The 192,941-nt window shown below is 71.2% G+C and carries 185 protein-coding genes, 2 tRNA genes and 1 riboswitch; of the genes, 147 read left to right on the top strand and 40 right to left on the bottom strand.

Annotated features, from left to right (window positions below):
• Positions 1–368: 368 nt before the first annotated feature.
• On the top strand, positions 369–1,604 hold the full coding sequence (locus tag AC4D2O_RS15995) for a serpin family protein (RefSeq protein WP_490908326.1): 1,236 nt from the start codon (positions 369–371) through the stop codon (positions 1,602–1,604).
• A gap of 36 nt (positions 1,605–1,640) precedes the next feature.
• On the opposite strand, the gene AC4D2O_RS15990 is transcribed toward AC4D2O_RS15995, so the two are convergent.
• Both AC4D2O_RS15990 and AC4D2O_RS15985 read right to left on the bottom strand, forming a co-directional pair.
• Entirely contained in the window at positions 1,641–1,910 is a 270-nt protein-coding gene (locus tag AC4D2O_RS15990; protein WP_490908325.1) for an acyl-CoA carboxylase subunit epsilon, read from the bottom strand.
• The gene (locus AC4D2O_RS15985) at positions 1,907–3,490 is read right to left on the bottom strand and encodes an acyl-CoA carboxylase subunit beta (RefSeq protein ID WP_490908340.1); all 1,584 of its coding nucleotides are present in this window, start codon (positions 3,488–3,490) and stop codon (positions 1,907–1,909) included. The genes AC4D2O_RS15990 and AC4D2O_RS15985 overlap by 4 nt, the downstream gene beginning before the upstream one ends.
• A gap of 247 nt (positions 3,491–3,737) precedes the next feature.
• Between AC4D2O_RS15985 and AC4D2O_RS15980 the strand changes: the two genes are divergently transcribed.
• From AC4D2O_RS15980 to AC4D2O_RS15935, 10 genes are all read left to right on the top strand, one after another.
• Positions 3,738–4,619 (top strand): SDR family oxidoreductase, encoded by an 882-nt coding sequence (locus AC4D2O_RS15980; protein WP_490908324.1) that lies wholly within the window; start codon positions 3,738–3,740, stop codon positions 4,617–4,619.
• A 79-nt stretch (positions 4,620–4,698) separates the two neighbouring features.
• Positions 4,699–5,580, top strand: coding sequence for a biotin--[acetyl-CoA-carboxylase] ligase (locus AC4D2O_RS15975; RefSeq protein WP_490908323.1), 882 nt, complete (start codon positions 4,699–4,701; stop codon positions 5,578–5,580).
• 3 nt (positions 5,581–5,583) lie between these two features.
• A complete protein-coding gene (locus AC4D2O_RS15970; protein ID WP_490908322.1) occupies positions 5,584–6,204 on the top strand; it encodes a PH domain-containing protein in 621 nt (206 codons plus the stop codon).
• A 146-nt stretch (positions 6,205–6,350) separates the two neighbouring features.
• Positions 6,351–7,433: an adenylate/guanylate cyclase domain-containing protein gene (locus tag AC4D2O_RS15965; protein ID WP_490908339.1), complete on the top strand. Its 1,083-nt coding sequence runs from the start codon at positions 6,351–6,353 to the stop codon at positions 7,431–7,433.
• A 138-nt stretch (positions 7,434–7,571) separates the two neighbouring features.
• Entirely contained in the window at positions 7,572–7,697 is a 126-nt protein-coding gene (locus AC4D2O_RS15960; protein ID WP_490908321.1) for a hypothetical protein, read from the top strand.
• Positions 7,694–8,692 carry a PP2C family protein-serine/threonine phosphatase gene (locus AC4D2O_RS15955; protein WP_490908320.1) on the top strand — a complete coding sequence of 333 codons (999 nt, stop codon included), beginning with the start codon at positions 7,694–7,696 and terminating at the stop codon, positions 8,690–8,692. Before AC4D2O_RS15960 ends, AC4D2O_RS15955 begins: the two co-directional genes overlap by 4 nt.
• Positions 8,685–9,572, top strand: a complete 888-nt coding sequence (locus AC4D2O_RS15950) for a hypothetical protein (protein ID WP_490908319.1) — start codon at positions 8,685–8,687, stop codon at positions 9,570–9,572. Before AC4D2O_RS15955 ends, AC4D2O_RS15950 begins: the two co-directional genes overlap by 8 nt.
• Before the next feature lie 210 nt (positions 9,573–9,782).
• Entirely contained in the window at positions 9,783–12,110 is a 2,328-nt protein-coding gene (ligA, locus tag AC4D2O_RS15945; RefSeq protein WP_490908318.1) for an NAD-dependent DNA ligase LigA, read from the top strand.
• A complete protein-coding gene (locus AC4D2O_RS15940; protein WP_490908317.1) occupies positions 12,107–12,955 on the top strand; it encodes an inositol monophosphatase family protein in 849 nt (282 codons plus the stop codon). The genes ligA and AC4D2O_RS15940 overlap by 4 nt, the downstream gene beginning before the upstream one ends.
• The gene (locus tag AC4D2O_RS15935; RefSeq protein WP_490908316.1) at positions 12,952–13,416 is read left to right on the top strand and encodes a DUF2087 domain-containing protein; all 465 of its coding nucleotides are present in this window, start codon (positions 12,952–12,954) and stop codon (positions 13,414–13,416) included. The genes AC4D2O_RS15940 and AC4D2O_RS15935 overlap by 4 nt, the downstream gene beginning before the upstream one ends.
• A gap of 19 nt (positions 13,417–13,435) precedes the next feature.
• On the opposite strand, the gene AC4D2O_RS15930 is transcribed toward AC4D2O_RS15935, so the two are convergent.
• Positions 13,436–14,944 (bottom strand): AAA-type ATPase lid domain-containing protein, encoded by a 1,509-nt coding sequence (locus AC4D2O_RS15930; RefSeq protein WP_490908315.1) that lies wholly within the window; start codon positions 14,942–14,944, stop codon positions 13,436–13,438.
• 143 nt (positions 14,945–15,087) lie between these two features.
• On the opposite strand from AC4D2O_RS15930, the gene AC4D2O_RS15925 reads away from it, so the two are divergent.
• From AC4D2O_RS15925 to AC4D2O_RS15850, 16 genes are all read left to right on the top strand, one after another.
• On the top strand, positions 15,088–16,134 hold the full coding sequence (locus tag AC4D2O_RS15925) for an amidohydrolase family protein (RefSeq protein ID WP_490908314.1): 1,047 nt from the start codon (positions 15,088–15,090) through the stop codon (positions 16,132–16,134).
• Complete coding sequence (locus AC4D2O_RS15920; protein WP_490908313.1) at positions 16,131–17,000, top strand: metal-sulfur cluster biosynthetic enzyme; 870 nt, start codon at positions 16,131–16,133, stop codon at positions 16,998–17,000. The genes AC4D2O_RS15925 and AC4D2O_RS15920 overlap by 4 nt, the downstream gene beginning before the upstream one ends.
• A complete protein-coding gene (locus AC4D2O_RS15915; protein WP_490908312.1) occupies positions 16,997–18,031 on the top strand; it encodes an NAD(P)-dependent alcohol dehydrogenase in 1,035 nt (344 codons plus the stop codon). The genes AC4D2O_RS15920 and AC4D2O_RS15915 overlap by 4 nt, the downstream gene beginning before the upstream one ends.
• 63 nt (positions 18,032–18,094) lie before the next feature.
• Positions 18,095–19,246, top strand: a complete 1,152-nt coding sequence (locus AC4D2O_RS15910) for a glycerol dehydrogenase (RefSeq protein WP_490908311.1) — start codon at positions 18,095–18,097, stop codon at positions 19,244–19,246.
• Positions 19,247–19,388: 142 nt separating this feature from the next.
• Positions 19,389–19,646 (top strand): hypothetical protein, encoded by a 258-nt coding sequence (locus tag AC4D2O_RS15905; RefSeq protein ID WP_490908310.1) that lies wholly within the window; start codon positions 19,389–19,391, stop codon positions 19,644–19,646.
• Positions 19,647–19,677: 31 nt separating this feature from the next.
• The gene (locus AC4D2O_RS15900) at positions 19,678–20,199 is read left to right on the top strand and encodes a GNAT family N-acetyltransferase (RefSeq protein WP_490908309.1); all 522 of its coding nucleotides are present in this window, start codon (positions 19,678–19,680) and stop codon (positions 20,197–20,199) included.
• Between the two features lie 112 nt (positions 20,200–20,311).
• Entirely contained in the window at positions 20,312–20,608 is a 297-nt protein-coding gene (gene gatC / locus AC4D2O_RS15895) for an Asp-tRNA(Asn)/Glu-tRNA(Gln) amidotransferase subunit GatC (protein WP_490908308.1), read from the top strand.
• 3 nt (positions 20,609–20,611) lie between these two features.
• A complete protein-coding gene (gatA, locus tag AC4D2O_RS15890) occupies positions 20,612–22,126 on the top strand; it encodes an Asp-tRNA(Asn)/Glu-tRNA(Gln) amidotransferase subunit GatA (RefSeq protein WP_490908307.1) in 1,515 nt (504 codons plus the stop codon).
• Positions 22,126–23,640 carry an Asp-tRNA(Asn)/Glu-tRNA(Gln) amidotransferase subunit GatB gene (gene gatB / locus AC4D2O_RS15885; RefSeq protein WP_490908306.1) on the top strand — a complete coding sequence of 505 codons (1,515 nt, stop codon included), beginning with the start codon at positions 22,126–22,128 and terminating at the stop codon, positions 23,638–23,640. Before gatA ends, gatB begins: the two co-directional genes overlap by 1 nt.
• Positions 23,641–23,660: 20 nt before the next feature.
• Positions 23,661–24,560 (top strand): aminoglycoside phosphotransferase family protein, encoded by a 900-nt coding sequence (locus AC4D2O_RS15880; RefSeq protein ID WP_490908305.1) that lies wholly within the window; start codon positions 23,661–23,663, stop codon positions 24,558–24,560.
• A gap of 206 nt (positions 24,561–24,766) precedes the next feature.
• On the top strand, positions 24,767–25,810 hold the full coding sequence (tdh, locus tag AC4D2O_RS15875) for an L-threonine 3-dehydrogenase (protein ID WP_490908304.1): 1,044 nt from the start codon (positions 24,767–24,769) through the stop codon (positions 25,808–25,810).
• Positions 25,811–25,824: 14 nt separating this feature from the next.
• The gene (locus AC4D2O_RS15870; RefSeq protein ID WP_490908303.1) at positions 25,825–27,063 is read left to right on the top strand and encodes a glycine C-acetyltransferase; all 1,239 of its coding nucleotides are present in this window, start codon (positions 25,825–25,827) and stop codon (positions 27,061–27,063) included.
• 42 nt (positions 27,064–27,105) lie between these two features.
• Positions 27,106–28,203 (top strand): NAD(P)/FAD-dependent oxidoreductase, encoded by a 1,098-nt coding sequence (locus AC4D2O_RS15865; RefSeq protein WP_490908302.1) that lies wholly within the window; start codon positions 27,106–27,108, stop codon positions 28,201–28,203.
• Positions 28,204–28,468: 265 nt separating this feature from the next.
• Positions 28,469–29,449, top strand: a complete 981-nt coding sequence (locus AC4D2O_RS15860) for a hypothetical protein (protein ID WP_490908301.1) — start codon at positions 28,469–28,471, stop codon at positions 29,447–29,449.
• A 122-nt stretch (positions 29,450–29,571) separates the two neighbouring features.
• Positions 29,572–30,054, top strand: coding sequence for a cation:proton antiporter regulatory subunit (locus tag AC4D2O_RS15855; RefSeq protein ID WP_490908300.1), 483 nt, complete (start codon positions 29,572–29,574; stop codon positions 30,052–30,054).
• Positions 30,055–30,061: 7 nt separating this feature from the next.
• Positions 30,062–31,264, top strand: a complete 1,203-nt coding sequence (locus tag AC4D2O_RS15850; protein ID WP_490908299.1) for a cation:proton antiporter — start codon at positions 30,062–30,064, stop codon at positions 31,262–31,264.
• A 20-nt stretch (positions 31,265–31,284) separates the two neighbouring features.
• Here AC4D2O_RS15850 and AC4D2O_RS15845 read toward each other — a convergent pair whose 3' ends face one another.
• Both AC4D2O_RS15845 and hutH read right to left on the bottom strand, forming a co-directional pair.
• Entirely contained in the window at positions 31,285–32,142 is an 858-nt protein-coding gene (locus tag AC4D2O_RS15845) for a siderophore-interacting protein (protein WP_490908338.1), read from the bottom strand.
• A gap of 54 nt (positions 32,143–32,196) precedes the next feature.
• Complete coding sequence (gene hutH, locus AC4D2O_RS15840; protein ID WP_490908298.1) at positions 32,197–33,774, bottom strand: histidine ammonia-lyase; 1,578 nt, start codon at positions 33,772–33,774, stop codon at positions 32,197–32,199.
• A 102-nt stretch (positions 33,775–33,876) separates the two neighbouring features.
• On the opposite strand from hutH, the gene AC4D2O_RS15835 reads away from it, so the two are divergent.
• The 7 genes from AC4D2O_RS15835 to AC4D2O_RS15805 all read left to right on the top strand — a co-directional run bounded on the left by AC4D2O_RS15835 (position 33,877) and on the right by AC4D2O_RS15805 (position 41,408).
• A complete protein-coding gene (locus tag AC4D2O_RS15835; protein WP_490908297.1) occupies positions 33,877–34,557 on the top strand; it encodes an IclR family transcriptional regulator in 681 nt (226 codons plus the stop codon).
• Positions 34,554–36,230 carry a urocanate hydratase gene (gene hutU, locus AC4D2O_RS15830; protein ID WP_490908296.1) on the top strand — a complete coding sequence of 559 codons (1,677 nt, stop codon included), beginning with the start codon at positions 34,554–34,556 and terminating at the stop codon, positions 36,228–36,230. The genes AC4D2O_RS15835 and hutU overlap by 4 nt, the downstream gene beginning before the upstream one ends.
• A gap of 26 nt (positions 36,231–36,256) precedes the next feature.
• A complete protein-coding gene (locus AC4D2O_RS15825; protein WP_490908295.1) occupies positions 36,257–37,474 on the top strand; it encodes an allantoate amidohydrolase in 1,218 nt (405 codons plus the stop codon).
• A complete protein-coding gene (locus tag AC4D2O_RS15820) occupies positions 37,471–38,916 on the top strand; it encodes a formimidoylglutamate deiminase (protein WP_490908294.1) in 1,446 nt (481 codons plus the stop codon). Before AC4D2O_RS15825 ends, AC4D2O_RS15820 begins: the two co-directional genes overlap by 4 nt.
• Positions 38,916–40,118: an amidohydrolase family protein gene (locus AC4D2O_RS15815; RefSeq protein ID WP_490908293.1), complete on the top strand. Its 1,203-nt coding sequence runs from the start codon at positions 38,916–38,918 to the stop codon at positions 40,116–40,118. Before AC4D2O_RS15820 ends, AC4D2O_RS15815 begins: the two co-directional genes overlap by 1 nt.
• 59 nt (positions 40,119–40,177) lie before the next feature.
• Complete coding sequence (locus AC4D2O_RS15810; RefSeq protein WP_490908292.1) at positions 40,178–40,981, top strand: CPBP family intramembrane glutamic endopeptidase; 804 nt, start codon at positions 40,178–40,180, stop codon at positions 40,979–40,981.
• 139 nt (positions 40,982–41,120) lie between these two features.
• Entirely contained in the window at positions 41,121–41,408 is a 288-nt protein-coding gene (locus tag AC4D2O_RS15805; RefSeq protein WP_490908291.1) for a DUF1540 domain-containing protein, read from the top strand.
• A 94-nt stretch (positions 41,409–41,502) separates the two neighbouring features.
• On the opposite strand, the gene AC4D2O_RS15800 is transcribed toward AC4D2O_RS15805, so the two are convergent.
• A complete protein-coding gene (locus tag AC4D2O_RS15800; protein WP_490908290.1) occupies positions 41,503–42,144 on the bottom strand; it encodes a VOC family protein in 642 nt (213 codons plus the stop codon).
• 148 nt (positions 42,145–42,292) lie between these two features.
• A riboswitch (SAM riboswitch) is annotated at positions 42,293–42,409 on the top strand.
• Between the two features lie 82 nt (positions 42,410–42,491).
• Between AC4D2O_RS15800 and AC4D2O_RS15795 the strand changes: the two genes are divergently transcribed.
• The 3 genes from AC4D2O_RS15795 (at position 42,492) to AC4D2O_RS15785 (ending at position 45,325) form a co-directional block, all read left to right on the top strand.
• The gene (locus AC4D2O_RS15795; protein ID WP_490908289.1) at positions 42,492–43,808 is read left to right on the top strand and encodes a bifunctional o-acetylhomoserine/o-acetylserine sulfhydrylase; all 1,317 of its coding nucleotides are present in this window, start codon (positions 42,492–42,494) and stop codon (positions 43,806–43,808) included.
• 54 nt (positions 43,809–43,862) lie between these two features.
• Positions 43,863–44,999, top strand: coding sequence for a homoserine O-acetyltransferase MetX (gene metX, locus AC4D2O_RS15790; protein ID WP_490908337.1), 1,137 nt, complete (start codon positions 43,863–43,865; stop codon positions 44,997–44,999).
• 83 nt (positions 45,000–45,082) lie between these two features.
• On the top strand, positions 45,083–45,325 hold the full coding sequence (locus AC4D2O_RS15785; RefSeq protein WP_334209295.1) for a hypothetical protein: 243 nt from the start codon (positions 45,083–45,085) through the stop codon (positions 45,323–45,325).
• A gap of 26 nt (positions 45,326–45,351) precedes the next feature.
• On the opposite strand, the gene AC4D2O_RS15780 is transcribed toward AC4D2O_RS15785, so the two are convergent.
• Positions 45,352–46,170, bottom strand: a complete 819-nt coding sequence (locus tag AC4D2O_RS15780; RefSeq protein WP_490908336.1) for an SGNH/GDSL hydrolase family protein — start codon at positions 46,168–46,170, stop codon at positions 45,352–45,354.
• A gap of 171 nt (positions 46,171–46,341) precedes the next feature.
• Between AC4D2O_RS15780 and AC4D2O_RS15775 the strand changes: the two genes are divergently transcribed.
• Positions 46,342–47,022 carry an alpha/beta hydrolase gene (locus AC4D2O_RS15775; RefSeq protein WP_490908288.1) on the top strand — a complete coding sequence of 227 codons (681 nt, stop codon included), beginning with the start codon at positions 46,342–46,344 and terminating at the stop codon, positions 47,020–47,022.
• 42 nt (positions 47,023–47,064) lie between these two features.
• Here AC4D2O_RS15775 and AC4D2O_RS15770 read toward each other — a convergent pair whose 3' ends face one another.
• Positions 47,065–47,295, bottom strand: a complete 231-nt coding sequence (locus tag AC4D2O_RS15770; RefSeq protein WP_490908287.1) for an RNA-binding S4 domain-containing protein — start codon at positions 47,293–47,295, stop codon at positions 47,065–47,067.
• A 40-nt stretch (positions 47,296–47,335) separates the two neighbouring features.
• Here AC4D2O_RS15770 and AC4D2O_RS15765 point away from each other — a divergent pair, with 40 nt between their 5' ends.
• From AC4D2O_RS15765 to AC4D2O_RS15755, 3 genes are all read left to right on the top strand, one after another.
• Positions 47,336–48,307 (top strand): DMT family transporter, encoded by a 972-nt coding sequence (locus tag AC4D2O_RS15765; protein ID WP_490908286.1) that lies wholly within the window; start codon positions 47,336–47,338, stop codon positions 48,305–48,307.
• 205 nt (positions 48,308–48,512) lie between these two features.
• Positions 48,513–49,901 (top strand): glycine--tRNA ligase, encoded by a 1,389-nt coding sequence (locus AC4D2O_RS15760; protein WP_490908285.1) that lies wholly within the window; start codon positions 48,513–48,515, stop codon positions 49,899–49,901.
• On the top strand, positions 49,901–50,812 hold the full coding sequence (locus AC4D2O_RS15755; RefSeq protein ID WP_490908284.1) for a GNAT family N-acetyltransferase: 912 nt from the start codon (positions 49,901–49,903) through the stop codon (positions 50,810–50,812). The genes AC4D2O_RS15760 and AC4D2O_RS15755 overlap by 1 nt, the downstream gene beginning before the upstream one ends.
• Positions 50,813–50,854: 42 nt before the next feature.
• Here AC4D2O_RS15755 and AC4D2O_RS15750 read toward each other — a convergent pair whose 3' ends face one another.
• Entirely contained in the window at positions 50,855–51,670 is an 816-nt protein-coding gene (locus tag AC4D2O_RS15750; protein ID WP_490908283.1) for a lysophospholipid acyltransferase family protein, read from the bottom strand.
• Between the two features lie 165 nt (positions 51,671–51,835).
• Complete coding sequence (locus AC4D2O_RS15745) at positions 51,836–52,567, bottom strand: alpha/beta hydrolase (RefSeq protein ID WP_490908282.1); 732 nt, start codon at positions 52,565–52,567, stop codon at positions 51,836–51,838.
• A gap of 171 nt (positions 52,568–52,738) precedes the next feature.
• On the opposite strand from AC4D2O_RS15745, the gene AC4D2O_RS15740 reads away from it, so the two are divergent.
• From AC4D2O_RS15740 to AC4D2O_RS15720, 5 genes are all read left to right on the top strand, one after another.
• Positions 52,739–54,100, top strand: coding sequence for a YibE/F family protein (locus tag AC4D2O_RS15740; protein WP_490908281.1), 1,362 nt, complete (start codon positions 52,739–52,741; stop codon positions 54,098–54,100).
• Between the two features lie 200 nt (positions 54,101–54,300).
• Complete coding sequence (gene dusB / locus AC4D2O_RS15735; RefSeq protein WP_490908335.1) at positions 54,301–55,425, top strand: tRNA dihydrouridine synthase DusB; 1,125 nt, start codon at positions 54,301–54,303, stop codon at positions 55,423–55,425.
• A gap of 109 nt (positions 55,426–55,534) precedes the next feature.
• Complete coding sequence (locus tag AC4D2O_RS15730; RefSeq protein ID WP_490908280.1) at positions 55,535–56,818, top strand: deoxyguanosinetriphosphate triphosphohydrolase; 1,284 nt, start codon at positions 55,535–55,537, stop codon at positions 56,816–56,818.
• Positions 56,819–56,943: 125 nt separating this feature from the next.
• Complete coding sequence (gene dnaG, locus AC4D2O_RS15725; RefSeq protein ID WP_490908279.1) at positions 56,944–58,929, top strand: DNA primase; 1,986 nt, start codon at positions 56,944–56,946, stop codon at positions 58,927–58,929.
• A 54-nt stretch (positions 58,930–58,983) separates the two neighbouring features.
• Positions 58,984–59,059 (top strand) — tRNA-Asn (locus AC4D2O_RS15720).
• 119 nt (positions 59,060–59,178) lie between these two features.
• On the opposite strand, the gene AC4D2O_RS15715 is transcribed toward AC4D2O_RS15720, so the two are convergent.
• Positions 59,179–59,817, bottom strand: a complete 639-nt coding sequence (locus AC4D2O_RS15715; RefSeq protein ID WP_490908278.1) for an HIRAN domain-containing protein — start codon at positions 59,815–59,817, stop codon at positions 59,179–59,181.
• A gap of 161 nt (positions 59,818–59,978) precedes the next feature.
• Here AC4D2O_RS15715 and AC4D2O_RS15710 point away from each other — a divergent pair, with 161 nt between their 5' ends.
• A complete protein-coding gene (locus tag AC4D2O_RS15710) occupies positions 59,979–61,490 on the top strand; it encodes an SDR family oxidoreductase (protein ID WP_490908277.1) in 1,512 nt (503 codons plus the stop codon).
• Between the two features lie 104 nt (positions 61,491–61,594).
• On the opposite strand, the gene AC4D2O_RS15705 is transcribed toward AC4D2O_RS15710, so the two are convergent.
• Entirely contained in the window at positions 61,595–62,824 is a 1,230-nt protein-coding gene (locus AC4D2O_RS15705; protein ID WP_490908276.1) for a multidrug effflux MFS transporter, read from the bottom strand.
• A gap of 270 nt (positions 62,825–63,094) precedes the next feature.
• Between AC4D2O_RS15705 and AC4D2O_RS15700 the strand changes: the two genes are divergently transcribed.
• The 7 genes from AC4D2O_RS15700 (at position 63,095) to AC4D2O_RS15670 (ending at position 69,906) form a co-directional block, all read left to right on the top strand.
• Complete coding sequence (locus AC4D2O_RS15700) at positions 63,095–64,528, top strand: sugar porter family MFS transporter (RefSeq protein ID WP_490908275.1); 1,434 nt, start codon at positions 63,095–63,097, stop codon at positions 64,526–64,528.
• 146 nt (positions 64,529–64,674) lie between these two features.
• Positions 64,675–65,484, top strand: coding sequence for a phage holin family protein (locus AC4D2O_RS15695; RefSeq protein WP_490908274.1), 810 nt, complete (start codon positions 64,675–64,677; stop codon positions 65,482–65,484).
• Positions 65,485–65,604: 120 nt separating this feature from the next.
• Positions 65,605–66,228, top strand: a complete 624-nt coding sequence (locus tag AC4D2O_RS15690) for a CDP-alcohol phosphatidyltransferase family protein (protein ID WP_490908273.1) — start codon at positions 65,605–65,607, stop codon at positions 66,226–66,228.
• Positions 66,216–67,091, top strand: coding sequence for a DMT family transporter (locus tag AC4D2O_RS15685; RefSeq protein WP_490908272.1), 876 nt, complete (start codon positions 66,216–66,218; stop codon positions 67,089–67,091). The genes AC4D2O_RS15690 and AC4D2O_RS15685 overlap by 13 nt, the downstream gene beginning before the upstream one ends.
• Positions 67,092–67,138: 47 nt before the next feature.
• Positions 67,139–68,374: a glycosyltransferase gene (locus AC4D2O_RS15680; protein WP_490908271.1), complete on the top strand. Its 1,236-nt coding sequence runs from the start codon at positions 67,139–67,141 to the stop codon at positions 68,372–68,374.
• Between the two features lie 70 nt (positions 68,375–68,444).
• A tRNA-Ile gene (locus AC4D2O_RS15675) sits at positions 68,445–68,518 on the top strand.
• Between the two features lie 197 nt (positions 68,519–68,715).
• Positions 68,716–69,906, top strand: coding sequence for an acyl-CoA dehydrogenase family protein (locus AC4D2O_RS15670; RefSeq protein WP_490908270.1), 1,191 nt, complete (start codon positions 68,716–68,718; stop codon positions 69,904–69,906).
• Between the two features lie 16 nt (positions 69,907–69,922).
• Here AC4D2O_RS15670 and AC4D2O_RS15665 read toward each other — a convergent pair whose 3' ends face one another.
• Positions 69,923–70,537, bottom strand: coding sequence for a murein hydrolase activator EnvC family protein (locus tag AC4D2O_RS15665; protein ID WP_490908269.1), 615 nt, complete (start codon positions 70,535–70,537; stop codon positions 69,923–69,925).
• Positions 70,538–70,921: 384 nt separating this feature from the next.
• On the opposite strand from AC4D2O_RS15665, the gene rpsB reads away from it, so the two are divergent.
• The 6 genes from rpsB to AC4D2O_RS15635 all read left to right on the top strand — a co-directional run bounded on the left by rpsB (position 70,922) and on the right by AC4D2O_RS15635 (position 76,129).
• Positions 70,922–71,866, top strand: coding sequence for a 30S ribosomal protein S2 (gene rpsB, locus AC4D2O_RS15660; RefSeq protein WP_490908268.1), 945 nt, complete (start codon positions 70,922–70,924; stop codon positions 71,864–71,866).
• 134 nt (positions 71,867–72,000) lie between these two features.
• Positions 72,001–72,837: a translation elongation factor Ts gene (gene tsf, locus AC4D2O_RS15655; RefSeq protein WP_104050824.1), complete on the top strand. Its 837-nt coding sequence runs from the start codon at positions 72,001–72,003 to the stop codon at positions 72,835–72,837.
• Between the two features lie 176 nt (positions 72,838–73,013).
• On the top strand, positions 73,014–73,754 hold the full coding sequence (pyrH, locus tag AC4D2O_RS15650) for a UMP kinase (RefSeq protein ID WP_490908267.1): 741 nt from the start codon (positions 73,014–73,016) through the stop codon (positions 73,752–73,754).
• A gap of 132 nt (positions 73,755–73,886) precedes the next feature.
• Positions 73,887–74,444: a ribosome recycling factor gene (gene frr / locus AC4D2O_RS15645; protein ID WP_490908266.1), complete on the top strand. Its 558-nt coding sequence runs from the start codon at positions 73,887–73,889 to the stop codon at positions 74,442–74,444.
• Positions 74,444–75,478 (top strand): phosphatidate cytidylyltransferase, encoded by a 1,035-nt coding sequence (locus AC4D2O_RS15640; protein ID WP_490908265.1) that lies wholly within the window; start codon positions 74,444–74,446, stop codon positions 75,476–75,478. Before frr ends, AC4D2O_RS15640 begins: the two co-directional genes overlap by 1 nt.
• Positions 75,479–75,553: 75 nt before the next feature.
• Positions 75,554–76,129, top strand: coding sequence for a DivIVA domain-containing protein (locus AC4D2O_RS15635; RefSeq protein WP_490908264.1), 576 nt, complete (start codon positions 75,554–75,556; stop codon positions 76,127–76,129).
• A 14-nt stretch (positions 76,130–76,143) separates the two neighbouring features.
• On the opposite strand, the gene AC4D2O_RS15630 is transcribed toward AC4D2O_RS15635, so the two are convergent.
• Genes AC4D2O_RS15630 through AC4D2O_RS15615 form a run of 4 tightly spaced genes read right to left on the bottom strand, consistent with a single transcriptional unit; the run spans position 76,144 to position 79,975 of the window.
• Positions 76,144–77,604, bottom strand: a complete 1,461-nt coding sequence (locus tag AC4D2O_RS15630; protein ID WP_490908334.1) for a sodium/solute symporter — start codon at positions 77,602–77,604, stop codon at positions 76,144–76,146.
• Positions 77,605–77,641: 37 nt separating this feature from the next.
• Positions 77,642–78,028, bottom strand: a complete 387-nt coding sequence (locus AC4D2O_RS15625; RefSeq protein ID WP_490908263.1) for a DUF485 domain-containing protein — start codon at positions 78,026–78,028, stop codon at positions 77,642–77,644.
• A gap of 23 nt (positions 78,029–78,051) precedes the next feature.
• Positions 78,052–78,771, bottom strand: coding sequence for a LytR/AlgR family response regulator transcription factor (locus tag AC4D2O_RS15620; RefSeq protein WP_490908262.1), 720 nt, complete (start codon positions 78,769–78,771; stop codon positions 78,052–78,054).
• 19 nt (positions 78,772–78,790) lie between these two features.
• Positions 78,791–79,975 carry a histidine kinase gene (locus tag AC4D2O_RS15615; protein WP_490908261.1) on the bottom strand — a complete coding sequence of 395 codons (1,185 nt, stop codon included), beginning with the start codon at positions 79,973–79,975 and terminating at the stop codon, positions 78,791–78,793.
• A gap of 213 nt (positions 79,976–80,188) precedes the next feature.
• On the opposite strand from AC4D2O_RS15615, the gene AC4D2O_RS15610 reads away from it, so the two are divergent.
• Both AC4D2O_RS15610 and AC4D2O_RS15605 read left to right on the top strand, forming a co-directional pair.
• Entirely contained in the window at positions 80,189–80,572 is a 384-nt protein-coding gene (locus tag AC4D2O_RS15610; protein ID WP_490908260.1) for a DUF485 domain-containing protein, read from the top strand.
• Positions 80,573–80,637: 65 nt separating this feature from the next.
• Positions 80,638–82,203 carry a solute symporter family protein gene (locus AC4D2O_RS15605; protein WP_490908333.1) on the top strand — a complete coding sequence of 522 codons (1,566 nt, stop codon included), beginning with the start codon at positions 80,638–80,640 and terminating at the stop codon, positions 82,201–82,203.
• Between the two features lie 79 nt (positions 82,204–82,282).
• Here the strand turns inward: AC4D2O_RS15605 and AC4D2O_RS15600 are convergent, their stop codons facing one another.
• Positions 82,283–82,858 (bottom strand): TetR family transcriptional regulator, encoded by a 576-nt coding sequence (locus AC4D2O_RS15600; RefSeq protein ID WP_490908259.1) that lies wholly within the window; start codon positions 82,856–82,858, stop codon positions 82,283–82,285.
• A 43-nt stretch (positions 82,859–82,901) separates the two neighbouring features.
• A complete protein-coding gene (locus tag AC4D2O_RS15595; RefSeq protein ID WP_490908258.1) occupies positions 82,902–83,378 on the bottom strand; it encodes an Lrp/AsnC family transcriptional regulator in 477 nt (158 codons plus the stop codon).
• Positions 83,379–83,568: 190 nt separating this feature from the next.
• Between AC4D2O_RS15595 and pdhA the strand changes: the two genes are divergently transcribed.
• From pdhA to AC4D2O_RS15580, 3 genes are read left to right on the top strand one after another with little or no spacing between them, the layout of a single operon-like run.
• On the top strand, positions 83,569–84,726 hold the full coding sequence (pdhA, locus tag AC4D2O_RS15590) for a pyruvate dehydrogenase (acetyl-transferring) E1 component subunit alpha (protein WP_490908257.1): 1,158 nt from the start codon (positions 83,569–83,571) through the stop codon (positions 84,724–84,726).
• Complete coding sequence (locus AC4D2O_RS15585; RefSeq protein ID WP_490908256.1) at positions 84,726–85,760, top strand: alpha-ketoacid dehydrogenase subunit beta; 1,035 nt, start codon at positions 84,726–84,728, stop codon at positions 85,758–85,760. The genes pdhA and AC4D2O_RS15585 overlap by 1 nt, the downstream gene beginning before the upstream one ends.
• Positions 85,761–85,777: 17 nt before the next feature.
• Positions 85,778–87,109: a dihydrolipoamide acetyltransferase family protein gene (locus AC4D2O_RS15580; protein ID WP_490908332.1), complete on the top strand. Its 1,332-nt coding sequence runs from the start codon at positions 85,778–85,780 to the stop codon at positions 87,107–87,109.
• Positions 87,110–87,121: 12 nt separating this feature from the next.
• Here the strand turns inward: AC4D2O_RS15580 and AC4D2O_RS15575 are convergent, their stop codons facing one another.
• The 3 genes from AC4D2O_RS15575 to AC4D2O_RS15565 all read right to left on the bottom strand — a co-directional run bounded on the left by AC4D2O_RS15575 (position 87,122) and on the right by AC4D2O_RS15565 (position 88,910).
• Entirely contained in the window at positions 87,122–87,667 is a 546-nt protein-coding gene (locus tag AC4D2O_RS15575) for an SRPBCC domain-containing protein (protein WP_490908255.1), read from the bottom strand.
• Positions 87,668–87,733: 66 nt separating this feature from the next.
• Complete coding sequence (locus AC4D2O_RS15570) at positions 87,734–88,201, bottom strand: GNAT family N-acetyltransferase (protein ID WP_490908254.1); 468 nt, start codon at positions 88,199–88,201, stop codon at positions 87,734–87,736.
• A gap of 97 nt (positions 88,202–88,298) precedes the next feature.
• Positions 88,299–88,910: a TetR/AcrR family transcriptional regulator gene (locus AC4D2O_RS15565; RefSeq protein WP_490908253.1), complete on the bottom strand. Its 612-nt coding sequence runs from the start codon at positions 88,908–88,910 to the stop codon at positions 88,299–88,301.
• 121 nt (positions 88,911–89,031) lie between these two features.
• On the opposite strand from AC4D2O_RS15565, the gene AC4D2O_RS15560 reads away from it, so the two are divergent.
• The 8 genes from AC4D2O_RS15560 to AC4D2O_RS15525 are packed head-to-tail and all read left to right on the top strand — an operon-like array spanning position 89,032 to position 97,318.
• Positions 89,032–90,642, top strand: a complete 1,611-nt coding sequence (locus AC4D2O_RS15560; RefSeq protein ID WP_490908252.1) for a carboxyl transferase domain-containing protein — start codon at positions 89,032–89,034, stop codon at positions 90,640–90,642.
• 4 nt (positions 90,643–90,646) lie between these two features.
• On the top strand, positions 90,647–92,734 hold the full coding sequence (locus AC4D2O_RS15555; protein ID WP_490908251.1) for an acetyl/propionyl/methylcrotonyl-CoA carboxylase subunit alpha: 2,088 nt from the start codon (positions 90,647–90,649) through the stop codon (positions 92,732–92,734).
• Positions 92,731–93,903, top strand: a complete 1,173-nt coding sequence (locus AC4D2O_RS15550; protein ID WP_490908250.1) for an acyl-CoA dehydrogenase family protein — start codon at positions 92,731–92,733, stop codon at positions 93,901–93,903. Before AC4D2O_RS15555 ends, AC4D2O_RS15550 begins: the two co-directional genes overlap by 4 nt.
• A gap of 41 nt (positions 93,904–93,944) precedes the next feature.
• Positions 93,945–94,721 carry a CoA transferase subunit A gene (locus tag AC4D2O_RS15545; RefSeq protein ID WP_490908249.1) on the top strand — a complete coding sequence of 259 codons (777 nt, stop codon included), beginning with the start codon at positions 93,945–93,947 and terminating at the stop codon, positions 94,719–94,721.
• Between the two features lie 2 nt (positions 94,722–94,723).
• Positions 94,724–95,374, top strand: a complete 651-nt coding sequence (locus AC4D2O_RS15540) for a CoA transferase subunit B (protein ID WP_490908248.1) — start codon at positions 94,724–94,726, stop codon at positions 95,372–95,374.
• Positions 95,371–95,910 (top strand): MaoC family dehydratase, encoded by a 540-nt coding sequence (locus AC4D2O_RS15535; RefSeq protein WP_490908247.1) that lies wholly within the window; start codon positions 95,371–95,373, stop codon positions 95,908–95,910. The genes AC4D2O_RS15540 and AC4D2O_RS15535 overlap by 4 nt, the downstream gene beginning before the upstream one ends.
• Entirely contained in the window at positions 95,907–96,731 is an 825-nt protein-coding gene (locus AC4D2O_RS15530; protein ID WP_490908246.1) for an HpcH/HpaI aldolase/citrate lyase family protein, read from the top strand. Before AC4D2O_RS15535 ends, AC4D2O_RS15530 begins: the two co-directional genes overlap by 4 nt.
• 38 nt (positions 96,732–96,769) lie before the next feature.
• Complete coding sequence (locus AC4D2O_RS15525) at positions 96,770–97,318, top strand: dihydrofolate reductase family protein (protein ID WP_490908245.1); 549 nt, start codon at positions 96,770–96,772, stop codon at positions 97,316–97,318.
• A gap of 41 nt (positions 97,319–97,359) precedes the next feature.
• Here the strand turns inward: AC4D2O_RS15525 and AC4D2O_RS15520 are convergent, their stop codons facing one another.
• Entirely contained in the window at positions 97,360–98,916 is a 1,557-nt protein-coding gene (locus AC4D2O_RS15520; RefSeq protein WP_490908244.1) for an HNH endonuclease signature motif containing protein, read from the bottom strand.
• Between the two features lie 102 nt (positions 98,917–99,018).
• On the opposite strand from AC4D2O_RS15520, the gene dxr reads away from it, so the two are divergent.
• From dxr to AC4D2O_RS15475, 9 genes are all read left to right on the top strand, one after another.
• A complete protein-coding gene (gene dxr / locus AC4D2O_RS15515) occupies positions 99,019–100,287 on the top strand; it encodes a 1-deoxy-D-xylulose-5-phosphate reductoisomerase (protein ID WP_490908243.1) in 1,269 nt (422 codons plus the stop codon).
• Complete coding sequence (locus tag AC4D2O_RS15510; protein ID WP_490908242.1) at positions 100,284–101,627, top strand: M50 family metallopeptidase; 1,344 nt, start codon at positions 100,284–100,286, stop codon at positions 101,625–101,627. Before dxr ends, AC4D2O_RS15510 begins: the two co-directional genes overlap by 4 nt.
• A gap of 39 nt (positions 101,628–101,666) precedes the next feature.
• Positions 101,667–102,275 (top strand): MarR family transcriptional regulator, encoded by a 609-nt coding sequence (locus tag AC4D2O_RS15505; RefSeq protein ID WP_490908241.1) that lies wholly within the window; start codon positions 101,667–101,669, stop codon positions 102,273–102,275.
• A gap of 72 nt (positions 102,276–102,347) precedes the next feature.
• On the top strand, positions 102,348–102,788 hold the full coding sequence (locus AC4D2O_RS15500; RefSeq protein WP_490908240.1) for a hypothetical protein: 441 nt from the start codon (positions 102,348–102,350) through the stop codon (positions 102,786–102,788).
• 18 nt (positions 102,789–102,806) lie between these two features.
• Entirely contained in the window at positions 102,807–103,097 is a 291-nt protein-coding gene (locus tag AC4D2O_RS15495) for a YciI family protein (protein WP_490908239.1), read from the top strand.
• 99 nt (positions 103,098–103,196) lie between these two features.
• On the top strand, positions 103,197–104,363 hold the full coding sequence (gene ispG, locus AC4D2O_RS15490; RefSeq protein ID WP_104179949.1) for a flavodoxin-dependent (E)-4-hydroxy-3-methylbut-2-enyl-diphosphate synthase: 1,167 nt from the start codon (positions 103,197–103,199) through the stop codon (positions 104,361–104,363).
• On the top strand, positions 104,317–105,219 hold the full coding sequence (locus tag AC4D2O_RS15485; protein WP_490908238.1) for a GNAT family N-acetyltransferase: 903 nt from the start codon (positions 104,317–104,319) through the stop codon (positions 105,217–105,219). The genes ispG and AC4D2O_RS15485 overlap by 47 nt, the downstream gene beginning before the upstream one ends.
• 127 nt (positions 105,220–105,346) lie before the next feature.
• Positions 105,347–107,146: a proline--tRNA ligase gene (locus AC4D2O_RS15480; RefSeq protein ID WP_490908237.1), complete on the top strand. Its 1,800-nt coding sequence runs from the start codon at positions 105,347–105,349 to the stop codon at positions 107,144–107,146.
• 6 nt (positions 107,147–107,152) lie between these two features.
• Positions 107,153–107,971 (top strand): sulfite exporter TauE/SafE family protein, encoded by an 819-nt coding sequence (locus AC4D2O_RS15475; RefSeq protein ID WP_490908236.1) that lies wholly within the window; start codon positions 107,153–107,155, stop codon positions 107,969–107,971.
• Here AC4D2O_RS15475 and AC4D2O_RS15470 read toward each other — a convergent pair.
• From AC4D2O_RS15470 to AC4D2O_RS15460, 3 genes are all read right to left on the bottom strand, one after another.
• A complete protein-coding gene (locus AC4D2O_RS15470; protein WP_490908235.1) occupies positions 107,957–108,583 on the bottom strand; it encodes an aminoglycoside phosphotransferase family protein in 627 nt (208 codons plus the stop codon). The genes AC4D2O_RS15475 and AC4D2O_RS15470 overlap by 15 nt on opposite strands.
• 126 nt (positions 108,584–108,709) lie before the next feature.
• Positions 108,710–109,081: a hypothetical protein gene (locus AC4D2O_RS15465; protein ID WP_490908234.1), complete on the bottom strand. Its 372-nt coding sequence runs from the start codon at positions 109,079–109,081 to the stop codon at positions 108,710–108,712.
• Positions 109,074–110,417, bottom strand: coding sequence for a DUF4439 domain-containing protein (locus AC4D2O_RS15460; RefSeq protein WP_490908233.1), 1,344 nt, complete (start codon positions 110,415–110,417; stop codon positions 109,074–109,076). Before AC4D2O_RS15460 ends, AC4D2O_RS15465 begins: the two co-directional genes overlap by 8 nt.
• Before the next feature lie 105 nt (positions 110,418–110,522).
• On the opposite strand from AC4D2O_RS15460, the gene rimP reads away from it, so the two are divergent.
• From rimP to rbfA, 5 genes are all read left to right on the top strand, one after another.
• Positions 110,523–111,152 (top strand): ribosome maturation factor RimP, encoded by a 630-nt coding sequence (rimP, locus tag AC4D2O_RS15455; protein WP_490908331.1) that lies wholly within the window; start codon positions 110,523–110,525, stop codon positions 111,150–111,152.
• A 10-nt stretch (positions 111,153–111,162) separates the two neighbouring features.
• On the top strand, positions 111,163–112,152 hold the full coding sequence (nusA, locus tag AC4D2O_RS15450) for a transcription termination factor NusA (protein WP_490908232.1): 990 nt from the start codon (positions 111,163–111,165) through the stop codon (positions 112,150–112,152).
• Between the two features lie 35 nt (positions 112,153–112,187).
• Positions 112,188–112,622 carry a YlxR family protein gene (locus AC4D2O_RS15445; protein WP_490908231.1) on the top strand — a complete coding sequence of 145 codons (435 nt, stop codon included), beginning with the start codon at positions 112,188–112,190 and terminating at the stop codon, positions 112,620–112,622.
• Positions 112,623–112,746: 124 nt separating this feature from the next.
• Complete coding sequence (gene infB / locus AC4D2O_RS15440) at positions 112,747–115,689, top strand: translation initiation factor IF-2 (protein WP_490908230.1); 2,943 nt, start codon at positions 112,747–112,749, stop codon at positions 115,687–115,689.
• 96 nt (positions 115,690–115,785) lie between these two features.
• The gene (gene rbfA, locus AC4D2O_RS15435) at positions 115,786–116,223 is read left to right on the top strand and encodes a 30S ribosome-binding factor RbfA (protein WP_490908229.1); all 438 of its coding nucleotides are present in this window, start codon (positions 115,786–115,788) and stop codon (positions 116,221–116,223) included.
• 81 nt (positions 116,224–116,304) lie between these two features.
• On the opposite strand, the gene AC4D2O_RS15430 is transcribed toward rbfA, so the two are convergent.
• Positions 116,305–117,477: a pyridoxal phosphate-dependent aminotransferase gene (locus AC4D2O_RS15430; RefSeq protein WP_490908228.1), complete on the bottom strand. Its 1,173-nt coding sequence runs from the start codon at positions 117,475–117,477 to the stop codon at positions 116,305–116,307.
• 90 nt (positions 117,478–117,567) lie between these two features.
• Here AC4D2O_RS15430 and truB point away from each other — a divergent pair, with 90 nt between their 5' ends.
• From truB to AC4D2O_RS15390, 8 genes are all read left to right on the top strand, one after another.
• Positions 117,568–118,470: a tRNA pseudouridine(55) synthase TruB gene (truB, locus tag AC4D2O_RS15425; protein WP_490908227.1), complete on the top strand. Its 903-nt coding sequence runs from the start codon at positions 117,568–117,570 to the stop codon at positions 118,468–118,470.
• Between the two features lie 2 nt (positions 118,471–118,472).
• Positions 118,473–118,841 carry a hypothetical protein gene (locus AC4D2O_RS15420; protein WP_490908226.1) on the top strand — a complete coding sequence of 123 codons (369 nt, stop codon included), beginning with the start codon at positions 118,473–118,475 and terminating at the stop codon, positions 118,839–118,841.
• The gene (locus tag AC4D2O_RS15415) at positions 118,838–119,296 is read left to right on the top strand and encodes a hypothetical protein (protein WP_490908225.1); all 459 of its coding nucleotides are present in this window, start codon (positions 118,838–118,840) and stop codon (positions 119,294–119,296) included. The genes AC4D2O_RS15420 and AC4D2O_RS15415 overlap by 4 nt, the downstream gene beginning before the upstream one ends.
• 111 nt (positions 119,297–119,407) lie before the next feature.
• On the top strand, positions 119,408–120,070 hold the full coding sequence (locus AC4D2O_RS15410; protein ID WP_490908224.1) for a DUF4345 domain-containing protein: 663 nt from the start codon (positions 119,408–119,410) through the stop codon (positions 120,068–120,070).
• 154 nt (positions 120,071–120,224) lie between these two features.
• On the top strand, positions 120,225–121,220 hold the full coding sequence (locus tag AC4D2O_RS15405; RefSeq protein WP_490908223.1) for a bifunctional riboflavin kinase/FAD synthetase: 996 nt from the start codon (positions 120,225–120,227) through the stop codon (positions 121,218–121,220).
• 103 nt (positions 121,221–121,323) lie between these two features.
• Entirely contained in the window at positions 121,324–121,593 is a 270-nt protein-coding gene (rpsO, locus tag AC4D2O_RS15400; protein WP_087072138.1) for a 30S ribosomal protein S15, read from the top strand.
• Positions 121,594–121,915: 322 nt separating this feature from the next.
• Positions 121,916–124,171, top strand: a complete 2,256-nt coding sequence (locus AC4D2O_RS15395) for a polyribonucleotide nucleotidyltransferase (RefSeq protein WP_490908222.1) — start codon at positions 121,916–121,918, stop codon at positions 124,169–124,171.
• A 102-nt stretch (positions 124,172–124,273) separates the two neighbouring features.
• Positions 124,274–125,644, top strand: a complete 1,371-nt coding sequence (locus tag AC4D2O_RS15390) for a M16 family metallopeptidase (RefSeq protein ID WP_490908221.1) — start codon at positions 124,274–124,276, stop codon at positions 125,642–125,644.
• Here the strand turns inward: AC4D2O_RS15390 and AC4D2O_RS15385 are convergent.
• The gene (locus AC4D2O_RS15385) at positions 125,641–125,892 is read right to left on the bottom strand and encodes a MoaD/ThiS family protein (RefSeq protein ID WP_490908330.1); all 252 of its coding nucleotides are present in this window, start codon (positions 125,890–125,892) and stop codon (positions 125,641–125,643) included. The genes AC4D2O_RS15390 and AC4D2O_RS15385 overlap by 4 nt on opposite strands.
• Before the next feature lies 1 nt (position 125,893).
• Complete coding sequence (gene moaA / locus AC4D2O_RS15380; protein ID WP_490908220.1) at positions 125,894–126,961, bottom strand: GTP 3',8-cyclase MoaA; 1,068 nt, start codon at positions 126,959–126,961, stop codon at positions 125,894–125,896.
• Between the two features lie 126 nt (positions 126,962–127,087).
• On the opposite strand from moaA, the gene AC4D2O_RS15375 reads away from it, so the two are divergent.
• The 7 genes from AC4D2O_RS15375 to AC4D2O_RS15345 are packed head-to-tail and all read left to right on the top strand — an operon-like array spanning position 127,088 to position 132,652.
• Positions 127,088–128,641 (top strand): molybdopterin-dependent oxidoreductase, encoded by a 1,554-nt coding sequence (locus AC4D2O_RS15375; protein WP_490908219.1) that lies wholly within the window; start codon positions 127,088–127,090, stop codon positions 128,639–128,641.
• Between the two features lie 22 nt (positions 128,642–128,663).
• Complete coding sequence (locus tag AC4D2O_RS15370; RefSeq protein ID WP_490908218.1) at positions 128,664–129,968, top strand: molybdopterin molybdotransferase MoeA; 1,305 nt, start codon at positions 128,664–128,666, stop codon at positions 129,966–129,968.
• A gap of 26 nt (positions 129,969–129,994) precedes the next feature.
• Entirely contained in the window at positions 129,995–130,492 is a 498-nt protein-coding gene (gene moaC, locus AC4D2O_RS15365) for a cyclic pyranopterin monophosphate synthase MoaC (RefSeq protein WP_490908217.1), read from the top strand.
• Positions 130,489–130,974, top strand: a complete 486-nt coding sequence (locus AC4D2O_RS15360; RefSeq protein WP_490908216.1) for a MogA/MoaB family molybdenum cofactor biosynthesis protein — start codon at positions 130,489–130,491, stop codon at positions 130,972–130,974. The genes moaC and AC4D2O_RS15360 overlap by 4 nt, the downstream gene beginning before the upstream one ends.
• The gene (locus tag AC4D2O_RS15355; RefSeq protein WP_490908215.1) at positions 130,961–131,398 is read left to right on the top strand and encodes a molybdenum cofactor biosynthesis protein MoaE; all 438 of its coding nucleotides are present in this window, start codon (positions 130,961–130,963) and stop codon (positions 131,396–131,398) included. The genes AC4D2O_RS15360 and AC4D2O_RS15355 overlap by 14 nt, the downstream gene beginning before the upstream one ends.
• A gap of 10 nt (positions 131,399–131,408) precedes the next feature.
• The gene (gene dapB, locus AC4D2O_RS15350) at positions 131,409–132,179 is read left to right on the top strand and encodes a 4-hydroxy-tetrahydrodipicolinate reductase (RefSeq protein ID WP_490908214.1); all 771 of its coding nucleotides are present in this window, start codon (positions 131,409–131,411) and stop codon (positions 132,177–132,179) included.
• A complete protein-coding gene (locus AC4D2O_RS15345; RefSeq protein WP_490908213.1) occupies positions 132,176–132,652 on the top strand; it encodes a hypothetical protein in 477 nt (158 codons plus the stop codon). Before dapB ends, AC4D2O_RS15345 begins: the two co-directional genes overlap by 4 nt.
• A 56-nt stretch (positions 132,653–132,708) precedes the next feature.
• On the opposite strand, the gene AC4D2O_RS15340 is transcribed toward AC4D2O_RS15345, so the two are convergent.
• Positions 132,709–133,890 carry a heparan-alpha-glucosaminide N-acetyltransferase domain-containing protein gene (locus AC4D2O_RS15340; RefSeq protein WP_490908212.1) on the bottom strand — a complete coding sequence of 394 codons (1,182 nt, stop codon included), beginning with the start codon at positions 133,888–133,890 and terminating at the stop codon, positions 132,709–132,711.
• A gap of 101 nt (positions 133,891–133,991) precedes the next feature.
• On the opposite strand from AC4D2O_RS15340, the gene dapA reads away from it, so the two are divergent.
• The 6 genes from dapA to AC4D2O_RS15310 all read left to right on the top strand — a co-directional run bounded on the left by dapA (position 133,992) and on the right by AC4D2O_RS15310 (position 141,262).
• Positions 133,992–134,927 carry a 4-hydroxy-tetrahydrodipicolinate synthase gene (gene dapA, locus AC4D2O_RS15335; protein WP_490908211.1) on the top strand — a complete coding sequence of 312 codons (936 nt, stop codon included), beginning with the start codon at positions 133,992–133,994 and terminating at the stop codon, positions 134,925–134,927.
• On the top strand, positions 134,924–136,618 hold the full coding sequence (locus AC4D2O_RS15330) for a ribonuclease J (protein ID WP_490908210.1): 1,695 nt from the start codon (positions 134,924–134,926) through the stop codon (positions 136,616–136,618). The genes dapA and AC4D2O_RS15330 overlap by 4 nt, the downstream gene beginning before the upstream one ends.
• Positions 136,619–136,726: 108 nt before the next feature.
• Positions 136,727–139,606, top strand: a complete 2,880-nt coding sequence (locus AC4D2O_RS15325; protein WP_490908209.1) for an FtsK/SpoIIIE family DNA translocase — start codon at positions 136,727–136,729, stop codon at positions 139,604–139,606.
• Positions 139,607–139,612: 6 nt separating this feature from the next.
• Positions 139,613–140,203 carry a CDP-diacylglycerol--glycerol-3-phosphate 3-phosphatidyltransferase gene (pgsA, locus tag AC4D2O_RS15320; RefSeq protein ID WP_490908208.1) on the top strand — a complete coding sequence of 197 codons (591 nt, stop codon included), beginning with the start codon at positions 139,613–139,615 and terminating at the stop codon, positions 140,201–140,203.
• Entirely contained in the window at positions 140,200–140,697 is a 498-nt protein-coding gene (locus AC4D2O_RS15315; protein ID WP_490908207.1) for a CinA family protein, read from the top strand. Before pgsA ends, AC4D2O_RS15315 begins: the two co-directional genes overlap by 4 nt.
• A 124-nt stretch (positions 140,698–140,821) precedes the next feature.
• A complete protein-coding gene (locus AC4D2O_RS15310) occupies positions 140,822–141,262 on the top strand; it encodes a helix-turn-helix domain-containing protein (RefSeq protein ID WP_490908206.1) in 441 nt (146 codons plus the stop codon).
• A gap of 80 nt (positions 141,263–141,342) precedes the next feature.
• Here AC4D2O_RS15310 and AC4D2O_RS15305 read toward each other — a convergent pair whose 3' ends face one another.
• Entirely contained in the window at positions 141,343–141,852 is a 510-nt protein-coding gene (locus AC4D2O_RS15305) for a MarR family winged helix-turn-helix transcriptional regulator (protein ID WP_490908205.1), read from the bottom strand.
• Positions 141,853–142,058: 206 nt separating this feature from the next.
• On the opposite strand from AC4D2O_RS15305, the gene AC4D2O_RS15300 reads away from it, so the two are divergent.
• The 6 genes from AC4D2O_RS15300 to dapF all read left to right on the top strand — a co-directional run bounded on the left by AC4D2O_RS15300 (position 142,059) and on the right by dapF (position 147,975).
• Positions 142,059–142,277, top strand: a complete 219-nt coding sequence (locus AC4D2O_RS15300) for a DUF3046 domain-containing protein (RefSeq protein ID WP_490908204.1) — start codon at positions 142,059–142,061, stop codon at positions 142,275–142,277.
• Positions 142,278–142,488: 211 nt separating this feature from the next.
• On the top strand, positions 142,489–143,538 hold the full coding sequence (recA, locus tag AC4D2O_RS15295) for a recombinase RecA (RefSeq protein ID WP_490908203.1): 1,050 nt from the start codon (positions 142,489–142,491) through the stop codon (positions 143,536–143,538).
• A gap of 5 nt (positions 143,539–143,543) precedes the next feature.
• The gene (locus AC4D2O_RS15290; protein ID WP_490908202.1) at positions 143,544–144,485 is read left to right on the top strand and encodes a regulatory protein RecX; all 942 of its coding nucleotides are present in this window, start codon (positions 143,544–143,546) and stop codon (positions 144,483–144,485) included.
• Between the two features lie 45 nt (positions 144,486–144,530).
• Complete coding sequence (miaB, locus tag AC4D2O_RS15285) at positions 144,531–146,081, top strand: tRNA (N6-isopentenyl adenosine(37)-C2)-methylthiotransferase MiaB (RefSeq protein WP_490908201.1); 1,551 nt, start codon at positions 144,531–144,533, stop codon at positions 146,079–146,081.
• Positions 146,078–147,022 (top strand): tRNA (adenosine(37)-N6)-dimethylallyltransferase MiaA, encoded by a 945-nt coding sequence (gene miaA / locus AC4D2O_RS15280; protein ID WP_490908200.1) that lies wholly within the window; start codon positions 146,078–146,080, stop codon positions 147,020–147,022. Before miaB ends, miaA begins: the two co-directional genes overlap by 4 nt.
• Positions 147,019–147,975, top strand: a complete 957-nt coding sequence (dapF, locus tag AC4D2O_RS15275; protein WP_490908199.1) for a diaminopimelate epimerase — start codon at positions 147,019–147,021, stop codon at positions 147,973–147,975. The genes miaA and dapF overlap by 4 nt, the downstream gene beginning before the upstream one ends.
• Before the next feature lie 30 nt (positions 147,976–148,005).
• On the opposite strand, the gene AC4D2O_RS15270 is transcribed toward dapF, so the two are convergent.
• On the bottom strand, positions 148,006–148,626 hold the full coding sequence (locus tag AC4D2O_RS15270; RefSeq protein ID WP_490908198.1) for a class I SAM-dependent methyltransferase: 621 nt from the start codon (positions 148,624–148,626) through the stop codon (positions 148,006–148,008).
• A 182-nt stretch (positions 148,627–148,808) separates the two neighbouring features.
• Between AC4D2O_RS15270 and hflX the strand changes: the two genes are divergently transcribed.
• Positions 148,809–150,389, top strand: a complete 1,581-nt coding sequence (gene hflX / locus AC4D2O_RS15265; RefSeq protein WP_490908197.1) for a GTPase HflX — start codon at positions 148,809–148,811, stop codon at positions 150,387–150,389.
• Entirely contained in the window at positions 150,382–152,463 is a 2,082-nt protein-coding gene (locus tag AC4D2O_RS15260) for an ATP-dependent DNA helicase (RefSeq protein ID WP_490908196.1), read from the top strand. The genes hflX and AC4D2O_RS15260 overlap by 8 nt, the downstream gene beginning before the upstream one ends.
• 70 nt (positions 152,464–152,533) lie before the next feature.
• Here the strand turns inward: AC4D2O_RS15260 and lexA are convergent, their stop codons facing one another.
• The gene (gene lexA / locus AC4D2O_RS15255) at positions 152,534–153,241 is read right to left on the bottom strand and encodes a transcriptional repressor LexA (RefSeq protein ID WP_490908329.1); all 708 of its coding nucleotides are present in this window, start codon (positions 153,239–153,241) and stop codon (positions 152,534–152,536) included.
• Positions 153,242–153,630: 389 nt separating this feature from the next.
• Between lexA and AC4D2O_RS15250 the strand changes: the two genes are divergently transcribed.
• The 8 genes from AC4D2O_RS15250 to AC4D2O_RS15215 all read left to right on the top strand — a co-directional run bounded on the left by AC4D2O_RS15250 (position 153,631) and on the right by AC4D2O_RS15215 (position 159,962).
• Positions 153,631–154,209, top strand: coding sequence for a LysM peptidoglycan-binding domain-containing protein (locus AC4D2O_RS15250; protein ID WP_490908195.1), 579 nt, complete (start codon positions 153,631–153,633; stop codon positions 154,207–154,209).
• Between the two features lie 83 nt (positions 154,210–154,292).
• Positions 154,293–155,387: a histidinol-phosphate transaminase gene (locus tag AC4D2O_RS15245; RefSeq protein WP_490908194.1), complete on the top strand. Its 1,095-nt coding sequence runs from the start codon at positions 154,293–154,295 to the stop codon at positions 155,385–155,387.
• A 143-nt stretch (positions 155,388–155,530) separates the two neighbouring features.
• On the top strand, positions 155,531–156,148 hold the full coding sequence (gene hisB / locus AC4D2O_RS15240) for an imidazoleglycerol-phosphate dehydratase HisB (protein WP_490908193.1): 618 nt from the start codon (positions 155,531–155,533) through the stop codon (positions 156,146–156,148).
• Entirely contained in the window at positions 156,145–156,783 is a 639-nt protein-coding gene (gene hisH / locus AC4D2O_RS15235) for an imidazole glycerol phosphate synthase subunit HisH (RefSeq protein ID WP_104050753.1), read from the top strand. The genes hisB and hisH overlap by 4 nt, the downstream gene beginning before the upstream one ends.
• A gap of 4 nt (positions 156,784–156,787) precedes the next feature.
• Positions 156,788–156,946, top strand: a complete 159-nt coding sequence (locus tag AC4D2O_RS15230; RefSeq protein WP_490908192.1) for a hypothetical protein — start codon at positions 156,788–156,790, stop codon at positions 156,944–156,946.
• A gap of 64 nt (positions 156,947–157,010) precedes the next feature.
• Entirely contained in the window at positions 157,011–157,763 is a 753-nt protein-coding gene (priA, locus tag AC4D2O_RS15225) for a bifunctional 1-(5-phosphoribosyl)-5-((5-phosphoribosylamino)methylideneamino)imidazole-4-carboxamide isomerase/phosphoribosylanthranilate isomerase PriA (protein ID WP_490908191.1), read from the top strand.
• Positions 157,760–158,626 (top strand): SseB family protein, encoded by an 867-nt coding sequence (locus tag AC4D2O_RS15220; protein ID WP_490908190.1) that lies wholly within the window; start codon positions 157,760–157,762, stop codon positions 158,624–158,626. The genes priA and AC4D2O_RS15220 overlap by 4 nt, the downstream gene beginning before the upstream one ends.
• Positions 158,627–158,657: 31 nt before the next feature.
• On the top strand, positions 158,658–159,962 hold the full coding sequence (locus AC4D2O_RS15215) for an MFS transporter (RefSeq protein ID WP_490908189.1): 1,305 nt from the start codon (positions 158,658–158,660) through the stop codon (positions 159,960–159,962).
• A 17-nt stretch (positions 159,963–159,979) separates the two neighbouring features.
• Here the strand turns inward: AC4D2O_RS15215 and AC4D2O_RS15210 are convergent, their stop codons facing one another.
• Positions 159,980–160,432: a DUF1844 domain-containing protein gene (locus tag AC4D2O_RS15210; RefSeq protein WP_490908188.1), complete on the bottom strand. Its 453-nt coding sequence runs from the start codon at positions 160,430–160,432 to the stop codon at positions 159,980–159,982.
• 335 nt (positions 160,433–160,767) lie between these two features.
• Between AC4D2O_RS15210 and infC the strand changes: the two genes are divergently transcribed.
• From infC to AC4D2O_RS15190, 4 genes are all read left to right on the top strand, one after another.
• Entirely contained in the window at positions 160,768–161,919 is a 1,152-nt protein-coding gene (gene infC, locus AC4D2O_RS15205; RefSeq protein ID WP_490908187.1) for a translation initiation factor IF-3, read from the top strand.
• Positions 161,920–162,024: 105 nt separating this feature from the next.
• On the top strand, positions 162,025–162,219 hold the full coding sequence (gene rpmI, locus AC4D2O_RS15200) for a 50S ribosomal protein L35 (protein ID WP_104050748.1): 195 nt from the start codon (positions 162,025–162,027) through the stop codon (positions 162,217–162,219).
• 87 nt (positions 162,220–162,306) lie between these two features.
• Entirely contained in the window at positions 162,307–162,696 is a 390-nt protein-coding gene (gene rplT / locus AC4D2O_RS15195; RefSeq protein WP_055772447.1) for a 50S ribosomal protein L20, read from the top strand.
• Positions 162,697–162,741: 45 nt separating this feature from the next.
• Positions 162,742–163,686 carry a TrmH family RNA methyltransferase gene (locus AC4D2O_RS15190; protein ID WP_490908186.1) on the top strand — a complete coding sequence of 315 codons (945 nt, stop codon included), beginning with the start codon at positions 162,742–162,744 and terminating at the stop codon, positions 163,684–163,686.
• Between the two features lie 33 nt (positions 163,687–163,719).
• Here the strand turns inward: AC4D2O_RS15190 and AC4D2O_RS15185 are convergent, their stop codons facing one another.
• Entirely contained in the window at positions 163,720–164,955 is a 1,236-nt protein-coding gene (locus tag AC4D2O_RS15185; RefSeq protein WP_490908185.1) for an MFS transporter, read from the bottom strand.
• A gap of 319 nt (positions 164,956–165,274) precedes the next feature.
• Between AC4D2O_RS15185 and AC4D2O_RS15180 the strand changes: the two genes are divergently transcribed.
• The 3 genes from AC4D2O_RS15180 to AC4D2O_RS15170 all read left to right on the top strand — a co-directional run bounded on the left by AC4D2O_RS15180 (position 165,275) and on the right by AC4D2O_RS15170 (position 167,349).
• Positions 165,275–166,444, top strand: coding sequence for a glutamate--cysteine ligase (locus tag AC4D2O_RS15180; protein WP_490908184.1), 1,170 nt, complete (start codon positions 165,275–165,277; stop codon positions 166,442–166,444).
• A gap of 103 nt (positions 166,445–166,547) precedes the next feature.
• Entirely contained in the window at positions 166,548–166,796 is a 249-nt protein-coding gene (locus AC4D2O_RS15175) for a hypothetical protein (protein WP_490908183.1), read from the top strand.
• A 70-nt stretch (positions 166,797–166,866) separates the two neighbouring features.
• Complete coding sequence (locus AC4D2O_RS15170; RefSeq protein ID WP_490908182.1) at positions 166,867–167,349, top strand: NUDIX domain-containing protein; 483 nt, start codon at positions 166,867–166,869, stop codon at positions 167,347–167,349.
• Here the strand turns inward: AC4D2O_RS15170 and AC4D2O_RS15165 are convergent.
• The gene (locus tag AC4D2O_RS15165; RefSeq protein ID WP_490908181.1) at positions 167,321–168,367 is read right to left on the bottom strand and encodes an Rv2578c family radical SAM protein; all 1,047 of its coding nucleotides are present in this window, start codon (positions 168,365–168,367) and stop codon (positions 167,321–167,323) included. The genes AC4D2O_RS15170 and AC4D2O_RS15165 overlap by 29 nt on opposite strands.
• A gap of 64 nt (positions 168,368–168,431) precedes the next feature.
• On the opposite strand from AC4D2O_RS15165, the gene pcp reads away from it, so the two are divergent.
• Entirely contained in the window at positions 168,432–169,070 is a 639-nt protein-coding gene (gene pcp, locus AC4D2O_RS15160; protein WP_490908180.1) for a pyroglutamyl-peptidase I, read from the top strand.
• Between the two features lie 21 nt (positions 169,071–169,091).
• On the opposite strand, the gene AC4D2O_RS15155 is transcribed toward pcp, so the two are convergent.
• On the bottom strand, positions 169,092–169,562 hold the full coding sequence (locus AC4D2O_RS15155) for an eCIS core domain-containing protein (RefSeq protein WP_490908179.1): 471 nt from the start codon (positions 169,560–169,562) through the stop codon (positions 169,092–169,094).
• Between the two features lie 204 nt (positions 169,563–169,766).
• Here AC4D2O_RS15155 and pheS point away from each other — a divergent pair, with 204 nt between their 5' ends.
• Positions 169,767–170,858: a phenylalanine--tRNA ligase subunit alpha gene (gene pheS, locus AC4D2O_RS15150; protein ID WP_490908178.1), complete on the top strand. Its 1,092-nt coding sequence runs from the start codon at positions 169,767–169,769 to the stop codon at positions 170,856–170,858.
• Complete coding sequence (gene pheT, locus AC4D2O_RS15145; RefSeq protein ID WP_490908177.1) at positions 170,859–173,402, top strand: phenylalanine--tRNA ligase subunit beta; 2,544 nt, start codon at positions 170,859–170,861, stop codon at positions 173,400–173,402.
• Positions 173,403–173,500: 98 nt separating this feature from the next.
• Here pheT and AC4D2O_RS15140 read toward each other — a convergent pair whose 3' ends face one another.
• Positions 173,501–174,466: a quinone oxidoreductase family protein gene (locus AC4D2O_RS15140; RefSeq protein WP_490908176.1), complete on the bottom strand. Its 966-nt coding sequence runs from the start codon at positions 174,464–174,466 to the stop codon at positions 173,501–173,503.
• A 129-nt stretch (positions 174,467–174,595) separates the two neighbouring features.
• Between AC4D2O_RS15140 and argC the strand changes: the two genes are divergently transcribed.
• From argC to AC4D2O_RS15095, 9 genes are all read left to right on the top strand, one after another.
• Positions 174,596–175,627 (top strand): N-acetyl-gamma-glutamyl-phosphate reductase, encoded by a 1,032-nt coding sequence (gene argC, locus AC4D2O_RS15135; protein ID WP_490908175.1) that lies wholly within the window; start codon positions 174,596–174,598, stop codon positions 175,625–175,627.
• Positions 175,624–176,793 carry a bifunctional glutamate N-acetyltransferase/amino-acid acetyltransferase ArgJ gene (gene argJ / locus AC4D2O_RS15130; protein WP_490908174.1) on the top strand — a complete coding sequence of 390 codons (1,170 nt, stop codon included), beginning with the start codon at positions 175,624–175,626 and terminating at the stop codon, positions 176,791–176,793. Before argC ends, argJ begins: the two co-directional genes overlap by 4 nt.
• 11 nt (positions 176,794–176,804) lie before the next feature.
• Positions 176,805–177,752 (top strand): acetylglutamate kinase, encoded by a 948-nt coding sequence (gene argB, locus AC4D2O_RS15125; RefSeq protein ID WP_490908173.1) that lies wholly within the window; start codon positions 176,805–176,807, stop codon positions 177,750–177,752.
• Positions 177,749–179,029: an acetylornithine transaminase gene (locus AC4D2O_RS15120; RefSeq protein WP_490908172.1), complete on the top strand. Its 1,281-nt coding sequence runs from the start codon at positions 177,749–177,751 to the stop codon at positions 179,027–179,029. Before argB ends, AC4D2O_RS15120 begins: the two co-directional genes overlap by 4 nt.
• Positions 179,026–179,991, top strand: coding sequence for an ornithine carbamoyltransferase (gene argF / locus AC4D2O_RS15115; protein ID WP_490908171.1), 966 nt, complete (start codon positions 179,026–179,028; stop codon positions 179,989–179,991). The genes AC4D2O_RS15120 and argF overlap by 4 nt, the downstream gene beginning before the upstream one ends.
• Positions 179,992–179,993: 2 nt before the next feature.
• On the top strand, positions 179,994–180,527 hold the full coding sequence (locus AC4D2O_RS15110; RefSeq protein WP_490908328.1) for an arginine repressor: 534 nt from the start codon (positions 179,994–179,996) through the stop codon (positions 180,525–180,527).
• A 113-nt stretch (positions 180,528–180,640) separates the two neighbouring features.
• Positions 180,641–181,843, top strand: a complete 1,203-nt coding sequence (locus tag AC4D2O_RS15105) for an argininosuccinate synthase (protein WP_490908170.1) — start codon at positions 180,641–180,643, stop codon at positions 181,841–181,843.
• A gap of 86 nt (positions 181,844–181,929) precedes the next feature.
• Positions 181,930–183,396 carry an argininosuccinate lyase gene (gene argH / locus AC4D2O_RS15100; RefSeq protein WP_490908169.1) on the top strand — a complete coding sequence of 489 codons (1,467 nt, stop codon included), beginning with the start codon at positions 181,930–181,932 and terminating at the stop codon, positions 183,394–183,396.
• A 114-nt stretch (positions 183,397–183,510) separates the two neighbouring features.
• Positions 183,511–185,460, top strand: coding sequence for an ABC transporter ATP-binding protein (locus tag AC4D2O_RS15095; RefSeq protein ID WP_490908168.1), 1,950 nt, complete (start codon positions 183,511–183,513; stop codon positions 185,458–185,460).
• 4 nt (positions 185,461–185,464) lie between these two features.
• On the opposite strand, the gene AC4D2O_RS15090 is transcribed toward AC4D2O_RS15095, so the two are convergent.
• Entirely contained in the window at positions 185,465–186,010 is a 546-nt protein-coding gene (locus tag AC4D2O_RS15090) for a methylated-DNA--[protein]-cysteine S-methyltransferase (RefSeq protein WP_490908167.1), read from the bottom strand.
• Positions 186,011–186,052: 42 nt separating this feature from the next.
• A complete protein-coding gene (locus AC4D2O_RS15085) occupies positions 186,053–187,594 on the bottom strand; it encodes a DNA-3-methyladenine glycosylase 2 family protein (protein WP_490908166.1) in 1,542 nt (513 codons plus the stop codon).
• A 91-nt stretch (positions 187,595–187,685) separates the two neighbouring features.
• Between AC4D2O_RS15085 and AC4D2O_RS15080 the strand changes: the two genes are divergently transcribed.
• From AC4D2O_RS15080 to tyrS, 4 genes are all read left to right on the top strand, one after another.
• Positions 187,686–188,324, top strand: coding sequence for a DNA-3-methyladenine glycosylase (locus AC4D2O_RS15080; protein WP_490908165.1), 639 nt, complete (start codon positions 187,686–187,688; stop codon positions 188,322–188,324).
• Positions 188,325–188,404: 80 nt separating this feature from the next.
• Positions 188,405–188,908 carry an adenine phosphoribosyltransferase gene (locus tag AC4D2O_RS15075; protein ID WP_490908327.1) on the top strand — a complete coding sequence of 168 codons (504 nt, stop codon included), beginning with the start codon at positions 188,405–188,407 and terminating at the stop codon, positions 188,906–188,908.
• A 47-nt stretch (positions 188,909–188,955) separates the two neighbouring features.
• Positions 188,956–191,208, top strand: coding sequence for a HelD family protein (locus AC4D2O_RS15070; protein WP_490908164.1), 2,253 nt, complete (start codon positions 188,956–188,958; stop codon positions 191,206–191,208).
• Between the two features lie 12 nt (positions 191,209–191,220).
• Complete coding sequence (gene tyrS / locus AC4D2O_RS15065) at positions 191,221–192,543, top strand: tyrosine--tRNA ligase (RefSeq protein WP_490908163.1); 1,323 nt, start codon at positions 191,221–191,223, stop codon at positions 192,541–192,543.
• Positions 192,544–192,941 lie beyond the last annotated feature (398 nt).

Here is a 192,941-nt window from a genome sequence, read left to right as displayed (position 1 = left end):
CCGCAGCTCCTCGGTGGCCACCGCCAGGTCCGCGTCGATGCGGGCTTTCTGCGCGGCGAGGGACAGGATACGGGCGTCGATCCGCTCGCATTCTTCCCGGTACTGCGCATTCGTCCTCATACCCGTTATTCTCCCGCCCGCCACGGACACGATAAGGGCCCCCCATATTGCCGCGAGACTATGTGGATAAACCGGTATTACGCCGATCCGATAAACGCGATCGACATGTTCTCCACCATCGGGAAGACGATCGATCCGTCATTGAGTTGTTCCCTTCATTTCATGGCTCTCCGGCGTCGACGGGTCTACCGTGGGGCGCAGCGAACAGTCGGGCCGACACCGGACCCGTCGGAGTCCCAGGGGAGACCATGGATCAGCCACGCACACAGAAGATACGACGAACCGGGACGACGGCCGCCGCACCGAACCGGCAGAAGTCCCCCGTGGAGCGCGTGGTCGTGCAGCAGGATCAGCATGCCGAGGCGCAGGCAGCCCTGCTGCGGACCTCCTATCGGCTCGGGGCAGCACTCACCGCGACGCCGTACATCAACCAGGTCACCAGCCCGCTCGGCGCGCTCCATGCCCTCTCGATGCTGCGCGCCGGCGCCGGGACCACGACGGCGGACGAACTGGACACCGTGCTGGGACTCACCGACCACCACCACGAAGCCATGAACGCATTGCTCGCGAGCGTGCAGCAGTTCGACGGTGATCCCGGGGACGTCGACGAGGAGAACCCGCCCGCCAGACCGCTGCTGCACCTGGCCGACGCCGTCTTCGTCCCGGAGGACGGCGAGACCGGCGAAACCTTCCTCGACGTCCTGGCACAGCAGTACGGCGCAGGTGTCTACCCGGTGGACTTCGCCGACCCCTCGGCGGCGGCCCGCATCGACGACTGGATCTCCCAGGAGACCGGCGGCCGCATCGTGAAGGCCCCACTGGAGCCCGACCCCGACGCCACACTGTCGCTGCTCACCACGGTCTATTTCGCCGCAGCCTGGAAGAAGCCCTTCGACGCCACCTCCACGAGCGACGTCCCCTTCACCCTGGCGAGTGGGGAGACGGTCGACGTCCCGACGATGCACGCCTCGCCCACGGTGCGGCACGCCCACGGCGCGGGGTGGAGCGGCATCGATCTGCCGTACGGGGACGGGTTCTTCCTGCGGCTCGTCCTGCCCGACGAAGGCGCCGCACCCGTCTGGGACGACCACGAACTCGCCGACATCGCGGACGCCCTGGATACAGCCGGGCCCGTTCCCGTGATGGTCGCGCTACCCACCTGGGACCACGAGTACACCCAGGACCTGATCGGCCTCCTTCGAACCATGGGACTCGAGGAGACTCTCGGCTCCGATCCCGATTTCAGCGCCATCCGGCCCGGGACCGAGGTCTCCGGCGGCGCGCAGACCGCCAACATCACGGTGGCGGAGAAAGGGACCATCGCCGCAGCGGTGACGCAGTTCGCGATGCGGATGACAAGCATGCCGATGCTGCCGGATCTCAGCATCTCCCTCGACCGGCCCTTCGGCTACCAGCTCGTCCACGAGGCGACCGGACTCCCGGTCGTCATGGGAACCGTGGCGGATCCGCGCGGCGATCGGTAGCAGCGCCGACACATGGCGGCACGGGGACGACGGGACCTAGCGGACGCTCCGCCGCCAGGACCCGGGTCCGGGCGTCGGTCCCAGCCGCAGCAGGGCCCGCCGCACCCAGGACCGACCGTGGTCCGGGGCGTCGTCGGCCACGCCTGCACCCTGGAGGGTGACGACGACGGCGGTGAGGGCTGCGAGCTCCTCGTCGGTCGGACGGCCGGACACCACCGAAAGGCCGGCGGGATTGTCGGTGGGATTGCCGGCGGGGCTGTCGGTGGAGTTGGCTGCCGGGTCGCCGGCGGGGTTCGCGCCGCTCACAGCGGGATGTTCCCGTGCTTCTTGGCGGGGTTCGACGCCCGCTTGTCCCGCAGGGCGCGCAGCCCGCGGACGATCTGCAGACGCGTCTCGGACGGGGCGATGACGGCGTCGACGTAGCCGAGCTGGGCCGCCTGGTACGGGTTCAGCAGTTCCTCCTCGTACTGCTGCACGACGTCGGCCCGCGCGGCCTCGACGTCCCCGCCGGCCTCGGCGACGGCCTTGAGCTGCCCGCGGTAGAGGATGTTGACCGCGCCCTGGGCACCCATGACCCCGATCTGCGCGGTGGGCCAGGCGAGGTTGAGGTCCGCGCCGAGCTTCTTGGAACCCATGACGATGTACGCGCCGCCGTACGCCTTGCGCGTGATGACGGTCAGCTTCGGCACGGTGGCCTCCGCGTAGGCGTAAAGCAGCTTGGCGCCGCGCCGGATGATGCCCTGGAACTCCTGGTCCTTGCCGGGCAGGAACCCGGGCACGTCCACGAGGGTCAGGATGGGGATGTTGAACGCGTCGCAGTGCCGCACGAAGCGCGCAGCCTTCTCGGACGCGTTGATGTCCAGCGTCCCCGCGAACTGCAGGGGCTGGTTGGCCACGATCCCGACGGTGTGCCCCTCCACCCGGGCGTATCCGGTGACCACGTTCGGCGCATACAGGGACTGCAGCTCGAGGAAGTGCCCGTCGTCCACGACGGCCGCGATGACGGCGTGCATGTCGTACGGCTGGTTCGCCGCGTCGGGGATCAGCTCGTCGAGGGCGAGGTCGTCGTCCGTCACCTCGGGCTCCTCCAGGAACGCCGTGAGCGGGGCCTCCGCGAGGTTGTTCGACGGCAGGAAATCGAGGAGTTCGCGCACGAAACCGATGGCGTCGGCCTCGTCGGAGGCGAGATAGGCGGAGGTGCCCGTCGTCGTGTTGTGCTGCCGGGCCCCGCCGAGAGTCTCCATGTCCACGTCCTCACCGGTGACCGTCTTGATGACGTCCGGGCCCGTGATGAACATGTGGGAGGTCTTGTCCACCATGACCACGAAGTCGGTCAGGGCGGGGGAATAGGCCGCGCCTCCCGCGCACGGACCCATGATGAGGGAGATCTGCGGGACCACACCCGAGGCGTGGACGTTGTTCCGGAAGATGTCCGCGAACATCGCCAGCGATGCGACGCCCTCCTGGATGCGGGCGCCGCCGCCGTCGTTGATACCGATCACGGGACAGCCGTTGCGCAGCGCGAACTCCTGCACCTTCACGATCTTCTCGCCGTTGACCTGGCTGAGAGACCCGCCGTAGACCGTGAAGTCCTGGCTGTAGATCGCGATGAGCCGGCCGTCCACGGTGGCGTAGCCGGAAACCACGCCGTCGCCCAGCGGTTTCTTCCGCTCCATGCCGAACGCGGTGGAACGGTGCACCGCGAGGGCGTCGAACTCGACGAAGGAGCCCTCGTCCACGAGCAGGTCGATGCGCTCGCGGGCGGTGTTCTTGCCGCGCGCGTGCTGCCTCTCGACCGCCTCGGGACCGGAGGGCTGCTCGGAGAGCGCCTTGCGCCTCCGGAAGTCAGCGAGCTTCCCGGCCGTCGTGGTGAGGTCGGGCTGCAGGTCCTGATGCATGAATACTCCGGTCGGCGGTCGATGGTCGGCGCGTGGAAGGGCGTGCCCCGACGGCTGGAGGTTTCCTCCAACCCGCGGCGCAATTCTTTCAGTCTAGTGAGGATCAAAGGACCCGCCGTTGTAGGACGTCTACAGTTTCGGCCCCCATCGCTTAGCCGGGCAGGTGATGTTACCCGCGGGTAACATCGGTGCGTCGCGGCGCCGTGGCATCCCGTCCCCTGCTTATGGTGGAGCCATGACTGCACGCAACGAAGCCCAGCTCTCCGACGTGGCGAGGACCGGCCGCGTCACAGGTGCCACGCTGGCCGGACGCACCATCATCATGTCCGGTGGGAGCCGCGGCATCGGACTGGCGATCGCGCTCCGGGCCGCCCGCGACGGCGCGAACGTGGCCCTCATGGCCAAGACCGGCGAGCCGCACCCGAAGCTCGAGGGCACCGTGTACACGGCCGCCGAGCAGATCGAGGCGGCCGGCGGGCGCGCCCTGCCGATCGTCGGCGACGTGCGGAACGACGGCGACGTCCGCGCCGCGGTGGACGCCGCGGTGAGCACCTTCGGCGGCATCGACATCGTGGTCAACAACGCCTCCGCGATCGATCTGTCGAAGACGCCCGACGTCGACATGAAGCGCTACGACCTCATGGCGGACATCAATGTCCGCGGCACCTTCATGCTGAGCAAGTTCTCCCTCGACGCGCTGAGCAGGTCCGCGAACCCCCACATCCTCACGCTCTCGCCGCCCCTGAACCTCGCGCCGCGGTGGGCCGGGATGCACCTGGCGTACACCATGGCGAAGTACGGGATGAGCCTGACCACGCTGGGGCTCGCGGAGGAGCTGAAGGACGAGGGCGTGGCCGTGAACTCGCTCTGGCCCGCCACCCTGATCGACACCGCGGCCATCCGCAACATGCCGGGCGGTGGCCGCATGGTCCAGGCGGCCCGCAGCCCCGGGATCGTCGCCGACGCCGCCCACGCCATCCTGGTCCGCGAGGCCGGCAGCTGCACCGGGCACTTCTACACCGACGAGCAGGTATTGCGCGAGGAAGGCATCACCGACCTCACCGGGTACAGCCTCGGAGCGGCCGAGGACCAGCTCGTCCCGGACATCTTCCTCTGACGCCCGGCTCCTGTACCGGGGCCGGCCGTCAGGGGAGGATGTCGGTCCGGGGGGAGGTGCTCCGGATAAGATCGATGCCATGTCCTCCCGCTACTCCAATCTCGAGCGCCCGGGCCTGAACCTCGGCGCGCTGAGGACAGCGCTGTGCATGCCGTCGGGTCCGTTCTCGCGCCTGGACATCGTGCCCCGGACGGGGTCCACGAACACGGACCTCGTGGAGCACGCGCAGCGCGAGGCGGCGGGCTGGCCGGATCTCAGCGTCCTCGGAGCCGAGGTGCAGACCGCGGGCCGGGGGCGGCTGGGCCGCAGCTGGGTGGCCCCCGAGCGGTCCTCGCTCTTCGTGAGCGTGCTCCTGCGGCCCTTCAACCGCCACGGCAGGCCCGTGCCCACCGTTGCCTACTCCTGGTTCTCGCTGCTGGCTGCCCTTGCGCTCGCGGAGAGCATCGAGGAGCGCACCGAGATCGCCCCGCAGCTGAAGTGGCCCAACGACGTCACCGTCGACGGCCGGAAGCTCGCCGGGGTACTCGCGCAGTTCGTACCCGGCGCCGGTGCCGAGCCGCCCGCCGTCGTCGTCGGGGTGGGACTCAACGTCAGCCTCACCGACGACGAGCTCCCCGTCCCCACGGCCACCAGTCTGTTGCTCGAGTACGCGGGTACCACCGACCGGAACATCCTCCTGAAGTCCTTCCTGCGCTCGTTCGCCGACGCGTACCGCGCCTTCTGCGACGTGGACGGCGACGCCGAGGCCGCATGGGACGGCGGTCCGTCCCTCCACGCGCGGGTGGGCGGCCGCATGGCGACCCTCGGCCAGGACGTCCGGGCCGAACTGCCCGGCGGCGGCCTGCTCAGCGGGCGCGCCCTGGCCCTCGACGCGCAGGGTGCGCTGATCGTGCGCGACGACGACGGCGAACGCCACACCGTCTCGGCGGGCGAGGTCGTGCACCTCCGCCCGCAGGCGTAGCCCGTGCGGATCAAGCTGCTGCCGGGGGAACGGGTCCTCGTCCGCACCCGGCCCAACCCGTTGCCGCTCGTCGGCCCGGTCCTCGCGGGCTTCGTGCTCCTCGGCGTCGGCGGCTTCGGCCTCGGGTACCTGACCGGCAGATCCATCCCGGGCCTCGCCGAGTGGCAGCCGGTGATCGCACTCGCGGCGCTCGCCGCCGTCGCGCTCCTGCTGTTCCGGTTCACGGTCCGGCCCCTCGTCCGCTGGTCCGGCAACCGGTACGTGCTCACGAGCATGCGGCTCATCCACCGGCGCGGCGCCACCCGACGCACCGAGCACCAGATCAACCTGTCCGCGATCTCCCAGCTCCAGACCGAGCAGGGCCTCGTGCAGCGCATGGTGCGCAGCGGGACGCTGGTGGTGGATCTCGGCTTCGACCGCGCGCACGCCTACCCGAACGTGCCGCAGGTCGCCACGTTCAAGGAGTACGTGGTGCAGGCGATCGGCGAGCTCCCGCTGACACGCATGTTCGATGGTGTAGACATGGAGATCGACCCGCAGTACGCCCACGGCGGGCCACCCGTGGCGCAGGAGCGGGCGCAGCGGGGATGGGCGCAGCAGCAACGGAGAGGCGAGCAGTCGTGACAGGCGAGGACCGCCACGAGTCCGGTCAGCCGGCCGCGACCTCCCCGCACCCCGAGGAGATCATCCCGGACGCGGACAGGATCGACGATGCCGCCGACGCTCCCGCCACCACCTCCCCGAAGGCCGTCTGGCAGCTGCAGTCCGACATGGCAACGGGCGCCGCCGGCCAGGCGTCGTCCGGTCCCTCCGAGCTGGACCGCGAGACCATCCGCCGCCTCGAACGGGAACTCCTCGGCGCCGAACGCACCCTCAAGCGCCGCGACATCGCCGCCGGCGCGGGCGTATCCCTTTTGTCCGCGCGGAAGCTGTGGCGTGCCATGGGCTTCCCGAACATCAGCGACGACGACATCGCGTTCACCGAGAAGGACCTCCAGGCGCTCACCACGATCATCGACCTGGTGCGCCAGGAGCAACTTACCGAGGACGCCGCCATCTCGATCACCCGGGCCGTGGGCCAGATGACGGACCGCATGGTGGTCTGGCAGATCGAGGCCATCGTGGAGGAGATGGTGGCGCAGCGCGGACTGACGGACGCGGATGCGCGGAAGACCCTCGTCTCCGAGCTGCCGGACCTCATCGAGCCCCTCGAGAAGACCCTCGTGTACGCGTGGCGCAGGCAGATGAACGCGGCCGTCCAGCGGCTCGCGCTGCGCGCCGAATCGGGCCTGCGCTCCAGCGAGGCGGGACGCGACGGCGACGAGCAGGACGCGCCGCTGCCGCTCGCCCGCGCCGTCGGCTTCGCGGACCTCGTCTCCTACACGAGCCTCTCCCGGCAGATGAACGAGCGCACCCTCGCGCAGCTCGTGCAGCGGTTCGAGAACAAGAGCGCGGAGATCATCTCGGTGGGCGGCGGGCGGCTCGTGAAGACCATCGGCGACGAGGTGCTCTACATCGCGGAATCCCCGGAGGCCGGGGCGGAGATCTCCCTCGCGCTGTCCAAGGCGTTCTCCGAGGACGAGTTCCTCCCCTCGGCCCGCTGCTCGCTCGTGTGGGGCCGCGTGCTGTCCCGGCTCGGCGACATCTACGGGCCCACCGTGAACCTCGCCGCCCGCCTCACGGCGCTCGCCGAACCCGGTGAGGTGCTCGTGGACTCCGGCACGGCCGCGACGCTCACGCAGAACGAGAAGTTCGTCCTCACGCCCCACGAGCCGCGCCAGGTGCGCGGCTTCGGCGAGGTGCGCCCCGTGACCCTGGCCCAGGGGACGGGCACGGGGATCGTCCTCGACTGACCGCGGGGCCTCCCCGCGACGGGAACGCCGGCGTGGGGGCAGCCTCCGCGGCCCGGCAGTCTCCGCCGCCCGGCAGGCATCGACCCGCGGGGCGGTGCCTGCCGGGGGTGGAGGAACCCCGCAGGGCAGAATGGGGAGATGATCGACGAGCTCACCGCATCCTGTGACCAAGGGCGCCCGGCGTCCGGGACCCATCTGCACGTCCGCGTCGAGGGCGGGGGACTGCGGGCCTCCGACCGCAGCGTCCTGGTGGTGCGGCCGTGATCGGTCGACCCGTGCCCTCCACCGCGCCCCGCGACGTCCGCGTCACCTATGGCTTCGCGACCGACCGGGGACTGCGCAGGGAACTCAACGAGGACTCCCTGGTCGCGTCCGAGCCCATCTTCGCGGTGGCCGACGGCATGGGCGGCCATGAGGCGGGGGAGATCGCCAGCGGCATCTGCGTCCGCACGCTGGGGGGCAGCCCAATCATCGGCCGCCACCTGCCCGAGTTCTCGGCGGCGGACCTCGAGGAACTCATCGAGGACGCCGACCGCGAGATCCGTCGGCAGGCCGGCGGCCAGGCCGGGACGACGCTCAGCGGCGTGGTCCTCGTACAGGAGGCCGGGGTCCCCTCCTGGCTGTTCTTCAACGTGGGGGACTCCCGGACCTATCGCCTCAGCCAGGGGCAGTTCGGGCAGATCTCGGTGGACCACTCCGAGGTTCAGGAACTCGTGGACATCGGCACCATCTCGCAGGAGGAGGCCCGCACGCACCCGCGCCGGCACGTGGTCACGCGCGCGCTCGGCACGGGCGACGACGCCGAGGCCGATTTCTGGCTCCTGCCCGTCGAGGAGGGCGACCGCATCCTCATCTGCTCGGACGGCCTCAGCGGCGAGGTCACCGACGATGACATCTACACCGTCCTGAGCACGGTGCGGGACCCGCAGCAGGCCTGTGAGGAACTCGTCGAGGCGACCCTCCGCTCCGGCGCGCGTGACAACGTGACCCTGATCATCGTCGACGCCGCCGGAGTGGCCGACGACGCAGTGCGGCAGACTACGGCACCGCGCGGCGGCACCTTCGCGGCGGATACCGGCCACGCCGTCGAGACCGGCACCCACCCGGCACCGCCCGGTGGTGCCTCCTCCGGTGGTGCCTCCTCCGACCGCCCGACGTCCGACGGCGGACCGATGCCCGCGGGAGCCCACGCGGTCCGGCTGACGGACCCCGCGGACGGACCGTCGGGACGGCAGCCCGCGGGGGTCAGCCATGACTGAGGACCGGCGCGTAGCGCTGACCTACGCCTACACCTCCGGCGACTGGACGGTGCTCGCGCGCGGGGGGATCCTCGCCGCGTTTCCCGCCCGATCCGCACGAACCACCGTCGGCGCGGTCTGGGACGCGATGGTCGACGACGCCGGGATCATCCCGCTCCTCCCCCTCGTGAGCGGCGGAGCCGGAGTGGACCCGGCAGCCATGGCGCCGTTCGCCCTCGCCTCGACCGCAGGGGGCCTGCACGTGATCCTGCGGGGTCCGGTGACCCTCACGGTCACCGGCGCCACCGGGTCGGCCACCTACTCGGGGGAGCGGGCCCCCACGTGGGCCGAACACCTCCTCGATGACGACTTCTCCTCCTTCACGCTGACCTGCGGACCGGCAGCGGGCTCGGGACCGTCGCTGCCCCTGGTCGGAGGCGCCGTCCTCGCATGCTCGATCACGGCGACCCCGGCCGGTTCCGACCCCGGTGCCGGGAGGCCGACGCATGCTGCCGTTGATGCCGATGCGCCGGCCGGTGCTGCCGCTGACGGCGGCGCGCAGCAGGCGGGCACGGCGGGCCCCGACCGGCCGCACACCGCATCCCTGCCCGCGGTGCCCCTCGCGGAGCCCGGAACCCTCGGCGCCATGGATCCCGAGCTCGAAGCCGAGCCTTCACCTGCAGTCGGCGAGCACCCCGACCTGCCGCCGGCACACGCTGCAGCCGATCCCGCGGACGATGACGCCGCCACCGGTCCGGCCCTCGTCCTGACGAGTGTCCCGGCCGATGTCGCCGATCCCTCCGTGGCGTCGGCCGTGGAGCCGCTCGCCCCGGAGACGTCGCCCGCAGATACCGAACCGCAGGAGGACGGCGGAGCCGCTCACGGCCGAAGCACTCGATGATCCGATCATGGCGAGCCTCCGCAGGGCGCTGGAGACGAACCCGGGCGACGTCGTCCTGAGGCGGCACCGGCGGCTGCGGCGGCTGCGCAGGATGCCCCGGGGACGTCGCGCGGCGGCAAGAACCGTGGGTCACCGGTGCCGCGCTGCGTCGCCCCTGGCACCCCGGTATGCCGGTGGCCGGTGTCAGGGCCTTAGGGCAAGATAAGGAAAGTGACCACAGGAACCGAAGACGCAGCCCAGACCGCCGGATCCGCCGAGCGTCAGCCGCCGGGGGACGAACTCCGGACGGAGTACGCGCAGCTCGCCGAGGAGATCCGGGCGCACCGCACCGCGTACTACCAGGACGCCGCCCCCACTATCTCCGACGCGGAGTTCGACGCGCTCTTCCGGAGGCTCGAGGAGCTGGAGGCGCTGCACCCGGAGATCGTCGCGAACGACTCGCCCACGCAGGAGGTGGGCGGGGAGGTGTCCGCCGCCTTCGCCCCCGTAAACCACCTCGCCCGCATGTACAGCCTCGAGGACGTCTTCTCCCTCGACGAGCTGAAGGCCTGGCTGGACCGGGCGTCCGCCGGTGTCGAGCAGCGCAGCCCCGGCGCGGCGATCGCCTGGCTGACGGAACTCAAGATCGATGGCCTCGCCGTGAACCTGCTGTACCGCGACGGCGAACTGGTCCGCGCCGCCACGCGGGGTGATGGCGTGACGGGGGAGGACATCACGCACAACGTCCTCACCATCGCCTCCATCCCGCGGCACCTCGCGGGCAGCGACCATCCCGAGGAGGTGGAGATCCGCGGTGAGGTCTTCTTCCCCACAAGGGAGTTCGCGCAGCTCAACGAGCGGATGGTCGCCGCCGGCAAGGCACCGTTCGCCAACCCGAGGAACGCCGCCGCCGGTTCGCTGCGGCAGAAGGACCCGGCCATGACGGCCGAGCGTCCCCTCGACATGTACGTGCACGGCATCGGCGCGCGCACCGGGCTGGCCGCCGAGACGCAGTCCGAGACCTACGAGCTCCTCAAGGCCTGGGGGCTCCCCACCTCGCCCTACTACAAAGTGCTCGCCACGCAGGACGAGGTCATCGACTTCATCGGGCACTACGGCGAACACCGCCACGACCTGCTGCACGAGATCGACGGCATCGTGGTGAAGGTGGACAGCTTCGCGCTGCAGCGGGCGCTCGGCCACACGTCCCGCGTGCCGCGCTGGTCCGTGGCGTACAAGTACCCGCCCGAGGAAGTGAACACGAGGCTGCTCGACATCCTCGTGAACGTGGGCCGCACCGGCCGTGTCACGCCGTACGGCCTGATGGAACCCGTGAAGGTCGCCGGGTCGACCGTCGGTATGGCCACGCTCCACAACCAGGAGGTCGTGAAGGCCAAGGGCGTCATGATCGGCGACATCGTGGTGCTGCGGAAGGCCGGCGACGTCATCCCCGAGATCGTGGGACCGGTCATGGCCCTGCGCGACCCCGCGGAGGTCCGCGAGTTCGTCATGCCCACCGAGTGCCCGTCCTGCGGCACCCCGCTGCAGCCGGCGAAGGAGGGCGACGTCGACATCCGCTGCCCCAACGCCCGCTCCTGCCCCTCGCAGCTGCGCGAGCGCGTGTTCCACCTCGCCGGCCGGGGCGCGTTCGACATCGAGGCGCTCGGCTGGGAGGCGGCGATCGCCCTGACCCAGCCCGCCGAACCCGCGGTGCCGCCGATCACCACCGAGGCCGAGATCTTCGACCTCACGCCGGAGAAGCTGGCCGACGTCCGGATCGAGCGGGACAAGAAGGTCAAGGGCGTGGTGACGGGACGCGAGCTGGTGCCCTACTTCTACTCGAAGGGCACCGCCAAGAAGCCGTCCGAGCCGAGCGCCACCACCCGCAAGCTCTTCACCGAGCTGGAGAAGGCGAAGAAGCAGCCGCTGTGGCGCGTCCTCGTCGCCCTGTCCATCCGGCACGTCGGCCCCACCGCGTCGCGTGCCCTCGCCACCGCGTTCGGCTCCATGGACCGCATCCGTGCCGCGAGCGAGGAGGAGCTCGCGCACGTCGACGGCGTGGGCCCCACCATCGCCGTCGCGCTCAGGGAGTGGTTCGCGGAGGACTGGCACCGGGAGATCGTGGACCGGTGGGCGGCGGCGGGCGTGCGCATGGAGGACGAGGCGGACGAGAGCACCCCGCGCACCCTCGAGGGCCTCACCATCGTGGTCACCGGATCCCTCGAGCGCTACAACCGCGACGAGGCGAAGGAAGCCATCATCACGCGCGGCGGCAAGGCCGCGGGATCGGTGTCGAAGAACACGAGCTACCTGGTGGCCGGCGAGAACGCGGGCACCAAGCTCGAGAAGGCCGAGGCGCTCGGCATCCCCGTGCTGGACGAGGACGGCTTCACGGCCCTGCTCGCGAACGGACCGGCCGCGGCGGGCGGCGGACCGGACGGCGAGGGACCGGACGGCGAACCGGACGGAGTCCCAGCCGGGGACCCAAGCGAGGACGCCGAGGTCGCCGAGGAGCTGGAGGCCGGAGCCGGCGGATCGGCCGCCGGGACCACCGCATGAGTCCCGCGGCCTCGCCGGGCGCACTCCTGCACGTGGCCCGGCACGCCGCGGCTGCCGGAGCCGAGGTGCTCTCACGCAGGGACCCGTCGGCGCTCGAGGCGACCAGCAAGAGCTCGGACAGCGACTGGGTGACGGCGTACGACCTCGCCGCCGAGCGGGCGGTGCGCTCCGTGATCGGGGACTCCCGCCCGCACGACATCATCACCGGCGAGGAGCTCGGCACCACGGTGCCCTCCGGCAGGCACGACGGCGTCCGCATCCGCTGGTCGATCGACCCCCTCGACGGCACCACCAACTTCATCCGCGGCATCGTCTACTACGGCACGTCGGTCGCCGCTGCCGACGAGAACGACACCTGGCTCGCCGGCGCCGTGCATGCCCCCGCCCTCGGCCGCATCTACTGGGCGTCCCGCGGCGGCGGCGCCTGGCTCAGCGACCGGACCAGGGTGCGCCGCCTCGCCGGACCGGGCGCCGAGCGCGGGCGGCTGCTCGCCACGGGCTTCTCGTACGACGCCGCGACCCGGGCCGCGCAGGTCGGGGACCTCGGCGCGCTCCTGCACGGGTTCGGCGACATCCGCCGCCTCGGCTCGGCCGCCCTCGACCTGTGCCTGGTGGCCGACGGCACCCTCGACGCCTTCGCCGAGCGCGGCCTCAACGAACACGACATCGCGGCCGGCGCCCTCATCGCCGAGGAGGCGGGCGTCGTCGTCGTCCGGCCTCCGCTGCGGTCCGTGCTCGACGGCGGCCCCACCGAGGCCGAGCGACTCGCCGCGGTCACGCTCGCCGGACCTGCCGACCTCATCCGATCCCTCACCGATCCGCCGCCCACCGAGAGGCACCCATGACCACTCCGTCCTGGCAGAAGGTCCTGTCCACGCTCGCGGGAGAGCGCTCCCGCGGGCTGTATGCGCGGGCCGTCCTCGGGCAACCGCTCGAGGCGTCGCCCCGGGAGGTGCACCGCCTCGTCGACGCCGGGCTGTTGACACCGGAGCTCACCGTCGCGGGCGGGCTGTTCAAGGAGGTGCTCGCAGCCGCCGGACCGGGCACGCCGAAGGGCGTGGACCGGTTCTTCAGGGACGGGCGGATCGACGGCCTGCCGCGCGCCGGGCAGGACCGCACCGACCTGCTGGCGCACCTCGCCGAGCGGCTGCTCCCGGCGGACGAGGAGATCAGCGAACCGGAGGTCAACCGGCTGCTCGCCACCGTCACCCGCGACATCCCCACCCTGCGGCGCGCGCTCGTCGACCACGGTTTCATGGAGCGCTACCCGGACGGCACCGGATACCGGCGTATCTGGACGTCCTGAGACTCGCGGGTAGCAGCGTTCACCTCGGCAGCCTGATACCCAGTCTGGCGATCCGGCGGTAGATGGTGGCCCGGCTGATGCCGAGCTCCGCGGCCGCCGAGGCGACGGTCACCCCCGGCCGAGCCAGGCTGCGAACGATCTCGTCGCGCTCCATCGACTCGATCCTGCCCAGATGCAGCCCGGGTCCGCCCAGGAGGCGGGCGGGCAGGTGCTGGATGTCGATGGTCTCCGCACGGACCGCGGCGTCATGGACCACGGTGAAGAGCTCGTCCACGTTGTCGGGCCAGTCGTGCGCCCGCAGTGCCTTCTCCGCGGCGTGCGTGAAGTCGATCTCGCGCAGCCGGGTCTGCCGGGCGGCGTACCGTGCCAGGTGCAGGATGTCGTCGCCCCGGTCACGAAGTGCGGGGACCGGGATCACGGTATCGATCGACCCGGCCAGCGGATGCGGCACGGCCTCCAGCTCGGTGGCGGTGACGGCCCATGCAAGGGTGCGGGCCGTCCCGCCCGCCGACGACGGAAGCGCCCGGAGCGCGCGCGTGACGTGGCCCTGCAGCTCCTGCGCGGCCCACGCGGGCAACAGATCGGCGTTCTCGATGATGACCGCGGTGTCCGGTTTGGCGAGTTCCGGGGTCCACAGCGACAGCCAGGCGTCGACGTCCTCGGGCGCGGGCGCTGCGGCGGACAGGATCCGGGTGCCCGGACGCGCCTGGCGGAGCGCCTGCGCGAGGAGGGTCACCCGCCCCGAGCCGTGCTCGCCGATCGCGGCGACGACCCGCCCGGCGTCGAGAGCGCGGGCCGCGGCGTCGAGCGCGACCGTCCATGCCGCCGACAGGGTCCGCAGCGTCCCGGCTGCCGGTTCGAGCCCGCCCCGCTGCAGGCGGAACACGCCGCCGCCCTTCCGGCCCGGCCGCTGACTGCGCCCCAGGGATCGCGCCAGCATCAGCGCCGCCGTATTCCCGGCGGCCGACTGCGCCAGGGCGAGCAGCAGTGCGGGGGAGGACCTCGACCACGTGGTGATGTTAACGCTCCCCTCGAGGGCCCCGCTCACAGGATCGAAGACCGGGACCGCGGCACACGTGTAGGTCCGGAGGCTCGCGCTGTAGTGGTCCTCCGCGCGGACCAGGGCAGGAGCCCGGTCGGCGAGCGCCAACCCCATCCCGTTGGTCCCGGCGTCACGCTCGGAGTAGGTGAAGCCGGGCGCCAGATGCACCCGGTCGAGCGAGCGCAGGAGGCCCGCACTGCCGCTCAGTCGGTCGAGCAGTAGTCCGTCGGCGTCGGTGAGCATGAGGCTGATCGGCTCGTCCGCCAGTGTGCGGTGCAGGGCGGTGAGCACTTCCTGTCCGCAGGAGGAGTAGAGCGAGTCCGCCTGCACGGTACCGGCCCAGGTGGGGTCCACCATGTCCGCGGACACCCCGTACTCCTCGCTGCGCTGCCAGGACGCGACGAGGCGCTTGGCAGCGACGACCAGCCGGCCGCTGCCGGGGCCGGCCCCCGCTGGAGTGATCCCGCCATCCCGAGTCGGCACCATTGCCGCCCTCCTCGTTCGCTCGGTCGAGGCTGCGTCCACGCGGGGGCGTCTCAAATTGAGACACGCGCCACGTGGTGGAAGCCATCTTCGCACCTAGTCTCGGTCCTGTCGCGACTACGGCAGTCACGAGAAGGAGATCAGAGATGTACAGCAAAGACGGCGAGAACTACTTCATCGTGGACGCGCACATAGCCCTCTGGGACGCCCGTCCGGAGAACCAGCGCAACATCCACGGCAAGCAGTTCATCGACTGCTTCTACGACTACCACCGCAACCTCTCCCCGGAATCGGAGCAGTGGACCTACGACGAGTACCTCTACCAGGGCGGCGAACGCCTCATGAAGGACCTGTTCACGGACGGATACGTGGACCACGCCATCTTCCAGCCGGCGTACCTCGGCGAGTTCTACCACCGGGGGTTCGGACAGACGGAGGAGGCCTACGGCCTGGCCGCCGCGAACCCGGACAAGCTGACGTACAACCACTGCTTCGACCCCCGGCAAGGCGAGGCGGGGCTCGACCAGCTACGCGCGGATCACGAGAGGATGGGCTTCCAGGGCGTCAAGCTGTACACGGCCGAGTGGCACGGGGACTCCCGCGGCTACAAGCTCTCCGACCCCTGGACGTACCGGTACTTCGAGGAGTGCCGCAAGCTCGGTATCAGGAACATCCACGTCCACAAGGGCCCGACCATCCGGCCCCTCGACCGCGATGCCTTCGACGTGTCCGACGTCGACCATGCGGCCTCCGACTTCACGGACCTGAACTTCGTCGTCGAGCACGTGGGGCTGCCCCGGCTGGAGGACTTCTGCTGGATCGCCACCCAGGAACCCAACGTCCACGGCGGGCTGGCGGTGGCGATGCCCTTCATGCACAGCCGCCCACGGTACTTCGCGCAGATCATCGGCGAGCTCATCTACTGGATCGGGGAGGACCGCATCCAGTTCTCCAGCGACTACGCACTGTGGACGCCGCGGTGGCTCGTGGAACGGTTCGTCGACTTCCAGATCCCCGAGGACATGACCGAGTACGCGCAGCTCACCACCGGACAGAAGAAGAAGATCCTCGGCCTCAACGCGGCGAAGATGTACGGCATCCCGGTGCCGGCCGAGCTGCAGATCCCCGACGCCGGAGAGACCGCCACCGGCCCCCGGCAGCCGGAACGGGCCGATCTCGCGAGCGCCCGATGACCACAGCACACCTCGAAGCGCACCTCGAAGCGGGGTCGCTGACGCGCCTGGTCACCGACCACGCCGTCCGTCGAAGCCTGCACGCCGTTCTCGACCCCGAGCTCGACGAGCCCATCACCGAGCTCGGGTTCGTCCGGTCCATCCTCGTGGCACCTGGTGCCGTCGACGGCGATACCGCGCATACCGCGCATACCGCGGGTGGCACGGGCGCCACGGTGGAGGTCCACCTGCGCCTCCCCACATCCTTCTGCTCACCCAACTTCGCGTACCTGATGGCATCCGACAGCAAGGACGCCGTCTCAGCGATCCCCGGTGTGGGGAGGGTGATCGTCGAACTGGACGACCACCACGACTCCGGCCTGATCAATGCGGGACTCGCCGCCGACGCCGGCTACCGCGGCACCTTCCGCCACGAGGCCGAGGACAGCCTCGACGAGCTGCGCGGCACCTTCCGCCGCAAGGCCCACACCGCCGCCATGGAGCGGTGCCTCACGGCCCTGCTGCGCGCCGACCGGGATCTGCCCGAGGAAGCGCTCGGCCACATCCGTCTCCGCGACCTCCCGGCCGGTCGCGAGAAGGACGCGCTGCTGCGACGCCGTTCCGCACTCGGGCTGTCCGAGGACGACGACGCGCCCGTCCTGGTGGACGCCGAGGGCCGCACGTATCCCGCGGAGGCCGTCCCCCTGGCCCTGCGGCGTGCCCGTTCGACGCGCATCTCGATCGACGGCAACGCGCACTTCTGCCGCGGACTCCTCCGCACCCGCTACGAAGGCTCCGGCACGGACCAGGCCTTCCGGCCCGAGGGCTCGGAGCCCGCGGACCAGCACGGACTACTGAACCTCACAGTCAAGGAACCCCACCCATGAACACAATGCGCGCCGTCCAGGTGGTCGGCTACCACGAGGCCCTCAAGATGGCCGAGGTGCCGATGCCGAGTGCCACCGGCCCGTTCGACGTCGTCGTCAGGATCGGCGGGGCCGGCGTGTGCCGCACCGATCTCCACATCCTTGAGGGGCAGTGGGCGGAGAAGTCCCAGGTCCACCTGCCCTACACGATCGGCCACGAGAATGCCGGTTGGGTGCACGCCGTCGGCGGCGCCGTCACGAACGTCGCCCCGGGGGACAAGGTCATCCTCCACCCGCTCATCACGTGCGGCCTCTGCCGTGCCTGCCGGTCGGGCGACGACGTGCACTGCGAGGAGAGCCAGTTCCCCGGCATCGACACCAACGGGGGCTACGCCGAGTACCTCCTCACCACCGCGCGCTCCGTCGTCCGGATCGACGACTCGCTCCAGCCGGCCGACGTCGCCGCGCTCGCCGACGCCGGACTCACCGCGTACCACGCCGCCGCGAAGGCTGCGAAGCGGCTGACGGCACGCGACACCTGCGTGGTCATCGGGGCCGGCGGGCTCGGGCACATCGGTATCCAGGTCCTGAGGGCGCTCACCCCCGCCCGGCTCGTCGTCGTCGACCGCAATGCGGCAGCCCTCGACCTGGCCCGGGACATCGGGGCGCACGTGGGCGTCCTGGCGGACGGCAACCAGGTGGAGCAGGTCCTCGCCCTCACCGACGGGAAGGGTGCGGAGGCACTCGTGGACTTCGTGGGGGAGGGCGGCGCCACCGCCCAGGGGATCGCGATGCTGCGCCGGGCGGGCGACTACTACGTGGTCGGCTACGGCGAGAACATCGACGTGCCGACGATCGACATCGTCTCGGCCGAGATCAACATCATCGGCAATCTCGTGGGCTCCTACAACGATCTACAGGACCTCATGGCGCTCGCCGCCCGCGGCGCCGTCACCCTGCACACGCAGAAGTACGCGCTCGACGACTTCCAGCAGGCCATCAGCGACCTGGATGCGGGCAGGGTGAGGGGCAGGGCCATCCTCGTACCCTAACCGGAACCATCAGCGAGACCAGCCATCGGCACAGCCAGCGACACCGACATCCAGGAGGTTCCCATGCACGCCAACAGACCCATCCGCTCGGTCATCAGCCCGGGCCGGTACGCCCAGGGCCCGGGAGCCATCTCCCGGCTCGGGGAGTACCTCGCACCCATCGGAAGCACCCCGCTGATCGTCGCCGACGACGTCGTGTGGGGTTTCGTGGGACACGACGTGACGACGTCCCTGAAGGCGGCGGGGCTCCCGGTCACACGCGAGGCGTTCGGCGGCGTGCCGTCGGCGAAGGAGATCGACCGCCTCGTCGGCGTCATCGCGACCACGAAGGCCGACGTCGCCGTCGCGGTGGGCGGCGGCAGCACTATCGACGCCGTCAAGGCCTCCGGCTTCCTGTCGGGCATCCGGTGGGTGACCGTGCCCACGGTCGCGTCGACGGACGCGCCGACGTCGGCCCTCGCCGTCGTCTACACCGAGGACGGCGCCTTCGAGGAGTACCGCTTCTTCCCGCGCAACCCCGACCTCGTCCTCGTCGACTCGCAGATCATCGCCAACGCCCCGGCGGCCTTCCTCGCCGCCGGGGTGGGCGATGCGCTGGCGACCTGGCTCGAGGCACGGGCCACGGCGGCGTCGGGTTCGCAGACCATGGCGGGCGGATCGCCGACCCTCACAGGGACGGCCCTGGCGAGGCTGAGTTGGGACGTGCTGTGGGACAACGCGCTGCCGGCCCTCGACGCGGTCCGCGACCGGCTCGTGACGCCAGCTCTCGAGAAGGTCATCGAGGCCAACACCTTGCTCTCGGGCCTCGGTTTCGAATCCGGTGGCCTCGCGGCGGCGCACGCCATCCACAACGGGCTGACCGCCGCCCCGCAGACCCACGGGCTGGCGCACGGCCAGAAAGTGAACATCGGCTCCCTGACCCAGCTCGTCCTCGAGGGCGCCCCGACCAGCGACATCCGGGACTTCGTGGAGTTCACCACGCGGGTCGGTCTCCCCACCACGCTCACCGAGGTGGGGCTCACGGCGGAGGACACCGAGGAGCTCGAACTGGTCGCGGCCGCAGCGACCGTACCGGGGGAGACCATCCACGCCATGCCGTTCGAGGTCCGGGCCGCCGACGTGGTCTCGGCGCTCGCCTCGATCGAACGGTTCTCGCGGCGCATCAGGGAGGAGGCAGGCCTCCCCGGGCCGACGCCGTACAAAGCCCCCCACTGACCACGCGCCGGTCCCGGGTCGGTTCGTCGCCCAGGGGTGACGCACCGGCCCTCCGCGCGAGAGAATCATGGGGCGGATGCGGGGATGCGGGGATGCGGGTATCCCGGGATCCCGGCCCGGACCAGCCGGAGAAGGAGGCGCCGTGACGTCGGACAGGAACCCCGGGACGGGCACCGACCGGCCCGGCCGGAGGCCCGCGCGGCTGCTCCCCGGCCCGGCGCGCCTGCTCGTGGGCGTGGCGGTCGGCGTCTTCGCCGCCTCGCTCGGCTTCGTGCTCCTCTATACGACATCGCTCCCGCCGGCCCTCTGCATCCTGATCGCGTTCGTGCTCGGTGGGGCGCAGCTCTACGCCCTGCGCGGCAACCTGTTCAGTGGTGGGCGGGGCGACCCCGACGTCTGATCACCGGTCCGCTGCGTGGCAAAATGGGCCGGTGACCACGAACGCCCTCTCCGACTCCCGCACCGTCATCCGGCCCATCCAGCCCGAGGACTACGAGGACGTCCGCCGCATCACGCGCGGCGCCTACCTCGAGGCCGGCTACTTCGCCGACGAGGCGCACCCCTACATGGCGGTGCTGGCCGACATCGAGCACCGCGCCGAGCACGCCGAGGTCTGGGTGGCCGAGCGCGACGGCGTCGTGGTCGGATCGGTTGCCCTGACCTTCGCCGGCCAGCGGTACACGGACATCGCCGTCGAGGGTGAGCTCGAGTTCCGCATGCTCGCGGTGGATCCGGCCGTGCAGCGCGGCGGCGTGGGCCGGGCCATGGTGGAGCGCATCATCGAGCACGCCCGCACCCTGCCCGGCATCGATGCCGTCAGCCTGACGAGCGGATCGGACATGGTCCGTGCGCACCGCCTCTACGAATCGATGGGCTTCGTCCGCGTTCCCGAGCGCGACTGGGAGGTCCCGAACGAGGACATCCTGCTCTGGGTCTTCCGCCTGCCGCTCTGACGGGAGGCACCGGCCGGGCGCCGCCGCCGTCGGGCCCGCCCGGTGCCGGGCGCCTCCCGAGCCGCCACTAGACTGGAGGCAGACACCCACCTCCGACTTCCTTGGGAGATCCATGGCTGAGATCAACCGGGACGACGTCGCGCACCTCGCGCGGCTCGCCCACATCGACATGAACGACGACGAGCTCGACCGCATGGCCGGCGAGCTCGCCGTGATCGTCGATTCCATCAAGTCCGTGAGCGAGGTGGCGGGCGACGACGTCCCCGCGACCAGCCACCCCATCCCGCTGAGCAACGTGTTCCGCGACGACGTGGTGGGGGAGACGCTCAGCAACGAGGAGGCCCTCCTCGGCGCGCCCGACAACGCCGACGGCCGCTTCAAGGTCCCGGCCATCCTGGACGGGGAGTAACCCATGACCGACCTGATCCACCTCTCAGCCGACACCCTCGCGCAGAAGCTCGCGGCGAAGGAGGTCTCCGCCGTCGAGGTGACGCAGGCCCACCTCGACCGCATCGGCGCCGTCGACGGCGCCATCAACGCGTTCCTGCACGTCAACACGGACGAGGCACTGCTCGTCGCCGCCGAGGTCGACAAGGCCCGCGCCGACGGCGACACCCTGCACCCGCTCGCCGGCGTGCCCATCGCCGTGAAGGACCTCATCGTCACGAAGGGCCAGCCCACCACGGCCGGCTCGAAGATCCTCGAGGGCTGGCAGAGCCCCTACGACGCCACCGTGGTCCGCAGGCTCCGCGCCGCGAAGATGCCGATCCTCGGCAAGACCAACCTCGACGAGTTCGCCATGGGCTCCTCGACCGAGCACTCCGCGTTCGGCCCCACCCGCAACCCGTGGGACCTCGACCGCATCCCCGGCGGCTCCGGCGGCGGGTCCGCTGCCGCCGTCGCCGCCTTCGAGGCGCCCCTGGCCCTCGGCACCGACACCGGGGGGTCCATCCGTCAGCCCGGCGCCGTCACGGGGACCGTCGGCGTGAAGCCCACCTACGGCGGCGTGTCCCGCTACGGCGCGATCGCCATGGCGTCCTCGCTCGACCAGATCGGCCCCGTCTCCCGCACCGTCCTCGACAGCGCCCTGCTGCACGAGGTCATCGGCGGGCACGACCCGCACGACTCGACGTCGCTCACGGACCCCGTCGGTGCGCTCGTCGAGGCCGCACGCCTCGGCCAGGTCGAGGGGATGCGGATCGGCGTCATCAAGGAACTGCAGGGCGAGGGCTATCAGGCAGGTGTCCTCACGCGCTTCTCCGAGTCGCTCGAACTGCTGCGCTCGGCAGGCGCCGAGATCGTCGAGGTCTCCTGCCCCAACTTCCGGTACGCGCTCGGCGCCTACTACCTCATCATGCCGTCCGAGGCGTCCAGCAACCTCGCCAAGTACGACGGCGTGCGCTTCGGCCTGCGCGTGGTGCCCGAGGGCACCCCGACGATCGAGCGCGTCATGGGCGCCACGCGTGCCGCCGGGTTCGGCGACGAGGTCAAACGGCGCATCATCCTCGGCACCTACGCCCTGAGCGCCGGGTACTACGACGCGTACTACGGCTCGGCGCAGAAGGTCCGCACGCTCATCCAGCGCGACTTCGCCGCCGCGTTCGAGCAGGCCGACGTGCTCGTCTCGCCGACCGCCCCGACCACGGCGTTCAAGCTGGGGGAGAAGCTCGACGACCCCCTGGCGATGTACCTCAACGACGTCGCCACCATCCCGGCGAACCTGGCCGGCGTCCCCGGCCTGTCGCTGCCCGGCGGCCTCGCGGACGAGGACGGGCTGCCGGTCGGCATCCAGCTCCTCGCCCCTGCCCGTAAGGACGCCCGCCTGTACCGCGTGGGCGCCGTCCTCGAATCACTGCTCGAAGCCACATGGGGCGGGCCCCTGCTGGCCCAGGCCCCGGAGATCACACAGAGTGCAGGTGGGAAGTAATGACTGCAGTAACCGATGAGGTCCTGACCTTCGACGAGGCGATGGAGAAGTACGATCCCGTCCTCGGGTTCGAGGTCCACGTGGAGCTCAACACGAAGACCAAGATGTTCTCCTCCGCGCCGAACGCGTTCGGGGACGTACCCAACACCAATGTCACGCCCGTGGACCTCGGCCTGCCCGGCGTCCTGCCCGTCGTCAACGGCGTGGCCGTGGAGTCCGCGATCAAGATCGGCCTCGCGCTGAACTGCAAGATCGCCGAGAAGTGCTACTTCGCGCGGAAGAACTACTTCTACCCGGACACCCCGAAGAACTTCCAGACCTCCCAGTTCGAGGACCCGATCGCGTACGACGGGCACATCGACATCGAGCTCGCCGACGGCACCGTGTTCACCGTCGAGATCGAGCGCGCGCACATGGAGGAGGACGCCGGCAAGCTCACCCACATGGGCGGCTCGACCGGCCGTATCCAGGGCGCCGAGTTCTCCCTCGTGGACTACAACCGTGCGGGCGTGCCCCTCATCGAGATCGTCACCAAGCCCATCGTCGGCGCCGGCTCGCGGGCTCCCGAGCTCGCGAAGGCGTACGTCGCGGCGATCCGGGAGATCGTGAAGAACCTCGGCGTCTCCGACGCCCGCATGGAGCGCGGCAACGTGCGCTGCGACGCGAACGTCTCCCTGAAGCCCAAGGGCCAGGAGAAGTTCGGCACCCGCACCGAGACGAAGAACGTCAACTCCCTGCGCGCCGTCGAGCACGCCGTCACCTACGAGATCCAGCGCCACGCCGCCGTCCTCGACTCCGGCACGCCGATCCTGCAGGAGACGCGCCACTGGCACGAGGACACGCGCTCGACGACGTCGGGACGCCCCAAGTCCGACGCCGACGACTACCGCTACTTCCCGGAGCCGGATCTCGTGCCCGTCGTGACGAACGAGGCATGGATCGAGAAGCTCCGCGCCGAACTGCCCGAGCCTCCCGCCGAGCGCCGCAAGCGCCTCCAGGGCGACTGGGGCTACTCGGACGCCGAGTTCCGCGACGTCGTCAACGCCGGGGTGATGTCCTCCATCGAGGACACGATCGCCGCGGGTGTGAGTGCCGCCGTCGCCCGCAAGTGGTGGATGGGCGAGATCTCCCGCCGCGCGAAGCTCGCCGACGTCGAGCCCGCGGAGCTCGGCGTCACACCCGAGCTGATCGTGGAGCTCAACGCACTCATCGAGTCCGGCAAGATCAACGACAAGCTCTCCCGCGACGTGCTCGACGGCGTCCTCGCCAGTGAGGGCACGCCTGCCGAGGTCGTGGAGAAGCGCGGCCTGGCGGTCGTGTCCGACGACGGACCCCTCCTCGAGGCCATCGACGGCGCCCTCGCAGCCCAGCCGGACGTCGCCGAGAAGATCCGCGGCGGCAAGATCCAGGCCGTCGGGGCGATCGTGGGCGGCGTCATGAAGGCGACCCGCGGGCAGGCCGACGCGGGCCGTGTCCGCGAGCTCATCCTGCAGCGCCTCGGCGTCGAGGGGTAGCGCGTTTCCAGGAGGGTCCGATGGCGGTGATGCCGCAGGCGGAGTTCGACGTCGCGCCGCCGCTCGTCGTCGCGCTGCTCGCCGCGCAGATGCCGGATCTCGCGCACCTGCCGGTCCGGGCCGTCGGCGGCGGATGGGACAACACGCTCTTCCGGCTGGGGGAGGACCTCGTGGTGCGCCTGCCCCGGCGCGCCGTCGCCGACGCGCTGATGGTCGCCGAGCAGCAGTGGCTCCCGGGCCTCTCGGCGTCCCTGTCCGTGCCGACGTCGTCGCCCCTGCGGACCGGCGGCCCCGGCTGCGGTTATCCGTGGCACTGGTCCGTGTCCCGATGGATCGGTGGGGTCAGCGGCCTCACCGTCCCGCGACCCGGGCGCTCGTCCGCGGCCGTTCCGCTTGCACGATTCCTCGCCGAGTTCCAGCGTCCCGCGCCGCGGGACGCCCCTGTCAGTCCCGTGGGCCGTGGCGGTCCGCTGGCGGCGCGCGACGACGTCGTCCGGGCGCGGCTCGCGTCGCTGCCGGTGATCCCCGGTGTGTCCGCTGCGCTGCTGCTGGAGGTATGGGAGGCGTCCCTCGCGGCACCGGCCTGGTCGGACGTGCCGCTGTGGCTGCATGGTGACCTGCATCCGGCCAACGTGGTCCTCGGTCCCGGCGGCGCGCTGGCCGGCGTCGTGGACTTCGGCGACCTGTGCGCGGGGGACCCGGCGACGGACCTCGCCGCCGCCTGGCTGCACTTCGGCGTCGCCGACCGCGCCGCGTTCCGCACCGCACTCGAGGCGCTGCGCCCCACCGACGCCGCGACCTGGGCCCGCGCGAGGGGCTGGGCGGTGAGCCTGGGCAGCGCGATGGCGGCGGCGTCGGACGATGCCCCCGCCCTCCACGCGCTCGGCGTCGAGATCCTCGCGGCGGTCCTGGAGGACTGACCGGCGCCGTCCTGCGCCTGGTCGCAATGAACCCGGCGCGGCGGCCCGGACCCGTGGCAGCCACTCCGAACAGGTCCCACCCCGAACGGGACCCACCCCGGCGGCCGCTGGTAGTGTTGCCCCGGGCAATATCCCGCCCTGCACCCGTACCGCCCAGGCCCAGCCCATCCCGCTGGAGGACCGGGCGGCCTGGAAGGAACCGTTCAGTGAAGGCGCTGTACAAATCCGGGGCTCATCCCGGCTTCGAACTCGTGGACCGGCCAGAACCCGATGCGGGGTGGGGCGAGGTCAAGATCCGGGTCATCACCACCGGCATCTGCGGGACGGACCTCCACATCGAGAGCTGGGACTCGTGGGCGCAGGGCATGATCTCGGCGCCCCTCATCCCCGGCCACGAGTTCTACGGCGAGGTCGTCGCGCTCGGGGACGGCGTCCGCGACATCCGCATCGGTGACCGCGTCTCCGGCGAAGGGCACATCGTCTGCGGGATCTGCCGCAACTGCCGGGCCGGCCGCCGCCAGATGTGCATCCACACCTCGAGCGTCGGCGTGCAGCGCGACGGCGCGTTCGCGGAGTTCATCGTCGTCCCCGAGACCAACGTCTGGGTGCACGACGCGACCATCACCCCCGAACTCGGCGCCGTCTTCGACCCCTTCGGCAACGCCGTCCACACCGCGCTCAGCTTCCCGCTCGTCGGCGAGGACGTCCTCATCACCGGGGCCGGCCCCATCGGGCTCATGGCCGTCGCCGTCGCCCGCCACGCAGGGGCCCGGAAGATCGCGATCACCGACGTCTCCGCCCCGCGCCTCGAGCTCGCCCGCCGCGTGGGCGCCGACATCGCCGTCGACGTCAGCCGCATGCGCGTCGCCGACGCCCAGCGCGAGCTCGGCATGAAGGAGGGCTTCGACATCGGGATGGAGATGTCGGGCCACGCGACCGCCCTGCCCGAGATGATCGACAACATGAACCACGGCGGGAAGATCGCGATGCTCGGTCTGCCGTCCGGCCCCATCTCCATCGACTGGGGCAAGGTGGTGACGCATATGCTCACCCTCAAGGGCATCTACGGACGGGAGATGTTCGAGACCTGGTACGCGATGAGCGCCATGCTGCAGTCCAACCGGACGCTGCGCGAGGCAGTCGCGTCCGTGGTCACCGACTGCCTGCCAGCGAGTCAGTGGCAGCAGGGCTTCACAACAGCGCGCGACGGCGCCAGCGGCAAAGTGGTCCTCGACTGGACCACCTTCTAGGAAGCAGGAACACCATGTACTCAGCAGTCCGCGACCAGCTCGCCGGTGAACTCGACGACATCCGCAGCGCAGGCCTCTTCAAGCACGAGCGGCGCATCTCCTCACCGCAGTCCAGCCACATCACGGCCGGAGCGCTCGACGCCGGGGACGCGAACGTCCTCAACTTCTGCGCCAACAACTACCTCGGCCTGGCCGACCACCCGGACATCATCGCCTCGGCCAAGACGGCTCTCGACGAGCGCGGGTTCGGCATGGCCTCGGTGCGCTTCATCTGCGGCACCCAGGACCTCCATCTCGACCTCGAGCGGCGCGTCTCGCAGTTCCTCGGCACCGAGGACACCATCCTCTTCTCCTCCTGCTTCGACGCGAACGGCGGGGTCTTCGAATCCCTCCTGGGCGCGGAGGACGCCGTGATCTCGGACGCGCTGAACCACGCGTCGATCATCGACGGCATCCGCCTGTCCAAGGCCCAGCGCTTCCGCTACGCGAACCGGGACATGGCGGACCTCGAGGCGAAGCTGCAGGAAGCCTCGGGCGCGCGGCGCCGGCTCGTCGTGACCGACGGCATCTTCTCCATGGACGGCTACCTCGCACCGCTCGAGGCCATCTGCGACCTCGCCGAGCGGTACGACGCGATGGTCATGGTGGACGACTCCCACGCCGTCGGCTTCATGGGCGCGACCGGCGCCGGGACGCCGGAGCACGCCGGTGTCGCCGAGCGCGTGGACATCTTCACGGGCACCTTCGGCAAGGCACTCGGCGGGGCGTCGGGCGGGTACGTCGCCGCCCGCGCCGAGATCGTCGCCCTGCTGCGCCAGCGGGCCCGCCCGTACCTGTTCTCCAACTCCCTCGCGCCGTCCATCGTCGCCGCGACCCTCACGGCGCTGGACCTCGTGCAGGGCAGCGGAGAGCTCCGGGAGGCCCTCGCTCGTAATGCAGCCCTCTTCCGCCGCCGCATGACGGAGGAGGGGTTCGACCTCCTCGAGGGGGAGCACGCCATCATCCCGGTGATGTTCGGTGACGCCGTGCTCGCCGCAAGGACCGCCGATGCCATGCTCGCGCACGGCGTCTTCGTCACCGCCTTCAGCTACCCCGTGGTCCCGAAGGGCGCCGCCCGCATCCGCGTGCAGCTCTCCGCAGCGCACACCGGGGAGGACATCGAGGCCTGCGTGCAGGCGTTCGTCGCCGCCCGCGCCGAGGTGGCGGAAGGCACGGCCGACGTCGGCGACGTCCCCGGCGCGCACGTGGGGTGAGGACCGGGCCCCGATGGGGGAGGCCCGCCCTAGGATGACGGGATGACCTCCCTCGAGTGCGACGTCCTGATCATCGGCGGCGGGATCGCCGGCCTCTCCCTGGCGTCCGCCCTCGCGCCGTTCTCCAGCGTGGTCCTCGTCGAGGCGGAGGCCACGCTCGGGTACCACACGTCGTCCCGCTCGGCCCGGCAGCTCATCCCGAGCTACGGGCCCGCACCGGTGCTCGACCTCACACGCCGCACCCTCGACCTGCTCTCCGGCGTCCAGTCCTCCACCGGGCTTCCGCTCACCGTTCCGCGGTCTTTCCTGCTCATCGGCTCGGAGGCCGACGTCGCCGCGAGGTCCAGCGACTCGATGCACCCCGTGTCCCACGCGGAGGCCCTGGAACTGTGCCCGCAACTCCGACCGGCGGCCTTCGATGCAGCAGCCATCGATACTGACTGCGTCGGCACCGACACCGACCTCCTCCTCGAGTACCACCGTCGTCGCGCGAGCGACGACGGTGTCATCATCCTCACGGGTGCCGAGGTCACCTCGGCACGCTACGACGGCACCGGGTGGAGCGTCCGAGCGGGCTACCGGCCCATCACCGCGGAAGTCCTCGTCAATGCCGCCGGGGCCTGGGCCGACGGGGTCGCGGACGTGTGCGGTGTCGCGCCGCAGGGCCTGGTCCCACTCCGGCGTACCGCCGCGATCGTCACCGCGACCAATGCGCCCCCGGTCGGCACGCCCATGGTCGCGGCCGCCGACGAGTCGTTCTACTACCGTCCCGACGCCGAGGGTGTGCTCATCTCCCCGTGCGAGGCGGAGCCCGCCGAGCCCGGTGACGCCCAGCCGCACCCGGGTGATGTCGAGCGGCTCATCGAGCACCTGTCGACGATCGCCGATCTGGGCATCACCGGTGTCACGCGGGCCTGGACCGGCCTGCGGACCCAGCGGGCGTCGGGCCTGCCCGTCGTCGGGTTCGACCCGGGGCATCCCGGCTTCTTCTGGCTCGCAGGGCAGGGAGGCTACGGCTTCCAGTCGTCGTCGGGAATCGCCGAACTGGCGGCGGTCCTGCTGACCGGGGCCGATCCGGCCGATCTCGGCGCCGACCCCGCGCGCATCACCGCCGCCGCCACGGCGCTCCGGCCCGGCTGAAGTGATCATCGGCGCCGTTCGATCACCTGGGACCGCGGCCCCGAACCGGCCCACCTGAACCTGCAGGCCCCAGCAGGCCGGCTCGACGTGCTGCTCCAGGCAGTTACTTCTTGACCTTGCCCGTAGTATCCACAGAAGAAGTGCACTCTACGAGGTGGGGGTAGCCATGGGTAGGAAAGCAGTCGGCAGGAGCTTCTCGAACATCACGTCGAATCGGTCCTCCGCTCTGCAGCTGGCTGTGGGTGCCATAATCGCCGCCGTCGGCGTGAATGTCATCGGTAATTCCCTGAGTTTCACCCTCGTCTCCGGATGGGACTTCGTGGTCGGCACCCTGGTGGTCCTCGCCGCCCTTGCCTATCTCGCGTGGCCGCGCATGAAGCCCGCAACTTTCGACCGCAGGATACGGGGCTTCATCCTCTACGACAAGCGATCGAACGAGCTTCTGCACGTGCCCGAATACGCCTTGGCTGCCGAAGCCGCCCAACTGCTCCAGGTGGGTCTCGCCGAAGACGGCGCGATCCGCAGCCTATGGCACGGTTCCCCCATGTCCGGGATATCTTCCACCCCGGCTTATCCTTTCCGCCCCGCCAGTTCGTCCATCAATCTCCTGAACGACCTCCTCGAGTACCTGGTGTTGAAGCGGTTGGCCGCCGACCTCTCGACACATTTCGGCGCTGGACCAGGCGACGAGGGCAAGCTCATCGACTACCGGATAGAGGATGCGCCCCAGGCGCTGTTCCAGAACCGGTTCCTGGAGCTGTTCTCGCGGCGGCCCGAGGACGGGGCATCGTCTCCCGACATCCTGGATCAGGAGGGTTCGGTTCCTGGGGGTAGGACAGGCGAGGACGCCTACTCGAGCACGTCCACGCTACGACTCCCGGCAGACAGTTCATTGGGCAAACCCACGGACGGCGGGATAAATGTCAGCAGCCCCCAGGTCTCCGTTCGTATCCGCACGAACTTCTCCGGTTCCACTGTCGACATACCTCCGCCGTTCATCGAGCACTACGTCGGCGTACGTCCCGGCAGCGCCGATGTTCATTCGTATTCGGCCGAGATGCATGTCAGCGTCGAAGTCCACGAGCCCATGCTGTTCAGTCGGAGCGCGCAGATCTACGCGGAATGGGTGGAGACCTTCATGGAGACCCTGGAGAGGCAGTATTCGGCTGATGCCTTCTTCGCACGCATCGGCTGGCCGCAGCTCGAGGCTGCGCTGAGGATACTCGGCGGGCCGAAGCCGAAGTGAGGTGCGTGGTCAGCGCGCCGAGCAAAGGCGTCGTGAAGGCCCCTTCGACGCCTTCAGCGAACGGGGGCTCCACAGGCGCCGGGCGCCGCAGTCAGTAGCCGCGGCGGGTCTAGGATGGGCGCATGAACGTCATCGAAACACGCCTTCCCGGCATCGGGGTGCGGCGGGAGATCGTCACGGGCTCCGGCCGCAGGGTGGGCATCGTCGCGCAGCGCGACGGTGACCTCGACCTGATCATCTCGAAGGCGAGCGACCCGGATGCCTGTGTCGCCTCCATCCCGCTGACGCCCGAGGAGGCCGCGACCATCGGCAACCTGCTCGGCTCGCGGCAGCTCGTCGCGCAGCTGACGGAGGAGCACCGGGACCTGCCCGGCGTCTCCACGCGGCAGTTCCTCATCGAGCGCGGTTCGCCCTTCGACGGGCGGCCCCTCGCGGACACGCGCATGCGTTCGCGTTCCGGCGCCTCGCTCGTCGCGGTCCTCCGCTCGGGCCAGGTGCAGGCCTCGCCGACACCCGATTTCACCCTCACCGCCGGCGACCTGCTGGTGGTGGTGGGCACCTCCGAGGGCCTCGACGCCGCGGCGGACATCCTGCGCAACGGCTGAGCCGCCTGTGCACACGACAGCCCTGACCCTGATCGAACTCGGCGCCATCCTCCTGTCCCTCGGTATCCTCGGGCGGCTCGCCGGCCGGATCGGACTCTCGCCCATCCCGCTGTACCTCATCGGAGGCCTGTTCTTCGGCCAGGGCGGGTTCATCGAGCTCGAGGGGGTCATCGAGTTCAGCGAGGTCGCCAGCGAGATCGGCGTCGTCCTGCTGCTGCTCCTGCTCGGCCTCGAATACACGGCGAAGGAACTCGTCACCGGGCTCCGCCAGTCCTGGCTCGCCGGGATCGTCGACTTCGTCCTCAACTTCACCCCCGGCGCCCTCGTCGCCGTGATCCTCGACTGGGGGGCCGTCGCCGCCCTCGTCATGGGCGGCGTGACCTATATCTCGTCGTCGGGGATCGCCGCGAAGGTCATCAGCGACCTCGGGCGGCTCGGCAACCGGGAGACCCCCACCGTGCTCGCGATCCTCGTCTTCGAGGACCTCGCCATGGCCGTCTACCTGCCGGTGCTCACCGCGGTCCTCGCCGGGCTCAGCTTCGCCGGCGGGCTCGGCACGGTCGGCATCTCCCTGCTCGTGGTCACGCTCGTGCTGATCGTCGCCCTGCGGTGGGGCAACGTGGTCTCCGCCATCGTGGACAGCACCGACCGCGAGGTGTTCCTCCTGACGCTCATCGGCGCGGCCCTGCTCGTCGCCGGCCTCGCGTCCGCCCTGCAGGTCTCGGCGGCCGTCGGCGCGTTCCTGCTCGGCATCGCGATCTCGGGTGCGACGGCCGAGAACGCCGCGCGCATCCTCGAACCCCTGCGGGACCTCTTCGCGGCCATCTTCTTCGTCGTGTTCGGACTCAACACCGATCCCTCGTCCATCCCGCCGGTGCTCGGAGTCGCCCTGCTCCTGGCCGTGACAACCTCCGTGACGAAGATCGCGACCGGCTGGTGGGCCGCCGGCAGGCAGGGCATCGGGCGGATGGGGCGGGCGCGTGCCGGCACGGCGCTGGTGGCGCGCGGCGAGTTCTCGATCGTCATCGCCGGGCTCGCGGTGGCCTCCGGGGCCGTGATCCCGGAGCTGGCCGCCCTGGCCACCACGTACGTCCTGCTCATGGCCGTCCTCGGACCGGTGCTGGCGCGCCTCGCCGAACCGGCCATGGAACTGGCCGACCGCCTGCCGAAGCGGCGCCCGCGAGCGGTCCCCGCACCCGGGAGTGCCTGAGCCGCGGGCGGTGATCGACGCTAGTCGTCGAGGATCTGGCCGATCGGTTCCCGCTTCTCGGCCTGGAACGTGTCCTCCTCCCGCCCGTACGCCCAGTAGCCCGAGAGCGAGACCTGCGGGCGCGCGAGCCCCTTGTCCTTGAACAGGACATCGCGCAGCGCCTTCATGGCACCCCGCTCGCCATGCACGAACGCGTCGACGCGCCCCTCGGGCCACGGCCCGGCAGCGACGGCGTCGGCGAGCAGCGTCGTCGTCCCCGCCGCCTGCCCCTCACGCAGCAGCCAGTGAAGCTCGAGGCCTGCGGGCGCCGCGAGCGGGATGATGTCCGCGACGCTGTCGACCTCGAGGTACGCGTGCCCGACGGCGGCGGAGTGCAGCGCCTCGAGACCCGCGGCGATCGCAGGCAGGGCCGAGTCGTCACCGACGAAGAGGTGCCAGTCGGCGTCCTGGTCGGGTGACCACTTGCCGGAGGGGCCCATCAGCACGAGGGGATCTCCCGGTGCGGCGGCCGCGGCCCACGGTCCGGCGATCCCGGCGTCGCCGTGCACCACGAAATCGATGGCGAGCCGGCGGGACGTGGCGTCCAGCCAGCGGATCGTGTAGGTGCGCTTCACCGGCCGGTCGCCCGCCGGGAGTTCGTCCTTCAGTGCCGCGAGGTCGTAGGGCGGCACCAGGCCGAGGTGCGGCTTCGCGAAGAGCAGCTTGGCGTAGCGGTCCGTCGCGTCGCAGTCCTGCAGGTCCGCGAAGCCCGGTCCGCCCGCCACCACGCGCACCAGGTGCGGGCTGAGCCACTGCTTCTCGAGCACGGTGAGGACCGTCTGCGGACGCGGCGGCTTGCGGGAGGGCTGGGCGGCGGCAGGCGACACGGGGGAGGACATGGGGGAGGACACGGGGCGCTTCTTTCTGCAGGGGTCAGGCCACCCTAACAACGTTCACTGGAGCGGCGCTGGGAGCGACCCCAGCGCCGCGGCGAGCAGCGAACCGTCATCCACGAGGAGGCGGGCGGCCTCGATCTCGGGGGCGAGGTACCGGTCCGTGCCCGGGCCCTGCACGTCCTGGCGCAGGCGCTGCCGGACGGCCGTGATCGGGCCGGAACTGCGGTAGCCGGACGCGGCTCCGCCGTCGCGCATGTCGAGGGCCCTCGCGGCGGTCAGGATCTCGATGGCGAGCACCCGCGTGAGGCCGTCGACGGCGCGGCGCAGCTTGAGGCCGGCGGCCCAGCCCATGGACACGTGGTCCTCCTGCATCGCGGAGGAGGGGATGGAGTCCACGGACGCCGGGTTCGCGAGGCGCTTGAGCTCGGACACGATGCCCGCCTGCGTGTACTGCGCGATCATGTGCCCGGAGTCCACGCCGGGGTCGTGGGCGAGGAAGGCGTTGAGACCGTGGCTGCGGGCCTTGTCGAGGAAGCGGTCGGTACGGCGTTCGCTCATGGAGGCGACGTCGGCGACGGCGATCGCGAGGAAGTCGAGCACGTAGCCCACCGGGGCGCCGTGGAAGTTGCCGTTCGACTCGATGCGCCCGTCCGGGGTGATCACCGGGTTGTCGATCGCGGACTCCAGCTCGACCGCGGCGACCGCCTCGGCGTGGGCGAGGGTGCCGCGCGCTGCGCCGTGCACCTGGGGCGCACACCGCAGGGAGTAGGCGTCCTGCACGCGCGTGAACCGGTGCCGGCCGGTCTCGGACGTCAGCTGTTCACTGATGAGCGGGGATCCCGCGAGCAGTGCCCGGATGTTCGCGGCCGAGGCCACCTGCCCGGGGTGGGGCCGGAGGGCGTGCAGGTCATCGGCGAACACGGCGTCGGTGCCGAGGAGCCCCTCGACGCTCATCGCCGCGGCGAGATCCGCCGTCGTCAGGAGCCTGCGGAGGTCGGTGGCGGCGAGGACCAGCATGCCGAGCATGCCGTCCGTCCCGTTGATGAGCGCCAGGCCCTCCTTCTCGCGGAGTTCCACGGGAGTGATCCCGGCGGCGGCGAGGGCTTCGGCGGCGGGCACGAGATCCGCTGCGGCGTTCCGTACGTGGCCCTCGCCCATGAGCGCGAGCGCCACGTGGGAGAGCGGTGCGAGGTCGCCCGAGCAGCCGAGCGACCCGTACTCGCCGATCACGGGGGTGATGCCGGCGTTGAGCAGCGCAGCGGATGTGGATGCGACGAGGGGGCGGACCCCCGTGCGGCCCGTCGCCAGGGTGGAGAGGCGGCCGAGCATCAGGCCGCGCACCACCTCGCGGTCCACCTCGGCGCCGGAGGACGCCGCGTGGCTGCGGATGAGGCTGCGCTGCAGCCGGGTGCGCTGGTCGAGCGGGATGTGCCGGGTGGCCAGGGCGCCGAAACCGGTGGAGACGCCGTAGTGCGGGGTGCCGTCGTCGACGAGCGACTCGACGACCGTGCGGGAGGCCGCCATCGCGGCCAGGGCCTCGGGGGCGAGCTCCACGGGGGCGTCGTTCCGGGTGACGGCGACGACGTCGGCGGGGGACAGGGGGCCGGTGCCGACGATCACGGGGGGCTGGGACACGGTCCGCCTCGCTTCCTGCGGTTGCGACCGCTATTGCCATTGAGTGGAAAGGACGTTTCAATAAGTGAAAGCTACGGCGGGTATTAGTGCAAGGAGGCGAGCATGGCGGAATCCTCGACCCGCACCGTGGAGCGCGCGCTCGTCCTCCTCGGCGCGGTCTGCGACGCCGGGTCCCTCAGCCTCGCGGACGCGGCGCGGGAGGCCGAGCTGTCGGCGTCGACGGCGCTGCGCCTGCTGCGCACGCTCGAGGGCACCGGCTTCGTGCGGCGGGACCCGCTCGGCGCCTACCGGCCCGGACTCCGCGTGGTGCAGCTCGGTGCGCAGGCCCTCGGCCACGAATCGCTCGTCTCCCTCTCCGAACCCGCCCTCGAACGGCTCGTGCGGCAGACGGGCGAGTCGGCATACCTGAGTGTCCCCTCGCACGACGGCGAGGGGGTCTACCTCGCGATGCGTGAGGGGACCCACTCTGTCCGCCACGCCAGCTGGGTGGGCCGCAGCATCCCGCTGGAGGGCACCGCCGTCGGCGCGGTCCTCACGGGCGGACCGCCGGCCGGCGGCTTCGTCGTCGTGCGCGACGGCATCGAGGCCGACGTCACCGCGATCGCCGCGCCCGTCTCGCCCGGCGGCCGGCCCTCCGCGGCGCTCAGCGTCGTCGTCCCCAGCTACCGCATCACCGACGCCGGGGCCCGCCGCATCGGGGCGCTCGTCGCGCAGGAGGCGGCAGCGCTCCTGAGCCGGACGGACGAACCCGCCGCCGACACCACCCGAGGAGAACCAGCATGACCAGCACCCCGAGTTCCCGGCACGACCCTTCGCGCTCCATCCGCGCGGCCCGCGGCACGCACCTCACGGCGAAGAGCTGGCAGACGGAAGCGCCGCTGCGCATGCTCATGAACAACCTCGACCCCGAGGTGGCCGAGCGCCCCGAGGACCTCGTGGTCTACGGCGGCACGGGCCGCGCGGCACGCAGCTGGGAGGCGTACGACGCGATCGTCCGCACCCTGGAGACCCTCGAGGACGACGAGACGCTCCTTGTGCAGTCCGGCAAGCCCGTCGGCGTGTTCCGCACCCATGCGTGGGCGCCGCGGGTGCTGCTCGCCAATTCCAACCTCGTGGGCGACTGGGCCACCTGGCCGGAGTTCCGCCGGCTCGAGGCCGAGGGCCTCATGATGTACGGGCAGATGACGGCCGGGTCATGGATCTACATCGGCACGCAGGGCATCCTCCAGGGCACGTTCGAGACCTTCGCGGCGGTCGCCCGCAAGCGCTTCGGCGGCACCCTCGCCGGCACCCTGACCCTCACCGCGGGCTGCGGCGGTATGGGCGGCGCGCAGCCGCTCGCCGTCACGCTCAACGGAGGCGCCGTCCTGATCGTCGATGTCAGCGAGGCGCGGCTGCGCCGCCGCGTGGCGAAGCGGTACCTGGACACCGTCGCGGACACGCTCGACGACGCCGTGGCGCAGGTCCTCGCCGCGAAGCGCGACGGGCGCCCCCTGTCGGTCGGCGTGGTCGGCAACGCCGCGGCGGTCTTCCCCGAGCTGCTGAGGCGCGGGCTCGACGTCGACATCGTCACCGACCAGACCTCCGCCCACGACCCGCTCAGCTACCTGCCCGAGGGCATCGCCCCCGACGAGTGGGACCGTGAGGCCGCCGCCGACCCCGAGGGCTTCACCAAGAAGGCGCAAGCCTCGATGGCCCTGCACGTCGAGTCGATGGTCGGCTTCCTCGACGCCGGCGCCGAAGTCTTCGACTACGGCAACTCGATCCGCGACGAGGCCCGCACGGGCGGCTACGGGCGCGCCTTCGACATCCCCGGGTTCGTCCCCGCGTACATCCGCCCGCTCTTCTGCGAAGGGCTCGGCCCGTTCCGCTGGGTGGCGCTGTCCGGTGATCCGGCGGACATCGCCGTCACGGACGCCGCCCTCAAGGAGCTGTTCCCGGACAACGGGCACCTGCACCGCTGGCTCGACGCCGCCGCGGAGCACGTGGAGTTCGAAGGCCTGCCCGCGCGCATCTGCTGGCTCGGCTACGGGGACCGCGCGAAGGCGGGCCTCCTCTTCAACCGGCTCGTCGCGGAGGGGAAGGTGTCGGCGCCCATCGTCATCGGCCGCGACCACCTGGACTCCGGCTCCGTCGCCTCGCCCTACCGCGAGACGGAGGCCATGGCGGACGGCTCCGACGCGGTCGCCGACTGGCCCCTCCTGAACGCGCTGCTCACCACCGCGTCCGGGGCCACATGGGTCTCCATCCACCACGGCGGCGGCGTCGGCATCGGCCGCTCCATCCACGCCGGACAGGTCTCGGTGGCCGACGGCACCGACCTCGCCGCCCGGAAGCTCGAACGCCTCCTGACGAACGATCCGGGCACGGGCGTCATCCGCCACGTCGACGCCGGCTACGAGCGGGCCCGCGAGGTCGCCGCCGAGCGCGGCGTGCGCATCCCCATGGAATCCTGAGTACACGACCCGTCGGAAGGTAACCCATGCAGACCGTCTCCTCAGTGCTCGACTCCATCAGCGACGTAGGACGGGACGCCGTGCGCGGCGGCTACTCGCGCGGCGTGTTCACCCCCGCCGAGCAGTCGCTGCGGGAGTGGTTCTCCGCCGAGGCCGCCGCACGCGGACTGTCCGTGGAGACCGACCGGAACGGCATCCTCTGGGCCTGGTGGGACGCGACGGACAGCCGCGACGGCGCCCTCGTCACCGGCAGCCACCTCGACTCCGTGCCCGGCGGCGGTGCGTTCGACGGTCCTCTCGGCGTCGCCTCCGCGCTCGTCGCCGTCGACCTCCTGCGGGAGCGCGGCCTCCAGCCGCACCGCTCCCTCGCGGTCACGGTGTTCCCGGAGGAGGAGGGCTCGCGCTTCGGTGTGTCCTGCCTCGGCTCCCGCCTGCTCACCGGGACCCTGGACCCGGATCACGTGCGGACCCTCACGGACGCCGACGGCACCACGTTCGCCGACGCCTCCCGAGCCGCGGGACTCGACCCGGCACACCTCGGCCGGGACGAGGAGGCGATCCGGCACATCGGCGACTTCGTGGAACTGCACGTGGAGCAGGGGCGCGGGCTCATCGACCTGGACTCGGCCGTCGCGATCGGGTCCACCATGCTGGGGCACGGCCGCTGGCGCCTGTCCATCACGGGTCAGGGCAACCATGCCGGTACCACCCTCATGGCCGACCGCGCCGACCCGATGATCGCCGCCGCCCAGGTGGTGCTCGCCGCGCGCAGGGTCGCAGCCGAGCAGGACGGCGCGCGCGCCACCGTCGGACGCCTGCAGCCCGTGCCCGGCGGCACCAACGTCATCGCCTCCCGCGTGGACCTCTGGCTCGACGTCCGGCACGAGGAGGACGCCGTGACGGCGTCGCTCATCGAGAAGATCCACGGCCAGGCCCAGAAGATCTGCGCCTTCGAGGGCTGCCGCGCCACCCTGACCGAGGAGTCGCGCAGTGGCACGGTCCACTTCGACGGGGCACTGCAGCGCACGCTCGGTCTTGCGCTCGGCCGCTCCTTCCCGGGCGCCCCCACGCTGCCGACCGGCGCCGGGCACGACGCCGGCATCCTGGGGACGATCGCGCCGACCGCCATGCTGTTCGTCCGCAACCCCACGGGCATCAGCCACTCGCCCGAGGAGTTCGTCGAGCGCGAGGACGCCGACGCCGGCGCCACCGCGCTCGCCGACGTCCTCGAAGACCTGCTGTGACGCAGCCCGCGGCGCGCGCCCTCTGGTGCGAGCACGCCTGGCTGGGGGCAGGGGGTGTGGCGGACGCGGTCCGGGTCGAGGTCGACGACGCCGGCCTGGTGGTGAGCGTGCTGGCCGGCGTCCCCGCACGGGACGGCGACGCGGTCCTGCGGGGTGTGGCTTTCCCCGGCGCCGCGAACGCCCACTCCCACGCGTTCCACCGCGCCCTGCGTGGCCGCACCCACGGCACGGTTGGGGGCGGGACGTTCTGGACGTGGCGGGAGACCATGTACCGCGCGGCGAACACCCTCACGCCCGAGCTCTACGAGGAGCTCGCGACCGCCGTGTACGCCGAGATGGTGGTGGCGGGCTGGACGAGCGTCGCCGAGTTCCACTACGTCCACCACCGGGCGGACGGGACCCCGTACGGGCAGGGGGACGACGCCGACGCGCACGGAGAGCACGCCATGGAGCTGGCCCTCGCCCGCGCGGCCGTCCGGGCCGGGATCCGGCTGACGCTGCTCGACACCTGCTACCTCGCCGGCGGCTTCGGGCTCCCGCCCGAGCAGGGCCAGCGCCGGTTCTCCGACGGGACCGCCGAGCGCTGGCTCGAACGCCTCGCCTCCCTGCGCGCCGCCGTCACCGCGCAGTACCCGGCTCACCGGGTGATGGTAGGGGCCGCCCTCCATTCCGTGCGCGCCGTCCCCGAGCAGGACCTGGCCGTCGTCGCGCGGCACCTGCCGGCCGACCTGCCCCTGCATGTGCACCTGTCCGAGCAGCCCGCGGAGAACGAGGACTGCCTGCGGGCCACGGGCCGCACCCCGACCGCGCTGCTCGACCGGCACGGCCTCGTGACCGACCGACTGTCCGCCGTGCACGCCACCCACGTGAGCGACCGGGACATCGCCGTGCTCGCCGATGCAGGGGCCGTGATCGTCGTCTGCCCCACCACCGAGGCGGACCTCGCGGACGGGATCGGACCGGCCGGCGACTTCCGGGCGGCGGGAGCGAGGCTCGCCCTCGGCACCGACCAGCACGCCGTCGTGGATCCCTGGCTGGAGATGCGGGCCCTCGAGCACGGCGAGCGCCTGCGCACCGGACGGCGCGGGCACTTCGATCCGGAGCGGTTGCACGGCATCGCGGCGCTCGGCGGGGCCGCCGCGCAGGGACGCCCCGGCGCGGGCTTCGCTCCGGGCCGTGCCGCCGACTTCATGGCCGTCGATCCGCGCAGCGCGCGCACCGCCGGGTCCGCCCGGGAGCAGCTCGCGTACACGGCGACGGCGCAGGACGTCACGGGCGTCGTCGTCGGTGGGGTCCTCGTGGCCCGGAACGGCGTCCATGCGGCCCTCGGCGCTCCGGGGCCCCTGCTGGCCGCCGCCATCGACCGCCTCGACGACGCCGCGGCCGCGACGGACGGGCCCGGCCGCCCGGTGATGCACCACGTACAGCCCCGGGAGCGCTGATGTCCGTCCTGATCACGAACATCGGCGAACTCATGACGCAGGACACGGACGGCGCGGTCCTTCGGGACGCAGCCGTCGTCCTCGAGGGGGAGCGCATCAGCTGGATCGGCCCGGCCGCACGCGCGCCCGCAGCAGATGAGGCGTACGACGCCGGCAGCCGTGCCGGCCTGCCGGGCTGGGTCGACAGCCACACGCACCTCGTGTTCGCCGGCGACCGGACGGCGGAGTTCGAGGCGCGCATGGCAGGGCAGGAGTATGCGGCGGGCGGCATCGCCGTGACCGTCGGCGCGACTCGCGCCACGGGGGACTACGACCTCACGCGGCTCCTGCTGGCCCGCGTCGCGGAGGCCGCGGCGGGCGGCACCACCTATCTCGAGACGAAGACGGGCTACGGCCTGGACATCGGGCACGAGGCCCGCAGCGCGCGCATCGCCGCGGGCGTGGTGGACGAGGTCACCTACCTCGGCGCGCACCTCGTCCCGGACGGGGCGGACGCCGACGCGTACACCGACCTCGTGGCCGGCCCCATGCTCGACGCCGTCCTGCCCCACGTCCGCTGGGCCGACGTCTTCTGCGAGACGGGCGCCTTCACCGCGGACCAGGCACGGCACGTGCTGGAGGCCTGCGCCGCCGCCGGCCTCGGCCTGCGCGTGCACGGCAACCAGCTCGGACCGGGCGACGGTGTCGCGCTCGCCGTGGAGCTCGGCGCCGCCAGCGTGGACCACGCCAACCACCTGTCCGACACCGACGTCGCGGCACTCGCGGGCAGCTGGTCCGGCTTCGCCGACGGAGCAGCGCCCGGCACCGTCGCCACGTGCCTGCCGGCCTGCGACCTCTCCACGCGCCAGCCGTTCCCGCCCGCGCGGAGACTGCTCGACGCCGGCGTGCAGCTCGCCCTGGCCAGCAACTGCAACCCCGGCACGTCCTACACCAGCTCCATGGCCTTCTGCGTCGCCACGGCCGTGCTGCAGATGGGGCTGACCGTGCACGAGGCGGTCCGCGCAGCGACCTACGGCGGAGCGCTCGCCCTGCGCCGCCACACGGGGGACGACGCCGACGGCCGCCGCGCCGTCGGCTCGCTCGCCGTCGGGCACCGTGCCGACCTGCAGCTGCTCGACGCGCCGTCCGCCACGCACCTCGCCTACCGGCCCGGGATGCCCCTCGTGCACGCCGTCTGGAAGGCAGGCCGCCGGGTGCGCTAGGACTCCCCGCGGCCGGCGTCCGGCTGGGAATCCCCGGCGGCCGCTGCGAGGATAGCGGCATGCCTGCCGAGCCCGCATCCACCGCGCCGACCGCCGACCATCCCCACCCCGATGCCGCGGCGCGCAGGCGGCGCATCACGGCGGAGCTGCTGATCGTCTTCGGGCTCTCACTCGGGCAGTCGGGTGTGTACGCCGTGGTGAACCTGGCGGAGAAGCTCACACGGGGGCCGCTCGCGGCGCAGACCACCACCCTGAACCCGGTGCTCAACGACCGGCAGTACTTCGACCTCGCCTACCAGCTCCTGGGCATCCTCTTCGCGCTGGTGCCCGTGGCACTCGTGCTGTTCCTGCTCGGCGGGCACGGGGTGTCGGCGTTCCGGCGCCTCGGGTTCACGTTCGAGAAACCGCTGCGCACGGTCGGCTTCGGGGTGGGCCTCGCGGTGATCATCGGCGTCGGCACCCTCGGCGTGTACGCCGGCGGCCGCGCCCTCGGCATCACCACGGCCCTGGTCCCCGCCGCCCTCGATTCCTACTGGTGGACCGTCCCTGTGCTTGTCCTGTCCGCGGTGCGGCACGCGGTGCTGGAGGAGGTCATCGTGGTGGGCTACCTGTTCATCCGTCTGCGGGAGCTCGGCTGGTCCACGCCCGCCATCATCCTCACGAGCGCGCTGGTGCGCGGCAGCTATCACCTGTACCAGGGGTTCGGGCCGTTCATCGGGAACGTCCTGATGGGACTGCTGTTCGCCTGGTTCTACACGCGCACCCGGAGGGTCATGCCGCTCGTGATCGCCCACGCCCTCATCGACACCGCGGGGTTCGTCGGGTTCGCGCTCCTCGGGCCCGCCATCGGTATCGGCGGCTGAATAAGCGAAGCCTTGCTTTCCTTATTTGCGGACGGAAATCATGACTAAATTATCCGACAATTGCGGTGTTACCGTGAATTCATCCAGTCAGGAGCGCACGGTTCCAGCCGGGCCGCTACGGGGTGAACCAGGAGGAACGATGAGCGTCGTCACGAGTGTCTCCGAGTGCAGTGTCCACAACTGCTCGTTCAACCACGACGGCTGTACAGCCGTCGCCATCACGGTGTCCGGGAGCGAGGAGCACGCGTCCTGCGCCACCTTCATCGACACGTCGATCAGCGGCGGCCTCCCGAAGATGCTCGCGCATGTCGGGGCCTGCCAGCGTTCGGAGTGCTCGTTCAACCACGACCTGCTGTGCACGGCCGCCGCGGTGAAGGTGGGTCCGGGCGCCGAGGCCGCGGACTGCCTCACCTACACGCACGCCTGATCCACGCGCACAGCGCGAACGGGCGGACGAGGAAGGGACCGGACGGATCGTCCGGTCCCTTCCTGGTGATACGACTTCCTGGTGATACGACGCGTCAGATCTCGATGCGGCCGTCGGCGGTCTCGAATGTCACGGACATGATGCCCGGCGTGCCCCTGGGCGCGATCCACTGGACCTGCACGCCGTCGAGCGTCGCCTCGACGTCCGTGCCGAGCCATTCCGTGACGCGCTCGGAGGAGCCGGCGATGGTCAGGCAGTCCAGTTTCACCGAGGCAGGGCGGGCCTTCGAGGGATGCAGGGGCTCGGTCCCGTCGTCCCACCGCAGCAGGTAGGGGACCTGGGGATCAGCGATGAGCCCCTTGATGCCGATCTGCTGCCAGGTGAGCTCCTGGCCGTCGGGGAACTTGCGGTTGCCGGGGACCGCGCTGCGGCCGAGGCGCTCCTCGAAGGGGCCCAGGTCGTCCACGGCCACGCACCAGCCCATCCAGCCGCCGCCGGCCTCGGACCGGGCGCGGACGGCCTGGCCGAACGGCGCCTTGTCCGACGCGGGGTGGTTGAGGACCTCGACGACCTCGAGGTACTGACCGTTGGCCAGCGGGAAGATCATGTTCCGGGTGCCGAAGCGGGGATGCACCCCGCCCTTCACCGGCTCCATGCCGAGCCGGGCCGAGATGCGATCGGCAGTCGCGGCAAGTCCATCGGGTTCACAGGCGTAAGAGACGTGGTCCAGGCGCATGCCGACAGTGTGGCACTAAGTGATGTACGTCTCGACTTAGGCTCCCCTTACTCCTGATCCTGCCGCTGCACCGGGCGCACGGTGCGCCCTCCTTCACGCAATGTCACACGTGTTGCCGGATCCGCCCATATGGGTTTCCATGGATGCAGGTCATGAGTGCCAGCACGAAGCCCCGGCTTGCTGGCCGGCAACCCTCCAACCGCGGTGGGGTGCCCCGGGTGAGGACCAGGTGCGGCGCCAGACCGGCGTCGCGCAAGCGCGGGCTCCTGCGGAGTCGATGCTTCCTTCGGCGGTGACCCGTCGGCAGGAGCAGCGGACGAGGAGGGGCCCCTTCGACAGGGAGCACCATGTCCAACGATTGGTCCTTTGAGACACGCCAGATCCACGCCGGCCAGGTGCCGGATCCAGCCACGGGGGCGCGTGCGCTGCCCATCTACCAGACGACGTCGTTCGTCTTCCCGAGCGCGGAGAGCGCCGCGAACAGGTTCGCGCTGACGGAGCTCGCCCCGATCTACACGCGTATCGGGAATCCCACGCAGGAGGCGGTCGAGACCAGGATCGCGAGCCTCGAGGGCGGGGTCGGCGCGCTGCTGCTCGCCTCCGGGCAGGCCGCGGAGACCTTCGCCGTGCTCAACGTCGCCGAGGCCGGGGACCACATCGTGGCCAGTCCCAGCCTCTACGGCGGCACCTACAACCTCTTCAAGCACACCCTGAAGAAGTTCGGTATCGAGACCACCTTCGTGGAGGACCCGGACGACCTCGGGCAATGGCGGGCCGCCATCCGCCCGAACACCAAGCTGTTCTTCGGCGAGGTGGTCTCCAATCCGCGGCAGGACGTCCTCGACCTGGAGGGCATCAGCGCCGTCGCCCACGAGCACGGGCTGCCCCTGATCGTGGACAATACGCTGTCCACGCCGTACCTGATCCGGCCGATCGAGTGGGGCGCGGACATCGTGGTGCACTCCGCCACGAAGTACCTGGGCGGGCACGGCACCGCGATCGCCGGCGTGATCGTGGACTCGGGGAACTTCGACTTCGCAAAGTACCCGGAGAGGTTCCCCGGCTTCAACACGCCGGACGAGAGCTACAACGGGCTCGTCTACGCACGCGACCTCGGGGTGGGCGGCGCGCTCGGCGCGAACCTCGCGTACATCCTGAAGGCGCGGGTGCAGTTGCTGCGCGACCTCGGGTCCGCCGTGTCGCCCTTCAACGCCTTCCTCATCGCCCAAGGGCTGGAGACCCTCAGCCTGCGCCTGGAGCGCCACGTGCAGAACGCGCAGGCGGTCGCCGAGTGGCTCGAGGGGCACGACGACGTCGAGGGCGTCGCCTACGCGGGGCTCAGCTCCAGTCCCTGGTACGAGCGCGGGAAGAAGTACGGGCGCAACGGCACGGGGGCGATCGTCAGCTTCGACATCGCCGGCGGGCTGGAGGCGGGCAAGCGCTTCGTGGACGGCCTCGAGCTGCACTCCCACGTCGCGAACGTGGGTGACGTCCGCTCGCTCGTCATCCACCCGGCGTCGACCACGCACAGCCAGCTCGGGGCGGAGGCGCAGCTCGCGGCCGGCGTGCGTCCGGGCCTGGTGCGGCTCGCCGTGGGCCTGGAGAACATCGACGACATCCTCGCCGACCTCGACGCGGGCTTCCGCGCCGCCAAAGGAGCCTAACCCTTCGTGACCACCTACCCTGCTGCCTACCCTGCTGCGCCGTCGCACCCCGGGATCGGCGGCGCACCGTCGGGAGACGGACTGCTGCGCGTCCTGCCGATCGGGCCGCTGGCCCTGGAGACCGGGGGCGAGCTGCCCGATGTCCAGCTCGCCTACGAGACCTGGGGGCGGCTCGACCCGGATGGCTCCAACGCCGTGCTCGTGCAGCACGCCCTGACGGGCAGCTCCCACGTGGCGCGCGGCGCCTCGGAGGAGGGCTGGTGGGACGCCCTCGTGGGGCCCGGCCGCACGGTGGACACCGACCGCTACTTCGTGGTGTCCGTCAACATGCTGGGAGGCTGCTACGGGTCGACGGGCCCGGCAAGCCTCGCACCCGACGGCACACCCTGGGGATCGCGGTTCCCGTTCGTCACCATCCGCGACGCCGTGCGGGCGGAGGCCCTGCTCGCGGACCGGCTCGGCGTCGACCGCTGGCACTCCGTGATCGGCGGGTCCATGGGCGGGGCGCGCGCCCTCGAGTGGGCACTGATGTATCCGCAGCGCGTGGAGCGGTGCGCCGTCGTCGCCTGCACAGCCGCCAGCTCGGCCGAACAGATAGCGTTCGCCCAGGCACAGCTGCAGGCCATCCGCCTCGACCCGGCGTACCGCGGCGGGGACTACTACGACGGCCCGCATCCGGAGGCGGGCCTCGGCCTCGCCCGGCGCATCGCGCACATCACCTACCGATCCGAGCAGGAGCTGGAAGCGCGCTTCGGCCGCGCGGTGCAGGACGGCGAGCAGCCCTTCGGTGCCGTCCTGCCCGCCGGCCGGGGCCGCTACCAGGTGGAGAGCTACCTCGACCACAAGGCGGAAAAGCTGGTGGAGCGCTTCGATGCCAACAGCTACGTCGTCCTGACCGAGGCGCTCATGAGCCATGACGCGGCCCGAGCGCGCGGGAGCCTCGACGGCGCCCTGGGTGGGGCGACGGCCGAGTTCTTCATCGCCGCCGTGGACACCGACCGGCTGTACTTCCCCGAGCAGTCACGGCGCCTGGCCGCCGGACTGCCCGGGGAGGTGCCCGTCCACATGATCTCCTCGGCCGTAGGCCACGACGCCTTCCTCACGCAGATCCACCAGATAGACGACCAGCTCCGTGCCGCCTTCTACCCGGACGCGCATCTATCGGTTGGGTTTCCTCCGGCAGCCACCTAGGCTGGGAGCTAAGCCTGCTTACGAACGAGTGGCGGGCATGTCCGGGGCGTCCGCCGCGGACCCATCGACGCGAGGAGCTGTTCATGGAACTGAGCACCATCGGCTGGAACCAGGAAGCACGCGACAAGATCCTGCTGGACTCGGACCGCGCCCTGCAGGGTGCGGTTCGCGAGGCCGTGGAGACCATGGGAGGGAAATCCCGCGACGAGGTCTACGAGTTCCTCTTCCAGAAACTGCAGCCGCAGTTCGTGGACTTCAAGCCCGGGCCCGACCTCAGCGCCTGCGCCGACGCGGTGGCGAACGGCGAGGTCTCGCTCGACGCCTGAGCGCGCAGCGGCGTTCGTCCGCCGAGCTAGTCGGCGGCGCCCGGCGGCATGCCCGGCCCGAAGATAGGTTCGGGCTCGGGGCGCTTGGCGAGCACGCCGTCGCCCGACGACTGGTGGCGCAGCCGCCGGAGCACCCACGGCACGAAGTACTCGCGGGCCCAGACGAGGTCCTCGGCCCGGGCCGCACGCCAGGTCCGGGCCGGGAGGTCCTTGGGGTGCAGCGGTTCGAGCGTGTGCCGGACCGCGAGGGTATCCAGCACCATCGCGGCGATGGTGTGGTGGCCGAGCGGCGAGAAGTGCAGGCGGTCGGAGGACCACATCTGCGGGTTCGTGAGCTGCCGCAGCGCCCACATGTCGGCGATGACCGCCTCGTGGCGGGACGCGATCGTGCGCAGATTCTCGTTGTAGATGGCGGTCTTCGAGCGGATGCTGCCGAGCACCGTCTCACGGACGTCCGGGCCCGTGAAGAGCACCACGGTGGCACCCCTGGAGGCGAGGTCGGCGACGACGGCGTCGAGCTTCTCCGCCAGCACGTCAGGGTCGCCGCCGGGCCTGATCAGGTCGTTCCCGCCCGCCGAGATGGTCACCAGGTCGGGGTGCAGGGCCAGGGCGGGCTCCACCTGCTGGTCGATGATCTGCTGCAGCAGGCGTCCGCGGACCGCGAGGTTCGCGTAGGCGAAATCGTCCTGCCCCCGGGCCAGCTCCTCCGCGACCCGGTCGGCCCAGCCGCGGTTGCCGCCGATGCTCTCGGGGTTCGGGTCGCCGATGCCCTCCGTGAAGGAGTCACCGAGGGCGACGTAGCGGTGCCAGGGGTGCGGCTCCGAGTGGAGGACCGGATCGATCATCGGCCCGTTCGGGATCGGGTCGCTCGCCTCCGGCAGGGGAGTCTCTGCGCTGGGTGGGGTCACCGGGCCATTGTTGCAACTGACGCTGCGGCGCGCCAACGAATCCGGCCCGCGCCGGCCGGGCCGCTCCCGCCGCCGGACGCCGGCGCGGGCCGTGCCAGAATGGAAATCATGACTGACACCGCCCGCGGCACGGCTGCACCCCCCGTCGGCTCCTGGGATCCGGTGGTCCTCTGGTCGAAGCCCGAGCCCGAGCGGGAGGGCACACCCCTGCTCGTGCTGTTCCACGGGTACATGGCCGACGAGAAGGACCTGATGGGCCTCACCGACCACCTGCCGGACGAGTTCACCGTGGCATCGGTGCGGGCACCGCGGCCGGCAGGCCCCGGCTTCTCATGGTTCCCGCTGGCGCGCGAGGACGACTACTCGGTGGACCGTGTGGTGGAGAGCGTCGGCGCCGTCTCCCAGTGGCTGGACACCGTGCGCGGCAACCACTCCAGTGTCAGCATCCTCGGCTTCTCCCAGGGCATGGGTGTCGCGACGTCGCTGCTGCGGCACCGGCCCGCGGACTTCGCGTGCGTCGTCGGGCTCTCGGGCTTCGCCGTCCCCGCCGAGGACCGCGCCTTCTTCCGCGACGAGGAGGCCGCGGCCGCGCGGACGCCGTTCTTCTGGGGGAGGGACCAGGAGGATCCGATCATCACGCCCGAGATGATCGAGTTCACGCACGCCTGGCTGGTGAGGCACACCACGCTGACCAAGATCCTCTACCCGAACATGTTCCACAGCATCAACCCGCAGGAGCTCATGCACGTCCGCGAGTTCCTGAGCATGACGGTCCTCGGACGACGCTGACCGGCACGACTCAGACCGGCACGACGCGCGGCCGACGGGGCGTCAGCCGCGCGTGATACGTACCGTGACGCCGTTGACGCCGACGGTGTCGCCGGGGTGCAGCTGCCGTCCGCGGCGCTCCTCGATCTCCCCGTTGACGTGCACCAGGCCGTTGTCGATGAGCGTCTTCGCCTCGACGCCGTCCTCCGCGAGCGACGCGAGCTTCAGCAGCTGCCCGAGCCGGATCATGTCATCACGGATGGGAAGCTCTGCGGTGGATGCGTCGTCGGTCATGCATCCATTCTGCCGGACGCCGCCCCACTAGGGTGGACGGGTGTCTGATGCGCCTGCCCTTCCCCCCGCTGTCGGTTTCCCCCTCGCCCTCGCCGCAGGGCTCGCCATCCCCGTCCAGGGCAGGATCAACGGCGCGCTCGGGACGGTCCTCGACGACGGCATCGCGGCCGCGCTGATCAGCTTCGGCACGGGTCTGATCGTGATGATCGCCCTGACGATCGCGGTGCCGAGCGCGCGGGCGGGCGCCCGCCAGATCATCCCCTCGGTCCGCGAACGCCGCTTCCCGCCCTACTACATCGGGGCCGGAGCCATCGGCGCGTTCTTCGTGTTCTCGCAGTCGCTGACCATCGGCATCCTCGGTGTGGCCCTGTTCACGGTGGCCGCCGTCATGGGCCAGACGCTCAGCGGCCTCCTCGTCGACAAGGCGGGCATCGGGCCGGGCGGGAAGCGCGCCGCGACGCCCATGCGGGTCATCGGCGTGATCCTCACGGTCCTGTCCGTGGTGTGGGCCGTCTCGCCGCGCTTCGGCGCCGCGGGGGAGCTCTCGAGCTGGCTGGTGCCCGTGCTGCTGCCCGTCGCGGCCGGTGTGCTCATGAGCTTCCAGCAGGCCATGAACGGCACGGCGGCACTTCACTACGGGACGCCGCTCGCGGCCACCTTGATGAACTTCATCGCCGGCACGGCGGTGCTGCTCACGGCCTGGCTCATCAAGGTCGCGATCGCCGGTCCCGGCAACCCGCTGCCGTCGGAGTGGTGGTACTACCTGGGCGGCCCCATGGGCTGCATCTTCATCGCGCTCGGCGCCCTGCTCGTGCGCAGCCTCGGCGTCCTGCTCACAGGACTCTGCATGATCGGCGGGCAGCTCGTCGGGTCGCTGCTGCTGGACCTGGTGGTGCCCGCGCCCGGCACGGTCGTGGTGTTCGCGACGGTCGCCGGCACGCTCCTGACCCTCGTCGCGATCATCCTCACCACGCTGCCCTGGCCCCGTCGTACCCCGCGGACCGGCTCCTGATGACACCGCGCCGCGCCCGGTAGCCGGCCCGGGTGCGGTGCGGACCCTGGCCGCTCCCGCGTCCCGGCCGCCGGGATAGCGGAACCGGTAGGCTTGATCCGGAAGCTTTCCGCGCCCCGCACGACGGGGCGGACAGCCCTGCGACACGCGCCCCCCACCTGCGGACCGCACCCAGCGGCCTGCACAGAACTGGAGAAGAAACCCCATGGCAGCAGCCAAGTCAGCACTCGACCCCATCATCTCGCTCGCCAAGCGGCGCGGCTTCGTGTTCCAGTCGGGGGAGATCTACGGCGGGTCCCGGTCCGCCTGGGACTACGGACCGCTGGGCGCCGAGTTGAAGGAGAACATCAAGCGGCAGTGGTGGCAGACCATGGTGCGCGGCCGCGAGGACGTCGTCGGGCTCGATTCCGCCGTGATCCTGCCCCGCCAGGTCTGGGAGGCGTCAGGGCACGTGGAGGTCTTCAGCGACCCGCTGGTGGAGTGCCTCTCCTGCCACAAGCGTTACCGCGCGGACCACCTCGAGGAGGAGTACGAGGAGAAGAAGGGCCGCGCGCCGGAGAACGGGCTGAAGGACGTCACGTGTGCCAACTGCGGCACCAAGGGCCAGTGGACCGAACCGCAGGAGTTCTCCGGGCTCCTGAAGACCTTCCTCGGCCCCGTGGCCTCGGAGGAGGGCATGCACTACCTGCGCCCCGAGACCGCGCAGGGCATCTTCGTGAACTTCAACAACGTGCTGACCACCGCGCGCAAGAAGCCGCCCTTCGGTATCGGCCAGATCGGCAAGAGCTTCCGCAACGAGATCACCCCGGGCAACTTCATCTTCCGCACCCGCGAGTTCGAGCAGATGGAGATGGAGTTCTTCGTCGAGCCCGGTACCGACGAGGAATGGCACCGGTACTGGATCGACCAGCGCTTCGCCTGGTACACCGACCTCGGCATCAACCCGGACAACCTGCGCCTCTTCGAGCACCCCCTCGAGAAGCTGAGCCACTACTCCAAGGGCACCACGGACATCGAGTACCGCTTCGGCTTCACCGGCTCCGAGTGGGGTGAGCTCGAAGGCATCGCCAACCGCACCGACTTCGACCTCTCCACCCACTCCAAGCACTCCGGCACCGACCTCGGTTACTTCAACCAGGCCACCAACGAGCGCTACACCCCCTACGTGATCGAGCCCGCGGCCGGCCTGACGCGCTCCTTCATGGCGTTCCTCGTCGACTCCTACACCGAGGACGAGGCGCCCAACGCCAAGGGCGGCGTGGACAAGCGCACCGTCCTGAAGCTCGATCCGCGCCTCGCCCCCGTCAAGGCCGCCGTGCTGCCGCTCAGCCGCAACGAGGACCTCACCCCGAAGGCCAAGGACCTCGCGGCGCAGCTGCGCAAGGGCTGGAACATCGACTTCGACGACGCCGGCGCCATCGGCCGCCGCTACCGCCGCCAGGACGAGATCGGCACGCCGTTCTGCATCACGGTGGACTTCGACACGCTCGAGGACCAGGCCGTGACCATCCGGGAGCGCGACACCATGGCGCAGGAGCGTGTCTCCCTCGACCAGGTGCAGGGCTACCTCGCGGCCCGCCTGATCGGCGCCTGATGGCCCTCGAGTACCGCGCCTGGCAGGAGGGCGACGACCTCGAGCTCCTCCAGCTGTGGGGCAACCCGGAGTCGGCCGCGTCCGAGCAGTTCCGCGGCTCCTTCCGCACCCCGTCGGACGAGCCGTGGAACCGGTGCATCACCGTGGTGGACCAGGGCATCCCCGTCGCGGCGGGCTGCGTCTACGGGTCGGCCCTCCACCCCGACCGGCTCTGGTGCTACATCGAGGTCGCCGAGGACCACCGGCGTGCCGGCGTGGGCTCCACGCTGCTGACCATGCTCCAGCACGAGGCCGCCGCCTCACCGCAGGGCATCACGGCCCTGCGGTCCAAGGTGACACCGGGCACCACGGGCGCCGCATTCGCGGAGGCCACGGGTTTCGCCGCGCTGCAGCGCTCGCGGGTCGTCGTCGTCGGGCCCGGCGCCCTCGCGGCACCGGCGTTCGACGACGCCGGCGGACCGCAGCTCGAGGAGGCAGCGACCGGATCGGTGGAACTGACCCGGGCGCTGGCCGCCTTCTACGAGTCCGTGCACACCTGGGACCGGGCGGAGCTCGGCCTGGGACGCGCCCAGCAGTTGTTCCTCGCCGACACGAGCGGCGCCGGCGGGGCGATCGTGCTCCGTGACCGGCCGAAGGCCGACGGCGGGACCATCGCGGCGTTCGCGGTCAGCTACACGCAGGCCCGCACCGACGACCCCGCGGACGTCCTGCTCGGGTACGACACCACGCTCGCCCCGCAGGAGCAGCAGGCCGCCGTCGCCACCATGATCGCGATGCTCGTGCACCAGTACCCCATCCAGCTCGAGGTGGACGACTCGATGGAGGCGCTCGTCGCCGTCGTCGAGCCCCTGCTCGCCACGGGCGCCGCGCGGCTCGGAGGGCCGGAGACGCTCGTCGTCGCGACGGCCTGAGGCGGGGCCAGGGCTGACGCCGGACGGCGGATCGGCCCCGGCTCAGCCCCGGCTGTGCCTCCCGGCCTTCCGGTCCGCCACGTCGGCGGCCTCACGCTCGGTGTCCGTCATCGCGCCGCCGCCGAGGTGGGCCGGCATCCACCAGGCGCCGGGCTCGGGTGTCACCGGGAAATCGGCGATGCACCGGTCGATGCCGTCCTGCAGCTCCTGGCGCAGCTTCTCCGTCTCCTCGGCGACGTCGAGGCCGGGCGCGTGACGGATGGGCTCGCCGATGTGCACACGGACGGGGGACCTCCAGGCGCGCCGCAGGGAGAACCCGTGCCCGCGGGTCAGCAGCCGGTGCGCACCCCACACGGAGACGGGGATCACCGGGACCCCGGCCTCGGCGGCGAGCCGCACCGCGCCGGTCTTGAGGCCGCGCACCGTGTAGCTGCGGGACACGCCGGCCTCGGGCAGGATGGCCACGTACTCACCGGCGCGCAGCTTCGCGAGGGCGTCGTCGTACGCCTCCGCCCCCGCCATCCGGTCCGTGATCACGTGGCCGAGCCCGAAGACGAACGGACTGACGAACCAGTGGTGCGCCGCCCGCTTGGAGATCATGTAGCGCGCCTGGATGCGGGCGTGGTTCCACAGGACCAGTTCCGCGAAGGCGAAATCGAGATAGCCGAAGTGCGTGATCGCGACGACGGCCCCGTGCCCGGGCACCGCGCGGCGCGAACGGCCCGCCAGGGGGGCGGACGCGGGCAGGTTCCCCGTCCCGGTGACGATGACGGGCAGGCGCAGCGCGGCGAAGGCCGCCTTGCCCGCGTAGACCACGCTCCGGTACATGCGGTCGTTCTGCCGCGGCTTCCATCCCATGCTCAGATCCTTCTTCCGTCCTTCGGCGGGAGCGGGACGAACCCGCTCGTGCTGTCCACGTACTCTTTGTACCCCGGCCGGGCCGACCTACGCGTCCCGGTCGGGGGTTTTCCGGTGTCCGGCCGTCGGCCGGCGGCAGCCCGTGGCAGCCCGTGGCAGCCCGTGTCAGGCGGTGATGCCGAGCGGATCCGGGGCGCGGTAGAGCGCGTCGGAGTGCTGGAGCGCCCGCGCGTCGAGGGCCGCGCCCGTGTCCTCCCCGAAGCGGCGGAGCAGGAAGGAGGTGCTCATGCCGTGCCAGACGGGCAGGGTGCGGACCATGAAATGGCCCGCCCCGAGCATGCGGACGTAGTGGATGTCGCGGGCCACGCCCTGGGCGCGGCGGGCGAAGGACAGCGACGCCGTGGGGCTCGTCCACCGGTCGGTGTCGCCGTGCATGACGAGGACGCTGCGCCCGCGCACGGGCTCCACCGGGCTCGATGCCTCGAGCCACGGTGCGAGGGCCGCCACGGCGCGGACCTGCGGGTGACCGGCCGCGTAGAGCGCGGTCAGCCCGCCCATCGAATGGCCCAGGAGGTACACGGGGACGGCCGGGTACTGCGCGGTGATCCGGTCCAGCGCCCAGCGGGCGTCCCTCAGGGCCGACTGGTCCGCCCCGTTCCACCCGCGCACCCTGTTCCGCAGGGTCCAGACCGCGAGGCCGTGCCGCCTGCCCCCGGCTGCGAGGCGGGCCGCGAACGGGCGCATGCGCAGCGGGCTGAGGTGCCGGGGCCGGACGGCCTCGAAACTCTGCGCCCGCCCGCCGTGCAGGACGAGCGCGACGCCGCGCACGCCGGCATCCGGTCCGCTGATGGCGAGAACGGGGTCCCTGTCCCGTGCCGGATGTGCCTCCTCTGCCATGTGCCGTCCCTCCTCGCCCTGCAAGGGCCTCCGTCGTCCTGTTCCCACCCGCGTCTGCGTAGAATCGCACACGGTGCCCGGCGCACGCGACACGTCCGCCCCCTGTCGCCGCAGCACTCCTGAGCATTGTCCTGTCATCGTCCTGTCACCGACCGACACCGAGGGAAGTCCGTGGGCTCCAGCCACCTGCACGCCGCCCGCACCGAAGAGGGTTCGGAGCCGTCGGCCTCCGCGATGGCCACCCGGAAGCGGGCCACCGTCCTGCTCTCGGCCCTCCTCGTCCCCCTCGGGGTCCTCACGCTCGTCGCGATGGTCCTGCTCTGGCCGAGCGGCGACCGCAGCTCGCTGACCGTCGCCAGCCCCTACGCGACGGCGGAGGGCGTGAGCTTCGAGCGAGGCACGGTCCGCGAGGTCGGTCGGGGCGACTGCCCGTCGTCGCAGCCCACGGTCGACGCCGGCGGCACGGCCCTCACCTGCACCATCGCCTACACCCAGCCCGCGGCCGGCGGGGAGATGATCCCCGTCGAGGTCACCCCGGAGCTCGCGAAGGCCGAGGCCGTCGAGGCGGGCGACGAGATCCGCTACCTGGACCTCGCCGCGGTCATCCAGGGCGGAGCCGCGCCCTACGTCTTCGTCGACTTCGTGCGGTCCGTGCCCATCGTGGCGCTCGCGGTCGTGTACGCGGTCGTCGTCATCGCCGTCGCACGCTGGCGGGGACTGCGGGCCATCCTCGGCCTCGTGGGTGCCCTCGTGGTCCTGGCGCAGTTCATCCTGCCGGGCCTCGTGGAGGGCCGGCCACCCCTGCTCCTCGGGCTCGTGGGCTCCGTGGTGATCATGTACGGGGTGCTCTACTTCGCGCACGGTGTCTCCGCCCGGACCTCCACCGCCCTGCTCGGGACGGTTTTCGGCCTCGGCGTCACGGCGCTCCTCGCGGCATGGGCCACGGACGCCGCCCACCTCACCGGCGTGGGCGACGAGAACGCCTACACCCTCGTCAACGCCTCCGACGAGCTGTCGATCTCGTCGATCATCCTGTGCGGCCTCATCATCTCCGGCCTCGGCGTCCTCAACGACGTGACCATCACGCAGTCCTCCTCGGTATGGGAGCTGCACGAGCTGGCGCCGGACACGTCGGCGCGCCGGCTCTTCGCGTCCGCCATGAGGATCGGCCGCGACCACATCGCATCCACGGTGTACACCATCGCGTTCGCTTACGCCGGGGCGGCCCTGCCCGTGCTGATCCTCGTCTCGCTGTACGACCGCGCCCTGCTGGACACCCTGACGAGCGGTGAACTCGCCGAGGAGGTGGTGCGGACGCTGGTGGGCTCGATCGGCCTCGTCCTGGCCATCCCGCTCACCACCCTCATCGCGGTGCTCGTGGTGAAGGCCGTCGGTCCGGGGGCCGACGCCCCGGGCGGGGACTCGACGCCGTCGGTCCCCGCCGTCGAGAGTGCCGGGACACTGGCACCGGGCCAGCGGCTCGTGGCCCTGGGAGAGCGGCGCGGCCGGCGCCTGGCAGGGGAGGACGCGTGACGAACGCCTGGCGCAAGGCGAGCAAGGCCGACAGGGAGCGCAGGCGCACAGCGAACAGCGCCCCCGGATTTGCGGGCCCTTGCGACAATGGAGAGGTGACCGCAGTATCGACCCTCCCAGTCCCGCCGAGCGCTCCCGCCGCCCCTGAGACCTCCGGCGCGGCCGACGCCGCCCTCCGGCTCGACCTCCCCCCGCTCACCCTGGGCGGTATCACCGTCACCACGCCGGTGATCCTCGCGCCGATGGCGGGCATCACCAACAAGGCATTCCGCCGCCTGTGCCGCGAGTACGGCGGCGGGCTCTACGTGTCCGAGATGGTCACCTCCCGTGCGCTCGTGGAGCGCAGCCCGGAGTCCATGCGCATCATCTCGCACGACGAGGACGAGTCGGTGCGCTCCGTGCAGCTGTACGGTGTGGACCCGAAGACCGTGGGCGCCGCGGTGCGCATGCTCGTCGAGGAGGACCGCGCCGACCACATCGACCTCAACTTCGGCTGCCCCGTCCCCAAGGTCACGCGGAAGGGCGGGGGAGCCGCCCTGCCGTGGAAGCTCGACCTGTTCACGGGCATCGTGCAGACCGCGGTGCGGGAGGCGTCGAAGGGCGGCGTCCCGCTGACCATCAAGATGCGCAAGGGCATCGACGAGGACCACCTCACGTTCCGCGAGGCGGGGAAGATCGCCCGGGACAGCGGCGTCGCCGCCGTCGCACTCCACGGGCGCACCGCGTCCCAGTTCTACTCGGGCAAGGCCGACTGGGACGCCATCGCCGAGCTGCGCGACGCCCTGCCGGACATCCCGGTGCTCGGCAACGGCGACATCTGGAGTGCCGAGGACGCCGTGCGCATGGTGCGGCAGACCGGCGTCGACGGCGTCGTCATCGGCCGGGGCTGCCAGGGGCGTCCCTGGCTCTTCGGGGATCTCATGAACGCCTTCGAGGGCAGCGCGTCCCGGCACCGCCCCGGCCTCGGGCAGGTCGCGGACACCGTCTACCGGCACGCCGAGCTGCTCGTGGAGACGTTCGGCAGCGAGATGATGGGCCTCCGTGACATCCGCAAGCACATGGCCTGGTACTTCAAGGGCTACGTCGTCGGCGGGGAGCTGCGCGCGAAGCTCGCCACCGTGCCCACGCTCGAGGTGCTCCGCGGACTCCTCGACGAACTCGACCACGACTCGCCGTACCCCGGCCAGGACGCCGAGGGCCCCCGCGGCCGTGCCGGCTCCCCGAAGCGCACGGCCCTGCCCGAGCACTGGCTCGACGGGCGCGTCCTGAACGAGGCCCAGCAGGCGGACATCGCCGCCGCCGAGGTGGACGTGTCCGGCGGCTGATCGTGATCCCCGACCCGCCCATGACCCGCGTGCGCGGGTGTCCAGTCCGCCGGTCCACATCGGCCGCCGCGGCCGTGCCCGCACGCACCCGTTGCGCTAGAAAGGCATCATGAGCTTCCCCGCATCGTCCGCCGCCCGCGGTTACAGCGCCTCGGACACCGAGCGGTGGGTCGAGGAGCCGCCCAAGAGCTCCCACCGCACCGACTTCGAGCGCGACCGGGCCCGCGTGCTGCACTCGTCCGCGCTGCGCCGCCTCGGCGCGAAGACGCAGGTCGTGGCGCCCGACACCGACGACTTCGTCCGCACGCGCCTCACCCACTCCCTGGAGGTGGCGCAGGTGGGCCGTGAACTGGGGCGGACCCTCGGCTGCGACCCCGACATCGTGGACACCGCCTGCCTCGCCCACGACCTCGGGCACCCGCCCTTCGGGCACAACGGCGAGTCGGCCCTGAACGACATCGCGCACGGCATCGGCGGCTTCGAGGGCAACGCCCAGACCCTCCGCCTCCTGACCCGGCTCGAACCGAAGGTCCTCGCGCCCGACGGCGGCCCCGCCGGCCTCAACCTGACCCGCGCGAGCCTCGACGCCGCATGCAAGTACCCGTGGACGGCGGCTTCGGCCCCCGTGATCAGCGGCCAGCGCACCACGAAGTTCGGGGCGTACGACGACGACCTCCCCGTCTTCGACTGGCTGCGCGACGGCGCCCCGGAGGGCCGCTCCTGCCTCGAGGCGCAGGTCATGGACCTCGCCGACGACATCTCCTACTCCGTCCACGACGTCGAGGACGCGATCGTCGCGGGGCACCTGCAGCTCCGGTGGATGGACAGCGCCGACGCCCGCGCCCGCGTGGTCGGCTACACACAGCAGTGGTACCTCCCGGGCAGCGACCCGGCCGCCGTCGACGCCGCCCTGGCCCGGCTGGAGAGGACCCCGGTGTGGGTCCGCGAGGCGGACGGCACGCGGCGGTCCATGGCGGCGCTGAAGAACATGACGAGCCAGCTGATCGGCCGGTTCTGCCTCAGCGCCATGCAGTCCACGCGCTCCATCTACGGGCCGAACTCCCTGACCCGCTACAACGCGGAGATGGTGGTACCCGAGGAGACCATCCTCGAGATCGCCGTCATGAAGGGCCTCGCCACCACCTACGTGATGACCACGGACCACCGCCAGCCGCTCTACGAGCGCCAGCGGGAGATCCTCGCCTCGCTCGTCGCCCAGGTGCACGCCGACGGCGACCGCTACCTCGAACCGATGTTCGCCGCCGACTGGCGCGAGGCGCCCGACGACGACGCCCGGCTGCGCGTCGTGATCGACCAGGTGGCGTCCCTGACCGACGCGTCCGCGCTCGGCCTCCACGAGCGCATCGTCGGGCCCGTCCCCGCGCTCTGGTAGGACCCGGCCCGCCTCCCGTGGCATCCGGCCGCCTCCCTCGCCTCAGCCGACAGCGGAGGGAGGCATTGCGCACCTGCGCTCCCGCGCCGGTCGGGGTGTCGGTGGGGCGGGCCTAAACTGGGATCATGGCCGGACTCATCAAGCGTGAAGACATCGATGAGGTACGCCAGCGCACGGACATCAAGGAGGTCGTCGAGGCCTACGTGACCCTGAAGTCCGCGGGCATCGGCTCGTGGAAGGGACTGTGCCCGTTCCACGACGAGCGGTCGCCGTCGTTCCACGTGCGTCCCCAGATGGGCTCCTACCACTGCTTCGGCTGCGGTGAGGGCGGGGACGTCATCTCCTTCGTGCAGAAGCTGGACCACACCACCTTCAGCGAGACCGTCGAGAAGCTCGCGGCGCGCATCGGCTTCGAGCTGCACTACGAGGACGGCGGCACCGGTCCGCGGCGCGAGGACGTGGGGAAGCGGCAGCGCCTGCTCGACGCGCACAAGATCGCGGCCGAGTTCTTCCGCGACCAGCTCCTCACGCAGGGCGCCGGCACCGCGCGGCAGTTCCTGCAGGAGCGCGGCTTCGACAGGGCGGCCGCCGAGCAGTTCGGCGTCGGCTACGCGCCGCAGGGCTGGGACACGCTGCTGACCCACCTCACGGGCCGCGGGTTCACGCTGGACGAGCTGAAGCTGACGGGCATGTTCAGTGCGTCCTCGAGCAACGCCGGCCGTTTCTACGACCGCTTCCGCGGGCGCCTCATCTGGCCCATCCGGGACATCACCGGGGACACCGTCGGCTTCGGCGCGCGCAAGCTCTACGAGGACGACCAGGGCCCGAAGTACCTCAACACCCCCGAGACCTCCCTCTACAAGAAGTCCCAGGTGCTCTACGGCATCGACCTCGCCAAGCGGGAGATCGCGAAGAACCGGCAGCTCGTCGTCGTCGAGGGGTACACGGACGTCATGGCGTGCCACCTGGCCGGGGTCGGCACCGCCGTTGCGACCTGCGGCACTGCGTTCGGGACGGACCACATCAAGATCGCCCGCAGGCTCCTGTCCGACGACGGCACCGGCGGCGAGGTCGTCTTCACCTTCGACGGTGACGCGGCGGGCCAGAAGGCCGCCCTGCGCGCCTTCGAGGAGGACCAGCGCTTCACCGCCCAGACGTACGTCGCCGTCGAGGCCTCCGGCGCGGACCCCTGCGAACTGCGGCAGACGCGGGGCGACGATGCCGTGCGGGAGCTCATCGCCGACCGCCGGCCGCTCTTCGAGTTCGCCATCAAGGCGTCGTTCGGGAACTTCGACCTCTCCTCGGGGGAGGGGCAGGTCAAGGCGCTCCGGCATGCGGCGCCGATCGTGGCGCAGATCCGCGACGTCTCCCTGCGGTCCACCTACACGCGGGAGCTCTCGCGGTGGCTCGGCATGCAGTACGTGGGGGAGGACCAGGTGGCTCGCGCCGTGGCCGCGGCGGCCCGACGGGGCCCCGCGGGTGCTCCGGCGGCCGGCGGCCGCCAGCAGGGCCGGCCGAACCAGCCGGGCCAACCGAATCAGCCGGGCCAGCCGGGCCAGCCGAATCAGCCGGGCCAGCCGAGCCAGCAGGGCGGCGCCGCGGGGCCGGGGGAGTCCGACGGTCCCGCCGGGCCGTTCTTCGAGCGCCCGGACCCCCGTGACCCCATGGCCCGCATGGAGCGCGAGGCCCTCGAGGTGGTGCTGCAGCAGCCGACGACCCTCACCGCGGCGCAGTGGGAGAGCTTCTCCACATCCCGCTTCACCGTCCCCGTGTACGAGGCGCTGCACAATGCCGTCCTCGCGGCGGGCGCGGCGGGTACCGAGCTCTCGCGCTGGGTGGAGTCAGTCCGCGAGGGCGTCCCGGACGTCCTCCGTCCGCTCGTGAGCGAACTGGCGGTGCGTCCACTCCCGGCGAAGGACGCCGACGCGATGGTGGTGTACTGCCGCGACATACTGAACCGGCTCACCGAACTCCGCATCACGCAGCAGAAGGCCGAGAAGCTGGGCCAGCTCCAGCGCATGGATCCCACGGCTGATCCCGTGCTCTACAACCAGCTGCAGCGCGACCTCATGGAGCTCGAGATGCAGCGGCGCCTGCTCCGCGAGGACTAGCCCGGCGCCGATTTCACTTCGCTCAGGAACCTATGTAGAGTAATACTCGCGCTTTCCTCCGTAGCTCAATTGGCAGAGCATTCGACTGTTAATCGAAGGGTTACTGGTTCAAGTCCAGTCGGAGGAGCCACTGTGAGCCCCTGACCTGCGGAAACGCGGTGCAGGGGCTCACTCATTTACTGCTCGGGAGACTCCGCCCAGCCGGTCCGGACCTGGTGGCCGGGCCCGTGACCAGGCAGCCGCGCCACCCTACTCCCGGCGCAGCTGGGCGAGCATGTCCGGGGCCGTGATCAGCACGCGCGGCGGCATCGTGCCGGCGTGGGTGACCAGGGCGACCAGGTGCTGTCCGCGGTCCAGCAGCTCGGCAACCGGTCGGGCGTCCTGCGCGGTGACGTGACCGAACGTCCGGGCCGGGCTGCCCGCGGTCAGTGCGACGGCGTGCGGATCGTGCTCGTGCGGTTCCCGGCGGAGCCCCACCGGCTGCCCGGCGCGGAGCGTGGCGGGCCCGGCGGGGTTCTCGTCGCCGCCCGTACCGACCGCGCGGAAAGCGAAGATCCCGATATGACGGAGTGAGTGCGTGTCGCCGTCGATGAGCCGGCCGTCCGGCGCGGCGAGTTCGAGCCCGCCGCCGGAGCCGACCAGGCGCAGCGGCGGCCGGCCGTCCCCGCCGGGAACGAGCAGGGCCTCGGCTTCCGCGGCCGGCAGGTAGCGGGCCGAGTCCTCCCCGACCGGCTGCCCGGCCGCGGCGACGGCGGGATCCTGTTCCCGCCGGCGCTCGAAGTCCTCGGCGGACAGGCGCATGGACGCCGGCACCGCCTCATTGGCCTGCCGTAGCGCGTCGGCCTTCGCCTCACGGTATGACGCTCCGACCCTGTCCCAGATCCCCATGCCGCGACTATAACCGGCAGCGCCCCGACGGTTCCCGCGAGGGAGGACGGGGACGGGGGGCGGCGGGTCCTCGCGGTGGTTGCGCGGCCGGCCGCACCGGGGGCGATCGCGGCCGAGGACAACCGGCGGGCCGTGTCAGGGGCCGGGCGTAGGCTGTGCGCATGCAGACGGACAGCACCGGCACCACGGACGGACTCATCCTGGTCACCGGATCCACGGGATACATCGGCGGCCGGCTCGTCACGAAACTCGTCGCCGAGGGTCGCCGGGTCCGCGTGGTCGTCCGGTCGCCGCAGAAGCTGAAGGACGTCCCCTGGGCCGCGTCCGTCGACATCGTGCAGGGGGACCTGCAGGACGGCGACACCATGCGCGAGGCCAGCCAGGGCGTCGACACCCTGTACTACCTCGTGCACTCCATGGGCTCGGGCAGGAACTTCGACGCCCGCGAGGCCGAGATCGCGTCGACGGTCTCCCGGGCCGCCACCGAGGCCGGTGTCCGCCGCATCGTCTACCTCGGCGGGCTGCACCCCGACGGCGTGGAGCTCTCCACCCACATGCGCTCCCGCACGGAGGTGGGCAGGATCCTCCTCGATTCCGGCACGCCGACCATCGCCTTCCAGGCCGGGGTCGTCATCGGGTCCGGCTCCGCATCCTTCGAGATGATCCGGCACCTCTCCGACGTCCTGCCCGTGATGCCCGCACCCAGGTGGGTCCTGAACCACATCGAGCCCATCGCCGTCCGCGACGTCATCCACTACCTCGTCGCGGCCCTCGACCTCCCGGAGGGCCTGAACCGGACCTTCGACATCGGGTCGCGCGAGGTGCTCACCTACGCCGAGATGATGAACCAGTACGCCGAGGCCGCCGGACTCCCGCGCCGCAAGATCCTCGCCCTGCCGGTCCTCACGCCGCGCCTCGCGGGCCACTGGGTGAATCTGGTCACGCCCATCCCGCGGGCCATGGCCATGCCGCTCATCGAGTCGCTGCAGCACGACGCCGTGCCGTCCGAACACGACATCGACCAGTACATCGCGATGCCGGACGGCGGGCTGACCGGGTACCGGCGGGCCGTGGACCTCGCGCTCGGAAAGATGCGCGGGGGAGAGGTGGAGACCAGCTGGGCCGGAGCGTCGCAACTCGCCTCCGAGGCCGACCCGCTGCCCTCGGACCCCCAGTGGGCGGGCCACACCGTCTTCACGGACGTCCAGACCTACAGCTCGACGGCGTCGCCCGAGAAGCTGTGGACCGTCGTCGAGGGTATCGGCGGGGAGAACGGCTGGTATTCCTGGCCCGTCGGGTGGGCTGCCCGCGGGTGGATGGACAAGCTCGCGGGCGGCGTGGGGCTGCGCCGCGGACGGCGGGACGCGAAGGAACTCCTGACGGGGGAGGCCCTCGACTTCTGGCGGGTGGAGGAACTCGTCCGCGGGGAGCGCCTGCGGCTCCGCGCGGAGATGAAGGTGCCGGGCCGCGCGTGGCTGGAGTTCCGTGTGGAGCCGGACGGCTCGGGGAGCTCCTACTACCAGCGGGCGGTCTTCTTCCCGCACGGCCTGTCCGGGAGGCTCTACTGGCTCGCGGTGCTGCCGTTCCACGGGTTCATCTTCTCGGCGATGGCACGCAACATCGCGAGGGCGGCGGAGGCGCTGCCCGCCGGGTCGGAGCCCGCCGCCGCCTGAGCGGACCTGCTCGCGTCCGCCTGGGCGAAACCGCTCGGCCCGTTCGGCGGTTCCGCCGGCCCGCTCCGCGGTTCCGCCGCTCCGCCGCTCCGCCGGTGCCCGCGCTACTGCAGGGCGGGCACCGTCCGCGGCCGGACCACCGTCCACAGGAACACCACGCCCAGGGCGATGCACGCGGCCATGACGAGCGCCATGGGGGTGGCGGACTCGATCCCGTCGCCCAGCAGGCCCACGAGCGGGGAGATGATGCCCGCGGTCCCGAACGTCACCGCGCCGAGCAGCGATGCGGCGGTCCCCGCCTGCGCCCCGTTGTTGATGAGCGCCAGTACCTGCACGCACGGGAAGATGAAGCCCGTGGCCATGATGTAGAACCACAGGGGGATCGCCGTCCCCCAGAAACCGAGGCCCAGCTGGTCGAAGGCCAGGATGAGCATGGCCATGACGAGCTGGACGACGGTCGCCGTCGCGATCACCCACTGCGGCCCCATCCGGCGGAGCACCCGGGAGCTGATCTGCACACCGGCCACGATGCCGAGGGAGTTGATCGCGAAGAGCAGCCCGTACTGCTGCTCGTTCAGCCCGTACGGGCCCTGGAAGAGGAACGGCGACGCCGACAGGTAGGAGAACAGCCCGGAGAAGTTCATGCCGCCCACCAGCAGGATGCCGATGAAGATCCTGTCGCCCAGCACCGCGCGGTACCGCTGGCCGACGGTCAGCCCGGAGCGGTGGCGGTTCTCCTTCGGCAGGGTCTCGATGATGAACAGGCTCACGGCGACGATCACCAGCACGCCGTAGCAGGCGAGGAACCAGAAGATGCCCGGCCAGGGGAAGAGCAGCAGCAGCTGCGAACCGATCACCGGGGCGAAGATGGGCGCCATGCCGTTGACGAGTGCCATGTAGGAGAGCATGCGCACGAGGGTGTACCCGCCGAAGAGGTCACGGACCATGGCCATCGCCACCACGCCCCCTCCCGCCGCGCCGATGCCCTGGAGGACGCGGAACACCATGAGCGCGTTGATGTCGTCGGAGGAGGCCGCGCCGATCGAGGCGCCCACGTGCAGGGTGGTCGCGAGGATGAGGGGCAGGCGGCGGCCGATCTTGTCGCTGAGCGGGCCGACGAGCAGCTGCCCGGCCGCGAAGCCGATGATGGTGCCCGTGAGCGTCAGCTGCACGGCGGCCTCGGAGACGCCGAGATCCGACTGCAGCGCGGGGAACGCCGGGAGGTACAGATCGATCGTGAACGGGCCGAGGGCCGTGAGGGTGCCGAGGATGAAGACGTAGATGATCTTCTCGCGACGGGAGAGGGTGTCGCCGGGATGGGTGAGGGTACTCAAGATGCGGCCTAACAGAGCGGGCTGGAACGGGGACGGAGCGGCATCGACCGCGGCGGCCCGGCGACGACGGCGGAGCGGCTTCCACGGGGCAACAGGTTGTCACGGAGGACAATATGGTTGCTGGGGCGAATCAATGGTGCTTTCATCCTATGGCCCCCGTCAACCCTTGGCACCCACGGTAAACCCCGACCGGCCGCGGATCGGAGCTGCTAAGCGTGCTTCGGACTGACGTAGGGTGATGGGATACGGAACGAGCAGGGAGAACGGAATATGAGCGGGAACGGCACCGAGCCAGAAGCAGAGCAGTCACCGAAGCACATGGCGCGGGTCATCGGGATCACGGTCGCAGCCGCCGTCGGAGGCCTGCTGTTCGGGTTCGACACCGCCGTCATCAATGGGGCGGTCGATTCCATCCAGGGCGAGTTCGACCTCGGCCCGAGCATCCTCGGCTTCACCGTCGCCATCACCCTGCTGGGCTGTGCGGCGGGCGCCTGGTTCGCCGGCGGGCTGGCCGACCGGTGGGGCCGCAAGAAGGTCATGGTCGCGGCCGCGTTCCTGTTCGCCATCAACTCCGCGGGGTCGGGCTACGCCTTCTCCGAGTGGGACCTCATGGCCTGGCGGCTCGTCGGCGGGCTCGCCATCGGCATCGCCTCCGTGATCGTCCCCGGCTACATCGCGGAGATCGCACCGTCCAAGTGGCGAGGCGGCCTCGCGTCCGTGCAGCAGCTGGCCATCACGGTCGGCATCTTCGCCGCACTCCTCTCCGATGCCTCTCTCGCCAGCGCTGCCGGGGGCGCCGATGGCGAGCTCTGGTGGGGCCTGGCCGCGTGGCGCTGGATGCTCCTGGTCGGCGTGGTCCCCGCCGTCGTCTACGGGATCCTCGCGCTCGTCATCCCGGAGTCCCCGCAGTTCCTCATCCGGGCGGGCCGCGACGCCGAGGCCGCGCGCGTCCTCTCACGCGTCTCGGGCGTGCGGGACACCGAGGGCAAGATCGGACAGATCCGGGAGAGCTTCGAGCGCGAGGACCGCGCGAGCTACCGCGACCTGCGCGGACCCGCGTTCGGACTGCAGCCCATCCTGTGGGTCGGCATGGCGATCGCCGCACTGCAGCAGCTGGTCGGCATCAACGCGATCTTCTACTACTCCACGACCCTGTGGAAGTCCGTGGGCTTCAGCGAGAGCGATTCCTTCACGACGTCGGTGATCACCTCGATCATCAACGTCGCAATGACCTTCGTCGCCATCTTCTTCGTCGACCGCGTGGGACGCCGTCGACTGCTCCTCATCGGGTCGGTCGGCATGACCGTCGGCCTGCTCGCCGCGACGCTCGCCTTCCTGCAGGCGCAGGGCACGGGGGAGGAGATCACGCTCCCGGGCGCGTGGGGTCCCATCGCGCTCGTCGGCGCGAACCTCTTCGTCATCTTCTTCGCCGCCACCTGGGGTCCCGTCATGTGGGTGACCCTCGGCGAGATGTTCCCCAACCGCATCCGGTCGATCGCCCTCGGCGTGGCCACGATGGTGAACTGGGTGTTCAACTTCATCGTCACTCTGACGTTCCCGTGGGTCAGTGCGAACTTCGGCCTCTGGGTCATGTACGCGGCGTTCACCGTCTTCGCCGTCCTGTCCTTCGTCTTCGTCCGCACCCGCCTCCCCGAGTTCGCGGGCAAGGACCTCGAGGACAACGCGGAGCTCTCCACCGCGTGAGGGAAGGCGCCTGCGCCCTACCCCATCCGGACCGTCCACGGCCCCCGGAGGCGCTGCATCCACTGCGCGGAAACCGGGCGCGCGCCCGGTGGTAATTTTGGTTCAGCCAATGTCCAGCAACACACTCACGAATGGAGGCAGGGCCTATGAACAGCTCGGCTAGTACGCGCGGCAAGCGGTCCACGGGCTCGCTGTCGCTGTTTGGACTCGTCAGGCTCCTGGCGCGCCTGACGCCGCGCCAGATCAGCGACGAATTCTCGATCGCCGTCGAGCAGATGAAACAGAAGGGGATCAAGGCCGGCATCGCGGCCGCCTTCCTCGTCGTCGCGCTGGTCTTCGTGCTGTTCTTCGCCGTGGCCCTCATCGTCGCAGCCATCATGGGGCTCGCCGAGCTCATGCCGGCCTGGCTTGCGGCACTGCTGGTCGCCCTGCTCTTCCTCGTGATCGCCGGCGTCCTCGCACTGATCGGTGTCTCCCGCCTCAAGAAGCAGCTCCCCCTGGTCCCCGAGGACGCCATCCGTGGCATCCGCTACGACCTCGGCGTGCTGAAGGAGGGCCGCAGCTTCGACCCGGCCACGCTCGACGTCAAGAAGCCGAAGCCGGACAAGGACCGCAAGGACGACGACGCGAAGGACACCAGGCCCAAGGAGCCCACGCCGTCGTACGAGGAGCTGCGGAACCGCTCCGGAGAGCGCCGCACGCACATCGCGGAGGCCCGCGATTCACTCGGGGCCCGCGCGGACGTCAAGTCGCGGCTGGGCAAGGCCCGGCACCGCTCCGCGGAGGGCGGCTCGCAGCCGGCCGGCTCGAAGGACGGCGCCAGGGTCGCCGCGGTCGCCGTCCGACGCGACGTCCCCCTCAACACGACCCTCGCCGACCGGTGGAAGCCGCTGAGCGTCCTCGCCGCGTCCGTCGCCGCGATGCTCGTGATGCTGCGCAGGCTGCTCAGCAAGTAGGACCCGAGGTCCGTCGGCAGCCCAGGCGGCCGCTCACCCGTCACCCATCCCCGCACGCCGCTGCGGATGGCACGGGGGAGCGGACGCCTGCCTGCATAATGGGGTGGGGAGGCACGGGTGATGAGATCGATCGGCGCGGGAGCACGGACCGGCAGCGAGGGCACTGAACTCGCGACGGCATGGACCCTCCCGAACCTCATCACGATCGTCCGGTTCCTCGGCGTCCCCCTGTTCGTCTGGTTCGTCAGGCAGCAGCGGTACGGGGCCGCGGTCCTCGTGCTCGTGGTCGTCGGCTCCACTGACTGGGTGGACGGATTCGTCGCCCGCAGACTCCACCAGGTGTCGACCGTGGGGAAGTGGCTCGACCCGCTCGCCGACCGGACGGCGATGATCGTGGTGGCCGTCGTCTTCGTCATCGACGGCATCGCGCCGGCCTGGTTCGTATGGACCATCGTGGTCCCGGACATCATCCTCATCGTCAACGCGCTCGTCCTCTTCCGCGGACCACTGCACCTCCCTGTCATCACGGTCGGCAAGATCCGCACCGCGCTGCTGCTCGTCGGGGCGCCGCTGCTCCTGCTGCACCGGGTGGAGGGCTTCGGCCAGGACTGGATCCTCGTCGTCGCCCAGGGGCTGCTCGCGGCCGGGTGCGTCCTGCACCTCGTCGCGTTCTGCGCCTACTTCAGGGCGGCACACCTCAGGTACAGGCTGGAGCGGGCCGAGCAGCAGTCGTGCCCGTCCTAGCGATCGCGCTGGCGCTGCTCGGCGCCGTCTTCCTCGCGTTCGGAGCGCAGCGCCAGGGCAGCGCCGTGCGCGCGAACACCGGCGGGCTGGCCCTCTCCTCGTCCGGGCTCACGCGCCTCCTCGCCAACCCCCGGTGGCTGTTCGGACTCGTCCTGCTCGGCACCGGGATGGCACTGAACGTGGTGGCCCTGTCGCTGGCGAGCCTGACGGTGGTGCAGCCCATCGGCGCGATCGCCCTGGTGATCACCACGATCGTGAACTCGCGGGACCAGGGCATCAGGATCAACCGTCCCACCGTCGCGGCCATCACCGCGTGCGTCGCGGGCAGCGCGCTCTTCGTGCTCCTCGCGGTGAACGTGACCCGGGAGAACCACGCCGTCGACCGCGCCCAGGAACTCTCCGTGGTGCTCCTGCTCGGTGTCGCCGTCGTGGTGTTCGGATCCCTGGCCGTGGTCGGACGGCACCGCCTCAACGCCTTCGCGTACATCCTCGGAGCCGGCGTCCTCTTCGGTTTCGTGGCCGTCCTCACGAAGATCGTCGCAGGCCACCTGCTGGACCCGAACGGCCGGTTCCTGCTGAACGTCCCGGTGCTGACCCTGGTGGCACTGGTCGCGGCCGCCGGCCTCGGGTCCTGGTTCGTGCAGAGCGCCTACGCCACGGGTCCGCCGGATCTCGTCATCGCGGGTCTGACTGTCATCGACCCCATCGTCGGCATCGCGGTGGGCATCACCATCCTCGACGAACTCCAGCCCGATGTCCGGACCGTGACGGCGCTGGGCATGGGGGCTGCGGCGCTCGTTGCTATTGTGGGTGTCGTTGCCCTGTCGCGCCATCACCCCGATGTCCTGAAGCGGCAGCGCTGACCTACCCGCTCCAGTTCCGTCCAGCACACCGACGTAGGGATTTTCGCGTGAGCCACCCGGCTGATTCCAAGCCCCTGACCATCCTGATCGCCGCGGACACCTACCCGCCCAACGTGAACGGAGCGGCCCAGTTCGGGTACCGGCTGGCGAAGGGCATGAACGGGCGCGGCCACGACGTCCACGTCCTCGCGCCCCGCGCCTCCAACGGCAGGAGCTTCACGGAGCCCGGCGGCGACTGGACGGTACACCGCCTCCGCTCGCACAGCGTGCCGACCCACGACTACTGGCGCATCTGCTACCCGTGGGAGATCCGGCGTGACATCAGCCTGCTGTTCGACCGCGTGCAGCCCGACGTCGTGCACATCCAGTGCCACTACATGGTGGGGGAGTACACGCTCTACGAGGCGGTGCGGCGCGGTATCCGCGTGGTGGCCACCAACCACTTCATGCCCGAGAACATCAACCCCTTCCTGCCGTTCCCCGCATGGTTCAAGAAGGTCATCGCCCGGAACTCCTGGAAGGACATGGGCAAGGTGATGGGCAAGGCCGCCGCCGTCACCACCCCCACGCCCCTCGCGGCCAAGGCCATGCGCGACCACGCCTTCCTGGCCGAGGTGCTGCCCGTGTCCAACGGGATCGACTCCGCCGCGTACGAGGTGGAACCCGGTGAGGTGATCGAGCCCCACGAGCACCCTACGGTCCTGTTCGTCGGTCGCCTGGCCGAGGAGAAGCACGTGGACGTGCTCATCGACGCCGTGGCCAGAACGCCCGAGCACCTGCGCGTCCACCTCGAGATCGTCGGAGGCGGCGAGGTGAAGCCGGCCCTGCAGGCGCAGGCCGCGCGCCTGGGCATCGCGGACCGTGTCACCTTCCGCGGGCTGATCGACGACGACGAGCTGCGCAGGAGCTACATCCGCGCCTCCCTGTTCTGCCAGCCCGGCACCGCCGAGCTCCAGTCGCTCGTCACCCTCGAGGCGATGTCCGCCTCGACGCCGGTGCTGCTGGCCGATGCCATGGCGCTGCCGCACCTGGTGTCCGACGGCGAGAACGGCTACCTGTTCACGCCGGGCGACGCCGAGGAACTCGGTTCCCGGATCACGCAGATCCTCGAGCTGCCGCGCGAGGACCAGCAGAGGATGGGCGCCGCCAGCCGGGCCATGGTGGGGCGGCACGACATCACCACGACCCTCGAGATCTTCGAGGGCCTGTACTACGGGACGCTGTCCCCGAGCGACGTCGCCGCCGGCCTCACGACCGTCCCGGCCGGCGGAACCGCCGGGTAGGTCCGCATACAATGGGACCTGCGCCGGCCGGGTATGTCCCGGAGCCGGTGCACCGGGGCGCATGCCCCTGGGGGCTGTAGCTCAGCTGGTTAGAGCAGCGGACTCATAATCCGTTTGTCCTGGGTTCAAGCCCCAGCAGCCCTACTGCCCGCCACCGGACCGCGTCACCTCCTCGAGGTGGCGCGGTCCTGCTGTCGGGCGGGCGCACTTCGCCGGACCCCTACTGGCGCCCTAAGTTACTGGCGGGTAACATGGTGTCCGGAGCGCTGGAAGCGTCCGCCTCATGGCCCGCCCGTTCGAGTGAGATTCCGGTCGCCGACGACCGGAGCGAAGGAATTCCGATGAGCAAGACGTCGATCGATGTGAACAACCTGCCCTACGCCGACGGTGACTTCTACGCTTTCGAGGAGCTCCTGTCCGACAAGGAGCGCTCCCGGCTCGAGGAGATCCGCTCCTGGCTCATCCGCGAGGTCCGCCCGAACGCCGTCGACTGGTGGAACAAGGGCGTCTTCCCCCAGGACCTGATTCCGAAGATCGCCGAGCTCGATCCCATGAGCCCGGTCCACCGCCAGGGCTACTCGAACCTCTTCGCCGGCATCATGCACGCCGAGTTCACCCGCGCGGACACCTCGATCGCCACGTTCATGGGCGTGCACGACGGCCTGTTCACGGGCTCGATCGAGGCACTCGCGTCGAAGGAGCAGCAGGAGGAGTGGCTGCCGGACATCTATGCGATGAAGAAGATCGGGGCGTTCGGCCTCACCGAGCCGCTCGGCGGATCCGACGTGGCCGGCGGCACGCGGACCACCGCGCGGCGCGACGGGAATTCGTGGGTCCTCAACGGCGCCAAGCGCTGGATCGGCAACGCCACCTTCTCCGACTGGGTGGTCGTCTACGCGAGGGACCTCGAGGACAACCAGGTCAAGGGGTTCCTCGTGGACACCGCCACCCCGGGCTTCTCGTCGACGAAGATCGAGAACAAGATCGCCCTGCGCACCGTGGAGAACGCGGACATCGTCCTCGACGACGTGGTCGTGTCCGACGACTTCCACCTCAAGGGTGCCAACAGCTTCCGCGACACCAACAAGGTCCTGAAGGTCACCCGCCTCGCCGTCGGATGGCAGGCCGTGGGTCAGCAGCTCGCGGCGTTCGACGTCGCCCGCCGCTACGCCGTGGAGCGCGAGCAGTTCGGCCGGCCGATCGCCAGCTTCCAGCTCGTCCAGCAGCAGCTCGTCCAGATCCTCGGCAACGCGATGAGCTCCATGGGCCTGATGGTGCGCCTGTCCCAGCTCGAGGACGCGGGCAAGGCCAAGGACGAGCAGTCCGCCCTCGCCAAGGCCTTCACCACGGCACGCATGCGCGAGAGCGTCGCCGCAGGACGCAACATCCTCGGCGGCAACGGGATCGTCGCCGACTACGAGATGGCGAAGATCTTCTCCGACGCCGAGGCCGTGTACTCCTACGAGGGCACGCAGGAGATCAACACGCTCGTGGCCGGCAGGTCGATCACGGGAATCGCCGCCTTCGTCTAGGGCCCGGGCTCCAGCCTCAGTCCCCGAGCGGCAGCAGGACCGAGGGGCGCCGGTCCGTCACGAACGACAGTGGGTCCACGTACTCGCCGTCAACGCGCACACCCCAGTGGAGGCAGCCCCGGCAGTGGCCACGCGGGGCGCCGGGGCCGACACCGTCGAGCGTCGCCACCGCCTGCCCGCCGCTGACGCGCTGACCCCTCACCAGGTCGGTCGTGACCGGTTCGAAGCTGCTGACCCGCCCACCTCCGTGGTCGATCGACAGCACGCCCCGGTCCACCACCGTGCCGGCGAAGGACACGACACCTTCCGCGGGGCTCAGCACGGCGGCGGGCGCTGCGCCGGCCAGGTCCACGCCGCGGTGGCCGCGCTGCCACGGTCGTGGAGGCTTCTCGAAGGGGCGGAGGACCGTCGGGGCGGGCGCCAGCGGCCACGACCACTCGGGGACGAACCCCGGGGTCCGGGCGGCAGGCTCCTGGCCCTGCGATCCACCGGCTCCCGCGACGAGCACGACGACGGCCAGGACGACGGCGGGCAGGACCCCCCGCAGTGCACCGCGACGGGCCCCGGAACCACCTCCCGGGCACCTCGGACGGCCGGGGGAGTGCGGCACCGGCGGGGCGGACGTATGCATGCGGCAATCCTGCCGCTCCCGCGCGCGGCAGGGCGCCCGAGCGGGGCTATGTGGACAAGGGCCCGACGGACCGTGCACCGCCCCTGTAGTACACTTGACCGAGCAGTCTGCTGCTCCCTCCACGCGGTGCCCCTGGCGCCGACGCGGGCCGGGAACTGCAGGCTGACTACGCGTGCCCGCGATCCGGTGTTCCCGAAGAACGCCGGAATGCCCTCCCCGCGGTCCGGTGACAACCGGTACGGGAGGGGATGTCACGATGACGAGATGTCACGATGACGACCAGGCACCAGGACGTACCGGCCACCCCGGCCGGTACCGAGACAACCGTCAACAAGCTTCAGGCGGCGCGCTGCGCCCGAGCCGAAGCTGAAAGAAAGGCAGAACATGCCAGTCGTAACCATGCGCCAGCTGCTCGACAGCGGCGTCCACTTCGGTCACCAGACCCGCCGTTGGAACCCGAAGATGAAGCGCTTCATCTTCACCGAGCGCAACGGCATCTACATCATCGATCTCCAGCAGTCGCTGGGCTACATCGACCGCGCGCACGAGTTCGTCAAGGCCACCGTCGCCCACGGCGGGACCGTCCTCTTCGTCGGTACGAAGAAGCAGGCCCAGGAAGCGATCGCCGACCAGGCGACCCGCGTCGGCCAGCCCTACGTCAACCAGCGCTGGCTCGGTGGCATGCTCACCAACTTCCAGACGGTCTCCAAGCGCATCCAGCGCATGAAGGAACTCGAGGAGATCGACTTCGACGACGTCGCCGGCTCGGGCCACACCAAGAAGGAGCTCCTGCTCCTCAAGCGTGAGCTCACCAAGCTGCAGAGCAACCTCGGCGGTATCCGCAACCTGACCAAGGCTCCCTCGGTCGTCTGGGTCGTCGATACCAAGAAGGAACACCTCGCCATCGACGAGGCGAAAAAGCTGGGCATCCCCGTCGTCGCGATCCTGGACACCAACTGCGATCCCGACGAGGTCGACTTCCCGATCCCGGGCAACGACGACGCCATCCGCGCCGTCAACCTCCTCACCCGCGTCATCGCGGACGCCGTGGCCGAGGGCCTCGTCGCCCGCCACAACCGCTCCGGCAACAACGACGCGGCAGCAGCGGAGGAGCCCATGGCCGAGTGGGAGCGCGAGCTGCTCCAGGGCAACGCCGACGACGCGACCGCTCCCGAGGCGGCCGCGGCACCCGAGGCCGAGACCGCCGCCCCCGAGGCGGCAGCCCCCGCCGTCGACGAAGCCCCTGCAGGCCTGCAGGCGCCGATCGCCGAGGAAGTCCCCGAAGCAGTGGCTCCCGTCACCGAAGCCGCAGCAGACGACACCAAGTAGTTCCCGGTGCGTAAGGGGTGTGGGTGAAACCACGCCCCTTACGCATGTTCCGCGGATGTTCATCGCGGACGTCCGTACCGCGGGCCCCGGCCCACGGATGCTTGTCGTAGATCCACATCAACTTAGGAGTTCGTATGGCAAATTTCACTGCCGCTGACATCAAGGCCCTGCGCGAGCGCACGGGCGCCGGCATGATGGACGTCAAGAAGGCCCTCGACGAAGCCAACGGCGACGCCGACAAGGCCCTCGAACTGATCCGTATCAAGGGCCTCAAGGGCGCGACGAAGCGCGAAGGCCGTTCGACGGCCGAAGGCCTCGTGGCCGCACGCGTCGACGGCACCGTCGGCGTCATGGTCGAGGTCAACTGCGAGACCGACTTCGTCGCGAAGGCCGGCCCCTTCATCGACTTCTCCAACAAGGTGCTCGCCGCGGCCATCGAGTCCGGTGCCTCGGACGTCGAGAGCCTCCTGGCGTTCGAGCTCGAGGGCAAGCCCGTCTCCGAGCACGTCATCGAAGCCGGTGCGCTGCTCGGCGAGAAGGTCGACGTCCGTCGCATCGCGCGCGTCGAGGGCCAGATCGTCGACGCCTACCTGCACAAGACGTCCAAGGACCTCCCCGCCCAGGTCGGCGTGCTCTTCGCCGTCGAGGGTTCCGGTGACACCGCCGTCGAGGCCGCACACGACGTCGCCGTGCACATCGCCGCGTACTCGCCCACCTACCTGACCCGCGAGGACGTCCCCGCCGAGCTCGTCGAGTCGGAGCGCCGCATCGCCGACGAGACCGCGCGCGCCGAGGGCAAGCCCGAGCAGGCCCTGGCGAAGATCGTCGAGGGACGCCTGACCGGCTTCTTCAAGGAGGGTGTCCTGCTCGATCAGGCCTTCGCCAAGGACGCCAAGAAGTCCGTCGCCACGGTCCTCACCGATGCAGGCGCCAAGGCCACGGCCTTCGCCCGCTTCCGCGTCGGAGCCTAGGCGCCGGACCTGTTCCGTAGCACGAATGTGAAGGGCGGCCGCCTGACAGGTGGCCGCCCTTCCCTGCGCCGGGGAGGCGCGCCGTATCCTGTAACGGGTCCGGCAACATTCCCACCGCTCGCACCCCCGGCCGTCCGCTCCGGACCGGCCCCAGTTCTATGCCCGGGAGGCACCTCATGGACACCACTTCGACTGCTGCGACGGATGGTACCGGGCGCCGGCGCCGGGTCCTCCTCAAGCTCTCCGGCGAGGTGTTCGGCGGTGGCAAGCTGGGCGTCGACCCCGAGACCGTCCGCTCCGTGTCGAAGCAGATCGCGGCGACGGTCGGCGACGTGGAGGTGGCCATCGTGGTCGGGGGCGGCAACTTCTTCCGCGGTGCCGAACTCTCGCAGAGCGGCATGGACCGCTCGCGTGCCGACTACATGGGCATGCTCGGCACCGTCATGAACTGCCTGGCGCTGCAGGACTTCCTCGAGCAGGCGGGCGTCGAGACGCGCGTGCAGAGCGCCATCACGATGGGGCAGGTGGCCGAGGCGTACATCCCGCGGCGCGCCATCCGCCACCTCGAGAAGGGCCGCGTGGTCATCTTCGGTGCCGGCGCCGGCCTGCCGTACTTCTCGACCGACACCGTCGCCGCGCAGCGTGCCCTCGAGGTGCACGCGGACGAGGTCCTCATGGCGAAGAGCGGCGTGGACGGCGTCTACACCGCCGACCCCCACAAGGACCCGACGGCGGAGAAGCTCGATACGCTCTCCTACGACGAGGCCCTGCGCCGCGACATCCGGGTCATGGACCAGACCGCCATGACCATGTGCAAGGACAACAACCTGACCATGGTGGTGTTCGGCATGGAGGGTGAGGGCAACGTCACGCGGGCCATCCGCGGCGAGAAGCTCGGGACCGTCGTCTCGGCCTAGCGGTACGCCTAGCCGGTCCCGACGGGCGGGGCAACGCCGCCCGGCCCGCGCCCGGACGGGGCGCCCCCTTGAACTAGGATTGAACACTGGAACGGTTGCCGTGCAGCCGACTGCGGAGCGAAGGAGCACATTGTGATCGAAGAGACCTTGCTGGAAGCCACCGACAAGATGGACAAGGCCGTGGAGGTTGCAAAGGACGATTTCGCGACGGTCCGCACGGGCCGCGCCAACGCGTCCCTGTTCTCGAAGGTGGTGGTGATGTACTACGGCGCCCCCACCCCGCTGCAGCAGCTGGCCTCGTTCCAGAACCCGGAGGCGCGGACGCTGCTCATCACCCCGTTCGACCGCACGGCGCTGAACGACATCGAACGGGCCCTGCGCGACTCCGACCTCGGCGCGAACCCCTCCAACGACGGCAACGTGATCCGCGTGGTCCTGCCCGAGCTGACGCAGGAGCGCCGCAAGGAATACGTGAAGCTCGTGAAGACCAAGGCGGAGGACGCGAAGATCTCCGTCCGCAACGTCCGCCGCAAGGCGAAGGACGGCATCGACAAGGCCGTCAAGGACGGCGACGCCGGTGAGGATGAGGGCTCGCGGGCCGAGAAGGAGCTCGACGCCCTGACGAAGTCCCGCGTGGACCTCATCGACGAGCTGTTGAAGCGCAAGGAAGCGGAGCTGCTCGAGGTCTGATGGCTGACCACGATCCTCCCGGCGTCGGACCGGCGACCGGACCCGACGCCGGGACAGATGCCGGGACGGACGCCGGACCACACAACGGCCGCGTCGCCGTCGCACCCGGCGGCGCGCCCGCCGAACCGGCGCCCGGCTCCCGCAGGGCACTTCGTGCCGCACGCCTCTCGGGCCACAGGCTGCTCCGCCGCCGGCGCCGGCCCAGAACTCCCGGGCAGGCATCGCGTGCGGGCCGCAACCTGCCGGCCGCGATCGGCGTCGGGGCGGCGCTCCTGATCCCCACCCTGGTGGGCCTGATGTTCTTCCCGGTGGTCTTCGTCGGCATCGTCACCCTGTTCGCCCTCGTCGGCGTGTGGGAGATCTGCCGCGCCCTCGAGCTCCGACGCATCCACGCGCCGCTCGTGCCCACCCTCGCCGGGACGCTCGTGCTCCCGTTCGCCGCCTACTTCGGCGGTGGCGAGGGGCTCGCCGCCGCCACCGTCCTGTCCGTCCTCGCCCTGTTCATCTGGCGCACGGTCGATCCCGCCCCCGACGCCGGCAAGAGCCTCATGGCCGGGACGTTCACGCTGCTGTGGGTGCCGTTCATGCTGAGCTTCGCGATGATCCTCATGCGCGCAGAGGGCGGCTTCCTCGTCATCGCCACGCTCCTGCTGCTCGTCGTCGCCAACGATACGTTCGGGTACCTGATCGGTGCGTTCTTCGGCAAGCACGCGATGGCCCCCAAGATCAGCCCCAAGAAGTCGTGGGAGGGCTTCGGCGGGTCCATCGGCGGTGCGGTCGTCGTCGGCGGGCTCTGCTCCGTCCTCCTCATGGGACAGCCCCTCTGGGTGGGCCTCGTTCTCGCAGTCGTCATCGTCGCCTCGGCGACCGCCGGGGACCTCGCCGAGTCGATGATCAAGCGGGAACTCGGCGTCAAGGACATGGGCAACCTCCTGCCCGGCCACGGCGGGGTGATGGACCGCCTCGACTCGATCGTCTTCGCCTCCCCGATGGCGTACCTGCTGTCCGCTACATTGGTTCCGGGCTTGCTGTAACCGCAGGTCAGAGGGCATGCCGGAGTTGCCGGCGCCCGGTCTCACGAGGGTCTGATCACGAAGGACAGAAATACGATGCATGTCGCTCGCCCGGGCAGTTCTCCGTTCGCGCGCGTCGGACGCACCGAGTTCGGCTACAACACGCGCCAGGTGGACCGGTTCCTGACCAAGGCCCGCGGGTACTACAACGCGGACGACCCGGACAGCGCCATCACCAGCAAGGACGTCCGCGCCATGGCGTTCGATCCCGCCAAGGGCGGCTACGAACCCCAGGCCGTCGACGCGGCGCTGGACCGCCTCGAGGACGTCTTCGCGGTGCGGGAACGCGACCACCTGATCCGGACGCAGGGCGAGGACGCGTGGCTGCGGCAGGTCGGCCGCTCGGCCGCCGTCCTCCGTAAACGGCTCCACCGCCCGGCGGGGGAGCGGTTCCGGCGCCCCGCGAAGCAGGACACCCCCAGCTACGACGTCGAGGACGTCGACCGGCTGTGCGACGAACTCCTGCGCTACCTGGAGCACGAGGTGCCCCTGAGCGTCGACGTGGTGCGCCGGGCCGTGTTCCGGGAGGCGCGGGGAGCCGACGGGTACGAGGAGAACCAGGTGGACGTGTTCCTGGACCACGTGGTGGAACTCATGGCGGGCATCGACTGACGCACCGATAGGCCCTACCGCGGCTCGGGGGTGTGCAGCCGCGCGAGGACGCGCGACGTCGACGCCGGCCGCCGCCCCGCCGTCGCCCGCGAGACCAGCACCATGGTGAGGAATGCCGTCGGCACCGTCCACAGGGCGGGCTGGCTCAGCCATACCCACTGGTCGCCCGCACCCGTCACGGCCGCCATGGCGATCGCCCCGCCGCACGAGAGGGCGCCGGCCAGCATGCCCGCGATGGCACCGGCGTCCGTGAGCCCCCGCCACCAGATGCCGAGGAGCAGCAGCGGGCAGATGGTCGAGGCCGTGAAGGCGAAGACGGAGCCCACGCTCCCGGCCAGCGCGAGGCTGTCGGTCAGCAGTGCGATGCCGAGGGGGACCGCCGCGGACAGGAGGGCCGCGGCCCGGAAGCCCCGCACGCTGCCGTGGAAGAATTCCTGGCTGACCACCCCGGCGAGCGACACCACGAGACCGCTCGTCGTGGACAGGAACGCGGCGAAGGCCCCGGCGGTCACGAGGGCGGACAGGACATCGCCGGTCACCCCGCCGAGGATGCGCCCGGGCAGCAGGAGCACCGTCGCATCCGCCGCTCCCGCCGCCGCCAGCTCCGGGGTGTGGATGCGGCCGAGGATCCCGTAGACGGTCGGGAAGAGGTAGAACACCGACAGGAGCCCGAGCACGATCAGCGTGGTCCGGCGCGCCGAGGCACCGTCCGGGTTCGTGTAGAAGCGGACGAGGACGTGGGGCAGTCCGAGTGTGCCGAACAGGAGCGCGATGACGAGCGAGATGGTGCCGTACAGGGAGGCGTCCGCCGCCGTGTCCAGGTCCGCGGTGAACGCGCTGCCGCCGGCCGTGACCGGCAGGCCGGCGTCGCCGAGGTGGACGAGCATGAAGACCACGGGGACGGCGAGGGCCGTGAGCTTGAGCCAGTACTGGAATGCCTGCACGAACGTGATGGAGCGCATGCCTCCGGTCACCACGCTGAGGCACACCACCACGACGACGGCGAGCGGTCCCGCCCACGCGGGCAGGCCCGTGGTGACGCGCACGGTCAATGCCGCGCCGTGCAGCTGCGGCACGATGTACAGCCAGCCGATCACGACGACGAGCAGGCTGGTCACGCGGCGCACGAGCAGGGAGTCGAGCCTCGCCTGGGCGAAGTCGGGGATGGTGTACGCGCCCGACCGGCGCAGCGGCGCGGCGACGAACAGCAGCAGCATGAGGTAGCCGGCCGTGTAGCCGATCGGGAACCACAGGGCGTCCACACCGGAGATGAGGATCAGCCCGGCCACGCCGAGGAAGCTGGCGGCGGAGAGGTACTCGCCGCCGATGGCGGAGGCGTTCCACCACGGGCGTACGGTCCGGGACGCCACGTAGAAGTCGCCGGTGGTCCGCGAGATGCGCAACCCGTAGATGCCGATGAGCACGGTGCTGAGCGCCACGAGGACGAGGGCCGTGTACCCGATGGCGGGGCTCAGCCGCAGGAGGTCGTCGTCGAGCACAGACGTCATACCCTCAGTCATCGTCGACGAGGTCCTGGAAGCGCCGCTCGTTCCGGGTGGCGCTGCGTACGTAGAGGACGGCGCAGCCGATGACGAGGGGGTAGATGCCGAGGCCGAGGAGCAGCCACGGCACCGGTACGGTGAAGACCGTGACGCCGTCGATGGCGGGGAACAGTGCGAGCAGCACCGGGATGCCGATGAGGATGACGAGGAAACCGGCCGCGACCACGAGCGCCAGGCGCAGCTGCGACCTGATGAGGGACGCGACGAACAGCTGCCCCACCTCCGACTGCTCGGCCATCTCGCGGGCCACGGGGAAGGACGCACCGGTGGCCCGGGCGGCCGTCCTGGGCGCCGTGACACGCACCCGGCGCGGCACTGCGGGCTGTTCCTCCGTCATCCCGGGATCCGGTCCGCCGGCCGTCAGTGGCTCGGGCGGAGGCGCGTGGCCTCGAGCTTCTCGCGGACGTCCGGGAGGTGCCGCCGGCTGACCGGCAGTTCGGCATCACCGACGAAGAGGCTCGCGCGGCCCGCGCCGATCCGGACCTGCCGCACCTGGTCCATGGACACGAGGTAGGAGCGGTGCGTGCGCAGGAACCCGGCCTCGGTCCACTGGCGCTCGAGGTCGTTCAGCGGGATGCGGATGAGGTAGCTCGCCTCGGCGGTGTGCAGGCGCGCGTAGTCGCCCTGGGCCTGGACGTACAGGACGTCGTCACGCCGGATCATCCGGCTCACACCGCCCTGGTCCACGGTGATGACCTCGGGTGCCGTGCCGGAGCCCTCGGCGAGCTCGCAGACCCTGCGGACGGACTCCGCGAGCCGCGCGGTCCGCACGGGCTTCAGGAGGTAGTCGACGGCGCGCAGGTCGAACGCCTCGAGGGCGCGGTCCTCGTCCGCGGTGACGAAGACGACGGCGAGCGGGCGGCTGTACCTGGAGACCACGCGGGCGATGTCGAGCCCGGAGAGGGCCGGCATGTGGATATCGAGGAAGAGGGCGTCGACGCTGTGGCGCTCGAGGGTCCGGAGCACGTCCGCCCCGCTGGAGGCCCGGTGGATGGTCCCGATCCGGGCGTCCTTGCCGAGCAGGAAGGCCAGCTCCTCGACTGCGGGGAGCTCATCGTCGGCGATGATGACATTGACCATGGGTTACAGGTTACGCGTCCTACGCCTGGTGCTCGGGCTGCGACTTGGGCACGCGCAGGGTGATGAGCGTGCCGGCGCCGGGCGCGGTGTCGATGATGAGCCCGTGGTCGTCGCCGTACACCTGGCGGAGGCGGGAGTCGACGTTCCGCAGGCCCACGTGGACGTCCTCGGTGTGGCCCGCGAGGACCGAGCGCAGGTGGTCCGGGTCGATCCCGACGCCGTCGTCCTCGATGGTCACCTCCGCGAACGGCCCGACGTCGTGTGCGGTGATCGTGATGTTCCCGACGCCGTCCTTCGAGTCCAGCCCGTGCCGCACCGCGTTCTCGACGAGGGGCTGGAGGCTGAGGAACGGGATGACGGTGCTGAGGACCTCGGGACCGATCTCGAGGCTGACGCGGAGGCGGTCGCCGAACCGTGCGCGTTCGAGCAGGAGGTAGCGGTCGATGCTGCGCAGCTCCTCGGCCACGGTGGTGAAGTCGCCGTGACGGCGGAACGAGTAGCGGGTGAAGTCCGCGAACTCGACGACCAGCTCCCTGGCCCGCTGCGGATCGGTGTTGATGAAGGACGCGATCGCGTTCAGCGAGTTGTAGATGAAGTGCGGGCTGATCTGGGCGCGCAGTGCCCGGACCTCGGCCTCGGCCAGGAGGCGGCGCGACGAGTCCAGTTCCGCCAGCTCCACCTGCGTGGACACCCACCCGGCGAGTTCATTGGTGGCACGGACGAGGCCGGCGTTGACGTCGCCCGCGAACGCGCCGACCGTGCCCACCACGCGGCCGTCCACCCGGATGGGGGCGAGGACGAGTTCGCCGAGGTCCGGGCCGAGCGCGTCGAGGCGCTGCCGGCGGACGATCTGCGTGCGCCCGCTCTCGAGGACCTGCCGCACGAGCGGCATCACGTCCGGCGGGGTGCCGCGCCCGCCCTCCCAGGCGAGCACGCCGGCGGCGTCGCTGATCATCAGCACGTCGCAGCGCAGCAGGCCGCGCAGGTGCCGGCTCGCCCGGGAGGCGCCCGACGGCGTCAGACCCTCCCGCAGGTGCTCCGAGGCGAGGGCCGCCGTGTGGAGCGTGGCGTACGTGGCCCGGTCGGCGTCGGACCCGAGGTCACGGTACGAGCGGGACAGCCGGAACCCGAGCGACGCCACGACGGCGAGGGTGAGGACGGCCACGGCGCACACCAGGGCGGTGTCGACGGCGGCACTGAACATGGCTTCAGCGTATCGCCCGGGGACCGCGCCGTTCGTCGTGCCCGGCGACCGTTCGGCGCACCCTGCTGCGCGCTCGGCGATGCGCGGCGCGGCGCGGGTGGTCTCCTCCTCGGCGGTGCCGCACAGTGATGGGAGTCACACCGGCGTGCCCTCCTGCGCGGCCGTCCCTGCCGTAACGCGCCCGGGTGACTCCCAAGAGAAGAAGGAGGAACCATGGGTTCGCACCCAGTAGAGCCGGCCGCCGGCTCCGGTGCTGCCGTCGACTTCACCGAAGTCCAGCAGACCGAGCAGTTCAAGGAACTGCGCAAGCGCCACCGCAGTTTCGTGTTCCCCATGGCAGTGTTCTTCCTGCTCTGGTACTTCGCCTACGTGCTGCTGGCCGACTACGCGCACGAGTTCATGGCCACGCCGGTCTTCGGCAACATCAACATCGGCATCATCCTCGGGCTGCTGCAGTTCGTCAGCACCTTCGCCATCACCATGTGGTACGTCAGCTACGCCAACCGGCGCCTCGACCCGATCGCCGCGGAGCTGCGGCACGAGCTCGAGGAAGCGGCACCCGAGGCCTTCATCGACCCCGCAGGAGGAACCAAGTGATCGCTCCCAGCGCGGCCGTCCGCGTACCGCTCCAGACCGCAGAGGCGACGACGGTCGGTTCACCGCTGCTGAACATCGCCATCTTCGGCGTGTTCGTCGCGATCACCCTCGTGATCGTGCTGCGCGCCAGCCGCAACAACAAGACCGCGGCCGACTACTACGCGGCCGGGCGCTCCTTCACGGGCGGGCAGAACGGCACCGCGATCGCCGGCGACTACCTGTCCGCGGCATCGTTCCTCGGCATCGTGGGCGCCATCGCGATCAACGGCTACGACGGCTTCCTGTACTCGATCGGCTTCCTCGTCGCCTGGCTGGTGGCCCTGCTCCTCGTCGCCGAGCTGCTGCGCAACACCGGCAAGTTCACCATGGCCGACGTCCTGTCCTTCCGCCTCAAGCAGCGGCCGGTCCGCATCGCCGCGGCCATCACCACCCTCGCGGTCTGCTTCTTCTACCTGCTCGCGCAGATGGCCGGCGCAGGCGGGCTCGTCTCGCTCCTCCTCGGGATCAACGACCGCGTGGGCCAGTCCGTGGTCATCACGGTGGTCGGCGTCCTCATGATCATGTACGTGCTGATCGGCGGCATGAAGGGCACCACCTGGGTGCAGATCATCAAGGCGTGCCTCCTGATCGCGGGCGCGTTCATCATGACGGTCTGGGTCCTGGCCCTGCACGACTTCAACCTGTCCACTCTGCTCGGCGCGGCCATCGAGACCTCCGGCAACGCCGCCATCACGAGCCCGGGCCTGCAGTACGGCCTCAGCGCCACCACGCGCCTCGACTTCCTGTCCCTGGCGCTCGCCCTGGTCCTTGGCACCGCGGCCCTGCCGCACGTCCTCATGCGCTTCTACACCGTGCCCACGGCGAAGGAGGCGCGCCGCTCGGTGGTCTGGGCCATCTGGCTCATCGGCGCGTTCTACCTGTTCACCCTCGTACTCGGCTACGGCGCGAGCGCCCTGATCGGCGCCGAGCGCATCGCGGCCGCTCCCGGCGGCGTCAACTCGGCGGCCCCGCTCCTGGCCTACGAGCTCGGCGGGTCGATCCTGCTCGGCCTCATCTCCGCCGTCGCGTTCGCCACGATCCTCGCGGTCGTCGCGGGCCTCACCATCACGGCGGCGGCCTCGTTCGCGCACGACATCTACGCGAGCGTCATCCGGCGCGGCAAGGTGGACCCCGACGGCGAGGTCAAGGTCGCACGGCGCACCGTCGTCGTGATCGGCCTGCTCTCGATCCTCGGCGGCATCGGCGCCCAGGGCCAGAACGTCGCGTTCCTCGTGGCGCTCGCCTTCGCGGTGGCGGCCAGCGCCAACCTGCCGACCATCCTCTACTCCCTGTTCTGGAAGCGCTTCAACACCCAGGGCGCCATCTGGAGCATGTACGGCGGGCTCGGCTCGGCCATCCTGCTGATCGCGCTCTCGCCCGTCGTCTCCGGCGGTGAGAAGTCGATGATCCAGAGCGCCGATTTCTCCCTGTTCCCGCTGAGCAACCCGGGCATCGTGTCCATCCCGCTGGCGTTCTTCCTCGGCTGGCTGGGCACCATCCTGTCCCGGACGAAGGAGGATCCGATGAAGCAGGCCGAGATGGAGGTCCGCTCGCTCACCGGTGTCGGCGCCGAGAAGGCCACCGACCACTGACGGGTTCCCCTACCGCTCGAGGCCGCTCCACCTGCCGGTGGGGCGGCCTCGTCCGTCTGCGGGTCGCGGCTCGAGGAGGTCATGGCTCGAGGAGCCGGAGGACCGCGGCCAGGGTTGCCGGCATGCTGACCGACGGGTCGTAGAGCCACTGCAGCTGGATGCCGTCGAAGACCCCGATGATGATGCGCGCGGCGTCCTCCGGATCGACGTCGGAGCGGACCTCGCCCCGTTCCTGTGCACGCGCGATATCCTCGGCGGTCACCGCCACCACCCACGCGTAGCGGTTCCGGAAGTAGTCGCGCGCAGCGTGGCCCGGCCGTGTGGCCGTCGCCGAGGCCACCGCGAAGAGCGCGGTCAGCCCGGGGTGCTGCGCGTTCCGCTCCGCCACGCGCGGCAGGTCGGCGAGCGACGCGGCCGTCCTGCCGTGCTCGGCGGCGTGCTGTTCGTCGCGGTCGGCGAGGACCGCCGTGAGGAGGTCCTGCTTGCCGCTGAAGTAGTGGAAGAGCGTCGCCTCCCGGATGCCGGCACGCTCGGCCACGAGCTTCAGGGTGGTGCCCTCGAAGCCTTCCGCGGCGAAGACCTCCGCGGCGACCGTGAGCAGCTCGCGCCTCCGCTCGACGCCCTTGGCATAGGATCCCCGCGCCCGTCTGTCCATGCGACGAGTGTAGGGCGGTCGTGGGGCCGGGCGGCGCGGTGGGTCAGGCCGGCGTGCGCGGCCCGCGGGCGAGCAGCGGTTCCACCCGGAACGGGATGAGCTCGCCCATCGCGAGCGAGGTGTCGCAGCGCTCGACGCCCTCGCAGGCAAGGATCTTGCCGTTGATGCGGAACAGGTCCTCGGCGTCGACCGCGACCACCCGGACGAGGATGTCCGCCTGGCCCGTCACGCCGAACGCCTCCACCACTTCGGGGACGGCGGCGATGCTGCGGGTGATCGCCGCCAGTTTCTGCTGCTGCACGTGGACGTGGATGAAGGCGGTCAATGGATAGCCCAGCGACACCGTGTTGATGCGCCGCTCGAACGAGAGGAAGACGCTCTTCTTCTCGAGCTGCGCCATCCTCGCCTGCACCGTGTTCCGCGACAGGCCCAGCTTCTGCGCGAGGGCGACGACGGTGCGCCGCGGGTCCTTGGCCATGGCCTGCAGCAGGCGGGTGTCGGTGAGGTCGAGGGGTTGCATAGTGCGCAACGCTAACACGGCGGATGACACCGCAATAGTGCACTCTGCTCAATGAACGAGTTGACGGTTGTGCCTCCTGCCCTCTGTGAGTAGGGTCACACTCACTCCGGGTAAAGGCGCCCGGAGCCCTCCAGACCGACCGATCGATCGATCGATGGAGGGTTGCCTGCGAGTACGAAGGTTGCGTGCAATGACCCAGGATGGCTCCTCCCCGGACCGGGCGAGCGGCACGGTGCACCCCGGCCCCTCCCGTCCCGGCGCCGACGAGCTCGTGCAGCTCGTCGATCCCCACGGCGTCCGCCACCCTCACGGACACTACGACGACCTCGTGGCCGACGTCGACGGCCCCGCCCTGCAGAAGCTCTACGAGGACATGGTGGTGGTGCGGCGCATCGATGCCGAGGCCACCGCGCTGCAGCGCCAGGGGGAGCTCGCGCTCTGGCCCCCGCTCCTCGGCCAGGAGGCAGCGCAGATCGGGTCCGGCCGGGCCCTGCGCTCCGACGACTTCGTGTTCTCCAGTTACCGCGAGAACGCCGTGGCCTACTGCCGCGGGGTGGACCTCGCCGACCTCCTCCGGGTGTGGCGCGGCAACGCCTCGTCGGGCTGGGACCCGTACACCATCAACATGGCGACGCCGCAGGTCATCATCGGCGCGCAGACCCTGCACGCCACGGGCTATGCGATGGGCATCCTCAACGACGGCGCCGACGCCGTCGCCGTCACCTACTTCGGCGACGGCGCCACCAGCCAGGGCGACGTGAACGAGGCCATGGTCTTCGCGGCGAGCTACCAGGCGCCGGTGGTGTTCTTCTGCCAGAACAACCACTGGGCCATCTCCGAACCGGTGGGGCTGCAGGCGCACGTGCCGATCGCACGCCGTGCCCCCGGTTTCGGCATCCCGTCCGTGCGCGTCGACGGCAACGACGTCCTGGCCTGCCTCGCCGTGACGCGCGAGGCTCTCGCCCGGGCACGTTCGGGCGGCGGACCCACCTTCATCGAGGCGGTCACCTACCGCATGGGACCCCACACGACGGCGGACGACCCCACGCGCTACCGGGACGCGAACGAACTCGAGGACTGGGCGGCCCGTGACCCGCTGGCGCGGCTCGCGACCCTGCTGGACTCGCTCGGCCTGCTCGACGCCGACTACACCGACTCCGTGAAGGCGAAGGCCGACGCCGTCGCCGCCGAGCTGCGCGAGGGCTGCCTGTCGATGCCGGAGCCGGCCCCGTCCGACGTCTTCCGGCACGTGTACAGCGAGCCGAACTCCTGGCTGGACCGCCAGCAGGACCACTACGAGCGGTACCTGGCCTCCTTCGCCCAGGCCTCCCAGGAAGGACCCCGCTGATGTCCACGATGACCTTCGGCCGCGCGATCAACGCCGGCCTCCGCCGCGCCATGGACGAGGACCCCAAGGTGGTCCTCATGGGGGAGGACATCGGCAAGCTCGGTGGCGTCTTCCGCATCACCGACGGCCTGCAGAAGGACTTCGGTGCACACCGCGTCCTCGACACCCCACTGGCCGAGGCCGCCATCATGGGCACCGCCGTCGGCATGGCCTACCGCGGGTACCGTCCCGTGGTGGAGATCCAGTTCGACGGCTTCATCTACCCGGCCTTCGACCAGATCGTGTGCCAGGTCGCCAAGCTGCACTACCGGACCCAGGGTGCCGTGAGGATGCCCCTCACCATCCGGGTCCCCTTCGGCGGCGGCATCGGCTCGCCGGAGCACCACTCGGAATCGCCGGAGGCCTACTTCACGCACACCTCCGGCCTGCGGGTCATCAGCGTCTCGAACCCGCAGGACGCCTACACGATGATCCAGCAGGCCATCCGGTGCGACGACCCCGTCCTGTACTTCGAGCCCAAGCGCCGCTACCACGTCAAGGGCGAGGTGGACGAGGCGACCGACCCGGCGTCGTCGGACATGGGCGCCGCCCGCGTGGTCACCGAGGGCACCGACGTCACGCTCGTGACGTACGGCCCGCTCGTTCCCACGGCCCGCGACGCCGCGACCGCCGCGTCCGACGACGGCCTCTCGATCGAACTGATCGACCTCCGGTCCCTCGCACCGATCGACTTCGCGACCGTCGAGGCGTCGGTCCGGAAGACCGGCCGGCTCGTCGTCACGCACGAGGCCGCACAGTCCGGGGGCCTCGGTGCCGAGATCGCCGCGAGCATCACGGAGCGGTGCTTCGACTACCTCGAGCACGCCCCGGTGCGCGTCACGGGCTTCGACATCCCGTACCCGTACTCCAAGCTCGAGTTCCACCACCTGCCGGACCTCGACCGGATCCTCGACGGCGTGGACCGCGTAATGCGCCGGCCGAACTCCCTGAGCGGACCCGACAGCGCGTCCACCACCGAAGGAGCAGTACAGTGACGACGACGTCGTCGAGCATCGTCCGCGAGTTCCGCCTGCCCGACCTCGGGGAGGGCCTCACGGAGTCGGAGATCGTCCAGTGGCACATCGCCGAGGGCGACACCGTCGAACTGAACCAGATCATCGCCGACGTCGAGACCGCCAAGGCCGTCGTGGAGCTGCCCTCGCCCTACGCCGGCGTCGTCGTGCGGCTGCACGAGCCCGCCGGCACCACGGTCGACGTCGGAGCGCCGATCGTCTCCTTCGCCGTCCCGTCCGAGGCCACGGGGGAGGTCACGGGGGAGGCCGAGGTGTCCTCCCGTCCCGCAGTCCGCGAGGAGCAGCCCGCGAAGCGCGAACCGAACCTCGTGGGCTACGGGGCCGCGGTGGAGAAGGGCGGGCGTCCGCAGCGCCGGAACCGCGTCCTGCCGGCCGTCCTGTCCACGGTGGCAGCTCCTCCGGGTCCCGTCCCTGCCGAGCGGCCGCGGTCCACGCCTCCGGTCCGGAAGCTCGCCCGCGACCTCGGCATCCCGCTCGACGGCCTCACCGGTACCGGCCCGGGCTCGCTCATCACCCGGGCCGACGTCCTCGCCGCCCTCGCGGGCACCGCGGGACACCCCGTGGCGACGGATCCGGTCGTGCCCGCGAGCCCGCGGAGCACGGTCCCGGCCGGCCAGACGCGGACCCCGATCAAGGGCGTACGCAAGCACACCGCGGCGGCCATGGTGGCGAGTGCCTTCACGGCGCCGCACGTGACGGAATTCCTCACCATCGACGTCACGCCGACCATGGACCTGCTGGCCGAGCTGAAGCAGACCCGCGCGTTCGAGGGCACCCGGATCACACCGCTCGCGGTCGTCGCGAAGGCCGTGTGCATCGCCGTCGCCCGGAACCCGACCCTCAACTCGTCCTGGGACGAACAGGCGCAGGAGATCGTCCAGTACGCGGACGTGAACCTCGGGATCGCGGCCGCGACGCCGCGCGGACTGCTGGTCCCCAACATCAAGGCCGCGCAGTCACTGGCCCTGGTGGACCTCGCCCGGGCCCTCGGCTCGCTGGCGGAGACCGCGCGTGCCGGGAGGACCACGCCGGCGGACCTGACCGGGGGGACCCTGTCGATCACCAACATCGGGGTCTTCGGGATCGACGCCGGCACGCCCATCCTCAATCCGGGGGAGGCCGCCATCCTCGCCGTCGGGGCCATCCGCAGCATGCCGTGGGAGCACCAGGGGGCTGTCGCCCTGCGTTCCGTCCTGACGCTCAGCCTCTCCTTCGACCACCGGCTGGTCGACGGCGAGCAGGGGTCGCGCTTCCTCTCGGACGTGGGCACCATCCTCCGCAATCCTGCGATGGTCCTGGCCATGGTGTAGCGGACGGGGGTCTCACCCGAAGAGGGCGCGGTAGCCTTCCGTGCGCTCGAGGTAGGGCTCCCACACGATCGATTCGGGGTCGGCACCACTGACGGCGGCTTCGAGGCGATCGAGGTAGTAGTCCCACCCGGGGCCGACGTCGGCCACCATGGCTGCTCCCACCGGCCCGGCGGGGACCACCTGCGTGAAGACCAGGGTCGTCCCGCCGCCGGCGGACCCGTCGAGCTCGAGGGTGTGCTGCCAGGCCACGCGCGGGCCGGATCCGTCGGGGGAGAAGGTGGCGCCGTCGCGGCTGCGGACCGCGAAGCGGCGGGGCGGCTCACAGTCCTCCACGAGGTAGACCTCCTCGGGGACGTCGTCGCCCTCGGCCGTCATGCGGAACCGCACCTCGCCGGAGGACGGATCACCGCTCCACGTGCCGATCCAGCGCTGCATGCGCGTCGGGTCGGTGCAGGCGGCCCAGACGTCGGCGGGCGGCGCGGCGAGCGAGCGGGTGAAGACGAGGTGCTCGACGCCGTCGCGCGTCTCGCGGTGACCGAGCGGGGCGGGGGTTTCCATGCTGTGTCCTCCTGAAGGTCGCTCGGGTAGTCGGTGCTGTCGGTGTCGTCGGTGGGGCCGGGGGCGCTAGGCCAGTTCGAGGATGAGTTCCTTCACCACGGCCCCGCGGGACGGCGCGAAGCCCTGCGTCTCGCCGACCTGCTGGAACCCCCAGCGCTCGAGGATCCGGATGGAGCTCACGTTGTCGGCGACGGCGCGCGCCCGGATGGGCCGGTCGGTGACCTCGGTGAGGAACTGCCCGACGGCGGCGGTCGTGATGCCCTGGCCCCACCGGGAGCGGTCGATCCAGTAGCTGATCTCCGGGGTGTCGGCGTCGTGGTAGGCGAGGATGCTGCCCACCACCTCGCCGTCGGAGAGGATGGTGCGCACCGTGATCCTGCCGTCGTTGAGGATGTCCTGCCAGTGGTGGTCGAACACGCCGCGGTCGGAGGGGTTCTTCGCGCCGAACGCGGCCATGTGGTTGGCCCCGGGGTCGAGCTGGTGCGAGAAGAACGCGTCGAGGTCGGGTGCTTCAACGGGACGTAGCGTGATCACAGCGGCACTTTCAGTCGGTGGAGGGGCCGGGCGGGCTGCGCGGCCGGAACTTCTCGTGGGATCAGCGTACTAGCCGCCCCGGCACGTCCCGGAGGTCTCATACCGTGAGGGCCGCCCAGGCCATGTCCTGCAGCAGGTCCCGGAGCGCCGCGAGCTCCCGGGGCGAGGTGCTGCTGCGCGTGGTGTGCGGTGTCGAGTTGATGAGCCCGAACACGGCGTGGACCTTGCGCCGCAGCAGCGACCGCTCCGTCCCGGGCACGTGGCGTGCCAGTTCGTCCACCCATACCTGGACGTAGCCGCGCTGCAGGGACCGGACGGTGCGTTCGTCGTCGTGCGGGAGGGAGCCGAGATCGCGGTCCTGGACGCGGATGACGTTCGCGTTGCTCAGCGCGAACTCCACCTGGAAGCGGATCAGCCCGCGCAGCGCATCCTCCGGCGAGGACGCTCCCTCGGCCACGGCGCGCCCGCCCTCGAGCAGGTCCTCGCTGACCCCCGTGAGCAGGGCCGCGAGGACCGAGGGCTTGCCCGGGAAGTGCCGGTACACCGCAGGGCCGCTGACCCCTGCCGCCGCACCGAGGTCCTCGATGGAGACGCCGTTGTACCCGCGGTCTGCGAACAGCTGGGCCGCGGCGTCCAGCAGTGCGGCCCGCCGGCTGGCCTTCGCGATGCTCCGGCCGGTCACGCGCTCCTCGGTGGGCGGTGCGTCCATGGGGGTCCTTGTCGTCGGCCGGGAAATTCGTCCCCTCATTGTCATGGACAACCGGGTTAATGACCACTAACCTGAATCCAGTTAGCGTCTGCTAACTGAACTGTGCGCGAGGAAGTAGTCGATGGAGACCCTGGCATCGAAGGTCGATCCGCTCTCACCCGTGTTCTCGGCGAACGCCGAGGCCCAGGCGGAGCTCGTCGGCGACCTCCGCCGACGCCTCGCCACGGCCGCGCTCGGCGGTCCCGAGCGCTCCCGCGAGCGGCACGTCGCCCGCGGCAAGCTCCTGCCCCGCGAGCGCATCGACCAGCTGCTCGACGACGGCAGCCCGTTCCTCGAGATCGCCCCGCTGGCGGCGAACGGCATGTACGACGACGAGTGCCCGGGCGCGGGCGTGATCGCGGGGATCGGTCTCGTGCACGGCCGCCACGTCCTCGTGATCTCCAACGACGCGACCGTCAAGGGCGGCACGTACTATCCGATGACGGTGAAGAAGCACCTCCGGGCGCAGGAGATCGCCCTCGAGAACCGCCTGCCGTGCGTGTACCTCGTGGACTCCGGCGGGGCGTTCCTGCCCCGGCAGGACGACGTCTTCCCCGACCGCAACCACTTCGGCCGCATCTTCTACAACCAGGCCACCATGTCGGCGGCCAAGATCCCGCAGATCGCCGCCGTGCTCGGCAGCTGCACCGCGGGCGGCGCGTATGTGCCGGCCATGAGCGACGAGACCGTGATCGTCCGCAACCAGGGCACCATCTTCCTCGGCGGACCGCCCCTCGTGAAGGCAGCCATCGGCGAGGTGGTCACGGCGGAGGAGCTCGGAGGCGGCGACGTCCACTCCCGCGTCTCCGGTGTCACGGACCACCTCGCGGAGAACGACCAGCACGCCCTCGAGATCGTCCGCGACATCATCGCCACCCTGCCGCCCGCGGTGGCGGCCGTGCAGACGCCGGTGGTGCCCGTCGTCGAGCCCGTGGTGGCCCAGGACGAGCTCTACGGCGCCGTGCCGACGGACGTGAACGCCTCCTACGACGCCCGCGAGATCATCGCCCGCCTCGTCGACGGCTCGCAGTTCCACGAGTTCAAGCGCGAGTACGGCACCACGCTCGTCACCGGCTTCGCGAGCATCCACGGGCACCGCGTGGGGATCGTGGCCAACAACGGCGTGCTGTTCAGCGAATCCGCGCTCAAGGGAGCCCACTTCATCGAGCTCTGCGACCAGCGCGGCGTCCCACTGGTCTTCCTGCAGAATCTCTCGGGGTTCATGGTCGGCAAGGACTACGAGGCCGGGGGCATCGCGAAGAACGGGGCCAAGATGGTCACCGCCGTCGCCACGGCCCGCGTGCCCAAGCTGACCGTCGTCGTCGGCGGCTCCTTCGGCGCCGGCAACTACTCCATGTGCGGGCGCGCCTTCTCGCCCCGCTTCCTGTGGATGTGGCCCGCCGCCCGCATCTCGGTCATGGGCGGCAACCAGGCGTCGTCGGTCCTCGCCACCGTCAAGCGCGACCAGCTCGAAGCGCGCGGGCAGGAGTGGCCGCTCGAGGACGAGGAGGCGTTCCGCGCCCCGATCCGCGACCAGTACGAGGCGCAGGGCAACCCCTACTACTCCACGGCGCGCCTGTGGGACGACGGCGTGATCGACCCCGCCGACACCCGCACCGTGCTCGGCCTCGCGCTCGAGGTCTGCGCCAACGCGCCCCTGCCCGATACCTCCTTCGGCCTCTTCCGGATGTGACCCCATGACCTCCAGCCCGACCTCCAGCCCGACCTCCAGCCCGACCTCCAGCCCGACCTCCAGCGCCGACTGGCCGTTCGACACCGTCCTCGTCGCCAACCGCGGCGAGATCGCGAGCCGCGTGATCCGCTCCGTGCGCGCCCTGGGGCTGCGCTCCGTCGCCGTGTACAGCGACGCCGACGTAGGAGCGCGGCACGTCCTCGAGGCCGACGTCGCGGTCCGCATCGGCGCGGCGGCGCCGTCGGAGAGCTACCTGTCCATCCCCGCCGTCCTCGAGGCCTGCCGCCGCACGGGCGCCGGCGCCGTGCATCCCGGCTACGGGTTCCTCAGCGAGAACGCCGCCTTCGCCGACGCCCTGCAGGACGCGGGGATCGTGTTCATCGGCCCGTCCGTCCATGCCCTGGACGTCATGGGCGACAAGATCCGGTCGAAGAACCACGTAACCCGCTCCGGCGTCCCCGTGGTGCCCGGCATCGCCGAACCAGGTCTCTCCGACGCCGACCTGCTGCGCGCGTCCGGCGACGTCGGATTCCCGCTGCTGATCAAGCCCTCCGCCGGGGGCGGCGGCAAGGGCATGCACGCCGTCCACCGCGCCGAGGAACTCCCCGAGGCGCTGACCACGGCGCGCCGCGTCGCGGCCCGCGCGTTCGGCGACGACACCCTGTTCCTCGAACGCCTCGTTCCACGGCCGCGCCACATCGAGGTGCAGGTCCTCGCCGACGGCCACGGCACCGTGATCCACCTCGGCGAGCGCGAGTGCTCCCTGCAGCGCCGGCACCAGAAGGTCATCGAGGAGGCGCCGTCCGCGCTTCTCGGCGCGGCGACACGCCGCAGGATCGGTGAGGCCGCGTGTGCCGCGGCCCGCAGCGTCGACTACACCGGCGCCGGCACCGTCGAGTTCCTCGTCTCCGACACCGCACCGGACGAGTTCTTCTTCATGGAGATGAACACGCGCCTGCAGGTCGAGCACCCCGTCACGGAACTCGTCACCGGCATCGACCTCGTGGAGTGGCAGATCCGCGTCGCCGCCGGGGATCAGCTGCCGTTCACGCAGGACGACGTCGTCCTCACCGGCCACGCCGTCGAGGCCCGCGTGTACGCCGAGAACCCCGAGGCCGGATTCCTGCCGTCCACCGGGACCGTCCTGGCGCTCGCCGAACCCACGGGCGAGGGCATCCGCGTGGACAGCTCCCTCCTGCCCCGCGGCACCGTCTCGTCGTCGTACGACCCGATGCTCGCGAAGGTCATCGCGTGGGGTGCGGACCGGCGCGAGGCGCTCGACCGCCTCGACGCGGCCCTCGCCGCCACGGTGGTACTCGGCGTGGACACTAACATCGAGTACCTCCGCCTGCTCGTGAACGACGACGACGTGCGGGCCGCGCGGCTCGACACGACCCTGATCGAGCGCAGACTCCCGGAGCTGGCCTTCCGCCACGTGGGCGCCGAGGACCTCGCGCTCGCCGCCGTCCTGCTCCTCGAGGCCGAGCCGGTCGTCCCGGGAGGCTCGCCCTGGCACCGGGGGGACGGCTTCCGGCTCGGGACGCCCCGGCCGCGCGCCGTGACGCTCGAGGCCCAGGGCAGGTCCGCCACCGTCCGGCTCCTCCGGACCGGACGCGGCTGGGAGGCCGAGGTCGGGGGTACGGCCGTCATGGTCGCCGTCGACAGCGGGGGAGCGACCGTCGACGGCCTGCGCACCCGCCGGCAGTACGCCGTCGACGGGGACACCGTCTGGCTGGGTGACGCCGGCTGGTCGGCCCGCGTCCGCCGACCGGGCCGCCGCGAACTGCTCGACGCCGCCCTGTCCCGCATCACGCGCGAGGAGGGAGCCGCCGACCCGCTGGTACGCAGCCCCATGCCGGGCACCGTGGTGTCCGTGTCCGTCGAGGACGGCGCCACGGTCGAGGCGGGGGACGTCCTCGTCGCCGTCGAGGCCATGAAGATGGAACACCAGCTCACCGCCGCCCTGTCCGGCGTCGTCCGCCTGTCCCTGAAGCCCGGCGACCTCGTCCGGGCCCAGCAGATCCTCGCCACCATCGAGGCCGCCCCCGAGGGCGGCCAGGTACCTATCCCCACGGAAGGGAACGCAGCATGAATTTCGAACTGAGCGAGGAGTACCAGGACCTCGTCGACACCGTCCACGAGTTCGCCGACGAGGTCGTGGCCCCGGTTTCCGCCAAGCACGACGCCGAGCACAGCTTCCCCTACGAGGTGGTCAAGCAGATGGGGGACATGGGACTGTTCGGCCTGCCGTTCCCCGAGCAGTACGGAGGCATGGGCGGTGACTACTTCGCGCTCTGCCTGGCGCTCGAGCAGCTGGCCCGCGTGGACCAGTCGGTGGCCATCACCCTCGAGGCCGGGGTGTCCCTCGGGGCCATGCCCATCTACCGGTTCGGCACCGAGGAGCAGAAGCAGCAGTGGCTGCCCTCCCTCGCCGCCGGCCAGGCCCTCGGCGGATTCGGCCTCACCGAGTCCGAGGCGGGATCGGACGCGTCCGGCACGAGGACGACGGCGATCCTCGAGGAGGGCGCCGACGGACGCGAATGGGTGATCAACGGGACCAAGGAGTTCATCACGAACTCGGGCACCGACATCACCTCACTCGTGACCGTCACCGCCGTCACCGGGACCTCCGGACGGCCGGACGGCACGGTGAAGAAGGAGATCTCCACGATCCTCGTGCCCTCGAACACCCCCGGCTTCACGGCCGAGAAGGCCTACAACAAGGTGGGCTGGAACGCCTCCGACACGCACCCGCTGACCCTGCGCGACGTCCGCGTCCCCGAGGCGAACCTGCTCGGCACGCAAGGCCGCGGCTACGCCAACTTCCTGCAGATCCTCGACGAGGGCCGCATCGCCATCGCCGCGCTCGCCACCGGTGCGGCGCAGGGCTGCGTGGAGCAGTCCATCAGGTATGCCGGCGAGCGCATGGCGTTCGGCAGCACCATCGGCGCCTACCAGTCCATCCAGTTCAAGATCGCCCGCATGCAGGTCCGCGCCCACACCGCGCGCCTGGCCTACTACGACGCCGCGGCCCGCATGCTCGCCGGCAAGCCGTTCAAGACGCAGGCCTCCATCGCGAAGCTGGTGGCAGGCGAGGCCGCCATGGACAACGCACGCGATGCCACGCAGATCTTCGGCGGCTACGGTTTCATCAACGAGTTCGTGGTGTCCAGGCACTACCGTGACTCGAAGATCCTCGAGATCGGCGAGGGGACCACGGAGGTCCAGCTCATGCTGATCGCGCGGGAACTCGGCCTCTAGGTCCACCCGGCCGACGCCAGCGGCGACACGAAGGAGAAGCAGTGATCAACAAAGTGGTCAGCAGCGCGGCGGAGGCCGTGGCGGACATCCCCGACGGAGCGTCGCTCGCCGTCGGCGGTTTCGGCCTGTGCGGCATCCCGGTGTCGCTCATCGAGGCCCTGCACGAGCAGGGCACGGCGGAGTTGGAGACGGTGAGCAACAACTGCGGCGTGGACGACTGGGGCCTCGGCATCCTGCTGTCCGACCACCGCATCCGCCGCACCGTCAGCTCCTACGTGGGCGAGAACAAGGAGTTCGCGCGCCAGTACCTGTCCGGTGAGCTCGAGGTGGAGCTCACGCCGCAGGGCACGCTGGCCGAGAAGCTCCGCGCGGGCGGGGCGGGCATCCCCGCGTTCTACACGACGGCGGGCGTCGGCACCCAGGTGAGCGAGGGCGGCCTGCCGCAGCGCTACGACACCGAGGGGAACGTCACCGTCGCCTCGAAGGCGAAGGAGGTGCGGTCCTTCGACGGCGTCGACTACGTCCTGGAGGAATCGCTCCGCCCGGACTTCGCGCTGGTGCACGCCTGGAAGGGCGACCGGCACGGCAACCTCGTGTTCCACGCGACCGCGATGAACTTCAACCCCCTGTGCGCCCAGGCCGGGAGGATCACCATCGCCGAGGTCGAGGAGCTCGTCGAGCCCGGCGAACTCGACCCCGGGCAGATCCACACACCCGGCATCTTCGTGCAGCGCGTCGTCGTCGCCCCGGACGCGGAGAAGCGCGTCGAGAAGCGCACCGTCTCGCTGGCTGCACCCGCCGCGTCCGAAGGAGCATGAGCATGGCACTCACCCGCAACGAACTGGCGGCCCGCGTCGCCCAGGAGCTCGAGAACGGCCAGTACGTCAATCTCGGTATAGGCATGCCCACGCTCATCCCCAACTACATCCCCGACGGCGTCGAGGTGGTGCTGCACTCGGAGAACGGGATCCTCGGCGTGGGCCCGTACCCGGCGGAGGACGCCGTGGACCCCGATCTCATCAACGCCGGGAAGGAGACCGTCACGGCGAACGCCGGGGCTGCGTTCTTCGACTCGGCGTCCTCGTTCGGCATGATCCGGGGCGGCCACGTCGACGTCGCCGTGCTCGGGGCGATGGAGGTCGCGCGCAACGGCGACCTCGCGAACTGGATGGTGCCCGGCAGGATGGTCAAGGGGATGGGCGGCGCCATGGACCTCGTGTTCGGGGCCAAGCGCGTCATCGTCATGATGGAGCACGTGGACCGCGCCGGCCGGCCCAAGATCGTCGAGGCCTGTTCGCTGCCGCTGACGGGCAAGGGCTGCGTCGACCGGATCATCACGGACCTCGCGGTGATCGACGTCGAACCCGACGGCCTCGTCCTGCGCGAGACCGCCCCGGGCGTGAGTGCCGACGACGTCGTCGCCGCCACCGGTGCACACCTGCGGATCGATCTCCCGGAAGCCGCGGCGTGAGCGGTCCCTCGGGGGAGCGCTCCGTGATCGAGCAGCGCGGGCTCTACCTCGACGAGCTCACCGTCGGCGCCGTCTACGCGCACCGGCCGGGCCGCACTCTCACGGAGGCGGACAACGTCCTGTTCACCACGCTGACCATGAACACCCAGGCCCTGCACCTCGACGCGGCGTGGTCGGCCGGGCAGCCGTTCGGGCAGCGCCTCGTGAACTCGATGCTGACCCTCGCCACGCTCGTGGGCCAGTCCGTCTCGCAGCTCACGCAGGGCACCATCGTGGCGCAGCTCGGCCTCACCGACGTCGCGTTCCCGAAGCCGCTCTTCCACGGTGACACCCTGTACACCGAGACGGAGATCACCGCCGTCAGGCCGTCGTCGTCCCGTCCGGGGCAGGGCATCGTGGCCATGGCCCACACCGGGAGGAACCAGCACGGCGAGGTCGTGGCGACGGCGAGCCGCAGCGTCCTCATGTGGTCCTCGACGGGTCAGCAGGCGGGTCAGCAGACGGCTCAGCAGGCGGCTCAGCAGGGGCAGGCATGAGCGGCATCGTGCTGGGCCCGGCCCTGCTCTTCTGCCCGGCGGACCGGCCGGAGCGCTATGCGAAGGCGGCGGACCGCGCCGACACCGTCATCCTCGATCTCGAGGACGCCGTCGCGCCGGCCGCGAAACCCTCGGCCCGCGCCGCGCTCGCCGCGTCGGCCCTCTCCCCGGACACCACTGTGGTGCGCCTCAACGCCGTCGGGACCGCGGACTTCGCCCTCGACTGCGACGCCGTCCGCCGCACTGCCTACCGCACGGTCATGCTCGCCAAGACGGAGACACCCGACGACGTCACCGCCGTACGGGCCACCCTCGGCGACGTGGACGTCATCGCGCTGTGCGAGACCGCCCGCGGCGTCGTCAACGCCGTGGACATCGCTCGGGCCGACGGCGTCACCGCCCTCATGTGGGGGGCCGAGGACCTCGTGGCGTCCCTCGGCGGGACCTCGAGCAGGACACCGACCGGCGCCTACCGCGCGGTGGCCCTCCACGCGCGCTCGCAGGTGCTCCTCGCAGCCGGCGCAGCGGGCCGCGCGGCCATCGACGCCGTCTACGTGGACATCGCCGACCTGGCGGGCCTTGCCGTGGAGGCCGACGACGCCGCCGCTTCCGGTTTCGCGGCCAAGGCGTCCATCCACCCGGGTCAGGTGGCTGCGATCCGTGCCGCGTTCGCCCCCGGGGCGGACGAGGTGGAGCACGCCCGTGCCCTGCTCGCGGCCGCCGAGCACGAGCGCGGCGTCTTCACGTACCAGGGGCGCATGGTGGACGAGCCGATCCTCCGGCACGCCCGCAGCATCCTGGACCGGGCGCAGCGCAGCTGAGGGGTTGTGCCCGGCGTCGATTTCCGTACGCTGGGGCGATGCAGCCGCTGAGGTACTCCATCAACATCACCCTGGACGGGTGCTGCGACCACCGTGCGGCTGAGACGGACGAGGAGCTGCACCGGCACGCCGTGGAGAATCTCGAGCGGGCCGATGCCCTCCTGTTCGGCCGGGTGACCTACGGGATGATGGAGGCCGCGTTCCGCGGTCCGGCGCACGCGGGTGCAGGGCCCGCGTGGACCGAGCCCTTCGCACGGACGATCGATGCGGCGAAGAAGTACGTGGTGTCCAGCACGCTGGAGCGTGTCGACTGGAACGCCGAGCTGCTGCGCGGGGATCTTGCAGAGGCGGTGCTGGAGCTCAAGCGGGCACCGGGCAGGGGACTGTTCACGGGAGGGGTCACGCTCCCGCTGGCCCTGGCGGAGCTCGGCCTGATCGACGAGTACGAATTCGTGGTGCACCCCCGGATCGCAGGCCATGGCCCTACGCTCTTCACCGGCCTGTCGCAGCACCTGGACCTCCGCCTGATGGACCGGCAGGAGTTCGGCTCCGGCGCGGTAGCCCTGCGGTACGAGCCGAGAACCTAGCCGTTCGCAGGTTGTGCAGGCTGCGGCCGACCGGGTATCCGTCAGAAGGGCGGCAGTGCCTCGGCCCCGGGTTGCCCGTTCGCGCCCGGTCCGATGCCGACACCCTGCAGTATCCGGGCCGTCGCGGACGTACCCGGCTCGCCGGGCGGCGGCTCCGGCGGCGTGGTGTAGGTACGGCCGCCCGGCGACAGCCAGGTCAGGCCACCGCCGGGATCGGGGCTCGGCGTCCACTCCGTCCGGTGCTTGAGCATGTGGTGTCGTTTGCAGGCGGGGAAGAGGTTGTCCGGGCCGGTCGCTCCGTCGTCGGCCCAGGCGAGCAGGTGATCGAGGTCGCAGCGACTGGCGGGCCGTGAGCATCCGTAGAAGCCGCAGGTGCTGTTCCGGAGCTCGATCCAGGTCCTGAGGTCCTCGCTCGGGCGGTACCGGGTCCTGTCCAGGCCGAGGACAGCGCCGGTGAAGGGGTGGGTGAGCAGGCGCAACCACGAGGTGGCGCCTGCGGCCAGCGTTCGGGCGGCATCGGCCGGGATGGGACCGTAGCCCTCCAGCTCGGCCGGCTCGTCGGTGAGTCCCATGAGCGAGAACACCGGAACCGTGACGACGATCTTCGCCGCGGCGGACCGTGGGCACCGGCCCTGCCCGGTCTCGGAGCTGCTGCTTCCGCAACGGCAGCTCGCGCCGCAGCCGGGAACCGTTCCGGTGCTTCCTCGGGTGCATCCGCCGGTGCCGAGCAGCAGGTCCGCCAGGACATCGGCCCGCAACTGGGGCAGCGTCCGCGGATCGTCCGCGGCGCGGAGATTCCGGGCAGCGGCGTCCACCGTGGTGTGGAGGGCGAGTGCCTGCTCCGCCGGGAGGTAGGCGTTCAGCCACGCCATCCCGTCCTGATCCGGCTCGAACACGACACGCCGGTCCGAGGCAGCTCTCACCCTCCGGGCGGTCAGCGTCTCCGGATGCAGCTTCTCCCTCAGCCGCCGGCACCGCGCCGTCAGCTTCGGCCGGTTCAGCTCGCCCGCCGTCTCGAGGATCTCCGCCTCGAAGGCGTGCACGGCCTCGCCGGGAAGGGTGCGGGACTGCTCCACGATGACCGACGCCCGCGCCGGGCAGATCCCGCCGGTCTCGAGGGCCTTCAGGGTGCTCGTCCGCTCACGCGTCAGGGTCAGCGACTCCGAGACGAGCCGCGCGGCTGCGCCTTCGGACAGCTTCAGGAGTGCCGCGGTCTCCACGACCGTCTCCGTGAACGCGAGGGACGACCGGTCCGACCAGGTCCGGTGCCCGCGATCGCTGAACATGTGGACCTTCGCGACCAACCGCGCCCGCTGGGCGGCCGCCCAGGACGCAAGGCGCTCGGCCGCGCGCAGCAGCTCGAGCGTGTCGTCGAGGCGGGAGGGAGCGGCGATCATCGGCGCGTCCTGCAGGCGGGCCACCAGTCCGGACGGCGACGCCTCCTCGATGAGCGCTCGCCGATAGCTGTCGGTCCCTGCGTCCTCGGTGCCCAGGTCCTCCAGTGGACCGAGGATCTCGTCGACCGCATCCGCGGGCCATCCCCAGGTCGCCTCGTCGTAGGCGTCCTCGAGGGCCAGCAGCGCCGATCCGGTGGACATACCCCATTCCATCACCCGGCACCGACACTATCGGTGCTCCTCAGAGGGCTGGAAGGGGCCGCCGAGGGCGTGCCGGCCCCTACTCTGCGGGATACTGGGGCCATGGATTTCAGCAACCCCACCCGGGAGCACCGGCGCGTCTCCATCCTCGGCTCCACCGGCTCGATCGGCACGCAGGCGCTCGACGTCATCGCCGCGGCGCCGGACCGCTTCAGCGTCGCCGGCCTCAGCGCGGGCGGGCGGAACCTGGACCTCCTCGCGCGCCAGGCCGTCACCGTCCGCGCGCCCGCCGTCGGTGTCGCCTCCGCCACGGAGGCCGAGCTCGAGCACGCCATCGGAGCCGCCGCCGACGCCGCCGGTGTCTCGGGCTACGCGCCGCAGCTCTTCGCCGGTGCTGATGCCGCGGCGCGCGTCGCCGCCTGGCCCGACGCCGACGTCGTCCTCAATGGCATCACCGGGTCCATCGGGCTCGAGCCGACCCTCGCCGCGCTCGCCGCCGGGCACCTGCTCGCGCTCGCCAACAAGGAGTCGCTGATCGCCGGGGGAGCCCTCGTGCGGGCAGCAGCCGCGCCGGGACAGCTGGTGCCGGTCGACTCGGAGCACTCGGCGATCGCCCAGGCCCTGCGCGGGGGGACGGCGGACGAGGTGGACCGTCTCGTCCTCACCGCCTCGGGCGGGCCCTTCCGCGGCCTGACGCGCTCCCAGCTGCGCCACGTCACCCCGGCCCAGGCCGTCGCCCACCCCACCTGGGACATGGGCCGCGTCATCAGCACCAACTCCGCGTCCATGGTCAACAAGGCCCTCGAGGTCATCGAGGCCCATCTGCTCTTCGACATCCCGCTGGAGCGCATCGACGTCGTCGTCCACCCGCAGTCCGTGATCCACTCGATGGTCCAGTTCGTCGACGGCTCCACGTTGGCGCAGGCCTCGCCACCGGACATGCGCCTCCCGATAGCCCTCGGCATGGGCTGGCCGTTCCGGGTGCCGGGATCGGCCAAGGCGTGCAACTGGAGCCGCCCCGCCGAGTGGAACTTCGAACCCCTGGACGAGGAGGCGTTCCCCGCGATCACCCTCGCGAAGCGGGCCGCCGCCGAGGGAGGCACGCGCATGGCCGTGTTCAACGCGGCGAACGAGGAGGCCGTGGAGGCCTTTCACAGGGGAGCCATAGGTTTTCCTGACATCGTGGACACGGTCTCCGCCGTCGTCGACGACCAGCGCGCGCTGGACGCCGCCGGCGGGGCACACCTCACCCTCGCTGCAGTCCTCGAGGCCGAGCGCTGGGCACGCACGAGTGCCCGGGCCCGTTGTGGCCTCGGGGAGTCGCTGCCCGGAACGGCAGCGGCATCGGAGATCCAGAAGGAAAAGCTGTGACTGTTCTGTTGTTCATCGTCGGGGTGCTCGTCGTCGTCGTCGGGATCGCCGCCTCGATCGCCCTGCACGAGGTGGGACACCTCGTGCCCGCGAAGCTGTTCCGGGTCCGCGTCACGCAGTACATGGTGGGCTTCGGGCCCACCGTCTGGTCGCGTCGCCGCGGCGAGACCGAGTACGGGCTCAAGGCGATCCCTGCCGGGGGATACGTCTCGATGGTGGGCATGTTCCCGCCCGCCGCGACCGGCGACGCCGCCGTGCGCCAGTCCAGCACCGGCGTCTTCCAGCAGCTCACCAACGACGCACGGCAGGCCGCGGCGGAGCAGCTGCAGCCGGGCGACGAGGACCGTGTCTTCTACAAGCTGCCCATCTGGAAGCGCATCATCATCATGGTGGGCGGTCCGCTGATGAACCTCCTGATCGGCACGGTGCTGTTCGCCGTCCTGCTCATGGGCTTCGGCACCGCCCAGCCCACCACCACGATCGCCTCCGTCTCCGAGTGCGTGGTCCCCGCGAGCCAGCAGGCCGAGACCGGACAGACGGAGTGCGGCGCGGACGATCCCGCCGCGCCGGCGTACGAAGCGGGCCTCCTGCCCGGCGACCGCGTGGTCGCCTTCGACGGCCGGGACGTCACGGGTTGGGATGAGCTCTCCGGCTGGATCAGGGAAGCAGCCGGACGTGAGGTCGCCATCAGCTACGTGCGCGACGGCGAGACCATCGACTCCACCATCACCCCGCTGCTCACCGAGCGGCCGGTCGCCACCGCGGACGGCACGGCCGAGGTCGACGACGAGGGCACCACCGTCACCCAGGAGGTGGGCTTCATCGGCGTCGGATCGACGCAGGAGCTCGTGCCGCAGCCCGCGGGCGCCGTGCTTCCCGCCGTCGGCGACTCGCTGGCCCGCGTGGCCGGGGTGGTCCTGAACCTCCCGCAGCGCGTCGTCGAGGTGGGGCAGGCGGCCTTCTCGGACGCACCGCGCGATCCCGAGGGGCCCATCAGCGTGGTGGGCGTCGGCCGGATCGCGGGGGAGATCTCCGCGATGGAGGAGATCCCCGTGGAGTCCCGCGCCGCGACACTGATCGGACTGGTGGCCGGCGTGAACCTGGCGCTGTTCGTGTTCAACCTCATCCCGCTTCTCCCGCTCGACGGCGGCCACGTCGCGGGGGCGCTCTGGGAGGGCCTGCGGCGCACCGTGGCCCGTTTGTTCGGGCGTCCGGACCCCGGGCCGTTCGACATGGCCAGGCTCCTGCCGCTCACCTACGCCGTCGCGATCCTGCTGATGGGCATGGGCGTGCTGCTGATCTACGCCGACATCGTGAAGCCGGTCGATCTGTTCGGCTGATCGGTTGTAATTCGGATTTCAACCTCATACGGTTGATGAATGTTCGTCCTCACGATCGACCAGGCCGGCAGCCGCAGCACGGCGGACCGCATTCCGGACCTGCTGGACCTCCTCGCCCCGATTCCCGCCGCCCTGCCCTGGGAGCGCTCGGTCGGGGACGAGGCGCAGGGCGTCCTGACCCACGCCGGTGACGTCGTCGACGCCGTCCTGCTCTGCCTGCGCTCCGGCGGCTGGTACGTCGGCATCGGCATCGGAGGCGTGGAGGAGCCCTTCCCGCGCTCCCCGCGCGAGGCCCGCGGGTCCGCCTTCGTGGCCGCCCGGCGCGCCGTCGAGCGCGCCAAGAAGACGGGGGAGCGGGCACCACTGGCTGTCGAGGCACCCGACGGCGGAGCCCGTGCGGCGGCGGAGGCGGAGGGCGTGCTCGCGCTGCTCGGCCGGCACGTCCTCGGACGCTCGGAGGCGGAGTGGCGCATCCTCGATCTCCTGCAGCCCGGTGAGCGTGGTACCCAGACGGCCGTCGCCCGCACGCTCGGCATCAGCCCGCAGGCCGTGAGCAAGGCCGCCGCGCGGGCCGCCTGGCACGAGGAACACGCCGTCCGGCCCGCGGCGGCGCGGCTGCTGGCCTGGGCCGATGCAGGTGCCGCGTAGGCCACGGGCGTCTGCCTGGGGGTGCCGTGGGGTAGACATGGAGCAGAGACCGGGAGATCAGGAGGAGGTCAGGTGGACGCACTGTGGATCGTGGCGGCGCTGGTGGTGGCGGGCGGCGTCGGCCTGCCCGTGACCATGCTCGTGCTGCGCCTCGCACGCTCCGTGGACACCGCGGAACGGCGCCGGGAGGAACTGCCCGAGCCCGCGGATCAGCCGCAGCTCGACCTCCCCGAACCGCCCGCCCAGCCCCCGCAGGCGCCCGTGGACGCCCTGCCGCCCGGGGTGCTCCGGGGCGGACTCGTCATCGGCGTGCTCGAGCGCCTCGCGGTGACCGTCGCCATCCTGGGCGGCCAGCCGGTCGCCATCGCCTACGTGGTGGCCGTCAAGGCCCTCGGCCGTTACGCCGAGCTGAAGGAGACGCCGGCCGCGTCGGAGCGCTTCATCATCGGCACCCTGACCTCCATGCTGTGGGCCGCGGGTGTCGCGACCCTCGTCAAGGTGTACCTGCTGTGACTCACGTAGGGTGATTCCATGAGCATCTTCGCCGTCGAGTACGTGTACAACCCCGACCACGACGACCTGCGCGCACAGCACCGACCCGCACACCGGCAGTGGCTCGAGGAGCTCGTCGGCCAGGGCCGTGTCCTCGCGTCCGGGCCCTTCGCCGACGGCAGCGGAGCACTCCTGCTGTTCACCTCGGAGAACGAGTCGGACCTCAGCCGGCTGGTCGGCCAGGACCCCTTCGCCGTCGCGGGAGCGATCTCGGCGGTGAAGACCACCGAATGGAAACCCATCATCGGGGCATTCCGCGACCACGTGTGACGTGCATCGCCACCGCGCCCCGGACCGCCGGGGCGGGTGGATAATGAAAAAAACGAACTCGTCAGACGCGCGGTCAAGGCCGCCAGCATGGAGGAACCATTGACCTCGGTCAACCTAGGAATGCCCGCAGCGCCGCCGCCGGTCCTCGCGCCCCGGCGCAAGACCCGCCAGATCAAGGTCGGCTCGGTGGGCGTCGGGTCGGACTCGCCGATCAGCATCCAGTCGATGACCACGACGCCGACCACGGACATCAACGCGACGCTCCAGCAGATCGCCGAGTTGACGGCCACCGGCTGCGACATCGTCCGGGTGGCCTGCCCCTCGGCCGATGACGCCGCGGCCCTGCCGATCATCGCGAGGAAGTCGCAGATCCCGGTCATCGCCGACATCCACTTCCAGCCGAAGTACGTGTTCGCGGCGATCGACGCCGGGTGCGCCGCTGTCCGCGTGAACCCGGGCAACATCCGCAAGTTCGACGACCAGGTCAAGCAGATCGCCGATGCGGCGAAGGCCGCCGGCACCTCGATCCGCATCGGCGTCAACGCCGGCTCCCTCGACCCGCGCCTCATGCAGAAGTACGGCAAGGCCACCCCCGAGGCACTCGTCGAGTCCGCGGTCTGGGAGGCGTCCCTCTTCGAGGAGCACGACTTCCACGACTTCAAGATCTCCGTGAAGCACAACGACCCGGTGATCATGGTGCGTGCCTACGAGCTCCTGGCCGAGCGCGGCGACTGGCCCCTGCACCTCGGGGTCACGGAGGCCGGGCCCGCCTTCCAGGGCACCATCAAGTCCGCCACGGCCTTCGGCGCCCTGCTCTCCAAGGGCATCGGCGACACCATCCGCGTGTCCCTCTCCGCCCCGCCGGTCGAGGAGATCAAGGTGGGCAACCAGATCCTGCAGTCGCTCAACCTCCGCCCCCGCAAGCTCGAGATCGTCTCCTGCCCCTCCTGCGGCAGGGCCCAGGTCGATGTCTACACCCTCGCCGAGGAGGTCACCGCCGGCCTCGAGGGCATGGAGGTACCGCTGCGGGTGGCCGTCATGGGCTGCGTCGTCAACGGGCCGGGCGAGGCACGCGAGGCCGATCTCGGCGTCGCCTCCGGCAACGGCAAGGGCCAGATCTTCGTGCGCGGCGAGGTCATCAAGACCGTGCCCGAGGACCAGATCGTGGAGACGCTCATCGAGGAAGCCATGCGGCTCGCAGAGGAAATGGGTGAGTCCGATGGCGAAACTGCTGGCCAGGGTGGCCCCATGGTTACCGTCAGCTAGGTCGCAGCCCGACCCCGAGGGACCCTGGTCCTTCCGCGTGCTCGGCGAGGAGGACACCCGGGACCTCTGGACCATCGTCGACGACGATCCCGTGGCCAACGTGTTCGTCGCCTCCCACCTCGAGTCGATGGGCAGCGCCGCGCCGTCCTTCTCGGGCGGGGAGATCATCGGCATGTTCCGCCACCACGAGCTGCGCGCCGCCTGCTGGGCGGGCGTGAACCTCGTGCCGGTCGGGGTGACGGACGAGACCGGCGCCATCTTCGGCGACCACCTCGGGCGCTCCGGGCGTTCCTTCTCATCGATCTTCGGCCTCTCCGCGGGCGTGATGGATCTGTGGTCCACCTTCGAGGACTACAGCGCCGAACCGTTCGACGTCCGCCCCACGCAGCCGCTCATGGCCATCGACGCGGACCCCCTCATCGCTCCGGCGAACGATCTCCGCTTCACACGGCCCGAGGAGCTCGACCGGCTGCTGCCCGCGTGCGCGGCCATGTTCGAGGAGGAGGTGGGCTACTCGCCGTTCATCGGCGGGTCGGAACACTACCGCCGCCGCGTCGCCTCGCTCATCGGCCGCAAGCACTCCCTGGCAGCCTTCGACGACGCCGGCCAGGTGATCTTCAAGGCCGAGCTCGGCACGGTGTCCTCCCAGGTCGTGCAGGTGCAGGGCGTCTGGATGAACCCGGATCATCGCGGCAGGGGACTGAGCGCCGCGTACATGGCGGGCGTCGTCGCGGCCGCCCGCGCCCTCGCGCCCACGGTGAGCCTCTACGTCAACTCCTACAACGCCCGCGCCATCGCCGCGTACAAGCGCGTGGGGTTCGAACAGGTGGACACCTTCGCGACCATCCTCTTCTGAGGACCCGGGCGGCCGGGCACGGCGGCGCCGACCCGCTAGATTGGTACCTGTTGTCTCCCGCCGGACGGCGGGAGCGTGAACGGCAGCGCACGATCCCGGTGCGCGATAGAAACGAACGGACACCCGCGTGGTCTTACGACTCTCGACCCTTTTCCTCCGCACCCTGCGGGAAGATCCAGCCGACGCCGAAGTCGCGAGCCACCGCCTGCTGGTGCGTGCCGGCTACATCCGGCGTGCGGCGCCCGGCATCTACAGCTGGCTGCCGCTGGGACTGAAGGTCCTCGCCCGGGTCGAGGCGATCATCCGCGAGGAGATGGAGGCCATCGGCGCCCAGGAGGTCCACTTCCCCGCGCTGCTGCCCAAGGAGCCCTACGAGGCGACGAACCGGTGGACCGAGTACGGCGACGGCATCTTCCGCCTCAAGGACCGCAAGGGCGCCGACTACCTCCTCGCGCCCACGCACGAGGAGATGTTCACGCTGCTCGTGAAGGACCTGTACACCTCGTACAAGGACCTGCCCGTGAGCCTGTTCCAGATCCAGACCAAGTACCGCGACGAGGCACGGCCCCGCGCGGGCCTGCTCCGCGGCCGCGAGTTCATCATGAAGGACTCCTACTCCTTCGACATCGACGACGAGGGCCTCGAGGCGAGCTACCAGCTGCACCGCGGCGCCTACCTGCGCATCTTCGAGCGCCTCGGACTCGAGGTGGTCCCCGTGACCGCGACCGCCGGTGCCATGGGCGGCTCGAAGAGCGAGGAGTTCCTCCACCCGACGCCCATCGGTGAGGACACCTTCGTGCGCTCCGCGGGCGGCTACACCGCCAACGTGGAGGCCGTCACCACCGTGGTGCCCGACGCCGTCGACTTCACCGGTGCGCCCGCAGCGGAGGTCCGCGACACCCCGGACACCCCGACCATCGACACCCTCGTGGACCACGCGAACGCCGCAGCGGCGCGGGCCGACCGCGCGTGGACCGCCGCGGACACGCTCAAGAACGTCGTCCTCGCGGCCGTGCTGCCCACCGGCGAGCGCGAGATCGTCGTCGTCGGCGTACCCGGGGACCGCACCGTGGACCTCAAGCGCATCGAGGCGAACATCGCCGGCCACCTCGAGACGGGCGGCGAAGTGGCCGTGGAGGCCGCCGGCGAGGAGGACCTCAGGAAGCACCCGGGCCTCGTCAAGGGCTACATCGGCCCGGGGCTCGCGCTCGACGCCCCCGTCCTCGGCCTCGAGGGCTCCACCGGCCTGCGCTACCTCGTGGACCCCCGCGTGGTCAGCGGCACCTCGTGGATCACGGGCGCCAACGAGCAGGGCCGGCACGTCTTCGGCCTCGTGGCCGGTCGGGACTTCAGCTGGGACGGGATCGTCGAGGCCGTCGAGGTGCGCGAGGGCGACGAGGCACCCGACGGATCAGGACCGCTCATCGCCGCCCGCGGCATCGAGATGGGCCACATCTTCCAGCTCGGCCGCAAGTACGCGGACGCTCTCGGGCTCAAGGTCCTGGACCGGAACGGCAAGCTCGCCACGGTGACCATGGGCTCGTACGGCGTCGGCGTGACCCGCGCCATCGCGGCCCTCGCCGAATCGAACCACGACGATGCGGGCATCATCTGGCCCCGCAACGTCGCACCCGCCGACGTGCATATCGTCGCGACCGGCAAGGGCGCCGAGGTGTTCGAGGCGGCCGAGAAGCTCGCCGGCGATCTGGAGGCGGCCGGACTGACCGTGCTCTACGACGACCGCCCCAAGGTCTCCCCGGGCGTCAAGTTCGGCGACGCCGAGCTCATCGGCGTGCCCACCATCGTCGTCGTCGGCCGCGGGCTCGCGGACGGCCTGCTCGAGGTCAAGGACCGCCGGACGGGCGAGGCGCAGGACGTCGCCGTGGACGAGGCCGTCGCGCTGCTGCGCGAACTCACCGCGCACTAGGCCTCGGTGGTGTCCGGGCTCGAGGAACTGCACCTCGCCACGATCCTGCTGGTCCTCGTCGCGGGGTTCGCCGCCGGCTGGGTGGACGCGGTCGTCGGGGGAGGAGGGCTGCTGCAGCTGCCCGCCCTCCTCCTCGTGCCCGGCATCGCGCCCGTGGAGGCCCTCGCAACCAACAAGCTGGGGTCCATCTTCGGCACGACGACGAGCGCCGTCACGTACTACCGCCGCGCCCACCCGGATCTTCGCACCGCCCTGCCCATGGCGGGGATCGCCCTCGTGGGGAGCTTCGGCGGCGCGATCCTCGCCGCCTCCCTGCCGTCGTCGGTGTTCAAGCCGATCATCGTGGTGGCGCTCATCGCCGTCGCGGTGTTCACGGCCCTCAGGCCCTCGGTGGGGACGCTCACGCAGCTGCGCCACCAGGGGGCACGGCACTACGGGACGGCCGGCGCGATCGGCCTCGTGATCGGCTTCTACGACGGGCTGATCGGCCCCGGCACCGGGTCCTTCCTCATCATCGCGATGGTCACGCTGCTCGGGTACGACTTCCTCGGCGCCAGCGCGAAGGCGAAGATCGTGAACATGGCCACCAACTTCGGGGCGCTCATGTTCTTCCTCCCCAACGGGTCCATCCTCTGGGGACTCGGACTGCTGCTCGGCGTTGCGAACATGGCCGGCGGCTACACCGGATCCCGCATGGCCATCAGCCAGGGGAGCAGGTTCATCCGCGTGGTGTTCCTCGCCGTCGTCGGGGCGCTGATCCTCAAGCTCGGCTACGACGTGTGGGTGGAGAACGTCAGGCCGATGCTCGGGCTACAGGGCGGGTAGACCGCTGACCGGCGGCAGCCCGTCCAGCGTCCGCCCCAGGACCGAGCTCGCCACCCAGAGCGAGCGCTGCGCGTCCCCGGCCAGGCCCTGCCCGAGGTAGAACAGCGCGTTCCGCACCTCCCGGACCACCGTCCAGCCGTGGGCCAGCTCCGCATCCAGCCCCGCGGCGACGGCCAGGGCGGTGCCGTGCGCCCGGAGGTGCCCGGCGGGATCACCCGCGTCGAGCTCGTCGAGGCGGTTCCACAGCATCGGGGCCACCGCGTACTCCGCGTCCCCGAGCACCGGTTTCGGATCGATCGCCGTGAAGTGCAGCAGCTGCCCGGGCGACGACGGCAGCAGGTTCGCGTAGTGCAGATCGGCATGCACGAGCACGTCGTGGTCGGACCTCCTGCCCACGGCACCGCGCGACTGGCACACCTCGAGGGCGGACTCCATGAGCCACCGCGGGAACGGCTCCCCGAGCTCGTCCCACCTTGTGGGCAGCGTATCCGTCCACTCCTCGGCCGCGGCGGCCAGGTGCGGGATGGCCGCCCACGCGGCGCAGTCGCCGGGCCGTATCGACAGCTGCCGCACCACGGCACCCCACGGGCCGGGTGTCGCGTCGAGGGGCACGTCGTGCAGCGACGAGTCGCCGTCGAGGCGTTCGAGCAGCAGCGCGAAGTCCGGGCGCGACGACGCCAGCAGCCGGACAGCGCCCGTCCCGTCCCACAGCGCCAGGGCGTCGGGTTCCGGGAGGGCCTAGTCGTGCGGGACGGTGAGCTTGAGGACGCACCGCCGCGTCCGGCCGCCGGTGTGCCGCACCACCGGGACGACGACGGCGCACCGGCCCGCCCAGACGGGCTGCCCGGGCGCGAGGTCCAGGTCGAGGTCCCAGGCGGCGAGCCGGTCGGCCAGCAGTCCGCGCCAGTCCCGCAGCCACCGGGCGCCACCGGTGATCGTCCGTGCGCTGCCCACGAGGCGCGGCGGCAGATCGGGAATCACCCGCCGGGTGTCGGCAGAGCGTGCAGAGTCCCGTGTGTCGGCTGTGTCGGCTGTGTCGTCTGTATCGGCCGTGTCGCTGACCGGCGGCCGGTCGTGCCCCTCCGGCATCATGCCCGCTCCGCTAGCCATCGGCCGGCTCCTCCGGTGCCGTGGCGCCGGCTGCACCGTCCTCCAGCCCGGGGAAGGCTCCGAGGGGTGCCCCGGCGTCGAGACTGCGCTGCGCGGCCGCGTTGAAGGAGACGACGGCCCATGCCCGGGCATCGGGCCCGACCGCAGGGATCAGCCCCGCGTACAGCCCGGCATGCTCCTGCTCGAGGTGGCGCAGGGCCGCTGCCGGATCCTTGCGGAAGTCGGGCCCGATCGCGAAACCGGCCGGTGCCGGGGCGGCCGGGGCGCACAGGTCCTCGAGACGTCGTGCGGCATCGTCGGCGGCCGCCCCGTGCAGCGACGCCCGGGCGAGCAGGGCCGGCGGGTCGGGAAGCAGCGCCGCGGCGACCTCGTACCCGAAGCGTGCCTGGTCCTCCGCGGTCTTCGCACTGAGCAGTGCCTTCCGGTCGGCCTCCGGCCCGCGCGGCGTCCCGGCGCAGTCATCGGGACCGGACGGACCGGACGGATCGGACGGATCGGACGGAGCGGCGCCTGGACCGGATGGACCGGCGCCTGGATCGGACGGGGCCGAGGGGGTTGCTGCGGCCGGGGCCACGGCGGCGAACAGTCCCGTCGAGCCGGCCAGGTCCCCGGTCGGGACGGCATCGGCGGACGGCAGGCCGGCATCGGCTCCGAGGAGCGCACCGAGCAGTACCGCGTGCCGCCACTGGTTGGCTCCTGCCGACGCCAGGACGCGGGCCGGACCGGGCTCGGCGCCCACCGCGTCGCTCAGGCTGTGCAGGGCACTGTCGCGGAGGAGGGCGAGCACGCCTGCCGCGTCGGCCGGTGCGGGAGCGGGGACCGCCGGATCGGACGGCCCGGACGGCCTGGAGGAATCGGAGAGATCGGACGGCTCGGCAGGGTCGGCAGGATCGGACGGCTCGGACGGCTCGGACGGCTCGGCAGGGTCGGCAGGCTCGGCAGGGTCGGTTGCGCCGGCCGCGGCGTCCGGTGACGGGGATCCTGGCGACGGCTCCTCGATGGAGCGCGGCAGGGCGACCGCGTCGGCCTGCGCCGCGAGATCGTCGGCGGCGGCCACCAGGGCATCGGCGAGCGCCGGGTCGGCCGCCGCGGCCTCCCGGGCATCCTCGGCCAGTGCACGGTACCGCCCCTCGGCGTCGAGCTGCGCCCGCTCGGCGGCGGAGTAGACCGGCGCCTGCGGCTCGTCGGGAGTCACGCCCACGCCGACGCCGACCACGAGGAGGACCACGAGGAAGAGGCCGACGAGCCTCGCAGCACCCCGGGCCCATCGCCCGGCAGCGGAGGTCGTCGTGCCGTCACGCCCTTGCTGTACGCCCGTATCCGCCTGCCTGCTCACAATTTCCGATGATCCCACGGCGGTCCGCGTTTCACCCGGCCATACACCCGGCGTCGCGGAATGTCGGTACTCTTGGGAGACAACATCATCGAGTGGGAGGCAGCTATGGCGGTCCGGTCCGGGAACGAAAAACATGCCTCGACCCGCAAGTCCGCCCCGGAGGCGGAACTGCAGGTTGAAGCACAGCGCCTGCGGACCAGGCTGCAGCCCGTCGTGGAGGAGCACAACCTCTACCTCGAGGACGTCGAGGTGAAGGTCGCCGGCTCGCACCGCACGGTCCACGTGGTCGTCGACCTGCCCGAGGACGCGACGGGGAGCGTGGGACTCGATGTGATCTCCGCCATCTCCTCGGACCTGTCCGAGGCCATGGACAGCGACCCCGAGGACGACGACCGCCCGTACAACCTCGAGATCTCCTCGCCCGGCGTATCACGCCCCCTCACGGAGCCGCGGCACTGGCGCCGCAACGTGGGTCGCATGGTCGAGGTCAAGCCGGTGACCGGCGACGTCGTCGTCGGGCGCCTTCAGGACGTCACCGCCGCGGGGATCCGGCTGATCCCCCAGCTGCCGGTCAAGAAGGGCATGAAGCCCAAACAGGGCGATCCACTCGCCCTCGAGTTTTCCAGGATCCGCAAGGGGACCGTTCAGGTCGAATTCGCGCATCTTGAGGATGAACACCACGATGACAGCGAGGGTGCCGAACCGGATGAGTCCGGCGCCGTGCACCCCGCGTAAGGAGACCCGCATGGACATTGATATGAGCGCACTGAGGCTGCTCGAGCGCGAACGCGAGATCCCGCTGGACAAGCTGATCCCCACGATCGAGCAGGCACTGCTCATCGCGTACCACCGCACGCCCGGCGCCCACGAGACGGCGCGGGCCGAACTGGACCGCCGCAACGGCCACGTCACCATCTGGGCCACGGAGAAGGACGACGACGGCGAGGCCGTCGGCGAGTTCGACGACACCCCCGGCGGGTTCGGCCGGATCGCGGCGAGCACAGCGCGCCAGATCATCCTGCAGCGCCTGCGCGACGCCGAGGACGAGAACATCCTCGGGGAGTTCCGCGGCAAGGAGGGCGAACTCGTCGCCGGCATGATCCAGCAGGGCACCAACCCGCACATGGTCCAGGTGAACCTGGGCTCGGTCGAAGCCGTGCTGCCGCCCCCCGAGCAGGTCCCGGGGGAGAAGTACCTGCACGGCACGAGGCTGCGCGCGTTCGTCGTCGACGTGCACCGCGGCATGAAGGGTCCCTCGATCACGCTGTCCCGCTCGCACCCTGGGCTCGTGCGGAAGCTCTTCGAACTCGAGGTCCCCGAGATCGCCGACAGGACGGTCGAGATCGTGGCCCTCGCCCGCGAGGCCGGCCACCGCACGAAGATCGCGGTCAAGGCGAACGTGCCCGGCGTCAACGCCAAGGGTGCGTGCATCGGCGAGATGGGCACGCGTGTCCGCGCCGTCATGAACGAGCTGAACGACGAGAAGATCGACATCGTCGACTACAACGACGACGCCGCCTCCTTCATCGCCAGCTCGCTCTCGCCGTCGCGCGTGACGTCGGTGACCATCACGGACGAGACCACGCGGTCCGCGCGCGTCGTCGTGCCCGACTACCAGCTCTCGCTCGCGATCGGCAAGGAGGGCCAGAACGCGCGCCTCGCCGCGAAGCTCACCGGCTGGCGGATCGACATCGTCTCCGACGCCGCCAAGCCCGCCCAGGCGGCCAAGGCGTAGCAGCCCGGTCTGTCGACGGGGCCGGAAGGGGTAGAATGGACGTGACTGCTGTGGAGTCGTGCCCGGAAGACTCTGTCCATCGAGGAAGTATCGGTGAGCGAGAGTCCGGGCAGCACCCGGAAGGCCACCATCCGCTACGCACCTGCGTGGGATGCCGCCGGCGGGACCGCCAGTCGAACGTGATGCGGGTTGTCGCACAACCGATCGACGGGATCAAGGTCGCCGTGATCGACGAGCGGCGCCGGCTATCCGGACGGGGCGCCTGGCTGCACCCCGACCCGGCATGCTTGGAAACGGCCGTCAAGCGGAAAGCCTTTCACAGGGCCTTCCGCGGGCCGGTGGACACTGCCCTGTTGGCAGCGGGCTTCCAGGCATCCCTGGAGCGTCGAGACATGCGCTCCGATTCATCACCGTCCTCCCTGAAAGCGGGTCAGTACCCTCATGGAAACCCGATGAGTACCCAGCGATGAGTGCGCAACGATGACCTTTTCGTTGCGCTCTGCAATCGATCGTCCAGGCGCCCCGGTGGCTGGGATCAGCAGTAGGAAATAGACGGTTCGTGCCTGGCTCGGTGCGGACCGAGACAGGAGAAATGTGGCCAAGGTCCGCGTACACGAGCTCGCGAAAGAGCTCGGTATCACCTCGAAAGACGCAGTAGCTAAACTGCAGGAACTGGGCGAATTCGTCCGTTCAGCCTCATCCACCATCGAGGCCCCCGTCGTGAAGAAGCTTCGCGGCGCATACCCCGGCGCCGGCGGCACCAAGCCCGCCGCCGCTCCCGCACCCTCACGCCCCGCGGCTCCCGCGCCGTCGGGCCCCAAGCCGGGCGCTGCCCAGGCAGTCCCCGAGGCACCCGCCCCGGCCGCGCCCGCAGCACCCACCCCGGCCGCAGCTGCGGCCGCTCTGGCCGCTCCGCAAGCATCCCCGTTCTCGAACGGTTCCGCTCCGGCGGAGACGCCTGCTCCGGCAGCTGCCGAGGACACCCCCGCTCCTGCCCAGCAGGAGACCCAGGGCGGTCCGACGCCGGGAGTGCGCCCTGCGCCCCGCCCGGCGACCCCGCCCGCCGCACCCGCAGCAGGTACCCGGCCCTCGGGTGCCCGTCCCGGTGGCGCACCCCGCCCCGGCAACAACCCCTTCGCCCCCTCGCAGGGCATGGGGTCACGCCGCGGCGACACCGACCGTGGAGCGGACCGGACCTCGGAGCGTCCTCCGCGTCCGGGTAACAACCCCTTCGCGCCGTCGCAGGGCATGCCCCGCCCCGGTCGTCGTGACGACGCCGGAGCCGGTGGCCCCCGCCCGGCCGCAGGTGCCGGTGGACCCCGTCCCGCCGCTGGTGCGGGCGGACCCCGTCCGGCGGCAGGCGCCGGTGGACCCCGCCCGGGTGCACCGCGCCCCGGCGCTCCCCGTCCCGGTGCCCCCGGCTCGCGTCCCACACCCGGGATGATGCCGAACCGCACCGAGCGCCCCGCTGCCCCCGGCCGCGGAGCCCCCGGTGCAGGTGCAGGCGCCGGTCCGCGCCGCGGACCCGGCGGAGCACCGAACAGCCCCAGCGGCGCACCCGCGGGCGGCGGCTTCGGCAAGGGCACCCGCGGACGCGGCGGCACTGCCGGCGCCTTCGGCAAGGGTGGAGCCGGCCGCGGCAAGCAGCGCAAGTCGAAGCGCGCGAAGCGGCAGGAACTGGAGCAGATGTCGGCTCCTTCGCTGGGCGGCGTGAGCGTACCCCGCGGAGACGGCAACACCATCGTCCGCCTGCGCCGCGGCTCGTCCATCACGGACTTCGCCGACAAGATCGAGGCGAACCCCGCCGCACTGGTCACCGTGCTGTTCCACCTCGGTGAGATGGCCACGGCGACCCAGTCGCTGGACGAGGAGACCTTCGAGGTGCTCGGGACCGAGCTGGGCTACAAGATCCAGGTCGTCTCGCCCGAGGACGAGGAGCGCGAGCTCCTCAGCAGCTTCGACATCGACTTCGATGCCGAGCTGGCAGCCGAGGGCGACGAGGAACTCGAGGTCCGTCCGCCGGTCGTCACGGTCATGGGCCACGTCGACCACGGTAAGACGCGACTGCTCGATGCGATCCGCAACACCAAGGTCGTCGAGGGCGAGCACGGTGGCATCACCCAGCACATCGGTGCCTACCAGATCCAGCACGTCCACGAGGACAGCACGCGCGCCATCACCTTCATCGACACCCCGGGCCACGAGGCGTTCACCGCCATGCGTGCCCGCGGCGCGAAGGTCACGGACATCGCGGTGCTCGTCGTCGCCGCGGATGACGGCGTCATGCCGCAGACCGTGGAGGCGCTGAACCACGCCCAGGCGGCCAACGTGCCGATCGTCGTGGCCGTGAACAAGATGGACAAGGAAGGCGCGAACCCCGACAAGGTCAAGGGCCAGCTCACCGAGTACGGCCTGGTCCCCGAGGAATACGGTGGCGACACCATGTTCGTCCACGTGTCCGCGCTCCAGGGCATGGGCATCGACGAGCTCCTCGAGGCCGTCCTGCTCACCGCGGACGCCGCGCTGGACATGCGGGCCAACCCGAACAAGGACGCCCGCGGTATCGCGATCGAGGCGAACCTCGACCGCGGTCGCGGTGCGGTGGCCACGGTGCTCGTGCAGTCCGGAACGCTGCGCGTCGGCGACACGATCGTCGCCGGTACGGCCCACGGCCGTGTACGTGCGATGTTCGACGAGAACGGCGACGTCGTCACCACGGCGGGACCGTCGCGTCCCGTGCAGGTGCTCGGCCTGTCCAACGTGCCCCGTGCAGGTGACACGTTCTTCGTCACCGACGACGAGCGCACCGGACGCCAGATCGCCGAGAAGCGTGAAGCGGCGGACCGCAACGCGGCCCTCGCCAAGCGCCGCAAGCGCATCAGCCTCGAGGACTTCGACCAGGCCGTCGCCGAGGGCAAGGTCGACACCCTCAACCTCATCCTCAAGGGTGACGTGTCGGGTGCCGTCGAGGCCCTGGAGGACTCGCTGCTCAAGATCGACGTCGGAGAAGGCGTGCAGCTGCGCGTCATCCACCGCGGTGTCGGTGCCATCACGCAGAACGACGTCAACCTGGCCACGGTCGACAACGCGATCATCATCGGCTTCAACGTCAAGCCGGCGGAGCGCGTCGCGGACCTCGCCGAGCGTGAAGGCGTTGACATGCGCTTCTACTCGGTGATCTACGCGGCGATCGACGACATCGAGCTCGCCCTCAAGGGCATGCTCAAGCCGGAGTACGAGGAGGTGCAGCTCGGAACCGCAGAGGTCCGCGAGGTGTTCCGTTCCTCGAAGTTCGGCAACATCGCCGGTTCGATCGTCCGGTCGGGCATCATCCGCCGCAACACGAGGGCACGTGTGCTCCGCGACGGCAAGGTCATCGGGGACAACCTCTCCGTGGACTCGCTCAAGCGGTTCAAGGACGACGCCACCGAGGTCCGTACGGACTTCGAGTGCGGTATCGGCCTCGGGTCGTTCAACGACGTCAAGGAAGGCGACACCATCGAGACCTTCGAGATGCGGGAGAAGCCCCGCGTCTAGCACCTCGGTCGGCGCAGGCGTCCCGGTTCTCCGGGGCGCCTGCGTCATTCGTCCCGGGCCCGGAAGGGTCCCCCCATTCCAGTAGGAGTATCAGCAATGGCAGATCCGGCCCGCGCCGCGCGGCTCGCGCAGCGCATCAAAGTCATCGTCGCCGAGGCGCTCCGGCGCCGCGTGAAGGACCCGCGGCTGGAGGCGGTCACCATCACGGATGCCCGCGTGACCAACGATCTCCAGCACGCCACCCTGTACTACACGGTGCTGGGCGACGCGGAGGAGCAGCAGGCCACCCGCATGGCGCTCGAGTCCGCGCGCGGCGTGCTGCGCTCGGAGGTCGGCAAGAACATCACCGCGCGCCTGACGCCGACGCTCGAGTTCATCCCCGACGAGGTGCCGGTCAACGCCAGCCACCTCGAGGAACTGCTGCAGAAGGCCCGCGAGCGCGACGCCGAAGTGGCGGCCATCGCCCAGGGCGCCGACTTCGCGGGAGACGCGGACCCGTACCGTACGTCGGAGGACGACGAGGCGGGACGCTAGTCCGCCCGCGCGACCACCGTGCAGAAAGGCAGCCAGCCCCTCGGGTCGGCTGCCTTTCGCATTCCCTGGCCGGGCGCGGGGTCAGGAGGGGGAGGGGAGCCGCGAGAGCCCCTCGACGAGCTCGTCCGTCCTGCCGCAGAGCGCGATCCTGACCCACCCCTCTCCCATGGCGCCGAACGCCGTGCCGGGGGCCACCGCGACCCCCCGCTCGGCCAGGAAGCGGCGGGTCCAGCCGCGGACGTCGCCGCCCGTCGCGTGGGACAGATCCGCCCACAGGTAGAACGCCCCGCGCGCGTCGAGATAGCCGATGCCCAGGGCGTCGAGGACGGCCGTCGCCGCGTCCCGGTTGTGCCGGTAGTGCTCCAGGGCCGTGGACACGTAGTCCTGCGGCCCGGTGATCGCGGCGAGGGCCGCGTACTGCGACGACGCCGCCACGCAGGAGACCGTGGCCTCCATGATGTTGCTGAGCAGCTGCTCCATGCCCGGCGGGGTGACGAGCGCGCCGATGCGCAGCCCGGTCAGGCCGTAGGTCTTGGACAGCGTCAGGGAGGTGACCACCCGCGCCTCGCGCGCCTCCGGCACGGCCTCCGGGCCGCCGGCGTCGAACCGCGCGGGGCTGACGTGCGGCACGTCGTAGGTGAAGGCCTCGTAGCACTCGTCCGAGATGATCCACAGATCGTTCCGGTGCGCGAAGCGGACGAGCTCCCGCGTGAGGTCGTGGTCGAACACCGAGCCGAGCGGGTTCGACGGCGAATTCAGCATGAGCACGCGGGTCCGCGAGGTGACGAGCCGCTGCAGGTCCTCGATGCGGGGCTGGAAGCCGTGGTGCGGCACGAGAGGGTAGGGCACGGGGATGCCGCCCAGCAGGCCCACCGTCATGGTGAACGTGGGGTAGCCCGGGTCCGGGATCAGGACCTCGTCGCCCGACCCGATGAGGGTGCTGAGGGCCAGGTGCAGACCCTGCTGCGCGCCGGCGACGACGAAGACGCGGGAGGGGTCCTCCTCCACGCCGGACAGGCGCGAGAACCGCCCGGCGAAAGCGGCCCTCACCGGGGCGAGGCCCGCGTTGGGCGTGTAGTTCGTGTCGTCGCGGTCGAGCGCAGCCATGCCCGCTTCGAGCACGTGCCGCGCCACGGGGAACCCGGGTTCGCCGATGCTGAGGACGATGGAGTCCGGCGTAGCCCACGCCAGCTGCGTGATCTCGCGGATCTGGTTGACCGGGACGTTGACCACACGGGACGGAGCGGAAGGCATAGGCAGGATCGTATCGCGCACCCCGGGCACCGGCGTCGGGGGCGCGGGACCGCGCAGCCGCGGACCATACAGGCCCATATACTGGGAGGCGTGAATTCCGGGCAGGTCCACTCAGGGCTGATCATCGTGGACAAGCCTCAGGGCTGGACCAGTCATGACGTCGTGGGCCGCCTCCGCCGGCTCGCCGGGACCCGGAAGGTGGGGCACGCCGGGACCCTCGATCCGATGGCCACCGGCGTCCTCGTGATCGGAATCAACCGTGCCACCCGCCTGCTCACCTTCATCGTGGGCACGTCGAAGACGTACACCGCCACCATCCGCCTCGGCCAGTCGACCCTCACGGACGACGCCGAGGGCGAGGTCACGGGCGGCAGCATCGCCGCCGCCGTCACCGAGGAGGACATCCGCGCCGCGGTGGCCGCCCTCACGGGCGACATCCAGCAGGTACCGAGCAGCGTGAGCGCCATCAAGGTCAAGGGGGAGAGGTCCTACGCCAGGGTGCGTGCCGGCGAGGACGTGGACCTCCCAGCACGCCCCGTGACCGTCCACCGCTTCGACATCCACGCCACCCGCAGGGTCAGCAACGGACGCCTGCAGGACCTCGACGTCACCGTCGAATGCAGTTCCGGCACCTACATCCGCGCCCTCGGCCGTGACCTGGGGGACGCGCTCGGCGTCGGCGGTCACCTGACGGCCCTCCGCCGCACGAAGGTCGGCCCGTACTCGATCGAGCAGGCCCGCACGCTGGACGAGCTCGCGCAGGACCTGGAGATCCTCCCGCTCGACGACGCCGGTCGCGCGCTGTTCCCGGTCCGGGAGCTGACGGACGCCGAGGCCGCCGACGTCTCCCACGGCCGGCGGATCGGGCCCAACAGCGAGCCCGACGTACCCGTCGCCGCGTTCGCCCCGGACGGCACCCTCGTGGCGCTGCTGGAGAACCGCGGCGGGGCTGCCCGGACCGCGCTCGTGTTCGCGCCGGGCGGGCAGGACTAGCCGTGGATCCCTTCCTCCTCGTCGGGTCGCTGGTGTGCGTCCTGGCCGCCCTCCTGTGCATCGGCGCCGCCCTGCTGCGGCAGCCCCCGAACGACATCACCATCCTGTCCGTCGCGGCCGTCGAACTCTTCCTGCTGGCCTACACGGTCGGCGCGGTGATCCGGCAGGCCACGGGAGACCCCGTGCTGGGGGAGGCCTGGGAGTTCTGGGGCTATCTCCTCACGGCGCTCCTGGTGCCGGTCGGGGCGTTCTGGTGGGCGATCCTCGAGAAGACGCGGTGGAGCAATTTCGTGCTCGCGGCGGCGGGGCTGACGGTGTTCGTCATGCTCTTCCGCATGGAGCAGATCTGGGACGGGGTGGCGGGACTGTGACGAAGCAGGGACAGCGGCCGGACGGCGCGGCGGACCGCGCCGCTGATGTCGGGGGGACGAGCCGCGCCGGCGGGCCGGGGCGGCTCCTGGTCGCCGTGTACGGGGTGTTCGCCCTCGCGGCGACGGCCCGCGCGGCCTTCCAGATCGCGACGAAGTTCGGCGAGGCTCCGCTCGCGTACCTGCTCTCGGCGGTCGCGGCCGTGGTGTACATCGTCGCGACGGTGTCCCTCGCCCGGCCGGGCACGCGCGCCTACCGGGTGTCGGTCGTGGCCGTGACCACCGAGCTCGTGGGCGTGGTCACCGTGGGACTCCTCAGCGTGTTCGACGCCGAGGCCTTCCCCCACGAGACGGTCTGGTCGGCCTTCGGCCGGGGCTACGGCTTCGTGCCCCTCATCCTGCCGATCCTCGGACTCGCCTGGCTGCGTCGGAACCGGCCGGGCCGCGCCACCGCCTGACCGGACGGAGCAGCACGACGCTGCGGCGGCCCCGGAATCCGCCGCCGACGACGGGCGGCGTCGTGAGAGTATGGCGGGAGAGCATCATCCGGCCCGCCCCCAGGGAGTGACATGACCAGCAACAGCCCCGAGCACGAGAATCCCACGGCATCCGGCGGGCGGCCCGGGGCGCCGGACGCCAGGCCGCGGCAGGGGACCGGGACCGGAGCAGCGTCACCCACTTCCGCGCCGACCTCTACCCCTGCCTCCACCCCGACCTCCACCCCTGCCTCCCCGCCCGCCACGAAGGGCGGGACCACCCCGGCCAAGGGTGGAACCGCCCCCGCCAAGGGCAAGAAGCCCGGCAAGGGCTCGGGCGAGGACTGGAACGTCTTCCGTACCGTCGTCGTCCTGGTGGGCCTCGTCCTCGCCGCGTTCGGCGCCTACTACCTGATCCTCGGCACCGCGGGACTGCCCGACACCGAGGCCAGCCCCGTGAACCCCACGCTCGAGAGCCAGTTCAGGTTCTTCTCGGCCATGATGGTGGGCGTCGGCGCCGCCTTCATCACGATCGCCATCAAGTTCCAGTGGGCCAACATGCTCTGGCTCGTGTGCCTCATGGTCTTCATCGGCGGTATCGGGCGGGTGCTGTCCTGGGCCTTCTCCGGCACCCCGAACTACGTCCTGATCATCCTCATGGTCGTCGAGTTGGCATTCCCCCCGGCCCTGCTCGTGTGGCACAAGTACATCGCGAAGACCAGCGACCTCCGCAGGGAGTTCGCGCAGCGCGACTGACCCGGGGTCGCCCCGCCCGCGCGCCGGCGCGCCCCTCCCGAGCGCCCGGCGCGATGCCGTCCGCCGCAGGGCTTTCGGCCATAATGGGAGAGGCGATCCCCCCGCCGGAACTCATCCGACGCCCCGGGGATCAGTCGGATCCCGAAGGAGATGCGTGTACTACTGGAGAGACCTGGACAGCGTGCCCCGGGAGTTCGGGCCCTCCGTCCTGACGCTCGGCAACTTCGACGGCGTGCACCGGGGCCACCAGCGCGTCCTGCAGCAGGTCGTCGAGGCAGCGCGGCAGCGTTCCGCGGCCGCCGTCGTCGTGTCCTTCGACCCGCACCCCGCCCAGGTGCACCGCCCCGACTCGGCCCCCGAACTGATCATGGGCCTCGAGGACCGCGTGGCCACCCTCGCCGAGACCGGCATCGACGCGCTGCTCATGATGCACTACACCCTCGAGCTGGCCTCCAACACCCCCGAGGAGTTCGTCGAGCGGGTGTTCGTGCGCACCCTGAAGGCCAAGGCCGTGGTGATCGGACACGACGTCAGGTTCGGCCGCGGCAACAGCGGCGACCTCGACACCATGCGCGCGCTCGGCCGGAAGCTCGGCTTCGAGGTCATCACCATCGACGACTTCGGCGCGAGTTTCCCCATGGACGCCACGGACGACGACGGCGACCGCCGGTGCTCCTCCACCTGGGTGCGCGAGGCGCTGGAGGCGGGAGAGGTCGGCACCGCGGCGCGGGTGCTCGGGCGCGCCCACCGCATGCGCGGGGAGGTGGTGCACGGGGCGGCGCGCGGACGGGAGCTCGGCTACCCGACGGCGAACCTCGCAGCGTCCGCCCAGGGCTACATCCCCGCCGACGGCATCTACGCCGGCTGGCTCGTCGACGAGGCGGGCACGCGGTGGCCGGCGGCCATCTCCGTCGGCTCGAACCCGACCTTCGACGGCGTCGACCGGCAGGTCGAGGCGCACGTCATCAACAGGCCACCCGAGCGCGTGCAGGATTTCGACCTGTACGGGCAGGCCGTCGTCGTCGAATTCGTCGAACGCCTGCGCGGGCAGGTCGCCTACACCGGGCCCGAGGCGCTCATCGAGCAGATGAAGCTCGACGTCGAGAACGCGCGTGGTCTGCTTTCGACAGAACACCAGCCCAGACGCTAAACTGGACGAAGATCCGGCTGCAGTCCGTGGTGGCTGGATTTTTCTGTGTCGTCGTGCAAGCGATGCTCAGCACTTGTTCACGGTACAACTCTAGGAGTTACTCGTGGCCCTTGACGCCGCCATCAAGCAGGAAATCATCAAGGAATACGCCCTGGCCGAAGGTGACACCGGTTCACCCGAGGTGCAGATCGCGATGCTTTCCCGTCGTATCCTCGACCTGACCGAGCACCTGAAGATGCACAAGCACGACCACCACACGCGTCGTGGCCTGCTGCTTCTCGTGGGTCGCCGCCGTCGCCTGCTGGACTACCTGCGGGACACCGACATCACGCGCTACCGGTCGCTCATCGAGCGCCTGGGTCTGCGTCGATAAGTAGCATCGGAAGGCGGCACCTTCTCTCCGGAGAGGGCGCCGCCTTCTCTCGCTGACGGACATCGTCGGTCGGCGATCGGCAGGACAGCAGAACGGCAGAACAGCAGAACGGCAGAACAGCACCACCAGCAGCAAAGACCGCACAACAGGGGTCAACCGGCACCGCGCATTCGCGGTCCTCGGTAGTGGTCCCCGGAACGCATCGAGACGATGCCGCTCCGTGGATCTCGATCGAAGACCGGGTGCTGTGGACCGTCCAGCGAGGACGGGACCACGACGGGTGCCGATTGCCTCCGATACCTGAGAAACGGAGGTGACTCTCTTGGAGGGTCCCGAAATCCAGTTCGCCGAAGCAGTGATCGACAACGGTCGCTTCGGAACACGCACCGTCCGCTTCGAGACCGGGCGTCTCGCCCAGCAGGCCGCCGGCTCCGCCATGGTCTACATCGACGAGGACACCGCCCTGCTCTCGGCCACCACCGCGGGCAAGCAGCCGCGCGAAGGGTTCGACTTCTTCCCCCTGACGGTCGACGTCGAGGAGCGCATGTACGCCGCGGGCCGCATCCCGGGCTCGTTCTTCCGCCGCGAGGGCCGCCCCTCCACCGAGGCCATCCTCGCGTGCCGCCTCATGGACCGCCCGCTGCGCCCCGCGTTCGTCAAGGGACTCCGCAACGAGGTCCAGGTCGTCGTGACCATCCTCGCGATCAACCCCGACGTCCGCTACGACGTCGTCGCCATCAACGCGGCCTCGATGTCCACCCAGCTGTCCGGCCTGCCCTTCTCGGGCCCGATCGGCGGCGTCCGCGTGGCCCTCGTGTCCGACGGCAGCGGCTCCGACCAGTGGATCGCCTTCCCGAAGCACTCCGAGCTCGAGAACTCCGTCTTCGACATGGTCGTCGCCGGGCGCATCGCCGGTGACGACGTCGCCATCATGATGGTCGAGGCCGAGGCCACCGACAACTCGTGGACCCTCATCAAGGAGAACGGCGCCACCGCCCCCACCGAGGAGATCGTCGCCGACGGCCTCGAGGCGGCCAAGCCCTTCATCCGCGCGCTGTGCGAGGCGCAGGCCGACCTCGCGGCACGTGCCGCGAAGCCGACCGTCGAGTTCCCGATCTTCCTCGACTACCAGGACGACGTGTACGAGGCGATCGAGGCCGCCGGCTCCGAGAAGCTCGCCCAGGTCTTCCAGATCGCCGACAAGCAGGAGCGCAACAACGCCACGGACGCGCTCAAGACCGAGCTCATGGACGCTCTCGGCGCCCAGTTCGAGGGACGCGAGAAGGAGCTGTCCGCAGCCTTCCGCTCGCTCAACAAGGCCGTGGTCCGCCAGCGCATCCTCAAGGACCAGATCCGCATCGACGGCCGCGGCCTGAGCGACATCCGCAAGCTCACCGCCGAGGTCGAGGTCCTGCCGCGTGTGCACGGCTCCGCGATCTTCGAGCGCGGCGAGACCCAGATCATGGGCGTCACCACGCTGAACATGCTCAAGATGGAGCAGCAGATCGACTCGCTGTCGCCCGTCACGCGCAAGCGCTACATGCACAACTACAACTTCCCGCCCTACTCCACCGGTGAGACCGGCCGCGTCGGTTCGCCGAAGCGCCGCGAGATCGGCCACGGAGCCCTGGCAGAGCGCGCCCTCGTGCCCGTCCTGCCGACCCGCGAGGAGTTCCCCTACGCGATCCGCCAGGTGTCCGAGGCGTTGAGCTCCAACGGCTCGACGTCGATGGGCTCCGTGTGCGCCTCGACGCTGTCGCTGCTGAACGCCGGTGTGCCCCTCCGGGCGCCGGTCGCCGGCATCGCCATGGGCCTCGTGTCCGACGTCGTCGACGGCCAGACGCGCTACGCGGCGCTGACCGACATCCTGGGGGCCGAGGACGCCTTCGGCGACATGGACTTCAAGGTCGCCGGCACGTCCGAGTTCGTCACCGCGATCCAGCTGGACACCAAGCTCGACGGCATCCCCGCCTCGGTGCTGGCCGCCGCACTGAAGCAGGCCCGCGAGGCACGCCTGCACATCCTCGGTGTGCTGCAGGCCGCGATCGACGCCCCGGACGAGCTCTCCGAGTTCGCGCCGCGCATCATCTCGGTCAAGATCCCCGTGGACAAGATCGGCGAGGTCATCGGCCCGAAGGGCAAGATGATCAACCAGATCCAGGAGGACACGGGAGCCGACATCTCGATCGAGGACGACGGCACCGTGCTGATCGGCGCCACGAACGGCGAGTCGGCCGAGGCCGCCCGCGCCGCCGTGAACGCCATCGCCAACCCGCAGGTCCCCGAGATCGGTGAGCGCTACCTGGGCACGGTCGTCAAGACCACGACCTTCGGCGCCTTCGTCTCGCTGACCCCGGGCAAGGACGGCCTGCTGCACATCTCCGAGCTGCGCAAGCTCGCCGGCGGCAAGCGCGTCGACAACGTCGACGAGATCGTGTCCGTGGGCCAGAAGGTCCAGGTCGAGATCACGAAGGTGGACGATCGCGGAAAGCTCTCGCTCTCGCCCGTCGTCGCCGACGAGCAGCCGACCGAGGACGCCGGGATCGAGATCCCCCTCGCCGAGGGCGACGACGACTAGCCCGTCCGGAGCAGCCCACGGCCCGCGGCCCCGGCACCGACCGAACGACTCGGTCGGTGCCGGGGCCGTCGGCCTTTCCCCCGAACTCCCAGAAAGACCAGGATGCCCCTGTCCTCCGTAGTGTCCCTTCCCCTGCTGCCGACGCCCCGCACGGGCGCCGACGACCTCGACCCCACCTTCGTGGCCGGGGATCCGGGCGGCAACGTCGTGCGGCGCAGCGTGCTGCCCGGCGGGGTGCGCGTGCTCACCGAGGCCATGCCCGGCCAGCGGTCCGCCACCATCGGCTTCTGGGTGGGCGTCGGATCCCGCGACGAGGCCGACGGCGAGCACGGCAGCACCCACTTCCTCGAACACCTGCTCTTCAAGGGCACCACGCGCCGCTCCGCCATGGACATCGCGTCGGCCTTCGACGAGGTGGGCGGCGAATCGAACGCCGCCACCGCGAAGGAGAACACCTGCTACTACGCGCGGGTCCTCGATTCCGACCTGCCCATGGCCATCGACGTCATCGCCGACATGGTGACCTCGGCCGTGCTGGACCCGGAGGAGCTCGAGCAGGAACGCGACGTGATCCTCGAGGAGATCGCGATGGACAGCGACGACCCGGCGGACGTCGCCCACGAGAGGTTCGTCGAGCTGGTACTGGGGGACCACCCGCTCGGCCGCCCGATCGGCGGGACCCCCGAGGCCATCCGGGCCGTCCCGCGGGACTCCGTCCTCGCGCACTACCGGCGCTACTACACCCCCGCCGAACTCGTGGTCACCGCCGCGGGCGGCCTCGACCACGACATCGTGTGCCGGCTCGTGCAGGAAGCGCTCGAGACCGCCGGCTGGGCGCTGGACGAGGGCGCACTGCCCGTGGCGCGCCGCTCCACCGCCGCCGCCCCGGTGACGGGGGAGACGGGCACGCACGTGATCCGGCGGGCCGTCGAACAGTCGAACATCCTCATCGGCTGCCCGTCCCTCACCGCGACGGACGAGCGCCGGTTCGCCATGAGCGTCCTGAATGCCGTCCTCGGCGGCGGGATGTCCTCCCGGCTGTTCCAGGAGATCCGGGAGAAGCGCGGCCTCGTCTACTCCACCTACTCCTTCTCGGCCGCCTACGCCGACGCCGGGTACTTCGGCATGTACGCCGGGTGCTCACCGGCCAAGACCGGGCAGGTCATCGAGCTGCTCGGAGCCGAGCTGGACCGGCTGGCGGCCGACGGCATCGACGCGGAGGAGCTCCGCAAGGCGGTCGGCCAGCTCTCGGGCGGACTCGTCATGGCCCTCGAGGACAGCAGCTCCCGCATGTCCCGGCTGGGACGCTCGGAACTGGTCTCGGGGGAGTTCGTCGACATGGACACGTCGCTCGACCGCATCCGGTCCGTCACCGCCGACGAGGTGCAGTCGCTGGCGCGTGAGCTGGCCGCCGCGCCGCGCACGACGGTCGTCGTCGGGCCGTTCGACTCCGCGGCGGACTTCGCACGCTAGCCGCCGGCGAAGGGCGGCAGGACGTCGAGCACGTCGTCGTCCTGCAGCACCGTCGCGGGATCGCGCAGCGCCACCTCGTTGAGGAGGAAGCTGCTGCGGTCCAGGACCTTCGCGAGGGACGGCCCTGCCGTCGCCGCGGGGCGTGAGCGCAGGTCCGCAATGACGGCCGAGAGCGTACGGCCGCCCGGCAGGCGTTCCTCGTCGACGCCGGTCGCGGCGCGGGCCGCACCGAAGTACCTCACCAGCACGTCAGCCACCGATGGCGCTCATCGACCGGTCGGGCTGCACGAAGTCGTCGGAGCCGAGCCCCGTGTGGTCCATGCCGTGCGCCCGGGGCTTCAGCCACATGGCTTCCCGCCACCGCTGGGCGACGGCGTCGTCGTCCGCCCCGGAGCGCAGGAGTCCGCGCAGGTCCGTCTCCTCGCGGGAGAACAGGCAGCTCATCACCTTGCCCTCCGCCGTGACGCGGGTACGGCGGCAGTCGGCGCAGAAGGGCTCCGTGACGGACGCGATGATCCCCACGATGCCGAGGACGGCGTCGGGGTCCTCCTTCGCCCGGACCTCCCACCGCTCGGCGGGGGCGCCGTCGCGGGTGCGGGGATCCGGCGTGAGGACGAAGCGCGTCTCGACGAGTGCGCGCATCTCGGCGGCCGTCACCATGCCCTCCTTCGTCCAGCCGTGGTCGGCGTCGAGGGGCATCTGCTCGATGAACCGGAGCTCGAAGCCGCGGGACACCGCCCACGCCACCAGGTCCGGTGCCTCGTGGTCGTTGATGCCGCGCATGAGCACGGCGTTGATCTTGACGAGTCCCAGGCCGGCGTCGGCGGCGGCCTCGATCCCCTTCAGGACCCGGTCGAGGAACGGCCGGCGCGTCAGCTGCGCGAACGTCTCCGGGTGCAGCGAGTCCATGGAGACGTTGATGCGGGTCAGCCCGGCGTCCTTCAGCTGCACGGCGCGCCGGTCCAGGCCCAGGGCGTTCGTCGTCATGGAGATGGGCAGGTCGGCGTGGTCGGCGCGGATGTCCCGGATGATGTCGAGGAGGTCGGCGCGCACGAGCGGCTCGCCCCCCGTCAGGCGCAGCTCCCGGATGCCGAGCCGGTCGACGCCGATGCCGACCAGGCGCACGATCTCGGCGCGGGTGAGGACCTGGTCCTTCTGCAGCCAGTTGAGGCCCTCCGCGGGCATGCAGTAGGTGCAGCGCAGATTGCATTTGTCCGTGAGGGACAGTCGCATGTCCGTGGCGCGTCGGCCGTGGACGTCGAGGAGCCCTTGGGCGTCCCCGCGGGCGTCGCGCGGCATTCCGAGGTGAACTCCCATGGGACGAGCGTACGCCTTCCGGCCCCGTGACCCTATCGCGCGGACAGGGAACCAGCCCGCGCCCGCGGTCGTGTAAGGGGTGGTCCTTTTCGGCGACGGACCGTCGTCGGGGCCGGGAAGGCAGCAATGATCCGACGGCGCACCTGGGCAGCGCTCTCCGGGGCCCTCGCGGTCGGTCTCGGTGTGATCGGCGGCGAACTGGCCGCCGCTGCCCTGAGCCCTTCGGTGACCCCGGTCAGCGCCGTGGGTTCCGCCGTGATCGACCTCCTGCCGCCCGGCGTCAAGGACTGGGCGATCGCCCGGTTCGGCACGGCGGACAAGGCCGTCCTCCTCACGGCCATCGCCGCGGTGATCGCGGTCCTCGCCCTCGCGGCCGGCGTCCTGGAGGACCGCAGGCCGTTCGCGGGGCGCGCGCTCGTCGTGGGGTTCGGTGTCCTCGGTGTCCTCGCCGTCGCCTCGCGGCCGCAGTCGTCCCTCGTGTCGTTCGCGGCGCCCGTGCTCGCCGTGGTGCTCGCGGTGCTCGTGCTCGACGCCCTCGTGCGGGCGCTGCGCGCCTGGGCCGGGGCGTCCGGCGGCGGCGGCGCGGACCCGCTCCCGGCACGCCGCCGGTTCCTCCAGGGAGCATCGGGGGCGGCCGTCGTCGCCGTGGCCACGGGTGCGGTGGCGGCCCGCGTGCGCTCCTCGCAGTCCACCGTGGCCGGGCAGCGTGCCGCCGTGCGGCTCCCCGCCCCGGCGGCGGCCGGGGCGCCGCCCCCGGCGGGGTCGGTCATCCCCGCGGGCGCCGAGCTGGACGTCGAGGGTATCACCGGCCTCGTGACACCGTCGGACGACTTCTACCGGATCGACACGGCCCTCGTGGTGCCGGTCGTCGACCCGGCGCAGTGGTCACTGAGGGTCACCGGGCTCGTGGACCGCGAGATCGAGCTCACCTTCGACGAGCTCCTCGCCCTGCCCCTGGTGGAGCGCTACGTCACGCTCGCCTGTGTCTCCAACACCGTCGGCGGGGACCTCACCGGCAATGCCCGCTGGCTCGGCTGGCCGGTCCGGGAGCTCCTGGCCCGCGCAGGCGTGCGGCCGGGAGCGGACATGGTCCTGTCGCGCAGCGTCGACGGGTTCACGGCCGGAACGCCGATCGAGGCGCTGACGGACGCCCGGGACTCCCTCCTGGCGGTCGGCATGAACGGCGAGCCCCTGCCCGTGGAGCACGGCTTCCCGGTGCGCCTGGTCGTGCCGGGCCTCTATGGCTTCGTGTCGGCGACGAAGTGGGTGAGCGAACTGAAGGTCACCCGCTTCGCCGATGACCGCGCCTACTGGTCCACGCGCGGCTGGTCCGAGCGCGGTCCCGTCAAGACCTCGTCCCGCATCGACGTGCCGCGCGCCAATGCCCGCGTGACGGCGGGCGAGGTCGTCGTCGGGGGCGTGGCGTGGGCGCAGCACACGGGCGTGGAGGCCGTGGAGGTGAGGGTCGACGGCGGCGCGTGGGAGCGCGCGACGCTCGCTACGCCGATCTCCGCCGACACCTGGTGCCAGTACCGCGCCACGCTGCAGCTGGAGGCAGGCACGCACACCCTGCAGTCGCGGGCCATGGACCGCGCGGGAGGCATCCAGTCGGAGGCCTCCGTGGCGCCCGCGCCTGACGGTGCCGAGGGGCTGCACACGGTAACGTTCACGGTGACCTAGACCGGAGCCGCGGAGGGCAGCCATGAGAAGAACCGTCGCCGAACACCGGTCCGCCGTCGCCGGCCTCCTGCGCTGGAGCAGCGGGTACGACCGCTCCGCTCCGGAGGTCCTCCCGCTCGTCGACGCGCAGGGCCGCGCCCTGGCCGAGGACATCCAGGCACCCGTGAGCCTGCCGCCCTTCGACAACTCGCAGATGGACGGGTACGCGGTGCACGCCGACGACCTCGGGGCCACCGCCGCCCTCCTCGTCGCCGACGCCATCCCCGCCGGCTCGGTGCCGCCGCCCCTGCAGCCGGGCACGGCCGCGCCCATCATGACGGGCGCCATGCTGCCCGACGGCGCGGCCGCCGTCGTGCCCATCGAACGCGCCGACCCGGCGCAGTTCCACTCCGTGGCGGAGCGGGCCTCCGGGCCGGTCGCCGTCCGGCTGCCCGGCGACACCGCGCCGGGCCTGTTCGTCCGCCGGGCCGGCAGCGACATCGCCGAGGGCGCCACGGCCCTGCCGGCGGGCACGCTGCTCGGCCCCGCGCAGCTTGGCCTCCTTGCGGCCTGCGGCGTCGGCACGGTCCGCGTGCGCCCCCGCTTCCGCGTGCTGCTGCTCTCCACGGGCGACGAGGTCGCCGAACCCGGCACGCCGCTGGCTCCCGGCGCGATCTACGACGCCAACTCCACCCTCCTCGAGGCGGCACTGCGCGAGGCCGGGGCCCTGGTCACCCGCCACCGGCTGCTCGGCGACGATCCCGCCGTCCTGCAGGACGCGTTCGCGGCGATCCCCGCGGGCAGCACCCACCTCGTCCTCAGCACGGGCGGGATCAGCCAGGGCGCCTACGAGGTGGTCAAGCAGGCGCTGGCGGACAGCACGGTCGAGTTCTCCTCGGTGGCACTGCAGCCGGGCGGCCCGCAGGCCCACGGCACCCTCTCGGGCATCCCGTTCCTCGGCTTCCCCGGCAACCCCGTCAGCGCCCTCGTCTCCTTCGAGATGTTCCTCCGCCCCGCCCTCCACCAGCTGACCGGAGCCCCGGCTCCGCGTCCCGTGTTCGACGCCGTCCTCGTCGACGGCCTCGACAGCCCCGCCGCCAAGCACCAGGTGCGCCGCGGGCTCTACCGGGACGGAAAGGTGGCCCTCGTGGGCGGGCCCGATTCCCACCTCCTGCACGCCCTCGCCGCCTCCAACTGCCTCGTCCACGTGCCCGCAGGGGTCGCGGCGCTGGCGGCGGGGGACACCGTGGAGGTCACGCTCACCGGCCCCGTGCCCACGGACCCCTTCGCCGTCGAGGACGTCCTCGTCCTGGAGGACGCCGGGACCGAGGCCGCCGGGACTGGTTGAATGGTCTCCGCAGAAAGGATCCACCCATGAGCACGCACCCGCCCGCCCCGCCGTCCGCCGGCACACTGTCCCACGTCCGCGCCGACGGCACCGCCCACATGGTCGATGTCTCCGGCAAGCAGGCCACCGTCCGCGAGGCCGTCGCCGAAGCCGTCCTCGAGACCCGGGCCGACGTCGTCGCGCTCATCACGGAGGGGGACCTGCCGAAGGGCGACGCCCTCGCGGTCGCCCGGATCGCCGGCATCATGGCCGCCAAGCAGACCTCGTCGCTGATCCCGCTGTGCCATCCGCTGCCGCTCTCGAAGGTCACCGTGGACTTCGAGCCCGACGGCGGACGTGTCAGGATCAGTGCGCTCGTGCGGACGACCGCCCTCACCGGGGTGGAGATGGAGGCCCTCACGGCCGCGTCCGTCGCGGCCCTCACCCTGTACGACATGATCAAGGCCGTGGACCGGCACGCCGTCATCAACGGCACCCGCGTGCTCTCCAAGTCCGGCGGGAAGAGCGGGGACTGGGCCGTATGACGACGCTGCGCACCGCCGCCGTGGTCATCGCCTCGACCCGCGCCGCCGCCGGCACCTACGAGGACGAGTGCGGGCCCGCCATCGCGGACTGGCTCTACCGGCACGACTTCGCGGTCGCCGACGCCGTCGTGGTGCCCGACGGCGAGGCCGTGGGAGCCGCGATCGGCGCCGCGCTCGAGGCCCGCCCGGCCGTCCTCATCACGAGCGGCGGCACCGGGATCAGCCCCGACGACGCCACCCCCGAGCAGACGGCCCCCTACCTGACCCGCAGCCTGCCCGGAATCATGGAGGCGATCCGCCGCGCCGGCGCGGAGGCGGTCCCCACCGCGGCCCTCAGCCGGGGCCTCGCCGGCACCGCGGGGTCGACCTTCGTGATCAACCTGCCAGGGTCGCCCGGCGGCGTGCGCGACGGGCTCGCCGTGCTCGCACCGCTCATCGACCACATCTGCTCCCAGCTGGAGGGCCACCATGACCACCGGTGAAGTCGTGCATGCCGCCGTCGCCGCCACCCCGATCACCCCGGAGGAGGCCCACGCCGGCGTCGACTCCCCGTCCTGCGGCGCAGTCGTCGGCTTCAGCGGCGTGGTCCGGGACCACGACGGCGGGCGTGCCGTCGACTCCCTGAGCTACTCCGCGCACCCGAGCGCGGCACGGGTCATCCGCGAGGTCGCCGAGGAGATCGCCGCCCGGCACGACGGCGTCCGCATCTGGGTGGCGCACCGCATCGGGCCCCTCGCCATCGGCGACCAGGCGCTCGTCGCCGCCGTCGGTGCCGCACACCGCGGGGAGGCGTTCCGGGCGTGCTCGGACCTCGTGGACCTCGTGAAGGAGCGGGTCCCCATCTGGAAGGAGCAGTTCTTCACGGACGGGACCGTGGAGTGGGTCGGCGCAGGGGCTGAACAGTAGGGTTGACCGCATGACCGAACACCTGCCCGTCGCCGTCCTCGGAGCCCGGGGCCGCATGGGCGCCGAGGCCGTCCGCGCCGTCGAGGCGGCACCCGACCTCGAGCTCGTCGCGGCCCTCGGCAGCAGCGACCCGCTCGACTCCCTCGTATCCGCGGGGGCGCGGGTCGTCGTCGACCTGACCGTGCCCGACGCCACCTTCGACAACGTCGCCTTCGCCGTCGAGCACGGCATGCACGCCGTGGTCGGGACGACGGGCTGGTCCGCGGAACGGCTCGAGCGCCTCCGGTCCCTGCTGGCGGCCTCGCCCGCCACGGGGGTCCTGATCGCCCCGAACTTCGCCCTCGGCTCCGTGCTCGCCACGGCGTTCGCCGCGACCGCGGCGCGCTACTTCGAGTCCGTCGAGATCGTGGAGCTGCACCACCCGGACAAGGTGGACGCCCCCTCGGGCACCGCCGTCCGGACCGCACAGCTCATGGCCGCGGCCCGGACCGACGCCGGTGTCCCGGCCGGGCCCGACGCGACGCGCGACACGCTCGACGGCGCCCGCGGGGCCACTGTCGACGGCATCGCCGTGCACTCCGTGCGCCTCCGCGGGCTCACGGCGCACCAGGAGGTGCTGCTCGGCAGCCCGGGGGAGCAGCTGACCATCCGGCACGACTCCTACGACCGCGCGTCCTTCATGCCCGGTGTCCTCCTCGGGATCCGGTCCGTGGCCGACCATCCCGGCCTGACGGTCGGCCTCGACGGCTACCTCGACCTGCAGGCCGGCGGGAGCCGGTGAGCGCGGTGGAATTCTACCGGAAGTACAAGGTCCGGCTCGGCGTCCTGCTCGTCACGGCCCTGCTCGTCTTCTGGCTCGCCGTGGCCTTCCAGCGCAGCTTCCTGCTCCTCGGCGACCCGGAGCCGGTCGCGAAGGCCATCGGCGCCGGCTACCTCCTGCTGCCCTGCATCGGCGCGTGGGCGCTGATCCGCGAGCTGCTCTTCGGCGCGCAGACGCAGCGCATGGCGCGACAGCTCGAGGGCGAGGGCGGGCTGCCCGTCGACGACCTGCCGCGGACACCCTCCGGCCGGATCGTGCGCTCCGCCGCGGACAGCGCGTTCCCCGCCTACCAGGCCGAGGTCGAGGCCGATCCCGGGAACTGGCGCAGCTGGTTCCGGCTCTCGTGCGCCTACGACGCCGCCGGCGACCGCAAGCGGGCGCGCAAGGCCATGCGCGACGCCGCGAAGCTGTACCGGCAGGACGCCGCCGTCTAGCAGTACGTCGAGCGGTATGTCGCGCGGGACATCCAGCGGGACATCCAGCGCTACGTCTAGCGCCGCACCTCGGCACGGCCCTCGCGCGCCGCGTTCGCGGCCCCGGAGGTGAGGAGCTCGAGCGGGCCGCGCGAGTGCACGCGCTGGAAGAGGATGCCGATCGCGACCGCCACGACCACCTGCACCCAGAACAGCGGCACCGGGTCCGGCAGGGGCACCAGCTGGTCCGCCCAGCTCATCACGCAGACGTGGAGGGTGTAGAGCGTCAGCGTCATGGCGCCCGGCGCCGAGAGGGGCAGGAGCGCCTGCCGGAACCGCCGCGTCAGCAGGAGGCACACCGCGACGACGGCCGCGGCCGACCCGGCCACGTGTACCAGGTCCAGGGTGGTGCCCGAGTGGGGTGCGCTGACGGCCAGCCACCACCACGAACCCGACTGCTCCACGCCGGCGAGTCCGACGTCGAGCATCGCCTCGAGCGGGTAGCGGGTGCCCTCGGGCGTCGCGAGGAGCGCGGCGAGCCCGCCGCCGGGCCCCAGCAGCTGCGCGCTCACGAACCGCGCGCCGACCGCGGCGACGATCCCGGCCCCGAGCAGGGCCAGCTGCACGCCGAGCCGGGAGAGGTCCAGCCGCCCGATCACCATGCCGACCAGGAGGAAACCGAGCCACTGCAGCACCGGGTAGTAGCCGGTCAGGAAGATGTCCGCGGCCAGCGTCTGCGGCTCGAGGAAGTGCTCGAAGACGGGATTACCGCCGACCGACGACGGCACGACGCCCGCCGTCACGATCGGGCGCAGCAGGTAGGCCGCGACGGGCGCCAGGAGCACCCATCCCGCGGCCCACGCCGCGAGCGGCCGGACCCGGAGGCCCGTGAAGGGCAGGGCGAGGAGGAAGAGCACGCCGTAGTGGAACAGGATGATCGCGATGTTCGTCTCCACGCCGCCGAGGACGAGGCCGATCAGGGCGATGATCACGGCCCGCACGGCGATGCCGGTCCGGTCCGCGGACAGCAGGCGGTCGCGGTGCGGCGAGCGGCCTCCCGTCAGGAGGGCCAGGCCGATGCCGGCGACGACGGCGAACAGCCCCGACGCGCGGCCGGAGAAGACCTGGGCCGTCCAGGTGGCCTCGATGGTGCCCGGCGCGTAGAGCGGCAGGACGTGGGTGCTCATCATGCCGAAGAGCGCCACGCCGCGGGCGGCGTCGATCCCGGTCAGCCGCCGGGGAGCGGACGTCGTGTGCATCCCGCCATGGTCCCACAGGCACCCCCTGCCGTCCTGTGCGCACCGCGTGCCAACAGGTGGCCGTCCCACCGGGCACCGCGCGAGCGGGTAACGTTTTCCCCATGGTCGACACCCCCTCACGCATGCTCCCGTTCGGTTCCCTCGTCACGGCGATGGTCACGCCCTTCACCGCCGACGGCGCCGTGGACTTCGACGCCACCGCCGCCCTCGCCGCCCGCCTGGTCGACGACGGCTGCGACGGGCTCGTGGTGTCGGGCACCACGGGGGAGACGTCCACGCTGGAGGACTCCGAGAAGGAGGACCTCTACCGCGTGGTCGCCGAGACGGTGGGCGACCGGGCGCGCGTCATCGCGGGTACCGGCACGAACCACACCTCGCACTCCGTCGAGATGGCACGGCGTGCCGAACGGGCGGGCGCCCACGCGCAGCTCGTCGTGACGCCGTACTACAACAAGCCCACCCAGTCCGGTGTGCTGGCCCACTTCGAGGCCGTCGCGGCGGCCAGCGACCTGCCGGTCATGGTCTACGACATCCCCGGCCGCTCCGGGATCCCCATCACCACCGAGACGATCCTGCGGCTCGCCGAGAACCCGAGGATCGGCGCCCTGAAGGACGCGAAGGCGGACTTCGCCGCCATCACCCGGGTCCTCGCCGCCACCGACCTCGACGTCTACTGCGGCGACGACGGCCTCACCCTGCCGTGGATGGCCGCGGGGGCGGTCGGCGTCGTCAGCGTCACCGCGCAGGTGGCCACACGGGCCTTCCGGGCCCTTGTGGACGCGGTGGCCGCCGGGGATCTCGCGGAGGCCCGCCGGGTCCACTTCGAGCTCGATCCCGTGATCCGGGCGGTGATGACGCACATCCCGGGCGCGGTTTCGGCCAAGGAGATCCTGCACCTGCAGGGCGTGCTGCCGAACGCGGTCGTGCGCCTGCCCCTCGTCGGGCCCGAGCCGCACGAACTCGAGGCGGTCCTCGCCGATCTCGCCGGCACCGGCTGGGACCCGGCGTCGTCGTCCGGCCGGGAGTCGGGCGCATGAGCGACGCCCCTCCCGCCACGCGGCCGGCCCTCCCGCCGGCGCTCGAGCCGGGTACCCTCCGGGTGGTGCCGCTCGGCGGCCTCGGGGAGATCGGCCGGAACATGGCCGTCTTCGAGATCGGCGGCAAGCTCCTGATCGTCGACTGCGGGGTGCTGTTCCCCGAGGAGAACCAGCCCGGCGTCGACCTGATCCTGCCCGACTTCTCCTACATCGAGGACCGGCTCGACGACGTCGTCGGCCTCGTCCTCACGCACGGGCACGAGGACCACATCGGGGCCGTCCCGTACCTGCTGCGGCTCAAGGCCGACATCCCGGTCATCGGCTCCCAGCTGACCCTCGCCCTCGTCGAGGCGAAGCTGCAGGAGCACCGCATCCGCCCGTACACGCTCACGGTCTCGGAGGGGCAGATCGAGCAGCTCGGCCCCTTCGAGTGTGAGTTCGTCGCCGTCAACCACTCCATCCCGGACGCCCTGGCCGTGTTCCTCCGCACCGAGGCGGGCACGGTCCTGCACACCGGCGACTTCAAGATGGACCAGTTGCCCCTCGACGGCCGCATCACGGACCTGCGGGCCTTCGCCCGGCTCGGCGAGGAGGGCGTGGACCTGTTCATGGTCGACTCCACCAACGCCGACGTCCCGGGCTTCACGACGGCCGAACGCGAGATCGGCCCCGTGCTGGAGAACCTGTTCGGGCAGGTGCGCAAGCGCATCATCGTCGCGTCGTTCTCCTCCCACGTGCACCGCGTGCAGCAGGTGCTCGACGCCGCGCACGCCCACGGCCGCTTCGTCTGCTTCGCCGGTCGGTCGATGGTGCGGAACATGGCCATCGCGGAGAAGCTCGGCTACCTCAGGGTGCCGGACGGCATCCTCGTGGACATCAAGAACGTGGACGACCTGCCCGACGACCGCGTGGTCCTCATGTCCACGGGCTCCCAGGGCGAACCCATGGCGGCACTGTCCCGGATGGCGAACGGCGACCACCGCATCACGGTCGGGGAGGGCGACACCGTGATCCTCGCGTCCTCGCTGATCCCCGGCAACGAGAACGCGGTGTACCGGGTGATCAACGGGCTCCTGAAGCTCGGCGCCGACGTGATCCACAAGGGCAACGCGAAGGTGCACGTGTCCGGCCACGCCGCGGCCGGCGAGCTCCTCTACTGCTACAACATCCTCCGCCCGCGGAACGTCATGCCCGTGCACGGCGAGACACGCCACCTCATCGCGAACGGCAAGCTCGCGCATCAGACCGGCGTGCCGGCGTCGAACGTCCTGCTGACGGAGGACGGCTCCGTGATCGACCTCGTGGACGGCACCGCCCGCGTCGTCGGAGCCGTGGAGTGCGGCTACGTCTACGTGGACGGCTCCAGCGTCGGCGAGATCACGGACGCCGACCTCAAGGACCGCCGCATCCTCGGCGAGGAGGGCTTCATCTCGATCATCACGGTCGTCAACCGCACCACCGGCAAGATCGTCTCCGGCCCGGACATCCACGCGCGGGGGTTCGCCGAGGACGAGTCCGTCTTCGACGAGATCAGACCGAGGATCAGCGCCGCCCTCGAGGACGCCGTGACGAACACCACCGAGCACACCACGTACCAGCTCCAGCAGGTCGTCCGGCGGACCGTCGGCACCTGGGTCAACCGGCGCTACCGCAGGCGCCCCATGATCATCCCGGTGGTCCTGGAGGCCTGACCCGGGCACGGGACCGGCGGGAGACCGGTAGTTCCCGGCCGGTCACACCGTCCCCGCGGGGGGCCGGGATCCGCCGGTTGGGCGACGCCGTCCGGTACCGTGGAGTGCATGGCCACTCGAACCTCCCCTGCCCCGCGGGGCCAGCAGCAGACCCGCAGCAGGGGAGCGTCCGCCGCTGCAGGGACCTCCCGCGGGAAGGCGCCCGCGAAGGGCGCCACCCGCGCCCCGGCGAAGACCCGGCAGGCGCCGGTCGCCCCCGAACCGCGGCAGGACGACCGCCCCGCCCTCCCCGTGCGCGCGGTCCAGGCCGTCTGGATGGGTGCCGCAGGCGTCGTCGGGTCCGGCGTCCGGGCCTTCGGTCACACGGTGAACCCCGAGCGGGAGCTCCGGCGCGACGGTTCCGGCCTGTTCCTCCTCCTGCTCGCCCTCGCCGTCGCCGCCGTCGAGTGGTGGGCCCTCGGCGGCGCACCCGCGGACATCGTGCACGCCGCAGCCGGGGGGACCTTCGGCTGGATGGCCCTGCTCGTCCCCTTCCTGCTCGGTATCGGCGCCGTCCGCCTGTTCCGGTACCCGGAGCGCCACCGGGCCAACAACCGCATCAGTATCGGCCTGCTCGTCATCCTCTTCGCCGGTTCCGGGATAGCGCACCTCGTCGGCGGGCAGCCGGGTCTCCAGGACGGGCTGGACGCCCTCTGGCGCGCGGGCGGTGTCGTGGGCTTCCTCGTCGCCGGACCCCTCAGCAGCGTCCTGACAGCGTGGCCGGTCGGCCTGCTGCTCGGCGCCGCGATCCTCCTCGGCCTGCTGATCGTCACCGCGACGCCCTTCCGCCACATCCCCGCCCGCCTGCGCGCGCTCTACGAGCACCTGATGGGCCAGGACCCCGACGACGCCCGGCACACGCGCGACGACGGCCACGACCAGAGCTACCTCTACGAGGCGCACGGCGCCACGGCGAAGCCGGAGCCGAAGAAGCGCAAGCGCCTGTTCGGCAAGGAGAAGACGGACGCGCCCTTCGATGCCGAGCACGCGGAGGAGGGGCCGGACGCCGACGGCTACGTGGGCGACGAGGCCTTCGAGCGCGCCGTCATCGAGGACGAGGAGCGCCGCGCCCGCGAGGCCGAGGCCGCCGTGCCGCCCGGTGTCCGCCGTCCGACGAGGCAGGAACTCGCCGCCGAGGAGATCAAGCGGTCGCAGGCGAGCCGCGTTCCGCCCACGGAGGCGCCGGAACGCGCACCCGAGGGCGCCACGGAGGCCATCGACATGGTCCCCGCCGCGAAGGCGATCATCGTCCCCTCCACGCCGGTGCAGCCGCAGGTCCCGCCGACGCCCATCCCGCAGCGCACCGAGCAGCTGCAGCTCGCCGGCGACGTCGCCTACACGCTGCCGCCGTCGGACTACCTGCCGGCCGGCACCCCGCCGAAGGAGCGCTCGGAGGCCAACGACGCCGTCGTCGCCGCGCTCACGCACACCCTGGACCAGTTCAACGTGGACGCGAAGGTCACCGGGTTCTCGCGTGGCCCGACGGTCACGCGGTACGAGATCGAGCTCGCACCCGGCACCAAGGTGGAGCGGGTCACCGCCCTGTCGAAGAACATCTCCTACGCCGTCGCCAGCTCCGACGTGCGCATCCTCTCGCCCATCCCCGGCAAGTCGGCCATCGGCATCGAGATCCCCAACACGGACCGCGAGACCGTGTCCCTCGGTGACGTGCTGCGCTCCGGCAACGCCCGCAAGACCGACCACCCGATGGTCATGGGTGTCGGCAAGGACGTCGAGGGCGGATTCGTCGTCGCGAACCTCGCCAAGATGCCGCACCTCCTGGTCGCCGGCGCGACCGGCGCGGGCAAGTCCTCCTTCGTGAACTCGATGATCACCTCCATCCTCATGCGGTCCACCCCCGACGAGGTGCGCATGGTCATGGTGGACCCGAAGCGCGTGGAGCTGACGGCCTACGAGGGCGTGCCGCACCTCATCACGCCGATCATCACGAGCCCCAAGAAGGCCGCCGAGGCGCTGCAGTGGGTGGTCCGCGAGATGGACACGCGCTACGACGACCTCGCGAACTACGGCTACAAGCACATCGACGACTTCAACAAGGCGGTGCGGAACGGCAAGGTGGTCCCGCCCGAGGGCTCCAAGCGCGTGGTCCGTCCCTACCCGTACCTCCTGGTCATCGTGGACGAGCTCGCCGACCTCATGATGGTGGCGCCCCGCGACGTCGAGGACTCGATCGTGAGGATCACGCAGCTCGCGCGTGCCGCCGGCATCCACCTCGTCCTCGCGACCCAGCGGCCGTCGGTGGACGTCGTCACCGGCCTGATCAAGGCGAACGTCCCGTCGCGCATGGCCTTCGCGACGTCCTCCGTCACGGACTCCCGCGTGGTCCTCGACCAGCCCGGCGCCGAGAAGCTGATCGGCCAGGGCGACGCCCTGTTCCTGCCGATGGGCGCCTCCAAGCCCATGCGTGTGCAGGGGGCCTGGGTCACGGAGTCCGAGATCCACCGCGTCGTGGAGCACGTGAAGGGCCAGCTGCAGGCCACCTACCGCGAGGACGTCGCCGTGGAGGCGCCCAAGAAGCAGATCGACGACGACATCGGGGACGACCTCGAGGTGCTGCTGCAGGCCACCGAGCTCGTCGTCACCACGCAGTTCGGCTCCACCTCGATGCTGCAGCGCAAGCTCCGCGTGGGCTTCGCGAAGGCGGGACGGCTCATGGACCTCCTCGAGTCCCGCGGCGTCGTCGGCCCGTCGGAGGGCTCGAAGGCCCGCGACGTCCTCGTCAAGCCGGACGACCTCGAGCCGGTCCTCGCCGCGATGCGCGGGGACGAGCCGCCGGCCGCGCCCCGCCCCGCCCCGGGGCCGGTGGACCTCGTTGCCGAGGACCTCGCGTCGCGACCGCAGGCCGTCGACTACTACGACGACGCGGACACCTCCGGCGGATCCGACGACGACGGCGGCGAGGACGCCTGGAACCTCACCGGCAGGTAGCCTGACATGGTGAACAGCTCCCCGAGCCCGGCGGTGCCGGTCCTGAACATCGCGAACGTCCTCACCGTCGTGCGGATCCTGCTCGTCCCGTTCTTCATCTGGTTCCTCCTGCTCGACGACGGGCAGGCCGGGCTGTTCCGCTGGCTCGCGGTCCTCACCTTCGTGGTCGCGATCTACACGGACAAGCTCGACGGTGACCTGGCGCGCAGCCGCGGGCTCATCACCGACTTCGGCAAGATCGCCGATCCTATCGCCGACAAGCTCCTCATCGGCTCCGCGCTGGTGCTGCTCTCCGTCCTGGGGGAGCTCTGGTGGTGGGTGACGATCGTCATCCTCGTCCGCGAGATCGGCATCACGCTCCTGCGCTTCGCGGTCATCCGGTACGGCGTCATGCCCGCCTCCCGCGGCGGCAAGCTCAAGACCGTCGTCCAGACCGTCGCCATCCTGCTCTTCCTGCTGCCGCTGCAGGCCCTGCTGGGGGACTGGGCCTGGTGGCTCTCGGCCTCGGTCATGGCGGCCGCCGTCGTCATCACGGTGGTGACCGGCGTGGACTACGTCGTGCAGGCCGTCCGCCTCCGGGCGGACGCGCGGAAATGACCGGCGCGCAGCTCGCGTCCGACGTCGTCGCCCTCGCCACCCGGCTGGGCCTCACCGTGGCAACGGCGGAATCCCTGACGGCCGGGATGGTCGCGGCGGCCCTCGCGGAGGTGCCCGGCGCCTCGTCCGTCCTGCAGGGCGGCATAGTGGCCTATCAAATATCCGTCAAGCAGAACCTCCTGGGCGTCGACCCCCGGCTCCTCGCCGAGGCCGGCGCCGTCGATCCCCGCGTGGCCGAGGCGATGGCGCGCGGGGCGCGGGAGGCCTTTTCGGCCGACATCGGCGTCGCGACCACCGGCGTCGCCGGACCCGCCGCACACGAGGGGAAGCCCGTCGGCACCGTGTTCACGGCGATCTCGTCGGTCTCGGGCGCGGAAGCACGCGAGCACCACTTCTCCGGCGGTCGCGACGAGATCCGCAGCGCCTCCCGCGACGCCGCGCTCTCGGAGCTCCTCGGGACCCTGTCCAGGGGAACAAACCGTGCGCGGGGGTAGTTATAAACAGTGCCTGCCGTTGATAGGGTGGGCGACTCAGGCTCAAGCAGAACGGCCAGGTCATCATCACGGTGCACACGTCCGTCCGGGCGGTGCCCATTTATGAGGGAGCAAGGCGATACAGATGGCAAAGCAACCCGTATCCGTAAACGGCGTAGTCCGTTGGCGTGATGTGGGGTTGGCAGATGATGCACAACGCAAGCCTAAGGAGCGCAAGATGGTAGTTCTTCGCCATGAGATCGGCGACGTCCTGCGTGACGTCCGCCAGCGCCAGGGCCGTACCCTGCGAGAGGTGTCGCACAGTGCGAGGGTCTCCCTCGGATACCTCAGCGAGGTTGAGCGTGGCCAGAAGGAAGCATCCTCTGAACTCCTCTCATCGATCTGCAGCGCACTCGAGGTGCCCCTTTCCTCGATGCTGCGGGAAGTCAGCGACCGACTGGCAGTAGCAGAAGGCGTCTCCATCCCGGATACCATCCCGCAGGAATTCTCCCAGGAGTTCGGGGACGACCTCACCGACGAACTGAACGACGACTTCCGTCGGGGACTAGCGGCCACGAACCGCTGATTCCCCGCACGACCCCACAAGGAAGGCCCGTCCCCCAAGGGGACGGGCCTTCCTGCCGTCTGCTTCCAGTTGTCCGTCTGCTACCAGTTGTCCTTGGTGTACGTGTTATTCAGCTGGGCGATCAGCGTGCCGAGGCGCGTCAGGTCGTCCACGTCCCAGTCCTCCATGAGCTGGTGGAACGCCTGCTTGCGCGCGGACTGCGCGGCCACGAGCTGACGCGTGCCGGCCTCCGTCAGGGAGATGGCCTGCGCCCGGCCGTCGAGCGGATCGGCCTCCTTCTGCACCAGCCCGAGCTGCTCGAGCATCGCGATCTGCCGGCTGACGGACGGCTTTCCGACGCCCACGCTGGCGGCGATGTCCGTGAGGCGCATGGAACCCTCCCGCTGGAGTATGACGAGGAGCCCGTAGGCTGCCGGCTCCATGTCGGGGTGCACGCGGCGGGCCACCTTGTAGGAGTTGGACCGCGCGCGGCGCCACAGCATGCTGAGCTGCTGTTCCAGGGCTTCGATGGCCGCATCGGTGTCGGCATCGTCCCCGGGGTACGCGGCGAGGCCCGGCTCGGTGTCTGTGGTACTCGGCTTCGCGTTCATGGGGCAATTGTAGGGTGACGCGTCCGCGGGACACCATGCGGTGGGACGCTACTTTCGGCGGTCCGGCCATCCGGTCCGGCCGCGCGCGGGCTCCGGTGCCCGCGCGCGGCGGCGGAGCGCGCAGAATGGAGGAGACGTGTACGGCGGTAGGCCCGGACCGCGGCAGGGGTCGGCGGCGCGGAGACGACGAGAGCAGGGAACGGCACATGCGGTTGAGCGACTTCTGGCGGCTGATGGACGACGAATTCGGGGCGGGATACTCGAGGACGCTCGCCCGGGACCTGGTCGTCGACCGCCTGGGCGACAGGACGGCGGTCGAGGCCCTCGCGGCGGGCGTCGACCCGAAGGCGGTCTGGGAGGCGGTGTGCCGCATCCAGGACGTGCCGCGGGAGCGCTGGCTCGGCCGCGACGTCAAGCCCCGGTGACCGCCGGGAGCGCGTCCTCGGACCGGGTCGGACGGACACGCGCGGCGCGACGGATAATCGAATATCTGTTCGGATCGCGGTATGATGTTCACGGCGGTGGCCCGCTCTTGTGCACATACCGGCGGCTCCACCTCAAACTGTCGGCGCAGGCCCATACAGTCGTACCGAACACGTAAACAGGCCAGTTGGCCATGAAAAACCGAGGTGAAGAATGGCCGCTCCAGACCGCGAGAAAGCCCTCGAAGCTGCTCTCGCCCAGATCGACAAGCAGTACGGCAAGGGATCCGTCATGCGTCTCGGGGACGAGACCCGTGCCCCCATCGAGACCATCTCCACGAGCTCCATCGCCCTGGACGTCGCCCTGGGCATCGGTGGACTGCCGCGCGGCAGGGTCGTCGAGATCTACGGCCCGGAATCCTCCGGCAAGACCACCGTGGCGCTCCACGCCGTCGCCAGCGCCCAGCGCAACGGCGGCATCGCGGCCTTCATCGACGCCGAGCACGCGCTCGACCCCGAGTACGCGAAGAGGCTCGGCGTGGACACCGACGCACTCCTCGTCTCGCAGCCGGACACCGGCGAGCAGGCGCTGGAGATCATGGACATGCTGATCGGCTCGGGTTCGATCGACATCATCGTCATCGACTCCGTCGCAGCCCTCGTCCCGCGCGCGGAGATCGAGGGTGAGATGGGTGACAGCCACGTGGGTCTGCAGGCCCGCCTGATGAGCCAGGCGCTCCGGAAGATCACCGGCCGCCTGAGCCAGACCAAGACCACCGCCATCTTCATCAACCAGCTACGCGAGAAGATCGGTGTCTTCTTCGGGAGCCCCGAGACCACCACGGGCGGCAAGGCGCTGAAGTTCTACGCGTCGGTCCGTATCGACGTGCGGCGCATCGAGACCCTGAAGGAAGGCGTGAACCCGGTGGGCAACCGCACCCGCGCGAAGATCGTCAAGAACAAGATGGCCCCGCCGTTCAAGCAGGCCGAGTTCGACATCCTGTACGGTCACGGCATCTCCCGCGAGGGTGGCCTGATCGACGTGGGCGTCGAGAACAACCTGGTCAAGAAGTCCGGTGCCTGGTTCACCTACGACGGCGACCAGCTGGGCCAGGGCAAGGAGAACGCCCGGAAGTTCCTCAAGGACAACCCGGACCTCGCGGATGAGCTCGAGCAGAAGATCAGGGTCAAGCTGGGCATCGGGGTGCAGCCCGCGGTCGACGAGGCCGAGGCTCCCAAGCTCAAGGCCGTCAGCGGCGAGTAGGCCCGGTGCCGTCCGATACCGGAGCGGGCCCGGTCGAGTGGGGGACTTCGTCCGGACTGTTCGGTGCGGACGGATCCGACCCTGCTTCTGATCCTCCCGCTGCCGAGGAACCCCGGCGCTCGTCCTTCGGGCGCCGGGGTTCCGCGCTGTCCTCCTCGTCCTCCTCGTCCTTCGGGAGCCGGCGTTCGGGCGGGGGGCAGCGGAAAGCACGCACGGGCGGTCGCACCAGTGGCTCACGCCGGGCACGGTCCGACGACCCGTTCGGGCCGGTCGTCGGCTCGTCCGCCGACGCCCCGCCGGTGGAGTACCCCGCGGAGACTCCCGGGGAGGACGCAGCCCCCGTCGACGTCGGACACGGCCCGGGCAGCTCGGACGGCTCGGACGGCTCGGGCAGGCGACGGTCGAGGGGTGGCCCCACCGGAGCCGGGAGGCCCGAAGCATCCGTCGCCGGGAAGAGCGACGAGGAGTGGACGTCGGAGGCCCGGTCCGTCCTGCTGCGCCAGCTGGCCCTCGGCGCCAGGAGCCGCCACCAGCTCGCCCTGAAGCTCGCCGAGCGGGCCGTCCCGCCCGCGATCATCACCTCCCTCCTCGACCGGTTCGAGGAGGTGCAGCTGATCGACGACGCCGAGTTCGCCCGGATGTGGGTGCGGACACGGACCGCCGCGAAGGCGCTCTCCCGCTCGTCCCTGCGCCGCGAACTCGCCGACAAGGGCATCGACGGCGACCTGGCCGAGGACGCCCTGCTGCAGATCTCCGACGAGGACGAACACGAGCAGGCGCGCGACGTCGTCCGCCGCAAGCTCCGCCGGAACGCCGACCTGTCGGACCGTGCCGTCCGGGAGAAGGAGGTGCGGCGCCTCGTCGGCGTCCTCGCACGCAAGGGCTACAGCCCCGGCACGGCCTTCTCGCTCGTCAAGGGCGTCCTCGCCGAGGCGGATGCCGACTGACCCGCGATTGTGGACGTCCGCGCCGCCCGCCGTACGCTGGATGACGTGAGCATCACAGTCCCGGGTCCCGCCAGCGCGACCACCAGTGAGACCGGCAGCACCCCCGGCGTCCCCGATCAGCGCACCTACGAGGTACGCACCTTCGGCTGCCAGATGAACGTGCACGACTCCGAGCGCATCTCCGGCCTGCTCGAGGATGCCGGGCTCGTCCGGGTGCAGCAGGGCCAGGCGGACGTCGTCGTCTTCAACACCTGCGCCGTACGCGAGAACGCCGACAACAAGCTGTACGGCAATCTCGGCATCCTCAAGGCTGTGAAGGAAGCCCGCCCCGACCTGCAGATCGCCGTCGGTGGCTGCCTCGCTCAGAAGGACCGCGAGACCATCCTCCGCCGGGCGCCCTGGGTGGACGCCGTCTTCGGCACCCACAACATCGGCGCGCTGCCCGCCCTGCTACAGCGCGCCCGGCACAACCAGGACGCCCAGCTCGAGATCCTCGAGTCCCTCGACGTCTTCCCGTCCACGCTGCCCACCAGGCGCGAATCGGTCTACGCCGGCTGGGTGTCCATCTCCGTCGGCTGCAACAACACCTGCACCTTCTGCATCGTCCCGTCCCTCCGGGGCAAGGAGCGCGACCGGCGGCCGGGGGAGATCCTCGCGGAGATCGAGGCCCTCGTGGCCGACGGCGCCGTCGAGGTCACGCTGCTCGGCCAGAACGTCAACTCCTACGGCGTCGAGTTCGGGGACCGCGGTGCCTTCGCGAAGCTGCTGCGCGCCTGCGGGTCGATCGAGGGACTCGAACGCGTCCGCTTCACGAGCCCCCACCCCGCCGCGTTCACCGACGACGTCATCGATGCCATGGCCGAGACACCGAACGTGATGCCGCAGCTGCACATGCCCCTGCAGTCCGGGTCGGACACCGTGCTGAAGGCGATGCGGCGGTCCTACCGGTCCGCACGCTTCCTCGGCATCCTCGACCGCGTCCGTGACCGGATGCCGCACGCCGCCATCTCCACGGACATCATCGTCGGGTTCCCCGGCGAGACGGAGGAGGACTTCCAGGCGACGCTCGACGTCGTCGAGCAGTCCCGCTTCGCTACCGCCTTCACGTTCCAGTACTCCAAGCGCCCGGGCACCCCGGCGGCCGACCTCCCCGACCAGCTGCCGAAGGCCGTGGTGCAGGAACGCTTCGAGCGGCTCACCGCCCTGCAGGACCGCATCGCCCGCGAGGAGAACGCGCGCCAGGTCGGCGCGACCGTGGAGGTGCTCGTCACCGACCAGCAGGGCCGGAAGGGCTCCGAGACCCACCGGCTCACCGGGCGGGCACGCGATCAGCGCCTCGTCCACTTCTCCGTCCCGGCAGGCGCCGAGGCCCCGCGGCCCGGCGACTTCGTGACGCTTCCCGTCACCGAGGCCGCCTCGTTCCACCTGCTGTCCGACCCGTCGCCCGCGGAGTACTCGCTGCGCCGGTCACGCGCCGGCGATGCCTGGGACCGGAGCCAGGCCGACTCGTGCGGCGTCCCCGGACCATCGGACGGCGCCCCGCGCGCCGTGTCCCTCGGGATGCCGTCCCTGCCCGTCCGCGCGAGCGCCCCTTGACCCTTCCGGCCGGCCGCCCGGCCGTCCTCCCGGTCGTCGCGGTGGTCGGTCCCACGGGCTCGGGGAAGTCCGACCTGGGCGTCGCCCTGGCGCAGCGCCTCGGCGGCGAGGTCGTCAATGCCGACGCCCTGCAGTTCTACCGGGGGATGGACATCGGTACGGCGAAGCTGCCCCGCGAGGAGCGTCACGGCGTCGAGCACCACCTGCTGGACGTCCTCGACGTCACCGAGGAGGCCAGCGTCGCCGCATACCAGGAGGACGCCCGCCGGGTCATCGACGGCATCCGCGAGCGCGGCAGGGTCCCCATCCTGGTCGGCGGCTCGGGCCTCTACGTGCGGGCCGCCCTCGATCGCCTGGAGTTCCCGCCCACCGACGCGGGGGTGCGGGCACGGCTCGAGGCGGACCTCGCCGCCGGAGGCAGTGCGGCGTTCCGGGCGCGGCTCCGCGCCGTCGATCCCGTGTCGGCCGATCGGATCGACGACGACCGCCGCCTCGTGCGGGCGCTCGAGGTGCACGAGCTCAGCGGACGCCCTTTCAGCGCCTTCATGCCGCGGCGCGAGTACCACCAGCCGGCGGTGCAGATCGGCCTCGCCGTCGACCGGGACGTGCTGCGCGCACGCCTGGCCGAGCGGGTCCATGCCATGGTGCGGGCCGGTCTCGCCGACGAGGTCCGCCGGCTCGCCGCGGCGGGCCTCCGCGACGGGAGGACGGCGTCCCGTGCCCTGGGGTACGGGCAGTTCCTCCAGGTCCTCGACGGGACCCTGACGGAAGCGGAGGCGGTGGAGGACACGATCGCCGCGACCCGCCGCTTCGCCCGGCGCCAGCTCACCTGGTTCCGCGGCGACCCGCGCGTCGCCTGGCTCGACTGGCAGGTGCCGCACCTCGCCGAGGCGGCCGCCGGGCTCGTCGGCCGCGCCGCGGCACCTATCCTAGAAGGGTGACCGACTTCCCCGGCGAGACGCCCGTGCCCCCCGCACCACAGCCCCCCGGGCTCCCCTTCACGAAGGGCCATGGGACGGGCAACGACTTCATCCTGACGCTCGACCCCGACGGCGACGCGCCGATCGACCCGGCGTTCGTCGCGGCCGCATGCGACCGGCACCGCGGGATCGGCGCCGACGGCTACATCCGGGCAGTCCGCTCCGCCTCGCTGCCCGAGGGACGCGCCCTGCTCCAGACGGAACCGCGCGCCGAGTGGTTCATGGACTACCGCAACGGCGACGGGTCGGTGTCCGAGATGTGCGGCAACGGCGTCAGGGTCTTCGCGCACTTCCTCCTCGCGAAGGGCGTCGCCGAGCTCCCAGCGGGCGGGGAGCTCGCCATCGGCACCCGCGCTGGCGTCAAGCGCGTGACACGGTCCGGGGACGGCTACGCCGTGGACATGGGGCCGTGGGAGTTCATCTTCCCGGACGCGGCCGTGGCGCGCGGCATGGATTCCCTCGTCGCCATCGGAGGGCTCGACGTCGACCGGCCCGCCCTGTCCATCAGCATGGGCAACCCCCACACCGTCGTCGCGCTGGCCGAACATGCGGAGCTGGACCGGACGGAGCTGCACCGCCCGCCCGCGGTCCAGCCCGTGCCGCCGGAGGGCACCAACGTCGAACTCGTCGTCCCGTCGGACCCGCTCGTGGGGGCCGACGGCGTCGGACGCCTCACGATGCGCGTGCACGAACGGGGTGTCGGCGAGACGCAGTCCTGCGGTACGGGCGCGTGCGCCGCCGCTGCCGGCACCCGGTTCTGGGCGGGCGAGGGGGCCCCGGCCCAGTGGCTCGTGTCGGTGCCCGGGGGCGTCGTCGGCGTGACGTTCTTCGCCGGTCCCGACAACCGCGAGCACGTGCAGCTCAGCGGACCGGCCGTCCTCGTGGCCGACGGCGTGCTGCTGCCCGCAGACTGAGCCGGCGGCACGGAAGGCCGCCGGCCGATCTCACGCGGGGCGCCGCACCTCCAGGATGCGGAACGACTTCGACGTCTCCGCACGCCGCACGCCGAAGCCCGCGGGCAGCTCCTCGGCGAGCCACCGCTGCAGGGAGTCGGCGCCCAGGTTCTTCTGCACCACGAGCCAGGCGCTCCCGCCGGGAGCCAGGCGCGGCAGCCAGCGGAGCAGCAGGGCGTGCAGTTCCTGCTTCCCGATGCGGATCGGGGGGTTGGACCAGATGGTGTCGAACTCGAGGTCCGGGTCCACGGCGTCGGGCGTGCTGGCCGTGACGTTGCGGAGCCCCAGCCGCCGGGCGTTCTCCGCGGTCAGCGCGATGCACCGCTCGTTGACGTCGACGGCGAGGACCTCGGCATCGGGTGCCGTCAGGGCCAGGGTGAGGGCGATCGGCCCCCAGCCGCAGCCGAGGTCGAGCAGGCGCCGCCCCGCGGGATCCGGAACGGAGTCCAGGAGGATCGCGGTGCCCTTGTCCACGCCGTCCGGGCTGAAGAGGCCCGACGACGTCACGAGGTCCCGTTGCCCGCCCGCCAGGACGACCGAAAGGGGCCTCCGCGTGTCCGGGCCCGCCGGCTGGGCGCTGAAATAGTGCTGCGGCTCCTGCTGTGAATCCATGGAGGAAAGCCTAGTGGCACGCCCCCACCAGCCCCCACCCGCCCTCACCCGCCCTCACCCGTCCGGGCCCGTATCCACAGGCGGTCGACGGCGCAGGCGGACAACGGTTTCGCCGGGGGAGAATCCGATGGAACGACCCGGAGGACGGCCGTAGAATCGACAGACAGCCAACTAGGGAGATTATGACCGAGAACCACGGACATTCCACCGGAGCCGACATGGGCCCGGAGGAGATCCAAGCCGTCATCGACCGCATCCTGGCAAGCGATGAAGCTGCCGCGGCGAAGGCGAAGAAGGGGACCACACCGGGCACGACCAGCGCACCCGTCGAGACCAACTGGCGCTCGCGTGCCCTCGCCCTGTCAGGCGACGACGAGCGGTCGGACGCCGACGGGGACCAGCAGGACCTGGCCGAACGCCGTGCCCTCCGCCGTGTCGCGGGACTCTCGACGGAACTCGAGGACGTCTCGGAGGTCGAGTACCGGCAGCTGAGGCTCGAGCGCGTCGTCCTCGCCGGGCTGTGGAGCGAGGGGACTGCGCAGGACGCCGAGAACTCGCTGCAGGAACTCGCCGCTCTCGCCGAGACGGCGGGCTCCGAGGTGCTCGACGGCATCGTGCAGCGCCGGCTGAAGCCGGACCCCGGCACCTTCCTCGGCTCCGGGAAGGCGCAGGAGCTCAAGGACATCGTGCAGGCCACCGGTGCAGATACGGTCATCGTCGACAGCGAGCTGTCCCCGTCCCAGCGACGCGGCCTCGAGGACATCGTCAAGGTCAAGGTCATCGACCGCACCGCGCTGATCCTCGACATCTTCGCCCAGCACGCCAAGAGCCGCGAGGGCAAGGCCCAGGTGGAGCTCGCGCAACTCGAGTACCTGCTGCCGCGCCTCCGAGGCTGGGGCGAGTCGATGTCCCGCCAGGCCGGTGGACAGGTCGGCAGCGCGAGCGCCGGCATGGGCTCCCGTGGTCCCGGTGAGACGAAGATCGAACTCGACCGACGGAAGATCCGCACCCGCATGGCGAAGCTGCGCCGCGAGATCGCCGCGATGAAGCCCGCGCGCGAGACGAAGCGGTCCAACCGCCGGCGCAACCAGGTGCCCTCCGTCGCGATCGCCGGGTACACCAACGCCGGGAAGTCGTCCCTGCTGAACCGCCTCACCGACGCGGGCGTGCTCGTTCAGAACGCGCTGTTCGCTACCCTCGATCCGACGGTGCGCAAGGCGGAGACCCCCGACGGCATCGGCTACACGCTCGCCGACACCGTGGGGTTCGTCCGCTCGCTGCCCACCCAGCTGGTCGAGGCGTTCCGTTCGACCCTCGAGGAGGTGGCCGACTCCGACCTGATCCTCCACGTCGTCGACGCCTCGCACCCGGACCCGGAAGGGCAGATCGCGGCCGTCCGTGCCGTCCTGACCGAGATCGACGCCCGCAAGGTGCCCGAGATCATCGTGTTCAACAAGGCAGATGCCGCCGACCCGTTCGTCATCGAGCGGCTGCGGCAGCGCGAGCCGCGCTCCGTCGTCGTCTCCGCCCGCACGGGTGCCGGGCTCACCGAGCTCCGGCAGCTCATCAGCACGAACATCCCCCGTCCCGGGGTCAAGATGGACCTGCTGGTGCCCTACGAGCAGGGACAGGTCCTCAGCCGGCTGCACGAGGAGGACGTCGAGATCCTCGGTCTCGAGCACGTCGACGAGGGCACACGCCTCGAGGTCATGGTCCGCGAGGGCCTGGCCGCCGACCTGGAGCCGTATCTGCGGCATGAGTGACAGCACGCCGTCCGGCGCCGCCGTCGTGGCGCCGGACCCGGCGCGCCACACCGCCGAGGCCCGGCAGGCACTCGAGCTGCTCGACGCCGCCGTAGGGGCCATGGGCGGTGAGATGCGCGCCGGCCAGCACGAGATGGTGCGGCAGGTCAGCGAAGCCATCCGCTCCGGCGACCACCTGCTCGTGCAGGCGGGCACCGGCACGGGCAAGTCGCTCGCCTACCTCGTACCGCTCATCGCCCACGCCATGGACAGCGACCGCCCGTCGGTGGTCTCCACGGCGACGCTCGCCCTGCAGGCTCAGATCGTGGGCCGGGACCTGCCGCGCCTGCTCGACGCCGTGCGGCCCGCTCTCGCACGCCCCGTCGACGTCGCGCTGCTCAAGGGCCGCTCGAACTACGTCTGCCTCCACAAGACCGGCGGCGGCTTCCCCGAGGAGGACGCCCCGGATGCCCTCTTCAGCCTCGGGGAGGACGCGACACCGCACCCGGCTCCCGCGCTCGGTGGCGGCGGTCCATCCTCCGCCCTCGGCCGCGAGGTGGTCAGGCTCCGCGAATGGGCGGACGAGACCTCCACCGGCGACCGCGACGACCTCGTGCCCGGCGTCAGCGACCGCGCGTGGCGCCAGGTATCCGTGTCCAGCATGGAGTGCGTCGGCGCCGCCCGCTGTCCCGTGGCGCAGGAGTGCTTCAGCGAGAAGGCGCGCGCCGCGGCCGCCGATGCCGACATCATCATCACCAACCACGCCATGCTCGCCATCAGTGCGTTCGAGGGGCTCGCCGTGCTGCCCGAGTACGACGTCGTCGTGATCGACGAAGCCCACGAGCTGCACGACCGCGTCACCGGGGCAGTGTCCGGGCAGCTCTCCGCCTCGATGGTGGGCGCAGCCTCCACGGCTCTGCGCCGCCACGCCTCGATCGGCACCGCCGGCCTCGACACCGCAGCGTCCGCCTTCGAGGCTGCGTCGGAGCTCGTCCCCTCCGGGCTCCTGCCCGGCGGCCTGCCGGAGGACCTCGAGCAGTCGCTGGAGCAGGTCCGTGACGCCGCGCGGGCCGCGCTGTCCGACACGAAGACCGACGGCAAGTCGGAGGCCGACGCCGACGGCGGGCGGCAGGTGGCCCGCTCGCGCGCCACCCTGGTCTTCGACCTCGCGGAGCGGATCCTCTCGGCCGCCGCCGCCGGAGAGGTGGTCTGGGCGTCCCGCCCCAGCACATTCACGCCCGGCTCCGGCTACGCCCAGCCGGACGAGGCCGCGCCGGCCACGCTCAACGTCGCGCCGCTGTCCGTCGCGGCACGCCTGCGGGAGGGCCTGTTCGAGGACCACACCGTGATCCTCACCTCCGCGACGCTCGCCATCGGCGCCGAGTTCGGTCCGGTCGCGGGATCGCTGGGCCTGAGCGGACCGGGCGCGCCCGCGTGGACCGGTATCGACGTCGGCAGCCCGTTCGACTACCCCCGGCAGGGCGTGCTGTACGTGGCGAAGGACCTGCCGAAACCGGAGCGGGGTACCTCCGATGCGCAGCTGAAGGAGCTGCTGGCGCTCCTGAAGGCCTCCCGCGGGGGTGCGCTCGGGCTGTTCTCCTCCCGGCGGGCCGCCGAGGAGGCAGCGGAGGCCCTGCGCCCGCAGGTCGACTTCGAGATCCTCTGCCAGGGCGAGTCCTCGCTCAGCGGCCTCGTGGACAGGTTCGCCGCCGAACCGGATACCTGTCTGTTCGGCACGATGTCACTGTGGCAGGGCGTGGACGTGCCCGGTGCCTCGTGCCGCCTCGTGGTGATCGACCGCATCCCCTTCCCGCGACCCGACGATCCCCTGATGACCGCGCGCACGCGGGCGGTCGCACGGAACGGCGGCAACGGCTTCATGAGCGTCTCCGCCACCCATGCCGCGGTGCGACTGGCGCAGGGGGCGGGCCGGCTCATCCGCTCGGCGGGGGACCGGGGTGTCGTCGCCGTGCTCGACAGCCGCCTTGCCACGGCCCGCTACGGCGGTTTCCTCCGCGCCGCGCTGCCGCCGTTCTGGGCGACGACCGACAGGGCCACGGTCACCGGGATCCTCGAACGGCTCTCCGCCCGCTGACACGCCTGCCCCGGGGTACGCGAAGGGCGCCGCAGTCCGGGACTGCGGCGCCCTCCGGGGAAGCGGGCCGCTAGAGCGCGCGCATCACCGAGACGACCTTGCCCATGATGCTGGCGTGGTCGCCGAGGATGGGCTCGTAGCGCGTGTTCTGAGGCAGGAGCCAGGTGTGGCCGTCACGCTGGCGGAAGGTCTTCACGGTGGCTTCGTCGTCGAGCAGGGCCGCGACGATGTCGCCGTTCTGTGCGCTCTGCTGCTTGCGGACCACCACCCAGTCGCCGTCGCAGATCGCGGCGTCGACCATCGAGTCGCCGGAGACCCGGAGCATGAAGAGCTCGCCGTGGCCCACGAGCTGCCGGGGGAGGGGCATGACGTCCTCCACCACCTGGTCCGCGAGGATGGGACCGCCCGCTGCGATGCGGCCCACGAGCGGTACCAGTGCCGTGTCCACCGCGACGCGGTGCTCACCGGAGGACTTCCGCTCCGGTGCTCCGTCCGTGCCCGCCGGCGCCTCCGGAGGCAGTGTGAGCGGCAGCAGGACCTCCATGGCGCGGGGGCGCTTGGGATCGCGCCGGAGATAGCCGAGCCGCTCCAGCTGTGACAGCTGGTGCGTCACGCTCGAGAGGCTCGCGAGGCCCACCGTGTCGCCGATCTCACGCATCGACGGCGGGTACCCCTTGTCCGCGATCGAACGCTGGATGGTCTCGAGGATCGTCAGCTGGCGCGCCGTCAGCCCCTTGGACACCGAACGGCCGCGGGGACGGCCGCGACCGGCCGAGATGGGAACGGCGTCCGCCGGCACCTCGGCCGTGTTCGATTCCGGCCGGTCCGTCCGTGTTGGTTCCGCCACTGTTGCGCCTTTCGCCCTGGACTGGAGATCCCGTTGTGCCCGCCTGCCGCCCCCCGCCTGCGCGGGAAGCGGTTCTGTCAGTGGCGGGTGATTGCCTGAGGTATGTCGACGCCGTGCCTGCCGCTCTGTAGCAGCCGGTGCCGTCGATGCCCTGCCCTGTTCACGCTAGGGCAGACGGTGGGGCTTTTCAAACATATGTTCGAGCGAGTCTCGACAACGGTCGTCGGTCAGTGCTAGAAATAGGCTCAGATAAATTAGAACACGCGTTCGAAACAGGAGTCCAGCCCTGATCGGCTATTCGAAGGGAAAGAGGCTAGGCAATGGCTGAAGCACCCGCACTGCACGGCAGCACGGCGCTATGGGCGCTGACCCCCACCCGCGGCGAGGGACGCCTGCGTCTCGTCCGCCCGACGACACCGGAGCGCACCGCGACGGCCCGTCCGCGCGTACCCCGACCATCCCGCACGGCGACAGCACCCTCGATCTCCGCCCACGCCTTCCTGCAGCCCCGGACCGCCCTGCAGCCTCCTGCATCCACGCAGCCCCGTACCTCCACGCAGCCCCGTACCTCCACGCAGCGGAGTGCGGAGCGCCCCCTGACGCTGACGCGGCGCGGTCGGTTCGTCCTGGTCGGCCTGCCGATCGCGCTCGGCGTGGCGGCGCTCATCCTCCTCGGCGCCTTCCTCACCTCGCAGGCGCAGGCCGGGGAGTCGCTGCCCGCGCCGTCGTCGACCGTCGAGGTGAGCGTCGCGGCGGGGGAGTCCCTCTGGGACCTCGCCGTCCGGTACGCACCGGAGCGCGATCCCCGCGACGTCGTCGCGGAGATGGTCGAGCTCAACGACCTCCGCGGCTCCGTCGTCCAGGCCGGGCAGACAGTCGCGATCCCCGCGGCGGGCTAGGCACGCGGCACCCGGCGGTGGCAATCGTCGTCATCCGGTGCCGTCCGTTCGCCGCTGCAGCCGGCATCGCTTAAACTCGTGAGGTGCCCTCCTCCGTCGACGCCCTCGCAAACCTCCCGCTGCGTGACGACCTCGTGGGGCTGCACCCCTACGGCGCCCCCCAGCTGGACGTCCCGATCCTCCTGAACGTCAACGAGAACACGCACGGCGTCCCCGACGACGTGCACGCGGCCATCGTGGAGGCCGTCGCCCGGGCCACGCAGGGGCTGAACCGCTACCCGGACCGCGAATTCACCGAACTCCGGAAGAACCTCGCCGACTACCTCGGCCACGGCCTCACCCCCGACCAGCTCTGGGCGGCCAACGGCTCCAACGAGGTCCTGCAGCAGGTCCTCCAGGCCTTCGGCGGACCGGGGCGGACGGCGATCGGATTCCCGCCCACCTATTCCATGTACCCGCTGCTGGCCAGCGGCACGGGCACGCGCTACGTCACGGCGGAGCGCGGGGCCGCCTACGCCATGACGCCCGAGGCCACGGCCCGGGCGGTCCGCGAGTCCGGCGCGAACATCGTCTTCCTGTGCTCGCCGAACAACCCCACCGGCACGGCCCTGGGTCTCGACGTCATCGAGGCCGCCTACGACGCCGGCGAGGCCGCCCGCGCCATCATCATCGTCGACGAGGCGTACGGGGAGTTCGCGCAGCAGGGCACGCCGAGCGCGCTCACGCTGCTGCCCGGGCGCCCGCGGCTGCTCGTGTCCCGCACCATGAGCAAGGCCTTCGCCCTCGCCGGAGCCAGGATCGGCTACCTCGCGGCCGCGCCCGAGATCACCGACGCCCTGCGGCTGGTGCGCCTGCCGTACCACCTGTCCGCCATCACGCAGGCCGCGGCCAACGCCGCGCTCACGCACGCGGACACGCTGCTGTCCAACGTCGAGGCGATCAAGGTGCAGCGCGACCGCATCGTGAGGGAACTGGAGGGGCTCGGCCTGTCGCCGGCACCGTCGGATGCGAACTTCGTGTTCTTCTCCGGCCTCGATGATCCGCATCGCGTCTGGGAGGGACTGCTGGAGGCCGGGGTCCTCATCCGCGACGTCGGCATCCCCGGGTCACTGCGGGTCACAGCGGGAACAGAACACGAGACCACGGTGTTCCTCTCGGCGTTGACGAAGCTGCTCTAGCCCGCTCCAGCCCGCATGGAGCATCGTCCCGCACGCGAGTCTCCTAGACTTGGGGGCGGTCCCGCACCTCACCGTGCATCGTCCCCAGCCACCGCCGAACCCCGATCGGCGCCGGATGCCCGGCACCGCACAGAAGGAATGCAATGACAGTTGATGCCGCCCGCGGCCGCACGGCCCGGATCGAACGCGTCACGAGCGAGTCCAGCGTCGTCGTCGAGCTCGACCTCGACGGCACCGGGGTGTCCTCGATCGACACCACGGTGCCCTTCTACGACCACATGCTCACCGCCCTGTCGAAGCACTCGCTCATCGACCTCGCCATCACGTCCTCCGGGGACACGCACATCGACGTCCACCACACGGTCGAGGACACCGCGATCGCCATCGGGGAGGCGCTCCGCATCGCCCTCGGCACGAAGGCCGGCATCCGCCGCTTCGGCGAGGCCACGGTCCCGCTGGACGAAGCCCTCGCGAACGCCGTCGTCGACATCTCGGGACGCCCGTACCTCGTGCACGGCGGCGAACCGGCGGGCCAGGAGTACCACCTCATCGGCGGCCACTTCACGGGATCGCTCACCCGGCACGTGCTGGAGGCCATCGCGCTGCACGCGCAGATCTGCCTGCACGTCACCGTCCTCGCCGGCCGCGACCCGCACCACATCGTCGAGGCCCAGTTCAAGGCCCTTGCCCGGGCGCTCCGTGCCGCTGTGGAACCCGATCCCCGGGTCGAGGGCATCCCCTCCACGAAGGGAGCGCTGTGAGCCCGCGTACCGTGACCGTGCTCGACTACGGCTCGGGCAACGTCCGCTCCGTCGTCCGCGCCCTCGAACACGTGGGAGCCGACGTCGTACTGAGCGCCAAGCCCGACGACGTCCTCACCGCCGACGGCCTGCTGGTCCCGGGCGTGGGCGCGTTCGCCGCCGTCATGAAGGGGCTCAAGGACGTCGACGCGCTGCGCATGATCGGCCGGCGCGTGGCCGGCGGCCGCCCCGTCCTCGGGATCTGCGTGGGACTCCAGGTGCTCTTCGACGAGGGCGTGGAGCACGGCGTGCGCACGCCGGGCATGGGCGAATGGCCCGGCACGGTCGAGCGGCTCCAGGCCGACGTCGTACCGCACATGGGCTGGAACACCGTGGAGGCCCCCGCGGACACCGTCCTGTTCGACGGCATCGGGGACGAGCGCTTCTACTTCGTGCACTCCTACGGCGTCCAGGACTGGTCCTTCGACGTCACCCAGCCCGCCATGAAGCCCCCGCAGGTCACCTGGTCCCACCACGGCGGGCCCTTCATCGCCGCGGTCGAGAACGGCCCGCTCAGCGCCACGCAGTTCCACCCCGAGAAGTCGGGCGACGCCGGAGCGCAGCTGCTGCGGAACTGGATCGAGGGCCTGCGGTGAACCGGTGCTGAGCCTCGTGCTCATGGGAGCCGCCGGCCTCCTCATCGGCGGCGCGTACTCCCTGCGCAGCCAGGACTTCCCGCGCTGGGTATGGATCGCCTTCCTCACGCTGGCGGGCCTCTCGCTCTTCGCCGCCTACCTCTTCACCCTCCCCGGCGACTAGCCGGACCCGACCCGACCCCATCCCGCCGGACTTCCGCAGCCCGCAGCCCGCACGAAAGCAGACCATGAGCCCCTTCGCCGAACAGCCCTCGCTCGAACTCCTCCCCGCCGTCGACGTCGCCGACGGGCAGGCCGTCCGCCTCGTCCAGGGCGAGGCCGGCAGCGAGACCGGCTACGGCGACCCGCTCGACGCGGCCCTCGCGTGGCAGGAGGCCGGGGCGGAGTGGGTCCACCTGGTCGACCTGGACGCCGCATTCGGCCGGGGCTCCAACCAGCCCCTGCTCGAGCGCGTGGTGAAGCACCTCGACATCAAGGTGGAGCTCTCCGGCGGCATCCGGGACGACGCATCCCTCGACGCCGCACTCGAGCTCGGCGCCACGCGGGTGAACCTCGGGACGGCCGCCCTGGAGAACCCCGAGTGGACCGAACTCGCCATCGCCCGGTACGGCGACGCCGTCGCCGTCGGACTCGACGTGCGCGGCACCACGCTCGCGGCACGCGGCTGGACGGAGGACGGCGGCGACCTCTGGGAGGTCCTGCAGCGCCTCGAGGACGCCGGCTGCGCACGCTACGTGGTGACGGACGTGACGAAGGACGGGACGCTCAAGGGGCCGAACATCGCCCTGCTCGAGCAGGTGCTGGCCAGGACCACCCGCCCGGTCGTGGCGTCGGGCGGGATCTCGAGCCTGGACGACATCGCGGCCCTCCGCGACCTCGTGCCGCGCGGGCTGGAGGGCGCCATCGTCGGCAAGGCCCTCTACGCCGGTGCCTTCACCCTGCCGCAGGCACTGGACGTGGCAGGGCTGCCCGCCGCGTGAGCCGGAGGGAGCTGCCCGCCCACATCGCCGCGGCACTCGCCGGCAACACCGCCGACTCCGCGGGTCGGGCTTGGGCGGGCCGGGACCTGTCCGGTCCCGCGAATCCGCTGCACGCCTTCGACGACGACGACGGCTCCGCCGACCATCCGCTCTCGGCTGCCGTGGCAGGGCTCCTGGGAGCCTCCGACGGGGCGGTGGACCAGCCCGGCCCGCGCGAACGGGCGGTCTTCACGGCGCTCACCACCGCACGCGTGTTCATCCCCATCGTCGCCCGGCTCGGCCAGGGGGCGGAGGGCGTCGCCGGCCTGGCGGCCGACAAGGAAGCCGAGATGGCGCTCGTCACGCTGACCGCGCCGGACGGGAGGAAGGCCCTGCCGGTGTTCTCCTCGACGGCGGCGCTGACCCGCTGGCACGCGGATGCGAGGCCCGTGGCGGCCTACGCCGCGCGGGCCGCCCTGGCCGCGGCGGCGGAGGACGCCGAACTGATGGTGCTCGACCCGGGCGGCGAGGTGACGGTCGTCCTCCGGCGTCCTGCCGTGTGGGCCCTCGCCCGGCAGATCGACTGGAGACCGTCGTACGAGGACCCCGACCTGGCATCGCTCGTCGCGACCGCGGCGGGCGAGGTGCCGGACATCCTCTCCGTGGCTCTGCGGCCCGCCGCCGGCGTCCTCGCACGGGCCGCCGACGGTACCATTGCTTCCGGCGGAGGACCCGGACCGGAGCTGCGGATGGACCTGCGGCTCCGCGGTGGGCTGGGGCCGCAGGACGTGCACGACGTCGTCGCGGCCTTCCGGGCGACGCTCCTGGGCGTCGATGCCTTCGTGGAACGCGTCGACTCGCTCGACATCAAACTCACCCGCTGACGCAGCGCCGTCGGCCAGGAAAGACAGAGCCGTGAACTTCGCCGTCTACCGCGACCTGCTGCGGATCCGCTCCGTGCGGACGCTGCTGATCATCGGGATGATCGCCCGCTTCCCCCACTCCGCGGCAGGCGTGCTGCTGACCCTGCACGTGGTGCAGACCCTCGACCGGGGCTACGCCGAAGCGGGCGCCGTGGCGGCCGTCGTCACGATCGGCATCGCCGTGGGCGCTCCCTGGCGCGGCCGGCGGATCGACGACGTGGGGCTGCGCCGGGCACTCATCCCGTCGGTGGTCGCCGAGGCGATCATCTGGTCGATCGCGCCGCACCTGTCCTACCAGTGGCTGCTCGTCGCGGCCCTGATCGGGGGACTCTTCACCCTCCCGGCCTTCTCGGTGATCCGCCAGGCACTCGGCGTCCTGGTGGACGGTGACCGCCGGCGCACGGCCTTCACCCTCGATGCGATCTCCACGGAAGTGGTCTTCATGGCGGGACCGGCGGTCGGCGTCGTCCTCGCCACGCAGGTGTCCTCCGTCCTCGGCCTCACCCTCGTCGGCGTCGCCGCCGCGTCGGCCGGGCTCTTCCTCATGTGGATCAACCCCGCGACGCGGTCCGAGCAGCTGCACGATGCCGCCCCCGTCACGGACCCCGTCCCGGCACCCGGGCCGGCGGTGCTCGGGGAGGCCCCGGCCGACCTCGTCGGACACCCGGGCACGACGGCGGGGCGCGGGCCCTCGATGCTGCGCAGGGGAGTGCGTCGCGCGTTCCCGTGGCTGACGGCGCCGCTCGTCCTGGTCATGGTGATCGCCGCGGGTGCCGGACTGGTCCTGTCGGGGTCCGAGGTCGGCATCGTCGCGGCCCTCGAGCTCACCGGGAACGAGGGGCAGCTGGGGCTCGTGTTCGTGGCGTGGTGCGCGGCGTCGGTGGTCGGCGGTCTCCTCTACGGAGCCCTGCACCGGCCGGTCCCGCCGTCGCTGCTGCTGCTCGGCATGGGACTCCTGACGCTGCCCATGGGATTCGCCCAGGACACGCTCTCACTGGCACTGCTGTCCATCCCGCCGGGTCTGCTGTGTGCGCCGGTCCTCTCTGCCGCCTCGGAGAAGGTCGCGGACCTCGTCGCGGAGGACCGGCGGGGGGAGGCCATGGGCTGGTACGGCTCCGCGCTGACCTCCGGTGTGGCGCTGGGCGCACCCGTCGCAGGGCTGCTCATCGACGCGACCGGCCCCTGGGGCGGTTTCACCGCCGTGTCCGTGGTCTCCGCGGCCATCGGCGCCATCGGCTACCTCGCGCGCGGTCGGAGCCTCCGGTCCCCGGCGGCATCGGGGCAGCCCGCTCGGTAGCGGGCTGCCGGGAAGCGCTAGTTGACCGGCCCGGTGTACTTCTCGCCAGGGCCCTGGCCGGGCGGGTCGGGGATGATCGACGCCTCCCGGAAAGCGAGCTGCAGGGAGCGGAGCCCGTCGCGCAGCGGTCCGGCGTGCTGGGAACCGATCTCCGGCGCCGCGGCCGTCACGAAACCGGCGAGAGCGGTGATGAGCTTGCGCGCCTCGTCGAGGTCCTTGAGCTGCTCGGCGTTCTCCTCGTGGCCGAGGCCGCACTTCACCGCCGCGGCGCTCATGAGGTGGACCGCGGAGGTGACGATGACCTCGACGGCGGCCACCTCGGAGATGTCCCTCATCTGCCGTCGGACGTCCTGCTCGGCGTCGTCCGGCGTGTCGGGGCCCTGCTCCTGCTCGTCCGCGAAGCTGCGGCGGGTCACCGGTGCGGGCACCTCGTCGGGGGCGGGCTGCGGATTGTCGTGTGGGGTGTCCATACTGGTAAGCTTGGCATAGACCAACCGGTCGCCGTTACTTGCCGTGCTCCCTCCAGGAGCGGCGGGTGGTGGCCGGGATGCAAGCGGAGTCCTCTCCCACCCGCGTTTGCCTGGTGCGACCGCTCGTCGCATTGCAGGTAGCCGGGTCACCTGGTCGGTTCTGCCGTTGCGCAGGAGGCTTCTGCCTCCCCGACCGTGCATGACCGGTTACCGAGGCCTTCGATTGCGCATGCAATGGAAGGCCTTCTTTCGTCTGCAGGCGGTTTCAGCTTGAGCATCCACAGGAGTCACACATCAGCGAGCCAAGAATCAACGATCGTATCCGCGTTCCCGAGGTGCGGTTGGTCGGACCTGCCGGCGAACAGGTAGGAATCGTCCGTATCGAGGACGCACTCCGACTTGCCGCCGAGTCCGACCTGGATCTTGTCGAGGTAGCACCGCAGGCCAAGCCGCCGGTCGCCAAGCTCATGGATTTTGGCAAATACAAGTACGAGGCGGCCGTCAAGGCCCGCGAGGCGCGGAAGAACCAGACCAACACGGTCCTGAAGGAGATCCGTTTCCGCCTCAAGATCGACACGCACGACTACGAGACCAAGCGCGGCCACGCCATCCGCTTCCTCGGCGCCGGCGACAAGGTCAAGGCCATGATCCAGTTCCGCGGACGTGAGCAGCAGCGCCCCGAGATGGGTATCCGCCTGCTGCAGAAGTTCGCGGAAGATGTCGCCGAGGTAGGCATCGTCGAGTCCTCGCCGCGTATCGACGGCCGCAACATGGTCATGGTCATCGGTCCCACGAAGAACAAGGCCGAAGCCAAGGCGGAGGCGCGACGGGAGACCCAGCGTGCCGAGGCCAAGGCAGCGAACGAGGCCGCCAGGAACGGCGAGGCGCCGCCGCGCGTCGATACCTCCGGTGCCGACAACGCGCCGCTGACGCAGTCCCTCGCGGACCTGCTGCCCGAGGGCTACGAGATCAGGAGTGCGCCCGAGGCAGTCGAGACCGTTGCAGCGGAGACCGACACCGCAGCCGAGGCACAGCGGACGGATGCCCCCCAGGCACCCGCCCAGAGCGCGCCCACGGCGGAGGCGACGGACTCCGGCACGACGGCGGCCCAGCCCGTGCAGGCACCGAAGGCGGAGCAGGCTCCGGCAGCACCGGCCCGCACCTCGTCGGCCCCTCGGTCGACGGCGCCGCGTTCGGCTGCCGACCGCCCTGCCACGTCCCGGCCCGCTTCGGCTCCGCGCCCTGCGACGTCCCGTCCCGCAGCGGCTGCCCCGGCACCGAGGTCGGCTCCGCCCGCCCCCGCACCGAGGCCTGCCGCAACGGCCCCCAAGCCTGCCGCATCGGCACCGAAGCCGTCCGCAGCAGCCCAGCCCTCGGCCACGCCGAAGCCCGGAGCGCCGAAGCCGTCGGCGACCCCCAAGCCCGCCGGCAGGGCGGCTCCATCCAAGAGCCCGACCAGCCGGCCCAAGCCCGGGAGCACGGATTAGGCCTTCAGGCCGGTCCTGACGGGCTCGTTCCACAACCAGCAGGCATCGACACGGTGTCGAACTCGGGGCGCACACGCCCCGGCTACCAGAAGGAGATCGGTTCCCATGCCGAAGATGAAGACCCACAGCGGCGCCAAGAAGCGCTTCAAGCTGACCGGAAGCGGAAAGCTCAAGCGCCAGCAGGCCAACCGCCGTCACTACCTCGAGCACAAGTCCTCGACCGTGACGCGCCGCCTCGCGAGCGACCAGATCGTCTCGAAGGCCGACACCAAGACCATCAAGAAGATGCTGGGCATCTAACCACCTATCCACCCCGGGGAAAGCGTACGCACGGACCGTGCGGCGCTGCGGCTGCGGCCGTCACCGAAGAACAAAAGGAGTACGCACGTGGCACGTGTGAAGCGGGCAGTCAATGCCCACAAGAAGCGTCGGGTCATCCTCGAGCGCGCCAAGGGCTACCGCGGACAGCGTTCGCGCCTGTACCGCAAGGCCAAGGAGCAGCTGCTCCACTCGTTCGTCTACAGCTACGGCGACCGCCGCAAGCGCAAGGGCGACTTCCGTCGCCTCTGGATCCAGCGCATCAACGCTGCCTCCCGCGCCAACGGCCTGACCTACAACCGCCTGATCCAGGGCCTCAAGGCCGCCGAGATCCAGGTGGACCGCCGGATGCTCGCCGACCTCGCCGTCACGGACGGAGCCGCCTTCGCCGCGCTCGTCCAGATCGCGAAGAACGCTCTGCCGGCCGACACGTCGGCCCCGCTCAAGGCCTCGGCCTAGGCACATCGGCTGGAGCGGGCCCTGTGGCCCGCCCACCGGACCACGATGACTGACGACGGACGCCCCCAGGCGCCACTGATGACCAACACCCAGGCTGATCGGGTGAAGGAGGTGGCACGCCTGGCAAGGCGTCCGTCGCGTCTGCGGCGCCGCGAATTCCTCGCCGAAGGGCCGCAGGCCGTGCGTGAGGCGCTGCGCCTCCACCTCGAGCGGCGTGGGGCGGGCAGGGACGACGTGGTCGTCGGTGCCTATGCCACGCCGGAGGCGCTCGAGCGCCATGCCGACATCGCGGCGCTGCTCGCCCTGGACGGTGCGCCCGTCCTCCGACAGGCGACACCGGAGGTCCTCGCGGCGATGTCGTCCACCGTGACACCGCAGGGCTTCGTGGCGGTCTGCCGGTTCGTCGACGTCCCGCTCGAGGACGTCCTCGCCGCCGGACCTCGGCTCGTGGCCGTGCTGGTCGAGGTGCGCGACCCGGGTAACGCGGGCACCATCATCCGCGCGGCCGACTCCGCCGGCGCCGGCGCCGTCATCCTGACCGGCGCGAGCGTGGATCCCTACAACCCGAAGACGGTGCGCTCCACCGTCGGTTCGCTGTTCCACCTGCCGCTCGTCCTGGGCGTGGAGCTCGACGGGCTGACCGACCGCCTGAAGGGCGGCGGGATGACCGTCCTCGCCGCCGACGGGTACGGGGCCGTGGATCTCGACGACCTGCAGGACGCAAGTGCTGCCCGCGCCATGGGCGGACCGCTCCCGGAGGGCGCCGGACCAGTGCCCGGCGCGGAAGAAGGTCTTCCCGGCTCCGTCCGCCTGGAGGATCCGACCGCGTGGCTCTTCGGCAACGAGGCGCAGGGACTGCCGCCGGCCGTGACCGCGGCCGCCGACGCGAGGGTCGCCGTGCCCGTCTACGGGAACGCGGAATCGCTCAACGTCGGCACCGCCGCCACGGTCTGCCTATACGCCTCGGCGCGCGCGCAGCGCATCGGCTAGCGCGGCCTGCCGGCCGGACCCGAGTGCCGCGCCTCAGGCGACGGGGACGGACCGGCGCTGCGACCCGGCGCGTTGCCGCCGGTCCATCCTTCCGCTGACGAGGGCCACCCCGAGTCCCAGCACGGCGAGGACCGCGCCCACGAGGGCCGGCGCCGTGAAGCCCCAACCGGCCGTGATGACGGCGCCCCCGAGTGCTGCGCCGAGCGCGTTCGCCAGGTTCAGCGAGGAATGATTCATCGACGAGGCGAGGGACGGAGCTCCGGGGGAGACGTCCAGCAGGCGCGCCTGCAGGGGCGGGATGAGGGTGGAGCCGGTCGCCCCGACGAGGAAGACGAAGAGGAATGCCGACCAGGGCGTGCCGGCCGCGAGCGGGAAGACCAGCAGAACCACGGCGATGGCGGTCATCGATCCGTAGATGCTGCCCATGATCGAGCGGTCCGCCAGCCGTCCGCCGAGGATGTTGCCGACCACCATGCCGACCCCGTACAGCGCGACGACGAACGGCAGGAGGGAAGCCCCCACTCCGGCCACCTCGGTCATCAGCGGCGCGATGTAGGAGTAGACGGCGAAGAACCCGCCGAAACCCACGATCCCGATGAGCAGTGTCATCCACAGCTGCGGACGGCGCAGCGCTCCGAGCTCACCGCGGATGCTGGCCCCCTGCCGTACGGGGAGGGCCGGGACGAACACCCTGATGAGCACCAGCGTGGCCGCACCGATCAGCCCCACCAGCAGGAACATGGACCGCCAGCCGAACTGCTGGCCCACCCAGGTCGCGAAGGGCACCCCGACGACGTTCGCGATGCTGAGCCCTAGCATGACCATCGAGATGGCGCGCCCGCGCCGGGCAGGATCGGCGAGGGACGCGGCAATGACGGCGGCCACACCGAAGTAGGCGCCGTGCGGCAGTCCGGACAGGAACCGGGAGACCAGCATCCATCCGAAACCCGAGGCGAAGAAGGAGGAGAGGTTGGCCAGCGTGATGACCAGGGCGAGGGCGAGGGCGACCGAGCGCTGGGGTCTCTTCGCGCCGAGCGTGGCAAGGACCGGCGCGCCGACGACGACGCCGAGCGCGTAGGCCGAGATGACCTGACCGCCACGCTCGTAGTCGACGCCGAGATCGGCGCGCATCTGCTCGAGCAGACCCATGATGGTGAACTCGGTGGTCCCGAGGGCGAAGCCCCCCACGGCCAGCGCCCCGATGGCCATGGCCAGCGGGCGGCCTGCGAGCCGCTGGGAGGACGTCGGGGATGGAACGGGGGCAGTCATGGGTGTCCTTGCGGCGTGATCATTCGGGGAAGGGAAGGTCGCCGCCCTCCGAGGCGCGGGGAGAACACGCGGCGACGCGGACCCCGTCGTCTCCGTCAAGCGTAGGCGATGACCGCATCGGCCCGGAAAGTCAACAGAGAGCGGCGCCGCGGCGACATTGCTGCGGCACCGTGGGCGGTCCTACGGTGGATGGACGACAACGTGGTTCAGCAGCGGCCCGACGATCGTTCCGCTGAGGGAGACCCACCATGCCCACCACCTTCCCCCGATCGCTGCAGCACGCGAGGAAGTGCTCCGCCCCGACCGGCGGGGTGCGGTCATGAGGACCTTCGGCGTGGAGGAGGAGTTCCTCCTTGTCGACGCCGACGGCGGCCACGCGGTGCCGCTGGGCCAGGAGGCCTTCCGCCTGTGCCACGACGAGCGCCTGAGCTGCGAGATCAAGCAGGAGCAGATCGAGACGAGTACCCACCCGTACGACGACGTGAACGACCTCGCCATGGACATTGCCCGGTGCCGGGCCCTCGCCGACGAGACGGCGCGGCGGGTGGGCGCACGGGCCGTGGCCCTCGCCACATCGCCCCAGCCCGCGCGCCCGATCGCCTCGCCGGGCACGCGTTACGAGCAGATGCAGGACACGTTCGCGCTGACGGCGGGCGAGCAGCTGACCTGCGGCTGTCATGTCCACGTCAGCGTGGCGGACGACGAGGAGGGCGTCGCCGTCCTCGACCGCATCCGCGCCTGGCTGCCGGTCCTCCTCGCGCTCTCGGGCAACTCGCCCTTCTGGAACGGGACGGACACCGGGTACGCCAGCTACCGGTCCCAGGCGTGGAGCCGCTGGCCCATGACCGGCCCGTGCGAGATCTTCGGCACGCCCGAGCGGTACCACGCGACCGTCACCGGGCTGCTCGACACGGCGGTGCCGGTGGACCTCGCGCAGATCTACTTCGACGCCCGCCTGAGCCACCACCACCCCACCGTCGAGGTACGCGTCAGCGACGTGTGCCTGTATTCGGACGACGCCGTCCTGCTCGCCCTGCTGACGCGGGGACTGGTCGAGACGGCAGCACGCGAGTGGCGCGCCGGCGTCGTGCCGCTCGCCGTGCCCACGGCCATGGTGAGGATGGCGTCCTGGCGGGCGGGCCGGTTCGGCCTGGACGGGATGCTGCTGCATCCGCTCACCGGGAAGCCGCAGGACGCCGGCTCCGTGGCGCTGGCGCTGCTGCGCCACGTCGGGCCGGCCCTCCGCGACCAGGGCGACGCGGAGATCGCCGAGTCGCTGCTGCGTCAGCTCCTGGCGCGCGGTACCGGGGCCCGGCGCCAGCGAGCGGCACTCCTGCGCCGGGGCAGCCTCGAGGACGTCGTCTCGGGGGCTCTCCGGGTCACCCATCTCGCGCGGGGCGGGATCGCGGACCATCACGAGGCGGCACGGCGGCCCGCGCACAGGATCCTCGCCAGGGCCACGGGCCGAGGACGTACAGCGATATCATGACGAGCCCGGGAGCCTGCCCGCGACGGGCGGCCCCGCCGGAACCACTCGCCGCAAGCGAACCACCGATAGAACCAATCGACCCACCGATAGATCGGAGTGCATCATGGGCTGGACGCCGAACTCCTTCCAACTGCCGCAGAGCGAGCACCTGCGGCAGGACATCAACCTCCCCCAGGAACCCGAGAGCGAGAGTGCCGCGGAGTTCTCCGAGGAGACGTACACCTCCACCGAACTCAACGCGGGGCAGCATGTCCCCGGCCTGAGCCCGCAGGGGGAGTACCGCCGCGGCGACAACCCCGAGCACCAGACGGCAGCCACCGGGGACGCGCTCGCCTCGCCCGAGGAGAGCTGAGGACCGGATCGGACCACCCGACGCCGGAGGCATGCCGCGGTGGCCGGTTTTCCATGGATAGACTCGGCCGGTGACGCACCCCGCAGAGACCGCGCTCCGCCAGATCGTCGGAGCCGCCGTCGTCGACTCCCTCCAGCACCCCACCCGGCTCCTCGTGGCCCGCAGGACGGCGCCCCCGCAGTTCGCCGGGATGTGGGAGTTCCCCGGAGGCAAGGTGGAACCCGGCGAGACCTGCGAGGCGGCGCTCCTCCGTGAACTCGAGGAAGAACTGGGCATCGAGGCGCGGCTCGGCCCCGAGATCGGCGGCCCGGGTCCGCGGGGCTGGCCGCTCCACGCCACGGCGGCGATGCGCGTGTGGCTCGCCGAGACGGAGGCCGGTGAAGCGGCGCCCCTGCAGGACCACGACGAACTGCGCTGGGTGGCGCTCCGCCCTGCCCGGGAACTCGACGCCCTGCCGTGGATCCCGGCCGACCGGCCCATCCTCGACGCCCTGCGGGCGGTGACGGACCGCCTGGCCGGCGCGGCTAGAACAGCGCTGCCTGGACCGGCGTAGCGGCGGACCGGCCGGCGACCGGTTCCTGCTGTCCCGCAGGCGAGAGGTTGCGGAAGAAGCCGGCGCCCGCCGCCAGGCCGTGCTTCCCGCGGAACAGCCGGATCCTGCCGGACAGCCAGTCCCGGTACTCCTTGGAGGCGTAGCTCCCCCCGCGGTAGAGCTCCTCGTAGCGTGGGACGAGATGCGGGTAGTGGGTTGCCAGCCACTGCATGAACCACTCGCGTGAGCCCGGCCGCAGATGCAGGGGACCCGCGGTGACCCCCGTGGCCCCCGCCGCCGCCAGTGCCCCGAACAGTCGGTCCAGCGACTCGTCCCCGTCCGAGAGCCAGGGCAGGATCGGCATGGCCAGGACACCGCACGGCAGGCCCGCCTCGCGCAGACGGGAGATGAGGGCCAGGCGTGCCTTCGGGGCGGGGGTCCCGGGTTCGATCGCCTCGGCGAGGACCGGGTCCACGAGCGCGAGGGAGATACCCATGCCGACCGGGACCGACCGCGCCGCGGTCTTCAGCAGCGGCAGGTCGCGTGCCAGGAGCGTGCCCTTCGTGAGGATCGAGAAGGGCGTCCCCGAGTCCGCGAGGGCCCGGATGATCCCCGGCATGAGCCCGTAGCGGCCCTCTGCGCGCTGGTACGGGTCGGTGTTCGTCCCCAGGGCCACGTGCTCGCGCTCCCAGGAGGGGCGCGCGAGTTCGCGGGCGAGCACCTCGACCGCGTTGATCTTGACCACCAGCTGCGCATCGAAGTCGAGGCCCGTGTCCAGGTCGAGGTAGCTGTGCGTCTTGCGGGCGAAGCAGTAGACACAGGCGTGGGAACAGCCGCGGAATGGGTTGATGGTCCAGGAGAACGGCATCGACGACGTCGGGGGGACCCTGTTGAGGATCGACCTGGCGGTCACCTCGTGGAACGTGATGCCCGCGAACTCGGGTGTCTGCACGCTGCGGACCAGCCCGGCCAACGGCAGCAGGGCCGGTGTCGACGGCACGACGCCGTCCGCTGTCACTTTCTGGCCTTCCCACCGCATGCCCCCAGTAGAACACGTGTACTAATTCTCCGCCACCGTCCGGAGCCTGACCTAGGCTGGGGGCATGATCCTGCTGACCGGCTTCGAACCCTTCGGGGGAGAACCGTCCAATCCGTCCTGGCTCGCCGCAGAGCGCGCGGCGCTGCTCCTGCGGGAGCAGGGGAGGGACGCTGTGGCCGTCGAACTCCCCTGCGTCTTCGGGGACAGCATCGAGGCGCTGGAGGGCGCACTGGTCCGGTTCCGGCCGGACATCGTGGTGTGCGCGGGGCAGGCCGGCGGGCGGAGCCGCGTCTCGGTGGAGCGCGTCGGCATCAACGTCGACGACGCCCGGATCGCCGACAACGCCGGACGGCAGCCCATCGACGAACCGGTGGTGCCCGGTGGTCCCGCCGCGTACTTCTCCTCGCTGCCCATCAAGGCGTGCCATGAGGCGGTGGCGGCGCTCGGCATCCCGGTGGAGGTCTCGCAGACGGCCGGGACGTACGTCTGCAATCACGTCTTCTACGGGCTCATGCACCTGCTCGCCCAGCAGGAGCACTCCCGCGGGGGCTTCGTCCACATCCCGTTCTCCATCGAGCAGGGCGAGGCACACGGGCAGCCGGGACTGGCGATCGACCTCATGGCCGAGGCCCTCGCAACCATCGCGACGACGACGGCGGACACGGGGGCGGACCTGCGGGTCGCCGCCGGCGCCGAGCACTGAGCCGGGCCCGGCACCCTGCCCTCACCGCCGCCGCGCACTCCTCGCAAGAGAGGCGACCGAGGCCCGGACCGTCCCCGCGAGCGGCCGGACCGGGCGCTCGCGGTAGCCGCCGTCGGACAGTCCCGCTCCCCGTTCGAAGGGATTGCGCGAAGCCGGGTCACCGGTGCGCAGGAGCGAATAACCCGCCGCCGCGAGATAGGCCGGCAGGAAGGGGAGTCCGAGACACGCAGCGTACTGGCGGGTGTGCCGCGCCTCGTGTTCGAGCAGTCGCGTGAAGCCCGCAGGGGCGTGGCGTGGCACGGTCCCCCGGAGGAGCACCACACTGCCCACCGTGAAGGCCCGTGCCTTCGGGAGGCGCCGCCGGTAGCCCTCGGCGAGCAGGATGCCGCCGGGTCCGGCGGAGATCCGGCAGCCGGAGAGGGCGGCGACCGCGAGACCGCACGGCGTCGACAGGTTGATCCAGTTGAGCAGCGGTACGAGCCTCCGGTCCATGCGGTCATCGTACGCGCGGCGGATCCGGCCCATGCCCTGAGGGCGGGCGCGAGTGCCGGCCGTTGCGACGGCGTCGAACCGGTCGCCTAGACTTGACACGCCGGTGCGCGCTCGCTGCGACCCGGCCTTTTCCTGTTCCCGCCAGAGGCGCGGCCCGCTCCGGCAGGCCGCCCGCCGTCCGAGAGTGCAAGGTAAGCCATCCCCATGTCCGAAACCCCAGAGCACGCCGGGCCCGACGGCCCCGAGGCCCCCGATGCTCGAGTCCCCGATCCGCTGGACGCCTCGTCGGTCGCCGCGGCCGTCGACGCCGCGCTCGCCGCCATCGCGGTAGCCGCAGACCTCGACGGGCTGAAGGGGGTGCGGATCGCGCACACCGGCGAGAAGTCTCCGCTGAGCCTCGCCAACCGGGGGATCGGTGCCCTGCCCAAGGAGCAGAAGTCCGCCGCCGGCAAGAACATCGGCCCGGCCCGCGGCCGGATCAACCAGGCGCTCGCCGCGCGCACCGTGGAGCTCGAAGCCGAGCGTGACGCACGGATCCTCGTCGAGGAGGCCGTCGACGTCACCGCGGCCCCACGCCGTCGCCGGACGGGAGCGCGGCATCCGCTGTCCACGCTGCAGGAGCGGGTCAGCGACGTCTTCGTCGGCATGGGCTGGGAGATCGCCGAGGGGCCCGAGCTCGAGTCGGAGTGGTTCAACTTCGACGCCCTGAACTTCAAGCCGGACCACCCGGCCCGCGAGATGCAGGACACCTTCTTCGTGGAGCCCCCGGAGGCCCACCTGGTGCTGCGCACGCACACGTCGCCGGTCCAGGTTCGCTCCATGCTCGAGCGCGAGCTGCCCATCTACGTCCTGTGCCCGGGCAAGGTGTTCCGCACGGACGAGCTCGACGCCACCCACACGCCGGTGTTCCACCAGTTCGAGGGCCTTGCCATCGACAAGGGCCTCACCATGGCCGACCTCGTGGGCACGCTGGAGCACTTCACGCAGCAGCTCTTCGGCGACGACGCCAAGGTGCGGTTGCGCCCCAACTACTTCCCCTTCACCGAACCGAGCGCGGAGCTGGACATCTGGCACCCCGGTGCCAAGGGCGGTCCGCGCTGGATCGAGTGGGGCGGCTGCGGCATGGTCAACCCCAACGTGCTGCGCGCCACCGGGATCGACCCGGACGTCTACTCCGGCTTCGCCTTCGGCATGGGGATCGAGCGGGCTCTGATGTTCCGCAACGAGGTCGGCGACATGCACGACATGATCGAGGGCGATGTACGTTTCAGCGAACACTTCGGGATGGAGATCTAGGTGAGAATCCCACTGTCATGGCTGCGCGAATACGCAGCCGTCCCTGCGGACGCGACCGCGGAAGAGGTCATGGCCGAGCTCGTCAAGGTGGGGCTGGAGGAGGAGGACGTCCACCGTCCCACCGACGAGCTGAGCGGCCCGATCGTCGTCGGCCAGGTGCTCAGCCTCGTCAGGGAGCCCCAGTCCAACGGCAAGACCATCAACTGGTGCCAGGTCCGCGTGGTGCCGGAGGGAACCGCGCAGACGCTCACAGGCGACGGTATCGACCCCTCCGGCGTGCAGGGCATCGTCTGTGGCGCCCACAACTTCGTCGAGGGTGACAAGGTGGTCGTGACGCTGCCCGGCGCCGTCCTGCCCGGCGACTTCCGGATCAGCCCCCGCAAGACCTACGGCCACGTATCGGCCGGCATGATCGCGTCGGTGCGCGAGCTCGGGATCGGCGACGACCACGACGGCATCCTGGTGCTCTCCACCCTGGGGCTCGACCCCGAGGTGGGCACCGACGCCATGGAGCTGCTCGGCCTCTACGACGAAGCCGCGGAGATCAACGTGACGCCCGACCGCGGGTACTGCTTCTCCATCCGCGGCGTCGCCCGGGAGTACGCCCACGCGACCGGGACGGCGTTCACCGATCCGGCCGGCGCCGTCGTCGTGCCTCCCGCCGCCGGCACCGGGTACCCGGTGCGCCTCGAGGACGCGGCGCCCATCTACGGCACACCGGGATGCGACCGCTTCGTGGTCCGGACGGTGCGGGGCGTCGACCCGACGCGGCCCACGCCGCCCTGGATGTCAGCGCGCCTGCGCCTCGCCGGGATCCGCTCCATCTCCCTCGTGGTCGACATCTCCAACTACGTGATGCTGGAACTCGGCCAGCCGCTGCACTTCTACGACCTCGACAAGCTGTCGGGCGACATCGTGGTGCGGCGCGCGAGTGCGGGTGAGAGCCTGCGGACCCTCGACGACAGGGAGCGCACGCTCGACCCCGAGGACCTCCTCATCACCGACGCGTCCGGGCCGATCGGCATCGCGGGGGTGATGGGTGGCGCCTCCACCGAGGTCTCCGACGGCACGAGCAACGTGCTCATCGAGTCCGCCCACTTCGACGACGTCAGCATCGGACGCTCGCGTCGCCGGCACCGGCTCCCGTCCGAGGCGTCCAAGCGCTTCGAGCGCGGCGTCGACTGGCAGATCGCGGACATCGCCGCGCAGCGCGCCGTCGAGCTCCTCCTCGACCTTGCGGGCGGCTCCGTGGACGACGCCGCGACCGACGTCGGGCAGCCGCCCGCGCCGCGCGTCATCGACCTCGCCGCCGATTTCCCGGAGCGCCTGGTCGGACGTGCCTTCACCGACGAGGAGATCACCGGTACGCTCACCGACCTCGGCGCAGCCGTGGAGCCGACCGACGGCGGCTACCGCGTCACCGCGCCCAGCTGGCGCACCGACCTCGAGACGCGCGAGGACCTGACCGAGGAGATCATCCGCCTCGTCGGCTACGACACGATCCCGTCGACCCTGCCCGTCGCGCCCCCCGGTCGTGGCCTGACGCGTGTCCAGCAGCAGCGCCGCCGGCTCCTCAACGCCCTGGCGGCGGCCGGTCTCACCGAGGTGCTGTCCTACCCGTTCGTCGGGGGACGCGCCAACGCCGTCTTCGGCAGCCCGGAGGAGGGCGCGGAGGTTCCGTCGGTGAGGCTCGCCAACCCGCTCAGCGCGGAACGCGGCTACCTCCGCCGGTCGCTCCTTCCCGGCCTCGTCGAACTCGCGAAGCGGAACCACTCGCGCGGGTTCCGTGACCTGGCGCTGTTCGAGTCCGGGGCGGTCTTCCTGCCGGCCGGGCCACTGGGGACGGAGTCCATCCCGCCGCTGGGCGTCAGGCCCGACGACGGCGTGCTCGACGCCCTCTACGCCGGGATCCCCGACCAGCCGCAGACCGTCGCCGCGCTGTTCACCGGCCACGAGGCCGCTCCCTCGGCCGGGGCCGCACCGCGAGCCTGGGACTGGGCCGATGCCATCGATGTGGTGCAGCTGATGGCGCAGGTCACCGGCGTCGACGTCGTCGTCCGGCAGGGAAGCCACCAGGCGTTCCACCCGGGTCGGACCGCGGAGATCTCGCTGCGCAGCGGCGAGGTGCTCGGCCACGCCGGCGAGCTCCACCCGAAGCTGATCGCGGCCGAGGATCTCCCGGCGCGCACGGTCGCGCTCGAGGTGGACGTCGATCTGCTGTTCGAGGCCGCGGCCGACGTCATCGTCGCGCGGCCGCTGTCCACGTATCCGCCGGCCACGCAGGACGTCGCGCTGGTGGTGGACGCCGCCGTGGTCGCGGGGGACGTGCTCGAGGCACTGCGTGAGGGCGCCGGCGAACTGCTCGAGGACGTCAGCCTGTTCGACGTCTACACGGGACAGGGCATCGGGGAGGGACGGAAGTCCCTGGCGTTCGCCCTGCGGTTCCGGGCGCCCGACCGCACGCTGACCGCGGAGGAGGCCAGTGCCGCGCGGGACGCCGCCGTGGCACTCGCCGCCGACCGGTTCGGTGCCGTGCAGCGCTGATCTCCCGGGTGGAGGCCCGTCCCGACCAGGGGGCGGGCCTCCCGGCTGGAGAACCACCCCGGCCGCAGGTGCTGGAAGCCTGACCCCTGCCCGAAGACTCAGGGGATCAGCAGTACCTTGCCGGTGGTCCGCCGCGCCTGAAGGTCCTCGTGGGCTCGGGCCGCGTCGGCCAGCGCGTACCGGGCGCCGATCCTCACGTCGAGCTGACCTGCCGTGACGGCGCCGAACAGCTCCTCCGATCGCCAGCGCCGCTCCTCGGGGGTGAGCAGGTAGTGCGCGAGCGTAGGTCGCGTCACGAAGAGCGAGCCGCCGCTGTTGAGGCGCTGCAGGTCCACCGGTGGTACCGCCCCGGATGCGGCACCGAAGAGGACCATCGTGCCGCGGATGCGCAGCGAGCGCAGCGATTCGTCGAAGGTGGCCTTCCCGACGCCGTCGAACACGACGTCCACACCGGTCCCGCCGGTCGAGGTCCTCACCGCGTCGGCGAAGCCCTCGTACCTCAGGACCTCGTCGGCACCCGCGCCCCGCGCCAGGTCCTCCTTCTCGGCGGTGGACACCGTGGTGATCACCCGGGCGCCCCTGGCCTTGAGCAGCTGGATCAGCAGCAGGCCCACGCCGCCGGCACCGGCGTGCACGAGGACGGTGTGCCCGGATTGCACGGGGAACGTCGAGGTGATGAGGTAGTGCGCCGTCATGCCCTGCAGGGGGAGGGCTGCCGCGGTCTCGAGGTCCACGCCGTCGGGCACGGGCAGCGCACGATCGGCGTCCACGAGTGCGTACTCCGCGTACGTGTTGCTGCCTTCGGCGAAGGCCACCCGGTCACCCGGTTCGAAGCCTGTCACGCCCTCGCCCAGCGCCTCCACGGTCCCTGCCGCTTCGGCTCCGGGAGTGAACGGATGCTCGACGGCGTAGACGCCGCTGCGCTGGTAGGTCTCGATGAAGTTGACCCCGGCGGCCGCTACCTTCACCAGGAGCTGGCCGGGGGCGGGATCCGGGCGTTCGACGGTTGCGAGGGTGAGGACATCCGGACCGCCGGGTCCGGTGACGACGATGGCTGAGGGCATGATGGTTCCCTTTCGGTGGCGTTCCCTCATGCTATTCCCGGGGCGGACCCGTCCGGTGGTTCTGATCCCGGTCCACTGTGGTGCATAAGTATGTGAACAAACGCATGGAGTTGCTGTACGATCGAGACCATGACGTTCACAGCAGCTGTTTCCGGCGCCAGCGGCTACGCCGGAGGCGAGCTCCTGCGCCTCCTCGCCAACCACCCCGACATCGAGGTCGGGGCGATCACCGCCCACAGCAATGCCGGGTCCCGCCTCGGTGAGCTGCAGCCGCACCTGCACTCCCTCGCCGATCGCGTGCTCCAGGACACCACGCCCGAGGTGCTCGCGGGGCACGACGTCGTCTTCCTCGCCCTGCCGCACGGCACGAGCGCGGAGCTCGCCGCACAGCTGTCACCCGAGACACTGGTCATCGACGCCGGTGCGGACCACCGGCTGCAGGATCCCGCCGCGTGGGAGAAGTTCTACGGATCCGCCCATGCCGGCAGCTGGCCGTACGGGCTGCCGGAACTCCCGGGCTGCCGGACAGACCTCGTGGGCGCCCGGCGCATCGCCGTCCCGGGCTGCTATCCCACGAGCGTGCTGCTCGCTCTGACCCCGGGTTTCGTCGCCGGTCTCCTGGAGCCGGTCGACGTCGTCATCGTCTCCGCCTCCGGCACCTCCGGCGCGGGCAAGGCGGCCAAGCCGAACCTCATCGGCTCCGAGGTCATGGGCGGCATGAGCCCCTACGGGGTCGGCGGCGGCCACCGTCACACCCCCGAGATGGAGCAGGGACTCAGCCTCGCGGCCGGCGAGCGCGTCTCGCTGTCCTTCACGCCCACCCTCGCGCCGATGGCCCGCGGCATCCTCACGACGGCGACCGCACGCGTGAAGCCCGGCATCGGGTACGCGCAGCTGAGGAACGCGTGGGAAGCCGCCTACGCGGACGAGCCGTTCGTGCGGGTCCTCCCGGAGGGCCAGTGGCCCTCGACGAAGTCGGTCCTCGGCAGCAACCATGCCGCCCTGCAGCTCGCCTTCGACGAGCATGCCGGCCGCGTGATCGTCAGCAGCGTCATCGACAACCTCACCAAGGGAACCGCCGGCGGCGCCGTACAGTCCATGAACATCGCCCTAGGACTCGACGAGGCCCGGGGCCTTACCATCCAGGGGATCGCACCGTGAGCATCACCTATCCGGGCGGGTTCCGCGCCGCGGGCGTCGCGGCCGGCCTCAAGAGCACCGGCAAACCCGACGTCGCCCTCGTGGTCAACGACGGACCGCTGCACAACGCCGCAGCGGTCTTCACCACGAACCGCGTGGCGGCCGCTCCCGTCCTGTGGTCGCGCCAGGTCGTGTCCGACGGACGCGTCGACGCCGTCGTCCTCAACTCCGGGGGCGCCAATGCGTGCACCGGACCGGAGGGTTTCCAGAACACCCACCGGACGGCGGAGGTCGCCGCCGAACTGCTCGGCGTCTCCGCGACCGATGTGTTCGTGTGCTCCACCGGCCTCATCGGCGAGCAGCTCCCGATGGACAGGCTCCTCCCCGGGGTGACGGAGGCCGCCGGTTCGCTCGGCAGGGGAGGCGGGCCCACCGCGGCCGAGGCGATCATGACCACGGACACCGTGTCCAAGGAGGCGCGCTACCCGGCCACCGCCGACTCCCCGAGCGAGGGCTACGCCATCGGCGGCATGGCCAAGGGCGCCGGCATGCTCGCGCCGGGACTCGCCACCATGCTCGTGGTCCTGACGACGGACGCCGCCCTGGACCCCGCAGCCCTCGACGCGGCCCTCCGCGAAGCCACGCGTGTGAGCTTCGACCGGACCGACGCGGACGGCTGCATGTCCACGAACGACACCGTGGTTCTGCTCGCCTCCGGCGCCGCCGGCGTCGCCCCCGACCAGGCGCAGTTCACGGCCGCGCTCACGCAGGTCTGCCTCGACCTCGCCGCACAGCTGATCCACGACGCCGAGGGTGCGAGCCACACGATCGCCGTGACCACGGTCAACGCAGCCAGCGAGCGCGACGCCGAGGTGGTCAGCCGCGCCGTCGCGCGCTCGAACCTCTTCAAGACGGCGATCTTCGGCAACGACCCCAACTGGGGACGCGTCCTCGCCGCCGTCGGCACGACGGACGCGGCGTTCGAACCCGAGCGGCTGAACGTGTCCATGAACGGCGTGCAGATCTGCCGCAACGGCGGCATCGGGGAGTCCCGCGACCTCGTGGACCTCACCGCGCACGACGTCACGGTCGAGATCGACCTCTCCGCCGGGCCCGCGAGCGCCACGATCTGGACCAACGACCTCACGCACGAGTACGTGCACGAGAACTCCGCGTACTCGAGCTGACGGGAGTCACCATGAACGGCACGCCGACCCGCACCTCCATGCTCCAGGCCCAGGACAAGGCCGCCACGCTGATGGAGGCCCTGCCCTGGATCCAGCGCTTCGCCGGGACCACGATGGTCATCAAGTACGGCGGCAATGCCATGGTGGACGACGCGATGCGGCGCGCCTTCGCCGAGGACATCGTCTTCCTGCACCATGTCGGCATCCATCCCGTCGTCGTGCACGGGGGAGGACCGCAGATCAACGCGATGCTGGAGCGCCTCGGCATCGAGTCCGAGTTCAAGGGCGGGCTGCGCGTCACGACCCCCGAGGCCATGGATGTGGTCCGGATGGTCCTCACCGGTCAGGTCGGCCGTGAACTCGTGGGTCTCATCAACTCGCACGGACCCTACGCCGTCGGTCTGTCGGGGGAGGACGGCGGCCTGCTCCGTGCCGTCCGCACGGGCACCGTCGTGGACGGCGAGCCCGTGGACCTCGGGCTCGTCGGCGAGGTGACCGCCGTGCACCCGGGCGCGATCCTCGACATCCTGCAGGCCGGCCGCATCCCCGTCATCTCGACCGTCGCCCCCGAGTACGACGGCGACGGCGAGGCGACGCAGCAGGTGCTCAACGTCAACGCCGACTCCGCGGCCGCCGCGCTCGCCGCAGCCCTCGGCGCGTCGAAGCTCGTGATCCTCACCGACGTCGAGGGCCTCTACGCCGCCTGGCCGGACCGCAGCTCCCTCATCTCCTCCCTCTCCACCACGCAGCTGCGCGAGCTCCTGCCGGGCCTGGAATCGGGCATGATCCCGAAGATGAAGGCCTGCCTCGAGGCCGTCGAGGCCGGTGTCGAGCGCGCGCACATCGTGGACGGGCGCCTGGCCCACTCGATGCTGCTGGAGACCTTCACCACCGCGGGCATCGGTACGCAGGTCGTACCGGACGCCGCCGCCATCGACACCCCGGGAGCGCCCTCGTGAACGACACCGAGACGACCGCGACAGCCGCGGCGACCGGGCACGGCGCCGACGCGCTCACGGGCGCCGCATCGGGTGCGGACTGGCTCGCCCGGTACAACGGGTCGCTGATGGGCGTGTTCGGCACGCCGCAGCGCGTCCTCGTGCGCGGTGCGGGCTGCACCGTGTGGGACGCCGACGGCAACGAGTACCTCGACCTCCTCGCAGGGATCGCCGTGAACGCCCTCGGCCACGCGCACCCGTTCGTCACGTCCGTCGTCTCGAGCCAGCTGGCGACCCTCGGCCACATCTCCAACTTCTTCACGAGCCCCACGCAGGTGGCGCTCGCCGAGAAGCTGCTGAAGCTCTCCCAGGCGCCCGCCGGATCCCGCGTCTTCTTCACCAACTCCGGGGCCGAGGCCCTCGAAGCGGCCATGAAGCTGGCGCGCCGCAACAGCACGCCCGAGCGCCACCGTATCCTCGCCCTCGACGGAGCCTTCCACGGCAGGACCATGGGCGCTCTCGCGCTCACCTCCAAGAAGGCCTACCGCGAACCGTTCGAACCGCTGCCCGGTGGCGTCGAACACATCCCGTTCGACGACGTCGACGCCCTGCGCGCCGCCATGGACGGAACAGTGGCGGCCCTCGTGATCGAACCCATCCAGGGGGAGGCGGGAGTCCGCCCGCTCTCCCCGGAGTACCTCCGCGCGGCACGGGAGCTGACCCGCGAGCACGGTGCCCTGCTGATCCTCGACGAGGTCCAGTCCGGCATCGCGCGGACGGGCCGCTGGTTCGCCCACCAGTGGGTGGACGGCGTCGTCCCGGATGCCATGACCCTCGCCAAGGGCCTCGGCGGCGGCTTCCCCGTCGGCGCGCTCGTCACGTTCGGCGAGGGCGTCTCGACACTCATCTCCGCAGGCCAGCACGGCACCACGTTCGGCGGCAACCCGGTGGCGACGGCGGCAGGGCTCGCGACCCTGCACACGCTCGAATCCTCGGACGCGCTGCAGCACGTCGCCGACGTCGGCGCGTACCTGCGGGAGCACCTCGCCGCCGTGCAGGGCGTCACCTCGGTGCGCGGCGAAGGTCTGCTCATCGGGTTCGACCTCGACGGCGGCCACGCACCGGCGGCGGTGCAGGCCGCGCTCGGCGCAGGATTCATCATCAACGCGACCGGTCCGGCCACCATCCGCCTCGCCCCGCCGCTGATCCTCACACGGGAGCAGGCGGCGACGTTCATCCACGCCCTGCCCTCGATCCTCACGACCGCCCGCACGACTGCCCGGGAGGCAATCTCATGACGCGCCACTTCCTCGTCGACACGGATCTCTCGCCCGCCGAGCAGGCCGAGGTGCTCGACCTCGCCGCGGAGCTGAAGTCGAAGCCGTACTCCCACGCGCCGTACGCCGGGGAGGGGGCGGGCCGGAAGACCGTGGCGGTGATCTTCGACAAGACCTCCACCCGCACCCGGGTCTCCTTCGCCGCAGGGATCGCCGACCTCGGCGGGGTGCCGCTCATCATCGGGGCGGGCGACTCCCAGCTCGGGCACAAGGAATCCATCACGGACACGGCGAAGGTGCTCGAGCGGATGGTCGCCACGATCGTCTGGCGCACCTACGCCCAGGCGGGCCTCGAGGAGATGGCCGCGGCATCGAGCGTCCCGGTCATCAACGCCCTGTCCGACGACTACCACCCCTGCCAGCTGCTGGCGGACCTCCTGACCATCCGCGAGCACAAGGGCACCCTCGCCGGACTGACCATGACCTACCTCGGGGACAGCGCCAACAACATGGCCAACTCCTACCTCCTCGCCGGCGCAACGGCCGGCATGCACGTCCGCATCGCAGGACCCGACGGCTACCTCCCCGACCCCGCGGTGGTGGCCGCCGCGGAGCAGCGCGCCACGGAGACCGGCGGTTCGGTCCTCGTGACCACCGACGCCGCCACCGCTCTCGCGGGCGCGGACGTCGTCGCCACGGATACCTGGGTCTCCATGGGCCAGGAGGACGAGAAGGCTGCACGGCAGGACCTCTTCCGCGCGTACGCGGTCGACGCGGCGGCCATGGCGCAGGCCGCGCCCGACGCCGTCGTGCTCCACTGCCTGCCCGCCTACCGCGGGTACGAGATCAGTGCGGACGTCATCGACGGCCCGCAGTCCCTGGTCTGGGACGAGGCGGAGAACCGGCTGCACGCCCAGAAGGCCCTCATGGCGTGGCTCGTCGCGAAGTCGGGGACGCCGGGGACGCCGGGGACGCCGTCGTGACCATGCAGCGCGATTCGGCCCGACCCACCACCAAGACGGCGCGGCACGCCCGCATCGCGGACCTGCTCACGGCACAGTCCGTGCGCTCGCAGGTCGAGCTCGCCACACTCCTCGCGGCCGAGGGCGTGCAGGTGAACCAGGGGACGCTGTCACGGGACCTCGTGGAACTCGGCGTCGTGCGCGTGAGAGGGGCCGACGGCGCCCTCGTCTACGCGGTCCCGGTGGAGGGCGGCGGGCGCCACGTGCAGAGCGCCGTCTCCCAGGAGCTCCTGGATGCACGGCTGGCGAAACTGTGCACCGAACTGCTCGTCACCGCCGAGGCCTCGGGCAACATCGTCATCCTGCGCACCCCGCCGGGAGCGGCGAACTTCCTCGCCCTGGCCATCGACCACTCCGTGATGCCCTCGATCCTCGGCACCATCGCGGGCGACGACACCGTGATGCTGGTGAGCCGTGACCCCGACGGCGGAGCGGCCGTCGCCGAACGGTTCCTCGGGCTCGCCCAGGAGCCGCAGGGACCCGCCGACCCCTCCTGACCCCTCCTGACCCCGCCGCAGGGACCGGCCCTGCGCCGGCCGTGCGCGGCATGACACCCTGAACACCTACAGACCCACGGGCACCCGCCCGGACAATCGAAGGAGCATTTCCCGTGACAGAACGCATCGTCCTCGCCTACTCCGGCGGACTGGACACCTCCGTCGCCATCGGCTGGATCGCCGAAGCCACCGGGGCCGAGGTCATCGCCGTGGCCGTCGACGTCGGACAGGGCGGCGAGTCCCTCGAGACCATCCGCCAGCGCGCCCTCGGCTGCGGTGCGGTGGAGGCGTACGTGGCCGACGCCCGCGAGGAGTTCGCCACCGACTACTGCATGCCCGCCCTGAAGACCAACGCCCTCTACATGGACGCGTATCCGCTCGTCTCGGCCCTGTCACGTCCCGTCATCGTCAAGCACCTCGTCGCCGCGGCACGGGAGTTCGGCGCCACGACCGTGTCCCACGGCTGCACGGGCAAGGGCAACGACCAGGTGCGGTTCGAGGTGGGCATCCAGACCCTCGGCCCGGACCTCAAGTGCATCGCGCCCGTCCGCGACCTCGCGCTCACCCGCGACAAGGCCATCGCCTTCGCCGAGGAAAAGGGCCTGCCGATCGAGACCACCAAGAAGAACCCGTTCTCCATCGACCAGAACGTCTGGGGCCGCGCGGTCGAGACGGGCTTCCTCGAGGACATCTGGAACGGTCCCACCAAGGACGTCTACGACTACACGGCGTCGCCCGAGTTCCCGCCCGCCGCGGACGAGGTGACCATCTCCTTCAAGGAGGGCATCCCGGTGGCGATCGACGGCCACGCCGTCACGCCGCTGCAGGCCATCGAGGAGCTCAACCGCCGCGCCGGTGCGCAGGGCATCGGCCGCATCGACATCGTCGAGGACCGCCTCGTCGGGATCAAGAGCCGCGAGATCTACGAGGCCCCCGGTGCCATGGCCCTCATCGCCGCGCACCGCGAACTCGAGAACGTGACCATCGAGCGCGAGCAGGCACGCTTCAAGAAGACCGTGGACCAGCGCTGGACCGAACTGGTGTACGACGGCCAGTGGTTCTCCCCGCTGAAGCGCTCGCTCGACACCTTCGTCGACGACACCCAGAAGTACGTCACCGGCGACATCCGCATGGACCTCCACGGCGGCCGCGCGACCGTCACGGGCCGCCGGTCCGACGTCGCCCTCTACGACTTCAACCTCGCCACGTACGACTCCGGCGACACCTTCGACCAGTCGATGGCCCGTGGCTTCATCGAGATCTTCGGACTGTCCTCCAAGGTGGCATCGAGCCGGGACCAGCGGGCGGGCGCCTGATGGCCCCAGCAGAGGACGGGGGGCGCCCGGTGGGCCCACGAGCGCAGGGGTCCCCGGCCGAGCGAAGCGAGGTCGGGGGGCGCCCGGTGGGCCCACGAGCGCAGGGGTCCCCGGCCGAGCGAAGCGAGGTCGGGGGGCGCCCGGGGACGAACGAGGGCTCGCTGTGGGGTGGCCGGTTCGCCGGCGGCCCCGCCGACGCCCTCGCGGCGCTGAGCAAGTCGACGCACTTCGACTGGCGCCTCGCCACCTACGACATCGAGGGATCCCGCGCCCACGCGCGCGTGCTCCACCGGGCGGGCCTGCTCGACGAGGCCGAACTCGCGGGCATGATCGACGCCCTCGACCGGCTGGACACCGACGTGCGGTCCGGTGCCTACCTGCCGGCCGAGACCGACGAGGACGTGCACGGCTCGCTCGAACGCGGCCTGATCGAGCGCGCGGGTTCGGCCCTCGGCGGCAAGCTGCGTGCCGGCCGGTCGCGCAACGACCAGGTGGCGACGCTGGGACGCATGTACCTGCGGGACCACGCCCGCATCATCGCCGGCGGTGTCCTCGCGACCATCGGTGCGCTCGTCGACCAGGCGGAGGCACACCTCGAGGTGGCCATGCCGGGCCGCACGCACCTGCAGCACGCCCAGCCCGTCCTGCTGAGTCACCACCTCCTGGCCCACGCGTGGGCGCTGCTGCGCGACGTGCAGCGCCTGCAGGACTGGGACCGGCGTGCCGGCGTCTCGCCCTACGGCTCCGGCGCCCTGGCCGGTTCGTCGCTGGGCCTCGACCCCGAAGCCGTGGCCGCCGACCTCGGTTTCTTCTCCGCCACGCACAACTCCATCGACGGCACCGCCGCGCGGGACGTGTACGCGGAGTTCGCGTGGGTCACGGCGATGATCGGCGTCGACCTCTCCCGTGTGAGCGAGGAGATCATCATCTGGGCCACGAAGGAGTTCTCCTTCGTCACGCTCGATGACGCCTACTCGACGGGCTCGTCGATCATGCCGCAGAAGAAGAACCCCGACGTCGCCGAGCTCGCGCGCGGCAAGGCGGGCCGGCTGATCGGGGACCTGACCGGACTGCTCGCGACGCTCAAGGGACTGCCCCTGGCGTACAACCGTGACCTGCAGGAGGACAAGGAGCCCGTGTTCGACGCCGTCGACACACTTGAGGTCCTCCTGCCGGCGGTGTCCGGCATGATCGCGACGCTCGTGTTCAACACCGGGCGCATGGCGGCGCTCGCTCCCCAGGGGTTCGCCCTGGCGACGGACATCGCCGAGTGGCTCGTCCGGCAGGGCGTCCCGTTCCGTGAGGCGCACGAGCTCTCGGGTGCCGCCGTGCGGGTCGCCGAGCAGCGCGGTGTCGAACTGTGGGACCTGACGGACGAGGAGTTCGCAGGAATCTCGGCGCACCTCACGCCTGCGGTCCGCGAGGTCCTGACGGTCGAGGGTTCCCTGGCCAGCCGCGACGCGCAGGGCGGCACGGCCCCCGCCGCCGTCCGGCGCCAGCTCGCCGTGCTGCGGGGGGAGCTCGACGACGTCGCGGGGTACGCGGGTCCGTGACCCGCGCGGCGTGGCTCCCGCCCGGAGCCATGCCGCCCGGGGCGTCCGGATGCCCCGCTACGCCGGCCGCGAAAGTCCTTTGACACGCCTCTGCGCCCGGCGCAGTGTGTGTCCATGCAGCCCAACGACCAGCGCGCGACGCTCCGCGAGTTCTTCCCCTACCTCCGGGGGCACGTCCGCGTACTCGTCGTGGTCGCCGCCGTCTCCCTGATCTCGACCGGGCTGGCTATCGCCCAGCCCCTCATGGTCCAGCAACTCGTCAACGCGGTCTCGGCCGGCCGTCCCGCCACGATGTTCATCTGGCTGCTCGTGGCCATCACCCTCGGCGGCGCCGTCTTCGGTGCCGCCCAGTCCTACCTCCTGCAGCGGACGGCGGAATCGGTGGTCCTCGGGGTCCGCCGGTCCCTGGTCGGCCAGCTGCTGGCCCTGCCGATCCGCGAGTTCGACCGGCGCAGGGTCGGCGACCTCATGTCGCGCGTCGGCTCCGACACCACGCTGATGCGCAGCGTCATCACCTCGGGGCTGTTCGAGATCGTGTCCTCGGTGCTGATGTTCTTCGCCGCCGTCGTCCTGATGGTGATCATCGATCCGCTGCTCTTCGGCATCACCCTGGCCGCCGTCCTCCTCGGCGCGGGCGGCGTCCTGTTCCTCGGTCGGCTCATCCGCAGGCGCAGCCGGGACGTGCAGGACGCCGTCGGGTCCATGACGGCCGCCGTCGAACGGGGCCTCTCGGGGATCCGCACCATCAAGGCCTCCGTCGCCGAGGAGCGCGAAGCCGCGGTGATCGACGTCGAAGCCACGAAGGCCTACCGGGCGGGTATCGCGATGGCCCGGCTCCAGGCGGCGGTCCAGCCCATCATGTCGATCTGCGTCCAGGGAGCCTTCATCGTGGTGCTCGCCGTCGGCGGTATCCGCGTCGCTGCGGGGGAGCTGCTGCTCGGCGACCTCATCGCGTTCATCCTCTACCTGTTCCTGCTCGTGATGCCCATCGGCTCCGCCATGAGCGCCTTCGTGCAGATCCAGTCCGGGCTGGCCGCGCTGGACCGCATCCAGGAGATCGCGCGGCTCGAGCCCGAGCGGACGGACGAGGAGCAGCCAATCCCGGCGGCGCCGGCCGTGGTGCCTGTCGTGGCGCCCGGGACCCAGCCGCCCGCACCGGCTGCCGCGGCGAGCGCGAGCGGCACGATCGAACTCCGCGATGTCAGCTTCCGCTACACCGCTACGGACTACACCGTGACGGACGCGCCCACCGGCGGACCGGCCGCGTCCGGAGGAGCAACCGGGGAAGCGGCAGGGGGAGCGGCAGGGCGGGACGACCGGCAGGGATCCGTGTCGGCGGATCCGCTGGAGGCACTGGACCCGTTCGAGGGCGACCCCCTCGTCCTCGACGGCGTCAGCTTCTCCGTCCCCGCGGGCAGCAGGACGGCGCTGGTCGGGCCGTCGGGTGCGGGCAAGTCCACCGTGCTCGCACTCCTCGAACGGTTCTACGAGCCGACGGACGGCAGGATCATCGTCGACGGCACCGATCTGTCACGAATCCCGCGGTCCGAGCTCCGCTCCCGCATCGGCCTCGTGGAACAGGAGGCCCCCGTGCTCAGCGGGACCCTCGCGGACAACCTGCGACTGGCCGCTCCGCAGGCGACCGACGACCAGCTCCACCGCGTCCTCGCCGCCGTGGGCCTCGACGAGCTCGGGGAGCGCTCCGACGACGGCCTCGACCTCAACCTGGGGGAGGACGGCATCCGCCTCTCGGGCGGACAGCGGCAGCGCCTGGCCTGGGCGCGGGTGATCCTCGCGGACCGGCCCGTCCTGCTGATGGACGAGCCGACCTCCGCCGTCGACTCCCGCACCGAGCAGCTCCTGCAGCGGACGCTGGGGGAGGCCTCGCGGAACCGGACGGTCGTCGTCGTGGCCCACCGCCTGTCGACGATCGCGGACTTCGACCAGATCGTCGTGCTCGACCAGGGGCGCGTGGAGGCCGTCGGCACGCACGAGGAGCTCCTCGGGAGCAGCGACCTCTACCGCGACATGGCGGCCCGCCAGCGCCTCGTGGCGCACGCCTGATCAATCACACCAGGGGAGCACGCCCGGCCTCACGGTCGAGCAGGCGCTGCTTCACCGGCAGCCCCCACCGGAACCCGCCGAGCGTACCGTCCGTGCGGATGATCCTGTGGCACGGGACGAAGAGCGCTGCAGCGTTCCTGGCGCAGGCGGCCGCGGCGGCCCGGACGGCGGCGGGGTTGCCCGCGCGCTCCGCGTACTGGAGGTAGGTGACCGGGGCCCCCGGCCGGACGGCGCGGAGCACCTCCCAGGCATGCACCCGGAACGGTCCCGAGGCCTGCCGCACCCGCACCGACCCGATCGCGTCGAAGTCGCCGTCGTAGTAGCGGGAGACGGCGTCGAGGATCGGACGGACCGAGGAGGCGGCAGGATCGAAGGCCGTCGCCCGGATGCTCGGATGGATCTGCCCCGTCAGCTCGGAGGCGAGCTCCGTCCAGCCGGAGGCGAGCACCGTGCCCTCCGCCTCGATCACGGTGAAGGGGCCGTCGGGCGTACCGACGGTCGTGGTGGTGGCACCGGGCAGCGCGGTCGGGGGAGTGAGGATGGCGGTCATGGTGGGAATCCCTTCGATGGTCACAGGGTAGACGGGGCAGGGTCAGGCGACGACATCGAGCGGTTCCGCGCCGGTCCTGCCGGCGCCACGCAGGGCCGCGGCGCGCCAGAGGTGGACGGTCGCGTACGAGCGCCAGGGGCGCACCACCGCCATCGCGTCGGCGAGAGCTGGAGCGGCAGCCTGCACGGGATTCGGCCCGACGGCGTCCCGGCTCACGAGACGCCACCCCGTGCGCACGGCGGCGTCGGTCGGCAGGTGCGTGTCGGGATGGCCGAGGACGCGCATGGTGACGCAGTCCGCAGTCCGTCGATCCATCCCGGGGAGCTGCAGCAGATCGGCGCGCAGCGTCTCCGGTCGCGCGCCCACACCCACATCGAGCGCGCCCGACGCCAGGAGCCGTGCCGCCGTCCGCAGGGCGTCGTCCCGGCGAAGCGGTCCGCGCAGCAGCGGCTCGGGGGCGTCCGCGAGGTCCTGCGCGGACGGGAACATCCTCGACAGGCCGGTGCCGGGGACGTCGACGGGAGGTCCGACCCGGGCGAGGCGGCCGAGGGCTGCCGTCGCCGCGGTGGCCGACCGGCGGCCGACGATCGCCCGGACGAGGATCTCGTGGGGGTCCACCGCACCGGGAAGCCGGAGACCGGGGGTGGCGGCTGCGAGGCGACCGAAGACGGCGCTCCGTGCGAGGGCGGCGTCGATGGCCACGGGGTCGGCGTCGAGGTCGAAGAGCCGCCGGATCCGGCTCAGCAGCACCGGCAGGTCACCCAGCCCCGCCACCGAGACCGTCACGGGCAGGGCGGCCTGCCCGGTGCCGCGCCGCACTGCGGGACCCGCCCTGAACCAGGCCGGGCCGGCGGGCAGGCGCAGCAGCCTCTCGTACGCGGCGTCGGTCGCCTGTTCGACGCCGTCCACGGCGCGCGCGGCGAGGAAACGGAAGATCCCGTTGTCGTACGGCAGCCGCGTGGGCAGGAACAGCGGAATGCGCACGGGACCGCCGGACGCGGCATCCCCCGCTTGGGCTTCCCTCGCCTGCCGGGACGCGTCCCGCAGCTGTCCTGGCGTGAGGTCGAAGACCTGGTGGACGGTGTCGTTGAACTGGCGGATGCTCCCGAAGCCGGCCGCGAAAGCCACGTCGGAGAAGCGCAGCGTCGAGGCGGTGAGCAGCGTCCTGGCGGTCTGGGCGCGGTGCGCGCGGGCGAGGGCCAGCGCGCCCGCTCCGAGTTCGTCCTTCAGGATCCGGTTGAGGTGGCGCGCCGAGTACCCGAGCCGGGCCGCGAGGCCCGCCACGCCCGCCCTGTCCACCTCGCCGTCGGCGATGAGCCTCATCGCGCGGGCGGCGGCGTCGCTGCGGAGATTCCACTCCGGGTCCCCGGGCACCGCCTCCGGCAGGCATCGCTTGCAGGCACGGTACCCGGCCTCGTGCGCTGCGGCGGATGTGCGGTAGAAGGTGACGTTGGAGGGCTTCGGCGTGCGGGCGGGACACGAGGGGCGGCAATAGATGCCGGTGCTCGAGACGGCGGTGACGAACTGCCCGTCGAAGCGCACGTCGCGGGCGTCGATCGCCCGGTACTGCTGCCAGAAGTCCATGCCGTCATCCTTCCACCTGCCGGAAGCGCTCACTAGCGGGTTTCGGACACGACGGCGGGAGAGTCCCTCGTGGGCTTGCTACGGTCGACGGGTGGAACAGAGCGGGGCAGCAGGCGTACGCGGGAGGCTGGGCGGCAGCGCGCTCGACGTCGCCCCCTGGCTGCTCGGTGCACACCTGACCCACACCAACGACGACGGTCAGGTGACCGTCCGCGTCTCGGAGGTGGAGGCCTACCTCGGTCCCGACGACCCGGGCTCGCACGCCTTCCGGGGGAAGACCGCACGGAACGCCACCATGTTCGGCCCGGCCGGCCACCTCTACGTCTACTTCACCTACGGCATGCACTACTGCGCGAACATCGTGTGCGGCACCGAGGGGTGGGCCACGGGCCTTCTGCTCCGCGCGGGGGAGATCACCGAGGGCAGGGACCTCGCCCGTGAGCGGCGCTCCCGACCCGCCACGGACCTCGACCTCGCACGGGGCCCGGCCCGGCTCGCTCAGGCGCTGGGCCTCGATCGCCGGTCCGACGGTGCCGACGTCCTCGCGCACCCCTTCCGGCTCGTCCTGCCGGAGTCGCCTCCCTCGGACATCGGCCGTGGCCCCCGCGTCGGTGTCAGCGGTGCCGGCGGGACCGGGCAGTATCCGTGGCGTTTCTGGTTGCCCGGGGACCCGACCGTCTCGCGCTACCGTCCCGGCAAGCCCCCCGCAGCACGTAGTGTTGATCCGTGACAATCAGCGGAGCGGACGCCGGCAGCACCCCGGGGACAGCAGCAGGACCAGCCGGACTCGCAGCGGATGCGGCGGGCGCGATCGACCGCCTGTGCGCCGTCGTCCCCGACTTCCCGTCACCGGGCATCATGTTCCGGGACCTCACCCCCGTCTTCTCGGATGCCGAGGCCTTCCGTGCCGTCGTCGACGCCGTCTCCGCACCGTTCGCCGGGACCTTCGACGCGGTCGCCGGGGTGGAGGCCCGTGGCTTCCTCCTCGCCGCCGCCGTCGGCTATGCGACCGGGACCGGCGTGGTCACGGTGCGCAAGGCGGGCAAGCTGCCCCGCGCCGTGTACAGCGAGTCCTACGACCTCGAATACGGGCAGGCGACGCTCGAGATCCACCAGTCCGACCTCCCCGCCGGGGCACGCGTCCTGGTGCTCGACGACGTCCTGGCCACGGGTGGAACGCTCGTCGCCGCGTGCGCGTTGCTCGAAAAGGCCGGAGCCGTCGTCGTGGGCTGCGGAGTGGTCCTCGAACTGGGCGATCTGGGCGGCCGGGACACCCTGGCAGGCCGGAACGTCCACGCGCTGAAGACCGTGTAGCGACGCGCTAGACTTGACGGTCCGTCTTTGAAGGAAGGTAGTGTCCGATGCACGAGACGTCCCACGCCAGGGCCGAGCTGGACCACGAGCGCCGCTACGTCGACGGGCTGTACCGCCGCCTCGACGAACTCCGCGCGGAGAAGGTCGAGCAGCTCGCCGAGGTCCGGCGCACCCAGGCGGCCGGCTCCCACCAGAACCGGTCGGAACGGGACGCCTTCGCCACGATGTACGAGGACCGCCTCGCGCAGCTGAACGCTGTCGACGACCGCCTCGTGTTCGGCCGTCTGGACCTCGACAGCGGAGAGGAACGGTACATCGGCCGCATCGGCCTCTCGGACAACGACCTCCGGCAGCTCATGGTGGACTGGCGCGCACCCGAGGCCGGCACCTTCTATCAGGCCACCGCCTTCGAGCGCATGGGCGTCCGACGCCGTCGCCATCTCATCCTGTCGCGGCGCGACGTCGTCGCCATCGAGGACGACGTCCTCGACGCGGACCTCCTCGGCGACGACGCCTCCCTGCAGGGCGAGGGCGCCCTGCTCGCGGCGCTGAACTCGCGGCGCACCGGACAGATGTCGGACATCGTCGGCACCATCCAGGCCGAGCAGGACCGCATCATCCGGGCGCCGCTCCCCGGGGTCACCGTGGTGCAGGGCGGCCCCGGGACCGGCAAGACGGCCGTCGCGCTCCACCGCGCCGCCTACCTCCTCTACACCCACCGCGACCGGCTGAAGTCGGCCGGCGTCCTCCTCGTCGGGCCGACGGACGCCTTCATGAAGTACATCGAACGCGTGCTGCCGTCCCTCGGTGAGACCGGCGTCGTCATGGCCGGTATCGGCACCCTGATGCCCGGCGTGACGACGGTGCAGGAGGCGAGCGAGCAGGCAGCGGCCATCAAGGGCCGGCTGCAGATGGCCGAGGTGCTCCGGACCGCCGTCGCCAATCGGGAGCGCGTGCCGGCGGAGAACAAGCGACTCAACGTCGAGGGGACCATGCTCACGCTCACCCCCCGGCAGGTGGCCCGTGCGCGCGACCGCGCGCGTGCGACCGGCAAGCCGCACAACGAAGCGCGCGTCACGTTCGTCAAGATCCTCCTCCGGGAGCTCACCGAGCAACTGCTGGACAAGCTCGAGGAGTCGTCGGGCGGAGGGAACAACGCTGACCGCTCCTACCTCGCCGAGGACGTCCGCAGTTCCCGCGACGTGAGGATCGCGCTCAACCTCGCCTGGATGCCACTCACACCGCAGAAGCTCGTCTCCGAACTGTTCGCACGCCCGGAGCTGCTCCGTGCAGCGGCCCCTGCACTCTCCGACGCCGAGGTGGCTGCCCTGACCCGGCCGGCCGACGCCCCGTGGACCGAGGCAGATGTCCCTCTCCTCGACGAGGCCGCCGAGCTCCTGGGAGAGCTGGATGCCTCGGCCGGACGGGACACCTCTGCCCGGGAGCAGGAGCAGAAGCGCGACCTCGCCAACGCCGAGCGCGCCCTCGAGAACGTCAACGCCTCGCTCGAGGACGCCGGCGTGGACGGGGTGCTCACGGCGGAGGATCTCGCGCAGCACAACGCGGTGACGGCCACGCGCCTGTCCGCAGCGGAACGTGCCTCCGGCGACCGCACCTGGGCGTACGGCCACATCGTGGTGGACGAGGCGCAGGAGCTCTCGCCCATGCAGTGGCGCCTCCTGATGCGCCGGTGTCCGCTGAAGTCGTTCACCATCGTCGGCGACATCGCCCAGACGAGTTCCGCGGCAGGCTCCAGGTCCTGGCAGCAGGCGCTCGAGCCGTTCGTGGGCGAGCGCTGGCAGCTGGAGGAGCTGACGGTCAACTACCGCACCCCCTCGCAGATCGCCGAGGCCGCGGTCCGGATGGCCAACGCCGCCGGCCTGGTCGTCTCCGCCCCGAAGGCGGTCCGTGAGGGTCGCTTCCCGCCCGTCCTCGACACCGTCCCGGATCTCCTGCCCGCCCTCCTGGAGGCGATGCCCGAGGAGCTGGCCGCGATCGACGGCGGGCTGCTCGCCGTCATCGCTCCCGAACACCTGGTGCACGAGGTCCGTGCCGCTCTGAACCCGGTCTACGACAGCCGCGTCGGGACGGGAGCCGGCGGACCGGGCCAGGACATCGTGGTCATCGGACCCCGCGAATCGAAGGGCCTGGAGTTCGACGGCGTCGTCATCCTCGAACCGCAGGAGATGCTCGACTCGGCGACGGCCCGGGTGGGCGATCTCTATGTCGCCATGACCCGCCCCACGCAGCGGCTCCGCGTCATCTCCAGTGGCCGGATTCCCGCCGGTATCGCCGGCTGATAATTTGGAGGGGTGTCCCAGCGAACAGAAACCCCGGTCAGTGGCCTCGACGGCCAGCGCAACGATCCGTCCTTCGACGGCGTGTACGACGAGCTGGTGTGGCGGGGCCTGGTCTATGTGTCCACCGACGAGGCCGAGCTGAGGGAACTGCTGGCCGGCGCGCCCATCACGTTCTACTGCGGCTTCGACCCGACCGCACCGAGCCTGCACCTGGGCAACCTCGTGCAGCTGTTGACGATGCGCCGGCTGCAGCTGGCCGGTCACCGGCCGCTTGGCCTGGTCGGCGGGTCCACGGGCCTCGTGGGTGATCCCCGGCCCACGGCCGAGCGCACCATGAACACCAAGGAGACCGTCGCCGAGTGGGTCGGTTCCCTCCAGGGGCAGGTGCAGAAGTTCCTCGACTTCGAGGGGGAGAACGCCGCGCGGATGGTCAACAACCTCGACTGGACCGGGCCGATGAGCGTCATCGATTTCCTGCGCGACATCGGAAAGTACTTCCGCGTGGGCACGATGATCAAGAAGGAGACGGTCGCCAAGCGGCTGAACTCCGACGAGGGCATCAGCTACTCCGAGTTCAGCTACCAGATCCTGCAGGGCATGGACTACCTCCAGCTGTACCGCGAGTACGACTGCGTGCTGCAGACCGGCGGGTCCGACCAGTGGGGGAACCTCACCTCAGGGACAGACCTGGTGCGCAAGGTCGAGGGGCGCAGTGTCCATGCGATCGGGACGCCGCTGATCACGAACTCGGACGGCACGAAGTTCGGCAAGAGCGAGGGCAACGCGGTCTGGCTCGACGCCGCGATGACCAGCCCGTACGCGATGTTCCAGTTCTGGCTTAACACCTCCGACGCCGACGTCGCCGAGCGGCTGCGGATCTTCACCTTCCGCACCCGCGCCGAGATCGAGGACCTCGAGAGGGCGACGGCGGAACGTCCCCATGCCCGTGAGGCCCAGCGGGCGCTGGCCTACGACGTCACCTCCCTGGTGCACGGGGTCGAGGCGACCGAGAAGGTCATCGCGGCATCGGCCGCGCTCTTCGGGCAGGGGGATCTCACGGCACTGGACCTGGCGACCCTCCAGGCCGCGACCGCGGAACTGGAATCGGTGATCGTCACGAGGGAGGGGCTGGGGATCATCGACCTGCTGGTCGCCACCGGTCTCTCGGCGAGCAACTCGGCGGCGCGACGGACGGTGGCCGAGGGCGGGGCCTATGTGAACAACGCAAAGATCACCGATGCCGACCACACCGTCGACGGTGCGGACCTCCTGCACGGGCGGTACCTGCTCGTCCGCCGCGGCAAGCGCAACCTGGCCATGGTCGACGCCGGCTGACCAGTCCGGCACCAGGGGCCGGCATCCTCCTCACGAGGGTGCCGGCCCCTGCCGTCCCACAACCCGGTGGTGATGTGTGGGTGGATTTGGTGGTGGGGGTGGGGTGGTCGTATAGTTATGGAGTTGCCCCGGTGAGGGCGGCAAACCCCCCTTGCAGAGTTGAAGTTGTTTCAGCGTGTGCGGTGCATGTCGTTGGGATGGGCTTCTGGTTTGTTGTCGGTTGTGTGGGTCTGTTGGTGGATCGTTGTTCGTCCTTCGGGGCGGTTGGAGCGGTTCGGGACGGGTTTGCGGGATCGGGTTGGTGGGGGTAAGCTTGTGAAGTTGCTTCGGAGCGAGGACATGATGGTTTGGTCGTGTTTGGTGCCGGTAGCTCCTGTTGTTTGAGAACTCAATAGTGT

The organism is Arthrobacter sp. TJ-238 (assembly GCF_058269215.1).
Note: the sequence above shows the minus strand (reverse complement) of the source record. Positions and strands in the feature narration are given on the sequence as shown.

Bases quoted from the DNA above. Each gene is read 5' to 3' on its own strand.
- AC4D2O_RS15995 (WP_490908326.1), top strand. From the start codon at position 369: ATGGATCAGCCACGCACACAGAAGATACGACGAACCGGGACGACGGCC.
- AC4D2O_RS15980 (WP_490908324.1), top strand. From the start codon at position 3,738: ATGACTGCACGCAACGAAGCCCAGCTCTCCGACGTGGCGAGGACCGGC.
- AC4D2O_RS15975 (WP_490908323.1), top strand. From the start codon at position 4,699: ATGTCCTCCCGCTACTCCAATCTCGAGCGCCCGGGCCTGAACCTCGGC.
- AC4D2O_RS15965 (WP_490908339.1), top strand. From the start codon at position 6,351: ATGGCAACGGGCGCCGCCGGCCAGGCGTCGTCCGGTCCCTCCGAGCTG.
- AC4D2O_RS15960 (WP_490908321.1), top strand. From the start codon at position 7,572: ATGATCGACGAGCTCACCGCATCCTGTGACCAAGGGCGCCCGGCGTCC.
- AC4D2O_RS15950 (WP_490908319.1), top strand. From the start codon at position 8,685: ATGACTGAGGACCGGCGCGTAGCGCTGACCTACGCCTACACCTCCGGC.
- AC4D2O_RS15940 (WP_490908317.1), top strand. From the start codon at position 12,107: ATGAGTCCCGCGGCCTCGCCGGGCGCACTCCTGCACGTGGCCCGGCAC.
- AC4D2O_RS15935 (WP_490908316.1), top strand. From the start codon at position 12,952: ATGACCACTCCGTCCTGGCAGAAGGTCCTGTCCACGCTCGCGGGAGAG.
- AC4D2O_RS15930 (WP_490908315.1), bottom strand. From the start codon at position 14,944: ATGGTGCCGACTCGGGATGGCGGGATCACTCCAGCGGGGGCCGGCCCC.
- AC4D2O_RS15925 (WP_490908314.1), top strand. From the start codon at position 15,088: ATGTACAGCAAAGACGGCGAGAACTACTTCATCGTGGACGCGCACATA.
- AC4D2O_RS15920 (WP_490908313.1), top strand. From the start codon at position 16,131: ATGACCACAGCACACCTCGAAGCGCACCTCGAAGCGGGGTCGCTGACG.
- AC4D2O_RS15915 (WP_490908312.1), top strand. From the start codon at position 16,997: ATGAACACAATGCGCGCCGTCCAGGTGGTCGGCTACCACGAGGCCCTC.
- AC4D2O_RS15910 (WP_490908311.1), top strand. From the start codon at position 18,095: ATGCACGCCAACAGACCCATCCGCTCGGTCATCAGCCCGGGCCGGTAC.
- gatC (WP_490908308.1), top strand. From the start codon at position 20,312: ATGGCTGAGATCAACCGGGACGACGTCGCGCACCTCGCGCGGCTCGCC.
- gatA (WP_490908307.1), top strand. From the start codon at position 20,612: ATGACCGACCTGATCCACCTCTCAGCCGACACCCTCGCGCAGAAGCTC.
- gatB (WP_490908306.1), top strand. From the start codon at position 22,126: ATGACTGCAGTAACCGATGAGGTCCTGACCTTCGACGAGGCGATGGAG.
- AC4D2O_RS15880 (WP_490908305.1), top strand. From the start codon at position 23,661: ATGGCGGTGATGCCGCAGGCGGAGTTCGACGTCGCGCCGCCGCTCGTC.
- AC4D2O_RS15870 (WP_490908303.1), top strand. From the start codon at position 25,825: ATGTACTCAGCAGTCCGCGACCAGCTCGCCGGTGAACTCGACGACATC.
- AC4D2O_RS15865 (WP_490908302.1), top strand. From the start codon at position 27,106: ATGACCTCCCTCGAGTGCGACGTCCTGATCATCGGCGGCGGGATCGCC.
- AC4D2O_RS15855 (WP_490908300.1), top strand. From the start codon at position 29,572: ATGAACGTCATCGAAACACGCCTTCCCGGCATCGGGGTGCGGCGGGAG.
- AC4D2O_RS15845 (WP_490908338.1), bottom strand. From the start codon at position 32,142: ATGTCCTCCCCCGTGTCGCCTGCCGCCGCCCAGCCCTCCCGCAAGCCG.
- AC4D2O_RS15835 (WP_490908297.1), top strand. From the start codon at position 33,877: ATGGCGGAATCCTCGACCCGCACCGTGGAGCGCGCGCTCGTCCTCCTC.
- hutU (WP_490908296.1), top strand. From the start codon at position 34,554: ATGACCAGCACCCCGAGTTCCCGGCACGACCCTTCGCGCTCCATCCGC.
- AC4D2O_RS15825 (WP_490908295.1), top strand. From the start codon at position 36,257: ATGCAGACCGTCTCCTCAGTGCTCGACTCCATCAGCGACGTAGGACGG.
- AC4D2O_RS15815 (WP_490908293.1), top strand. From the start codon at position 38,916: ATGTCCGTCCTGATCACGAACATCGGCGAACTCATGACGCAGGACACG.
- AC4D2O_RS15810 (WP_490908292.1), top strand. From the start codon at position 40,178: ATGCCTGCCGAGCCCGCATCCACCGCGCCGACCGCCGACCATCCCCAC.
- AC4D2O_RS15805 (WP_490908291.1), top strand. From the start codon at position 41,121: ATGAGCGTCGTCACGAGTGTCTCCGAGTGCAGTGTCCACAACTGCTCG.
- AC4D2O_RS15800 (WP_490908290.1), bottom strand. From the start codon at position 42,144: ATGCGCCTGGACCACGTCTCTTACGCCTGTGAACCCGATGGACTTGCC.
- AC4D2O_RS15795 (WP_490908289.1), top strand. From the start codon at position 42,492: ATGTCCAACGATTGGTCCTTTGAGACACGCCAGATCCACGCCGGCCAG.
- AC4D2O_RS15785 (WP_334209295.1), top strand. From the start codon at position 45,083: ATGGAACTGAGCACCATCGGCTGGAACCAGGAAGCACGCGACAAGATC.
- AC4D2O_RS15780 (WP_490908336.1), bottom strand. From the start codon at position 46,170: ATGATCGATCCGGTCCTCCACTCGGAGCCGCACCCCTGGCACCGCTAC.
- AC4D2O_RS15775 (WP_490908288.1), top strand. From the start codon at position 46,342: ATGACTGACACCGCCCGCGGCACGGCTGCACCCCCCGTCGGCTCCTGG.
- AC4D2O_RS15770 (WP_490908287.1), bottom strand. From the start codon at position 47,295: ATGACCGACGACGCATCCACCGCAGAGCTTCCCATCCGTGATGACATG.
- AC4D2O_RS15760 (WP_490908285.1), top strand. From the start codon at position 48,513: ATGGCAGCAGCCAAGTCAGCACTCGACCCCATCATCTCGCTCGCCAAG.
- AC4D2O_RS15755 (WP_490908284.1), top strand. From the start codon at position 49,901: ATGGCCCTCGAGTACCGCGCCTGGCAGGAGGGCGACGACCTCGAGCTC.
- AC4D2O_RS15750 (WP_490908283.1), bottom strand. From the start codon at position 51,670: ATGGGATGGAAGCCGCGGCAGAACGACCGCATGTACCGGAGCGTGGTC.
- AC4D2O_RS15745 (WP_490908282.1), bottom strand. From the start codon at position 52,567: ATGGCAGAGGAGGCACATCCGGCACGGGACAGGGACCCCGTTCTCGCC.
- AC4D2O_RS15730 (WP_490908280.1), top strand. From the start codon at position 55,535: ATGAGCTTCCCCGCATCGTCCGCCGCCCGCGGTTACAGCGCCTCGGAC.
- dnaG (WP_490908279.1), top strand. From the start codon at position 56,944: ATGGCCGGACTCATCAAGCGTGAAGACATCGATGAGGTACGCCAGCGC.
- AC4D2O_RS15715 (WP_490908278.1), bottom strand. From the start codon at position 59,817: ATGGGGATCTGGGACAGGGTCGGAGCGTCATACCGTGAGGCGAAGGCC.
- AC4D2O_RS15710 (WP_490908277.1), top strand. From the start codon at position 59,979: ATGCAGACGGACAGCACCGGCACCACGGACGGACTCATCCTGGTCACC.
- AC4D2O_RS15700 (WP_490908275.1), top strand. From the start codon at position 63,095: ATGAGCGGGAACGGCACCGAGCCAGAAGCAGAGCAGTCACCGAAGCAC.
- AC4D2O_RS15695 (WP_490908274.1), top strand. From the start codon at position 64,675: ATGAACAGCTCGGCTAGTACGCGCGGCAAGCGGTCCACGGGCTCGCTG.
- AC4D2O_RS15690 (WP_490908273.1), top strand. From the start codon at position 65,605: ATGAGATCGATCGGCGCGGGAGCACGGACCGGCAGCGAGGGCACTGAA.
- AC4D2O_RS15670 (WP_490908270.1), top strand. From the start codon at position 68,716: ATGAGCAAGACGTCGATCGATGTGAACAACCTGCCCTACGCCGACGGT.
- AC4D2O_RS15665 (WP_490908269.1), bottom strand. From the start codon at position 70,537: ATGCATACGTCCGCCCCGCCGGTGCCGCACTCCCCCGGCCGTCCGAGG.
- rpsB (WP_490908268.1), top strand. From the start codon at position 70,922: ATGCCAGTCGTAACCATGCGCCAGCTGCTCGACAGCGGCGTCCACTTC.
- tsf (WP_104050824.1), top strand. From the start codon at position 72,001: ATGGCAAATTTCACTGCCGCTGACATCAAGGCCCTGCGCGAGCGCACG.
- pyrH (WP_490908267.1), top strand. From the start codon at position 73,014: ATGGACACCACTTCGACTGCTGCGACGGATGGTACCGGGCGCCGGCGC.
- AC4D2O_RS15640 (WP_490908265.1), top strand. From the start codon at position 74,444: ATGGCTGACCACGATCCTCCCGGCGTCGGACCGGCGACCGGACCCGAC.
- AC4D2O_RS15635 (WP_490908264.1), top strand. From the start codon at position 75,554: ATGCATGTCGCTCGCCCGGGCAGTTCTCCGTTCGCGCGCGTCGGACGC.
- AC4D2O_RS15625 (WP_490908263.1), bottom strand. From the start codon at position 78,028: ATGACGGAGGAACAGCCCGCAGTGCCGCGCCGGGTGCGTGTCACGGCG.
- AC4D2O_RS15620 (WP_490908262.1), bottom strand. From the start codon at position 78,771: ATGGTCAATGTCATCATCGCCGACGATGAGCTCCCCGCAGTCGAGGAG.
- AC4D2O_RS15615 (WP_490908261.1), bottom strand. From the start codon at position 79,975: ATGTTCAGTGCCGCCGTCGACACCGCCCTGGTGTGCGCCGTGGCCGTC.
- AC4D2O_RS15610 (WP_490908260.1), top strand. From the start codon at position 80,189: ATGGGTTCGCACCCAGTAGAGCCGGCCGCCGGCTCCGGTGCTGCCGTC.
- AC4D2O_RS15600 (WP_490908259.1), bottom strand. From the start codon at position 82,858: ATGGACAGACGGGCGCGGGGATCCTATGCCAAGGGCGTCGAGCGGAGG.
- AC4D2O_RS15595 (WP_490908258.1), bottom strand. From the start codon at position 83,378: ATGCAACCCCTCGACCTCACCGACACCCGCCTGCTGCAGGCCATGGCC.
- pdhA (WP_490908257.1), top strand. From the start codon at position 83,569: ATGACCCAGGATGGCTCCTCCCCGGACCGGGCGAGCGGCACGGTGCAC.
- AC4D2O_RS15585 (WP_490908256.1), top strand. From the start codon at position 84,726: ATGTCCACGATGACCTTCGGCCGCGCGATCAACGCCGGCCTCCGCCGC.
- AC4D2O_RS15575 (WP_490908255.1), bottom strand. From the start codon at position 87,667: ATGGAAACCCCCGCCCCGCTCGGTCACCGCGAGACGCGCGACGGCGTC.
- AC4D2O_RS15565 (WP_490908253.1), bottom strand. From the start codon at position 88,910: ATGGACGCACCGCCCACCGAGGAGCGCGTGACCGGCCGGAGCATCGCG.
- AC4D2O_RS15560 (WP_490908252.1), top strand. From the start codon at position 89,032: ATGGAGACCCTGGCATCGAAGGTCGATCCGCTCTCACCCGTGTTCTCG.
- AC4D2O_RS15555 (WP_490908251.1), top strand. From the start codon at position 90,647: ATGACCTCCAGCCCGACCTCCAGCCCGACCTCCAGCCCGACCTCCAGC.
- AC4D2O_RS15550 (WP_490908250.1), top strand. From the start codon at position 92,731: ATGAATTTCGAACTGAGCGAGGAGTACCAGGACCTCGTCGACACCGTC.
- AC4D2O_RS15540 (WP_490908248.1), top strand. From the start codon at position 94,724: ATGGCACTCACCCGCAACGAACTGGCGGCCCGCGTCGCCCAGGAGCTC.
- AC4D2O_RS15530 (WP_490908246.1), top strand. From the start codon at position 95,907: ATGAGCGGCATCGTGCTGGGCCCGGCCCTGCTCTTCTGCCCGGCGGAC.
- AC4D2O_RS15525 (WP_490908245.1), top strand. From the start codon at position 96,770: ATGCAGCCGCTGAGGTACTCCATCAACATCACCCTGGACGGGTGCTGC.
- AC4D2O_RS15520 (WP_490908244.1), bottom strand. From the start codon at position 98,916: ATGTCCACCGGATCGGCGCTGCTGGCCCTCGAGGACGCCTACGACGAG.
- dxr (WP_490908243.1), top strand. From the start codon at position 99,019: ATGGATTTCAGCAACCCCACCCGGGAGCACCGGCGCGTCTCCATCCTC.
- AC4D2O_RS15505 (WP_490908241.1), top strand. From the start codon at position 101,667: ATGTTCGTCCTCACGATCGACCAGGCCGGCAGCCGCAGCACGGCGGAC.
- AC4D2O_RS15495 (WP_490908239.1), top strand. From the start codon at position 102,807: ATGAGCATCTTCGCCGTCGAGTACGTGTACAACCCCGACCACGACGAC.
- AC4D2O_RS15485 (WP_490908238.1), top strand. From the start codon at position 104,317: ATGGCGAAACTGCTGGCCAGGGTGGCCCCATGGTTACCGTCAGCTAGG.
- AC4D2O_RS15465 (WP_490908234.1), bottom strand. From the start codon at position 109,081: ATGGCTAGCGGAGCGGGCATGATGCCGGAGGGGCACGACCGGCCGCCG.
- rimP (WP_490908331.1), top strand. From the start codon at position 110,523: ATGGCGGTCCGGTCCGGGAACGAAAAACATGCCTCGACCCGCAAGTCC.
- nusA (WP_490908232.1), top strand. From the start codon at position 111,163: ATGGACATTGATATGAGCGCACTGAGGCTGCTCGAGCGCGAACGCGAG.
- AC4D2O_RS15445 (WP_490908231.1), top strand. From the start codon at position 112,188: ATGGACGTGACTGCTGTGGAGTCGTGCCCGGAAGACTCTGTCCATCGA.
- rbfA (WP_490908229.1), top strand. From the start codon at position 115,786: ATGGCAGATCCGGCCCGCGCCGCGCGGCTCGCGCAGCGCATCAAAGTC.
- AC4D2O_RS15430 (WP_490908228.1), bottom strand. From the start codon at position 117,477: ATGCCTTCCGCTCCGTCCCGTGTGGTCAACGTCCCGGTCAACCAGATC.
- AC4D2O_RS15410 (WP_490908224.1), top strand. From the start codon at position 119,408: ATGACCAGCAACAGCCCCGAGCACGAGAATCCCACGGCATCCGGCGGG.
- AC4D2O_RS15390 (WP_490908221.1), top strand. From the start codon at position 124,274: ATGCCCCTGTCCTCCGTAGTGTCCCTTCCCCTGCTGCCGACGCCCCGC.
- moaA (WP_490908220.1), bottom strand. From the start codon at position 126,961: ATGGGAGTTCACCTCGGAATGCCGCGCGACGCCCGCGGGGACGCCCAA.
- AC4D2O_RS15375 (WP_490908219.1), top strand. From the start codon at position 127,088: ATGATCCGACGGCGCACCTGGGCAGCGCTCTCCGGGGCCCTCGCGGTC.
- AC4D2O_RS15370 (WP_490908218.1), top strand. From the start codon at position 128,664: ATGAGAAGAACCGTCGCCGAACACCGGTCCGCCGTCGCCGGCCTCCTG.
- moaC (WP_490908217.1), top strand. From the start codon at position 129,995: ATGAGCACGCACCCGCCCGCCCCGCCGTCCGCCGGCACACTGTCCCAC.
- AC4D2O_RS15360 (WP_490908216.1), top strand. From the start codon at position 130,489: ATGACGACGCTGCGCACCGCCGCCGTGGTCATCGCCTCGACCCGCGCC.
- AC4D2O_RS15355 (WP_490908215.1), top strand. From the start codon at position 130,961: ATGACCACCGGTGAAGTCGTGCATGCCGCCGTCGCCGCCACCCCGATC.
- dapB (WP_490908214.1), top strand. From the start codon at position 131,409: ATGACCGAACACCTGCCCGTCGCCGTCCTCGGAGCCCGGGGCCGCATG.
- AC4D2O_RS15340 (WP_490908212.1), bottom strand. From the start codon at position 133,890: ATGCACACGACGTCCGCTCCCCGGCGGCTGACCGGGATCGACGCCGCC.
- dapA (WP_490908211.1), top strand. From the start codon at position 133,992: ATGGTCGACACCCCCTCACGCATGCTCCCGTTCGGTTCCCTCGTCACG.
- AC4D2O_RS15330 (WP_490908210.1), top strand. From the start codon at position 134,924: ATGAGCGACGCCCCTCCCGCCACGCGGCCGGCCCTCCCGCCGGCGCTC.
- AC4D2O_RS15325 (WP_490908209.1), top strand. From the start codon at position 136,727: ATGGCCACTCGAACCTCCCCTGCCCCGCGGGGCCAGCAGCAGACCCGC.
- pgsA (WP_490908208.1), top strand. From the start codon at position 139,613: ATGGTGAACAGCTCCCCGAGCCCGGCGGTGCCGGTCCTGAACATCGCG.
- AC4D2O_RS15315 (WP_490908207.1), top strand. From the start codon at position 140,200: ATGACCGGCGCGCAGCTCGCGTCCGACGTCGTCGCCCTCGCCACCCGG.
- AC4D2O_RS15310 (WP_490908206.1), top strand. From the start codon at position 140,822: ATGGCAAAGCAACCCGTATCCGTAAACGGCGTAGTCCGTTGGCGTGAT.
- AC4D2O_RS15305 (WP_490908205.1), bottom strand. From the start codon at position 141,852: ATGAACGCGAAGCCGAGTACCACAGACACCGAGCCGGGCCTCGCCGCG.
- AC4D2O_RS15300 (WP_490908204.1), top strand. From the start codon at position 142,059: ATGCGGTTGAGCGACTTCTGGCGGCTGATGGACGACGAATTCGGGGCG.
- recA (WP_490908203.1), top strand. From the start codon at position 142,489: ATGGCCGCTCCAGACCGCGAGAAAGCCCTCGAAGCTGCTCTCGCCCAG.
- AC4D2O_RS15270 (WP_490908198.1), bottom strand. From the start codon at position 148,626: ATGGATTCACAGCAGGAGCCGCAGCACTATTTCAGCGCCCAGCCGGCG.
- hflX (WP_490908197.1), top strand. From the start codon at position 148,809: ATGACCGAGAACCACGGACATTCCACCGGAGCCGACATGGGCCCGGAG.
- AC4D2O_RS15260 (WP_490908196.1), top strand. From the start codon at position 150,382: ATGAGTGACAGCACGCCGTCCGGCGCCGCCGTCGTGGCGCCGGACCCG.
- AC4D2O_RS15250 (WP_490908195.1), top strand. From the start codon at position 153,631: ATGGCTGAAGCACCCGCACTGCACGGCAGCACGGCGCTATGGGCGCTG.
- hisB (WP_490908193.1), top strand. From the start codon at position 155,531: ATGACAGTTGATGCCGCCCGCGGCCGCACGGCCCGGATCGAACGCGTC.
- priA (WP_490908191.1), top strand. From the start codon at position 157,011: ATGAGCCCCTTCGCCGAACAGCCCTCGCTCGAACTCCTCCCCGCCGTC.
- AC4D2O_RS15210 (WP_490908188.1), bottom strand. From the start codon at position 160,432: ATGGACACCCCACACGACAATCCGCAGCCCGCCCCCGACGAGGTGCCC.
- rpmI (WP_104050748.1), top strand. From the start codon at position 162,025: ATGCCGAAGATGAAGACCCACAGCGGCGCCAAGAAGCGCTTCAAGCTG.
- AC4D2O_RS15190 (WP_490908186.1), top strand. From the start codon at position 162,742: ATGACTGACGACGGACGCCCCCAGGCGCCACTGATGACCAACACCCAG.
- AC4D2O_RS15185 (WP_490908185.1), bottom strand. From the start codon at position 164,955: ATGACTGCCCCCGTTCCATCCCCGACGTCCTCCCAGCGGCTCGCAGGC.
- AC4D2O_RS15180 (WP_490908184.1), top strand. From the start codon at position 165,275: ATGAGGACCTTCGGCGTGGAGGAGGAGTTCCTCCTTGTCGACGCCGAC.
- AC4D2O_RS15175 (WP_490908183.1), top strand. From the start codon at position 166,548: ATGGGCTGGACGCCGAACTCCTTCCAACTGCCGCAGAGCGAGCACCTG.
- AC4D2O_RS15165 (WP_490908181.1), bottom strand. From the start codon at position 168,367: ATGCGGTGGGAAGGCCAGAAAGTGACAGCGGACGGCGTCGTGCCGTCG.
- pcp (WP_490908180.1), top strand. From the start codon at position 168,432: ATGATCCTGCTGACCGGCTTCGAACCCTTCGGGGGAGAACCGTCCAAT.
- AC4D2O_RS15155 (WP_490908179.1), bottom strand. From the start codon at position 169,562: ATGGACCGGAGGCTCGTACCGCTGCTCAACTGGATCAACCTGTCGACG.
- pheS (WP_490908178.1), top strand. From the start codon at position 169,767: ATGTCCGAAACCCCAGAGCACGCCGGGCCCGACGGCCCCGAGGCCCCC.
- AC4D2O_RS15140 (WP_490908176.1), bottom strand. From the start codon at position 174,466: ATGCCCTCAGCCATCGTCGTCACCGGACCCGGCGGTCCGGATGTCCTC.
- argC (WP_490908175.1), top strand. From the start codon at position 174,596: ATGACGTTCACAGCAGCTGTTTCCGGCGCCAGCGGCTACGCCGGAGGC.
- argB (WP_490908173.1), top strand. From the start codon at position 176,805: ATGAACGGCACGCCGACCCGCACCTCCATGCTCCAGGCCCAGGACAAG.
- argF (WP_490908171.1), top strand. From the start codon at position 179,026: ATGACGCGCCACTTCCTCGTCGACACGGATCTCTCGCCCGCCGAGCAG.
- AC4D2O_RS15110 (WP_490908328.1), top strand. From the start codon at position 179,994: ATGCAGCGCGATTCGGCCCGACCCACCACCAAGACGGCGCGGCACGCC.
- AC4D2O_RS15095 (WP_490908168.1), top strand. From the start codon at position 183,511: ATGCAGCCCAACGACCAGCGCGCGACGCTCCGCGAGTTCTTCCCCTAC.
- AC4D2O_RS15090 (WP_490908167.1), bottom strand. From the start codon at position 186,010: ATGACCGCCATCCTCACTCCCCCGACCGCGCTGCCCGGTGCCACCACC.
- AC4D2O_RS15085 (WP_490908166.1), bottom strand. From the start codon at position 187,594: ATGGACTTCTGGCAGCAGTACCGGGCGATCGACGCCCGCGACGTGCGC.
- AC4D2O_RS15070 (WP_490908164.1), top strand. From the start codon at position 188,956: ATGCACGAGACGTCCCACGCCAGGGCCGAGCTGGACCACGAGCGCCGC.